A 187724-nucleotide genomic window follows, 5' to 3' on the forward strand; every position below is an offset into this window, starting at 1 on the left:
TAGTCGTAGGGGAAAACATGCACGTGCAGGTCTGTCGTCTCCATCAGCCGCAGATGCGCCTGATTGGATGCCGCGTTGACAGAAAACGGATGCAGCGCCAGCAATCCGGCAGATCCGGCAAGGAAGTGGCGACGATTGATCGTGAGGGTCATGGCAGTTGCTCCTGTGTGGGCTGTCAGCGAGCCTCCAGTCTGCGCAGATGCCGCCCCGATGACAAAGCGCTAATTCCCCGCGGCTTGGCCCGCCCGCAATAACCCGCCGTCGTTTCAGGCGCGCATCAGTGCACCGCAAGCGCGCCGATCACATCCGCGGCCATCATCACGTCGTCGCGCGTCGTATCGAATTGGCCCACCTGGAACCGGATGACCTTGCGACCCGCGTGCAAACCCTGTGTCACATAGATCCGGCCATCATCGTTGATCGCATCCACCATCCTTTGCTGGGCGGCGTCGTCCCCGGCGATCCGGAAGGTAAATATGCTCAGGATCGGCTCGGTCACGATTTCGATATCTGGTTGCGCGCGCAGCACCTCGCATATCTCATGGGCCCATTGCGCATGATTGCGCATCCGTTGGCGCAAATCTTCCAGACCGTAGGACCGCAGGAGAAACCATAGCTTCAGCGCGCGAAACCGGCGTCCGAGCGGGATGGTCCATTCCGAATAGTTGGTGACCGCGGCACCCGATGTCTTCAGATACTCCGGCTCGATCCGCAACGTATCGAGCTGTTGCGCGGGATCGCGCAGGAACTGCACGGAACAATCGAATTGCGCCCCCAGCCATTTGTGCGGGTTGAAAACAATACTGTCGAAGCCGGCAGCGCCGTTCCAGAACGTCGCCCTGAAGTCGGGGCAGATCATCGCCGAGCCCGCCCATGCCGCATCAAGGTGTGTATAGAGCGCCTCGTCCCGGGCGACGTCCAGTACAGCCTGAAGATCATCGCAGGCGCCGATGCCGGTGCCCCCGGTGATCGCAATGATCCCTGCCGGAACATGGCCCGCCGCGCGGTCGTTGGCGATGGCACGGCGCAGCGCGTCACAATCCACACCGAAATTGCCGCCGTCGTGCGTGCCGATCTTAACCAGATTCTCCTGACCGATCCCCGCGACCCAGCAGGCACGGTCGATGGACGAATGTGCCTGTTCCGAGCAATAGATGCGCAAACGCCCCTGCCCCGAAAGCCCCGCGCGGTTGCCTGTCCAACCGGTTGCACGCTCGCGCATCGTCAACACCGCCGACAGGGTGGCCGATGAGGCGCTGTCTTGTATGACGCCTGCCATCCCGTCCGGCAGGTCCATTGCCTGGCGCAGCCAGTCGATCATCACTGTTTCAAGCTCTGTCGCGGCGGGCGATGTTTGCCACAGCATGCATTGCGCCGCGATTGTCGTGACAAGCATCTCGGCCAGCATGGATGGCGGGGCGGCATTTGCCGGGAAATACGCGAAAAAACGCGGATGTTGCCAATGCGTGATGCCCGGCATGACGATCCGTTCAAAATCGGCTATGATCGTGTCCATTTCTTCGCCGGTCTCTGGCGGGGCGGGCGCAATCTGCCGCGCGATGTCGCCCGGCGCGGTTTTTGCACGCACGGGCCTGTCGCGCAAGTCGCGATGATAATCGGCCGCCCAAGCGCTGATTTTGGCGCCCCATTCCGAGAATTCGTCCCACTGCATAGCGCGCCTTTCCTGCTGCTGTCTTGATGCGACGATGGAAGCGTTGGGCCGCACTGGCAAGTGCGTTGTGCATCCGCGCTCTCGCACCTCAACAAGTGGTGAGTTGCAAACCGGGCCCAAAGTGTTCACAGGATGCGCAATTCGTGCAAGGTGACCCTATGTTTGATGCTGTGATGCGCCGTGTGATTGATCCGCCCCTCAACCGTTTGGGGCGTGTGCTTGCAGGCTCCGGTCTGCGGGCCGATTGTGTGACCGTGGTCGGGCTCGGGCTCGGCATGGTCGCGGCTGCGCTGATTGCGTTCGATCACAGCTTCTTAGCGCTTGTTCCCCTGCTGTTGAGCCGCCTTGCCGACGGGCTGGATGGCGCAGTGGCCCGCGCGACGCGCAAGACCGACTTTGGCGGATACCTCGATATCGTTGCGGATTTTGCTTTTTACGGCGCCGTGCCGATGGCCTTTGTGATGGCCGATCCCGCCTCAAATGGTGCCGCAGGCGCGTTTCTCTTGTGCAGCTTCTACGTGAACGGCACCAGCTTTCTGGGCTACGCCGTGCTGGCCGAGAAAAACGCGATGCAAAACGACAGTCTGGGCAGCAAGTCGCTCTATTTTACCCAAGGCCTGCTCGAAGGGACCGAGACAATCGCCTTTTTCGTGCTGCTGTGTCTGTTGCCTGGCTGGTTTTCACCATTGGCCTGGGTTTTTGGTGGTCTGTGCTTTGTCACCGCGGTTTCGCGCGTCTTGCTTGCGCGCCGCACCTTTCAGGACAACAGCGACTGACAAACGAAACGGGGGCCGCCAAAAGCAGCCCCCGGTCGATACAGCAAAGCGCTGCAATTACTTCAGATCAAAGCGGTCCAGTTCCATCACCTTGGCCCAGGCATTGACAAACTGCCGGGCAAACTCTTCCGCCGCGTCATCCTGAGCATAGGCTTCGGCCAGTGCGCGCAATTGCGAATTCGCACCGAACACCAGATCTACACGGGTGCCGGTGAACTTCTTCTCGCCGCTGACGACATCTTTGGCCTCAAAGACATCTTCATCGTCGTTGATCGCTTCCCAGACGTTGTTCATGTCCACGACATTGCGGAAGAAATCGTTGCTGAGCACGCCCTTACGGTCCGTGAACACACCGTGTTGCTGGCCGTCATAGTTGGCGTCCAGAACCCGAAGGCCCCCGACAAGAACGGTCATTTCCGGCGCGTTCAACGTCAAAAGTTGCGCACGATCCACCAACAGCTCTTCACCCGATACGTTGAATTTCTGTTTGGCGTAGTTACGGAAACCGTCGGCCATTGGCTCGAGCCAGGCAAAGTTTTCATCGTCCGTCTGTTCCTGCGTTGCATCGACACGGCCCGGTGTGAACGGCACCTCCATGTCAAAACCGCCATCCTTGGCGGCTTTTTCCACCGCGGCGGAGCCCGCCAGCACGATCATGTCTGCCAGTGAAATCGCCTTACCGCCTGTCTGCGCGTCGTTGAATTCGGCGCGCACGCCTTCCAGTGCATTCAGCACCTTGTCCAGCTGCGCAGGTTCATTGGCCGCCCAGTCCTTTTGCGGAGACAGCCGGATACGCGCGCCGTTTGCCCCGCCGCGGTGGTCGGACCCGCGGTAGGTCGAAGCCGAAGCCCACGCAACACGCACCAGTTCCGACACCGAAAGACCGGTTTCCAAGACTTTCGCCTTAAGCGACGAGATATCGGAGGCATCGACCAGATCATGATCGACGGCAGGCAGCGGATCTTGCCAGACCAAATCCTCTGCGGGCACTTCGTCACCCAGATACCGGATTTTGGGGCCCATATCCCGGTGGATCAGTTTGAACCAGGCGCGGGCATAGGCGTCCGCAAACTTGTCCGGATTCGCGTGGAAATCACGCGAGATTTTTTCGTACGCCGGATCCATGCGCATGGCCATGTCCGCGGTTGTCATCATGGGGGCGTGTTTAACGTCATCGCGGTGCGCATCCGGGACGGTGTTGACGTCACCGACCGGTTTCCACTGGTGGGCACCTGCGGGGCTTTTCGTCAGCTCCCATTCGTAGCCGAACAGCGTATCGAAATACGACATGTCCCATGTGGTTGGCGTCGGCGTCCATGCACCTTCGATGCCGGACGTGGTCGTCTCGTGACCGTGACCGCCGCCAAGCCCGTTGCGCCACCCCAGGCCCATCTGCTGGATCGGAGAGCCTTCGGGCTCCGCCTCGACCAGAGCCGGATCGCCCGCGCCGTGCGCCTTACCGAAAGTGTGCCCGCCCGCGACGAGCGCCACGGTTTCTTCGTCGTTCATGCCCATTCGGCCAAAGGTGTCGCGGATGTCGTAGCCCGATGCCAGAGGATCGGGGTTTCCGTCAGGACCTTCGGGATTCACATAGATGAGGCCCATCTGCACGGCAGCCAGTGGGCTTTCGAGATCACGCTCACCTGTGTAGCGCTTGTTGCCGAGCCACTCATCCTCGACACCCCAATAGATGTCGTCCGAAGGCTCCCACGTGTCCTCGCGACCGCCGCCAAAGCCGAAGGTCTCGAAGCCCATCGATTCCATCGCCACGTTGCCTGTCAGAACAAACAGGTCAGACCACGAAATCTGGTTGCCGTATTTCTGTTTAATGGGCCACAGCAGGCGGCGCGCCTTGTCGAGGTTGCCGTTGTCGGGCCATGAGTTCAGCGGCGCAAAGCGTTGCCCGCCTGTACCGGCGCCACCGCGACCGTCGGCGCTACGGTATGTGCCCGCGGAATGCCATGCCATGCGGATGAACAGCGGCCCGTAGTGGCCGTAGTCCGCAGGCCACCACGGCTTGCTGTCTGTCATCAGCGCGGTCAGATCGGCCTTGAGCGCTTTGAGGTCCAGTTTCTTGAATTCCTCAGCGTAGTTCACGCGTTTGCCGAACGGATCGACTTCGGCGGTGTGCTGGCTGAGGATCTTGAGGTTCAGCGCATTCGGCCACCAGTCGCGGTTCGTGCGCTTGTCGCTGGTAGGGGTCATTGGTGCGCCGTGCATCACGGGGCATTTACCGATGTGATTGCCGTCCATAGCTGTCTCTCCGATGTTGGTTGAATCGCTTTCTGACGTGAACATACCAGCCCCTATACATGGTTTGAAATTGTATTTTCGTATCGGAGTGATAATCTGAAGTTATGGATAGACTGACGATCAAACAGCTTCGCTATTTCGAAGCTGTCGCGGAACATGGCAATTTCGGGCGCGCTGCCGAGGCCTGCGGCATCTCGCAGCCCGCCATATCGGTGCAGATCAGGGAACTCGAAACATCATTGGGGCATACCCTGTTCGAGCGGGGCACCCGCACGATCAGCCTCACCTCCTTCGGGCAGGAGATCGCCACGCGCGCCCGCATTATTCTGATGGCGATCGATGATCTGTCCGAAATGGGCCGCGCGTCGCAAACGGGGCTGGCGGGCAAGTTGCGATTGGGCGTCATCCCGACAATCGCGCCCTATCTGCTGCCGCAGATCATTCTGGATCTGACCGAACAGCACGCCCAGCTGGACCTGCAAATTCGTGAAACGCTGACCGAAAAGCTGATCGCCGAAATCAAGGGAGGCCAGCTCGACGCGGCCATTGTCGCCTTGCCCATTTCCGAACCCGGCCTGATCGAGACGCCACTGTTCGATGAGACATTCCTGTTTGTGCGCCCATTGGGGGATGCGGACAAACCGGTGCCCGGCGCGCAAGACCTCGCAAAAATGCGGCTCTTGCTGCTCGAAGAAGGGCATTGTTTTCGCGAACAGGCGCTATCTTTCTGTACCATGCCAACGGCCCGCCCGAAGGACGGAATGGACGGCAGTTCGCTCTCGACGCTTGTACAGATGGTAGGCGCGGGCATCGGCGTGACCCTGATCCCGCAGATGGCCGCCCCCGTGGAGGCACGTTCGGCACCCGTGTGCGTGACGCAGTTCAAGGGCAAGCAGCCGCGCCGCAGCGTGGGGTTGGTCTGGCGCAGGTCCAGCCCGATGACCGCACAGTTCAAAACGCTGGCCGACCTCATTCGGACGGCAGGCCAGCGCATGTTGAGCGAAACCTAGTCTCCGTCGGCCACACCCGCTGCCCGCGCACGCGCCCTGCGGGCACGAAAGCTCGGCAAGAGGATCAGGACCACAGCGATGACCAAAAGCCCAAGCGTCATCGGCCGTTCCCAGATGAACGACATGCCGTCATAAAGCTGCATCGAGCGGGAGAAATTGTCTTCGAGCAGCCCGCCAAGGATGAACCCGATCAGCAGAGGCGCCAGCGGATAGTCCGCAAACTTCAATGCGGTCGCGCAAACGCCAAACCCCACGAGGATCAGCAACTCGGTCGCGTTGTTCTGGCCGATATACGCGCCCATCAGGGTAAAGAACAAAATGAACGGGATCAGGAAATTGCGCGGCACCGACAGCACTTTGGCGATGTAGGGGATCAGCGGCAGGTTGAGGATCAACAACACGAGATTTCCGATAAACATCGACATGATGACGGCCCAGAAAATCTGCGGCTCATCAACCATCAGCCTCGGCCCCGGCGATACGTTCAGCGCAATCAGCGCCCCCAGCAGAATGGCCGTGGTGCCCGACCCCGGGATGCCCAGCGTCAGAAGCGGAACAAACGATCCGGTACAGGCCGCGTTGTTTGCCGTTTCAGGAGCGGCCAGACCCTTGATCGCGCCTTTTCCGAACTCTTCCTGTTCGTGTTTGGGTGCAATGTTGCGTTCCACCGCGTAGCCGAGGAACGACGCGATGGTCGCCCCTGCCCCGGGCAGAACGCCGATGAAGAACCCTTGGATTGATTGGCGTCCGATCACCGGCGCGATCGCGCGCGCCTCCGTGCGGGTGATGCGCAAATCCTTGATCTCGCCTTCGCCGCTGCCGATGTCCTTGGGCTTGAGCACCAGAAAAAGCGCCTCGGGTAACGCGAACATCGCCATTGCCAGCGTGATAAACCCAAAGCCCGACTGCAGATCCATAATGCCCATCGTAAAGCGGGGCAGATTGAACAAAGCGCCTTCGCCGACCGTGGCCATGATCAATCCCAAGACCGTCATCATCATGGCCTTGGCAACCTGACCGGTGCCCGCAAATGCCGCGATGGCCGACAGGCCCACGACCATCAGCGCGAAGTATTCCGCCGAATGGAAAGCCAAAGCCACACGTGACAGCATCGGCGCAAAGATCATCAACAGGATCGCACCGATGGTACCGCCCGCAAAACTGGCGATGGCCGCGATGGTCAGCGCCTTGCCGGCCTTGCCCTGCTTGGCCATCGGGTAGCCGTCAAAGCTGGAGGCGACTGTCCCTGCAACCCCCGGCGCGTTGAGCAGGATGGAGGAGGTCGACCCGCCGAAAATCGCGCCGTAGTAGACCCCCGCCAATAGGATCAGCGCTGCGGATGGATCGCCCATGGAGATGGCCACAGGGATCATGATCGCGATGATCGACATAGGCCCCAAGCCCGGCAGCATTCCGATGAATGTCCCGATCAGGCAGCCGCCGATCACCATCAGCAGGTTTTGCAATGAAAAGGCCGTTTGCAGACCAATGAGAAGTCCTTCGAGCATGCCATTACCCTCCGATAAAGAACGGAAGCGGGCGCATGTAGATGCCCAGCACTTCCTGCACAAGATACCAGACCACCAGCGTGGCAATCAGCGCGACAGGGACCATGATGTGCCATTTCCGTTCGCCCAGAATGAACGATCCGGCAACAAGGAATACGACTGTCGAGCCGATAAAGCCCATCGGTCGCAGACACAGCGCATAGGCAACCATCAGGGCCAAAAGCGTCAATGCCTGACCAAGCTTGTACTCGTGCAGACGGCGGTAGTCGATTTCCGCCTCTTTCGCTTCCGATTTCTCCAGACCCAGCAGGATAATGAGCGATGCGGCGATCCCGAGGACGGACAAGACCTTCGGAAAGGTGCTTGGCCAGATCGGGTTGCGCTTCATGAAGGGGGCCAGACCCGCGTCCATGGTGAAAAAGGCCGTGTAGCCATAGGCCACGCAAATGCCGAGCAATATCAATGCAATCCAACGATCAAGCGCCATTGTCCCCTCCCCGTGAAAAGAAAAAGGCAGAGCGGTCGCCCGCTCTGCCTTGTTGTCGTGAAACGGCTTACAGGAAGCCCAGTTTCTTCATCAGATCACCGATGGTTTTTTCCTGATCTTCAAGGAAGGCTTCGAAGTCGTCACCGGGGTTATGGATGTTGACCCACCCGTTGCGCGCGCGCACTTCTTCCCATTCCGGCGTGTCGTACATCTTGGCGATTGCGTCCTGATAAGCGGCCTTCTGCTCTTCGGGCAGCCCCGGCGCGCCGAAGAAGCCACGCCAGTTGACGAACTCGGTATCGATGCCCTGTTCTTTCATTGTCATGGCATCGGGGGCTGCATCCACGCGCTCGGGCGATGTAACGCCGATGATCTTGACTTCGCCTGCCGCCGCGAGATCAACCGCTTCGGAGAAGCCTGTCGACAGGGCCGCGATTTCACCTGACAGCAGGGCCGCCATGGCTTTGCCGCCAGCATCATAGGGGATGTATTTTACGCCCAAAGCGTCTTTACCGGCGGCTTCCATGACCATGGCCGCAACAAGATGGTCCATGCCACCCGGGACAGAGCCGCCGCCAATTGCCGTTGCAGCCGGATCGGCGTCATAGGCCGCCAGCAGATCGTCCATCGAATTGATCGGGCTGTCCTTGCCGACAACAATCGCGGCGTAGTCACCGATTGTGCCTGAGACCAAGGTCAGGTCACGGAAGTTGTGCGGGAACACACCCGTCAGCGACCGGATCACGATGGGCGTGGAGTTGACCATCAGCGTGCCATGGTTGCTATCCGCGTTTTCGATCAGGTAGCCGATGGCCTTGCCGCCGCCGCCGCCAGACATGTTCTCGTAGGATGCCGATCCGACCAGACCCGCGTTTGTCAACGCTTCGCCGGTGCCGCGTGCGGTGCCGTCCCAACCGCCACCGGCGCCTCCGGGGATCAGAAAGTGGATGCTGTCCACAACCTGGTGACCATCGGCCAGCACGGGGCTACCAAAGCTCAGTGCGGCGACGGCCGAAGCCATCAGGGCGCGGCGGCCCAGTTTCAATGTCGTCATGTTATCCTCCCATTTGACAACCCAAGCCTTGGCGGCTCAGTTGATGGACATAACCATGGCAACCTGACACAGACCTGTCACGCGCCGCAAAAAGAGGCTGGATGTGAAGTACCTGCTGATCGAAGACAACGCCGAATTGGCGAATGCCATCTGCTCCCGAATTCGGCTGGACGGACATGTCATTGATCATGCTGATAAAATTGATACGGCAATCGGGTTTTCACAAGCTGGCGAATACGATCTGATCTTGCTCGATATCATGCTGCCCGACGGGGACGGTCGGAGTTTCCTGCGCGCCCACCGGGATGCGGGCAACGACACTCCGATCATCGTGCTGACCGCCCGCAGCCAGGTCTCCGACAGAATCAGCATGCTCGATCTGGGGGCCGACGATTACGTTACCAAACCCTTTGACCATGCCGAGCTTCAGGCGCGGTGCCGGGCGGTTCTGCGCCGCAAGACCGGCAGCATCCAGACGGTACACCGCTTTGGTGATGTGACATTCGACCCCGTGGCAGGCCACCTCTCTGTGCGCGGCCAGACGCTGAATTTACGCAACCGCGAGCTGCGCCTGCTGGAACAGCTGATCCGCGCACCGGGTCAAATATTTTCGAAGCAGAAGCTATTCGACCGGCTGTTTTCCTACGATGACGACGTGTCGGAGAACGCGATCGAAGTCTACATCGGCAGGCTGCGCAAACACCTTGACGGCACGTCTGTTACGATCAGCACACACCGTGGACTGGGATACCGACTGGACCATGACTGACGCGCTCGCCATTCGCGGATCGCTGCGCAAACGTCTGGCCTATGCGCTTACCGGGGCCGCTGCGGTTCTGGCCATCCTGCTGTTTGTAGTTGTCCGGTCCTACGCCGCGCGGATCGCGCAGGACGGACAGGATGCCATTCTGGGGGCATCTGTCACATCGATCCTGGATGCCGCTGTCCTGCGCAACGGGCTGGTCGAGATCGACTTCCCCTACGCCGCATTTTCCATGCTCACGACCCCGTCTGACGATCGTGTGTTCTATGCAATCTGGCGCGACGATACACTGCTCTCCGGCTACGATACCTTGCCCCGCGCGGCACAATCGGACAGCGGATTCAGGACCGTCGTTGTGGACGGTGTACCCGTGCGGGCCGCCGATGCCACCCGCACGCTGATCGGATCGGACGTGCGCACGCAGGTCACCGTTTCCGTTGCTCAAACCCTTGATGACCTGTCTGGCACGCTCAACCAGATCTCGCGCACGGTCGCGGGTTTCGGGCTGGGATTCTTCGTGCTGGCAAGCCTGCTTTCGATCTGGGCCACGTCCACGACAATCGGACAGCTCAAACGGCTGAGTACCTCGGTCGCGCGGCGCGGACCGCAGGATTTGCGCCCGTTCGAACAACCCGTACCGGTCGAAATGGCCCCCTTGGTCGGATCGCTCAATTCACTGATGGGCCGGCTCGATCAGTCGCTGCAGCAGTCCGAGGATTTCATCGCCGAAGCCGCCCACCGCGTGCGAACGCCACTCGCCACGGTCCGCTCCTATGCGGAAGTCACACTGCAACGTGTCGACAAGCAGGAAAACCGCGACAGCCTGCGGGCTATGGTGCGTGCCATCGATGAAAGCAGTCGCGCAGCCGGACAGCTGTTGGATCACGCGATGATCACCTTCCGGACCGACCATCTGCAGCGCGAGCCGATCGACATGGTCGAGCTGGTGACCGATCTGGTTCAGCGTCTCACGCCCGTCGCCGAAATGCGTGATGTCGAATTTGCACTTACCCATGATCCGCGGGTGACGGTGCAGGGCGACCCGATCCTTGTCCAGAACGCGCTGCGTAACCTGATCGACAATGCTTTGAAATACGCGCCCGAAGAAACCACCATCCGCATCGGCGTGACTGCCGGGCCCCAGCCGTCCGTCACAATACGAGACGAGGGCCCGGGCTTCCCGCCTGATGAAATCGACACGCTGGCGCACCGGTTCGTGCGTGGGCGAAATGCCGGTGCAACGATCGGGTCGGGGCTGGGCCTGACAATTGCGCGGGACGTGGCCGTGGCACATGGCGGCTCTCTGACCCTGTCCAACAACCCGGAGGGCGGCGCATGCGCATTCTTGTCCTTTTAGCGTTCTGGCTCTGGCCCGGTGTCGCCCTCTGCCAGGATTGGGAAGATCGCAGGCTGTTTGGCGCGGCCGACGCACCTACTGTGCTGCGGATCATATCCAGCACCGACACCTCGTTCTTTGTACCCATCATCGAAGAGTTCACCGCCGCATCACCCGACGTGGCCGTCGAATACCTCGTCACGGGCACTGCCGATCTCGACCGCGTGTTCCGCGCCAGTCCCGAAACATTCGACCTCGCGATTTCGAGCGCGATGGATTTGCAGCTCAAACTCACAAACGACGGTTTGGCGCGGCGCATCGAAGGACTTGATCATCCCGTTTGGGCCGTGTGGCGGCAAAGCCTTTTCGGCTTCACGACAGAACCCGCGGCCATTGTGATCCGCAAGGCGGCTTTTGCGGGAATGCCCCTGCCGCAGGGCAGGCAAGATCTGATCGACGCCCTGCGCGCGCAACCCAACCGGTTCCGCGGGCGCATCGGTACGTATGATGTGCGGCAATCCGGTCTGGGCTATCTCTTTGCCACGCAGGACGCCCGCGCGTCAGAGACCTTCTGGCGCCTGATGGAAGTGATGGGCGGACTGGGGACGCAGCTTTACTGCTGTTCCGGCGATATGATCGATGATCTGGTCGAGGGCCGCATTGCCGTGGCCTATAATGTGCTGGGCAGCTATGCCGCGGCCCGCGCACAGCAGGATGACAGCATCGAAATCATTCTTCCCTCCGATTTCCCGACCACGATGATGCGCACAGCGCTGGTGTCACGGTCTGCCCCCCACCCCGATCAGGCCCGCCAGTTTCTGGCGCATCTGATCCGCTTTCAGGCCGCGCAGGGCGGGAAAGGCACGCTGCCACCGCTCGATACATCACCCGATAACGGGGCCGCGTCGGCAATTGCGCTGGAGCCTGCCCTGATGACCTATCTCGACACGCTCAAACGCAGGACATTCCTGCAGGAATGGACAGACGCCGTCATTCAGGCAAACTAGCTGTCAGCATCACCGATCAGGTCGCACAGCCATTCGCCAAGTTCCGTGGCCGACAAGATGGCAGCGGGATGGTCGGAATTGATCACGCTGCGCGGCATGCTTTCGTAGATGGCGTCTTCGGGGTTTTGAACGATGGTGCGCCCGCCCATGTCATAGACAACCTGAGCCCCGCGCATCCCGTCCTTGAGCAAGCCCGACAGCACCACCGCAACCGCCTTATCCTGGTACTCGGCCGCCAAAGTCATGAACAGCGCATCGATGGACGGGCGAAACCCGGATTCGCTGACTTCTTCGGACAGGCGCACACTGCCCTTGCGGAACAACGCATGTGTGGCCCCCGGCACCACGTAAACGGTACCGGCCTCAAGTTTGGTGTCGGTCTCGAGCTTGACGATGGGCAGGTTGATCTTTGCCTGCAAAACAGTGTCGAGCCGCGATGAAGGATCGCTGTGAATGGCAATAACGATCGGCGCATTCAACCCCTCCGGCAGCGCCCTGAGCAATTCGACAACTGCCGTAAGGCCGCCCGCGGATGCACCAATCGCCACCACGAAGGTGTCGGTATTGTCTTTACTCATGTTAGAGCTTTCTGGCGCCATGCCCTAGGATGTTGTGCCGCAGTATGCCTGCTTGGTCCCCTATTGCCAGCCCAATCGGAAATTTCTTTGATTTACCGAGGCATGCAGAGGCCAACACAGACACGGCACAGATCAGACGCTTTGCACTGTCAGGTCCGCCGCCACGCTTTCGCGGATGACCGTGCGCCCGTTGGGAAGGTCATTTTCCTCGAGCTTTGCGACGATCTGATCTTGTGACAGCCCGTAGCCCTGCCAGCGTGCGATCAACCGGTCACGCAGCACTGTCTCACTGACCGCGATCATGACCGTCAGGTCAAACAACGGTCGCAGCGTCGACCACGGGGCTCGGTCGAGCAGCAGATAGTTCCCTTCGACCAAGAGGGTTTGCACCGATTGAGGAACGATCGCGGCCCCTGCGCGAGAGGTCTCGATCGACCGGTCAAAAAGCGGGATGGCCACCTCTGGCGCGTCGTTGCGGGTCAGCCGCTGCAAGAGGTGATACAATCCTCCCACATCGAATGTGTGTGGCGCGCCCTTGCGCGACAGGTGCCCCCGCTCCTGCAAAACGCGGTTGTCGTAATGAAAGCCGTCCATCGGGATCACTGCCGCATTCGGCAAACGCGCGGCAAGTCCTTCGGCAAGCGTGGACTTGCCCGACGCAGGCGCCCCCGCCACGGCGACCAGCCTGCGGCCCGCTGGCAAAGCAGCAAGTCGCCCGTAAAGCGCGTCTGCCGTGATGTCCTGTGACATTTGGATACCCGTCTGAGGCGGCAGTGCCGCATGATGGCCCAACGATTGCGCAATCGCTCGGGCGTTGGCAACCCCGGTCGGGGCTTACTTGCCGGTCAGCGCGAACCGGTCAATTTCGTGGAACATGCCATCCGCATCCTGACCCACCAGCGTCAGCGCATCGAGACAAAATGGCGTCGGAAGAACATCGCGAAAAAAGGAGACCGCCAGCGGTACGATCCGCGCCGCATCCTCGACTGGCGAGGTCAGCGTCATGTGGAACCGGAACTCGTCCATCACATAGGGATAGCCCCAAGCGGTCAGGTAGCGTTCCTGCGCCACGCTCAGCTTGCGCTTGCGACGGCGCGCAAGTTCCGATTTCGACGCAGGCGCGCGATACGTGTCGAGCCCGGTGACGACCCGCGCGGCCAGATCCGCCAACGCGGCCGTATCACCGACCGGCTTGAGCGCGACAAACCTGCCCAGCCTGCTGACCGAAAGCGTGGTAAGCGTGACAGCTGCCAGATCGCCCGCAAGCTTTTCGAGATCGGCGGCCAACGCTTGGGCGGTCTGACCTTGGGCAAGGTGGAAGGGCGGCTTGATCGTTGCGTGAAACCCGTATTTGCGCGGCACCCGGGTCACTTCGGCAAGGTCCACACCGGCAAGCACCGGATGCAGAGAAGACCGCCCCCGCGCGATATCCCAACCCAGCCAGGCTGCGCCCTTTTCCGCCAGCCCCCCTTGCGGCGTGAAATAGACTGCGTATCGTTCGAACATCGGTTGCTCCCCCTGCCCTGCCATGCCCCTGCGCATGCCAAAGCGATATGACGGTCCTATGACAGAACAGACAGTATTTTCCAACGCCCGACTTGTGCTGCCCGACAGGGTGATCGAGGGCGCGATAACGGTTGCAGATGGCGTCATCACGCAGATCGATGAAGGTGCCACGCGAAGCGGGGATATAGACTGCGGCGGCGCTTTCATCGCACCCGGTCTGGTCGAGTTGCACACTGACAATCTGGAGCGGCACATGACACCGCGGCCCAACGTCGGCTGGCCTGCGGTCGCGGCGATCCTCGGCCATGACCGCGAACTGGCCGCCTGCGGGATCACCAGCGTCTTTGACGCGATACGTGTGGGTGCGATCGTATCCGACGGTGCAAAGCGCTACGGACGCTACGCCCGCACGCTCGCCGACGAGCTGCATACGCTGGACAGGCGCGGTGCGCTCAAGATCAGCCACCGGATCCACCTGCGGGCCGAGATCTGCTCCGAAACGCTGGGCGAAGAGCTGGCCGAGTTCGACAGCGACGACCGCGTCGGCATTCTGTCGGTCATGGATCACACCCCCGGACAGCGCCAATTCCGTGATTTGGCGAAATTCGAGGCCTACGTGCGTGGTAAACACGCCATGTCGGCAGATGCTTTCGCACAGCATATCGACCTGCGCCACGCCTTGCGCCAGAGCCATGGTGACGCGCATGAACAGGCCGCGTTTGCGGCGGCGCACCGCTTGGGTGCGGTGCTGGCCAGCCACGACGACACGACCGCCGCGCAAGTCGCACAAAGCGCGGCGCGGGGCATGCAACTGGCCGAGTTCCCCACGACGATTGACGCGGCACAGGCCTGCGCCGCGCATGGGGTCGCAACGATGATGGGGGCCCCGAACCTCGTGCGGGGCGCCAGCCATTCGGGGAATGTCGCAGCGAGCACGCTGGCGCAAGCGGGGCTATTAGACATACTGTCGTCGGATTATGTTCCCGCGGCCTTGCTGCATGGCGCGCTGATGCTGGCCGAGATGTGGAACGACCTGCCGCGCGCGATCGCAACGGTCACATATGCACCGGCGCGGGCGGCGGGCCTCCCCGATCGTGGTGCTTTGCAGGTCGGACAACGGGGTGATCTGATCGTGTTTGATACGCTCGGCACATCCCCCTTGCTGCACCAGACCTGGGTAACAGGCCGCAGGGTCGCCTAGTACAGACGCCCGCGGGGCCACATTGAAGACCCTAGACTGTTCCGCCAAGCGATCCTTCGAGACTTGCCAGTTCCTGGCCGCCGGCCATCATATCCTGCAACTCCTCGGGCGTAATCTCCCCGCGCTCGGCCGTGCCAAAGGTCGTTCCGCGGTTCAACACTGTAAACCGATCCCCGACGGCCATCGCGTGGCGCACATTGTGGGTGATGAAAACCACGGAAATGCCCTGCTTGCGCACCTTGTCGACCGTCGCCAGAACGTTAGCCGTCTGGCGCACGCCCAGTGCGGATGTCGGTTCATCGAGGATGAGTACTTTTGCCCCGAAATACACCGCGCGCGCGATGGCGACCGTCTGGCGCTCTCCGCCCGACAACGTGCCGACCGCCTGATCGGGCCCGCGCAGATTGATCCCCATCTTGCGCATCTCTTCGAGCGTGACGCGATTGGCGAACTCGTGATCGAAGAACGACATGCCCGCGACTTTCTTGATCGGCTCGTTCCCCATGAAAAAGTTGCGGCTGACGCTCATGAGCGGGATCATCGCCAGATCCTGATACACCGTCGCGATCCCGGCGGCGATTGAATCGCGCGGGTCGTCGAAATGCATCGGCGCGCCTTCGAAGAATATTTCTCCGGAGGTGGGTTTGTGTACCCCCGCCATGGTCTTGATAAATGTCGACTTGCCCGCGCCGTTGTCGCCCAGCAGGCAATGACATTCACCGGGATAGAAATCGACCGTCACACCGGCCAGCGCGATCACAGAGCCGAAATGCTTCTGGATGTCTTTCATGCGGATGATCGGATCCATCAGCGTTCTCCCGTGATCAGACGGCGAATGTAGGTATTGAGGATCACCGCCAGCAAAAGGATCACGCCCAGGAATACCCGGAATAGAGAGCTTTCCACATTGGCAAAGAACAGGCCCTGTTGCACCATCCCGAAGATCAGCGCGCCCAATGCGGCCCCGATCACAGAGCCGTAGCCACCGGTCAGCAATGCGCCACCGATCACCACCGCGATGATGGCCTCGAACTCCTTGAGCAGGCCACGGTCAGCCCCCGCCGAGCCGAATTCCATCACCTGGCACACGGCAAAAACGGTCGCGCAGAATGCGGTGCCCATGAACATCAGGATCTTCACGCGGTCGACCGGAACACCGGTGTAGCGTGCCGCCTGCGCATCACCGCCAGCCGCGAAAATCCAGTTTCCGAACCGTGTGCGCGTCAGCAACAAATGACCCACGATGATCAAGAAGATGGCCCAGACGATCAACATCGGAATGCCGTCAACCACCGGCTGGCCCTCGCGGTTGCCACGCGTGAAGGTCGCGATCATGCCCGCATCCCCTAACCACTGGAAGATCGGGCCACCGATCTTGGCCCCGAACAACGGCGCGAGCCAATCGCCCTCCGCCGCTTCGCGGATGCCGCCAATAATCGTTTTGGATTCCACCGTTTGCGGAATGAAGATGGTGAACCCGCGCAAGATGAAGAGGGTCGCCAGCGTCACGATGAAGCTTGGCAGCCCCGTCTTGATCACGATGTAGCCATTGAGCGCGCCGAAGGCCACGCAGATAACAAAGGTGATGATGATGGCCATCCACATCGGCCAGCCGATAACGACGCCGAAAATGGCAACCATCATGCCCGCAAAGCCAATCATCGACCCAACCGACAGATCAAATTCGCCAGCGATCATCAGCAGGCACGCGCCGACGGCGATGATCATGAACTGCGCGGAAACCGTCGTCCAGTTCAACACACCCTGTGCATTGAACATGCCGCTGTCGAAAGCAAAGAGAAGAAAGAAGGTAAAGACGGCAACCGTGCCGACCATCCCACCCAATTCAGGCCGGATCAACGCCCGCCTGAGCGACGACATTTCCTTGACCCGTTCGTCCGATGTTGTGTCTGTCATGGCCCCGTGTCCCTGCTTTCTGGCACAAAAAGGGCGGGTCCGGTCAATCCGGCCCGCCCCAAATCGTCATTTCTTAGCGGTATTCGCCCGCGAATTCCTCGACCTTGCCCAGCGCGTCTTTCGTCACGAAACCGGGGCCCGAGTTGATGTTGTTGCCCGGCAGAACGCCGTAGCGATCGTAGTTCGCGAGAACCACTACCGGCAGGTAGGCCTGCAGGAAGGGCTGCTGGTCGATTCCCCAGTTGATGGTGCCGTCCTTGATACCGTTCACGATTTCAGTGCCCAGATCAAAGGTGCCAAAGTAGATGTCGCCGGCGATGCCCATTTCCTTGACCGCGAGGATCGTTGGATCGGCAGATGTCGGGCCAAGCGTCAGGATCGCGTCGGTTTCGGGGTTGGCCGTCAGATAGGCCGTGACGCGGTTCTTGATCTCGGCGGGATCCTGGCCTGCATCGATCATGCTGTCGCCCAGCTCAATCCCCAGACCATCGGCAAATCCGCGGCAGCGCTCTGCGACGACCGTATTGGAAATAACGTGGTTCACACAGACAAAGCTGCCTACGCCGTCACGCTTGGCGCGCATACCGGCGGCAAATCCTGCGTCATATTCGGGTTGGCCCACAAACATCAAAGCGCCGACTTCGGCAACCTGCTCGGGCGTGCCGGAATTCATGATGATCACGTCGATGCCCTGATCGACAGCGGCCCTAACCGGACCGGACAGCACCTCAAAATCCGCAAGCGTTGTGATGATGCCGTCGGGCTGCGACGCCGCGGCCTGCTCGATAATCCGCGCCATATCGGCGAGATCACCCGTCGGCGGGTTGCGATATTCCACATTCACACCCAGCTGATCACCGGCCAGCGCGATGCCGTTCTTGATGGTGTTCCACCAGCTGTCGCTGTCAGGAGCGTGGCTGACCAGCACATAGTTCAGATCATCGCCGTGACCGTCCGCCGACGCCATCAAAGGCGCCGCCACCACGGCCGCCGACAGCATCATCGATTTGATAATGGATTTCATGTGATTCCTCCCAAAGGTGCCATGTTTTCTGGCTGTTCGAGCAGGCCGCAGCCTCCCTAGCGTCAAGACAACCATGGATTCGATTTTTTTGCAACCGGTTGCAAAATCAATTGTCATTTTTTCTGCTGCCGCTACGCTGTAGAGCAGGATACCATGCGGCAGCGCAGCGAAGGAAACGGGTGATGGCACCAACTCTCAAGGATGTGGCCGAACGGGCCGGTGTATCGACCTCGGCGGTTTCCCGTACATTTACCGACGGCGCATCTGTTTCCTTGAAAATGCGTAAAAAGGTGGAAAAGGCCGCGGGCGAACTGGGCTACAGCCCGAACTTTCTGGCGCGCAGTCTGACAACGCGACGGACAAAATTGATCGGACTGGTATCCAACAACTTCCACAACCCCATCTTCCTCGAGGTCTTCGATCTTTTTACCCGCGGACTGCAGGACAACGGTTTGCGCCCGCTGCTCGTCAACCTGTCCGACGAGACCGACCCAGAGGAATCTGTGCGGATGTTGCAGCAATATTCGGTCGATGGGGTCATCGTGGCGTCCTCCACCCTGCCGCCGGGGTTTTCCAAGGCCTTTCGCGAACGCAAGATGCCAGTCGTCAATACCTTCGGCCGCTATTCAAGCAGCCCCGAGGTGCATGTCGTCGGCATCGACAACGTCGAGGCGGGGCGGATGGCGGCGCGTGAATTGATCGACCGGGGATATGAAAGCGTCGCCTTTCTTGGCGGACCGGAAAAAGCGACCTCGACGCAGGACCGGCTCAAGGGGTTCTCCGAAGAACTTTCCGCCCACCCCGGCATCACCCTCAGTCACAGCTTTGCCGACGCCTATTCCTTCCGCGCAGGGCGCGTCGAAATGCTGCGCTTGGGCGACAAACCTTTGGCGCAGGCTTATTTCTGCGGCGATGACGTCCTGTCCATCGGCGTGCTGAGCGCGATCAAGGATCTGGGTCTGAGCGTTCCGGACGACATAGGTCTGATCGGTTTCAACGACATGGAAATGTCGGGTTGGGAAAACATCGCGCTGACCACAATTCGGCAACCCATACAGCAAATCATCAACTCGTCGGTCGAGCTGATGGAAGCGATGCTGGACGATCCGGACCGCTATCCGGAGGCGCGATTGTTTCCCTGCCGCGTGGTCGAGCGGGGGACATTGCGCCCCCGCCGCCCGTCTCACTGAAACATGGGCGGGCGGGCGTCTACCCACGCCCCATTGTCCTGCGCCGACGCAACCGCGGCATAAACCGCAGCCATGGAGCGCAGACCGTCAACGGCCAATGGCAACCCGTCGCGCGTTTCTCCTTTGATCGCGTCGGCCAGATCGACATAGATATTGGCAACGGCCAATGGAAAGCCTTCGGGATGTGCGATGGCCACGCGGCTGAGCCTGCCCGCCTCGTCCGACAGGCTGCCTTCTCCTTTTTCCATGATCTGCGTCCGGCCCCCGACGGGGGTATAATAGACCTGATTGGGCTGTTCGGACGCCCAGCGCAAACCGCCCGTTTCGCCAAAGACCTGAATGTCGAAACCGTGCTGCCGGCCGATCGCCACGGATGAGGTCCACAGCCGACCAACCGTGCCGCCCTCCATCCGGAAGTTGACCATCGCATCGTCCTCCAGTTCCCGACTGGATATGGTCGAGGCAAAATCTGCCGACAGACTGCGCACTTCGTCACCGGCGATAAAGCTGGCCATGTGCATCGCGTGAATGCCGCAGTCAGCGAACTGCCCGGACACCCCTGCCATCCCCGGATCATAGCGCCAGCGCACCCGCGGGTTGTCGGCATCGCTGGCGTCGCCGTGGTGTCCGTGGCTGAAGTTTGCGACGACAAGACGCACACGTCCCACCTGCCCGCTGCGCACCATCTGGCGCATTTCGCGGACCATCGGATAGGCGGAATAGCAATAGTTCACCGCACAGATCTTCCCCGATTTCTCCGCGACGCGCACAATTTCCTCGCCCTGCTCAACGGTCATGGTCATCGGCTTTTCGCACAGCACGTTGAATCCGGCTTCGAGAAACGCCTTTGTAATCTCGAAATGGGTGTTGTTGGGTGTGGCCACCGTCACCAGATCCACGCGGTCGGGCCGGTCGCGTTCGCCCTCCAGCATCTCTTTCCAATCGCCGTAGGCGCGATCTTCTGCCACGCCGAGCTTTTGGGCAAAGGCCTTGCCGCGGGCCGCATCCACATCCAGCGCACCGGCGGCCAAAACAAAGTTTCCGTCAGCCTGCGCGCCCAGCCGGTGTGCGGGCCCGATCTGGCTGCCTTCGCCGCCGCCGATCATGCCCCAGTTCAATCTTGTCATCTCTACTTTTCCTTAAAACCCAATGGATTGCAGATATTCGCGGTTGGCGCGCGCGTCCTCGAGCGGAGTACCCGGCATCGACGGATCGCAATCCTGCTCCACCGTGCACCAGCCTTCGAACCCCGCCTCAAGCAACCGTTGCCGCACGGCAGGGAAATCGACATCACCCTGCCCGAGGTTGCAGAAAATGCCCTGACCGCAGGCTTTGTAAAAATCGGTCCGCTTTGCGACCACGTCTGCCTTCACCACCGGATCGATGTCCTTGAAGTGCATATAGCTGATGCGGTCCATGTGCCTGTCCATGAAGGCCACGGGATCATACCCTGCGTAGGAATGATGGCCGGTATCGAAGCAAATCTTCAAAATGCTTTCGTCGACTTCGTCCAGCAGGCGTTCGAGTTCCGGCTCGAAGTCGATGAACCCGGCAGCATGGGCGTGGATACCCACGGTCAGCCCGTATTCTTCGGCCCCCATGCGCGCGATGGTGGCGATGCGGTCACGAAACGCGGCCCATTCGGCGGCGTCCATCTGCTCTGCCTCATCGGCACGACCGGCTGTGGGCGCACGGCGCGGCGAAATGCTGTCAATCAGCACAAGATGCTGCGCGCCATGTGCTTTCAGCGCCTTGCAGGTCCGGACCGACGCGTCCAGCGTGTCGTCCCATTTCGCGGGGTCATGGAACGCGCGGAACACCACGCCGCCGATGATTTCCAGATCCCGTTGTGCCAAGGCCGGGGCCAGCACGGCGGGATCTTCGGGCATGAAACCGATCGGACCAAGCTCGATCCCCCGGTAGCCTGCGCCGGCACATTGGTCCAGAACCGACTGCCACGTGGGGTATGCCGGATCCGAGGGAAATTCGATGCCCCATGAACAGGGTGCATTGCCGATTTTGATGGTCATATCTGGTCCTTCGTTGGGTCAGACCGACGCCACGTCGACCCATGCCTTGGCACGCGAAGACGCCATGGCGGCGGTGATGATCTGGTTCACATCCATGCCGTCCTTGAAAGTCGGCCAAACGGGTGTTCCGGTCTCGATCGCGCGCAGGAAATCACGCGCTTCGATAATTATCTGGTCTTGGTATCCGGTTCCGTGTCCGGCCCCCTGACAGAACGGCAGGTAATCGGGATGCGCGGGGCCCGTTAAAATCTTGCGAAATCCGCGCACCGCTTCGGGATCGCTCGCCAAGTAAAGCCAGACCGCATTCTGATCTTCCTGATCAAAGCGGATCGCCCCTTTGGTCCCCGTGATTTCGTAGGCGTACCCCATTTTGCGCCCGTGCGTGATGCGGCTGAAGTACATCTGCCCCATCGCACCATTGTCGAACCGGCACATCATCTGGCCGTGATCGTCATTGTCCACCGCACCGCCCGGGCGCACCGCGTGCACGGTTTCCACTTCGGCAATCAGCGACCTGATCGGCCCCACCAACGCCAGTGCACCATTTACCATGTGAGGCGCCAGATCACCCATCGTGCCGTTCGCGTCACCCTGCGTGCGCCATGTCGCCGGACTGTCGGGATCGGCCAGAAAGTCTTCGGTGTGCTCGCCGCGGAACCATGTCACATCGCCGATCGTGCCATCGGCGACCAGCTGTCGCGCGAACTGGCTGGCCGGTGTGCGGATATAGTTGAACCCCGTCATCGAGATATGACCTTCGGCTGCCGCCACCATCGCACGGCTGTCCGCCAAGGACGCGCCCAAGGGCTTTTCGCAAAAGACCGGCTTGCCCAGTGCAAAGGCAGCCTCGGCAATGGCGCGGTGCGTGGCCTGAGGCGACGCGATGACCACGGCCGCGACCCGGTCGTCGCGCACCAATTCCTGCCAGTCCGATGTGGCGCGCGCGAACCCGAATGCCTTGCAGTAGCCTTCCGCGCTCGCGTCACTGCTGGCGCATACCATTTCAAGCCGCGGGCGTAGTTTCGTGTCGAAAACCGCGCCAACCGCCGCCATTGCGACCGCGTGCGCCTTGCCCATGTAACCGCCGCCGACGATTCCAATTCCGATTTCAGTCATGTCGCGGCTCTTTGTTTGAAATTAGGTTTGCAACCGGTTGCAAAATTAGTATCCTCAGATTCGAAATCGCGCAAGCGGCAATCGCCTTTTCGGCGTGTTTGAGGAATGACCGGGCACATGACGCACGACACGATCACATTGACCACTGCGCAAGCCATCATCCGCTTTCTGGAGAACCAGTACATCGAAATCGATGGCACGGAATGGCGCATTTGTGGCGGCGGTTTTGGCATCTTCGGACATGGCAATGTTACCTGCCTTGGTGAGGCGCTTTATGACGCCCGCGACGCTCTGCCGCTTTATCGCGGCCAGAATGAACAAAGCATGGGCTTCGCCGCAGCCGGATACGCCAAGCAGTGGCTGCGTCAGCGCTTCATGTTCTGCACGGCAAGTGCGGGTCCCGGCACGGCCAATCTGCTCACAGCGGCGGCGCTGGCGCACGCAAACCGCCTGCCGATGCTCATGCTATGCGGCGACACGTTCCTGACACGCTTGCCTGACCCCGTGTTGCAGCAGCTTGAGCACTTCGGCAACCCGACCCTGGGCGTCAACGATGCGTTCAAGGCCGTCAGCCGGTTCTGGGACCGCATCACGCATCCCGCCCAGATCCTGCAATCGCTGCCGGCGGCGCTCAACACCATGCTGGACCCTGCTGATTGCGGACCCGCGTTTCTGGGGCTGCCGCAAGATGTACAGGGCTGGACCTACGACTACCCCCGCAGCTTTTTCGACAAACGCGTACACCACATCCGCCGGCAAGCGCCCGACCTGCAGGAAGTGGTTGCCGCGGCTGAAGCAATTGCGCAGGCAAAGCGCCCCATGATCATCGCAGGTGGAGGCGTTCAGTACGCAGACGCCGTGGCGGAGCTTACGCAGTTTGCCGAACGCCATGACATCCCGGTGGTCGAAACCATCGCCGGGCGCGCGAATATGCTGCAGGATCATCCGCTCAACATCGGCCCCGTCGGCGTGACCGGATCGGACAGCGCGAATACAATTGCCGAACGTGCGGACGTCATTCTGGCCGTGGGCACTAGGCTGCAGGACTTCACGACCGGATCATGGACCGCGTTTGCCCCGGATGCACGGATCATCGCGCTGAATGTGGGGCGTCATGACGCAACAAAACACCTCTCCATGCCGGTTGTCGGCGACGCGAAACTTGGGTTGAAGCACCTGACCGATCACCTCGGCGACAGCCGTGCGCCCGCAGACTGGACCGCCCACGCACGCGATGAACGCGCCAAATGGGTTGCCTATACCGACGAAATCACCACGCCCTCGAACGGTCCGAATTCCTACGCGCAGGCCATTCGCGTTGTGAACGACCGCTGCCATGCCCGCGACCGAGTGGTCGCCGCCGCAGGCGGTCTGCCCGCCGAGGTCACAGCACACTGGCAAACCAAAGATATCGGCACCGTCGATGTCGAATTCGGGTTTTCCTGTATGGGTTACGAAATTGCGGGCGGATGGGGTGCCCGCATCGCCCAGTCCGAGCGCGAACCGGACCGCGAAACCATCGTGTTCACCGGTGACGGCTCTTATCTGCTGATGAATTCCGACATCTATTCCTCCGTTCTGACCGGCAAAAAGCTGATCATTTGCGTGCTCGACAACGGTGGCTTTGCCGTCATCAACAAGCTGCAGAACAACACCGGGAACGAAAGCTTCAACAACCTGATCGCCGATTGCCCGACCGTGCCCAACGCCTTCGCTGTCGATTTCGAGGCCCACGCCGCCGCCATGGGCGCGCATGCCGAAACCGTCTCGAACCCGACGGAATTCGGTGCGGCATTCGAGCGCGCGCAATCGGCAGATAAAACCTGCGTCATTGTGATGAAAGTGGACGCCTACGACGGCTGGACCACCCAAGGTCACACGTGGTGGGAGGTAGGCACACCGCACGTGTCGGATCGCGCCAGCGTGCGCGAAAAGCACGAAGAGATCGAAGCCGAACGCGCCAAACAGCGCAGGGGCGTGTGATGCGCCGGGATGTCCTCGACGGGATCAAGGCCGGAAAATTCATCGTGGTTGGCCGCGTGGGGATGGATCTGTCGCCCAGTGACCGAAGCCGGACCGAACAGGCAACCGATATGTTCGTGGCGATGGGGGGCTCTTCGGCCAATATCGCGGCGGGGCTGGTCAAGCTGGGCCTGACAGCGGATCTTGCGACCTGCGTGAGCGACGATGCCGTGGGGCGCTATTGCCTTAACCAGCTTGATGCCTACGGAGTGGGCCGCGAATACGTGCGGACAATCCAGGGCGAAGAACGTACATCTCTTGCCATCTACGAAACGCGGGTGGAGGATCACCAGTCGGTCATCTACCGCAACAATGCCGCGGATTTCCGGATGAACGCCGACGATATCGACAACATCGATTTCGACAGGTTCAGCGCCCTGATCACGGCAGGCACGGTATTTGCCGCCGAACCCAGCAGAACAGCGGCCTTTCGCGCGTTCGAGCGGGCCAAGGCCGCAGGAATCCCGATCATCTTCGACGTTGACTACCGCCCCTACAGCTGGCCCTCCCCTGCCGAGGCCGCCGATGTGCTGTCGCGCGCGGGTGCAATGGCGGATGTAATCGTCGCCAACGATGAAGAATTCGGTTTCATGGCGGGCAGCTATGACAAGGGCCGCAGCAAGGCGAAATCGCTGGCAGAAGAGGGCGCTGCGATCGTGGTTTACAAGATGGGCCAGAACGGCGCAGTGACCTTTGCGGGCGGCGACACGATCGAAACCGGTATTTATCCCGTGGATGCCGTTAAGCCAACCGGCGCGGGCGACAGCTTCATGGCCGGTCTGATGGCCGCGCTGGCCGAAGACCGGTCCTTGCACGACGCCCTCCTGCGCGGCTCTGCCTGTGCATCGATTGTCGTCTCGCAGCCCGGCTGCGCGCCTGCCATGCCGACCACTGACCAGCTGGAAAGCTTCCTGCTCGATCATCCCGGACCCACCTGAAAGGACCGAAAATGCACATCGCCCCACACGACAATAACAATAAACCGATTGTGGATGCCGACGACCCGACGGTGCCCCTCAACTACTTCAACATCGTCAAATTGAAAGCGGGCGAAGCATTCGAGTATCAGGTGCCGGGATACGAGACCTGCATTGTGCCCGCCACCGGCACCGTCGATGTGTCCGTCGAAGGCGTGACCTTCGATGCGCTGGGGAACCGTGGCTCGGACGTCTGGGACGGGGAGCCCGAGGGCGTCTATGTACCGGTCGGCGCCAAAGTGACCATGGTTGCCACCCGCGATACCGAAACGTTCATTGCAGGTGCGAAATATGACAAGGTCCTCGATCCCTTCGATGTCCGTGTCGGCGGTATCGACAAGGTCCAATATGGATCGGACGACACAAAAACCCACCGCAAAATCAAACACATCCTTGGCCAGCAGCAGCACGACAAGGTGGGCCGCCTGCTGGTGTCGGAGCTCTTCACCGTCGGTCAGGGCGGCTGGTCCGGTTTTCCCGCGCACAAGCATGACACCGACCGCACCGATGATGCCGGCAACATTATCGAAACACGCCACGATGAAACCTACAATTTCCGGTTCCGCCCGAACCACGGGTCTGGCGTCCAGATACTGCAGCGTGAAGAAGGCAAACCCGGCGACGCCTATCAATTGATGGACGGCTCGACCATCATGATCGATACAGGCTACCACCCCTGCGCCGTGATGCCGGGGTACGAGATGTACTATTTCACGATCCTGGGCGGCCTCAGCCAGCGCAGCCTGGTCCAGTTTTTCCAACCGACCCATGCCTATCAGGTCGAAACGATCCCCGGCATCAAAGACATGGTCGCAAAGTTCAAATAAGACCTCTCCTTCATCTTGCCCGAAAACTCCCCCCGGAGGGTCGGCCAGCCCCAAGGACCATCCAATGCCACTTGCCACACTCGCCGAGGTGCTCACCCCCGCACTCTCCCGCAAATACGCGGTTGCGGGGCTCGTGACGCTGGGCTGGGAAGACATGCGCGCCTATGTTGCGGCGGCCCAATCGCTTGGCTGCCCCGTCATCCTGCAGGCCGGCCCCTCGTGTCGCGCCCACACCCCGCTTGCCGTATTGGGCGCGATGTTCCGGCACCTTGCGGCAGAGGCGGATGTGCCTGTGGTGGCGCATCTTGATCACGGCTACACCTTCGAGGACTGCCAGCGCGCGCTCGACGCGGGCTTTACCTCGCTGATGTACGATGGCTCGCGCAAACCGCTCGCACAGAATATCGAGGAGACCGCCCGGATCGCTCAGATGGCCCATGCCGCGGGCATCTCCTGTGAAGGGGAAATCGGGTTTGTCGGCTACGCAGACGGCGAAGACAGTGCGGGCACCGACCCCGCGCAGGCGGCCCGTTTTGCCCGCGAGACGGGCGTTGACGCGATGGCGATCTCGGTCGGGAACGTGCATCTGCAACAGGACAAGCAAGGCGGTCTCGACATCGATCGCATCCGCGCCATCGAAGCGGTGACGCAGGTGCCGCTGGTCATCCACGGTGGATCAGGCGTGCCGGTCGCACAGCGCCATACGCTCGCGACCACCTCCAATATCTGCAAGTTCAACATCGGCACCGAATTGCGCATGGCCTTCGGCTCCGCCCTACGAGCCGCAGTCGCCGCTGATCCCGACAGGTTCGACAGGGTCGCGATCCTGCAGGACACCCACGCGCCGATGGTCGCCGCCGCCCGAACCGTTCTCGAAGCTTTCGAAGCCCCCGCAAAGGAAAACGCATGAAACTCGCCATCCTCGGATGCGGCCGTATCGGTCAGGTCCACGCCCGCTCTCTCTCGCGGCTCGACGGGGCCCGTCTCGTTGCTGTGAGCGACGCAATTCCCGCCGCCGCAGAAAAACTCGCTACCGCCACAGGCGCCAAGTTAATGTCGTCCGACGCCATCATCGCGGACGACATGATCGACGCTGTCATCATCTGCACGCCGACGGACACACACTATGATCTGATCCATGCAAGCGCGCGGGCCGGCAAAGCGATTTTCTGCGAAAAGCCGGTCGATATGTCGGCGGATCGCATCCGAAGCTGCATCGACGTCGTAGAAGAAAACAGTGTTGCCTTCCTGACCGCATTCAACCGTCGCTTTGATCCGAATTTCGCGGCCCTTCAGGCCCGCATCGCTGCCGGAGACATCGGCAGCGTCGAAATTGTCACGATCCTGTCGCGCGACCCCTCCCCGCCGCCGGTGTCCTACATCCAAAGCTCGGGTGGCATCTTTCGCGACATGATGATCCATGACTTCGACATGGCGCGTTTCCTGTTGGGCGAAGAACCCGTGCAGGTTTTTGCCGTGGGGGCCGCGCTGGTGGATCCGGCGATCGGTGCAGCAGGCGATGTGGACACGGCCGCGGTAACGCTCACAACCGCCAGCGGCCGCATCTGCCAGATTTCGAATTCGCGGCGCGCCAGCTACGGCTACGACCAGCGCGTGGAAGTCCACGGCGAAAAAGGCATGCTACGCGCGGAGAATGTGCTGGAAAATCACGTGGAACTTGCAACTGCGCATGGCTTTGCCCGTGCGCCCACACTCAATTTCTTTCTGGAACGGTACGAAGCCGCCTATCTGCGCGAAATGGCCCATTTCGTGCAGGCCGTTCACGACGGCAAAGCACCCAGCCCGGGGATCGCGGACGGTCTGCGCGCACAGGTTCTGGCGGATGCAGCGGCAAAATCCTTGTCGACAGGACAACCGGTTCAGGTCTGAAGGGTCATGCGCGCCACATCCGCAATCAGGGCACCGAGGTTGCGGCGGGCGCACGGTGCGATCCGGCGGTAGACAAGGAATGTCAGGCTGTCCCGATCCCCGCGCGTGGCACAGCGCAACGCCTGGGCCAGCCAGGCCTCGTCGAAAGAGAGCTCGGGCGTTCCCGGCCTGAAAAAGACGGGCGCATGTCCCAGACCCTGACCTAGACACCGGATCAATACTTCGGAACCGGCATCGCGTGCTTTCGTTCGATCGCTTGCCAGAACCGCACAGGCTTCAAACAGATCGGTGCGAGGCGCTGAGCGGACCCGCGCCGCGATTGCGCGCAGATGGTCGATAGCAGCCGCCTGCGGCAGGTCCGGCACGGTCGGGGTAATCTCGATCCTTTTCGGTATTTCGATAACGCGGGCCAGTGCCATGGCGCATTCCTTATCCGACACTTTCAATCAGGTAATAGATGCGCCTCATGCGTCCAGAATTCAAGCGATACCTGATTTGAGCGAGACGCCTGTTTCCAGATCGAACAGGTGCAGCATCGGTGCACGCGGGGTCAGACGGATTGTCGTCCCTGCCGCGACATCAACCTGTCCCAGCTGGTGCAGGGTAAAGCGCGCGTGATCCGACAAGCTGCCGTAGACATAGCTTTCCGCCCCCAACTGCTCGACGGTATTTACCTTCATCTCGATCGGGCCGTCCTCGGTTATGTCCATGTGGCTGGCGCGTACGCCCAGTTCGACCCGCTGTCCGGGCTTGGTGTCAAAGCCACCTTCGGGCAACGCCACGACCGCACCGCTGTCGAGCGTGACCGCACGACCCTCCACGATCCCCTTCGCAAAATTCATTGCAGGAGAGCCGATGAAGCCCGCCACAAACCGGTTGCGCGGCGCGTTGAACAGATCGAGGGGCCGGCCGAATTGTTCAACAACCCCCTTGCGCAAGACCGCGATCTTGTCGGCCATCGTCATCGCTTCGACCTGATCATGCGTGACATAGATCATGGTGTTTCCGAGGCGGGCATGCAGATCGGTGATTTCTGCGCGCATCGCCACGCGCAATTCGGCGTCAAGGTTCGACAGCGGTTCGTCGAACAGGAAAATCTTGGGCTCCCGCACCACGGCGCGGCCAATCGCGATGCGCTGCCTTTGCCCTCCGGACAAGGCGGCGGGGCGACGGTCCATCAGCTCTTCGATCTGCAACATCCGCGCGGCCTCATTGACGCGGCGGCTGATCTCGGCACGGTCCATCGACAGGTTTTCCAGGCCAAATGACAGGTTCTGGCGCACGGACATATGCGGATAAAGGGCATAGGACTGGAACACCATTGCCAGCCCCCGCTGTGCGGCAGGCACGCCATTGACCACATCGCCATCAATGCTGACCGTGCCGCCCGTGACGCTTTCCAAACCCGCGATCATCCGCAACAGGGTGGATTTGCCACAGCCGGACGGCCCCACGAAAACACAGAACTCGCCCGATGCGATGGCCATGTCGATCCCGTGGATCACATCCACATCGCCGTAGGATTTTCGCAGCGCGTGCAGTTTCAGATCGGCCATCATTTGCCCCCTGTGTTGGCGATGCCGGTGGTGATGTATTTCTGGAGAAACACGAAAACCAGCGTGGTCGGAATGAGGCTGACGACAGTCATGGCCAGCCGATAATGTTCCTGGCTCAGATGTTCGCCACGGAATTCCAGCAGGCACAACTGGATGGTATAGGCCTCTTTGGTGGTGGCGATGGCAACCATCGGCAGGATCAGATCGTTCCACCGCCAGATGACAGACAGGATGCCCAGCGCCGCAAGCGCAGGCAGCGCAAGCGGCAGGATGATCCGCCAGTAGATTTTCCACTCAGAAGCCGCATCCATTCGGGCCGCTTCGATCAATTCATCCGGAATCGTCAGCATGTACTGCCGCAGCAGGAAAACGCCCGCAGGTGTTGCAGCGCCCGGAATGATCACCCCCCAGATGGAGCCTGACAGACCTGTCGCATTGATCGCCTTGAACACACCGACCAGCGTGATGGTGGGCGGCACCATCAGCGTGGCAAGGATCGCGATGAAGAAAAATGCCTGCCCCCTGAAGACGTATTTCGACAAGGCAAATGCTGCCATTGAGTTTATGAGCAAAGTGAGAAGTGTCGCGATCACAGTGACCAGAACCGAGTTTGTGAAACACGACGCGAAATCGACGTTTACGCCGAACGCACGGCCCGTGAGCGGTTCGAAGTAGTTGCCCCAGGATGCATCCACCACCCGCTCTGCGCTGGCCCCCTCGGTGGGCACGCGCACGACTTCATCGCTTGAATTGTCGACACGGCGGGCCGGAAAAATCTCGCGGTTGGGATCAAAGGACGGGGCGGCCCATTCGGTCATCTCTCCGGTCTCGGGATCGGGCGCGGTGACAAGGATTTGGGTCACCAGCCGGTTCGGCTCGAATGGATCGATGCCCAGAAACTCGGACAGGAGCCGGCGGTCTTCGGGGTCAAGCGGGGCCAACACCCCTGCCACATCCCGCTCGGCGCGGGCTGCCGCGTTCATCGACGGATACCGCAGCAACCAGTCGGGCAGGTTTTCACGGGCAATCACATCCCGCACCAGTGCAGGCACCTGTCCCAGATGTGAGCGCATCGCGTAAAATCCGCGCCCCGTCAGCGTTGCGAGGTATCCTTCGACGTCTTGCGCGGCGCGTTCTTCGGCACTCAGATCATCCCAGTTGAGCACCCAGTCGGGCTGATCGGGCATGATGAAAATCTCGCGCCCGTCGGGCCCGTAGACCGTGGCACGCGCCACGCGCACGAAGTCCGATGGCAGCAATGCCAGATCCTGCTTTTCAAGCTGGAACGACGACTTGACCGAATTCAGCGCAATCCAGCTTACCGGCAGGAAGATGATGAGAAATCCGAAAATCAGATAGGCGTAAGTCACCCAGTCGACCCAGCTGAGCCGCCCGCGCCCGTGGGTACGCGTCAGGAAATCGCGCACGGCGGTCATTGCTTGCCCTCTCGCGACGATAGCCACACCTGCAACAGTGACAGGATCACTAGAACGACCGCGACGATCAGCGACGCCATCGCCGCCACGCCCAGCCCGTTGGCCGTCGGCTGCCCACGCAGCCCCGAGGTTTCAAAGATATAGCCAACCAGCGATATCCACCGCACGTTCATGGCGTAGAGCTCCTCGAAGGCCTGAAACGCTTTGACAAGGCTGAGGACGGTCACAACCAGCAGCGTCGGCATCAGCAAGGGGATGGTGATGCGGCGCAGCATGCGGAATTCGGAGGTGCCGTCCATGCGCGCAGCCTCGTACAGGTCTTTGGGGATCGCCTGCAGCCCCGCGAGCAGGATCAGCATGTAGAACCCCAGATGCGCCCATGTATAGACGAAGACCGACCAGAACATGGTCCAGCTGGGATCTGTCAGCCACTGGATCGGCTCATCGATCCAGCCCCAGTTCATCAGGGTCAGGCTCAGCACGCCCTGACGCTTCAGGATCAGCGTCCAGAGGAAGCCGACAACGACGGGCGACAACATCACGGGATAGAAAAAGATGGACCGCCAGAACCCGCGCCCGACAATGTCCCGGTTGAGCGCCAAAGCGGTGCACAGCGCGAAAAAGATCATGATCGGCACCTGAAAGATGACGAACACGAACGTGTCGGCCACGGCGGCCAGAAACTTGTCGTCCTCGCGGTTTTCGAGGCCGGTATCGATCGACGTCTCCGCCAGCAATCGGTCCAGATTGTCGGCCCCGGCCCATTCGCGCGATTCAAAGTTGATCGACTGCCCTTCGGTCACCGAAAAGCCGATGTTGATGAAGAAGGGTGCAAAGGTGAACAGGCCAAAGACGAGCATGTTCGGGATGAGAAAGAGATAGGGCAGTCCGGTGGCCCCTGCCACCCGCTGTACCATCTCGATAGGCCAGCCAAGTGCCGACATCAGCTGCCCACCGATACCCCCCGTGGGGCGTACAAGAACCCAGCCGATCGCAAGATAAATCAGGACGGCGTAGGGCCAGCCGGAGGTGCCGAAGGCATTGTAAAGTGCATCAAGCATACGCGCCTCCGGCTGGCCCAGATTTTGGTTATTCGGCGATCTGTGCCGCGACGTCCGCGTCGATGGCCGTCAGCGCGTCATCCAGCGAAATCTCACCGGTGATGGCTTGGGTCATGTAGTCGGGGACGACGCCATAGATGACGAAGTTCTTGGCATAGCCCTGGAAGGTGAATGCCTGTGGCGTGGTTTCCGCGGCCTTGGACGCGTTGCCCGCAAAGACCTGCAGTGCCTGCGCGACGGCAGGAGACGCATCACCGTAATCTACACCGCTGGCTTGCAGGCCCTGGTGCGCAGGGATGTTGCGCGTCTGGGACGCAAAGGCCGCTGCCTGCTCGTCTGCCGCAAGGTAGTCGATGAACTGTGCCGCCGCTTCTGGCACATCGGTGCTTTCGAAGGCGACGATTGCCGCACCGCCGGGCATTGCGCCGCAGCCGCCGGGACCGCACGGAACGGGAACCGCTTTCCAGTCGAAATCGGTGATGTCCTTGGCGTAGCTGTTGATCATCCAGCTGCCCGACATGTGCATCGCCACGTCACCCGACAGGAACAGCGGTGCCGCGTTGCGGTAGCTGGTGCCGGACCCCGCAGGCCAGCCTTCGGCGGGCATCAGGCCGGATTCGTGCCATTTGACGAAGGTCTCGGCGAAATTGCGGAAACCTTCGTCCACGAGGATCGGATCGCCGTTATCGTCAAAGAATTTGGCGCCATAGGCAAATGCCGGACCCGCCATGCGGTGTGCCGTGCGGTCCATCGCCAGCCCCGCAGTGAGGCCCAACGCCTCTTTGACCTCCATCAGGGCCGCGGCCCATTCATCCCATGTGGCGCCGTCACCGGGCATGTCGACGCCCGCATCTTCGAACATCGATACGTTCACGTAGGGGCCGGTCACGGTCAGCTGTGTCATCCAGCCATAAACGCCATCGTCTTCGCCGCCGGGTTTGCGGAACCACGGCAGGGTCGCGCCATAGTTTTCTTCCCAAGCGGCGGTGTCGACGTAGTCGGACAGGTCCAGATAGTACTGGTTCAGGCCACCGAGGTTCGTGACACGCGCCACGTCAGGGGCGGAGCCGGTCTGCAACTGGTTTTCCAGCTGGTCGCGTACAACATCATAGCCGACGACATCCATCTTGACCGTGTGGCCCGTGGCGTCGGTGAAACCGTCGAGCATGCCCGCGATCACGTCACATTCGTTGCTGTCCTGATAGCACAGGAAATTCACCTCGTCCGCGTGCGCTGCAACCGCGCCACCCAGAATGGTCGCGGACAGGGCCGCTGCTTTTACCGTGTATTTCATGGTTTCCTCCCTTGGAAATACGTCTGTGTTGGTCGTGTCCGCCTTATTGATCGTCGGCGGTTGAAAGCGTGCCGAAGGCGCCGTTGAAAAACACCATCGGACTGGCATCACGCGTGGTCAGATTAACCACGCGGGAAATGAAAATGATATGATCGCCCGCTTCATACGTGGCGTAAGGTTCGCACTCGAACCGCGTCAGGCATCCCTCGACGAGCGGCGGGCCGCCGGGGTTGTCGGCCAGTGTCAGGCCCCCGAACCCAAAGGCGTCCTTGGTGAAACCCATGCAATCGTTACGCTGCGCATCAGCAAGGATGTGGATCGCGGTACGCTCGGCCGCCTCAAATGCCGCGCGGCGCTTCGAGGATTTGTCGATCGACCACAGAACAAGCGGCGGCTTCAGCGAAACGCTGGCAAAACTGTTGACCAGTATGCCCATATCGCCTTTGTCGGACTGGGTCGTCACCAGGGTCACACCGGTGGTGAATTTGCCAAGGCTGTCGCGGAAGCTGCGGGTATCAAAGGGCACAATCGGGCTCTGCATGGTCATCATGGCACCTCTTGCCCATTCGCCGCTTCGTAAAGCGCAAACCACGTCTGGCGGTCCATCCGCACTTTCAGCGCGTCGGACAGCTTGCCGATACGATCGAGATTATTCGTGCCCATGACCGGTACGATCCCGGCAGGGTGCGCCAACAGCCACGCCACCGCAACGGCATCGGCGCCAACGCCTGCCTCGGCGCCAACGTCCGCCAATGTGTCGTGCAGCCCCTTGTTGGCCGCATCAAACAGCGAGCCCCCGCCCAAGGGGGACCATGCCATCGCCGCAATGCCACGTTCCTGCAAATAGGCGAGATCGCCGTTCGTAAATGCCGCATTGGCCGTGAGTGACATTTCGATCTGGTTGGTGACCAGTTTGTTCTTCATCGCCGATTGCAACAGGGTCCAGTCGTGCAGCTTGAAGTTCGACACACCAACGCTGCGCACTTTGCCCGAAGCGATGACATCGTCCAGCGCCGCACCGGTTTCGGATTGGTCCATGAAAGGATCGGGCCGGTGAATGAGCAGCGTATCGATCGTGTCGATATTCATGAGACGCAGCGAATGATCGACAGACGCCATGATATGCGCGCGGCTGGTATCGTAGTGTTTGACGCGCGCATCTGCATAGCGGCCCATCGGTGCGACGATATCGCATTTGGTCACGATCTCGATCTGGTCGCGCAATCCGGGCGCAGCCTTCAGCGTCTGGCCCAGAATTTCCTCGGCCTCGTAGCCGCCATAGATGTCGGCCTGATCCATGGTGGTGATGCCCTGTGCCAGACAGCCTTCGATCTTGGCTTGCACATGGGCCTGCGATGTATCGCTGTCATCGCCCAGCCGCCACATGCCATAGACGATCCGGCTGAAGGACAGATCATCGGCAAGCGTCACGCGCTCCATTTTGGTGTCAGACATTAGCGGCGTTCTCCGGTTCCGAGAGGTGTTGCAGGTGTGCTGGCCGGGACGCGGCCATATGCGTGGGGCAATGAACATGTCTTGAGCTCTGGCAGCACCAGTTTGCCGACATAATCACATTCGTCCAGATGCGGATACCCCGAGAAGATAAACGACCGCATCCCCATTTTCTTGTAATTTTCAATTTCGCTCAGCACCTGATCGGCAGAGCCGACCAATGCCGCCCCACAGCCCGACCGCGCCCGCCCCACGCCGGTCCACAGGTGCGGCTCGATAAAGCCGTCCATATCCGCCAGTTCACGGTTGCGGGCCTGTTTCGACACGCCCAGCGATCCCGCGTCCAGCGCGCGGTTGCGGATCGCATCGCCCTGCCCGTCGTCCAGCTTGGACACCAGTTCCCGGGCGTATTCCCGCGCCTCGGCTTCGGTATCGCGCACGATCATGTGCACCCGCAGCCCGTAGTCCAGCGTGCGGCCGTATTCCTCGGCCTTGGCCGCCACGGTCTTCATGCGCCCGGCCAGCTCATCCTTGGTTTCGGGCCACATCAAATAGACGTCGCAATGCTCGGCGCACAGGTCGACGGCATCGGGGCTGTAGCCGCCGAAATACATCAGCGGGCCGCCGTTTTGCTGGTACGGCTTGACCGGATCGGTGGTCAGACCCTGAAAATTGTAAATATCGCCCTCGAAATTGATTTCATCGCGCGTCCAGGCCTGCCGCAAGATCTCGACCACCTCGCGCGACCGGCGGTAGCGGTAGGGTGACGGTTCCTTCTGCCCCGGAAAATCGGAGGAAATGATGTTGATCGTCAGCCGCCCCTCCAGCATGTGATCCAGCGTTGCAATGGTGCGCGCCAGCATGATGGGTTGCATTTCGCCACAGCGCACGGCCGCCAGCAGGTTGATCTTGTCCGTGATCGGCGCACAACCCGCCACGAAAGACAGCGTATCCTGCCCCACCTGATAGGACGAGGGACACAGGATGTTGCGAAACCCGTTTGCCTCCGACCGCTTCACGATCTCGGAGCAATGATCCCAGCTTGACCGCAGCGCACCATCGGGCACACCGAGATACTGGTAATCATCCGAACACAGCGCGGAAAACCACGAAACTTCAGCGGCATCCAGATCGGCAGAGGTGATGGGAACGATGCTCATGGGACTACTTTCGTGCTTGATTGGAACAGGTTAATCATGCAATTTGACCTAAATCAATAGTGGATCAATTTTTCCGATGCACCCCGCCCCGCCTGCCCGCGACAAGCTGCCGGCCTACATCCAGATCGCCGAAGTCGTCGCCCGCAACATTGCGTCCGGCCGGCTGCTGGACGGGGACAAATTGCCCACCGAAAGGGCGATGGCCGAAGAATATCAAGTGGCGGTGGGCACCCTGCGCAAAGCGCTGGATGTGCTGGTCGAACAGGGGCATGTCGAACGCAGGCAGGGGTCGGGCAACTATATCCGCCATGCCGACGGTGCGCGCTCCGTCTATGCGCTGCTGCGGCTCGAACTGCGCGGCGGGGGCGGATTGCCCACGGCTGAAATACTGGCAATCGACCACGTTCGCAAACCCGCAGGTGCGCCGCAATTCGGATCTTCTGCCATGGCGCACAGGTTCAGGCGTCTGAGGTTTCTCGATGGCAAGGCCGCCGCGCTGGAAGAGATATTCATCGACGCGGATCGCAGTGGGGCGATAGATGCGCAGGCGGTCTCCGAATCGCTCTACTACTTTTATCAACACGATCTGGGAATTCTGGTGAGCCGCGCCACAGACACCATCGGATTGGGCCATGTCCCCGACTGGACCTTGCACCGTTTTGGCCCCGACGCACAGTCACCGGTGCCCTTTGTCGAGCGCGTGGCCTACGACCAGAACACACAGCCCTTCGAATACTCCCGCACGTGGATCGACGCAGACATCGCCGCTTACGTATCCCGACTGAAATAGGAACGACCCAAATGACCACCCACTACGGCATGATCGGCTGCGGCATGATGGGCCAGGAGCACATCAAGAATATCAACCTGCTGCCCGACACCGCCGTCACCGCTATCTTCGAGCCCGACGCCGGTATGGCCGCGATTGCCCGCGACCTCGCACCGGGCGCCATTTTCGTGGACAGCCTCGATGCGTTGGTGCGTTTCACCGGGCTCGACGCGCTTGTCATCACCAGCCCCAATTTCTGTCACGCCGAACAGCTTGAGCAGATCGCAGCCGCGGTCAGCTTGCCGATCCTGTGCGAAAAGCCGCTCTATACCGACGCTGCCGATACCGCCCGGATCGCGCGTTTGCGCGATACCTACGGGGCGCCCATCTGGGTGGCGATGGAATACCGGTACATGCCGCCGATTGCGGCGCTGATCAAACAGGCGGCGCTGGAAACCGGCGGGATCAAGATGTTGACGATCCGCGAACACCGCTTCCCGTTTCTGGAAAAAGTCGGCGACTGGAACCGTTTCAACAGCAAGACAGGCGGCACGCTCGTCGAAAAGTGCTGCCATTTCTTTGACCTGATGCGCCTGATCGTGCAGTCGGATCCCGTACGGGTGATGGCCTCCGGCGGGCAGGACGTAAATCACCTCGATGAAACCTACGACGGGCACACCCCTGACATTCTCGACAACGCCTACGTGATTGTTGACTTTGCCAACGGTGCGCGGGCGATGCTCGAACTGTCGATGTTCGCCGAAGGGTCGGAGTATCAGGAAGTGGTGCACGCGGTCGGGCCGCACGGGAAGATCGAAAGCTACGTGCCGGGGCCGACGCGGTTCTGGTCGCAAGAACGCGGTCTGCCACCAACGCCACACTTGCTGATCAGCCCGCGCACGGGCGAACCGCCACGCCGCGTTGAAATTCCGGTTGATCCGCAGTTGCTGGAGGCGGGCGACCACAACGGCTCCACCTTCTATCAGCACGAGCGGTTCTTGCAGGTCGTTCGAGGCCGCGGAGAGGTAGAGGTCACGCTGGAGGACGGCGCGTGGGCCGTGGCGATCGGCATGGCCGCCCAGCAAAGTCTGAGCACCCATGAAGCGGTGAAAATCTCACCGCCGCTTCGGTAAATTCCCGCTCCCCTACCATAGTATCATAGACTCTGTCTGGCGTTTGAACGAAGGTCAGGGGGCATGAGCTATTTTCGGGAGGAACACCATGGCTTGGACGAAACCCATCATCCGCGAAATCGAATGCGGCATGGAAATCAACATGTACGGCCCTGACGGTGACCGCGAAGACGACGGCGGCGGCGTCCTGTTCTGAAAACCTGGCGCACGGAGGGTCCGATGAGTTTCCGTGCGCAAGTGCTTGGGGCGGCTGCCGGTGGTGGTCTGCCACAATGGAACTGCGGTTGCATGAATTGCAACCTTGCCCGCGCCGGTGACATCCCGGCGCAGACGCAATCGTCTGTGGCCTTTACAGGCAACGGGCGGGACTGGGCGATCCTCAACGCCTCCCCCGATATCCGCGAACAAATGGCACGCACGCCCGCGCTGCATCCCACCGGCCCACGCAGTTTGCCGCTGCATTCGGTGTTGGTGACAAACGGCGACATCGACCATGTTGCCGGATTGCTGATCTTGCGCGAACAGCAGCCCTTCACTCTTTTTGCGACGGGTGAAATCCACCAGGTTCTGGGGGATAACCCGATCTTCAACGCGCTCAACCACGATCTGGTCAAGCGCAGCGTCATCACGCTGGACACGCCGTTCACGCTTGCTCCCGACCTCACCGCGACCCTCTTTGCGGTGCCGGGAAAAGTGCCGTTGTATCTGGAGGGCAAAGAGGTCCAGACCGATCTTGAGGGCGAACAGACCGTTGGGGTCCACCTGCAAACAAACGGTAAATCCGCCTTTTACATTCCCGGTTGCGCCCTGATGAAGCCCGATCTGGCGGACCGCCTGTCAGGGGCCGACGCCGTGTTCTTCGATGGCACGCTCTGGCGAGACGACGAAATGATCACCGAAGGGCTAAGCCAGAAAACGGGGCAGCGGATGGGCCATATGTCGATGTCCGGGCCGGGCGGATCGATGGCCGCGTTCGAGACGATCGATGTCGCGCGCAAGGTTTTTGTCCATATGAACAACACCAACCCCGTTTTGCGACCATCTTCGGACGAGCGTCAGCACGCACAGGACGCGGGCTGGACCATCGCGACCGACGGACTGGAACTGGAGATCTGATGCCCCCTGCCCCCGCATCCCGCGCCGATTTCGAAGCCCGCCTGCGCCAGATTGGAGCCGAACGCTATCACGACAAACACCCTTTCCACCACTTGCTGCACTCGGGTGGCTGCACGCCCGCGCAGGTGCAGGCATGGGTCATAAACCGCTTCTATTATCAGGCCAGCATTCCGATGAAAGACGCGGCCTTCATGAGCCGCGTGGACGATCCCGCGCTGCGCCGCGCGTGGCGGTCGCGCATCGAGGACCACGACGGCACCGATACCAACGAAGGTGGCATCGCCCGATGGCTGAGACTGGCGGATGCCGTGGGTCTGGACCGCGATTACGTCGCCAGCAAAGCGGGCCTGTTGCCCGCGACACGGTTTGCCGTCGATGCCTATGTCCGCTTTGTGCGCGACAAGTCCCTGTTGGAAGCGGTCGCGGCCTCCCTGACTGAGCTTTTTGCCCCCAAGATACACGCCGCGCGGATAGAGGGGCTGCTGGCCAACTACGACTTCGCCGACGACAGCAGCCTGAGTTATTTCCAGAACCGCCTGAAAGAAGCGCCAAAGGATGTGGCGTTCGGTCTGAAATGGGTGCTGGACCACGCCGATACGGCCGAAAAACAGGAAGCAGCCGCGCAGGCGCTTATCTTCAAAACCGACGTTCTCTGGGCCCAGCTGGACGCCTTGCACGCCGCTTACGTCACGCCCGCGGCCATTCCACCCGGCGCGTGGCAGCCGGGCACGCATCTCATCCGGGACGTGGCGTGATGGCGATCGACGCCGAAGCGGTGCCGGTCATCCCGCGGGGCGTGCGGCTACACCACGACACGGTGCGCGGCATCTGGGTCCTGCTGGCCCCCGAACGGACCATCACGCTCGACCCGATCGGCCACGCGATCCTGACGCAAATCGACGGCACCAGCAGCCTGCGCAAGATCGTGTCGCAACTGGCCGCGCAATACGACGCAACGCCGGAGCAGATATCCGGTGACGTCGGTGATTTCGTTCGCGGGCTGGCCGACCGGCGCATTCTGGATCTGACGTTATGATGCCAAAACCTCCCATCGCCATGCTGGCCGAGCTGACCTACCGCTGCCCGCTCAGCTGTCCCTATTGCTCCAATCCCGTCGAAATGGCGCGCAAGGACAGTGAGATGTCCACGGATACATGGGCACGGGTATTCGACGAAGCCGCCAAGCTGGGCGTGCTGCAACTGCACCTGTCGGGCGGCGAGCCTGCATCGCGCCGCGATCTGGTCGATCTGGTCCGCGCCGCGCGCGGTGCGGGGCTTTACACCAATCTCATCACTTCGGCGATCGGGCTGACCGAACGGCGCCTGTCCGAACTCGACGCCGCCGGGCTCGATCACGTGCAGCTGTCGTTGCAGGGCACCAACGCGCAGATGGCCGATATGATCGGCGGATACCGCGGCGGATTTGATCGCAAGATGCAGGCCGCGCAATGGATCGTCGATGCGGGCTTTCCGCTGACACTCAATGCCGTGTTGCACCGCAAGAACCTCCACCAGCTTCCCGATGCAATCGATATGGCTGTGCAGCTCAAGGCGCGGCGCATGGAGGTCGCGGTCGTGCAGTTTCACGGGTGGGCCATGCTGAACCGCGCGGCCCTGATGCCGACCCGCGCACAGGCCGAGGAGGCAAGCCGCATTGTCGACGATGCCCGCAAGCGCCTCAAGGGGGTGATGGTCATCGACTATGTTCCGGCCGATTATCACAGCGATTACCCCAAACGCTGCATGGGGGGCTGGGGGACCACAGGGCTCAATATCACGCCGGACGGTATGGTTCTGCCCTGTCACGCGGCCCAGACCATACCGCATCTGAGCTTTGACAATGTCGCGGACAGGCCGCTTGCCGATATCTGGCAGAACGGTGCGGCCTTCAACGCGTACCGCGGCGATGACTGGATGCAGGAACCGTGCCGCTCGTGTGAGCGCAAGACACTGGATTTCGGTGGCTGTCGCTGTCAGGCGATGGCAATCGCCGGAGATGCGGCCGCGACCGATCCGGTTTGCATCAAATCCCCCCTGCACGGCAAAATGCAGGCGATGGCCGATGGATTTGCCGAAGACGCAGAGGCGGAACTGACCTACCGCGTCAGCCCCTAGCGGTCGACCGAGTTCAGGAAGTCCAACAGCTCCTTGCGGTCGATGGGTTTGGTCATCTGCCCCAGTCCCAGTTGCGCGCAGGTTTGCCGCAGCGCATTGCCACGGTCCGCAGATACAAGCCGCGCCGGCACATCTCCGTAGCGATCGCAAATCTGGGTATAGAGCTCGGCGCCGTTCATACCGCTGCCCAGCTGATAATCCAGCAGCAGCGCGTCGGGCCGTAGATCAATATCCCCCAGTAGCTCCAGCGCATCATCGGCCGATTGCGCATAGATCACGTCAGCGCCCCAGCGCTCCATCATCATCGACATCGCCCGCGCCAGTTGCGCATCGTTCTCCACCAGCAGCACAATCAGACCCGGCACCACCAAGGTTTCGCTGCCCGATCTGCGGGGGCGGGCGTAATCGGTCGGCGCGGCATCGCGCACGATCGGCAATTCGACCGCAAAGCAACTGCCCCGTCCCTGCTCCGAGCACAGCGACAGCGGGTGATCAAGGCTCTTGCAGGCCCGCTCCACAATGGCGAGACCCAGACCCAGCCCAAGCTGCGCATCGGCCTGATCGAGCCTTTTGAATTCCTGAAAGATGCTGCTTTGATCCTCTTTGGCAATGCCGCGGCCGGTGTCCCATATTTCGAGACGGGCCACTCCGCCGCGACGGCGCACGCCCACGCGGATCTTGCCATCATCGGTATAGCGAACGGCGTTGCTGATCAGGTTCTGGGCCACCCGCCGCAGGTATCCCGCATCGCTGCGCACCGTCAGGCCGCAATCGACGATCTGCAAATCCAGCCCCTTGGCCTTGGCCACGGGCGTCAATTCATCGCGCAACGGGTCAAGAATGGCGCGCAGGCTGACCGACTGGATGTCGAAGCTCGGCTTTGCCGCGTCCAGCTTGGAGATATCCAGCAATGCCTCGATGATCTGCTCGACGCTGGCCAGCGCGGTTTCGGCCTTGTCCAGAACGCCCAGATGCTCGGTCTGGTGCAGCTGGTCGGACAGCGACGACACAAAGAGTTTGGCCGCCGACAGCGGTTGCAGCAGATCGTGGCTCGCTGCCGCAAAGAACCGCGATTTCGATGCGTTGGCGCGCTCCGCCTCGCTCAGCGCATCGCCCAATTCGCGGGTGCGGTCATCGACGCGTGCTTCCAGCATGACATTCACATCGCTGAGCGCCTTGGCGGCCATCCGCTCGGCGGTGACATCGGTAAAGCTGATGACAAAGCCGCGGTCGGGCATTTCCTGACCAAAGATGCTGAGCGTTTGCTGGCCTGCGCGGGTCACTTCGAATGCGATGGGCGGGCGGCCTTCGACATAGTTCGCCCATCCGATCAACCGCTCCGCATCGAAACTTTCGGAAAACGTCAGCTGATCGCGCAGCCGTTCGAGCAACACGCCAAACCCGCGCCCCACCGCCATTGCCTGCGGGGGCAGGTCCAGCAACCGGTCGATCCGCCTGTTCCAGCCGACGAGGTTGAGATCGGCGTCAAAGATACAGACCCCCTGGTTCAGATGGTCCAGCGTCGCCTGCAAGATACGCGACTGCTGATCGCGCATACGGTCGCGTTCCTGCCGCTCCAGCCGGATGATCGCCGTCACATCCGTTTGCAGGATGACCGTTCCACCCCGCGCGGTGCGGTGTTCGCTGACCTGTAGCCACCGGTCATGGCTGAGGGCCACGTTGAATACCACGTGATCGTCGCGGTGCCGGTCCGTGCGGCGACGTGCCCATTCGGCCCGCTGCGTGCCTTCGGGCAGAGACAGAAAACGGCTGTTGGAAATCAGGTCAACGTAGTCGCCAAACGACAGCCCCGCGCGCAGGGTCGTGGCAACATCGCGCAAATCGCGGCAAAAGCGGCTGTTGAAAAGCACCAGCTGATCGTCGGGATCAAACAGCGCAAAGCCTTCGTTGATGGTCTCGATCGCCTCGGTCAGGTTTTCGCGGGCGGTTTCGGTTTCGCGGTTGGCGCGTTCGAGCTGGGCGTTGGATTCCTGCAACAGATCAAGCGTCCGCTCCAGATCGATGGTGCGTTCCTGCACCTGCACCTCGAGCAGTGCCGCGCGTTCGAATTGGGCATAGGCAATGCCGGACTGTTCGGTCTTTTGCTCCACCTTGCGCATCAACGCGCGGCTGATGGCGAGCAGCTTTTCGTTTTGCCGCTCCAGCGTGTCGTTTGGATTAATCAGCGACATCGCGGTCCGTGGTGCACGCGGGATAGATCGCAACACCGGTCATCGTGTGGTTGACGTGCAGCGGGCCGATCTGTTCGCCGTAGGTCGAAAACCCCACAACCTTGTGCTTGCGTAGCACCTTGCTCAGCTGTCGCGTCTGCTGTGTCTGCTCTGCCTCTAGCCGTCGCAGCAGGCAATCGCACCCCATGATGTCGCTGGGCGCACCGTCCTGGGCCAGTTCGGCAAGGCTCGTCTCGAGGTGGTTGGCCATGTGCTGCGGTTCGGCAAGCGTCAGAACCATGCCTTCGTCGATGGCGGAAAAGAACACCAGTTCGCCCACTTCGTTGATCCGCTGGATGGCGCGCACGTGGTGGGTGGACCCGATGCGCACAACGACTGGATGCGAGGCAAAGGTAAACTGGTCCAGCTGTTCGGGGTCCTTGCCCACCAGACGGGCGTATTCGCGGGCGGCCGGTTCGGCGTTGATTTCCTTGACCACGCGGCGGTCGGGGTCCGCTTCGGTCACGACCATCTGGGTGTCGGTCGGCACGAGGTGGTCAATGCTGAACACACGCGTCTGGTGATCCGTCAACACCACGCTGAGCACCGCTGCATTTTCGCACACCCGCCCGTTCAGCGCGACCAGCGTGCGGGCAAATTCAGTGCCATCTCCGGCGGATCCGCCAAACAGGGGAATGTTGCGCAACGCCGGCGCAATGGCCGCGGTCAGCGTATCCTCGCGCAGGGACAGCCCGTCGATGACCAGAAAGCCGAATGCCTGCCGCTTGGTACTGTTGGCGTCCCGCAACACCGCCGTGTCGACGGCGATGCGGTCCAGAACGCTCTGTGTGTTTCCGTCGTCAAGCTCTTCGATCAGAATGGAGGTGGACGCAAAATGTGCCGCCGGAAACCCGGTGGCGATGATCACGCCGTCCTCGTACCCCCCGGCCCCGATTTCACCGGCGGTGGTGCAGGCCACGACATCGATTGCTCCGAAGACTTCGGATGCACGGGCAACAAGTGCTGCAAAATCGGCACGCGCCGGAATGAACAATGCGACCAGCGCCAAAGGCTCGGTCGCGATCTGAGTGTGTAAATCCGCAATGGCATCGTCCGCATCCCAAGCCACTTGGCCCCGACACAACGCCTGCCCTGCTGCTGAAGCTGGCTGACCTTCAAACATGCTGGCTGAGTTCTCCCTGAAGGAAGGATAGGCCCGCTAGTCGTCGTTTGGCAAGGATTCTGAAAACCGCGCTTCATGCGCGACCAAAACGGCCTGCGTGCGGCTTTGGACACCGAGTTTGCGCATGATGGCCGTGACATGCGCCTTGACGGTGGTTTCGGCAATCGAAAGGTCAAAGGCAATCTGCTTGTTCAGCTTGCCCTCACAGATCAGATTGAGGATGCGCGCCTGCTGGTTGGTCAACGAGGACAGGCGTGACAGCCTGTCGTCGTGCGCCGCTTCGGCTGCGCCTGCGACATAGCCGTCCGGCGTAAAGACCCGGCCCGCGCCGATATCGTCGAGCGCCTCTTTGAACACGGATCGGCGGCTGTGCTTGGGCACGAAACCCGATGCCCCGATGCTGATCGCGCCGCTGATGATGGCGTTGTCCGTCATGGACGACACAACAATTACCTTGGTGCTTTCTGCCGCCCGTTTCAGGCGCATCAGACCGTCCAGCCCGCTGACGTCCGGCAGATTGAGATCGAGAAGGACAAGATCGGGGTCCGGCAATCCCTGCAATGTCTCGAGTGCGGCTTCGAGACAGTTGGCTGTGCGAACCACCGCATAATCCGCCACTGACCGCAGCGTCAGCTCCAGCGCGTCGCAGAACAGGGGGTGATCGTCGACGATCAATGCCCACGGTGCGCCCGCGTCGGTCTGCGGGTTTTCGGCGGGAGGGAATTCATGCGGTGTCATGGGATCAGCTTAGGATGGGAGCCAAAAGATGTCTGTTGCCAAATAGTCTTAGCCGCACGGCAGGGGCGCCGATAGCGCAAAAGCAAAACGCGCCCCGGCCAGACCGGAGCGCGCTGTGATGATCCAGAGAGATCGCGAGATCAGTTGGCGGAGGCTAGCTGTTCGGGCAGACGGAATGTCCACAGCATACCACCCTGGTTGAGGTAGTTGACCTTCTTGGCCACTTCGCCGCCCCACAGCGGCACCGCGCCGCCCCAGCCGGAGATCACGGTGACATATTGCTCACCGTCCTGTTCCCAGGTGATCGGCTGGCCCACGATGCCGGAGCCGGTCTGGAAGGACCAGAGCTCTTCGCCGGTTTCGTCGTCAAAGGCGATGAACTTGCCCTCGGGCGTTCCGGTAAAGACCAGCCCCCCCGCGGTGCTCATCACGCCACCCCAGAGCGGCGCGTCGTTCTTGTACTCCCACTTCAGCTCGCCGGTGTCGGGGTCGATCGCCTTGAGGCTGCCGATGTGGTCTTCGTAGTTGGGTTTGATCGTGAAACCCGAACCAAGATAGGCCGCGCCCTTTTTGTAGGTGATCGGCTCGTTCCAGATGTCCATGCCCCATTCGTTGGAAGGCACGTAGAACAGACCGGTCTTGGGACTGTGCGCCATGGGCATCCAGTTCTTGCCTCCCAAGAAGCCGGGCGACGAAAAGACGACGGAGCCTTTCTTGCCATCAGCGGCTTCGGCAGGATCGCCGGGCCGGTTTTCCTCGATAAAGATCGGGCGCCCCGTGTCGTCGATGCCGCTGGCCCATGTGATGTCCTTGACGAACGGCACGGCCGAGACGAACGCGCCATCTTCGCGGTTGAGCACGTAGAAGAAACCGTTCCGGTCGGCCGTGGCAAAGCGCTTGTTGCCTTCGCGGTCCGTGTAGGCGACGACTTCGTTCACGCCGTCATAGTCCCACCCTTCGCGGGGGGTCGTCTGGAAGTGCCACTTGATTTCGCCGGTTGCCGGATCGATGCCCAGACGGGACGCGGCATACAAGTTGTCGCCCGCGTTGCCGTCCGTCGGGGTGCCTGCGTTGCGCAGGTGGCTGTTCCATGGTGCGGGGTTGCCGGTGCCAAAGACCAGCGTGTCGGTATCGGCGTCATAGGATCCGCCCAGCCACGTGGCACCACCGCCCGTTTTCCACATGTCGCCGGGCCACGTCGCGTTCAGCGTACCGGTCATGGTGCTGTCTTCGCCGTTGAGTTGACCCATGTGGCCCTCGATCACCGGCCGGTTCCAGACCAGCTCACCGGTCTCCGCATCGCGCGCCTGCACGGCGCCGACAATGCCGAATTCACCACCGGAATTGCCGGTCACGACCAGCCCGTTCACGATCAGCGGCGCGGCGGTATAGCTGTAGCCGGCCTTGTAATCCGCGATCTTCTTGTTCCAGACGACGTCGCCGGTGTCCTTGTTGAGCGCCACGATCCGCGCATCAAGCGTGCCGAAATAAATGTTGTCGCCATAGATGGCGGCACCGCGATTGACCACGTCACAGCAGGGCAGGATGCCTTCGGGCAGACGCGCATCGTATTGCCAGATCTCTTCGCCGGTTTTCACGTCGATGGCATACAAGCGGCTATAGGATCCGGTGATGTACATCACGCCTTCGGACACCAGCGGCTGGGTTTCCTGACCGCGCTGTTTTTCTCCGCCAAGGCTGAAGGCCCATGCGGGTACGAGGTTCTTGACGTTGTCCTTGTTGAGCGTTTCCAGCGGCGAGTACCGCTGCAGGTGGCGGCCCATGCCGTTGGTCAGAACGTTCCCGACGGATGCGGTGTCGCCCGCCAGATCGGCTTCGGTGATTTCGGCTGTGGCAGCGCCGGTCAGCAGCAGGGATGCCGCGGCGGCCATGACTAATCTGTTCATTCTGTTCCTCCCATGGGTATCGGCCTGTCGCACCTGATCCTGGCGCGTTCGGGCCACTGCGTAAACGATGCGCCTAAAGTCGCAGCGCGGCTATTGAACAATGGTCGTAAGACCCCGTGGCACGCACCGACACCAAAGTCGCACTGCGCCAAACGCGCCGAAACAGGTAGATTCGCAGGCAAAAGGGAGGGTGCGCGATGCGTGTGATCTTGGGCGCGATTGCCGTCGGCGCGATCGGTTTTGCGGCAGCTGCAGAGCAAACGAAGACCGTCAATCTCGAAGATGCCGAGGGCAACCGCATCGCGATTGCGACGCTGGATCTCGCGCCCGACGGCACCTACGCGGTCGAGATGAACGACACGGTTTTTGCCAACCATTTCCTGTCGATGCGTCCTTTCAAATGTCTCGAAGGGCCGTCCAAGAACTGGTGTCACGTCCCCTATCCCTATGACATCCGGCGCGACATCAGCGCCGATCTGACAGACCTCGAATACGACTTTCTGTTCGTGTGGAAGGGCGCCCGCGAATACGGCATAAACATGTGGAACGGTGTCTATTACCGCATCGTGCAGCAGGGCGATGCGTGGCACGGAACGCTACATGAGATGGACATGGATCTGCTGTCTGCGCCCCCTGCGGCGGGCAATCTTCGCCCCCTGCGCGCACAGGATATTTTGTCCAGCGACCCAGAGAGCCATTGGTTGCCCCGCCTGATCATCGAATAGGATTTAGAAAAGAGGCGCGTATTTCCAGTTGTCCGCGTCCGGCGTGATTTCATCCAGATCGTAGCCCGCACCCTGCAGACGTTGCGCGACTTTCAGACCGGCCTTTGCCGCCGCATCTACATACTGTCGGCCAAGCGCTTCGTCGCGGGCCACACCGTGGCCGCGCATCAGATCGACGCCGTAGTTGAACTGCCCCACCGGATCACCGGCATCGGCCGCCCGTTTGTCCCATTGCGCGGCCGCGTCTGGGTTGTAGTCACCCCCCAGCCCGTTGTTGTCGAGCTGCCCCATCCACGTCATCGCGCCGGTGTATCCGTCCCGCGCGCAGGCCTCGAAAATCTTGCGCGCGTTTTCGTGGTCGCCCGATTTGGTCATCATGTATCCGCTGGCGCACAGCGTCATCGACGTTTTGCCGCGCGCAATATCCTCCATCTGTCGACCCCAGGTCATTTCATCGGGGTTCAGCGTGCCGAACTGGGCCGGGTCTTCGGCATTTGCAACGGTCGCGGCGGATAGGATGAAAGGCAGAAGATGTCTCATAGCGGTTAACATAGCATGAACCGGGCGACACAGCACTGCCGCCATGGTCGTAGGCCGCCTAGCGCCGCCCGATACGGCCGCGCGCCGGATCATAGCCCCACAGGGCAAGAGCAGTGAAAACCCCGGCCGCCAGCACCGTCCAGGCAAGTGCTGCAAAATTGGTCTGGCCGTAGAGCGCGAAGCGGATAAGTTCGACCCCGTGGGTGAACGGGTTGACCGCGCAGATGGTGTACAAAAGCTCGGAGCTTCCGGCCATTTTCCACAGGGGATAGAGCGCCGAAGACAGAAAAAACATCGGGAAGATCACGAAGTTCATCACGCCCGCGAAGTTCTCCAACTGCTTGATCAGGCTCGACAACAACATCCCGAGCGCGCCCAGCATGAGCCCCGTGACGACAAGCGCGGGCAAAGCCGCGACATAGCCCAGCGCCGGCATGGTGATGCCGAAGGCCGCCGCGATGGCGAGAAAGGCATAGACCTGCAGGATCGAGATGGCAGTGGAGCCCAGAAGCTTGCACAGCAACAACCACCACCGCGGCAGCGGCGCGGTAAGCAGCAGCTTCATGGAGCCCATTTCACGGTCGTAGATCAGACTGAGAGACGACTGCATCCCGTTGAAAAGAAGGATCATTCCGCACAACCCGGGCACGATGTAGGTCTCGTAGGTGATGTAGGTCTGATAGGGCGGGATGATGCTGACCCCGAGTGCTGCGCGGAAACCTGCGGCGAAAACCAGCAACCACACGAGCGGCCGGACAAGCGCTGCGACAAAGCGTTCACGCTGGTGCACGAACCGCAGCGCTTCGCGCCAGATGATGGCGCGTGCGGAGGTCAGATAGGCGGTCATGCAGGGGCCTGTGTCAGGGTCAGGAAACGGTCCTGCAACGGCAGATCGGCCGCGATGTCGCGGGCAATGCCATCGGCGCGTATTTGCGCCCTGTGCAGGATCACAAGACGGTCATCGGGGTAGACTTCGTCGGTCAGGTGCGTGGCCCAGAGCACGCTGATGCCATCGTCGCTAAGCCCATGAACGTGCTTGGTAATTCCGTGTCGGGCTGCGGCGTCCAGACCGACCGTGGGTTCGTCGAGCAGCAGCACCCGGGGGCGGTGCAGGAGGGCGCGGGCGATTTCGGTGCGGCGGCGGTGGCCGCCGTTGAGGGTGCGGGCGGGTTCGTCGGCGCGCGCACGCATGTCGAGCCGGTCGAGCGCGGCGTCAATCGCGGCGCCCGCAGCCTTACCCGACATCCCGTGCAAGGCCGCGAAATAGCGCAGGTTCTGCCGTACGCTCAGGTCCAGATCCAGGGTGGATTGCTGGAACACGATACCCAGTTGCGCCAGTGCCGCGCGGGGGGTTTCGGACAGATCCTGCCCACCGATTTCGATGCGGCCCGCAGGCGCCACGAGCAGCCGTGTCAGCAGGTTGAAAAGCGTCGATTTGCCCGCCCCGTTCGGGCCAAGAAGAGCGCAGAAGCGGCCCGCCTCCACATCGAAGCTGACCCCGTCGAGCGCGCGTTTCGGCCCATAGGAATAAGACAGGTCAGAAACGCGCAATCCGGTCATTCAATAGTGATTTCAATGCGTTGTGTTTCACCGGTGGAGCCGGGTATCTTCATGTAGTAGCGCCCCGGCTTGATCGCGAGAAAGCCGATTTCCATTTCTCCGGCCTCGTCGAATTCAACACTGTCGAGCCCGAGGGGCCGGATTTCCAGACCCTCCACGACGATCTCGTCGATCCAGATGGCGCGGAAGAATTCGGGGCCGACGAGTGCCAGCTCCTGACTGCCGTCACCTTGAATTTCGAACTCGTAATAGGTGCCCGATTTCAGGGTCCAGGGCGCGTCCGAGATCGGCTCGCCTGCGGAAAGGATCAGGGGCGGCAGGTCTTGCTTGTTTTTGCCCGACAGGACGCCGGCCGCGCCGAAGCCGTGACCGTCGGCGACGGCCGGTGCCGCGGCAAGCGACGCGATGAGGATGAGGGATTTGAACATGGAAACTCCTGTAGAATTTGAGTGTCACACACTGTGCACCGGACGTACACAGGCTGTGCATACGATCCGGTTACGGGCGCAGGGCGGCCCCCCACGGAAAACGCCCGACCTTGATCGACTTGACCGCCTTGCGCGATGCCACATCGATGACGGTCACATCGCCGGAGACCCCGTTGGTGGTGTACAGCTGGCTGCGGTCCTCGTTGAAGGCCATGTGCCAGACGCGGCGGCCCACGAGGATGTAGTCTTCGACCTCGTAGGTGTCGGCGTTGACGACCGCCACGTGGTTCGAGGGGCCCAGCGCGACGAAGGCGTGCGTGTCACCGGGGGTGAATTCGAAACCGACGGGCTGCACGCGGTCGGGGTGCACGCCCTGCACTTCGAACGTGATTTTCGCCAGTTCGGCCTGATCGGCGACGTTGAACACCGTGAGCGTGCCGCCGATTTCGGAGCTGACCCACATCTGCGTGCCGTCCTTGGCAAATTCGGCGTGGCGCGGGCGGCTGTCGACCAGCGTGTTGGCAAAGAGTTCGTTGGTCGCGGTGTCGATCCAATGCGCCATGTTCGTCGTCTCGGAGGTGGTGATCGCGATCTTGCCGTCGGGCGACACGGCCATGCCTTCGGGTTCGACGCCCACGTCGATCTGGGCCACGACCTTGCGGGTCTGGGTGTTGACCACGGTGGTGATGGCGTCGTCTTCGTTGGCGATGAACAGGTGGATGTCGTCGGGGTGCAGCACGAATTGTTCAGGGTCTTCGCCCGAGGGCAGATCATGCAGGATCTTGCCGGTTTCGGGGTCCATCACCTGCACCGCGTCGCTGTCGGAGGCGCAGATATAGACGCGGCTGTAGTCCTTGGAAAAGGTGATGCCGCGGGGCCTTTCACCGGTCTCGTAGGTTTTGATGACCTCGAGCGTGTCGGTGTCGATGACGCTGACGGTGTCGTCCTTTTCGTTGGTGACCCAGATTTCACCGGCAGCCACCGGGCTGGTCAGCAGGGTCGTCAGGGCAAGGGCGGTGCGGATCATTTGTAGGCCTCGCAGGTGCTTTCGGGCCGGTCGAGACCCAGTGTGTCAAGTTCGTTGGTCTGGTGCAGGAACCCGTCGAGCGGCGCCTGCGCGACCAGCGCACGGGGGTGCGCCACGGCGATGGGTTGGCGCAGCTGACCGTTCCAGTCGCGGAAGGTCAACGGGCGGCCCTTGAACCCGGCCAGTTCAAAGGCGTCCGACAGGATATAGTCGCGCAGCGTGTCGGAATCGGCGGCGTTGGTGCGCGTGACCGCTTCGCCCAGGGTGCGCACGGCGGCCCATGCGGCATAGTCCTGTGGGCGCATCGGGCGGGCCGATTGATCGTTGAAGCGGCTTTGCAGTTGGGCGGCGCCCCATTGTTCGATCACCGGTGACCATGTGAGCGCCGACAGCCCTTCGGAGCCGGTGACGGGCCGTGCGTTCCACGTGTTATAAAGAATGTAGCGGCCGAAATCGTCGACTTCATCGGCCACGACAAGCGCGTCGTAATCGCCGAAGTCCTGTGTGAAAAGCGGCACTTCCTGCGCCGCGTTGCGCCGCATGTCCGCGTCAAAGGCCCATGTTTTTTCGCCCGACAGTTTCAGCCCAAATTTGCGCAGCGACGTCTTGATCGCCGCGGCATAGGCCAGATCGGCGGGATAGGTGCCGGTGATCATCACGATGTCCGACCAGCGTTTTTGCACAAACACCTGCGCCAGCGCGTCGGTGCGCATGGCCACCGAGGGCAGCGTGTGCAGAAGGTTCGCGCGGCAGTCGCCGTTGCGCAGCGCCGTGTCACCGGCGGACGTGTTGAACAGCAGCGCCTGTGCCGCTTCGGGCAGATCGGCGATGGCCAGTTGCACCGGTGCGGTAGCATCGAGCAGAAGATATGGCGTTTGCGCCAGCAGGTCGCGGGCGGCGGCGACGTGATCATCGCCCGCGTCGATCTGCGTTTCGATCAGCGTGTAGGACTGGCCCAGAAACTTGCCGGTCGTGTTGTTGTCGGCCAGCCCCAGCCGCGCGCCTGCCAGCCCGCGGTCTTCGGGCACGGGATCGAGGTTGGACAGTGTCGGGGGTGCCGGTTCGACGACTTTCAGATACCCGATCTGCAGCGTGGTTTCGGCGGTCGCGATCTGCGCCCAAGCCGCCAGAATGAGCCCCGCAAGTGACGCTTTGCGCATCGTGTACTCCCTTGTTCGGGCAAGCCTAGCGTGAGGGCCGCCCCCGTTCGAATACGACCATGGTCGGGGCTGATCGGGGGGGCATCGTGCCCAACCGCAACCAAAGTCCAATACCGCAAGCCCCCTGCCCTGATAGACATGGTTTCAATGATTGCACGCCTGTCCCGAGGAGAACAGACATGAGCACGCCCACCCGTTTTTGGACCCTTTTCGCGGCGAGTTTTGCCGCGGCCACATTGGTGCACGCCCACGGGGATGTGGCGCCACAGGCTGTCGATACCGCCGGATTGCCGCAGACCGGCGAGGAGTGGCTGATCGAGAACCCCTACCGGGCGGAGACGGCGGGCGAGGACGTGTGGCAAAAGGCCATCGAGATCGGTGCATCTGGCTACAACCAGAACTGCGCGCGGTGCCACGGGCTCGAGGTCGTCTCGGGCGGGTTGGCCCCCGATCTGCGGTATCTGGAGGCCGAGGAATACGGCGACGAGTGGTATGTGGAGCGGTTCCGCACCGGATACACCCAGAACGGCACCACCAAGATGCCCGCCTTCGGAGAGCTGTTGGGTCAGGATGCCGCCTGGGCCATCCGCACCTATATCGAGACGCGGCCCGATGGCGACATGATGGACGAAGTGTCGGGCGAGTTGAAGGACCTGCGCGATCAGTTGGAGGGCTATGCCGACGGGGCGGACGGGGCGGACCCCGATGCGCTGAAGGCGCGGCTCAGCGAGATTGCGGGCGGCATCGAAACCCTGTCGGGGGCTCCGGTGGCCGACAGCGTGGCCTACCGCGCCGCGCGGGTCATTGACGGGACGCCCGCGGGATATAAGACTGCGGCCGAAACCCTGACGATCGGTCTGTCCGCTGCGAATTGAGATGCGCCTTGCCACCTGCCTGATCCCCGCCCTTGCGGCGGGGCTGATCGCCCTGGGCGCGCCCGTGCGGGCGGCGGACCCCTGCGCCGATTACGTGCCACAGGACCGGCCCCAGAACGTGAGCCGTGACATCGTGGGCCAGGAGCTGGACCAGATCATCGAGCGCGGTCACATGCTGTTTGCCGTCTACGAGGATTATCCGCCCTATAGTTTCGAGCAGGCAGGCCAGCCCCGCGGTGTCGATGTCGAGATTGCCCGGCTGATTGCCGCGGATCTGGGTGTGGAGGCGCGGTTCAACTTTGTCGCCGCAGCCGAAAAGCTAGAGGCCGATCTGCGCAACAACGTCTGGAAAGGTCCGATCATCGGCGGGCGCGTGTCGAACGTGATGATGCGCGTGCCTTATGACAGCGCCTTCAAGTGCCGTGTGGAGCAGGTGGTTTTTACCGGCCAATATGCCGCCGAAAGCGTGGGGATTGCCTTTGACGCGGCGGTCTATGCGGACGAGAAACCGGTGCCCGCCTATTTCCGGTTCGACCCGGTGTCCGTGGAGAACGACAGCATTTCGGATTTCTATCTGTCAGGGTTCGCGGGCGGACAACTGGCGGGCAAGGTCAGCCGGTTCGACGACATGCAGGCCGCGATGGCGGCGCTGGCGACGGGCGAGGTCAAGGCGGCGATGGGCCCGCTGGGCCAGCTGGAGTACGGATTGCGCCCGGGCCTCGAGGTGCACCAGCCGCCTCTGGCCGGTTTTGCGGTGAGCCGCTGGACCCTCGGGCTCGCGGTGAATTTTCGCTACAGGCCGCTGGCCTATGCGGTGGATGACGCGGTCTATGCCGCCTTGCAGGACGGTCGGATCGCGGCCATCTATGCGCAATACGGTCTGACCCACCAGCCCCCTGAAAGATAATGAGGAGTGCGACATGAAACTGAGCGACACCAAGACGATCAATGCCGACCGCGAGACGGTCTATGCCGCCCTTCTGAGCCCGGAAGTGTTGAAGGAATGTGTGCCCGGGTGCCAGGACATGAGTGGGTCGCCCGAAGAAGGGTTCGAGGCCACCGTGGTCCAGAAGGTCGGCCCCGTGAAGGCCACCTTCAAGGGCGCGGTACAGCTGTCCGACATGACCGCCCCCGAGAGCCTGACCATCAGCGGCGAGGGCAAGGGCGGCGCGGCCGGTTTTGCCAAGGGCGGTGCCGATGTGCGGCTGGAGGCCGACGGGGCGCAGACCATTCTGCACTATGACGTGGAGGCCAAGGTCGGTGGCAAGCTGGCCCAGTTGGGCAGCCGCATCATCGACGGTTTTGCCAAGAAGATGGCTGACCAGTTTTTCACCAACTTCCAGGACGCCGTTGGCGCGCCTGTGGAGGGGGAAGAGGAAGACGCCGACGCACCCAAGAAAAAGGGCTGGTTCCGGCGCGGATGAGACTGCGGGAGGGGCGCTGCCCCGCCTGACCTGCGGTCCGGCCCCCCGGAGTTTTTCCGGCAAGATGAAGCGGCGTGTCAGAGTGTCGCCAGATCGCCCTGTGTGTCGATCAGCGTGACCCGGTGCAGGCCCAGTGCCGCCGCGGCGCGCGCGATGGCGGGTCTTTGCATCAGCACAAATGCGGTCGAGGCGGCATCTGCCACGGTGGCGGTGTCGGCTTCGACGCTGACCGTGGACCAGTGCGGGGTGGCGCGGGCGTGCAGGATATGGCCCTGCGGGCCCAGTGGTGTGGCCGCGGGGCTAGAGGTGGCGATGGCACGGTCCGTGAGGGTCCGGTGGCCCATGCTGCCCTGCAGCGGATCGTGCAGCCCCAGCCGGTAGGGACCACCCGTGGCGCGGTGTTCGCCCATGTTGACGAGGCAGTTCGTCAACCCGTGCGCCTGCAGGGTTTGCGTGACCAGATCGGTGGCGAACCCCTGTGCGATGCCGTTGAAGGTGAGCGCCTGTCCACGCCCCAGCGTGATCCGGTCGGCGCGGTGCACGACCCTGTGCCAGCCGATGGCCCTTCGGGCGGCCGCGGTATCGGCCCCCTGTGCGATGGCCTGCCACAGCGGTTGGACCGTGGGGTCGAAGTGCCCGTCCGTGGCGCGGTGCATCCGGTCTGCGTGGTCCATAAGGGCACCAAAGAGCGGACCGGGGGCATCGAGCTGGCCGGTGGCGTTGAGGCGGCGCAGATCGGAGCCAGAATCGTAGAGGTTGAACGCCGCCTCGACCGCGCGCAGCCGTGCGCGGGCGGCGGCCAGTGCGGGCGCGGCCATCGGCGCAGGTCCGGTGAGCGTGATCGCGACATCGGCGCCGAACGCGCGCCCGTGCCAGTGCTGCGCGTGCCCCGCGGCGGGTGCTGCGAGCGCGGCGGCGGTAATGGTCAGGAAGCGGCGGCGGGTCAACATCATTGCGCGGCCATCCCTTGCAGGCGCCGGTCCCGCCGCGCCGCGATGATCAGAGGCACGCATTTGTCCGCGTCATCGTGGATTGTCACGCAGTCAAGGCATTGGAAACATTCCGAATACTGGATTTCGCCGGTCTGTTTGATCGCGCCGTAAGCGCATTTGACCTTGCACAGCTGGCATGGGCTGCCGCAGGCGTCGCGCCGGTCGATCCATTTGCGGGTGCGGATCAGCCCGCCGATGGCCATGACCGCCCCCAGCGGGCAGACGTAGCGGCAAAAGCCCTTGAAAAGCACCATCGAGGCGAGCAGCAGCCCCACGGCATAGGCCACGTAGTACCATTCGCGGATGAAGAAGGTGGTGATGGCGGTCTTGAAGGGTTCGACCTCGATCGCCTTGTCAAGCCGTGCGGGGGCTGTCAGCAGCACCGCCAGCAGCCCGAAAAGTACGATGTATTTGAGCCACTTCAACCGGTCATCCCAGAGGGCGGAAGGCTCGATCTGGGGCAGCCGCAGCAGGCGGCCGATGTGGTGGGCAAATTCCTGCAGCGCGCCGAAGGGGCACAGCCAGCCGCAGAAAAGACCCCGCCCCCAGAGCACGAACCCCAGCAGGGTCACGCCCCAGATCGCGAGCGAAAACGGATCGTAGAGCAGGAAGGCGAAGGAGCCGCCGTCGAGGGCCGTGCGCACCACGCCCAGCGGCGTGGCGATGGACAGTTGCCCCTGCCCCCACCAGCCGATGAACCCCACCACGAAGGCCAGAATGCCCAGCCGGATCGGTGTGAAGTGCCGGTGTCCCGCCAGCCGGTTGAGCCGCAGCCCCAGAAGCGCCAGAAGCCCGGTGAGAAACACCCCCAGCACGATGAGATCGCCTTGTCGGCCGCGGACCGCTTCGAGCCATGCCGGCGCGGGGACGTAGACTTCGGGGCGTTTGAAAAAGCGTTGGTCGGTCACATGGGTTGCGGTCAGCTGGACCGAGCCGATTTGCGGCTGGAACACGCCGTGTTCGCGCAACGCCTTGATCTGGACCGTCCATTCGGCGGCGGGATCGAAGCCGAGCCGCCGGTCGGTGCGCAGGATCAGCGCGGTACCGTCGGCGACCGTGTCGGGGACGCCATCGGCCATTTCGACGTAGATGTCGGCGTCGCGCAGCGCCACGGGGAAGCCTGCCTGTTCGGCGGAGATCAGATCGGGGGCCGTGTTGCGGATAAAATCGTCGGTGACCAGCCCGTGCCGCGCCGTTTCGATGACGAGAATCGGTTCGTCGTTGTCGGAAATTTCCATGAAGTTGCGCAGCTCTTGCAGGCTGTCGTCGGAGAGCACGGCGCGGGCGATGGCGGGGGGGCCGATGTCGACGACGTAGAAATCTAGGTAGACCTCGTCGGGGTAATCTTGGGCCTCTGGGTCGTCGTCTTCCCACAGGGTGCCCGCGAATTCGGCGTTCATTTCGGAATTGAGCACGGTTTTGCGGGTCACCAGCCCCTGTGCCACCAGATCGTCCCATGTAAGATCCTCGTCAACGTCGGGATCGGGATAAGCGGGCGGGCCGGTGGAGATGCCGCTCATTTTCTCGCGCGCGACCTTGAGCGCGGCGGCCAGCAGGCTTTCGTGGGCGATGCGCACCGAGGCGGTCGCCTTGGTCACGCCGTCGAGGTAGACAAGCGCGCTGCCGTCGCTGCCGTCGCCGTAGGGGGTGCCGACGACGAGGCTGTCGGTGATGGAATGGCCGCGGTATTGCTCGAAGAACTTGTGGAACGGCGCCTGACCCAGACCGGAGACAAAGATCGGCTCATTGTGGCTGAGCAGTTGGACATCGAGAAAGCGGCCATCGAGATCGAGGGTCACGAGCATGTTGATGGGCGCGCCCGAAAACCCCGGCAGCGGCGCCATCGGTTCGGTTTCAAAGACATAACCCGCTTCGGCCCCACCGGAATTCAGCAGCTGCCAGACGCCGTCGTCGTTAAGCCGTTCACCCAGTTCCATCGGCGCGCGGATGTGGGGGGCGATGGCATCACGCGGCAGGACATCGGCCCACGCGGCGCAGATCCCGGCCAGGCCCAGACAGGTGGCCAGCCATAGCCGGAGGAAGAAATGCGCGCGCGTCATGTATCGGAGCCTATTGCGGCTATGCGCCCTGCCCTATGCGACCATCGTATGAGGCCGGTGGGCGGTGGCGCGCGCGGCGGGGCAGATGCGGCGCGATACCAAAACGTGGCTTGACTTGAGGGGGGTCGGTGGTGTGGATGGCACCGAACCGTTAGCGCTACCGCAACCGTTAGCGCTACCGCATCTGTAACCCTTCCCAGCCCGGAGGCCCCCATGACCGATCCCGCAGCACTCGATTCCAACTGGTGGCGCGGCGGTGTGATCTACCAGATCTATCCGCGCAGTTTTCAGGACAGCAACGCCGACGGGATCGGTGATTTGCCCGGTATCACCGCGCGGATGCCTTACATCGCCAGTCTGGGGATCGACGCGATCTGGATCTCGCCGTTCTTTACCTCGCCGATGAAGGATTTCGGCTATGACGTCAGCGACTATTGCGATGTCGATCCGATTTTCGGCACGCTGGCGGATTTCGACGCGCTGATCGCCGCGGCCCAGCAGCACGGCGTGAAGGTGATGATCGATGTGGTGCTGTCGCATACCTCGGACCGTCATCCATGGTTCATCAAAAGCCGCGAGGAGCCGGATGGCCCGATGGGCGACTGGTATGTCTGGGCCGATGCCAAGCCGGACGGGACCGCGCCCAACAACTGGCTGTCGTTCTTCGGCGGCCCCGCATGGCAATGGGACAGCAACCGCGAGCAGTACTACTTGCACAATTTTCTCAGCGCGCAGCCCGATCTGAATCTGCACAACACGGAGGTGCAAGACGCGCTTTTGGAGGTGTTGCGTTTCTGGCTGGACCGGGGTGTGCGCGGTTTTCGCATGGACACCGTGAACTTCCTGTTTGCGGACAAGGCGTTGCGCGACAACCCCCCGCTGCCGCCGGAAGAGCGCAATTCGGTGCTCGCGCCGCGGGTGAACCCCTATAACCACCAGGACCACGTGTATTCAAAGAACCAGCCCGAAACGCTGGAGTTTTTGAGCAAGGTGCGCATGTTGATGGAGGAATATGACGCCACCACGACATTGGGCGAGATCGGGGATGCCACGGAAGGATTGCCGCTGCTGGGCGAATATACCCGCGGGACCGACAGGTTGCACCAGTGCTATGCGTTCGAGTTTCTCGCGGCGGAACCGCTGGTGGCGGGCCGCGTGGCCGAGGTGCTGCACGAGCTGGACCGGGTCGCCAGCGGCGGGTGGGCGGCCTGGGCGTTTTCCAACCACGACGTGATGCGGCATGCGACCCGCTGGGGGCTGACGCCAGCGGCGCAGCGGCTGTATGCGACGCTGATGATGTGTCTGCCCGGATCGGCGGTGCTGTATCAGGGCGAGGAATTGGGGCTGGAGGAAGACGCGCTGGCCTATGAGGATCTGCAGGACCCTTACGGCCGCGAATTCTGGCCGCAGTACAAGGGCCGCGACGGGTGCCGCACGCCGATGGTCTGGCAGGCCGACACCCAGAATGCAGGTTTCAGCGAGGCCGCCCCGTGGTTGCCCGTGGGTTCGGAAAACCAGTCCCGCGCGGTGGACGTGCAGGAAGCAGACCCCGGTGCGCAGCTGCACCACTACCGGCGTGCCATCGCCCTGCGAAAGGCTCATCCGGCGCTGCGCGGCGGCACGATCAGCGATGTCTGTGCCGAGGGGGATGTGCTGCATTTCCGGCGCAGCGCGGGTGACGAGACGCTGTTTTGCGCCTTCAACATGTCCGACACCCCGTCAACGCACGCCTTTCCCGACGGCGCGTGGGATATCGTCGGTCAGGATGTCGGCAGCGCGGCGGAGGCCGTGGACGGTGGTCTGCATCTGGGGCCGTGGCAGGTGTGTCTGGCGCGCAGGGTCTAGGCTCCGCGCCGGCCGCCCCCCTGCTTCAGGCCATGGAGAACCGCGCCACCCCGTGCAGGGCGGCCAGATCGTCGTCGATGATGTGGATGGGAATGTCCGCGTGGCGGATCAGAGCGCAGGGTTCGCGCAGCACCGCGATGACCTTGTCCGAGGCCTTGGACAGCACCGCGCGTGACACGCTGCCCGCGAAATAAAAGCCGCCTTTGGGCATGTAGGACATCGTGAGATCGCGCAGTTGCCAGCCCATAAGCGTGGCGTAGTGATCGACCGCGGCGGTGATTTCGGCGTCGGTGCCATAGGCCGCAATCGCCACTTCGCCGCCCAGATCGGGCCGCCCCGTGGCCATGCGGCAGAACCCGGCAAAGCCGCGCCCCGAAAACAGGTGTTCGACCGTGCGCATGCTGCCCGGATCGCCGACGCCCTGCATCGCGTCCAACACGTAGGACGACAGGCCGATATGCCCGCCCTCGACCGAAGGGCAAAAGACATGATCGCCAAAATGCATGACCGGGCTGACGTTGAACCCGGTGCCGATACCGACCACCAGCGATTGGGGATGTGCCGGATGGGGCCCCGCGCCCGCGTGGATCAGCTTGAGCTGCGTGTCGCCCAGACCCGGCACCGCATAGCCCAGCGCCGTCAGGTCGTTCATCAGCGTGACATCGGCCACGCCGAAATGGGCGGCGAAGGCCGCGGCATCCACGAACCAGTCGCGGTTGGTCAGCCGCGCGGTTTCGCCATCGGTCGGCCCCGCCATGGCAATGACCATGTCGTCGATACGGGTTTCGGGATGGGCGGCCACATAGGTTTCGATCACATCGCGCAGATGCCCGAAGTCATCGTTGCGGTGCGATTTGATCGTGTCCTTGTGGACGGTTCCATCGCGGGTGAGGGCCACACGCGTGTTGGTCCCCCCCACATCGGCAACTAGACGCATCAGTTCAGTCGGGCTCCCGTCCCAGGCTCGAAGTAGGACACCTTGCCCAGATCGAAGGCAAGGCGCTGTTCGACGCCCGGTCGGGCCGTTGTTTCGGCGTGCAGGCGTGCTGTGACGCTCTTACCACCCAGTTGCATGACTGCAAAGGTGTCAGCGCCCGCAGGCTCCACAATATCGATCACGCAGGACGCTTCTTGCGGGTCCTTGCCCGCCTGACGGGCCGCATCGGCGATGTCTTCGGGGCGCACGCCCATGATGACGTCGTGCGGCAGGTCGGTGTTGTTGGTATCCTTGAGCACCAGCGGCGTGCCGTCCTTGCGGGCGATTTCGATCTGCGTGCCGGTGCCGTTCGACGTGGCCTTGGCCGGGATCAGGTTCATCGCGGGGCTGCCCATGAAGTCGGCCACGAACAGGTTGGCGGGCGTGTTGTAGATTTCCGCCGGGGTGCCGATCTGCTGGATGATGCCGCCCTTCATCACGACGATCTTGGTCGCCAGCGTCATCGCTTCGATCTGGTCGTGCGTGACATAGACCATGGAGGCGCCCAGGCGCTGGTGCAGGGCCTTGATCTCGGTGCGCATTTCGACCCGAAGCTTGGCATCGAGGTTCGAGAGCGGCTCGTCAAAGAGGAACAGCTTGGGATCGCGCACGAGCGCGCGGCCCATCGCGACCCGCTGGCGTTGCCCGCCCGACAGCTGGCCCGGTTTGCGGTTCAACAGCGGCTCGATCTGCAACTGGGCGGCGACCTCGCGCAGCTTGGCCTCCTGCGTGGCGGCATCGACGCCGCGCACCTTCATGCCGAAGGTGATGTTCTTGGCCACCGTCATCGTGGGGTAGAGCGCGTAGGACTGGAACACCATGGCGATGTCGCGGTCCTTGGGGCTGACGGAGGTCATGTTGCGCCCGCCGATGTGCAGATCGCCCCCCGTGATCGGCTCCAGCCCCGCGATGCAGTTGAGCAGGGTCGACTTGCCGCAGCCCGATGGGCCGACGAGCACCAGAAAGTCGCCTTCGTCGATCGACACGTTGATGTCCTTGAGCACTTCGGTCGCGCCGTAGTTCTTGTAGAGGTTGTTGATTTCGAGAATGGGTGCCATGTCGGTTATCCTTTCACCGAACCTGCGGTCAGACCGCGAATGAAGTATTTGCCCGCCACGACATAGACCAGCAGCGTGGGCAAGGCGGCGATGATGGCGGCGGCCATGTCGACGTTGTATTCCTTCACCCCGGTGGTCGAGTTGACGATGTTGTTGAGTGCGACCGTCACCGGTTGCGTGCCTGCCTGGCTGAACGAGACCCCGAAGAGGAAGTCGTTCCAGATCTGGGTGAACTGCCAGATGACGGCGACCACGATGATCGGCAGCGACAGCGGCAGGAAGATCGACCAGAAGATCCGGAAGAACCCTGCCCCGTCGACCTTGGCCGCCTTGGTCAGCTCGGCCGGGATGGTGACGTAGTAGTTGCGGAAAAACAGGGTGGTAAAGCCCAGACCGTAGATCACGTGCACGAAGATCAGACCCGGAATGGTGCCCGCGATGCCCAAGATCCCCAGCGTGCGTGCCATCGGCAGCAACACCACCTGAAACGGGATGAAGCAGCCAAAAAGCATCAGCGCAAACAGCATGTTGGAGCCTTTGAAGCGCCACTGCGCCAGCACGTAGCCATTCATCGCGCCCAGCAGGGTCGAGATGGCCACCGCCGGGATGGCCAGCTGCACGGAGTTCCAGAAATAGGGCCGCACCCCTTCGCATTGCACGCCGGTACAGGCCGAGGACCACGCGGTGCGCCACGCATCGAAGGTGACCTCGCGCGGCAGCGCCATCAGATCGCCGGTGCGGATTTCGTCGAGGCTTTTGAGCGAGGTGGTCACCATCACGAACAGCGGCATCAGGTAGGCCAGCACGAAGAACGCCAGCATCAGGTAGAGCCCGATGCGCAGGGCGAGTTTGCCGTAGTTCACGCGCGGGCGGTCCAGTGCGGGATTGGCTGCAAAATCAGTCATCTTTCGCCCTCAGTTCGGAATAAAGGTAGGGAACGACGATTGCGAAGACGACCATCATCATGACCATGGCCGAACTGGCCGCCTGCCCGATGTCACCGCGCGAAAATGCCATGGTGTACATGTAGGTCGCAGGCAGGTCGGTGGCGTAGCCCGGTCCGCCGCCCGTCAGCGCGATCACCAGATCGAAGCTCTTGATGGCGAGGTGGGCCAGCACGATGAAGGCCGACAGGAATATGGGCGCCATCGAGGGGATGATGATGGCGGTATAGACGCGCCATGTGGGAATGCCGTCGACCTGTGCCGCGCGGATGATTTCGGTGTCCACCGAGCGCAGGCCCGCCAGAAACAGCGCCATCACGAAGCCCGAGCTTTGCCAGACGGCGGCGATCAGCACGGTATAGATCGCCATGTCGGGATTGATGAGCCAGTCGAATTTGAAATTCTCGAACCCCCAGCCCTGCACGGTGGCCTCGATCCCCAGACCGGGGTTGAGGATCCATTTCCACGCGGTCCCGGTCACGATCATCGAAAGCGCCATGGGGTAGAGATAGACGGTGCGGATGAAGCCTTCGGTGCGGATGTTCTGGTCCAGCAGGATCGCGAGACCCAGCCCCAGCAGCATGGCAATGACGATGAAGAGCGCCCCGAACAGGAACAGGTTGTCCATTGCCGTGTCCCAGCGGGGCGAGGCAAAGAGGCGTTTGTACTGGATAATGCCTTCGATGTCGTATTTCGGCAGCAGGCGGGATTTCGTCAGCGACACCCATGCCGTCCAGCCGATAAAGCCGTAGACGAACACGAGAATTGCGATGAAGGAAGGCGCCAGCACCATCTTTGGCATGTGGTCGGAGAGCCACTTGGTCATCGGATGCGTCCTTTGGATGAGGTGGTCCGCCCCCTGTCGGAGGTGACGGGGACGGACCGGTCTGTGATCGCGCGGTGCCTCAGAGGCTGTTGGCGATCGCGTTTGCCAACTGCTCGACCGCTTCTTGCGAGGTCATGTCGGAGTTGAAGTGCGCGGTCACCACGTCGGTGATGGCCCCCGCCTGCGCGCCGTAGAGCGCCATGCCGTGGGCATAGCTGGGCAGCAGCGAGCCGCCTTCGGAGGTCGACGCCATGTCGGCGGCGGATGTTTTCGCGCATTGGTCGAAGTCATCCAGTGCCACGTCGGTGCGCGCGGGGATTGAGCCCTTGTTCAGGTTGAACGTCTTTTGGAAGTTTTCGCCCATCACCAGTTTGGCGAGCAGGTTCTGGCCCTCTTCTTTTTCGGCGCCGTCCACGTCGAACATCGCAAAGCTGTCGACGTTATAGAGGAAGCCGTCGCCGGGGGTGGACGCGCAGAGGAAATCTTCGCCCGGTGCTTTGCCCGCCGCGAGGAATTCGCCCTTGGCCCAGTCGCCCATAATCTGGAACGCCGCTTCGCCGTTCATGACCATCGCGGTGGCGAGGTTCCAGTCGCGGCCCGAGAAGTTGTCATCGACATAGCCGCGCATGGTGCGCATCTGGTCGAACACGGCGATCATGGTGTCGGATTTCAGCGCTTCTGGGTCCAGATCGACCAGCGCCTGCTGGTAGAAATCCGCGCCCCCGACACCGAGCAGGACCGTTTCGAACACGGTAGCATCCTGCCAGGCCTGACCGCCGTGGGCCAGCGGGATGATCCCTGCGGCTTGCAGCTTTTCGGCGGCGGCGTTGAATTCATCCCAGCTGGTGGGCATGTCGATGCCGTTGGCTTCGAGGATTTCGGCGTTGGCCCAGATCCAGTCGACGCGGTGCACATTGACGGGGGCGGCACACCACGTGCCTTCGCATTTCATGTGACCCGCGATGGAGGCGGGCAGAAGCGCGTCCCAGTTGTTTTCCTCGGCCACTTTGGAGATGTCGGCCAGCGCGCCTTCTTCGTACCATTCCTGAATGGCGGGGCCTTTGATCTGGGCCGCGGCGGGCGCGTTGCCTGCCAGCACACGGGCACGCAGCGCCGTTCCGGCCGCGTCACCGCCGCCGCCTGCGACGGGCATGTCCGTCCAGACGCCGCCGTTGGATTTGAATTCTTCCTGCAGCACGGCCACGGATTTGGCTTCGCCGCCCGATGTCCAGTAGTGCAGCACCTCGGCCGAGGGTTCGGCGTGCGCTGCGGTCGCGGCCAGCGTCATTGCGGCGGCCACTTTGAATGCGAAATGTTTCATGTGTCGGTTCCTCCCGTTGGGGCGCGTCATGGTGCGCGCCGATGGGCAGAGTGTTGGTTTATGCAACCCGGCCATGCAACGCCTGCATGGGTCGGTTTGGCCGGCCGGCACCAGTTTTTGCCCCCGTCCGTTACACGATGTTACGCAAGCATGGATTCTGTTGCACCTTGTTACAATGCTGCAAAACTGGGAGACAGTTCAGGCGCAATCGGGGAGGAGCGTGCCGTGGCAATTCCACGCATACTGGTGGTCGATGACGACGTGGAAATGCGCCGCATGATGACCCAGTTTCTGCAGCAGAACGGATCCATCGCCCTGCCCGCGGGATCGGGGGCGGAGGTCATGCGCCATCTTGACGGGGGCCGCATCGATCTCATTCTGCTCGATGTGATGCTGGGCGATGAAAGCGGGTTGGAGATTTGCGCCACCCTGCGCCGCGATCAGGACGTGCCGGTGATCATGATCTCGGCGCTGTCAGCGGATCACCAGCGCATGGCGGGCTATGAAGTCGGGGCGGATGATTACATCGCCAAGCCGTTCAATCCCCAGCTGTTGCTGGCCCGTGTGAAGGCGGTGCTGTCGCGCGCGCGGCGGTCGTCGTCGCTGGTGCACCGTCGCAAGACCAAGGTTTTCGGCTTCAACGGCTGGACCTATGATGCCAAGCGCGACGAGGTGCTGTCGCCCGCGGGGGTGCAGGTGGCGTTGTCGCGGCGCGAGACCGCGTTGTTACAGGCGTTGCTGGCCAATCCGTTCATTCCGCTGACCCGCGAAGAGATCGCCGCCGCGCTCGACGTGGACGGAACCGGCGGTGATGACGCCACGGGCCGCGCCATTGACGTGCTGGTGGGCCGGTTGCGCGGCAAGATCGAGGCCAACCCGAAGGCGCCCCGGATGCTGCGCACCGAGCGCGGTGTCGGATATGTGTTTGCCGTGGACGTGAGCGCGCGCGACGCATGAGCGTGCGGATCGCCACTTTGGGCCGCCAGATGGTGCTGCTGATTGCGGGGGCCGTGGCGGTGGGCCTGTGCGCCGCGTGGGTCTGGGCGCAGTCGGGCGCGGCGTGGCGCGCGCATCAGGCGCAGGCCTATCAGGCGGGGCTGCTGACTTATCCCGCGTTGCAGAACGGCGCCGATGCCGCCGCCGGAATGGCGCTGCGCCCGCTGTCGGTTGTCGATCAGGCGATGGCAAACCAGGGTGCGTTCGAGCGGTTATCGGGGATGCCGCGGCCCGCCTTGGTGACCACGGTGCCGATCCGCGGGGCGCAGGGGCTGGGCCGCGGCGGGCGGCCCGTGACTTTTGTGGTGGTGTCGTCGCGCCTGCGCTACAGGGTGGCCGATCTGCCAAACCGCGCAGGTCAGACCCCCGCCGAAACAACCGCCGCGCTGTTTCGGTTGCTGGCGTCCTATTGCGCCGATCCTGTCGTGCTGGCGCATGTGGCCGACGAACCGTGGGTGGTGGTGGAGGGAGATGCCGTGTGGGGCTGTGCCGCGCGGCCCGCCGACAGGCGTTTGCTGACGGTGGTGCTGGCGATCCTCGCGCTGGCGGTGCTGGTGACGCTGGGCCTGAACACGGCGGGGTATTTCAGCGAGTTTGCCCAGACCCTGCGCGCCCGCCGCCCGATGGGCGGGCCACAAAGCTATCAGACCCGCGGGCCCGCCGAGTTGCAGGATGTGGTGGCGGCGGTGAACGACTATCTGAGCCACGAGCGCCAGCAGTTGCAGCAAAGGGCCGCCGTGCTGTCGGGGGTCAGCCATGATCTGGGCACCCCCGCCACGCGGCTGCGGCTGCGCACGGCGCTGATCGGCGACGATGATCTGCGCGACAAGCTGGAGGGTGACATCGACAGCATGACCGGCATGATCGAAAGCGTGCTGACCTATACGCGCGCGGAGCTGAATTCGGAAGTGCCGCGCCAGTTGTCGTTGCGCTCGCTGATCGAGGCGATCGTGTCGGATTACGAGGACACGGGCCGCGCGGTGCGTTTTGGCGGTGTGCAGGCGGTGCGGATGAGCCAGACCGCGTCTGTTTTCGGTCTGGGCGGCAGTGACCGCGTCTTGCCCGCCGACGGGCAGATCATCGTCACCGCGCGGCCTGTGTCACTCGAGCGGGCGGTGTGCAACCTGATCGACAACGCGCTGAAATACGGCCGCCGCGCCACTGTGATGCTGGAGGTGGCCGCCGAAAGTGCGACCATCATCGTCGAGGACGAGGGCTCCGACACGGCCGCCAAGGACATCGAGGCGCTGATTGCGCCGTTCCAGCGGGGCGACAACACCATGGCCATCGAGGGCTACGGTCTGGGCCTGACCATCGTGGGGGCGATTGCCAAGCTGCACGGCGGCGACCTGAGCTTTGCCGACAGCGCAAGGGGGCTGAGCGCGCGGCTGCGCATCGCGCGCAGCTAGGCCAGAAACCGCGGTTTGACCGTGCCGGGGCGTGCCCGTTCGATGCAGGTCAGAACATCGGTCACCGCCAGCCCGAAGGTGGCCCGTAGTGCGGGGGCATAGGGTGGCAGGTTCGTACATTCCAGCAGGATATGGCGGTGTGCCACGGGGTCGACATGTGTCTGCAGCAGGCCGACGAGATCCTGCGTCGCCCGTGCCGTATCAAGCGTATCGCTGTCCCCTTCGATAACGCGGCGCAGGTGCATGTCAGGCGGCAGTCCGCAGATCGAGCCTGCGAAATCGGCGTGCTGTCCGAGGTGCGCCGCCCCCAGCCGTGCGGCGTCAAAGGTGACGATGAGCACTTCGGACGGGGTGAAAAACTGTGCCAGATCGTCGAGCGCGGAGAGGGCCGAGGCGATGAACGGGCGGTCCGTCTGCGCGGCAAGGTGATCCTGCCACGGTGCGAGAAAGCCGCAGGAGGTCACGACCAGATCGCCGTGCGCCTGTGCCAGTGCGTCTTGAAAGGGGGTGATGTCGATGTCCTGCGGCCGGTCGGTCACGATGCCCGCGACACCGGCGCCCGGCACGCGGATGATCTGCGGCACTTCGAGATAGCTGTGGGGGGATCCCACGTCTCCGGCCACGCGCGGAAAGTGCGTATCCAGTTGCAGGACCGTGAGCGCGGTCATTGGGCGGTCTGCGCGGCGCTGATCTTGTCCGGCAGCCACGTCGCCAGTTCGGGGAAGGCCACGAGGATCACCACCATCAGCAGCATCAGCCCCACCATCGGCAGCGCGACTTTGGAGATGTAGCCGATTTCGTGGCGTGTCATGCCCTGCAGCACGAACAGGTTGAACCCGATGGGCGGTGTGACCTGTGCCATTTCGACCACCACCACGATGAAGATGCCGAACCAGATCACGTCGATGCCCGCCTGCCGGACCATCGGTTCGACAATCGCCATCGTCAGCACCACCGAGGAAATCCCGTCGAGGAACATGCCCAGAATGATATAGAACACCGTCAGCGCCGCGATCAGCGTGATCGGCGACAGCTGCATCTGGTCGATCCAAGCAGCCAGCGCCCGCGGCAGGCCGGTAAAGCCCATCGACAGCGACAGGAATGCCGCCCCCATCAGGATGAGCGCGATCATCGCGGAGGTGCGGGTGGCGCCCATCAGGCTTTCGAAGAAGGTGCCCATGGTGAGCGAGCGTTGGAAGGCCGCGAGCGTCAGCGCGCCCAGCACCCCGACGGCGGCCGCTTCGGTCGCGGTGGCCCAGCCGAAGTACATCGATCCGATCACGGCAAACACCAGACAGAGCACGGGGATGAGAAAGCGGCTTTCGGCGAGCATGTGGCGCAGACCCATCGACGGCTCCGGCGGGGGGCGTTCGCCGGGCCGGAAGAAGTGCCATGCCACGATGTAGGACATGAAAAGCCCCGCCAGCACGAGGCCGGGGATGATGCCGGCCATGAACAGCTTGATGATGCTTTCGTTGATCGACACGCCGTAGACGATGAGCGTGAGCGAGGGTGGGATCATCAGCCCCAGCGTGGCCGCCCCCGCCAGCGTGCCGATGATCATGTATTCGGGATAGTCCCGCGCGCGCAGTTCGGGGATCGACATCTTGCCCACGGTGGTCAGGGTCGCAGCCGAGGAGCCCGACACGGCGGCGAAGATCGTGCAGCCCGCGATATTGGTGTGCAGCAGCCCGCCCGGCAGGAACCGCATCCACGGCGCAAGACCGCGGAACATGTCCTGGGACAATCGCGTGCGGTAGAGGATTTCGCCCATCCAGATGAACAGCGGCAGTGCGGTGAGTGTCCAGCTGCTCGACGAGGTCCAGATGGTCGTGATCATGGCATCGCCTGCGGGACGGGTGGTGAAAAGCTCCATGCCCACCCAGGCCACGCCCATCAGCGCCAGCCCGATCCAGATGGACGAGCCCAGCAGCGTGAACAGCACAAACAGAAAGACGATCGTTGCGTAGGCTTCGGTCATTCGACGGCCTCGGACTTGATGGGGTTCTCACCCGTGAGAATGGTGCGGTAGAGCGTATCCCACAGCGCGATGGCCAGCAGCACAGCGCCCGCCGACATCGCAAGCTGCGGCACCCAGACGGGTGTATAGATCAGATCGGACGAGGCGTTGGACATCGCGCTGCCCCAGTCGCCCAGCGGCGTGGCGGGCAGGCTCAGCAGCGTGACGACCCATTCGGGGATCTGGTCCTGCCCCTGTGTGCGGTCGTTGAGCATTTCCGAGAAGGCATTCGTCTTGATCGCGTAGCGGGCAAAGTAGGTGGCGATCACGGCGGCGCAGAACACCGCCAGCAGATCAAGCCAGCGCCGGGTGAACCGGGTCGCGTTCAGCAGGATCGACACGCGGATGTGTGCCCCGCGTGTCAGCGCATGGGCCAGCGCGAAGAAAGAGGTCGCGGCCATGGCGTAGCCCGCGAATTCGGTGGTGCCCGGCACGGCCACGTTGGTCCAGCGGGCGACCATCTGCACCACGATCAGGCCAAGGATCGTCACCATGAAACACGCCGCAATCGCGCCGGAGGTGAAATAGACACCGTCCAGCAGCCGCCAGACGGGCCGCAACAGGCGTTGCAGCCGCGGCCCCGCGATAAAGCACACGAGCGCAAAGCCCGTGGGCAGCGCAAACAGCCACACCCAGAGCGGCAATCCCAAAACGGGTGACCAATCGCGCATTCTGCGCCCCCTTCGACATCTTTTGCGGACACACAAACGCGCCCCCCGCCGGATCAGGCAGGGGGCGCGCGGTGAGAGTGCTTAGTTGGCGTTATACGCGTCGAGGATCGATTGACCGTCCGCGCCCGCCGTTTCAAGCCATTCGGCGGTCATCTTTTCGCCGATGCTTTGCAGTTCGGCGAGGAATTCGGGCGATGCGTCCGCCACGGTCATGCCGTTCTTGGCCAGCTCGTCGAAATAGAAGTCCGACAGTTCGGCGGATTTGGCGGCACAGGATGCGGCGGTTTCATCGGCGGCCTTTTGCAGCGCCGCTTGCGTGTCGCCATCGAGACCTTCCCACGTCTGTTTGTTGACCATCACGTAGTTGCGCGGCAGCCATGCGTTGACCTTGTAGTAGTGCGTCAGATGCTCCCAGACCTTGCGGTCGTAGCCGGTCGCCCCAGAAGAGATGAACGACGAGGCCACGCCGGTGGCCAGTGCCTGGCTGAGTTCGGCCGCTTCGATCTGCACCGGGATCATGCCCAGTTCTTCGGCGAAGGTCGCGGTGGCGGAGTTGTAGGAGCGGAATTTCACGCCCTGCGTGTCGGCCGAAGAGCCCACTTCCTTGGCGAAATAGAAACCCTGTCCCGGCCATGGGCAGGTATAGAGCGCCACGAGGTTCAGATCCGCCAGCTGGGCGTTGACGGTATCGCGCGCGACGTCCCACAGCTTGGCATTGTCTTCGTAGCTGGTGGCAAGGAACGGCAGGTTGTCCCAGCCCAGCAGCGGTGCCTCGTTGGCGTGCGCCGACATGAAGCGTTCGCCGATGGGCACCTGACCCGTCTGGACGGCGCGTTTGATGTCACCGCCTCCGAAGAGCGAACCGCCCGGATGCACGGTGATGTCGATCGCGCCATCGGTGTATTCGCGCACCTTGTCGGCAAAAATCACGCCCTGTTCGGAGTGGAAATTCGTGGCCGCATAGGCCATCGGCATGTCCCATTTCTGCGCATGGCCGTCGGCGAATGCGCCGGTGGCAGCGAATGTGCAGACCGCGGCGGCGGTCAGTGTTGTCATTCTGGTCATTGGTCTCTCCCGGTTGTCAGCGCTTTGATGCGCCTTGATGCTTTTTGGGATCGAACGGGCTCATGTCCATATTCGGCACTTCGCCCGCGATCATTTGCGCGATCAGACGACCCGTTTTCGGGCCACCTGTCAATCCGACATGTTGATGGCCAAAGGCGCTGTAGCTTGCGCCGGCGGCATCGTTGGCCCCGATCAGAGGCAGGCTGTCGGCGGGTGCGGGGCGGTGGCCCATCCATTCGATGACCCGGTCGTAGGTCACATCGGGCAGCAGGCGCGCCACCTGTCGGCGCAACATGTCCAGCGGCGCGCGGCTGGGCCCGGCATCAAGCCCGCCAAATTCGACGACCCCCGCGGCACGGATCCGGCCCTCCATCGGGGTGATGACGAATTTGCCCGACGCCACCATCATCGCGGAGCGGGGCATGTGCGAGGGGTTGACCAGTTCTATGTGGTAGCCGCGCTCGCTTTCGAATGGCACTTTGACCCCGAGTTTGTGGGCAATGGCTTTGGACCACGGGCCCAGCGCCATCACGATCCGGTCGGCGCGCAGGGTGCCCGCAGAGGTGTGCAGCGCCCGCAACGCGCCGTTTTCCGTTTCGATGTCGGAGATTTCGGCGAGCAGGATGCGGCCGCCCGCCTCTTCGAAATGGGTGCCGAGCGCCTTGACGTAGGCACCCGGATCGCTGATGCGGCCGTGGTTCTTGCACCGCACCACCACGTCGAATGCATTACCGTATGCCGCATCGTAGTGCGCGTAGTCGGCGCCGCTGACGACGTCGTAGGGCACGCCCTGCGCGTCGCGTTTGCTCCAGCCGTAGCTGTCGGCCTCGAAATCGGCACGGCTGGCGTAGCCAAAGCAGTAATCCTCGTCGGAGATGAACCGTTCGGCGGGCGTGCCGCGTGCGAGCGCGCGGTGCTGGTCGAGGCTGTCGTGCAGCAGCGACGACATTGCGGCGGCGTAGTGGTCGACGTGGGCATCCGTGGCGTAGGACATGTAGCGCGACAGGAACGGCAGCAGCCGCGGCAGGTAGGACCAGCGCAGGAACAGCGGATCATCGCGGCGCAACAGCATGCCAGGCGCTTTTTTCGCCAGACCCGGCGTGGTGACCGGCACGATTGCGCCCGCCGCCAGCACGCCCGCGTTGCCGTGGCTGGTGCCGCTGGCGGGGCCTGCACGGTCGACCACCGTGACGTCCATGCCCGCGCGTTGAAGCCAGATGGCGCATGACATCCCCACGATTCCCGCGCCTGCCACCAGTACCTGCATCGTTCTTTCCCCCGCTCGTGTCCTTGTGGAAACCTGCAATCGCCCCGCTAGGTCAACAATTATCTTATTGTTGCACGAAGAAAGCGCGATGCGGCTCTTGCCTCACCGCCGGATGTTAGCGATAACAGCGCCAAGTTTACATGGAAAGGACCAGATCGACATGGCTTTGAACCAGACGTTGGACCGCGTGACCCAGAATATCATCGAGCGCAGCGCGCCGACCCGCGATGCGTATCTTGCCCGGATGAAGGATGCCGCGTCCAAGGGGCCTGCGCGGGCGCATCTGTCGTGCAGCGGACAGGCACATGCCTATGCCGCCGCGGGCGAGGATCAGGCGCAGCTGGCCGAAGGTCAGACCGGGCATCTGGGCATCGTGACCACCTATAACGACATGCTGTCGGCGCATCAGCCTTTCGAGACCTACCCCGACCAGATCCGCGCGGCCGTCCGCGCGGTGGGCGGCACGGCACAGGTTGCGGGCGGTGTGCCTGCCATGTGCGACGGCGTCACCCAGGGCGAGCCGGGCATGGAATTATCGCTGTTTTCGCGTGACGTGATCGCGCTGGCCGCGTCGGTCGCGCTGAGCCACAACACCTTTGACGCGTCTGTCTATCTGGGCGTCTGCGACAAGATCGTGCCGGGATTGGTCATCGCGGCACAGGCGTTTGGCCACCTGCCTGCCGTGTTCCTGCCCGCCGGTCCCATGACATCGGGTCTGGCCAATGACGAAAAGGCCAAGGTCCGCCAGAAATTTGCGGCGGGCGAAGTGGGCCGGGCCGAGTTGATGGCTGCCGAAATGGCCGCCTATCACGGGCCGGGCACCTGCACCTTTTACGGCACCGCCAACACCAACCAGATGCTGATGGAATTCATGGGTCTGCACCTGCCCGGCGCCAGTTTTGTCAATCCCGGCACCCCCTTGCGGGACGCGCTGACAACCGCCGGGGCGCAGCGGGCACTGTCGCTGAGTGCGCTTGGCAACAACTATACGCCGGTGGCCGATATTCTGGACGAAAAGGCGTTTGTGAACGGCATTGTCGGGCTGAACGCGACGGGCGGGTCGACCAATCTGCTGATCCACTTGGTGGCGATGGCGCGGGCCGGTGGCATCGTGCTGGACTGGCATGATTTTGCGGAGCTGTCCGCGGTGACGCCGCTTCTGGCGCGGGTGTATCCCAATGGGCTGGCGGACGTGAACCATTTCCACGCCGCGGGCGGTCTGGGCTATATGATCGGTCAGCTTCTGGACGCGGGGCTGCTGCATGACGACACCAAGACGGTCGCTGGCGAAGGGCTGGAGAACTACCGCCAGGAACCCAAGCTGGACGGTGACGGCGGCGTTGTGTGGGAGCGCGGTGCGGGCGAGAGCCTGAACGACAAGATATTGCGCCCTGCCTCTGATCCGTTCCAGCCGACCGGCGGTCTGTCGCGGCTGTTCGGCAACCTCGGCACAGGCGTGATGAAGATTTCCGCCGTGGCGCCCGAGCACCGGATTGTCGAAGCGCCGGTGCGCGTGTTCGAGGATCAGGATGCGGTCAAGGCCGCGTTCAAGGCGGGCGAGATGACGGGCGATGTGATTGTCGTGGTCCGCTATCAGGGGCCCAAGGCAAACGGCATGCCCGAATTGCACAGCCTGACACCGCTTTTGTCGATCATGCAGGGGCGCGGGCAGAAGGTCGCGCTTGTGACCGACGGGCGGATGTCGGGGGCGTCGGGCAAGGTGCCCGCGGCGATCCACGTCTGCCCCGAAGCGGTTGACGGCGGGGCCATCTCGAAGCTGCGCGACGGGGATATCCTGCGCGTCGATGCGGAGGCCGGTGTGCTCGAGATCCTGACGGAGGGCGTGTTGGAGCGCCCGCAGGCACCGTGCGATCTGAGCGCCAACCAGCACGGGCTGGGCCGCGAGCTTTTTGCGACATTCCGCCAGACGGTCGGCTCTGCCGACACCGGCGCCACAATTTTCGGAAGGTAACCCCATGAGCATCACCCCCCAAGAAGCCAGCCGCCGCGCCAAGGAAATCTGTGATCTGGCCCCGATTGTGCCGGTTCTGGTCATTCACGATGTGGCGCACGCCCGACCGCTGGCCGAGGCGCTTGTCGCCGGTGGATTGCCCGCGCTGGAGGTGACATTGCGCACGCCAGTCGCGCTGGAAGCGATTGCGCAGATGGCGCAGGTCGAGGGCGGGGTCGTCGGGGCCGGCACGTTGATCACACCGCAGGATGTGACGGATGCCGTGGCCGCCGGTGCCAAGTTCGGCGTGTCGCCGGGGGCCACCGATGCGCTGCTGGACGCTTGCGAGGCGGCCGATCTGCCACTGCTGGCCGGGGCCGCCACCGCATCGGAGGCGATGCGGCTGCTGGCGCGCGGCTATGACATGCTGAAATTCTTTCCCGCCGAAGCCTCTGGCGGGGCGCCTGCCCTCAAGGCGATCGGCGCGCCGTTGCCGCAAGTGTCGTTCTGCCCGACCGGCGGGGTGAGCCCGGCCAATGCGGAAACCTATCTGAGCCTGCCGAATGTACGGTGTGCCGGGGGCAGTTGGGTCGCCCCCGCCGATCTGATGCAGGCGGGCAAGTGGGACGAGATCGAGGCGTTGGCCCGCGCCGCTTCGCAATTGCCGCGATAGACCCTGCCACGGCGTGACAAAGCAGGGCGCGGGCGGGATACTGCGCCCATGTCCGACCGCCTGAAGCATCTCGACTGGCCGCAGCCGTCTCCTCTTGGTCCGTTGTGGCCGGTGGGCGAACAGCCCCGGCGTGAGCTGATCCCGCCGCGCTCTGATGCGGCAGAGGGCGACAAGCTGCTGGCAACGCTGGATGCAGTTTTTGACGCCTTCGATATCCAGGACGGCGCGACGCTGTCGTTTCACCACCATTACCGCAATGGCGACAGGTTGCTGAATGCCGTGATGGCCGTGGCAGCGGCACGCGGGCTGCGCGATCTGACCCTCGCGCCCAGTTCGCTGTTTCCCGTGCATGCCCCGTTGGTGGCATACATCCGCAGCGGCGTGGTGACCCGGATCGTCACCGATTATGTCACCGGTCCGGTGGCCGGGGCGCTGGAGGCGCTGGCCGTCCCGCTTTTGCTGCAGACGCACGGAGGGCGGGCGCGGGCGATCACCACCGGGCACCTCCGGATTGATGCCGCGTTTGTCGCGGCTGCGCAGGTGTCGCGGACGGGGGATGCGACGGGGCGGATCGGGGGCAACGCCTGTGGGCCGCTGGGGTATGCAGCGGTCGATGCCGCGCACGCGCGCCGCACCGTGATCTGCGCGCCCGAGGTCACGCCCCTGCCCCCGGCATTGATTGACATACCGGCCCGAAACGTCGATGCGGTGGTCCGCATGGACGCTGTGGGCGATGCCGCAGGGATCGCATCGGCGACGACACTGGCCGCCGCCACACCGCAGGCCCGCGCGGTGGCCGAGCGGGTGGCGGATGTGGCCGAGGCGGCGGGTGTCCTGCGCCCGGGCATGGCGTTGCAAAGCGGTGCGGGGGGCTATTCGCTGGGCGCGGTGCCGGAACTGGGCCGGCGGATCGGTGCGAAAGGCATTTGCGGGAGCTTTATCAGTGGCGGGATCACCGCGGCGCATGTGGCGCTGCGGCGGGCGGGGCTGTTTGATCGCATCGAGGATGTGCAGAGCTTTGATCCGCAGGCGGCACAGTCGTCGGGCAGCGATCCGCGCCACCGGATGATGGATGCCGCGCGCTATGCGTCGGTGTGCCACCCAGCGCCGGTGGTGGACGCGCTTTCGCTGATGTTGCTGGGCGCGGCGCAGATCGACGCCGGGTTCAACGTGAATGTCACCACCGATGCGCGGGGCGGTGTCATTGGGGGGCCGGGCGGGCATCCCGATGCGGCCGAGGGCGCGGATTTGCGCATTGTGACCACTGGATTGACCGCGGCGGGCCAGCCCAAGCTGGTGGACAAGGTGCGCTGCGTCACGACACCGGGGGGCCGGATTGACGTGTTGGTCACGCCGGAGGGGGTGTGCGTACATCCCGCGCGCGCCGATTTGGCGAAGGATCTGCGCCGCGCGGGGATCATACCGCTGGCGTTTGGTGATTTGCAGCGCATGGGGCCGGATGCCCGCGCCATACCGCAGAATGATCCGCCCCATCAGGCGCGTGTTCTGATCGAAGACCGGCACGGTGGCGTGCTCGATTGGGCGTGAAATCGCCAGATACACAGGCAGCCTCATTTTTTCCGACTAAAATGCTCAAGAATACTTGCGCCCTACGTCGAAATGAGTAATTGAGTAAAACAATCGGAATTGACAAAGAGGACATTGAAATGTCGCTGACCCCCAGAACTTCTATTGTCGCGCTGAGTGCCGCCGCCGTCATGGCCGGTGCCGTAGGTGCCACGGCCGAAGGTGAATTGAACCTGTATTCGTCGCGCCATTATGACACCGACGAGCGGTTGTATTCCGATTTCACCGAAGCGACCGGCATCACGATCAACCGGATCGAGGGCAAGGCAGACGAGCTGATTGCGCGCATGGAAGCGGAAGGGGCGAATTCGCCGGCCGATATCCTGCTGACGGTCGATACGTCGCGCCTGCAGCGGGCGAAGGATGCGGGTGTGCTGCAGGCCATCGACAGTGCCGTTCTCGAAGACCGCATTCCGTCGAACCTGCAGGATGATGACAACCAGTGGTTCGGGTTTTCGCAACGCGCGCGGATCATTTTCTACGACAAGAACGATGTGACGAACCCGCCGCGCGATTACGTGTCGCTGGCCGATCCGGCTTATAAGGGGCTTGTGTGCCACCGCTCTTCGAGCAACGTCTACAGCCAGACGCTGCTGGCGGCGGTGATCGAGAACCACGGCGAAGACGCGGCGCGCGACTGGGCGCAGGGTGTGGTCGACAATTTCGCCCGTGATCCGCAGGGCGGCGACACCGACCAGTTGCGCGGGATCATTTCGGGCGAGTGCGATATATCGATCGCGAACAGCTATTACTTCGCGCGGGCGCTGCGGCGCGATGTGGACGGGGTTACCGCCGATATCGAACAAATCGGCTGGGTTTTTCCGGCGCAGGATGCGGAAGGCGCGCATATGAACCTGTCGGGCGGCGGCGTGGCCAAGAATGCGCCCAACCGCGACAACGCCATCGCATTTATGGAGTATCTGGTGTCCGATCAGGCGCAGCAGTATTTCTCTGCCGGTAACGACGAATTCCCGACAGTGCCGGGTGTGCCGCTGAGCGAAAGCGTGGCAAAACTGGGCGCGTTCGAAGCGGATAAGGTCAATCTGTCGGCTGTGGCCGCGAATGTCCCTGCGGCGCAGAAAATCTTTAACGATGTCGGTTGGAAGTAAACCAGACCGCGATGGCGGCGCGCGCGCGGATGCGGGCGCGCCGCCCTCCCCGCCCGTGATCGACGTGCGCGATCTGATGCAGGGCGGGACGCTGGCGCAGATTGTGCTCGATGACCGCATCTATACGCTGCGCATCACGCGGGCGGACAAGCTGATCCTGACGAAATAGGCCCCTGCCGAGGATGCGATATGGCCAAGACCCCCAGCCCCTGCATCGACGTGTGCAAGTTCAAGCGCGGCGGCCATTGCATCGGCTGTTCCATGACAAAGGCGCAGAAATCGATGTTCAAGAGCCTGCGCAAAGACAGCCACCGCACGGGGTTTGTGCAGATGCTGGTGGCGCAGCAGGCCGATCTGGGCCGCTACGATCACTGGCGTGCCACGTATCTTGAAAAACTGCGCAAGAAAAAACGCGCGGTGCCGGCGTTTCTGGACGACGCTGCACCCTGAAAGCAAAACGCCGGCCCCATCGGGACCGGCGTTTTCTGTTTAACTTGACGCGCGTCAGGCCAGGTGCGCCCGCAACATCCATGCGAATTTCTCGTGCGTCTGCCCGCGGGCGATGCACAGGTCCTCGGTGAGGGTATCGCCCTGTTCGGCGGCAAGCTCACCACAACCTGCCACAGTGGCGGCAAGCGTTTCCTGCGCGGTCAGCATGGCGGCGATCATTTCCTTGTCGGTCGCGTGGCCATCGTGTTCATCAACCTTGGAACGCTCGACCATGGTGCCCAGCATCGCATCCACGTGGCCCTGCAGCGCACGGATCCGTTCGGCCAGATCATCCTGCGCGGTAAAGTGGTCTTCGTAGATGGTCTGGAACAACTCGTGCAGCGGGCCAAAGGCCATACCCTTGACGTTCCAGTGAAAATTCTGTGCGAGCATCGTCGCCACGGCCGTTTCGGCGACCGATTGGTTGAGCGCGCGGTGGATTTCTGCGCGGGCGTCCGTGCTGAGTGCGGCGGCTGTTTGGGTCATTCTGTCTCTCCCATCTGTGTGTCAAATGGCTGGCGGTTTGCTGGCTCTCTCAAACTTATACCGGTGTCGGCAGATTCCAAGTCTAAATTAGAATTATTCTAAATTATATCTCGCCCCTGCCCCGCTGGCATCCATCCGCGCAGCAAGGCGGGCAGACGGTCGAAGTGGTCGAACACCGCCGTGTGGGGGATGCTGTCGACCGGGCCCTTGCGGTAGCCTTCGGTAAAAAGGGCAAAGCGCACCTCGGCGGCCTGCGCGGTTCGGGCATCGACTTCGCTGTCGCCGACATAGGCCGTGGGCCCCGTGCCCAGCGCGCCGAAGGCTGCGTGCAACGGAGCGGGATCCGGTTTGCGCTGCGGCAGGCTATCGCCGCCGATGACCACATCAAAGTTGCCCGCCAGACCGAAGTGGGCGAGTGCCGCCTGTGCGGGCGCGAGCGGTTTGTTCGTGCAAACCCCGAGCCGGTGCCCCGCAGCGCGCAGCATTGCCAGCGCATCCGTCACGCCGGGATAAACCGTTGTGAGGTCGTGGGCCTGCGCGTAGGCCGCCTTGAACGCGGTTTCGAGGCGCGGCGCATCGGCCGGGCGCAGATCGCGGGCCTGCACCATGTGCTGCACGAAAACGCTGACGCCATTGCCGATAAAGCTGTGGGTTTCGGCAAGGCTGAGCGCGGCGGCCCCTTCGGCGGCGAGCAGCGTGTTGGCGATGCCGCGGATGTCGGGCGCGCTGTCGATCAGGGTGCCGTCAAGGTCGAAAACAATGCGCATCATAGGGGTCCAAAGGTTCAGGTGTCAGTCATCCAGCCACAGATCATACCAGCTCGAGCTGTTCCAGCGTGGTGTGTTGTGGTGGTTCTTGAGCCGCCGGTTGGTGACCGACACGAAGGGATGTTCGATTGCGAAGAGCACCGGGAGCGTTTCCTGCGTACGTCGCTGGATCTGGTGGTAAAGGGTGGCCCGTTCGCCGGGATCAAGCCGCGTCGCGGCGTCGTCGATCAAAGTGTCGATCTGCGGATCGGCAAAGCCGAACTGGTTGGTCCATGGCGCGCCGTGCGGCTGGCCCGACCGCAGCCAGACCGTGGTCGACACCGCCGGATCGGAACGGAACTGGTGCCAGCCGTTGGCGGTGTCGAAATCATGATCGCGGTAGACGCCGCGCAGATAGCCGGACGCGTCATTTTCCAAAAGCTCGACCCCGATGTCGATGTCGCGCATGGCTTCGGCGAAATACAGCCCCCAGAGCCGCGTGTATTCGCCCCAGGGCGCGGACCTGTGGCGCAGGGTAAACCGCAGGCCGTCGGCCTGAACCGGATAGCCCGCATCATCGAGCATGCGCCGCGCCTTTTGCGGATCGAACACGTACCGCGCGACACGGTCGGTATAGTTGCGCCCGCCTGCCATCGGCACCGGACCGCGCCCCTGCGCCGCGAAGCCGCGCATGATGCCGCCGATTGCCCGGTCGAGATCGAGCGCATGCGCAATGGCCCGCCGCACCTGCACGTTGGCCAGAACCGGGTTGCGGTGATTGAATTCGATCGTGCTGTGGGCGACGTTGTTTTCATAGCCCCGTGTGCCGACGCTAAAGCGCGGATCGCGTGACAGGCGGGCCACGTCGTCCATAGAGACGCTTGTGAAGCCGCTTTCGTGGATGACTTCGGCCTCGAGCCCCGCAACGGCCGCGGACTTGTCGTCGATAAACCGCCAGACGATACCGTCGAGATAGGGGTATCCCTCGCGCCAGTAGCTGTCGTTGCGCACGGCAGAGACGTAGTCGCCCGCGACATAGGATTCGAAGCGGAACGGCCCCGTGCCGACCGGCGCCGTGTTGTAGGGGTTGGTATCGAAATCGGTGCCTTCATACAGATGCCGCGGCACCGGATGGCCCAGATCGGGCATTGCCGCGACAAACAGATCGAGCGGCATGGGCTTGCTGTATCGAAACACCGCCCTGTGCGACCCGTCGCAATCGACACCTGTCAGATTGGCCTGAAGGGCGGTTGAATAGTTGAGCCGCGTTTTCCACATCTGCATCGCGGAAAAAGCAACGTCGGCGCAGCCGAACGGCATGCCATCGTGCCACAACACGCCCTCGCGCAGTGTGAGCGTGATGGCCAGACCGTCGGCGCTGCTGCTCCAGTCGGTGGCGAGTACGGGTTCGTAGCCGGAGAAGGATTTGTCGATTAGCGGCTCGATAATCTTGCCCGAAATATAGTAGACCCCGGTCGAGGCGCGCAGCGCTGGGTTGAGCATGCGTTGTTCGGCCGACATGTGGATCACCGCGGTGCCGCCGCGCCTGGCCTCTTGCGCAGACACTTGCACCGGCGCGGCAAGCGCCGCCATCAAACCGATCAGCCCCAGCGCCCAAGCGGTGTATCGCACCCTCATCATGCTCTCTCCCAAAAGGAATTTGCACGAGTGTGCACGATCTTCCCTCAATACATCGTTAAGTAGAAAAGCTTCGCGGTCAATGCCCCCATAGCGTGATATCAGGGGGCGGCGGGACGGGTGGTTTCGAGGGGGGCCGCATCGAGACCGAACTGCTTCATTTTCATCATCGCGGCCTGCGTGCGGTCTCCTCCGACCGACAGGACGGGGCCCGCGGCAAAGGCGCTCATCCCGATGCGTTTGGTCCAGCGGTGGAACACGGCCGGTACGATGCCGATGATGTAGAGACAACCGAGAGCGCGCGCCGTGACCGCCATTTGCTCCATCAGGATCGTCTGGATCCGCAGCCGCCGCACGGAGGTGACATTCTGGCTGACGAAGAGGCGGGTCGCTTCCCAGACCTTGTCGTGAATGGGCGCTTCGAAATAGAGGATGTCGGCGGGAATGTTTTCGAGCAGGCCCAGCTGCGCGTCGCGGATCATGTAGCTTGCCTGTCCGCAGCGCGCCGTGGTCGGGGTCAGCCGGATGCCACCGAGGATTTCTCCGTATTCATGCAGCACGACCCATTTCGCCTGCGCGGTATCGTATTGATCGAATTCCATCCCCGACACCTGTGGCAAATCCCATCCCTTGTGATCGATAAAAGTCTCTCGACGTGCCTTGAGGTAATTTACGAAAAGTTCACCGTGCTGGTGGATGTTGGTGAAATCGAGGGTCGTGACCCGTATGCCAGCTTCGGAGGTTTGTGGAATTTGTCGGTTTTTTGAGTGTAGGGATGCCGTGATGTTCTGTTGCGTCGTGCGGGCCGGCCGATGCTGCGCGGGCGTGGCGTTGACCGGCGGCTGCGACCGTTCACTTGAGGGGACATTCCTTTGATAGGTCATAATTAACACTTCCGTCTTACTGACACCGAGATAATCACAAGTTGTGAGGACTCGCCCCATAGTTGCCACATTTTCGCGGCAATGGGGAGATATCCTTTGCATTATTGATAATTTTTTCGTCGATTTTTTCGCACGAACTGCCCGAAACCCTACGCCCGCCGCGCGCATGACGAGGACCGTCAAATGTTGAACCGCAGATTATTGGGCCATGCTGTCAGCGCGCAGCAAGACCCGCAGGTGATCGTCGGACAGATTCGCGACTACTGCGAGGCGGGAATTCGACTGCAAACGCAGCGGCGGATCAGCTTTGGTGCGGCGCTGCTGCTGGGGGCGGTCTACATCAGTTCGGTCTATGCGCTGATCACGCTGATCCTGATCAGCCTGACAGAGATTTACGATACCCGCACGTTCCAGCTGTCGCGCACGCTCGACCGGAACGACCCCGATCAGGTCCGGCGGATCATGCGGCGCATTTATCTGGGGATGCTGACGAGCGCCGGCACAATCGCGTTTTTCGCGATTTCCATGGCCCTGCTGGAACAGGCATCTGGGCATTTCATGGCCCTTTTCTTTGTGCTGTCGGCGGCGGTTTTCGCGGCCATGAACACCCATCAGCTGATGGCGGTGCTGGCGGTGAGGCTGCTCATTTACGGCGGTGTTTTCCTGTTCATACCGCTTTACGACATCATATCGCTGCAGGCGCCGCTGAGTTCCGAATTGTGGGTTCATTTCTTCACGAGCGTCTTTGTCGTCTATTTCATCATCGACTGTTCGACGGTCGCGATACGGCTATACCGGACCAACCGCGCGCAGATGCGGGCGCTCAAGATCGAGAACGAGCGGGCAAAGACCGCGCTGCAGGCAAAGACCGAGTTCCTCTCTACGGTAAGCCACGAACTGCGCACGCCGCTGACGTCGATAAAGGCATCGCTCGACATGACGTTGTCGGGTGCATTCGGCGAGATGCCCGAACGCTCCGAGCAGGTTCTGACGATCGCGCAGCGCAATGCCACGCGGTTGAGCCAGTTGATCAACGAATTGCTGGATCTGCAAAAGATCGAGGTCGGCAAAATGAAGTTCGACATGCAACCGCTCAACGTGGCCACGCTTGTCACGGGGTCGGTGGCCGATAACGTGTCTTACGCCGAAAACCTTGGCGTGACGCTGAAAATGCTGCCGGTGGATACCGGCGTTCAGGTGTTGGGCGACCAGCAGAGGCTGGAACAGGTGGTGACCAACCTGCTATCGAATGCCGCGAAATTTTCGGATGCGGGCAGTGTGGTGAAAATCAGGGTGGAGGCCGACGCGGAGCACGTGACGCTGCAGGTCATTGACGAAGGGACCGGTTTGTCCCGCGACGATCACAGCAAGGTCTTTGACAGCTTCAGCCAGCTGGATGCCTCCGACCGGCGCAAAGTGGGGGGCACGGGTCTGGGGCTCAACATCTCCAAGCGGATTGTCGAGGCGCATGACGGTACCATCGATTACACTCCGAACCCCGACAAGGGCACCACCTTCACCGTCACGCTGGCGCGTTACGAAAGAGCGCGGATGAAACCACTTGAGGAAGAGGAAGCGGCGCCTGCCGACGCGCCCGCGCTCAGGGCGTCGGGAACTGCGACATGAAACGCTGGTCGATCCAGTTTTTCAGCTGCCAGACGTGTCCTCCGGCGACGGGTATGCCCCAGAAGCTGCCTAGAGCCGATTTGCGCCCCAGGGAGATCAGCTTGAGATAATCCGCCTGCGGGTGATAGGCGCGCATTTGCCCGCCCGACAGCTGCGCTTGCAGGTTATGGGCGAGGATGGGCGCTTGCCGTACGGCGTAAACACCGGCCTTGGGGCGCGGATCGTGGGTCATTTCGGCACAATCCCCTACTGCGAAAACGCCCGGTTCACTGCTTTGCAGCGATGCGTCGACCGCGATGAACCCGTCGGAGAGGGTCAATCCGGTGTCGCCCACCCAACGATGCGGCAGCGCTCCTGCAACGCCAACAATAAAATCTGCCGCGACCGGCGCGCCCTGTGACAGATGCACCGCGTTTTGCGTGACGTGTGTGATCGCCGTGTCCGCGTGGCAGGTTACACCGTTCCGCGCAAGCGCGCGCATCATCCGGTTACGCATCGGTTCGGACAATTCGGACAGCATGTCGCTGCGATCAAAAAGATGTACCCGCGTGTCGCGCGTCCCGCCCCGAAGCGCGTATGCCATCGCCATCGACAGTTCGGCCCCGGCGACACCGCCGCCGATCACCGCGACATGCGCCGGATCGGACCCCGCGCGGTAGCGGTCCCAGGCCCCGGCAAAATCGGCCAGCGGTTTGGCCGGTACCGCGTGATCGGCGAACCCCGCGAGGTCTGGCATCCGTGTGGTGATGCCGACATCGAAGCTGCACAGGTCGTAGGACAATGGCGCGCCGCTTTCCAAGCGGATCTGCCGTGTGCCCGGGTCGAGCCCGACCGCCCGCCCGTCGCACCATGTGCAATTCTCGAAATCGGTCAGGGCGGCGAGGTCAATCTCGAGCGCCGAGCGGGTGTAATGGCCCGCCACAAACCCCGGCAGCATCCCCGAATAGGGCGCGACCTGTCCGGGGTTCACCACCGTGACATCGATACCGGGCCAGGGACTGCGCCGCATCCCGGCCAGCACAAGCGCGTGGGTGTGCCCGCCACCGATCAGGAGGAGCTGTTTGTTTCTGGTCATCGGTCCTGCCGTTTCGCGGCACGGTGCCGCGCGCACAGGTTTGGCTGATTGTGGCGCGCGTGTCCAACCATCTGCCTGATTGGCAGATTCACGATGCCGTAATCGCCACGACACGTTGACGCATTCCAGTGTCCATTTTTTTTGACACTGCCGCCGCGAAATCGTGAAACGCGCCCCGAAATGCGATACAGAGGAGCCGTCGCGCATGTCATCCGACATCCCAGATGTTGTATTTGAAGGCCCCTCAACACCAGATACAGTTCCTGCCTACGCCGGTAGAGACCGCTTACATTGCATCCAAAATCGGGGGATCGCCCCACGGTTGATCTGTCAATAAATTGTTCCCAAAATACCGATCATCGTGTAGCATCGCACCAGTAAGTCATTGTTTTACAGAAATTAATGAAATCGCCCGGACCGGGCTGCGTTGCTTAATCCCTCCGAACGTACTTCGGATACTACCCGGCAATCGATGCGCCAGCGTTGATGTCGTGGTCACAGCGGGAGGACCCGCTTCATCTGGCGTCGAGGACATACGATGAGCTTGAAAACTGCGAAGAAACCGGCCGCCAGAGACAAGGATGCTCTGACACGGACGCTCGAGATGGAAATCATTTTCGGGCGGCTTTTCCCGAACCAGCGGCTGATCGAGGATGAATTGATGGAGCGGTTCGGCCAGTCGCGCCACCGCGTGCGCCAGTCGATCGATGCGCTTGTCCTCGGCGGTCTTGCCGTGCGCGAGACCAACAAGGGCGCGCATGTCTGCAGCTATTCGTCGACCGAGATACGCGAGATGTACGAATTGCGCAGCGTGTTGCAGACGGCCGCGCTGACCCGCATGGCGCTGCCGCTGGCGGCCGACGATATCCGCAATCTGCGCGATCTGCACGCCCGCCATGTCGCCGCAAGCACCGACGGCGACCTGACCGAGGTGTTTCACATCGACAACGCGTTTCACGCGGCGATCTTTGGCGCGACGCCCAACGCCGTGATGGCAGAAGCGATTGCCGTGCAGGCGAAACGCACCCATCCGATCCGCTCGCTGAACTTCAACAGCGATCAATATCTCAACGAGGCGCAGACCGAACATGCGGCGATGATCGATGCGTTGGAAAGCGGAGACCGCGAGACGCTGATTGCCCTGCACGACCAGCACATCATGCGGCCCATGCACGCCTATCTTCAGCAGTACGGGCTTGACCCCAAAGCGTAAGGGACCGGCCCCGCCATGCGACTGAGCGACAAATCGGCAATCGTTACCGGGGGCGCTTCGGGCTTCGGCGCGGGAATCGTGCGCAAGTTTCTGGCCGAAGGCGCGCGGGTCATGATCGCGGACATCAACGGGGACGCCGCAGATGCGATGGCCAAGGAGTTGGGCGACAAGGCGGTCGCGCAACGCGTAGATGTGGCCGACGGTGCCAGCGTCGCGCAGATGGCTGAGGCTGCGCAAAAGTTGCTCGGCCGGGTCGATATTCTGGTCAACAACGCGGGGGTGACCCACCTGCCCGCCGCAATGGAAACGGTGAGCGAAGAGGATTTCGACCGTGTGTTTGCCGTCAATTGCAAATCCGTTTTTCTGACAGCGCGGTCCCTGGTGCCGGTGATGAAGGCGCAAGGGGCAGGCGTGATCCTGAACGTGGCGTCGACCGCAGGCGTCAGCCCGCGACCGCGGCTGAATTGGTATAACGCGTCGAAGGGTTGGATGAACAACGCAACCAAAGGGATGGCCGTCGAGTTGGCGCCCGACGGCATTCGGGTAAATGCGCTGAACCCTGTGGCCGGCGAAACCCCTCTGCTCGCCAGTTTTATGGGCGAGGACACGCCACAGATGCGCGCGAAATTCCTGTCGACGATCCCGTTGGGCCGGTTTTCCACCCCCGAGGACATGGGCAACGCCGCGTGCTTCCTGTGCTCGGACGAAGCGGGCATGATCACCGGCGTTTGCATGGAAGTCGATGGCGGACGCTGCATCTAGCGCCCTTTGATTCAAGGCTGTGGCGGTCATTTCGAATTTTCCGAAATTTTATCGAGAATTCGAAACAGTTGCCTTTGAAAGCCGCCATTATTTCGCAATCTGTCCTACTTTCGCCACTTTTCCCCGCCAAGTTGCATGCAAACAAACACGCCTTTTGGCTTTGGAGATGGCAAATGAAAATTCTGGCGGTTGATGACGATCCCATCATTCTCGAACTGCTGGTTCAGTTCATGGCGACAGTCGGCCAACACGATCTGGTCACGGCAGAGAGCGGACCGGCGGCGCTGGCGTTGCTGGAGACGGCGGAAGAGGGCAGTTTCGACTGCTTCATGCTTGATATCCAGATGCCCGGCATGGACGGGATGGAACTCGCCCGTACGATCCGCGCCCTGCCCGACTATAGCGAAAGCCCGATTGTGATGCTCACCGCGATGTCGGAAAAGCGCTACATCGACGGCGCATTTCACGCGGGTGCCACGGACTATGTAACCAAACCTTTCGATATCACCGAGTTGAAAACGCGCATCGGTGTTGTCGAGCAACTGGCCAAGTCCAATCGCGCCCGCACGGACAAGATTTTTTCGGCGAAATCGCTGCAGGGCAAGGGATCGGTCATGGAGACCGATGCCGTTGCGCTGCACGATCCGATGTCGCTGCACGACGTCGATAATGTGATCGAATGTACGGCGATGGAGAACTATGTCGCGCAGCTGTCACGCAGCTCTCTGTTCGGCTCGACTGTGTTTGCTTTCACGCTGCGCAAGATCGACCAGATGCACGAGGCGCTGAGCGGTGCGGAATTCAAGTTTCTGATCGAGGATGTGGCCGAAGTCATTTCGGACACGCTGACCGGACATCAGTTCCTGATGTCCTACGCTGGCAACGGCACATATGTCTGCATCACCGAAAGCGGCTGGCGGCCGGATATGTCGCGGCTGACGGACCAGGTGAACCTGTATCTGAGCCGCGCACAAATCATGTCGAACGACGGGCAAGAGCTGCACCCCCGCGTCAGCAGCGGCTCTGCGATCCGTCTGGTCTGGAAATCCGGTGACCAGATCATGAATGCGCTTGGCCAGGCTCAGGGAACGGCCGAAGAGGCGGCTATTGAATACGAACGGCTGAAAACAGACTTTTTCCAATTCGGGAGAACCGCATGAACGCTGTTGCACTTGAATTGCCGGGTCTGGACCGGATCCGCGCGCGGTTTGTCGATATGCTGGACGAGCGTCAATCCACCATCGCACAGCATGCGCTGAACGCTTGGGATGGTGAAACCGTCGAACAGATCAACGGCAACCTCGAAGCGGCAAAGGGGATATTGCACCAGATCGCCGGGACCGCAGGTACGGTCGGGTTTCAGGACCTCGGCCAAAGCGCGCATGAATGCGAGGTCGAGATCATCAACCATCTTGAAGGGCCCTATGCCGATCTCGCCATATGCCCGGGTGAAATCATCTGGCGGATCGACAGTTTCGTCGCGGCCTGTGCCCAGATAAAGGAATGAAATCGCAAGACGTGTGAGCAAAAGGCCACCGCATCACGATGCGGTGGCCTTTTGCCTGGATGATGTTCTCTGCTAGCCCATGGCTTGCTTGATCTGCTCGCCCAACGACATGGGATCGAACGGCTTGCTGATCACCTCGGCGGCACCGATGGCGCGCAGTTCGTCCAGTTCGGATTCCTGTGCCCGCGCGGTCATGAAAACGGCGGGCGTGTCCTTCAGACTTTCCATCTTGCGCATCAATTGCAGCGTTTCCTTCCCCGTCATGCCGGGCATCATCATGTCGAGCAGAATGATATCGGGGGTGTAGGTTTCCACCTTGGCCAGCGCGTCGGGACCGGTTTCGCACTGCACCACTTCGAATTCGCCCGACAGTTCGAGTGACAGTTTGGCGATCTCGCGGATGTCCGCATCGTCTTCGACATGCAATAGCTTGATCATGATATCTCCTTCGCGGCGATGCTCAGCCGACAGACTGCATGGACACTGTATTTGGCGCCGTATTCTGCGCAGCTTCGGTGTCAGGTAAAATAAAGTAAAATGTCGCGCCTTCGCCTTCAACGCTGTCAAAGCCGATCTGGCCGCCGAGGTTTTCGACAATGGCCTTGCAAATGCTCAACCCGAGCCCCGTTCCGCCTTTGGCGGCACGATCGGAATTGGTCATGTCGGCAAAGCGCTGGAATATTTTGTGCTGGTCCGCTTCGGGAATACCCGCCCCATGATCCTTCACGCTGACGGTTGTGCCGGTGGCCGAAGTGTCCAGCCGCAGCTCCAGAGTGCCGCCGGTCCTGGAGAATTTGGCGGCGTTTGTCAGCAGGTTCGTAAGCACCTGCATGATGCGGTTGGGATCGGTGTTCACCCAATGCGGTTGATCGGCACCGACAATATCGATCTGCAAATCGAAGCGTTCAAAATACAGCGCGGAAGATGCAACCGCTTCCTTGGCGAGGGCGCTGAGATCGACGGGCGAGACATCAAATTCCATGCCGCCAGCGACAATTTTTTCGAGATCGAGAATGTCGTTTATGATGAGCACGAGCCGTTCGGCATTACGGTGCGCGATTTCGAGTAGCCCGCGCGCCGGTTTGGGCAGATCCCCTGCCGCGTTTGACAGTAAGAGCCCCATGGCGCCCTTGATCGACGTTAAGGGCGAGCGCAGTTCATGACTGACAGTGGACACGAAATCCGCCTTCAGCTGCTCGTGCGCCGCGCTGAGTGTGACGTCGTGGAAAACGATCAGGATGCGGTCCGGCTGGTCTGCCTTGCGAAGCCTTGTGAGATCAACTTCGAAATGCTGCACACCCCGTGTGATGCGGCATTGTTCCGTGTCGGCGTGCCCTTCGGAAATCTGGCGAATGGCATCGTTCAACAGCCCGTCATCGTCGAGATGGAGCCAGTCACTGAAAGCCTCATCCGCTTCGTGACGATCCTGTCGGCCCTGACGTGCGAGCGCGGTATCATTTGCAAAGCGGATTTTCCGGGTGGTGGCGTCAATGATCCAGACCTCGTCGCGCAAGGCTTTGAGCGCTTCAACGGGATCCGCGGTCGTGGTCATGCGTTTCTGCGGCTTTCGGGACAGCCACAGCGGCACCGATGCCGCCACCGCGATCGCGCCAAACATCGATGCCCAATCGGCGATAGGTTGCGGTACGACCGACTGGCACGTCGCGTACCACGCGGTCGCGAGTGCGCCGCCGGCCAAGGCTGCGCCGATCGGGTGGTGATATAATGGTCGTCCTCGCATCACTGCTCCTCACCCTTCCTCGCATAAATTGCCGCGAAGTGCGGTGTATGTCTTTCACGCAGTGGTCTCATACCAAGATGACCAGATTGAGGCAGCATCACGGTCCTGCCCGGGAAGCTGTGGTGCGGGCGGGGGGCGTCAGACCCAAAGCCGCCCAGACGTTCGTCACGACCGCGTCGATCTCGACCCGCGATTTGATCATCGCGAGGCAGACATCATCGCTGTATTTCGTGTTGCTCTGTGCGGAGAGGGTGACGATTTTCGCCTGCGGCTGATGTTCCTTGATTTGCGCGACGAGCACCTCGGCATTGCCGTCCAGAAGGCTCCAATCGATCAGGACGACGTCAAACGGGTCACCGCGGAGCATTTCGCGGGCTTCGGCAATGCTGCACGCATGCTCGATGCTGACACGCGGTCCGAACCCTGCACGGATCACCTCGGCGAAATCCTTGTCGTCCTCGAGGTGCATGAGACGCAACTCGCTTTGGTTGGCGATCTGGTCGGCGGGGGTCTCGTCACGCGGCAGGACCGCGTCGACCTCGATCAGGGGGCAGGTGAACCAGAAGACGGTGAGCCCGCCGGGATTGCTTTGGAAGCCGATCTTGCCTCCCTGCCGGGCCACGATCTGGCGGGTGATATTCAGGCCCAGACCGGTGCCGCCCTTGGAGCGCGTGTCGGACCCGTCGGCCTGCGTGAAAGCGTCAAAAATCTTGGACTGGAAGCTTTCGGGAATGCCGGGTCCGATGTTTTGCACGAATACGATCGCATCCTCGCCCAACCGTTCGATCCGCACCGAAACGGCCGTTTCCGGATCAGAGTATTTACAGGCGTTTGAAATCAGGTTCGCCAGCACCTGCTTGGTGCGACTGCCGTCAATCTTGACGACAATATCATCGTCGGAGGCGGTCAGATCGAGTGTGTTTTTATGTTCCGCGGCAAAGGGCTGCATTTCGTTGAGCGAGGCCTGCACCACATCGTTGAGGCTGACGTTTTCGTATTGGAAAACCACTTCTCCGGACGAAATCTTTTCCAGATCGAGGATGTCGTTGACGATGACAGTCAAGCGGTCGGCATTCACGCGGGCGATTTCGAGCAGACGGGTGGCGGCCTCCGGCATGCCGTCGCCGCTGCTGGCACCCAGCAGACCCAAAGCGCCTTTGATCGAGGTGAGAGGTGTGCGCAATTCATGGCTGACTGTGGCCACGAACTCGCTTTTGATCTGTTCAAGTTTCTTCTGGTCCGTGATGTCCACGATCTGTGCGATGAAGACATTGCTGTCGAGGTTTTCATCACGCGTCCACGTGACACTTACGAGGCCCCAGCATTCCTCTCCGTTGCGCCGGATAAAGCGGTATTGGCCCGCATGCGTTTTGGCCCCGTTATGCGCGATCAGGTTGCGCACATCTTTTGTCATCGCATCGAGATCGTCGGGATGCATCAGATCGCCGAGACGCATGCCGTCTTGCAGCGTTTCCTCGGAATAGCCGCACAGGCGCACCAACGCATCGTTCACGCCGGTGAAGTGGCCGTGTTCGTCCATCAGCGCCATACCGACAGGGGCTTCGCGCAGCACCATGCGGAAACGCTCTTCGCTGACCTGAAGGGCGTTCCGGCTGTGGCGCAGTTCGGTCACATCGGCCTGTGTGCCCACGAGGCGCAGGGCCTTGCCGCTCTTGGACCGCTCGACCGCGACCGCGTCGGAATACATCCAGCGCCATGTGTCGCCAAAACGGATGCGGTATTCCGCACAGCTGCGTCGTTCCTCGCCGGCGATACATTTCCTGTCCGCTTCGAGCAGTTCCGCAAGGTCGTCGGGATGCACACGCTCCATGAAGTGCCGCTGATGGTCGAATACCTCGGCCACATCGGAGGTCCCCATGATCTTGTGCCATGTGTCCGAAACAACCGATTTTCCGGTCGTCAGATCGATATCGAAAACCCCGATTTCGGCACCATCCAGCGCAAGATCGTAGCGGCGGCGCATCTCTTGTATTTCGCGTTCGGCCCGGATCTGTTCGGTGACGTCACGGATGATGGCGGTGATGCGTTCTGCGCCATCCGCGGTCGACCAGCTGTTGGTTTCCACGTCCAGAAGCAGGCGGCGCCCTTCGGCGCATATGCCTTCGGCGTTATGGCGGTCGAAATCCTTCTTGCCAGGTTTGAGCGAGACGTAGTCGTCAAAGCCCTTGCCGATCATGCTGCCGACAGGTGCCTTGAACACCGCGGCGGCGGCCTGATTGGAAAAGATGATCCTGCCGGTGCTGTCCAGTATCAGAATCGCGGAGACCGCGTTTTCGAGCAGGGCGCGGTTTTCGTCTTCCTGTGCGTCGAGCAGGCGGGCGCGGTTTTCGGCAACTTCGGCGAGCGCGCGGCTGCGCAACGAAATATATTTGAGCGCGAGCGCCAGTAGGGCGCTGAACGTCAGGCCGAGCAAGAGTGCGAGATGGGGCAGATAGCTGGAGAACGCCTTGTCAAAACCCGGTGTGCTGGCATAGGCGATGTGCCACGTGCGCCCGTGAAGATTGAGCTGGTAGGTGCTGGTGAACGTGCCGGTGGGTGCCGTGCTGCCCACGATGCTGGCCCCGTCATCGGAGCTGTAGTGGATGAGGGCATCGGGCGATGGCCCCTGGGCGTCATAAATGGCGACCTCGTAGCTGGTCCCCTCTGCCCCGGTCAGTTTTGACAGCACTTTCGGGCCGATGAAGGGCGCGACGACCCAGCCGCGGAATTCGTCACCGTCAATGACCGGATCGACGGCATCGGGGTTGCGCGTGAAAACGGGTTGGGTGAGCAAAAAGCCGGCCTGTTGCGTTTCATCCTGAACGAGCAGAAGCCGCGGCGTGAGAATTGATCCGCGGATGGCGCGGGACGTCTCGAGCGCGTGGCGGCGCCCCTCCTCGAAACCGGTGTCCAGACCGATGACCGTCTCGTTGCCCTCGGTCGGTGCCATGCGTACGACGACGAACTGGGTCGCTGCGTCGCTTTGGGGGTGGATCGCAATGTCGCGCCCGTATTCCCAGCCGAGCCGCGCCTCGAGCATGCTTGACTGGTCGCGCCCGATTTCTTCGATAAAGCCAATGCCGAGCATGCCGGAATAGCGGATCGGCAAGCTGAGGCTTGCGATGTATTCCTCGAACTCCTGCCGCGATACATTGCCCTCGACCCCGAGATACGCGGCAACGCCGGTCAGTACCTGCGTGTAGGAATTAATGCGGTTTTCGACAGCCTCGATGCTGTCATCCGTGATGCGGCGGAATTCGTAGTCAGCGCGTAGAAAAGTATATTCGCGCGCGAAATTGAACAGCCCGAAGCTCATCAAAAGGCAGACGAAGACGAGAAGATATCCCAGCTTGCGTGACAAAGTGCGCTTTCCCTAAATACTGCTTTCTCTCGGCCTCAACGGGTCAATCGCACCACGTTTTGCCGTGATTTTTCGGTTTGACCCTTCTCTCGTCTAGGTTGTTCACCCGCACCCGGCAAATAAAAAACAGGTTCGTCCCTTTTTCCCGTTCAGGATGTGTGACCCGCACAACAATCCCGTAAATCCCGCACAAGCAGTGCAGCAAAAGGTTTAAGGATTCAAAAACGTGAAACGGGATTTACCGCGCAATTGCATCGAAAACCGCATGAACGGGACCAGCCGTTGGGGGCGTCCGTGGCTATTTCGAAGGGTCATCCCCCGCTGCGGTGGGATCGGTGTGGCGCAGGATGCCGATGGATTTGCGCGCGCGCATTTTCGACGGGGTGATGCCGAATTCATCCCGCACGGCACGGGCGAGCGCGTTGTGCGAACAAAATCCCGTGGCGATGGCAATATCAATGAGAGGGACAAGCGTATCTTCGATCATCGTGCGCGCCCGTTTGACCCGCAAACGTTTATAAAACCGCGCGGGCGTGTCGTCGAACACATCGCGGAACACCCGTTCGAGGTGCCGTGTCGAAAGCCCCACAAGCGCCGTCAGCTCGGTCATCGCCAGCGGCTCTTCCATGTTTGTTTCCATCAGCTTGATCGCCTGTGTGACACGGGCGTCGAAAAGCCCCGCATTGTCGGCGATGTCGCGGGGCTGTTCGCTGTCGGATGACCGGATCACGCTGAGCAGCAGACGATTGCCCAACTCGGCGATTTCATCCGGGGCCAGCACATCGGCGATCAAACCGACGATCAGTTCGGCGGTCGCGCCGCCGCCTGCCGCGGTGATGAAACCGCCCGCATTCTCGGAAAACCGTGTGGTCAGATTGGGGTAGTAGCCCTGCTCGCTCAGGCGCATGGTATCGCGCCAATGTGTTGTGACATGGCCCGTTTTGGTTTCGCCGGTGCGGATGAAGGCGGTCGCCGCATCCGACAGGAGCACCACCGTCCGGCCGCTGCGCTGCATGGCGCGCGTGCGTTTTGCCCAGCCACGGCGGTGGATACGGGTGCCGCCCACCACGATCAGCACGTCCGAAAACCCGTAGTCGTCAATCGCAGGTTCCGCGCGGGCCAGCACGCCGCCCTGCCCTGTCACCAGCCCCGGCATGTCCGACGTGATGCGGTTGGTAAAGCAGGTGCGCCCCGCCACGCTGTTGGCCGTTGCCAGCACGTGCTGCACTGCCGTGAGCTCCTGCGCCGCAAACCCGCGCTGGATAAACAGCTCGAAACTGCGCGACTTGGCATCTCGGGGCGTCCGGCTCATCCGCTGGCCCATGAAAATTTGGCGTTGATTTTCATGTCAGAGGCATAGCGCAGATTGGCGTCCAGAACAACGACACCGGCACCATGGTCAGACCGCGCGCAGCAAGAGCCCGATTGCCAGCGCCACCACCACGGCACCCGCGGCAACCTCGAGCGCGGGCATGGCAAGGGCGAGGGCACGGGTGTTACCCAGGCTGCGCAATACCGTGCCCCGCAACCCTCCTGCCGCCAGCCCGACGGCGACCGTGACCGATGCAGTGCCCAGCGCCATGGCAAAAGCCGCCGCGATCCCTGCGCCCGGGATTCCCATCTGCCACGTGATCACCAGCACAAACAGCGCCCCCGTACAGGGCCGCACCGCAATGCCCGCGATCAGCACGAGCGCTTCGCGCAGTGTGCCCGCCTTTTCCGCTTCGTCCAGCGACGGGCCGTGCCGGTGTCCGCAGTGCCCACACAGGGCGTCGTCGCCGTGGTCGTGATGGTGATGGTGGTCGTGGCTAGTGGTCTGCCGCTGGGCGCGGTGCAAGCGGCGAAGCCCGCGCAACACCAACCACACGCCGATCGCCGCGATCAACCCATAGCTGAGCGGTGCCATCAGGTCTTCGGCGGTCCCGATAAGCCCGTCTCGCGTCAGATCCAGCAGCCACAGGCCACCGTAGGCCAATACAATCGCGGTGACGGCCTGACCGAGGCTCGACACCAGCGCGATTGTTGACAGCCGCCACATTGCCACCTGCCGCGCCACGCCGTAACCGCCCACAAGCAGTTTTCCGTGGCCCGGGCCTACGGCATGGAAAAATCCGTAGGCAAAGGCGCTGGTCATCAGGATCGCGGTGGCGCCGGGTTCACCCGCGCGCAGGGCACGCAGGGTCCGTGCCATCGCATTTTGGAAATTGCGCTGTTCCTGGGCGGCATATTGGGCGATCTGGTCGAACCCGCCCGACAGCCACAGCAGCGCAATCACGAGGGCGGCCGCAACCGCGGCGAGGCTCAGGACGCGGGGCATGTGAGCATGACGTCTGTTGCAAAGCGCGCCCCGATGTCGCCAAAGCCCTGTTCGGCCAGATCAACGTCTTCGGGGATCTGGCTGAGTTCGGCCTGCATCATCGCCAGCATGCCTTCGACATCCGGCACGTCGAGCGTGACATCGCAGGCCTGCGGGCCGGATACTTGCGTGGGCAGGCCGACCTCGTAGGCGGTGTAGAAGGTGCCGTCATAGGGGCGCAGGACCACGCCGGTCTCGTCGATCACGGGCGTTTCCTCGATCCGGCGCAGATGAGAGGTGACAACTTTGCCATCAACCAGATCGGCGGTGGGCTGCGACGGGCCGGACAGGGTCAGCGGCTTGCCGTCCCGTTCGGCCACCAGATCGCCATTGAACCCCGCGATCCACTGGGTATCGAACCCGGTCAGAACCGCACGGTCGGCATCGGTCAGCACCCCGTCGTAATCGGCATCCACACCCAGATCCTCGGTGATCAACAGCGAGTAAAGCTCGTCGTATTCCCATGTGACACGGACATGCGTCAGGCGCCGGGCCTCATCGACAAACAGCTCCAGCCCCGCCGAGACGAAGATATGCGGATGCGCCGTCAGGGGCGTCGCGGCGACCAGAGCCGCAGTGAGCAACAGGTGTTTCATGCCGCGCAACTTAGGCAAGCGCGCCGCGTGGTTCAATCGCCGTCGGCCAGTCCTGCGGCAATCAGCCGTCCCAGACGCGCGATGCCTTCGTCGATGCTGGCCTCATCCGCGCGGCTAAAGCTCAGCCGGAGCGTGTTTGTGCCCGACCCGTCGGCGAAAAACGCGTGCCCGGGCACGAATGCCACCCGCTCGGAGCGCAGCGACTGCGCCAGCAAATCGTCGCTGCGCAGATGCGACGGCAGGGTGAGCCAGATAAACATCCCCCCCTCCGGGCGGGTCCAGCTGACACCATCGGGCATGTGCTGCGACAGGGCGGCAAGCATCCGGTCGCGCCGCACGACGTAGGCGGCGCGGATGCGTGTGACGTGGCTGTCGAACATTGTCTGTGCCACCTGGGCGATGGCCATCTGGTTGATTGTGGAACTGTGCAGATCGGCGGCCTGTTTCATCAACACGAGTTGGCTGATTACCTCGGATGCCCCGCAGATCCAGCCGACCCGCAAGCCGGGTGCCAGTGTTTTCGAGAACGATCCGCAATAGAGCGTGCGGCAGGCGTCAATATCGCCCTTGCGCGCGATTTCACGCGCCAGCACCGGTGCGAGCGCCGCCCCATCGTAGCGCAATGACTGGTAGGCCGCGTCCTCGATGATGGCGATATCCATTTCGTCGGCGAGGTCGATCATCCGGTCGCGCATCGCAGCGTCCAGCGTTTCGCCAGTCGGGTTCGCGAAATCGACCGACATATATGCAAATTTGACCCGCCCCGGTTGGGCGGCGCGGGCGTAATCATCGGCGCCGCGGTTTGTCTGGGGGTCGAGCCGGTCGTACCGCGGCTCATAGGCGTTAAAGGCCCCCAACGCGCCCAGATATGTGGGCCAGCTGACCAGTGCCGTGTCGCCGGGGCTGAGCATGAGCTTGCCAAGGTAGTCCAGCGCCTGTTGCGAACCGGAGGTGATCAGGATGTTGTCGCGGCTGCACGGTATGCCCAAGGCCCCCATTTCACCAACGATCCAGTCGCGCAACGGACCGTAGCCTTCGGACACGGAATACTGCAAAGCCGCGTCTTGGGTTTCGGCGCTAAGGGCTTGTGAGAACGCATCCTGAAAGGCGGCGGCGGGGAAGAGGGCCGGATCGGGAATGCCGCCAGCAAAGGAAATGATATCGGGTTGATCCAGAAGTTTGAGCAGCTCGCGGATCTCGCTCGCCTTCATGCGCGCGGTACGTGTCGCGAATATCTGTTGCCAGTCCATACGTCCCTCCCTGACGACCCTTGGATCAACAGGAAGCATGGCGCGCGATTTAGGTCAATGATTATGTCCTATATGGCCGCATCGGACCTTTGTCAGCGCTCCAGATAGGCCAGCAGCCGGTTTTCTGACGCCCGCAAGCCGGACTTTCCCGCGTCAAAGCCATCAAGCGGATCCGCACCGGCAAGGTCGATGACATCGGGGTGGATATAGCTGTTGCGCGACACGGTGGGTGTGTTGGCCAATCGCGCGGCTGCGGCTTGCGACATGTCCTTGATCGAGGCATGGCCGTTTTCGGCCACTTCAAACGCCGCAACGGACCCGGCCCACGTGCGAAACGTCTTGGCCGTGATCCCTTCGGTGCCTGCGGCCTCGGATATGTAATCGTTGAGCGCTGACGAGTTGAGACCGTGGGCGGTGCCGTCATCGTCCACCCAACTGAGCAGCTCTGCGCCCGGCAGATCGCCGATGCGGTGCAGCACCCGCGACAGCGTCCGGTCCTTGAGCGCGCGGCGGACCTTCTTGCCGCCCTTGGCGGTGTAGCGCAGGCGCACTTCATTTCCGTCGAGGGCAATGTGGCCGCGTTTCAGGGTGATGGCACCATAGCTGCCGTTTTCGCGGGTATAGTCGGGGTTGCCCACGCGGATGGAGGCGCGGTCAATCAGCGTCACGGCACAGGCCAGCGCGAATATGCGTTCGCCTGCGTCCTCCTCGAGGTCGCGCGCGACGCGGGCCCGCAGACGCGGCAGCCGATGGGCGAAACTGCACAGGCTATCGAATTTGGTCTGCGCCTGCGCCTCGGCCCATTTCTGGTGGTAGCGGTATTGCTTGCGCTTGCGCTGGTCGCGGCCCGTGGCCTGAAGGTGGCCATTGGGAAGCGGGCACATCCAGACGTTGTCGTAGGCAGGCGGCACCGCGAGCGCTTCGAGGCGTTTGCGTTCGGTGCCGCGGGCGATGGTGGTCCCGTCGGGCGCCACGTAGGTAAAGCCCCGGCCACGCCGTTGACGCCGGATGCCCGGTTGTTCATCACTGACGTACACAAGCCCGCCCGGAGCCACGTGTCAGGCCGCCCTGACTTCGGAGCTGAGCTTGAGCACTTCGTCACCGTCTTCCTGTTCGATGAACAGGGCCGGATCGTCCTCGGACCCGTCGCGCGTCACCTCGGAGCCCTTGATCTTGCGGGTGATCTTCTGGGTGTAAGTCTTTTGCACCTTGCCGGTTCCGGTGCCATTGCCCCAGTCCCATTCAACCTTGTCGCCTTCCGAATAATCAGCCATTTTTCAATCCTCTCTCATTTGCCTAGCTAACTTTCGGCGCGCATGTTTGGTTCCCGCCAGCTAGGGTTTGCCACCGTGCGCGACAGGCGCTAGAACGCGGCAACTCGCTCTTATACAGGCCCGGCCCATGTCCTTTGACCGCACGATCAAGATCGCCCCGTCCATTCTGGCCGCAGATTTCGCCAACTTCGGGGCCGAATGTGCCGCCGTCGAGGCGCAAGGCGCGGACTGGATCCACGTGGATGTGATGGACGGGCATTTTGTGCCCAACATCACCTTTGGCCCCGCGACGTGCGCGGCCATCCGCCCCCACATCAAAGGGGTGATGGACGTGCATCTGATGATTTCGCCGGTCGATGCCTATATCGAGGATTTCGCCCGCGCCGGTGCCGACGTTATCACCGCCCATGTCGAAGCGGGGCCGCATATCCACCGCACGTTGCAGGCCATCCGGGCAAGTGGCGCGAAGGCAGGTGTCGCGCTGAACCCCGGCACCCCGGCCGATTCCGTTGCCGATCTGCTCGATCTGACCGATCTGGTCTGTGTGATGACCGTGAATCCCGGGTTCGGTGGCCAGAAATTCATCGATATGACCAACAAGATCAAAGCCCTGCGCGCGATGATCGGGGACCGGCCCGTGCATATCGAGATCGACGGCGGTGTTGATCCGACGACAGCGCCTGTGGTCGCGCAGGCCGGGGCCGATGTGCTGGTCGCCGGGTCCGCGGTATTCCGCGGCGGGTCTGTCGACGATCCCGCCCCTTATGGCGAAAACATCCGTGCGATCCGCGCCGCTGCCGAAGGCACCTATGTCTAGGCGCGCCGCGCGCTAGTCCAGCCGGTCTGCAAAAGCATCCAGCAGTTTGTGCTTGAGGATCTTGCCCGTTGGCGCCGCAGGCAACCGCGTGGCAATGACGATATGGCGCGGCCGTTTGTACCCGGCCAGCCGCTCTTTGACGAAGGCGCGCAATGTGTCGGTGTCGAGCGTGTCGCCGTCGGCAATCTGCACGAAGGCAAGCACCTCTTCGTCGCCCGCACGGGTCCGGCCGATCACCGCAGACTGGATGACCTGCGGGTGATCGTTCAGCGCGGCTTCGACTTCGGGGGGATAGACGTTGAAGCCGCCGTGGATAATCAGCTCTTTCGACCGCCCGAGGATGTGCAGGTGGCCGTGGTCGTCGATCTTGCCCAGATCGCCGGTGTGCAGCCAGCCATCGGGGTCAATCGCTTTGGCCGTCTCTTCGGCGTTGCGGTAATAGCCGCGCATCACGTGCGGACCGCGCACGAGCACTTCTCCGACCTGTGCCCCGTCGCCGCCAGGGGCATCCACGTCAATCGACACATCCGTGCCCGGCGTTTTCGGCCCGACCGAAATATCGGAAGACCCGATGGGGTTGTTCGTGGCCGACGCGCCAGAACAGGTTTCTGTCATCCCGAAGCCGTTTTGCAATGGCAATTCGTAGAATTTTTCCGCCTTGCGTTTCCAGGCGGGATCGAGCGGCGCGCCCCCTGACGAGACATAGCGCAGGGCGGGCGCGCCGAGGGTTTCACGCCCGCGTTCCTTGGCGTGCTGCATCACCAGCGCGTGCATCTGTGGCACGGCAGGGATCACGGTCACACCCTGCAGTGCCGCTTCGAACAGGTTTGCCGCCGAGAACCGCGCGTCAAGCTGCACCATCGCACCGGCAAGCGCGGCTGCCGTCAGGACCGAGACGAGCCCGAAGACGTGGCTCATGGGCAGAACGCCATAGACGATGTCATCGGGCGTCATGCGGCGCAGGTTGCACGATGCCCTGCCCCCGAAGCACATGTTGTCATGCGTCAGCATCACGCCTTTCGGGTCCCCCGTGGTGCCGGTGGTATAAAGCAGCACGGCAACGCCATCGAGGTCCGCATCGGGTGCGGTTTGCGCCTCTGCCAGCATCAGCGAGCCGAAGGCGCCGGTGACTTCGCGGGCCTGCATCCGTTCTGCATGGGCCGCCGCATCGGGCGATACATGCGCGGTGGCAAGAATGGCGGCGGGATCGGCGTGGGCGAGCACCCGGTCGACCTCGGCCTCGGTCTGGCGCGCATTGAAGGGGATCGCGACCGCGCCGATTTTCCAGCACGCGTGCAAGGCCGCGACCGCTGCGGCGCAATTTTCCACCAGCATCAACACGCGGTCCGTAGGCGCAACGCCCGCCGCCTGAAGATGGGCCGCGAGATCGTCGCTGGCACGGTCCAGATCACCGTAGCTCCAGCTTGCGCCCGTGCCATCGGCCAGTGCGGGCCGGTCGGGCGCTTCGGCAACGCGGTCTCTGAGCACCTGTTCAACCCTTGGCATGGAGGTGTCCTTTTGCAGGGGCGCGCGGGGCCATGTGTTCAGTCAAAGCGCGGCGCACGTTTTTCAAGAAAGGCGGCGATACCCTCGGCGGCTTCGTCCGCACCGGCCGCGTGGGCCATCGCGTCTCGTTCGGCATCGAGTTGGTCGTCTTCGGCCGCCTCGTAGGCCTGCGACACAAGCCGGCGGATCGTACCTTGCGCGGCACGCGGCCCGGCAGCGAGCCGGTCCGCGACCTGCTGTGCTGCGGCCAAGGCGCCCGCCGGTGGCGTCACGAGATTGATCGCCCCCAGATCGAACATCCGCGACGCGGTGACGGGTGTCGCAAGCAGGCACATTTCCATGGCGAGCGCCCGCGGCACCAGCCGCGCCAGATGCGCGGTCAGACCGGCGTCGGGTACCAGACCCGCTTTGACATAGGCAGCGGTGAACTTTGCATCCTGCGCGGCGACGATGATATCACAGGCCAGTGCAAAACTCAGGCCCGCGCCCGCGGCACCCCCTTCGATCGCCGCGATGACGGGCACCGGACAGGCCCGCAGCGCCCGGATCAGGCTGTGCAGGTCATCGACGCGGTCGCGGCGCTCCCCCTCGGGCAGGTCGCGGCGCGTGATCAAGGTGTTGAGATCGCCACCGGCGCAGAAAAACCCGCCCTCCGACGTGAAAATTACCGCCTTGATCCGCCGTTCGGCCGCCAGCGTCATGGCTCTGCCGATGACGTCATAGAGTTCGGGCGACAGGGCGCCGCGCCGTGCGGTGTTGCCGTTCCAGATGATCAGCCGATCGCCTGCGTCTTCCAGTCTTGCACTCATGTCAGTCGCTCCTTGGGGACGCGTTTGAACACGCCCGTCGATGTCGCCACCAGCGTTCCGTCCTCATGGCGCAGGTCGGCGGAAATAAACAACAGGCTGCGCCCGCCCCCTGTCACCGTGCCGGTCGCCGTGATCCGCCCCGGCTTGCCTGATCCGACAAACTGGGTGTTGAGCGACACCGTCAGAAACGGTGCCTTGCCCGTTGCGTCCACCGTAAGCGACCCCGTTGTGCCCGACGCATTGTCGAGCAATGTGACCGCGATCCCACCGTGCAGCGCCCCGTGGCGATTGAGGTGGCGTTCGTCAACGTCTAGCCAGCAGCGCCCGTGGGCAGGGTCGGACACATCGACGACGTACCCCACCAACCGCTGGGTCCCTGTTTCATCGCGGATGAGCGTTTCAGGCGGCGCTAAGGGCAATGAACCGCTCCAGATGGTGATCGGTATCGCCGAACCGGTGGTCGCCCATCACGATGCGTTTTGCGATATGGGCCAGTTCGTATTCCTGCGTCATGGCGATGCCGCCGTGCATCTGGATGCTGTCCTCGGCCACGAGACGGCCCACGCGGCCCATCAGGTTCTTGGCCGCCGATACGTGCCGCTCGCGCGCGCTGCGGTCGGCTTCGAGATGACCAGCGGCGAGGATCACCGCCGAGCGGGCCTGCTCCATTTCGATCAACAGGTCGGCCATCCTGTGGGCAAGGGCCTGAAACGTGCCGATGGGGCGGCCGAATTGCTTGCGGGTGCCCAGATAGTCGCGGGTCAGCGCGCAGGCCGTTTCCATCGCACCCAGCGTTTCGGAAAGCTGGGCCACCGTGGCCGCCGCGGTGCGCCGTTCAATGGCGGGGCTGGCGCCGCCCGCATCCCCCAGCCGGGCCGAGGCGGGCAACGTCACATCGTCCAATGTCACTTCGGCGGCACGTCCGCCGGCCAGCAGGGCGTAGCCTTCGATTGTCAGGCCTGCCGTATCTGCGGGCACCACGAAAAGCGAAATGCCCTCTGCCTCGTCATGCTCTCCGCTTTCGCGCGCCGACACGATCAGCGCGTCGACTGCTTCAGCGTTCATCACCACGGCCTTGCGCCCGCTCACCACGATGTCGTCGGCCTTGGCCGTGGCGGTGGTGGCGACGCGGGTCAGGTCATAGCGGCTGTTGGGTTCTGTGTGGGCAAAGGCAAGCTGTGTCTGACCGGCGATGAGATCTTCGACCATCGCCACCTGGTCTGCATTTCCCAGATCGGCGACCAGCCCGCCGGCGAGCACGGCACTGTCGAGAAACGGCTCGACCACACCGGCGCGACCGAGTTCCTCGAACACCACGGCGATGTCGAACCCCGCGCCACCAAAGCCGCCCTGCTCTTCGGTAAAGAGCGCACCGATGATGCCCAGTTCGGCCAGTTCGCCCCAGATCTCGCTCGACATGCCGCTGTCGCTGTTCAGGATCGCGTTGCGTGTCGCGGTATCGTAGCGGTCGCGCAGGAACCGGCGCAGCGTATCCTGCAGCATCTGGCGTTCTTCGGTCAGGTCGAAATTCATGGCCTAGCCTCCCATCGTCGTCTTGGCGATGATCTGGCGCTGGATCTCGTTCGAGCCGCCAAAGATCGACAGTTTGCGGTTGTTGAAATATTGCGCCGCCACCGGGCCGGCGGCCAGCGGATCGGGCAAGGCGGTGTTGGCCCCTTCGATCGCTTCGGACGCGAAGGGCATCGCATAGACCCCTGCCGCGCGGCGGGCGAGATCGTTGATTTCCTGACGGATGACGGTGCCTTTGACCTTGAGCATCGAGGATTCAACACCGGGTGCCTGCCCCGCCGCCGCCTTGGAGATGATGCGCAGGTTTGTTGTCGACATCGCCATCAGGTCAATTTCGACCTGCGCCACGCGGGCGGCAAAATGCGGGTTTTCGATCAGCGGCTTGCCGTTGGCCATTTCGGCCTTGGCGATGCGTTTGACGCGGCGCAGTCCGGCCTGCGAAAATCCGACGCCCGCGATATTCGTCCGCTCGTGGGTGAGCAGGTACTTGGCATAGGTCCAGCCCTTGTTTTCCTCGCCCACGAGGTTTTCGACCGGCACGCGCACATCGGTGAACCAGACCTCGTTGACCTCGGCGCTGCCATCGAGGAGCACGATCGGCCGCACCTCGATGCCCGGCGTGTCCATATCGATGAGCAGGAAGCTGATGCCCTCTTGCTGTTTCGCCTTCTTGTCAGTGCGCACGAGGCAGAAGATCATGTTGGCGTGCTGGCCCAGCGTGGTCCATGTCTTCTGGCCATTCACGACGTAGTGGTCGCCGTCGCGCACCGCTTCTGTCTTGAGCGAGGCCAGATCGGAGCCAGCGCCGGGTTCGGAATATCCCTGACACCACCAATCCTCGCCCGACAGGATCCGCGGCAGCCAGTAGGATTTCTGTTCCTCCGAGCCGAATTTCTGCAGCACGGGGCCCAGCATCGACAGGCCGAAAGGAACGATGCGGGGCGCGTTGTGGGCGGCCATCTCCTCCTCGAAGATGTGCCGCTTGACTGCGTCCCACGCCGCGCCGCCGTGTTCTTCGGGCCAGTTCGGTGCGAGCCAGCCACGGTCGTTGAGGATCGCGTGCCATTCGTCATGATCCGCCTTGGTCAGTTCCCTGCCCTCGCGCACCTTGTCGGACAAATGTGCGGGCAGCTTTTCGGCAAGAAAGCTGCGGACTTCATCGCGAAAGGCGATATCTGCGTCTGAATAGCTCAGGTCCATCTGGATCGGTCCTTTCAGTAGATTTCAAACAGGCCGGCAGCACCCATGCCGCCGCCCACGCACATCGTCACAACGCCCAGCTTTGCGCCGCGCCTGCGCCCTTCGAACATCAGATGCCCGGTCATGCGCGCTCCGGTCATGCCAAAGGGGTGGCCGATGGCAATGGAGCCGCCGTTGACGTTGCAGATTTCCGGGTCGATCTCGAGCCGGTCGCGGCAATAGAGCGCCTGTGAAGCGAAGGCTTCGTTCAGCTCCCACAGATCAATGTCCGACACCTTGAGCCCGTGACGCTCCAGCAGCCGTGGCACGGCAAACACCGGACCGATCCCCATTTCGTCGGGTTCGCACCCTGCGACGGCGAAACCTTTGAACGCGCCCAGCGGTGACAGGCCTTCGCGTTCGGCCTGTGTGCTGTCCATCACCACGACTGCGGCGGCCCCGTCGGACAGCTGGCTGGCGTTGCCCGCCGTCACAAAACCGCCCTCGCGGACGGGGTTCAGGCCCTCCAACCCCTCGAGCGTGGTGCCGGGGCGGTTGCATTCGTCGCGGTCGACCGTGACCGTGTGATGGGTGATTTCCTTTGTTTCGCGGTCCTGCTTGGCCATCGTGGTCTGCATCGGCACGATTTCGTCGTCAAATTTACCGGCGTCCTGCGCGGCGGCGATACGCTGCTGGCTGCGCAGGCCGTATTCGTCCTGATAGGCGCGACTGATGCCATAGCGTTCGGCCACGATATCGGCGGTTTCGATCATGGTCATGTAAACGGCGGGCTTGTGTTCGGTCAGCCATGCCTCCTGCTCGCGCGCGGCTTGCGGTTGCACCAGACTGATGCTTTCGACGCCCGCGGCGACCATGGGGCCCGCGCCTTCCTGCGTAATGGCGTTGGCGGCCATGGCGATGGATTGCAGGCCGGACGAGCAAAAGCGGTTGATCGTGACGCCGGACGCGGTGACCGGCAGGCCCGCGCGCAGTGCCGACTGGCGTGCGATGTTCGATCCGGTGGCGTGTTCGGGATACCCGCAACCCATCATCACGTCCTCGACGCTGGCCGGATCAATACCCGCGCGCGCGACGGCATGTTCGACCACGTGCCCGCCCATCGTCGCGCCGTGGGTGATGTTGAACGATCCCCGGAAGGATTTGGCCAGACCCGTGCGGGCGGCAGAGACGATGACAGCTTGTTTCATTGTGCGGCTTCCTTGTTCAGATCATCAAATGTGCGGCCTTCGGCCACCAGTTTTTTCAGCAGATCGGCGGGGGCCCAGAACCACGCATCCTCGGCGGCATAGCGTTCGATATCGGCCAGCACCGACGGCAGGCCCTGAATGTCCGCCCATTTCATCGGCCCGCCCCAGTAGCGCGGAAACCCGTACCCGAAGAGCAGTGTCATATCGACATCCAGCGGGCGGGCGGCGATGCCTTCCTCGACCACCTTGGCGGATTCGTTGACCATCGCGCACATGTAGCGGCGCAGGATTTCCGCGTCGGTAAAGTCGCGCGGCGTGATCCCCAGCTCGGCCTGTTCGGCCGCAATCAGATCGGGGATCTTCGGATTGGGTGTGCCGCCACGTTTGCCCTCTTCGTAGACATAATACCCTTCGCCGGTTTTCTGCCCGAAATGCCCCTGTTCACACAGCCGGTCGATGTAGGTCGGCACGCGTTCTTGCGGGTGGCGGTCGGGCGCCTTGCGCTTGCGCGTGGCCCAGCCGATGTCGAGCCCGGCCAGATCGGCCACTTCGAACGGCCCCATCGCAAAGCCGAAATCCTTGAGCACCTTGTCGATGTGATAGGGCGACGCGCCGTCAAGGATCATGTGATCGGCGGCCGTGCGGTAGACCGCGAGTATGCGGTTACCGATAAAGCCGTCGCACACCCCGGCGCGCACCGACACCTTGCCCAGCATCTTGCCCAGCGCGAAACCGGTCGCAACCACGTCCGGCGCGGTCCGGTCTGCCACCACGATTTCCAGCAGCTTCATCACATGTGCGGGCGAAAAGAAGTGCAACCCGATCACATCGGCAGGCCGCGCGGTGCTCGCCGCGATCTCGTTGACATCCAGATACGACGTGTTGGTCGCCAGCACGCAGCCCGGTTTACACGCGGCGTCGAGCTTGCCAAACACCTCTTTCTTGACGTCCATATCCTCGTAGACCGCTTCGATCACCAGATCAGCGTCGCGCAGGCTATCGTAGTTCTGGGAAACCTCCAGCGCGACATTCAGCAGCGCGTCGTGCTTTTCCTGGTTGATCTTGCCGCGTTTGAGCGCGCCTGCCAGATTGCCCGCGATGCGCTTGTGCGCTCCTGTGGCGGCATCATCCGTCATCTCGATCAGCACGACATTCAGCCCAGACAGCAGCGCTGCAGTTGCGATGCCCGCGCCCATCGTGCCGCCGCCGATCACCCCGATGGTCTGGACCGGACGCGGATCGACGCCCTTGAGTTCGGGCAGGTTGCTGACGGCCCGTTCGTTGAAAAACGCATGGATCAGACCTTTGCGCTGGTCCGTATTCATCAGCTCCATGAACAATTCGCGTTCGCGTTTGATGCCTTTCTCGAAGGGTAGCTCGGAGGCTGCCTGAACCGCACGCACGGCGGTGGCCGGGCTGATCTGACCGCGGCCTTTTCTGAGCACGTTATCATAGGTCGCGTCCCAATCGATCCCTTCGAGATTGGGCAGTGCGCTGACCGGACGGCGCGGGGCGCCTTGTGACAGCAGGTCCTGCGCGTAGGCCAGCCCCACTTCCAGCGGATCGCCCTCTTCGATGCGGTCGATGATGCCAAGCTCCAGCGCCTCGGCGGCCTTGATATGGCGGCCCGTCGTGATGGCTTCGACAGCCTTTTGCGCGCCAGTCAGACGCGGCAGCCGCTGGGTGCCGCCTGCACCGGGCAGAATGCCCAGATGGACCTCGGGCAGGCCCACCCGCGCAGTGGGTTGCGCCACGCGGTAGTGGCAGCCCAGCGCCACCTCCAGCCCGCCACCCAGGCTCACCCCGTGCATGGAGGCCACCACCAGCTTGGGCGAGCTTTCGATGCGGGTACACAGATCGGGCAGATTTGGCTCGGTCAACGGCTTGCCGAATTCCTTGATATCGGCACCGGCGATAAAGGCGCGGCCATCGCCGACGATCAAAACCGCCTGTACCGCGTCATCGGCTTCGGCGCGGTCCATGCCATCGCTCAGCCCCTGGCGGACCTGCTGGCTCAGCGCGTTGACGGGCGGATTCTGCAATCGCAGGACAGCGACGGGGCCGTGCGTTTCATAGGCGATCTTATCGGTCATCGGGGTCTCCTTGGTGTCATCCGCGGCGGCTGAGCGTGGGCGCCCGGCCTGTGCGGTGTTCGAGAGCGCGGACCAGCGCATGCAGGGCCGGTCCGACCTCTTGCTCCATGCGAGCGCGCGGCAAATCAACGGGCAAAGCGCCGCAGGTAAAGGCGACGGCCTCGCCGAATTCGGCGGCGTGGTAGGGCACGCTGACGGCATTTACGGTGCTGGCATAGCGTACATCATCGGGCGCGATGGCAAAACCGCGGCCCACAAGCTGGCTGTAGCCATCCTGCCGGAACTGGCACAGGTTTTCATCGGGCTGCAGCGCGGCGAACCTTTCGTCGTCCAGACTGGCCAGAAACGCCATGCCCGACGAAGAGCCATGCACCGGAATGCGGTGGCCCGGTTCGAGCCAGATGGTCGAGGCCGTCGCAGGGCGCCACGTGCGCACCAGCATCATCCGGTCCCCGTCGCGCACGGCGATCAGGGCGAGTGTTCCGGTGTCGTCGGCCAGCCGCTGCATGTCGTCGCTGACCATATCGACGAACCCCACGGCCTGCGATGCGACCGACCCCAGCACGATTGCGGCAGGGCCCAGCCGGAAACGGTCATTGCGACCCCCGTGGCTGAGATATCCCAGTTCGCACAACGTATAGGTCAAACGCGAGATCGTGGGTTTCGGCAGGCCTGTCCGCTCTGCGATCTGGGCATGCGTCAGCCCGTTGTCGCTGGCCCGGAAGGCACGCAGAACCCCGAGCCCCCGAGCCAGCGTATTGGCGAATTTGCGGTCTGTGCTCTGATCCGTCATCGCGCGGCCATCGGGATCAGAAGTGATATGATCGGGAAGGCCATGATGAGGCCTAGCACAATGACATCAACGCTGAGAAACCGGGTGATGCCGGCAAAAATCTTGTCGATCGGTGCGTCACGGCCCACGACATTTGCGATGACAAAGACGTTCAGCCCGACAGGCGGCGTGATGAGCCCGATTTCCAACAGCTTGATCACCACGACACCAAACCAGATCAGGTTCAGATCATAGCTTTCGACCAGCGGGATCATCAGCGGCAGCGTCAGCACCATGATGCCGATGGGGTCAAGAAACATGCCCAACAGAAGGTAGATCACCGCGATGCACAGCATCAGCATCACCACCGAAAGCTGCGCATCCGTCACCGCCTGCACGATCACCGGCGCGACACCGGTCAGCGCGATGAAGGCCACGAAAATCTTGGCGCAGGCCGCGATCAGGAAAATTGCGGATGTCTGGATGCAGGTCTCTTTCACGGCTTCCCACAGGTCCGCGAGGCTGAGCTTGCGCTGCGCAAAGCCGATGAGGGTGGCCGCCGTGACACAGACGGCGGCCGCTTCGGTGGCGGTAAATATCCCGCCATAGATGCCGCCGATGATGACGATGAACAGCAAGACCGCAGGCCAGCTTTCCCATGCCGCGATCCAGCGTTCGCGGGCGGTGAAGCGTTGGTCGGTGGGCGGGGCGACTTCGGGGCGGGTCCAGACCCAGACGGCGATGACCAGCACAAACCCCGCCAGTGTCAGCAGGCCCGGCAGGATGCCCGCCAGAAACAGCGATGAAATCGAGGTTTCGGTGAAGATGCCGTAGATGATGAACAGGACCGACGGCGGGATGAGCGAGCCCAGCGTCCCGCCCGCCGCCACGCTGGCGGTGGCAAGGCGCGGATCGTACCCCATCCGCAACATTTCGGGCGTGCAGATCTTGCCCATCGTGGAGGCGCAGGCGATGGACGATCCGGTGATGGCCGAAAACCCGCCACACCCCATCACGGAGGCCATGGCGACGCCGCCCGGCAGCTTGGTCAGCCAGACCTTGGCGGCATAGTAGATCTTGGTCGTGATGTCGGCCTTGTAGGCGATGTGACCCAGCGCCACGAACAGCGGGATCATCGACAGGTCATAGCTGTGCACGAGGTCGTAGGAATTGGAAAACACCATCGAGGAGGTGGGTTTGATCGCGCGCTCGGGCGCAAAGCTGCCCGACCGGAACGCATAGATGAAAAAGGCACCCACCGTGGCGACAGAGGCCAGCGTGAAACCAATGGGCACACGCAACGCCAGCATCACCAGAACAGCGGCAAAGGCAATCATGCCGATTGTGGCGGGATCCATGCGTCAGCCCTTTTCTTCGAGGAGATCACCGGCGTGCTTTTGCGCGTCCGATACGACACCCCCGCCTGCCACGACGCGGATGTCGCGCACGAAAAGCTCGGCCAGACGCAGCCACGCCGCCCCGAGGCCCAGCACAAAAAACAACAGCCCCGGCCATTTGGGAAGGTCCAGATAGCCCGAATAGAAGCTGCCCCGCTCCACAACCTTGAGAAACTCGAGGCTGCCTTTGTAGATCAGAGGGGCCAGCGCGATCATACCGATCAGCGAGCCTGCGATGATCAGCACAGAGCGGACACGGGGCGCAAAGCGGTCGGAGACAAACGCAACGCTGACATGGGCACGTGCCGCCGTTGCCGCAGCCAGCGGCAGCAGGATCGCCGCCACCATCAATTCCCGCACCATGATGACCGCATCCGGCACGAAGGTACCAAAGACGGCGCGCGCAATGACATTTGCAGTGATCAGCACCCCCAGAAGAATGACCGCCACAGCGCCCAGTCCCAGCAAGGTTTTCTCAAGTCGCAAAAGCATAGCGTGCGCCCCCGATCCGTCAGTTTCAGTTGGTTGCGCTGTCCCATGGATAGCCGTTCGTGTCGCGCTCCTCGGTCCATTTCTGGATCAGCCCGCGGTATTCCTCCAGCAGCGCCGCCCCGTCGAGACCGCTGTCGCTGGCGGTTTCGACCCACTGGTCGAGAAACTTCTCGCCGCCCGCAACCAGCTTGGCGCGTTCTTCTTCGGGCAACTCGATGATCTCGACGCCCTGTTCCTTCATCGACGCGATGGCCGCTTCGTTTGCCGATGTGATCAGGCGACCGAATTCATCGGCCATGTCCTTGCCCGTGTCATTGATGACCGCACGCTGTTCGTCTGTCAGGCCTTCGTAGGTGTCGAGGTTCATGAAGATGCCCAGACCGCCGACCTGTCCCCAGTCCAAGAGGGTATAGCTGCTCATCACTTCGGCCTGTTTGAGCGCGGCCACCGCATAGGAATAGCCCTGGCTGCAGTCGATCAATCCGGTGTCGAGCCCCTGGTAGGCGTCATAGATCGACATGCTGACCATATTCGCCCCTTGCTCGCCGAAAACCTTGCCGTAGGCGCCCACGCCGCGCACTTTCTTGCCGTCGATGTCGGCGGCGCTGCGAATGGCGGTGTCCTTACAACCGATGTTGACCTGGCTGGTGGTCCAGGTGCCGATGTAGCGCAGATCACGGTCGGCCAGATTGTTCTGGATCGCCTCGGACGAGCGCATCAGCTCATCCGTGGCGCGCATGCCGACCCATGCATCGGGGTTGTTGAGCGGCAGATCCGCGATGCCGTAAGCGGCCATGTCCTGCGGGTAATACACCGCGATCACCGACCCCATGTCGGCCACCCCGTCGGCGATCGACTGCATCGCCGCCTTCGCCTTGAAAAGCGCACCACCCCATTGGATGTCGATCTTGATGTCTCCGCCCGAGCGTTCCGATACTTCGTCGGCGAACCACTGCAACGCGGCGGCACGCGCGCCGCGGTTTGGGCCGGCCTCGCCGTGGATCAGCGTCGTTTCGGCCTGCGCCGCCGCGGCGGCCAGCGTCATGGCTGCAGCCAGAGATGCGTTTTTCAGAAATGTCATGGCGAAGTCTCCTCCCAAAGATTTATTTCGCTTAGTAAAACAATGTTTCACTATTTTGAGATGAAGCTAGGCTGAGTCGAAATTTCACGCAAGCAAAAGTTGTGCCCGGCGCTGTTTCGCGCCGGGCCTTGCCACCGATGGCGGTGCGGTGGAAACGGCGTCAGGCGGGTTTGCGGTAGATAAAGCACCGGCCCTCGAAGGCCTCGGCCGGCAAAGGCAGTTCTTCGAGTGCGTCAAAATACATCCGGTCACTGGCCACCATGATCCCCCCCGGCGCCAGGTGCGGCTCGACATAGGGCGAAATCTTGCGGGCGAAGGCATCGTTCTTTTCGCGGTTATGGCCGCCAAGATCCGCATGGATGAACGACGCCGTTGGCCCCAGATCAACCAATGCCTGCGGCAGGGTTTCGAACACGTCACCTTCGTAGAGAAAGCCGGGTTCGGGGCGGCTGTCGGGGTGAGAGGCCACGGCCCGCTCGAACACGTAGATATCGCGCCCCGCAATCGTTTCGCGCATGTGGTGATAGGTCCGGCCGTTGCCCAGACCAAGTTCATACACAGGCCCGGTCATATCCTTGGTGCGGGCGACCGCGTCGTCGATGCAGGCGCGTTGAGACACCATGCGGGCAATAAACAGATCAAGGCGGGTCATGGGGGCCTGCGACATGGCGATATCTCCGGTAATTTGGGTGACATACATATGCGCCAACCGTCGCGGGAAGGACAGACCCGTCACGCAGGCGTCATCGGGTGTGCGCACGGCAATTGACGTAGGGGTAGGGCAAGACGACTGGACGTCTGCGATATTATCAGGTTCACTCTGCTGGATTAACTAGGGATTGGCATGCCACTTTTGGACGTGAAATCGTTGACCATCGGCTTCGGGGATGCGCCGCCGGTTGTCGACAGGGTCAGCTTTGATGTGAATTGTGGCGAAACACTTGCGCTGGTCGGCGAAAGCGGGTCGGGCAAGACGCTGACCTGTCGGGCCGCGTTGCGCATCCTGCCCGCCAATGCGCAGCTGCGATCGGGTGAAATTCTCTACGACCACGGGGGCGTGAACTGCGATCTGCTGAAAACGCCTGCGCGGCAACTGCGCAAACTGCGTGGAAACCGGATTTCCATGATATTTCAAGAGCCTATGCGCTCGATGTCACCACTGCACCGGTTGGGCGATCAGGTCAGCGAAGTGTTGCACCTGCACGAAAGCATCAGCAAGGACGCCGCGCGCAAACGGGTTCTGGCCCAGTTCGAGCGGGTCGGTTTTGCCGATCCCGAACGCGCCTACAAAAGCTATCCGTTCGAGATGTCGGGCGGCATGCGCCAACGGGCGATGATCGCCATGGCGATGGTTTCCAAACCCGACCTTCTGATTGCGGACGAACCCACCACAGCACTTGATGTGACGACACAGGCACAGGTTCTGGGGCTTATCAAGGATCTGCAGCGCGAAACCCGCATGGCCGTGATTCTCGTCACGCATGATCTGGGTGTGGTGGCCAATATGGCCGACAAGGTCGTTGTGATGAACAACGGGCGCGTCATGGAAGCGGGAGAGGCCCAGCACGTATTGGCAGCCCCCGCGCACGGATACACCCAAAAGCTGTTTGCGGCGGCCCCGATGATCCCCGAAGTCGCAGCGCCAGCGCGGCCGCAATCCGAAGGTGCCGATCTGATCCTCGACATGCGCAAGGTGACCAAATCCTTCACCATGCGCGCGGGCGGGTGGCGCAAGCCGGTGGTGATCACGGCATGCCGCGATGTTGATCTGAAGCTGCCGCGCGGCAAGACACTGGCCGTGGTCGGTGAAAGCGGATCGGGCAAGACCACATGTGCGCGTGTGGCCCTGGGTGCGACCGACCCCGATCCGGGCGGCGAGGTGCTTTTCACTGCCCGCCCCGGCGACGCGCCGGTGACGGTACACGACATGACGACGGACGAACGGCGCCGGTTCCAGCGCGACGCGCAGATGGTGTTTCAGGATCCCTATTCGTCGCTCAGCCCGCGGATGCGGGTGCAAAGCGCACTGACCGAACCGCTGGAAATCCATGGCATCGGCAACCGTGCTGAGCGCAAGGAACGTGCCGCCGAAATGATCCGTCTTGTCGGGTTGAGCCCCGATATGCTGCCGCGCTATCCCCATGCGTTTTCCGGCGGCCAGCGCCAGCGCCTGTCGATCGCACGGGCGTTGACGCTCGATCCGCAGCTTCTGGTCTGTGACGAACCCACGTCGGCGCTTGATGTGTCGGTGCAGGACCAGATCCTGACGCTGCTCGAAGATATCCGCGAAAAACGTAACCTGAGCTATTTGTTCATCAGCCACGATCTCGCGGTTGTGGCCCGCATTGCCGACGAAGTGGCCGTGATGCGTGCGGGTGTCATCGTCGAGCAGGCCGCGCCGGATACGCTTTTCTACAATCCGCAACACCCCTACACCAAAGCCCTGATCGCGGCACAGCCCGAACCGGACGTGAACCGGCCGATCGATCTGGATCTGGTTGCAAAAGGGGCGGGCCAGCCGAAAACATGGCCCGAAATGTTCCGCTTTGAAGGGGCCGATGCGCCTGCTTTGCGTGAACTCGAACCCGGTCACAAGGTCAGATGCCATGCGTAAACTGTTACTTGCCCTCAGTCTCATCGCCGCGCCCGTCTGGGCCCAGACGCCCGTTCAGGAAAGCAGTTTCTGGGAGCAGGAAGTGGCCAACGGCGACATGCCCCCCGCAGCCGAGCGCATCCCCGCGGAGCCCCTGATTGTCGATCTGGCCGCCAAGGGCAGGGAATTCGGCGAACAGGGCGGCACCCTGCGCACGTTGGTGTCGCGCACCAAGGACATCCGGCAGATGGTGGTTTACGGCTACGCCCGTCTGATCGGCTATGCGGGTGATTATTCGCTGCAGCCCGACATTTTGCGCGAGATCGAGATCGAGGGCGAACGCCGGTTCGTCCTGCATCTGCGCGACGGGCATAAATGGTCCGATGGCGCGCCCTTCACCTCGGAGGATTTCCGCTATTGGTGGGAAGACGTGGTCAACAACGAAGAGATCACACCGACGGGTCCACCCGACTGGATGATCGTCGACGACAAGATGGGCAGCGTGACCTTTCCCGACCCGCAAACGGTGATTTTCGAGTGGGAAACCCCCAATCCGAACTTCCTGCCGCTACTGGCACAGGCCCGCCCGCCCTTCATCTACCGGCCCGCACACTACCTGCGCCAGTTCCACGCCACCTATACGGATCCCGAAAAACTGGCCAAGCTGATTGACGAAAAGCGGGTCGAAAGCTGGCCTGCGCTGCACAACAAATACGACAACATGTACAAATTCGACAATCAGGATCTGCCCACGTTGCAGCCCTGGCTGAATGCGACAGGCGGCAAATCATCGCGCAACGTCTTTGTCCGCAACCCCTACTTCCACCGCATAGACGCGCGTGGCGTACAGTTGCCCTACATCGACGTGGTGGAAATGACCGTGGTGGGCGGCGGCCTGATTGCGGCCAAGGCGAACGCCGGCGAAGTCGATTTGCAAGCCCGCGGCCTGTCGTTCCGCGATGTTGCGATCCTCAAAAAGGGCGAGGCCGAAGGCGGCAATTATCGCACCTACCTGTGGGGCAACGGGGCGGCGAGCCAGATTGCCATCTATCCCAACCTCAATTTCGCCGATCCGGTCTGGCGCGAGGTTATCCGCGATGTGCGGTTCCGCCGCGCGCTCAGCCTCGGCATCGACCGGCGCATGATCAACCGCGCCCTGTACTTCGGTCTTGCAGAAGAGGGCGGAATGACGGCCCTGCCCTCGAGCCCGCTGCACGATCCTGCCGATATGAAAGCGTGGTCCGCGATGGATATCGACCACGCGAACCGGCTGCTTGACGAAATGGGTCTGACCGAACGGACCGCCAACGGGCTGCGCAAACTGCCGGACGGGCGGCCGATGGAATTCGTGGTCGAAACCGCGGGCGAGCGGCAGGAAGAAGAGAACGCACTGGCGATCATCACCGACACGTGGCGCGATCTGGGCATCCGTCTGATCATGCGCCCGCTGGACCGCGATATCCTGCGCAACCGTATCTATGCCGGGCTCTCGATGGCGGGCGTCTGGTATGGCTGGGACAATGGTCTGCCCCGCGCGGAGACCTCGCCGCACTATCTCGCTCCGACACAACAGGAATTCTTTGCCTGGCCAAAATGGGGCCAATACTACCAGACCAAGGGTCAGGTGGGCGAAAAGGTCGATATGGAAGCCGCCGAACGCCTGATGCAGCTGGATTATGACTGGGCCCACACCGACGACACCGCCAAGCGTGCCCGCATCTGGGACGAGATGCTGGAAATCCACGCCAACCAGCAGTTCGGCATCGGCATCCTTGCCGCCGCGCCGCAGCCTGTCGTTGTGTCTAAACGGCTGCGCAACGTGCCCGAAAAAGGCATCTGGGCCTACGATCCGGGGGCACATTTCGGCATCCACCGGATGGACGAGTTCTTTTTCGAAGACGCCAAACAGCAGGTGACGCAATGATGTTCATCCGCTATGCGGTCTACCGCTTTGCCACGATGCTGCTGACGCTTTGGGTCGTGTCGATCCTTGTGTTTGCCATCATCAACCTGCCCCCCGGGGATTACCTGTCCAACCAGATCGCCGAATTGCGTGCCACCGGTCAGGCCGAGGGCGTGGCCAAGGCAGAATTCCTGCGCAAGGAATACGCGCTCGACCGCCCGATCTGGGAGCAATATCTGATCTGGGTCGGCTTTATCCCCGGCCCGCAGGGGTTCTCGGGCCTGCTTCAGGGCAACTTTGGATGGTCGTTCGAATTTGACCGCCCCGTGGCCGAAATTGTGGGCGATGCGCTTTGGCTGACGGTCCTCGTGAACCTCGCGGCGGTGCTGTTTGTCTACGCGGTCGCCCTGCCCCTGGGTGTGCTCGCGGCTGCGAAATCCGAAACATGGGTGGATTATACCGCCGGGTTTGTCGGGTATCTGGGTCTGGCAACGCCGAACTTTCTTCTGGCACTCATGCTGTTTTACTACGGTCACAAATACTTCGACCTGCCGATTGGCGGCCTGATGGATCCCGCGCTCGAGGGGGAACCGATGTCGTGGGAAAAGGTCAAATCCATTCTGATCCACCTGATCGTGCCGACCTTCGTCATCGGCACGTCAGGCGCGGCCGCGATGATGCAGCGACTGCGTGCCAATATGCTCGACGAGCTGAGCAAACCCTACGTTGAAACCGCAATCGCCAAGGGGATGACGCCCGCCAAGATGCTGCGCAAATATCCTCTTCGCATGGCTTTCAATCCTTTTGTCGCAGACATCGGCAACCTGCTGCCCGCGATGGTGTCGGGCTCGGTGCTTGTGTCGGTGGTGCTGGGCCTGCAGACCATCGGACCCTTCCTGCTCACGGCGCTGAAATCGCAAGACCAGTTTCTTGCCGGTTTCGTGCTCATGTTCGTGGCGCTGCTGACACTGATCGGCACGATGGTATCGGACATGCTGCTGGTGCTGCTTGACCCGCGCATCCGCTACGGAGGGCGCAAGGCATGAATACGCAGCCTGACAACCGTTTTATCGACGATGCCCCCTGGACCGAAGAGGGCAACCTGTCCGCGCCCGAACGGGCCGAATTCGATGCGCCCGGCTGGCTGCTGATCTGGCGCAAGTTCCGGCGCCACCGGCTCGGGCTGATCTCGGGTGCCTTCTTGCTGATCTGCTACCTGATCCTGCCGATCGCGGGGTTCATCGCCCCCTATACCCCGAACGAGCGCAGCGCCGACTACCTCTATCACCCGCCCCAGGACATCAACCTGTGGCATGAGGGCGAATATATCGGACCTTTCGTCTACCCCACGACTGCGGTGCCGGATCTGGAAAACTATCGCTGGACCTATACGGTGGATGAAACCACGCCGATGCCGCTGGAGTTTTTCTGCGAAGGACGGGCGTATAACATCTTCGGTCTGATCCCGGCGGACACGCACCTTTTCTGCGCCCCGCAGGGCGCGACAGTGTTCCTGTGGGGCTCCGACAGGCTGGGCCGCGACGTCTTCAGCCGCATCCTCTACGGCGCGCAGCTCTCCATGACGGTCGGACTTATCGGCATCACGGTCAGCTTCATTCTGGGCATCTTCTTCGGAGCGATGGCGGGCTATTTCGGTGGCAAGACGGATTGGACCATCAATCGGGCCATCGAAATCCTGCGCAGCCTGCCCGAACTGCCCCTCTGGCTTGCGCTCTCCGCCGCGGTGCCGTCAAACTGGGGGCCGGTGGCGGTCTTCTTCATCATCTCCATAATTCTGGGCATCCTCGACTGGCCCGGGCTGGCTCGCGCCGTGCGCGCGAAATTCCTCAGCCTGCGCGAGGAAGAATACGTGCGCGCCGCCGAGATGATGGGGGCCAAACCCTCGCGGGTCATCCGCCGCCATCTTCTGCCCAACTTCATGAGCCACCTGATCGCGAGCGCAACATTGTCAATTCCGGCGATGATCCTCGGCGAAACAGCACTCAGCTTTCTCGGCCTCGGCCTACGGGCACCGGCGGTCAGCTGGGGTGTCATGCTCAACGATGCGCAAAACCTCGCAAGCATCGAAATCTACCCTTGGACGGCGATCCCCATGTTGCCGATCATCGTGGTGGTGCTGGCCTTCAACTTCCTCGGTGACGGCCTGCGCGCCTCGCTCGATCCCTACCGGACCTGAGAACCACAGCGGGTGGCCCCGAGGGGCCGCTTTCTTCATCTTGCCGAAAAACTCCGGAGAGCGCGAGAGGCAGTGCCTCTCGCATCCGGCCCCGCCGGATCAGCCGTACCAATCCGCGATTTTCACTTCCGTATCCGTCCCGACCATGCGGGCAAAGGCGTCGGGGTCTTGCGTGCCACCATCGCGGCCCCTGAAATGATAGGGGTAGACATAGGTCGGCTTGAACTCCGCCACGGCGGATGCGGCCGCATTGGCATCCATCGTGAAGGGCAGGTTCATACAGACAAACGCCAGATCGATGTTCTGCAGATTGCGCATCTCCGGGATGTCTTCGGTATCGCCCGACACATACATACGGAATCCTTCGAAATTCAGCACATAGCCGTTGTCGCGCCCTTCGGGGTGAAAATTCAGCCGCTCTTGCGTGGTGTTGTAGGCCGGGATCGCCTCGATGGCCAATTCCGCAAAAAGCGCGGTGCCCCCGTTGGCAATCTCGCTCGCGCGCGATTTCAACCCCTCCGGCAACATCGCGAAAACGGCAGGATTGGTGATAATCTTCGTGTCCTGCCCCGCGATGCCTTGCAACGTGGCCGCATTGTAGTGATCACCGTGTTCATGCGTGATCAGGATAAGGTCGGGCGCAGGGAAATCGGCATAGGTGTCGACCGCACCCACCGGATCGACATAGATCGTACCGAGCGGTGTTTGCGCCACGAAAGACGCGTGGGCGACAGGATGGATCGTAATTGGCCCCGCGGGCGTGTCAAAGCGGTCGCCCGCATGGGCGTCCGCAAGCGCAGCATAGGGCAGAATGGTGACCGCTCCGGCGCTGGCAGCGCTGTCGATCAGAAAACGGCGGCGGGACGGGATGTAGGCATGGGACATGGGGTCTCTCCAGTGCTCGGGTCATCTGCCCTTCGACCTAGATTGCAGCCCCGCCCGTTCAACCCCCGCCTTTTGAGCCGCGTCTCTTCAACGCCAAGCCCTCAGCGGTCATCGCCGCCGCCGGCTTCCTCCCCTTCCAGCAGATCTTCCTCCAGGCTCGCGTGCGCGGCAGCCGCCACCTCGCGCTTTTGCTCCTCGGTCAGGTCTTCGGCATTGCCATTGGCCAGCCGTACAGTCACTTCGCGGTGGGCAAACTTCACCCCTTCGCGTTCGAACAGGACACGGATTTCTTCGTATACCTTCTTGCGGACCAACCATTGATCACCCGGTTTCGTCATGAATTTGACGCGGATGATCATTGCGCTGTCCTGCATTTCGATCACGCCCTGTGATTTCAGCGGTTGAATGAAGTTGTCGCCAATCACCGGGTCGCTCAACAGCTCCTGACCGAGCTTCTTGATCAGCTTGCGTACGGTTTCCACGTCCGTGTCATAGGTGACCCGCAAGGGCAGCTTCATGATGACCCAGTCGCGTGAGTAGTTGGTCATGACTTGCAATTGCCCAAACGGGATCGTGTGCAGCGCGCCCAGATGGTGGCGCAGCTGGAACGACCGAACGGAGATTTTCTCGACCGTGCCCTTCACGCCGCCAACGTCCAGATATTCCCCTTTGCGGAACGCATCGTCGAGCAGGAAAAACGCGCCCGCGAAAATATCCTGAACCAGTGCCTGACTGCCAAAGCCCACGGCAATGCCCACGATGCCCGCACCGGCAAACAGGGGGCCTACGTTGACGCCAAGCTCCATCAGCACAATGAGCCCGATCGACACCACCACCACAATCAGGATCAGATTGCGGAACAGCGGCAGCAGCGTGGCCAGACGCGATGCCGACGAACCACCGCCCTCGTCGCCCAGTTCTCCCTCTTCGTCGTCGCCCGACTCTTCGGCAATCTTGGTATCGATCCAGATGCGGAACAGGTGGTAGACGATGTAGCCGATGAACATGATGATGATCACGTCGAGCAATCGGTTGGTGGTGTTGGCCACCATGCGGGTGCTTTCGTTTTCCCAGATGTTGAGAAACGCGTAGGCCCCCGCCACGAAGGCGAGAATACCCGCCACCCGCCGCGCCAGATCCTCGTAACTGTTGAGCACACGCGGCGCGTTGCCCGCTATTTCGGCGGCGCGCGCACGATCCGCCATCAACTGATGCGACCGCGCGTCGATCTCGTCGCTGCTCAGCGCGTCGGTGGCAGCGATCTCCACCGGTTGGGCCGGTTCGATCCGGTCCTTCAACGGACCTGCGGGGCTGTCTGCTTCGAGCGCGCCTGTTGGGTCGGCGTCCTCATCCGGTCCGTCCTCCTGCAACTCTCGCTGTGCGCGGGCCACTTCCTGCAGGCGGCTTTGCTCTGCGGCCTCACGCTCGGCCTGTTCGGCCCGCAGGATGCGCACCGCGCGGGCGCGGGCGAACCCGCGTTCGATCACAAAATTGATGACCCCGTAGACCACGAGGATCGACAGCAGGATCGCGTAGGCCCCTGCAATAAGCGGGAACCCGAAGGGAATGCCCACGACCTGCTGGTAGGTGATGCTGAGCCAGGCCACGACCACGTAGAGGATGACCGCGGGCGCCCATGCCTGCGCCAGAAAGCGCATGAGCGTTCCGCAATCGGCCGGCGCCTTGCCGTGCCGCAGGGCGTTCGAAATCGCGCGACGGTTCGTCAGAACCAGCGCTACGCTCAGCAGCACCATGATCCCGGACATCATCGTGACAAAGACCGCCGTGATGTCCCGGTTCAGGCCCAGTTCCGCCAGCCAGATGCCGAACAGGATACCGATGATGTTGAAACTCGTCGTGATCCACAGCCACCGGTGCAGCCGCTTGGCCGCGCGGTCCGACATGATCGGGATCCGGTATTGCGGCAGGAACGGCGACAGCACCATTCGCCAGACCCCCGCCACGAAGCGGCAGCCCAGATAACCTACGTTTATCAGGGTGACCGTGAACTGCATCGCGCTGTCTTCGAGCGGTGGCAGAAAAAGGATCCCGATGATGTAGGCCACCGCGACTGACACCAGCGCCCCCACGACGCCCAGAAAGAACCGGAACGCCAGAAACGGCATCTTTTCGGCATAGCCCTGCGGCGCATCGATGGTGCGGGCCACCACGAATTTTCTGGCAAAGCGTTTGCCGAACAGTTCGATCTCGACCAATACACCGATGCCAAAGAGCAGGAGGCTCAACCAGAGCGCCTTGAAAAAGGTATAGATTTCGCCGGTGGGGCTGGCGGCCCGCAGGATATACAGCACTTCGTTGTAGGAATTTGGCAGGTCCCTGATCCGCTCGATGGCAAGATCGCGGAACTGGTCCGCGGTCGATTGCGCTTTCATCAGGCCAGACATTTCCGACCCGCGGGCCATCGCACCGTCCTCGGCAGACGTATCCGTCGCCGCGGCAGGCGTCTGGGTCAGTACATTGCCGTTGGTGTCGATAACGATGATGCCGACACCCTGCTCTGCCGCCTGTTTGAGCGTTGCCGCCAGCTCATCCGATGCGGATGTGTCCTCCTGCGCGCCGATGTCGGATGTGAACAATGATCCGACCCCCTGTGCGCCACCGGGAAGGGCACCCGCGAGCGTCAGCAGCAAAAAGACCAGCAGGCAAGAAAGAAGAGAGCGCATGGGCAGCACCAATCAGTTCATGAAATCATGTAATGACGCTACGGCGGGACCCGCTTCAATGCAATTGGCAAGCCTCACCAGACTGTGACAGGCCAGAGACGTTGCCTAATAGAGATGCTTTTGCATGACGCGGCATTCTGTGCGATAGCACAACAAGGCGCCCTGGTGCCGTCCAAGATACGACCGCCAGAGGACCGATCATGCCGCCAAACCGCCACCACGACCCCGTTGCCGTTCTCGGACTTGGCTACGTGGGTTTGCCGTTGGCGCTGGCGCTCGCGCGGGCGGGCTTTGACGTGACCGGATTTGACATCCACCCGCCCACGGTCGACGCGCTGAGGGCCGGGCATGACCCCAACGGCGAAATCGCGGATGAAAAGGTCGCTCACAGCAGTGCACGTTTCACCCATGATGCCGCCGATCTGTCGGGCTGCCGGGTTTTCATCATCGCGGTTCCCACGCCCATTACCGATGCCAAAGCGCCTGATCTGGGTCCCGTTCTGGGCGCCTGTGCCTCTATCGCGCCCCATCTGAGCGACGGGGCTCTGGTGATCCTCGAAAGCACCGTCTACCCCGGCGTGACCGAAGATATCTGTGGTCCCGCGCTCGCGGCGGGCAGCGGTCTGGCCATCGGCCGGCAGATCAAACTCGCCTACAGCCCCGAACGGGTGAACCCCGGCGATGCCGAACATTCCATGGAGAATGTGATCAAGATCATCGCCGCACAGGACGCCGAAACGCTCGACCGGGTCGAGGCGATCTATGCGCCGGTCGTCAAGGCGGGCCTGCACAAGGCCTCCGACATCAAGACCGCCGAGGCCGCCAAGGTGATCGAGAACACGCAGCGCGATCTTAACATCGCGCTGGTCAATGAATTTGCCCTTATCTTTGCACGGCTGGGGCTCGATACGCTGGACGTGCTGGAAGCGGCGGGCACCAAATGGAATTTCCTGCCGTTCCGGCCCGGATTGGTCGGTGGACACTGCATCGGCGTTGATCCCTATTACCTGACCTACCGCGCAGAACAGCTTGGCTATCATCCCGAGGTCATTCTTGCCGGGCGGCGCATCAATGACCAGATGGGGGCCCATGTGGCACAGACGCTGATCAAGGCGATGATCGGCCGCGACATCGGGGTGCGGGGCGCGCGGGTGCTGATCCTTGGCTATACCTTCAAGGAAAACTGCGCCGATACCCGCAACACGCGGGTCGCCGATATCGTGGCCGAACTGGCCGACTATGCCGTGGCCGCGGATGTGCACGATCCCTGGGTCGGGGCGGCGCGGCTGGAGGAAGAGCACGCATTGAGCGCGGTGGCGCAACCGCAGACCGGCGTTTATGACGCCATCGTCGTGGCCGTGGGGCACCGTGAATTCGTGGCGATGGGGGCCGACGCGATCCGAGCCTTCGGCAAGCCGGGTGCCGTGCTTTATGACATCAAAGGCGTGTTCGGGAAATCCGGCAGCGATCTGAGGCTCTAGGCGCGACCGTGACACAGACAGACCACGATACGCCGCGCGTGCCGGACCGCACCGCCCCTGCCGAGAAAACATCGCGGCGCGTGATGTTCTACAGCCACGACACGTTCGGACTGGGCCATCTGCGTCGCAGCCGCGCGCTGGCGACCGCATTGACCGAAGGCGACCCGCAGGCCTCGGCGATCATCCTGACCGGATCGCCCGTGGCCGGGCGGTTCACCTTTCCCGAACGGGTGGACCACATCCGCCTGCCCGGCGTGACCAAACTCCCCGATGGCACCTACGTCAGCTCGACGCTCGGGCTGAACATCGACGCCACGACCAACCTGCGGGCCGGTCTGATCCAGTCGGCGGTCGAACAATACCAGCCGGACCTGCTGATCGTGGACAAGGAACCCACAGGCTTTCGGGGGGAGTTGCTCCCGACGCTGGAATGGCTGACCGAGCGCGGCGCCTGCCGGATCGTCTTGGGCCTGCGCGATGTTCTCGACGAACCCGATGTGCTGGCCGCCGAATGGGCGCGCAAAGGCGCGGTTCAGGCGGCCGAGGCCTACTACGACGAATTCTGGGTCTACGGGGTCAAGGACATCTATGACCCGACCCATGGCTTGCCCCTGTCGGATGCCACGCGGGCGCGGATGCACTGGACAGGCTATCTGCGCCGCGAGGTCACTGATGCCGAGGATGTGCCGGAAACCCCCTATATCCTGATCACGCCGGGTGGCGGTGGAGACGGGGCGGCAATGGTGTCGCAGGTGCTCGACGCGTTCGAGGCCGACCCGACACTCGGCCCCGACGCTGTGCTGGTCTATGGCCCCTTCCTGTCCGGTGACGTGCGCGACACGTTCGATGCGCGGGTGGCCAAGCTGGGGGGCCGTGTCACCGCGACCGGTTTCAACAGCCGTATCGAGGCGTTGTTTGCGGGCGCCCAAGGTGTCATCTGCATGGGCGGGTACAATACCTTTTGTGAGGTGCTGAGTTTCGACCAACGGGCAGTGATCGTGCCGCGCACGGTGCCACGGCTGGAGCAATACATCCGCGCCAGCCGCGCCGAAGAGTTGGGACTGGTGCGCATGCTCGACGACACGCGCGATGGCAGCGGCACCCAAGCCATGATCGAGGCCATCCGCGGCCTTCCCGATCAGCGCAAACCGTCTCAGGCGGGCGCGGATGGGTTGCTCGACGGGCTGGATGTGGTGGTGCGCCGTGGCCGCGCCCTGATGAAAAAGGACTGATCCCATGCCCAAGCTCGCCGTTGTCGTCAAAGGCTGGCCGCGCCTGTCGGAAACCTTCATCGCGCAGGAACTTGTCGCTCTCGAAGAGGCGGGTCTCGCCTTCGACATCTGGTCCCTGCGCCATCCGACCGACAAAAAGACCCATCCGCTGCATGACCGGCTGCAGGCGCAGGTGCGGTACCTGCCCGAATATCTGCACCTTGAACCGCGCCGCGTTCATACCGCGATGGGGGCCGTGTGCGCCCTGCCCGGTTTTGACGCGGCCGCCGAGGCCTATGCCGCCGATCTGGCGCGGGACGACACCGCCAACCGCCGCCGCCGCTGGGGGCAGGCCTGCGTGCTGGCCCACGAGGCCGGGTCGGATCTGCAGGCGCTTTATGCCCATTTCCTGCATACCCCTTCGTCTGTCGCGCGGTATGCCGCGATCCTGCTGGGCATACCGTGGTCCTTTTCGGCCCATGCCAAGGACATCTGGACATCTCCGGAGTGGGAGCTGCGCGAAAAACTGTCGGCGCAAAGCCACGGGGCCGCTTTCGGCGCAACCTGCACGGCTTTTGGCGCGGAACATTTGCAAGGTCTGGCCGATGATCCGGCCCGTGTCGATCTGGTGTACCACGGTCTGGACCTCGGCCGTTTCCCCGATGCCCCCGACCGCGCGCCGCGCGCGAAAGGTGCGCCGCTGGCGCTGATGTCCGTCGGACGGCTGGTCGAGAAAAAGGGGTTCGACAACCTGATTGATGCGCTCGCCCTGTTGCCCGAAACGCTCGACTGGCATTTCACACACATCGGGGGTGGCACGCTCAATAGCGAGATGCGCGCGCGTGCCGAAGCGGCGGGGGTTGCGGCGCGCATCACGTGGCGCGGTGCCTGTGACCAACCCGAGGTGATTGCGGCGATGCGCAAGGCCGATCTTTTTGTTCTGCCGTCGCGGGTGGCGGCAGATGGCGACCGCGACGGGCTGCCGAATGTCCTGATGGAAGCGGCCAGCCAGAAACTTCCGATCCTGTCGACGCCCGTGTCGGCGATACCGGAATTCATCGATACTGGTGTCCATGGCCTGCTGAGCGATGATGCGCCCGCTGCGCTTGCCGACAATATCATGCGGATTGCCGATGACCCCGCATTGGGGCCCCGTCTGGCCGAAGCGGCCCACGACAGGCTGCACGCAGAATTCACGATGATGCCGGGCATCAAGCACCTGCACCGCCGCCTGCAAGCTCTTTTAAACTGATGCATCTGGCCTTTTACGCTCCCTTCAAACCGCCCGATCATCCGGTGCCTTCGGGCGAACGGGCGATGGCGCGGGCCTTGATCACCGCGCTGGAAGGGATTGCCGACACCGTCACGCTCGCCAGTCGGTTTCGCAGCCGCGACGGGGCGGGCGTCAGTGCGCTGCAAAAGGAATTGCGTACCGAGGCGGACGCGCTGATCCCCGATCTGGTCGCCCGCGGGCGGCAGGCGGGTTGGCACGCGTGGATCAGCTACCACAACTACTACAAAGCGCCCGACCTGTTGGGACCGGCCGTCGCCCATACGCTCGGCATCCCCTATCTGCTGGTCGAGGCCACCCGCGCACGCAAGCGGCTGAACGGACCGTGGGATGCTTTCGCCCGCGCCGCCGAAGCGGCAAGCGATGCGGCCCGCGTCATATTCTACTTCACCGAGCACGATGCGGAATCCCTGCTCGAACTTGCGCCCGCACATCAATCGGTCATGCCCCTGCGCCCGTTTCTGGCCCGCGAAGATCTGCCGCCGGCAACGAACGGCGGCGACATGGTAACCGTCGCAATGATGCGACCAGGCGACAAACTGGCGTCTTACGAGCTGTTGGCAGACACGCTTGCCCTGCTGGAAGGGGACTGGCGGTTGCGCATTGCGGGTGACGGTGACGCGCGCGCGCAGGTCGCAGCCCTCATGGCCCCTTTCGGGGATCGCGTCGAACTGCTGGGCCAATGTGATGCCACGACCGTCGAGACGCTATATCAAAACGCCTGTGCCCTGTTGTGGCCGGGCGTGAACGAGGCATTCGGAATGATCTATCTCGAGGCGCAGGCGTACGGCCTGCCCGTGATCGCGCAGGACAGGCCCGGCGTGCGGGACGTCTTGCTGCCCGCATCCTACCCCGCCCCCGAAGAGGGGGCCGCAGGGCTGGCCCGCCTTGCCAGCCATACCCTCGCGAACCCGCCTGACCGCGATGCCCTGCGGGCTTATATATACGCCAATCACCTTCTTGGGTCCGCCCGCACCGCGTTGGGCGCGGGTCTTGCGCAGGCAGGTGTCACATGATCCGGCTGGGGCTTTTGCGGCACGGGCATACGCCGTGGAACCGCGCGGGGCGCATACAGGGGCGCAGCGACATCGCGCTCGACCCGGACGCGGCGGCCGATCTTGCCAAACTGCGCCTGCCTGAGAGTTTTGCGGACGCCGATCTGTGGTCGAGCCCACTTTTGCGCGCGGCGCAAACCGCCCGCATCGTGGCCGGGCGCACCGCGCAGACTGACCCTGCGTTGATCGAAATGAATTGGGGCACTTGGGAAGGCCTGCACGGGCGTGACCTGCGCGCCGATCCGGCCAGCGGCTTTCGCGACATCGAACAGTGGGGGTGGGACTATACCCCGCCCGACGGCGAAAGCCCCGCTGCCCTGCGCGCACGGCTTGTCCCTTGGGCAAACGGATTGACGCGCGATACGCTGGCGGTATGCCATATCGGGGTGATGCGGGTGTTGCTGGCGCACGCGACAGGCTGGAATTTCGACGGGCCAGCCCCTTTCGCGGTCAAGCGCAACCGCATTTACATCATTGAACTCGACGGTGCGGATTGGCACATGCGGCCGGAGCCCGTTCGATTGGAAGAAGCCTGCTGATGCGCGTGATGATTGTCGTAACCCACCTGCTGGGCACTGGTCACCTGTCGCGGGCGCTGACGCTGGCGCGGGCGTACAAGAAGGCCGGCCACAGGGTGATGGTCGTATCGGGGGGTATGCCGGTCCCCGTGCTCGATACCGGCGATATCGATATTGGCCAACTGCCGCCCGTGCGTTCGGATGGGGTCGACTTCGCACGCTTGTTGACCGCAAACGCCAGCCGCGCAAGCGCCCAGTACATGCAGGCCCGCAGCACGCTGCTGGTGGCGCATCTGGTGCGGTTCCGGCCTGACGTGATCATCACCGAACTTTTCCCCTTCGGGCGGCGCATTCTGGCAAAGGAGTTTACCGCGCTGCTGGAAAAAGCGGTGGTGCAGTTAAATCGCCCCGTCATCTGTGCTTCGGTGCGCGACATCCTTGCCCCCCCGTCCAAACCCGCCAAAGCGGCAGAGACCGAAACGCTCATCGGCGATTTCTATGATGCGGTGCTTGTGCATTCGGACCCCACGCTCACCCCGCTGAACGACAGCTGGCCTGTGTCGGACGATCTGCAGCGCCATCTGCAATACACCGGTTTCGTGGCGCCTCCGCCCGCCGCGGCACAGGCCGACGGTATCGGGGCGGGCGACGTGCTGGTCAGCGCAGGGGGCGGGGATGTCGGGGCATATATTTACGAGACCGCCTTGCAGGCCGCACGGTTGACGCCTGAACTGCGCTGGCGATTGCTGGTCGGCGGCAGCAAGAGCGCGCAGCATGTCGAAACACTCGCCGCCACGGCGCCGCAGAATGCGATCGTCGAAGCCGCCCGCCCCGATTTCAGGCAAATGCTTCTGCATGCGCGCGCGTCTGTCTCGATGTGTGGCTACAACACGGCGCTGGATATCTTGCAGGCCGGCACCCCGGCGGTGTTCATCCCGTTTGACGAAGGATCCGAGGTCGAGCAGAGTTTGCGCGCGCGCGCCCTGAGCAGGCAAGAAGGGCGCTGCCTTTTGGCCCGGTCTGATCTCACCGCAGAGCGTCTTGCCGCGGCGGTACGCGATTTACCCCAAGGTCCCTTGTCCAATGACACGCTATTCAACGGGGCGCAAAGGACGGTCGAGATCACCGATTGGTTGCGGGCACAGACCAATGACTGACTGGTCGCCCGTCTCCCGCGAACTGGCGGCACTGCGCGCCGATGGCGTGCCGCTTGCGATATGGTGGCGTGACGACGATGCCGTTTCTGCGACGCCCGCGCTTGATCGTCTCGACGCCTTGTCCGCGCAGCTTGACCTGCCGGTGCATATTGCGGTGATCCCTGCACATGCAGACCGCACGCTGGTGGACCGTGTCGGCGATGGCGCGCGCCTGCGCCCGCTTGTCCACGGCTGGGCCCACGAAAACCATGCGCCCGAAGGGGCCAAGAAGGCCGAGTTCGGACACCCGCGGCATGACGCTGCCGACGACTCCCGCCGTGCCCTGCATCGGTTGAGCGGCCTTTTCGGCGCGACGCTGCACCGGCTTTTTGTGCCGCCATGGAACCGCGTGACCCCCACGCTTTTTCCCGATCTCGCGACGCAGGGATACCTTGGCATCTCCACCTTTATGCCACGCGAGACCGTCTTTGCCGCGCCGGGGTTGCAGATCATCAATACCCATCTCGATCCGATCTTCTGGCGCGGCACCCGTGGTCTTTTGCCCGAAGACGCGCTGGTCCAGACGTTGGCCGGTCTGTTGGCAGACAGGCGCACCGGCGCGACAGACGCGACCGAGCCGTTTGGGCTTTTGACCCATCATCTGGTGCATGACGCCGACATCTGGCGCTTTACGCAGACCTGCCTTTCCCATCTGCTCGACGGGGGCGCCACGCCTGCCGATCTGAGCCCTTTCAAGGATACCCCGCATGAGCAGACTTGAATCCTTCAGACGCCGTTTGACGGCACAGATTGACGGGCTGAACTGGGCCGCCCGCCAGATCGACGGGCTCAACGGGGATGTTCTGGAACTAGGGCTGGGCAATGGCCGGACGTATGACCATCTGCGCCAGGAGCTGCCGGAGCGTCGTATCAGGGTGATCGACCGGGTGATGAACGCCCATCCCGCGTCCACGCCGCCCGCGTCCGACTTTCTGCTGGGCGAAGCCGAGGACATGCTGGGCCGACTGGCGGGTGAAGGGGCGCGGATGGCTTTGGCGCACTATGACTTCGGTTTCGGGGTCAAGGAGAAGGACGTGGCCGAAGGCGCGCGGCTGTCACCTTTTATCGCGGCCTTGATGGTGCCGGGCGGTCTGGTGGTATCGCAACAGCCGCTGGTGGGCTTTACCCAGATCACGGGCCCGGACACAATCGATCCCGACAGATACCTGTTCTACCGCGCCTGAGCGGGGCGCAGACCGAGCATCTGACGTGCCTGCGCGGGGGTCGCGACGGGACGGTCGTATTTGGCACATAAATCGGCGGCGCGGGCGATCAGCGCGGCGTTCGAGGGGGCGAGGGTTTCGCGGTCGAGCCGGACGTTGTCTTCGAGGCCCGCGCGGGTGTGCCCACCGGCGGCGATGGCCCATTCATTGAGGTGGATCTGGTTGGGTCCGATGCCCGCGGCACACCAGAGCGCATCCGGAGACAGCCTCTCTAACGTCTTGATATAAAAATCAAATGTTTCGCGATCCGCGGGCATTGCGTTCTTCACACCCATGACGAACTGGACGTAGAGGCGGCCCGGTATCCGGCCGTCCCGGTTCATTTCGGCGGCTTTGTGGATATGGCTGAGATCGAAGGCCTCGATCTCGGGCTTCACGTCGTATTTCACCATCTCGGCGGCCAGCCAATCGACAAGGTCGGGCGGATTTTCATACACGCGGGTGGGGAAGTTGTTGGAGCCGACAGACAGGCTCGCCATATCGGGGCGCAGGGACAACATTCCTCCGCGCTCGTGGCCCGCGCCGGACCGCCCGCCGGTCGAAAATTGTACAATCATATCAGGGCAGTGGCGTTCGACCCCTTCCTTGAGGGCGGCAAATTTCTCGGGGTCGGAGGACGGGGTTTCATCATCGTTGCGCACGTGGGCATGGCAGATGGAGGCCCCCGCCTCGAAGGCGGCTTGGGTGCTTTCGATCTGCTCGGACACGCTGATCGGGACGGCCGGATTGGCGGATTTGGTGGGCACCGATCCGGTGATGGCAACGCAAAGAATGCAAGGGGTCATGGCGGCTCCGTCGGGGTGTGCACAAACTGTACACCGGTTGTGCACAACGCGTACACCGCTTTAGCGCCAGTCCATCGCCCGCAATACCGCGTAGGTGGCGGGCAAGGACGCCAGAGCCGCAAGCCCGCCCGCGGCAAGCAGCGGGGTCCAGAAGAAATATCCCGCAAGGATCAACGCAACGGTGGCGACGCCGAAGAGCGTGGTGAAAACGACGCTGTAGATGGCGAAAGCAAAGTGAATCATGACGGCCCCTTTCGGGGAGGAGGATAGCACGCACGCCCCGCGCGTCACCCGTTCGGGAACCAATCGCCGCGCCGCGCATTGGTTAACGGAACACAAGGAGAACATCATGGACAACCCGAAAGAGAACCCGACCGGCAATGCGATCAAGGACCCGGAGGATTGGGTCACCGGAGACGAACCGATGACCGGCGCGCAGGCGAGTTATTTGAAGACCCTGTGCGAGCAGAACGGCGAGGAGTACGAGGACGGGCTGACGAAGGCAGAGGCGAGTGAGCGGATCGAGGCGTTGCAAGGGGCGGAGTAAACGTCGCGCGGCGTTCGCGGTGGAGGGAAAGCGTAGGGTGTGCATTCATGCGCACCATCGCGCGGGTTGATGGGGTGGCCGGTGCGCATGAATGCGCACCCTACGGGTGGTTGTGGTTGAGCGCTGCGCAGGAGCGGAGGGGCGGGAAGCGGCAAAGTTTGCGGGATGTTCAAACCGTAACAGATGCTAGGAAAGTTTCATCAAACCTTCCCTTATGAAATCGACAAACGCCCTAGCGTCGGAAAAGTAGTTCCTAAAGGCATCACGGATATTCGCCTCACTTTCGCCCCTCACAAGTACGATATCTGCGTCTTCACCAAACTCTCTTTCGAGATCATCGTAAGCCTCAATTGCCTTGTTCACATTTTCATACGCCCTTAGCTGAAGCGCATCTTCCTCCTCGCTCAAGTCAAAGCGAAAAATCAAGATAGTATTCTTTTTGAAGTTGATGCCACGATCGGAAGTGCCACGCAGATTATCGAATGTCTGAAGTAAACCTAGGCGTCGATCAGCCGTGCGAAACTCAGTTATCAACTTTTTGTCAGAAAGTTCCGAGCAGCAGGATTTCTGGCCCTCTACCGTTCGAGCTATGATCTCACTTGAGAGCTGGAAGTAACGCAAGTAATGCGACTGAGCGTCATCAAATTTGATTCGGTTAGAGGTTATCAGATCCGCAACTTCGACGGCAGTAGCCCAAGCATGTTGCGGCAGAGTTCGATATTGGATTTCAAGTTTTAGCCCATTCCAGGGTTTGCCCCCGACTGAATTAACTGAGTATTGATAAACGTCGTGTATGCCGCGATAGCCTGTCGATTTCGGCTTTTGTATATAGTCAAATTTCTGCGGGTCATGATTCAGATGATGTTTCCAGCGAGCACTGTGCATTGAACTTCTCACAGCGTGCAGATCCTCTACGTTGTTAAAGACCATTCTGCAGCCTGCAATATCGTGCATCGAGGAAAGCGGCATGTTGGGTTCACGCACCAGTTTATCAAGAATCGTATTTCTGCGTTTCAACCTCTGACCAACCGATGTAGCGATTCCTTTCGAATGATTTCGAATATTCGCTTGGAAAGTATTCAAAATGTAAGCATGTGAAGCACGAAAGTTTTCGAGAACCCGATTATCTTCGGATGTCGCACAATCCTTCACGATCCTTTTTCCGGCTGACCGTATTCTGCTGTTCGTGTATTTAGGACGGGCAAAATTAACCATAATTGCGTTCCCTTCTTCTCTAATGGGACCCTGTGCAACCGAAGAGCAGGAGGTGCAGCCGGTTCTTAGAGTTCTTGCCCAAGTTCTGCAGTTCGGTCAAAGAGCTTTCTGCCACCACAACCGGAGTGGGACCGCGCCCCGCTGCGCGGGACTCTCATCCCACCGTCTTTCATCAGCTTGGAAAACGGACAGCCTTAGCTGTCCATTTTCAGGGCGCTGATGAAAGCTTCCTGTGGAATATCCACTTTCCCGAACTGCCGCATCTTCTTCTTGCCGGCCTTCTGCTTGTCCAGCAGCTTGCGTTTGCGCGTCGCGTCGCCGCCGTAGCATTTGGCGGTCACGTCCTTGCGCATGGCGGAGAGGGTTTCGCGGGCGATGACCTTGCCGCCGATGGCCGCCTGGATCGGGATTTTGAACATGTGGCGGGGGATGAGGTCCTTGAGCTTTTCCACCATCGCGCGGCCGCGTTGTTCGGCGCGGTCGCGGTGCACCATCGTGGAGAGCGCGTCGACGGGTTCGTCGTTGACGAGGATGCTCATCTTGACCAGCGCGTCGGTGCGGTAGCCGATCATCTGGTAGTCGAAGGAGGCGTAGCCCTTGGTCACCGATTTGAGCCGGTCGTAGAAGTCGAAGACCACCTCGTTGAGCGGCAGATCGTAGACCACCATGGCGCGGGAGCCTGCGTAGGTCAGGTCTTCCTGTATGCCGCGGCGGTCCTGGCAGAGTTTGAGCACATCGCCGAGGTATTCGTCGGGCACGAGGATCGTCGCCTTGATCCGCGGCTCTTCGAGGTGGTCGACATGGGTCAGGTCGGGCATGTCGGCGGGGTTGTGCAGCTCGATCATCGTGTCGTCGCGCATGTAGACGTGGTAGATCACCGAGGGCGCGGTGGTGATAAGCTCGATGTTGTATTCGCGTTCAATCCGGTCGCGGATGACCTCGAGGTGCAAAAGCCCCAGGAACCCGCAGCGGAAGCCGAAGCCCAGCGCGGCGGATGTTTCCATCTCGAAGCTGAAGGAGGCATCGTTGAGTGCGAGTTTCTCGATGGCGTCGCGCAGGTCTTCGAACTCGGCGGAATCCACGGGGAAGAGCCCGCAGAACACCACGGGCTGGGCCGGTTTGAAGCCCGGCAGCGCGTCTTCGGTGCCTTTTTTCTCGGTCGTGATCGTGTCGCCCACGCGGGTGTCGCGCACCTGCTTGATGGAGGCGGTCAGGAAGCCGATTTCACCCGGCCCCAGTTCGTCGATTTCGGTCATGGCGGGGCGGAAGACACCGATGCGGTCCACGTGGTGGGTGGTCCCGTTCGAGAGCATCTTGATCCGGTCGCCCTTTTTCAGCTTGCCGTCCATGATGCGCACCAGAACGATCACGCCGAGGTAGCTGTCGTACCAGCTGTCCACCAGCATCGCCTTGAGCGGGGCGTCGCGCTCGCCCTTGGGGGCGGGCAGGTTGTGGACGATGGATTCGAGCGTTTCGACGATGCCCTGCCCCGTCTTGGCAGAGACCTGAATGGCGCCGGTGGCGTCGATGCCGATCACGTCCTCGATCTGTTCCGCGACGCGGTCGCAGTCGGACGCGGGCAGGTCGATCTTGTTCAGGACAGGCACGATTTCGTGGTCGGCGTCAATGGCGTGGTAGACGTTGGCGAGCGTCTGCGCCTCGACGCCCTGGGTGCTGTCGACGACCAGCAGCGAGCCTTCGACCGCGCGCATGGAGCGGGAGACCTCGTAGGCGAAGTCAACGTGACCGGGGGTGTCGATCAGGTTGAGGACATAATCCTCGCCATTTTGGGCGGTATAGTTGATGCGGACGGTCTGCGCCTTGATGGTGATCCCGCGTTCGCGTTCGATGTCCATGCTGTCGAGCATCTGGTCCTTCATCTCGCGCGCGGAGACGGTGTTCGTTTCCTGAATCAGGCGATCGGCCAGCGTGGATTTCCCGTGGTCGATGTGCGCCACGATCGAGAAGTTCCGGATGTGTGAAAGCGGTGTCATGGGCCTGATATGTAGGGGTTTGGGGGGCTGGTCAAGCAGTGATGTGCGCGGTGCGGCGACGTGGCAAAGCGGGCGCGGCGCCGCCCTGCCCGCGCGTCGCCTGCGCGGCGGCATCGCGCAGCACGGTTGCGGGAGTTTCACGGTTATGTCGCTTTGCGGGTTTGCGGACTATCGCGGGCCGGTGCCGCGGGTTACGCTGGAGCAATCACGCCGCCGCGATCAGACGTGCACATCCGTGACTTGCATCTTTGGAACCGAATGGTCCATTACTTGCCCTGCACCGATTTCGCGCCGCGGCGCCCTTCACACAGGAGAATCTTCATGGCTTTGACCGTCCGAAAACTCACCTATGCGCTGCCCTTTGCCGTATTGGTCCCCGCAACCGCCCACGCGCAGGACGCGTCTCCGTGGGACTTTTATGGCCAGCTGAACCTCGGCATCATCAATGTCGACGATGGCAGCGATACGGAAACCAGCTTTACCGACAACGACAACTCCAACAGCCGCTTCGGGCTGATCTTTAGCCAGGATCTGGCGAACGGAGGGCAATTCCGGTTCCACTTCGAAACCGCCGTCGGGTTCACCGGATCCAGCAGCATCACCCGCGAGGACAATGATTTCGACGCCAATTACCGCCGCACGGAATTGCGCAAGTTCGAGATCATCTATGACACGCCCAACATTGGCCGGTTCAGCTTTGGCCAGGGGTCGATTGCGACCGATAGCGTGGCCGAAGCCGATCTGTCGGGCACCAGCGTGATCGCCTATTCCAGCCTGCAGGATCAGGCGGGCAGCCAGATTTTCCGTGGCCCGGACGGCAGCGATTCAGGGGTGACGGTCGGCAACGCGTTTTCCGCCTTTGACGGGGGCCGCCGGTTCCGGCTGCGGTATGACACGCCCGAATACAACGGTTTCGTGTTCTCGGTGTCGGGCGGCGAAGAAGTGCTGGCCAGCGGCAATGACGATGAATTCTACGACGCGGCGATCACCTACAACCGTGATTACGGCGACTACAAGGTGTTGGGGCGCGTGGGCTATTCCATCCGCGACAGCGACGAGGAGCTGCTGCTGGGCTCTACCGCGGTTCTGCATGAACCGACGGGCCTGAGCCTGCATGTGGCGGCCGGCCGTCAACAGGAAGGCGAGGCGAATTACGTATATGTCAAAGGTGGCTACCAACGCGACTGGTTCGCGGTGGGCCGCACGTTTCTGTCGGTCGATTACTATCGCGGCGATGATTTCGACACCATCGGATCGGAAAGCACGTCTTACGGGATCGCCGCGGTCCAGAAGCTCGACGCCTATAATGTTGAGCTCTATGCCAGCTACCGCACTTTCGAATACGAAGGCGGCGCATCGGCGGTCGATGATATCGACGTGACCTTTGTCGGGGCGCGCTGGAAGTTCTGATTAACCGAAAATTTGCGGAAACCTGACACAAGGGGGTGCGGCACGGCGCCCCCTTTGCGTTTTCGTGAATTGCCCCGTTGGCGATATTGCGCCATATTGCACTCACGAGGCAGAGCAGTGTTGCATCCAATACGGGGAAAACCCCGACGCGACACGCGCAAAAAAAGGCAGTGATATGAAATCAGTTCTGATGGGGCTGGCAGCCCTGAGTGTTCTTGCCGCCTGTGGTGGTGGCAATCGCGATGTTGCAACGCGCGCCAGTTTCATGGCCCCCAGCAGCACACTCTATGCCACAGGACCGGTTCAGCGGGCCTGTCTGGCGCAGGACCGCCGTGCGGCCAGCAAGGCGCGCTGCGGGTGCGTTCAGGCGGTCGCAGACCGTGCGCTGAGCGCGGGCGAGCAGCGCCGCGGCGTTCAGGCGTTCAAGGACCCCCACAAGTTGCAGGTCTGGCGGCAGTCCGACCGCGCCAGTGACAACGCCTTCTGGCGCACGTGGAAAGCGTTCGGTCAGGATGCCGCGCGCCAGTGTCGCGCCACCTGAGATCGGGCGTTCGTCAGATTTGCGGCTGGGTCGGTTCGCCGAACCGGTCGGTCAGACGTTTGATGATCTGATCGCGGGCGGCGCGGAATTGCGTCAGCTTGGCGTCGCGCCCTTCGCCGATGCCGGTCGGGTCGAGGATGGGCCAGTATTCGACATCCAGATGAAAGAACCGCGTCAGCTCAAGCGCCCTGCGTTGGCTGGCCGGGGACAGGGCGATCACCAGATCGAATGACGACAAATCATCGCCCCACTGTTCCATTTCATCAAAGCTGCGCGAGCGGTGCCGCGACAGTTCGACATCCATTTCCTGACACACCGCGATCGAGAAGCCGTCGATTTCGAGATCGTTCTTGACCCCCACCGACTGCACATAGGTTTCGGTGCCGTAGAATTTCTTCATGATGCCTTCGGCCATGGGGGACCGGACGGCGTTGTGATCGCAACAAAAGAGCACCGATTGAGGCAGATCCTTTTCCAACCTCAGCCCCCGAAGTGCAGCACGCAGATCAGGGTAAAGAGGCGGCGCGCGGTGTCGATGTCGATCTCGGCCTTGCCCTCCAGCCGTTCCTGAAGCACGCGGCTGCCCTCCATGTGGATCCCGCGCCGCGCCATGTCGATAGTTTCGATCTGGGCGGGGGGCAGTTTTTTCACCGCGTCGAAGTAGCTTTCGCAGATCTGGAAGTAATCCTTGACCACTTGCCGGAACGGCCCGAGCGACAGGTGGAATTCGGCCGCTTTTTCGGCGTCTTCCGTGCTCACGTCAAAGACCAGCCGCTTGTCACGGATCGACAGGCCCAGATGATAGGGCCCCGGCGGGACAGGCCGCGCATCGCGCACCGGCAGCACGAAAGAATTGTCTTCGAGCAGGTCGAACATGGCCACTTTGCGCTCTTGCTCGATCTCGGGCGTGGGCGGCGGCAGGTTCGCGTCGTCAAGGACGATATGGGTAATGGTGGACATGGGAATGGCGCGGGCTCCAAGGGCTTGAGCCGTTTTGTAGCCCAGCGCCGGGGGGCTGGCAATCGCCCCCGACGTGACGTTTTCAGCCGTTGAGTTTGCGCAGGCGGGCGGTCACCGACAGGCCGTGGGCCTCGAGGCTTTCGGAGGCGGCGAGGGTTTCGGCCCCCGGCCCGATGGCGCGCAGGGCTTCGGGCGTCATCCGTGCCAGCGTCGTGCGCTTCATGAAGTCGAGCACCGACAGCCCCGACGAGAACCGCGCGGAGCGGGCCGTGGGCAAGACGTGGTTGGGCCCGCCGATGTAGTCCCCGATCGCCTCGGGCGTCCATTGGCCCAGAAATATGGCGCCCGCGTGGGTGATTTGGTCGGCCAGCGCCTCAGGGTCGGCCACGCACAGTTCGAGGTGTTCGGGAGCGATCCGGTCCGACAGGGTGGCCGCCGTTTCAAGGTCCGGCACGGTGATGATCGCGCCGTAGTCCCGCCAGCTGGGCCCCGCGATATGTTTGCGTTGCAGCGTTTGCAGATGCCGGTCCACCGCCGCGGAAACCGCTTTGCCCAGAGCGGGATCGGTGGTGATCAGGATCGACTGGGCGCTTTCGTCGTGTTCGGCCTGGCTGAGCAGGTCGAGCGCGATGAAGTCGGGATCATTGTCGCCATCCGCGATCACCAGAATCTCGGACGGCCCCGCGATCATGTCGATGCCGACCTTGCCGAAGACACGCCGCTTGGCCGCCGCCACAAAGGCATTGCCGGGCCCGGTGATCTTGTCCACAGGGGCGATCGTGTCGGTGCCGTAGGCCAGCGCGGCCACGGCCTGCGCGCCGCCGATGCGGTAGATTTCGTCGACACCCGAGATTTGCGCCGCCAGCAGCACCAGCGGGTTGAGCACGCCATCGGGTGTGGGCACAACCATCGCGAGCCGCCCGACGCCCGCCACCTTGGCCGGGATCGCGTTCATCAACACAGAAGACGGGTAGGACGCCAATCCGCCCGGCACGTAAAGCCCTGCCGCGGATACCGCCGACCAGCGCCAGCCCAGCGTCGCGCCTGCCGCGTCGGTCCAGCTTTCGTCGGCGGGCAACTGGCGGGCGTGATAGGCGCGGATGCGGTCCGCGGCCAGTTCCAGCGCCGCGCGTTCGGCCTGCGAAACCTCTTCGACGGCGGCCGAAATTTCTTCGGCCGATATGCGCAAGGCTTGCGGCGTCAGGGCGACCCGGTCGAATTTCTCTGTCAGATCGATGACCGCGGCATCACCACGGGTACGCACATCCGCAATGATGTCGGCCACGATCTGATCGACATCGGGGCTGTCTTCGCGCTTGGCGCTCAGCAGAGCGGCAAAGGCCGTTTCGAAATCGGCGGCGGTGGCATCGAGGGTGACGGGCATGCAAAGGCTCCTGCACTGCGGGCGGATCATGGGCGCGTCCGAGGTAGCGGGCTTTGCCCACCGCCTCAAGAGGGGTGCGTCACCAAGCGCGCACCCTGTCGGGCCTCAATTGGGATGGCGGGGCAATTTCCGGCTGGGCGCCACGTAGGGCCGCGTCACATCACGCAGTCCCACCTCGAGCGCTTCGACCTGCAGGCGGATGGCCCCATCGCCCGCCAGCGTCAGCGTCACGTGGCCCGACGGCGCATCCGTCTGCTCGAATGCGATTTGCAACAGCGACAGAACCGTATCGGGATCGCCCTTGGGGATGCCCTGGCTCGCCACACCCTGCACGTTGGAAAACACCAGAACCGATTGCACGCGCTCGGCGGCATGGCGTGTCTGGCCCTCGTCCTCCCAACGCACCCGGTTGAGCAGCAGCGCAAAGCGGCGCGCCGCCCTGTCCCACTGCATCTCGGAGGCGGGAAACACCGCATCCTGCGCAAGGCTCGAGATAACCTCGAGATCGCCGGCATCCATCGCACCAAGGTTCAGCGGCTGCTCTGCACCGTCTTCGAATGTCGCGTCCTGGGCCATTATTCCTTGATCCGTTCAATGTCGGCACCGATGCCGCGCAGTTTCGTCACCACATGCTCATACCCGCGATCGAGGTGATAGACACGCGAAACCGTTGTTTCACCCTCGGCGGCCATTCCCGCAAGGATCAGCGACACCGATGCGCGCAGATCGGTTGCCATCACCGGGGCACCGCGCAGCCGGTCGACACCGGTGACGATCGCGCGCCCGCCCTGCACATCGATATCCGCCCCCATGCGGATCAGTTCCGGCGCATGCATGAACCGGTTCTCGAAGATTTTTTCCTCCAGCGTCGACACCCCGTCGGCGGTGCACAGGAGCGCCATCATCTGGGCCTGCAGATCGGTCGGAAACCCAGGGAAGGGTTCGGTCGTCACGTCCACGGCCTTTACCCGGTCGGCACGGCGGCGGACCTTCAGACCGGCCTCTGTCTCGGTCACGTCGATACCGGCGGCATCCAGCTTTTCGCAAAACGCCCCCACCAGATCGATGCGGCCACCCAGACACTCCACCTCGCCGCCGCAAATCGCCGGTGCTAGCATGTAGGTGCCCAGTTCGATCCGGTCGGTGACCACGGGATGAGTGGCGGCACCGAGCCGGTCAACGCCCTGAATGGTGACGGTCGATGTGCCGTCGCCGTCGATCTGTGCACCCATGCGGCGCAGGCAATCGGCCAGATCGACGATTTCGGGTTCGCGCGCGGCGTTGTTGATGACGGTGGTGCCCTTGGCGAGGGTCGCGGCCATCATGATGTTTTCCGTCGCGCCGACCGAGGCGAACGGGAAATCGATGACCGCGCCGCGCAAGCGCCCCCCCGCCGCCTTGGCGTACAGATATCCATCGCGCAGATCGATGTCGGCCCCCATCAGCGCCAGCCCGTCGGTGTGGATGTCCATGGGGCGTGCACCGATGGCACAGCCGCCGGGCAGCGACACCTCGGCATACCCTTCGCGCGCGAGCAGCGGGCCCAGCACGAGGTTCGACGCGCGCATCTTGCGCACGATGTCATATTCGGCCCGGGTATTGATTGTGCCGTGGCAGGACATGGCCAGCACACGGCCTTCCTGCAGGGACGTGACTTCGGCCCCCAGCGACTGCAGCAACTGCGTCATGGTGCGGATGTCCGACAGGCGCGGCGCATTGGTCAGGGTCAACGGCTCTTCGCTCAGCAATGTGGCGGGCATCAGCGTCAGGCAGGCGTTCTTGGCGCCCGCAATCGGTATTTGCCCGCTCAGCGCGCCGCCGCCCCGTACCAGAATCGAATCCATCGTCAGCTGTCCTTGTCCTGTGCGCCTGTCCGGGCGGTTGTGTCGCCCGCCCCATCACCCTGGTCCGTGCGGGCGCGTGATTGCGCCTTGCGACGCGCCATATTGGCCTTCAGCGCCTGTTTCAAGCGCGCCTCTCGGGCCTGTGCCTTGACGGTCTTTGATGAGGGTCGGGACGGTGTTTGCTCTGCCATGGGGCCTGTCTATCGCAGGGCGCCGAATTGGTCCAGATTTGCGCGGAATTTGGGTTGCGTGGGGCCACAAATGGGTCTAATCACCCCGCACCGGCGCTGCTGTAGCTCAGAGGTAGAGCACTCCCTTGGTAAGGGAGAGGTCGAGAGTTCGATTCTCTCCAGCAGCACCAGTTTCCCCCACCCGATTCTGTTCCACGATACGGGCCGCCGCATGCGGGGCTTCATCTTGCCCTTAAACTCAATTCTAGGGGCCGCAAACGGGTGCCGACGCGGGCGTGGGCGCGCTCGGTTACAGCCCGTCGATCAACGTGATGCCGGGGAACGCCAACAGCAGGGCTAGCGCAACAATCTGCAGACCGATGAACGGCAGCAGCGCCTGGAAAATCTCGCCGAGAGATATGTCGGGGGGCGCCACGCTCTTGAGATAGAAGGCCGCGGGGCCAAAGGGTGGGGACAGGAAGCTGACTTGCATGTTCATCGCGAACACCACACCGAACCACACCGGATCATAGCCAAGCGACACCACGATCGGCACGAAGATCGGCATCGTCAGCAGCGCGATACCCACCCAGTCAAGGAACATGCCAAGGACAAACAGGATCGCCATCATAAACAGGATAATGACCATCGGTTCTTCGGAGATACCGGTGATCAGCTGCGACACAAAGCGAATGCCACCCATCAGGTTGAACACGCCCACGAGCGCGGTGGCGCCGATACCGATCCAGACGATCATGCCGACGGTGGCCAGTGTCTGGCGCGCGGCGCCGATGAGCAGGTTCAGCGAAAACTCACCCCGCACCACCGTAGACAGCGTCACGCCCAGCACGCCTACGGCGGATGCTTCGGTCACGCTGGCGATCCCGCCGTAGATCGAGCCGAGCACGAAGAACACGACAAGGCCGGGCAGAAACAGACCTTTGAGCAGGCGCATCTTTTCGGACGCGGGGATGTCGCCCTGTTCGGGGATGGGCGCGAGCGCGGGGTTCATATAGGCGCGGGCGAGGATGTAGAGCACGTAAAGCCCCGCCAGCATCAGACCCGGCACAAAGGAGGCGGTAAACAGATCGCCGATGGAGACGTTGGCGGTCAGCCCATAGACGATCAGCACGATCGACGGCGGGATCATGGTGCCGAGCGCGCCGCCTGCACAGCACACGCCGATCGCGAGCTTTCGGTCGTAGCCCAGCCGCAGCATCTGTGGCAGGGCCAGTAGCCCCAGCAGGACGACTTCGCCGCCGATGATGCCGGACATGGCGGCGAGGATGACGGCCACCAGCAGGGTCTGGATCGCCACACCGCCGCGCAAACGGCCACCCACCAGACGCATCGCATCGAACAGATCGCGCGCGATGCCCGACCGATCGAGGATTGCGGCCATCAGTACGAACATCGGCACCGATACGAACACAAACGAATTCACGAAGCTGAAAATGCGACTGGTGATCAGCGGCACCGCCATCGGCCCGAACCAGCCCAGTGCAAAGATCAGCGCCACCAGCAGCGTCACGAAGGCAAGCGGCATACCGGTGAGCAGCAGCAACAGCAGCGAGGCAAACATCGCGAAAGTTGCCCATTCGATCCCCATCGCCTTGAGGTCGAGCAGCGTCGAGAGCCATTCCATGTCAGTCGTCCTTCTTGCGCAGATAGGCCAGAGACAGCACTGCGAATTGCACGGTCATCACCACGAGGATGCCCAGCAGGAAAAGTTTCAGCAGCCCCGGTGTCGGCGGGTTCCACGCGGAGCCCGATGTCTCCAGCCGGAAGTCGCCCGCGGGGGTCCAGATCGCGCGCTGCACCCCTTTCCACGCGGCCCATGTGAACATGGCGGTCGCGAGAAAGCAGGTGATCGAAATGGCCACGTCGAACAGCCTGCGCAGACGCGGCGACAGAAAATCGTAGATTAGCACCACGCGGATGTGCGCGTTGCGGGCCACGGCATAAAGACCGCCGTAGACGAAGGCGCTGGCGGTCAGGAAAATCACCGTTTCATGGGCCCAGACGGTGGGCGCGTTGAGCACGTAGCGCAAGAAGATCTCGACCACGAGGATGGCGGCGGCGACCAGCAGGCCGATGGCGAACACGATGCCCAGCCGGTCGATGATGCGGCCCATGGCCCCTGCGTGCGGGTCGGGACCCGGATCGCGGTGCAGTTGTTCGATGATTTCTTCGGCCATGTCGGCGCCCCCTCCCCTTGCGCGTGTGCGGCGCATGTGCCCCGCCCCGCGCACAGGCGGGACGGGGCATCATCTTGCTTATTGCGAGATCATACCCTGCGAGACGAGGTATTCCGTCAGCGTATCATAGACGCGCTGTGCATTGTCGGACTGGCTGGCGACCTTGCTCCATTCGCCCTGCGCGATGGTGCGGAACTTGGTGCGCTCGGCGGCCGACCAGTTGTGCACGGTGATGTCGGGGTTGGCGTTCGCTTCGGCCACGGCCAGCGTGTCGTTGGCGGCCAGTTTGCCCACCATGTTGTGCGCAAAGTCACGCACCGACACTTCCATGATCGCCTGCAGATCGGCGGGCATGCTGTCCCACTTTTCCTTGTTCATCGACACTTCGACCAGCGGCATGGAGTGGAAGCCGGGGTAGACCGGATGCGTTGCCACATCGTGCATGCCCTGTGCGTGGTTGGTCGAGAACACGGTATAGTCCGCCGCGTCGATCACGCCCTTGTCGAGCGACGTGAACACTTCGGAGCCGGGCAGGTTTACCGGCGCGGCACCCGCAGCGGCGAACACCTGTTGCACAAGCCCTTCGGGGGCGCGCATTTTCAGACCCGCCAGATCGTCGACACCTTCCAGAGGCACCTTGGAGATGAACGATTCCAGACCCGGTGTGGTCGCGCCGATGAAGTGCAGACCGTAGGGCGCGAGGATGTCGCGCATCAGCTCGTTGCCGCCACCGTATTCAAGAAAAGCGAACATTTCGTAGGGCGAGGACCATGCGCCAACGGGGTTGGCGATCAGGCCGAAGGCGGCATCCTTGCCGGTGAAATAGGACGTGTCGGTGATGTGCCCGTCGATGATGCCCGCGGCGACGGCATCCTGCGTTTCGGTGTGCTGCACGATGGAATTGACCGGCAGCATTTCGATGGTCACGCGGCCACCGGTCAGTTCTTCGACCGATTGCGCCCATTCGACCTTGAGCTCGAAATTGGGGTTGCCTGCGGGGTCGGACGACTGGAACCGCAGGGCGTAGTCCTGCGCGGTGGCGGCGGTGGCCAGACCCATTGCCACGACGGCGGCGGCGGTGAAGGATTTGAAGGTAAGCGACATTGAGTTTCTCCTCATTTTCAATGATCGGTTTTCGGGGCGGACAGGGGCAGACCCAGTGTCCGGATGGCGTGTTCAACGGCGGCATTCACCGCCGCCTTTGACGGGGCCACATCAATGTGCGTGGCGCCTTCGTCGGGGGTTGGCGGGTCGAGCGTTGCAATCTGGCTGTCGAGTAGAGACACCGGCATGAAGTGATCCGTGCGGTTGGTGATCCGCTGTTCCAGCAGGGCGCGATCGCCGTGCAGAAAGACGAAATGCACCCGTCCGATACGTTTGCGCAGCAAATCACGGTAGCTGCGCCGCAACGCCGAACAGGCCAGCACGACCGGCCCGTTTGCGCGCATCTTCTCCGCCTCGTCCGACAGGCGCGTCAACCACGGCATCCGCTGGCGGTCCGACAGCGGCACCCCCCGCGCCATCGCGGCACGGTTTTCGTCGGAATGGAAATCATCCGCTTCGAGATATTGCGCATCGAGGTTTTCGGCCAAGGCACGGCCCACGGACGTCTTGCCGACGCCGCATACTCCCATGATGACGAATGCCGTGTGCATTTGCGCGTCCACCTGTCCTCTCCCGTTCGCAATTTGGTAAATGATTGCGCAATCATTTGTCAAACAATCCTTTCGAAATTCTGGATACGGGCCTAAACTGCCATACGAATATGGGGAATAACGGCATGCGGAAACCAACGCTCAAGGATGTTGGTCTCGAATCAGGGGTTAGCGCAATCACGGTATCGCGGGCGTTGCGCGATCCCGAGCGGGTGTCGCCGGAGCTGCGGGCGCGGGTGAAGGCGGCGGTCGACAAGCTGGGCTATGTGCCGGATGCGGCGGCGTCGACGCTGGCGTCGAAGCGCTCATCGATCATCGGAGTTTTGGTGCCGTCCTTTTCCAACCAGGTGTTTTCGGACGTGCTCGCCGGGGCCAGTAGCGTAATCGAGAACACCCGGTTTTCCATGCAGATCGCCAACACCGGCTATAGCCCGCTGACCGAACAGGCGCTGATCCCGAAGTTCCTGACCCTGAAACCGGCGGGGCTGATCCTTGCGGGTGTCGACCAGACCGATGCGTCCCGGCAGATGCTGGACGGGGCCGATTGCCCGATTGCGCAGGTCATGGACACTACGGATGATCCGATTGACGTGATCATCGGCTTTTCAAACGCCCGTGCGGCCGCCGATGCGGTCGAGCATATGGTGGCACAGGGGTTCCGGCGCATCGCGTTTCTGGGCACCCGTATGGATCCGCGGACCCAGCAGCGTCTGGAAGGCTATAGATCGGTGATGGAGCGGCACGGTCTGTACGATCCGGCGTTGATCGTGACCACGCCGCAGAAGTCCAGTGTCGAGATCGGGCGACACCTGCTGGGCCAGTTGATGGGCGATGTGCCCGATTGCGATGCGGCCTTTTGCAACAATGACGATGTGGCGGTGGGCGTGTCGCTGGAATGCCAGCGCCGCAACATCCGGATACCGGACCAGATGGGCCTGTGCGGCTTCAACGATCTGGGCACCACGTCGCAGATGCTGCCCGCGATCACGTCGATCTATACGCCGCGGGCCGACATCGGGGCGCGCGCGGCGCAGTATGTGCTGGAGCGCAACGCGGGGGCGGAACCGCCGCAGACGCGTTCGATCGATCTGGGGTTCGAGTTGCGCATCCGCGCGTCAACCCGCAAACGCGGCTGAGGGCGCGGGCGCGTGCCCACCCGTTCTGGGTGGGGCGCTCGCCAGTTAAACCCGGCGATCGACAGGGGTGGTCGGGGCCGCCTGTGCTTCGGCCTGCGCGGGCGCGATGGCCGCGATCAGCGTTTCATTCCGGCTGCTTTGCAGAGACCATTCCGCAAAGCGGCGCATGCGGGCCTCGGCGGAATCGTCAAAGGAGGTGTCCTCCATCTGCGCGGTGACGGCCGATTGGGTCACGGGCGACCGGCTCACGGGCGCCTCGCGCGGGGCCGCTGTGTCAGTGCGCGATGCACCGGAATTGTCGCGCGGCGCGGTGGTGGTGGTTTCAGGCTCGGGGTCGGCCTTGGAGTCTTTGGATCGCTCCGGTTCGGCCGGTTTTGCCGATTGATCGGAGGGTGAGGGGCGCGTGAATGGCCCGATGGAAGAAATAAGCATGTCTGCTCCGTCAGATGAAAGCGCCCGCCACCCATCGTCGGTAACGGATAATTAACGCCTTGTCGGGTTCTGACAACGCAAGAAGTGAATTAACGGTTAACGCCGTCGACACCGGCGGCCTGCAGCGCGGCGCACATCTCGGTTGCGCGGCGCAGATCGGCGCGCAGATGCTCTTCGAGCCCGGCGGAGGGACCGGCCCGCAGGATCGCCGACGGATGGATGGTGACGAGAACCGGACGGCCATCGAGCCCTTTCTCGACGCGCCCGCGCCGCGCGGTGATGCGGCTGCCGTCGCCGGTGAGCGCTTGGGCCGCGCTGCCGCCAAGGGCGATCAGGAGCGCCGGCTGCACCGCGTCGATTTCGGCGGTCAGCCAGACGCGGCAGGCCTCGATCTCGGACGTATTGGGGTTCTGGTGAATCCGGCGCTTGCCGCGCGGCTGGAATTTGAAATGCTTGACGGCGTTGGTAACATAGGCCGCCGCGCGGTCGAAACCCGCCTCTTCGGCCAGCCGGTCAAAAAGCTGCCCCGCAGGTCCGACAAAAGGACGGCCCGACAGATCTTCGGTATCGCCGGGCTGTTCGCCCACCACCATGATCATCGCGTCTTGCGGCCCTTCGCCCCCGACGGCCTGCGTGGCCGCCGCCGACAGCGGACAGCGTTTACAGGCGTGGATGTCGCGGGCCGCATCACGGTCGGGCAAGCGGTCGAGAATGCGTTCGGCCCGCAAGGGCGGCAAGGTTGGCGCATGGGCCTGCATCTGCGCCACACGCGCTTCGGCGTTGGCGATCAGACCGGGGATCAGATCGGCCTCGGGCAGGTTTTTCCAGTATTTCTTGGGCATCTCGGACTGCATCGCCTTGATCTTGAGGCGGGCGGGATTGAAGATGTTCGCGTAGTAGGTCTTCCACAGCTCTTCGGTTTCGTCCGAGAGGTCGAGACGTTCGCTGGCAACGGCCTCGAACGACAGATCGCCCCCCTCAAAGCGCATGGTGACTTCGGGCGTGACGATGACCCAGTCCATATCGCCGAAGCGGCGTTGGAAAAAACCGCCGATCAGTTCTTCTATGCGGTGGTCCGGTTCAAACCAGCTGAGGAATTGGCGGCGGTTGGCCCCCGGTTTCGACACGTCGCGAAACCGTACGAAGGCCTTCATCTTGTGCATATCGCGGCGGATGTTCTTTGCCAGCTCCTCGAGCCGGGCGATGTCGGGATCGGCGCGATTGCTCAGCAGTGCCGCATTGCCCCTGCAGCGCAACAACACGCGGTAGAGCAGTTCATGCGCCCCCTCGGCACGGCTGGCACAGACCTGCCGCGCGAGTTGCACGAAACCCGATGGCACCGAAATGTCGCGCGGGGCGGGCAAGGCGGCGCCGTCCTGCGCGAAAAGACCGGTCTGCCCGCCCTCCATCATCCATTCGACCTGATCGGCCGGAATGTCATTGCTGGCAAGGGCGCGGGCGGCGGTGCGCCATGCCTCGAACGTCCCCAGCCGCGGCAGGTGGGGCGCGTAAATCACAGCAGGGACAGCTGTTCAGGCGGCGGCGCAAAGCGGGCGCGCAGATTGGCCGCATCCGTCAGGCCCCCGGGCGACCAGTCCCGCGCCACGATGAACGGTTTCGCCTTTTTCACAAGCGCCCCCATGCGTGTGAGGTCCCCGTAGCCCAGCGCCCCGTTGCGGCGGGCGGCCAGTATGCGGCCCACCGATTTCGTGCCGAACCCCGGCACCCGCAGCAGCATGTCGCGCCCCGCGCGGTTCACATCGACCGGAAAGGCGTGGCGGTTGGCAAGCGCCCACGCCAGTTTGGGGTCAATGTCGAGATCGAGCATACCGCCGTCGGAGGCGGCCGCGATTTCATCGGCCTGATAGCCGTAGAACCGCAGCAGCCAATCGGCCTGATAGAGCCGGTGTTCGCGTTGCAGGGGCGGTTTGATCAGCGGCAGTTTCGCCGTGCTGTCGGGGATTGGCGAGAAGGCGGAGTAGTAAACCCGCTTGAGTTTGTAGGAACTGTAGAGCCGCGTCGAGCTTTGCAGGATCGTGGCGTCATTAGCCCCGTCCGCCCCGACGATCAGCTGTGTCGACTGGCCGGCGGGGGCGAATTTCGCGGCCTTGCGGCCCGTGTGCGTGCGTTCACGGGCGGCCTGCTTGCGCAGTTGCACCTTGCCCATGGCGCGGCGGATTTCATCGGGGTTCTTTTCGGGGGCGTAGGTGTTCAGCCCGCGGTCGGTCGGCAGTTCGATGTTCATCGACAGACGGTCGGCGTAAAGACCCGCCTCCTCGATCAATTCCGGCGCGGCGTCGGGGATCGTCTTGAGGTGGATATAGCCGCGGAAGTGATGCACCTGCCGCAAAACGCGCGCGATGCGCACCATGTCGGCCATCGTATCATCGGGTGATTTGATGATGCCGGAGGACAAAAACAGCCCCTCGATATAATTGCGGCGGTAGAATTCGGTCGTCAGATGCACGACTTCCTCGACAGAGAAGCGCGCGCGCGGCACCTGAGACGACACGCGGTTGATGCAGTAGGCGCAATCGTAGATGCAGAAATTCGTCATCAGGATCTTGAGCAGGCTGATGCAGCGCCCGTCGGGCGCGTAGGCGTGGCAGATGCCAGAGCCTTCGGTGCTGCCCAGCCCCTTGCCGTCGGCAGAGCTGCGCCGTGTGGTGCCGGACGACGCGCAGGACGCGTCGTATTTTGCTGCATCGCTCAACAGGGCGAGCTTTTCCTTGAGATCCATCTTTGCCATGGATGTTCTTATAATGTTCTTAACGGGATTCGCGCAAGCGGTTGACCCCTGCGACATATTTTCCTTTTCCGGCGGAACCCCGAAGGCACGCGCGGCGTTTAGCGGTATGACAATGATCCCTCTCCGCACGCTGTGCGGCCTTTTCGCCTTTTCCGCCCTTTCTGCCCAAGCCGATGTCGTTGGCAACGTCGACGTCGACTGGTTGGGCAATGACATCATCATCGAGGCGCTGGAAGATCCCGAAGTGCAGGGCGTTACCTGTCACCTGACCTATTTCGAGCGCGGCATCATCGACCGTCTGCAAAAGGGCAACTGGTTCGAGGATCCGTCCAATTCCGCGATTTCGTGCCGCCAGACCGGCCCGATCACGGTGGGTGACATCGACCGGGGCCGCGAGGGCGAGGATGTATTTCGCGAGCGCCGCTCCATCGTATTCAAGACAATCCGCGTAAAGCGTATCTTTGACGCGGATAACAACACGCTGATTTACGTCAGCCACGCACGCGATGTGCAGAACGGGTCGGCCAAAATGGCGATTTCGACCGTCCCGCTTTACCAGCAGGGGCAGTGATTGCCCCCTTCTCATGACGTCAGGATATGACATGAAAGCTATTTTCTTCGGCTCTTTGAGCGTTTTGGCAGACACATCGGAAATGCAGCGCGAGGCGTTCAACGATGCGTTCAAGGATGCCGATCTGGATTGGTCCTGGGACGCCGAGATGTACCGTGATCTGCTGGAGAAATCCGGCGGGCGGGCGCGGATCACGGAGTATGCGCGCACCAAGGGCGTGCGGGTCGATTCTGCGGCACTGCACGCGCGCAAGTCGGAGCTGTTCCAGAAACGTCTGCGTCAGGGCGGGATCGAAGTGCGGCCGCTGACGCGGGAGCTGATGGCCTATGCCCGCGTCGAAAACCTGCAGACCGCGTTTGTGTCCACCACATCCAAGGCAAATATCGACGCCTTGTTCGAGGGGCTGGGCGGGCGCGAGGCGCTGGGGCTTTCGCTGGTCACGTCGGGTGACGATGCGGTGGCCAGCAAGCCCAATCCCGAGATCTACAAACTGGCGCTGGGGCGGCTGGACCTGATGGCGGCCGATGTGATCGCGGTGGAGGATAATGTCGAGGGCGTGCAGGCGGCCGAGAACGCGGCAATCCGTTGTCTGGCGTACCCCAATGCAAATACGCAGCACAATGATTTCGGCGACACGCCGATGGCCGAGGACTGGTTGCGCCGCCGCGCGGCGGCCTGACGTCGGCAAGTGCACGCTTCCGTCGCCCGACGCACCCATTGCACCACGCGCACGATCCGATAGCATGGTGACAATCAACAAAATGACGGGCGGCAGCAGCATGACACTCAGCAGACGGAATTTCACATTATTCGGCCTTGGCACGGTGGCGCTTGCCGCCTGCGGGGCCGCGCCGGTCACGCGGTCTGCGGGTGGGGGCGGTTTGCCGGCCGATCTGCGCCCGACCCCCAACGCGGCCTATGATGCGTGGGTTGCGGGGTTTCGTGCCCGTGCCCCGCGACAGGGCATATCCGACAGCACATTGGCGGCGGCGTTTCGCGGGACGGGGTATTTGCCCGGCTGCGTCAAACGCGACCGTAACCAGACCGAGTTCAAGCGCAGTCTGGAGGATTACCTCTCGATCGCGGCGTCGGACGAGCGGGTGTCGAAGGGCCGCGCGGCCTTTGCCCGCAACGCAAACACGCTGCGCACGCTGGAGGGCCAATACGGTGTCGATGCCAACATCATCTGCGCGATCTGGGGGTTGGAGAGCTTTTTCGGGGAAAGGCGCGGCGATGTGCCGGTGATTTCGGCGACATCGACGCTGGCCTTTGACGGACGGCGCGGTGCGTTCTTCGAAAAGCAGCTGGTGGCGGCGCTGAAGATCCTGCAGAACGGCGATATCACACCGGCGCGCATGACCGGCAGCTGGGCAGGCGCGATGGGCCACACGCAGTTCATCCCCACATCCTATCAGGCGTTTGCGGTAGATTTCACCGGTGACGGCCGGCGCGACATCTGGTCCGAAGACCCCACGGATGCGCTGGCCTCGACGGCGGCGTACCTGCAGCGCAACGGCTGGCAGCGCGGCGTGCGGTGGGGTGCGGAGGTTGGCAGTGGCGCAGCGCAGGGCCGCATCATCCAGCCGCAGGCAGGCGGGCCGCGCTTTGCCGTGACGCGCAATTTCAACGTGATCAAACGCTACAACAACTCGGACGCCTATGCGATCGGGGTGGGCCATCTGGCCGATCGCATTGCGGGCGGTGGACCGCTGCGCACGCCCTTCCCGCCGGACGAGAACGGGTTGACCAAGGACGACCGCGTGCGGCTGCAACAACGCCTGACCGCGCGGGGCTTCGACACCGGTGGCAGCGATGGCGTGATCGGACCCAAGAGCGAGGCGGCGATCCGCGCCTACCAGACAAGCATCGGGCAACCGGCCACGGGCCGCCCCTCGCCCGCGCTGCTGCGCACGCTTGGATAGCACATAGACCGTCCGCGCGCCGCGTGTGCGGACGGTTATACCGCGTCGGTGATTTCGCGCATGGCGTGCAGGAACTGTGCCACTTCAGCTTCGGTGTTGTAGTGGCACATCGAGACACGGATTGCGTTTTGCAGGCCCAGCGGATCGAGGATGTTTCCCGAATAGTGATCGGCCTTGCGGGTATGGGTGCGGATGCCCCTTTCGCGCAGTTGTGTCACCACATCGGGCGCTTGCATGCACGCAACGGCGATGGTTACCAGACCTTCGCGCCGCGGGTTGTCGACGCCGCCGATGATCGTGATCCCCGGCAGATCCGCGAGCCCCGTCTGATTTCCGACCCCGTGGATCATGGCATCTGTCAGGGTTTTTTCGTGGGCATGGATCGCCTCTCCTGCGGCCACGATGCGGGCGCGCCTGTCGGAGGCCGCGGAGACCTCTCCGCCGAGCCAGTCGAAATAATCCACCACGTCCGAAAACGTCACGTAGGCGCCCGTGTCGCGGGTGCCGAATTCCCACGGATCGCCGGGTGCGTCGATGAGGTGTTCGTGGCTGAGCGCATCGAGCCGTTCGGAAACCCACGCCACCCCGTAGCCGTGGCGCGAGAAGACCTTGTAGGGCGAGACCACATAGCCATCCACGTCGTAGCTGGCGATATCGAGCCTGCCGTGTGCCGCGTGCTGGATGCCATCCACGATGATGATGCATTCGGGGGCGGTTTTGCGGATGGCGGCGGCAATCCCGGCGACATCGACGCCCATGCCCGTCACCGGCGACGTGTGCAGGATGGTGGCAACGCGCGTGTCGGGCGTGATGTCGGCGGCGTATTGCGCGGGATCGACCGAACCTGTCGTGTTGTCGTGGGTCACCAGAACATGCGCTTTGCCCGCGATCTGCGCCCAATGCTGTGCCGCGCTTCGGGTGGCGGGGTGCTCGAGGGTGCTGCCCAGAACCTGCCCATCGCCGGTGCCGACAATTGCCGTGCGGATCAGGCGGAACAAAAGCTCGGTCCCGCTTTCGCCGACGAAAAACTGGCCCTGGGGGGCGTTGAAGAACACCGCCATATCCGCCTTGGCCTTGGCGATCAGCGCAACAAGGGCGTGGGATGCCGGATTGTCACGCCCTTGATTGTCGGGGATCGCCGCGAATTTCGCGGACGTGTCGACCACGGATTTCAGGGTCAGCGCCCCACCCGCGTTTTCGAAAAACACGCGCGGGCCCTCAAAGGGGCACGTGTCGACATGCGCAAAGCGGTCGCGGATGTCGGTCAGAAGTGCTTCGGTGATGTTCGGTGTGTCCATTGTCGGTCTTTCCGCAGATATTTGGGTGCTGTGCCTGTGGCGGTCCGTTTTTATAGGACGCAGAATTGCTTTGGTCCATGAAGGACGGCTTGATGTGCCGCGCGCAGATCAGCACTGTCGGTGGCCCCGGTTTGGCCGGTGCCGGTGATCGGGGGGATTTCGGGCCTCATGACGTGCTGTCGGGTGCGGTGCGGTAGGGGCCTGTGGCCTCAAAGGCGCAGGCCAGCGCGAGCAGGGACGTGTCGTCATAGGCGCGGCCCGCGAAGGTCAGACCGACGGGCATGCCGGTGTCGTCCATCGTGCCCATTGGCACGGTGACGGTGGGGATGCCAAGGTGCCGGATCGCGAGGTTGCCATTGGCGACCCAGACGCCGTTGCGCCACGCCAGATCGGCGGAGGCCGGATCGGTGTCGGCATCCGATGGGCCCACATCCGCCACCGCCGGAAAGATCACCGCATCGAGGCCAAGCGCATCCATCCAGTCCTCCAGATCGATGCGGCGGGTTTCCTCCAGCCCGCGCAGGCCCTCTGCGAGGGTCGGTATGTCCGTGAAGCTTTGGCGCGGGTGCGCACGCGCGTGAGCGGGGTAATCGGCGATATCGTCATCGAAACCTGTATATCTGTCGGGCAGGCTGCCGGGGGGCGGCGGAAAGATTTTGGAGCCGTCCACATCGGCGAGGCGCGACAGGTCGGGATCGTTGTTGGCCCTGAGAAAATCATCCCAGGCCCAGACCGAAAGGTCCGTGATTTCGTGGTGCAGGTAGGCGGCGGGAAGGATACCGCGGGTGCCGATCTTGGGTGCGTCGGGCCGGTCGCCTTCGTAGTTCGAGACGGCGGGAAAATCGACGGTGACGACGGTAGCCCCCGCATTTTCGAGCGCCCGTTTTGCGGCGCTCCACAGGGTGATGACCGACGCGCGGGTTTCGATTTTCTGCCCCGTGGGGCCGCCGATGCCCGGATCGGGGCCTGTACCGGCGTGGGTGTCGCGGTTGATGTACATCGCGGGGATGCCGAAGCGTTTGCCCGACAGGGACGCCCCCGCAAGCGCCGTGTAGCGGACCGGACGCACCTGCGTGGCGGCGGGCAGCGACACCCAAGGCTGCGCGCGCCAGAAATCACCCCGCGTTTCGGGATCGTCGGTCACCAGAACGTCGAGCACTTCGAGCATGTCGGCCATGCTGCGCGTGTGGGGCACGACAACATCCATCGTCGGCACAAGAGGCCAGTTTCCCCGCACCGAAATGATGCCGCGGCTGGGGGTATAGGCGCACAGCGCGTTGTTGGAGGCCGGTGCGCGGCCGCTGGACCAGGTTTCTTCGCCCAGACCGAAGGCCGCGAAGCTCGCGGCGGTTGCGGTCCCCGATCCGTTGGAGGAGCCCGAGGCGAAGGCCGCGGTGAGATAGGCGGCATTGTAGGGCGACAGGGCCCGTCCGTAGAGGCCGCGCTGCATGCCACCGTTGGCCATGGGCGGCATATTGGTGAGACCCAGAAGTATGGCACCAGCCGCGCGCAGGCGGGCGATTGCGAAGGCGTCGTCGGTCGCGACAAGATCGGCAAAGGCGGGCGAGCCTGCGGCGACGGTCAGGCCTTTGACCTTGAAGCTGTTCTTGGCGGTGTAGGGGATGCCATCGAGCGGACCGCGTGTTTGGCCCGCTTTGCGCCTCGCATCGGAAGCTGCGGCCTCGGCGCGCGCGGCGGGATCAAGCACCGGCACCGCATTCAGGCAAGGGCCGTTGCGGTCGTATGCCGCGATCCGGTCGAGATAGGTTTCCACCAGACCGAGGGATGTCGCGGCACCGCTTTCCAGCGCATCGCGCAAATCCGCGATGGACGCCTCGACGACGTTCAACTGGCGCCCTCGAACCCTTGCAGGACGTTGACGGTGTTGACGCCGATCTCGGCGATGTCATAGCCGCCTTCCATCACGAATAGCGTCGGCAGGCCCAGCGCCGCGATGTCCGCGCCGTAGGTGGCAAAATCATCCGATGCCAGTTTGAAAAAGCTGATCGGATCGGTTTCGAACGTGTCGACACCCAGCGAAATGATGAGCTTGTCCGGCGCGAATTCGGCAATGCGCGACAGGCCATCCGCAAGTGCGGCGCGCCATGTGCCGAAATCCGTGCCGGGGGGCATCGGATAGTTCACGGTATAGCCCTGCCCCGCGCCGCTGCCGCGTTCGTCTGCGTGGCCCAGAAAATGCGGGAAGGCGTGCATCGGATCCCCGTGCAGCGAGACAAACAGCACGTCGTCGCGGGCATCGAATATGTCTTGCGTGCCGTTGCCGTGGTGGAAATCAACGTCGAGAATGGCGACACGTTCGGCGCCCGTGTCGCGCAGATGCTGCGCAGCGACCGCGGCGTTGTTCACAAAGCAGTAGCCGCCGTACATATCGATTGCGGCATGGTGACCGGGCGGGCGGCAGAGCGAAAACACCGCGCGCGCCCCGTCATTGAGCCGCTGCGCCCCCGTCAGCGCCACTTGCGCGGCGGCGTATGCGGCCTCCCATGTACCGCCCGATATCGTGGTTTCGCAGGCCAGCGCATAGTATCCCAGCCGCCCTTCGACATGGGTGGGGATGCGCCGCGACATGCGCCGCGCGGGCCAGACCATGGGCATGGCTTCGCCCTTGAAGCCCTCGGCCTGCCAGTCGTCCCACGCGGTTTGCAGAAATGCGATGAAGGCGGGATCGTGGATGGCCAGTATCGGGTCCATGCCGAAATCGTCAGGGGCGCTGACGGGGCCGAGGTTTACCGCGCGCACGCGGTCGATGATGTCGTCGGCGCGGGAGGGACGTTCGAACGGCTCGACAAGCTCACCGCCGTAAAGCTCGGTTTTCGAGTTCCGCAGTTTGTGCCGTTCGGTGAAGATCGTTTCCACGGGGGTCCCCTTTCAAAGTGCGACGGCGGCCCCCGTTCAGGAGCCGCCGCAAGTTTGCCAGCGGTGGCCTAGTTCTTCAGATTGGTCCAGATCTGGTCATAGACGGCCTGTGTCTGCTCATCACACACCGCGATAAAGGCCCCCGCGCCCGCGGTTTCAGGCGGGTTGGATTCAGGCAGTGTTGCCAGCGCGGGGTCGAGGAATTCGGCGGCCCCGTCCACCCCCAGACCGTAGCGGGCATAGTTGGACACGGCCGCGATGTTTTCCGGCTCCAGCAGGAAATCCATGAAGGCGATTGCGCTGTCGCGGTTCGGCGCATCCTTCAACAGCACCACGTTGTCCATCCAGACGACATAGCCCTGCGTCGGGAAGGCGTAGGTGATGCTGGCGCGGTCTGCGCGGGCCTTGGCGCTGAAGCCGTCGTAGATCATGCCGGCGGACACGTCGCCGGAGACCAGCACCTCGCGGGCGGTGTCGGAGTTGAAGGACGCCCAGTGCGTCTTGGCCTCTTGCAGCATGTCGTTGAGCGCGCTCAGCCTTTCGCGGTCGGTGTCGCATTGCGGAAAGCCCATGTGCAGCGAGGCCAGCGCCATGACTTCGCCCTGACTGTCGAGCATGTTGATCTTGCCCGACAGTTCCGCGGGCGGGTTGAACAGGATGTCGGTGGTGTTGATTTCGCCATCGTAGTCATCGGTGTTCACCGAAAACGAGGTCGAGCCCCACTGGTACGGAATGGAGTGTTTGCGACCGGGATCGAACGCGGGGTCGGCCCAGGCGTCCGAGATGTTGCCCTTGTTGGACAGCTCTCCGTCGGCGATCGTGTCCAGCAGGCCTTCGTTCGCCATGATCTGGACCATGTAGTCGCCCGGCACGGCCACGTCATAGGTGCCCATGCCGCCCGCCTTCAGGGACGCCAGCATCGCCTCGTTGGAATCGTATGTGTCCATCGTCACGGTGATGCCGGTTTCGGCGGTGAATTTTTCGAGCAATTCGGCGGGCATGTATTCGAACCAGTGATAGATCACGAGTTCGCCCTCGGCCAGTGCCGAGGTCGCCAGCATGCCAAGCGCCATCGCGGATGTTGTCAGTGTCTTCATTTGGTAGCTCCCTATCGTTATTTGGTATTGTCCGACTTCGCGACGAAGTAGGAGATCGTCACCATCACGATCGAGAGGCCAAGAAGCATCGTAGAGATCGCCATGATGTTGGGCTTGAGCCCTTGTTTCACCGACCCGAAAATCGCCGTCGGTAGGGTTTCGACACCCGCGCCCTTCACGAAATTGGTGATGATGAAATCGTCGAGGCTGACGATGAACGCCAGCAGGAAGCCCGAAATGATGCCGGGCATCATCAAGGGCAGGAGGATGCGCCGGAACGCCTGTGCCTTGGTGGCGTAGAGGTCCATCGCGGCGTGCTCGAAAGTGTCCTCGATCCCCTGCATCCGCGCCTGTATCGGCAGGTAGGCAAAGGGGATGCAAAAGGCGACATGCGCCACGAGGATCGTCAGGTAGCCGCGGGTGAAGCCGATGGAATTGAAAAAGATCAGCGTGGCCACGGCCAGCACGATTTCGGGCACCATGATCGGCAGGGTGATCAGCCCCAGCGACAGCGTTCGGGAGCGGAATTTGCCCCCCCGCACGATGGCGGTTGCCGCGGCGGTGGCGATGGCGGTTGCCAGCGTTGCGGCAATCAGCGCGATCGAGAAGGAGTTGAGCGCGGCCCGCTGGAACTTCGCGCTTTCTGGCCCGACGAAAACGTCGATGTACCACCGCAGCGACAGGCCTTCCCATACCGTGATCGAGCTTGATGCGTTGAACGAATAGACCGTCACCACCACGAGGGGGGCATAGAGAATGGTCAGGCACACAAGTGTGAGGAAACGAAAACCGGTGTAGGTTTTGACGTCTGTGTTCGCGCTCATGTCGGGGCCCCTGCGCGGCGCTGCTGGCGTGCGAAAACCAGCAAGAGCAGCATCACCAGCGTGAGAAGGATCATCGATGCCGCCGCCCCGAACGGCCAGTTTCCGGCGTTGCCCTTGAATTGCTCTTCGATGAGCGAGCCGATCATGAAGTTCTTTGCGCCCCCCAGCAGATCGGGGGCAAGAAACGCACCGAGGCTTGGCACGAAAACAAGGATGCAGCCCGCGATCACACCGGGTTTGACCGCCGGCAGGACAATGCGGCGCAGCGTCGTCCACTTGGTGGCGTAAAGGTCAGCGGCGGCTTCGGACATGTTGAAATTGTACCGCTCGACCGAGGCGTAGATCGGCAGCACCATGAACGGCAGGTAGCTGTAGAACAGGCCAAGCTGCACGGCGAGGTTGGTATTGATGATCTGCAAGGGTTCGCCGATCAGCCCGATGCCGACGAGGAAATCGTTCATCGGCCCTTCGTCGCGCAGCAGGAACTTCATCGATACGGTGCGGATCAGCAGGTTGACCCAATAGGGGATCGTGATCAGGAACACCCATAGCGCGCGGGTGCTGGCGGGACGCGTCGCGATGTAATAGGCGGTCGGGAACCCGATGATCAGCGACAGGATCGTGGCCAGCCCCGCCTGCCAGATCGACCGCCAGAAGATGGTGATGTAGGTCCATTGCAGGGTGGGTTCGCCATCACCGAACAGGCCCCGATCAAAGAAGAACTGGTCATAGGCCGCGAGCGTGGGATCCCAGATCACCCCGCCGCGGAACTCCTTTGTCAGAAACGAATAGATCGCCATCACGCAGACGGGTGCCAGCACGAAAACGACAAGCACCAGCCACGATGGCATCAAGAGCCAGTGACGCGCCCCTGCGTAGGTGTCGGAGGCAGCACTGCCGCCGGACGCCGCACCGCCCGCCATCAGTCGACCAACAGGCGTGCGGCACCTGCTTCCATGTTCACGAAGGCAGCGCTCCCCGGAGCGATGATGCGCCGGTTGCCGCGTTCGGTGTTGGAGGTGCGCACGGTGATCTTTGGGCCGCCGTCGAGATCCATCAGCGTGGTGATGTCGGTGCCGATGTAGATGTTTTCGCGCACCACACCGCGCAGGCTTTCGGCGTGTCTGGCCTCTTCCGACAGCACCAGCCGTTCGGGCCGGACGGACAGGTGCACCTGCGCGCCGACGCTGACCCCGTCCACGGCTTCGCAGGTCAGCGCGTGGCCTCCGCCGATGTGGCATTGAGCGCGGCCCGCGTCGATCTTGTCTACCGAGACTTCGAGCAGGTTCGTATCGCCGATGAAATCGGCCACGAACATGTTGCGGGGCTGTTCATAGATATCCCGCGGCGCCCCGAGTTGTTGCAATCTGCCCGCGGACATGACCGCGATTCGATCCGACATGGTCAGCGCTTCTTCCTGATCATGGGTGACAAAGATGAAGGTGATGCCGGTTTCGCGCTGGATGTGTTTCAGTTCGATCTGCATCGCCTTGCGCAGCTTCAGGTCGAGCGCCGAAAGTGGTTCATCCAGCAGCAGGACCTTGGGCGACGGGGCCAGAGCACGCGCGAGCGCAACGCGTTGTTGCTGCCCTCCGGAGAGTTGCGCGGGCTTGCGTTTGGCGAATTGCGACAGCTGCACCAGCTCGAGCATTTCACCCGCCCGCCGTGCCGCTTCGGCGCGCGATGCGCCCTTCATTTCAAGCCCGAAGCCCACATTTTCGAGCACCGTCATATGCGGAAACAGCGCGTAGTTCTGAAAGACGGTGTTCACGGGACGTTTGTGCGGCGGAAGCGTCTTTATCTCGTCGCCGAAAAGGTAGATGCCGCCTTCGGTCACATCCTCGAACCCCGCGATCATGCGCAGCAGCGTTGTCTTGCCGCAGCCCGATGGCCCCAGAAGGGTGAAGAATTCGTTGTCCCGAATGCCGAGGGAGATTTGCTCCAGCGCGGTAAAGTCGCCATAGCGTTTCACGGCATCGCGCACATCGACAGCAATCTGAGCGTTCTTGACCATCAATGCCCCCTGTTCGCAGGAATGGTAACGGGGCGTTCCGGAATTTGTCACCTCAAAAATAGCGAAGCGTGGCTTAGGAACAGCCTTGGGTAAAGCGCGGCACCTTAGCTCTGGCCTAAGCAACGCTAATGCAGATCATTCTTTTCGGCGCCTGTTCTTTGGGCAATTCTGCGCATGTCTGTCGGGGAGGGCCATTCGATGTCAGTGGAAAAAATCGACACACTTGTCGTTGGTGCGGGACAGGCAGGCATCGCGCTGAGCGAGCATCTTGCCCATCAGGGTGTCCCGTTTGTGGTGCTCGAGAAGAGCCGTATCGCCGAGGCGTGGCGCACGTCGCGGTGGGACGGATTGGTCACTAACGGCCCAGTCTGGCACGACCGGTTTCCCAACCTCGAATTCCGCGGTAACGCGCCGGACGAATTTGTCGGCAAGGATCGTGTGGCCGCGTATATCGAGGAATACGCCCGCATGGTGGATGCCCCCGTCCGGACGGGGGTGGAGGTGTTGCAGGCGGTTCCCCTGAAAGGCCGCGCGGGGTTTCGGGTGGACACATCCGAAGGTGTGATAGAGGCCACGCGGATTGTCGCGGCCACCGGCGCGTTCCAGCATCCGGTCATCCCGCCGATCGTGCCGCAGGACGCAGGCGTGACACAGATACATTCGGCCGCTTACCGCAATCCCGATCAGTTGGCCGAAGGGGCGGTGATGGTCGTGGGGGCGGGATCGTCCGGGGCGCAGATTGCCGATGAGCTGAACCGCGCGGGGCGCAGGGTTTTCCTGTCTGTCGGTCCGCATGACCGCCCGCCCCGCCGCTACCGCGGGCGCGATTTTGTCTGGTGGCTGGGCGTGCTTGGCCTGTGGGACATGGCCGCGCAGGCGCCCGGAACCGAGCATGTGACCATTTCGGTCAGCGGCGCTTACGGCGGGCGCACGATGGATTTCCGGCGGCTCGCAAGCGAGGGCGTGACCCTGCTGGGCCGGACCGAAGGCTTTGATGATGGTGTGCTGTCCTTCGCCGATGACGCGCGCAAGAATGTCGATGCGGGGGATGCCAATTACGCCCAGATGCTGGATGCGGCCGATGCCTATGCGCAGGCGATGGGGCTCGATCTGCCGCCCGATCCGGACGCCCGCGCAACTTGGCCCGACCCTGCGTGCCTGACAGACCCGATCCGGGCGCTGGACCTTGCGGCAGAAGGGATCACGACGATCATCTGGGCGACCGGATACAAGCAGGATTTCAGCTGGCTCAAGGTCGATGCATTCGACGACAATGGCGCGCCGATCCACCAGCGCGGGGTGTCGCGGGAACCGGGCCTCTATTTTCTGGGGCTGCCGTGGCAGTCGCGCCGCGGCTCGACCTTCCTGTGGGGCGTTTGGCATGATGCGAAATTTGTCGCGGACCAGATTGCCATCCAGCGCGCCTATGCCGACTATGACGGTGAAGCGGCTGTCGTTCCGACCGCCGCAGAGTGATCTTTTCCAGAACGGAGCCCGCATGGCACATACCCGCATCCGCAAATTCAATACGGGCGACACCTACCCCGAGCAAAACCTCGACAACGATCTGTGCCAGGCAGTCGTCACGCAGGGTGGAAAGACCGTCTGGTTGCGCGGCCAATGCCCTCAGAACCTTGAGGATGCGCAAAATATCGACAGCCACGACCCCGTGGCGCAAACCCACAAGGTGATGCAGAACATCCGGCAGTTGATCGAGGAGGCGGGCGGTTCGATGGAGCACCTTGTCAAGGTGGTCGTCTATATCACCGACGTGCGCCACCGCGAGGCGGTCTATCGCACGATGGGCCAGTACATCAAAGGCGTTCATCCTGTGTCGACAGGGCTGGTTGTGCAGGCGCTGGCCCGACCGGAGTGGCTGGTCGAGATCGACGGCACCGCGGTGATCCCGGAATGACATTTTCGCTGGTTGCCCGTTGTGCCGAGACCGGGATGTTCGGATTGGCGATTTCATCGTCCTCGCCCGCCGTGGCAGCGCGCTGTGCCTATGCCCGCGCGGGCGTCGGTGCGGTGGCATCACAGAACGTGACGGACCCGACCCTCGGCCCCTTGGCGCTTGATCTGATGCAGGGAGGCATGGGCGCGGGCGAGGCCATCGCGGGTGTGCGTAATCTGGGCAAGTTCATCGCGTACCGGCAGGTTCTGGCGGTCGACAAGACAGGGGCCACGGCGATCCATTCGGGGCCGAATTCGCTGGGCATCTGGACGCAGGCGCAGGGGCCCGATGTCGCGTCGGGGGGCAATATGCTGGCCAACGCGCGCGTTCCGCAGGCCGTCGTGGACGGATTTCTGGAGAGTGACGGCCACCTTGGCGACCGTTTGATCGCGGCGATGCGTGCCGGTCTGGCTGCGGGTGGCGAAGCGGGGCCGCTGCATTCGGCGGGCCTGCTGATGGTCGACAAGGTCGCCTGGCCGGTCGCCGACCTGCGTTGCGACTGGACCGAAGACTGCCCGATCGAGAACATCGCGACGGCCTGGGAAATCTATAAACCGCAACTGGATGCCTATGTGCAACGCGCCCTCGACCCACGCGAGGCTCCTTCCTACGGTGTTCCGGGGGACGAATAGAGCGCCCGCGCCGCAAAATCGGCGTGGATCAAATCGGATGCTTCACCCATAGTCGGCACATGCCTACGCGTTTCACCCTCAGACAGCTTGAATATTTCGTCACCGTTGGCGAGCAGGGATCGATCGCGCAGGCGAGTGCGCAGCTCAATGTCTCCTCGCCGTCCATTTCAGCCGCCATTTCCCAGCTCGAAGTCGAATTCGGCCTGTCGCTGTTTGTTAGAAAACATGCCCATGGTCTGAACCTGACGCAGGCGGGTCGGCAGTTCATGGGGCAGGCCCGCAAGGTTCTGGCCGAGGCGGACAATCTCAACCGGCTGGCCGGGTCGATTTCGGGAAACGTACGCGGCCCGCTGAGCATCGGGGGGTTGTTGACGTTTGCGCAGGTACTGCTGCCCGCGCTGCGCCGCGGGTTCCAGCAGAAACATGTGGATGTGCAGGTGTCGCAAATCGAATGCGATCAACAGACGCTGATCGAGAAACTGCGCCGTGCCGATATCGACTTGGCCCTGACCTACGATCTGGAAGTGCCGCCCGATCTGGAGTTTATCCCGCTTCGGTCCCTGCCGCTTTATGCCGTTGTCGCCGCGGATCATCCGCTGGCGAAGCGCAAATCGGTCACTGTGACGACGCTGGCCGACTACCCCATGGTCCTGCTCGATCTGCCGATCAGCCGGGACTATTTCCTCAGCGCCTTTGAGCAGGCGGGCGTCGCGCCCAATATCGTCGAACGAACGCGGGATCTGGCGGTGATGCGGTCGCTGGTGGCCAATGGTTTCGGGTTCTCGGTTGCCAACATCCGCCCCCATTCGGACGTGTCGCCGGACGGGCGTGCGCTGTGCTTCATTTCGCTCAAGGGGGCGCCACGGCCCCTGTGTCTGGGCGTTCTCGTCACACAGGGCGCGCGGCATATTCCGGCGGTCAATGCGTTCATCGAGCATACCTCTGACAAGACGGCGACGTGGGGATATCCGGGGTTGCCGATTACCGGCACCACTTAGCCCCACCCTAAGCTATGGTTCCGCAACCCTGACTTTAGCCTAAGCCGATTTTCTGTCACCACTGATGCAACGCCCTTCCACACAGGAGATTTCCGCGTGCGCGATCCCCGCTACGACATCCTTTTCGAGCCTACGCAAATCGGTCCGCTCACGGCCAAGAACAGGTTCTATCAGGTGCCCCACTGCAATGGCGGCGGATACCGGGACCCTTCGGCGGCGGCGGCGATGCGCGGGTCGAAGGCAGAGGGCGGCTGGGGCGTTATTTTCACCGAGCAATGCGAAATGCATCACACGTCGGAGATCACGCCGTTCATCGAGTTGCGCCTGTGGGAGGACAAGGACATTCCGATGCTGCGCAAGATGTCCGACCGGATGAAGGAATATGGCGCACTTGCGGGTATCCAGCTCGCGTATTCGGGGGTGAACGGTCCGAACCTCTATACCAAGGAAGTGCCGTTGGCGGTGTCTGCCCAGCCTATCCGCACCTTCACCAATGATCCGGTGCAAGCGCGCGCGCTCGACAAGACCGACATCAGGGATTTGCGCCGCTGGTTCGTAAACGCGGCCAAACGCTCCAAGGTGGCGGGGTTTGATCTCATTTGTCTGTACGGCGCCCACGGGTTCGGCATTTTCCAGCATTTCCTCAGCCGCGCCACCAACCACCGCACCGATGAATATGGCGGCAGTCTGGAGAACCGCGCACGGTTTGTGAACGAGGTCATCGCCGATGTGCGCGACGCGGTGGGCGACAGCGTGGGGATCACGCTGCGCGTGTCGCTAGACGAGACAATCGGCGATTTGGGGTTTTCCAATGCCGAGGTCCGCGAGTTCGTCGACATGAACCGCAATCTGCCCGATCTGTGGGATCTGGCGCAGGGCACGTGGGAAGAATGCTCCGGCCCGTCACGTTTCAAGGAAGAAGCCGCACAGCACGCGTTGGTCAGCGGCATCCACGAGTTGACGGACCGGCCAATCGTGGGCGTTGGCCGCTTTACCAGCCCCGATGTCATGGCGCGGATGATCAAGAGCGGTACGCTGGATTTCATCGGGTGCGCGCGGCCGTCGATTGCCGATCCGTTTCTGCCCAAGAAGATCGAGGAAGGCCGGATCGAGGACATCCGCGAGTGCATCGGCTGCAACATCTGCGTGACGGGGGACATGACCATGTCGATCAGCCGCTGCACGCAGAACCCCACATTCATGGAGGAGTGGCGCAAGGGGTGGCACCCCGAGCGGATGAACCCGAAAGGCGGCAGTGCCAATCTGCTGGTGGTGGGGGCCGGTCCGGCCGGGCTTGAGGCGGCGCGTGCTGCGGCGGAACGCGGCTATGACGTGGCGCTGGCCGAGGCAGGCACGGTGCTTGGCGGGCGGGTGGCGCGTGAACGTCATCTGCCGGGGCTGAGCGCATGGGGGCGTGTCGCCGATTACCGTGAATACCAGCTGAGCCAGAAGGCCAACGTGGAAAGCTATCTCGACAGCGCGCTTGATGCAGAAAGCATTCTCGAATTCGGGTTCGAAAACGTCTGTATCGCGACAGGCGCGGCCTGGCGGCGCGACGGGGTGGCGCGCCAGCACGTGGTGCCCTTTCCCGCCGATGCGGCGATGCCGCTGTTCACGCCGGACGACCTGATGGCGGGGGCCAGCCCTGCGGGAGATGTCGTGATCTACGACGACGATCATTATTACATGGGTGGTGTTCTGGCCGAATTGCTGGTCAAGAAGGGCTGCGGCGTGACGCTGGTGACACCGGCCGCCTATGTCAGCGAATGGACCCTCAACACGCTGGAGCAACACGAAATCCACCGCCGCTTGGCCAATATGGGCGTCACAATCGAGCTGAACCGTGGCGTGACGGCGATCGAAAAGGGCCACGTCCAGACGAATTGCATGTTCACGGGCGTGGTTCGCCCGCTTGCCTGTGACGGGGTGGTGATGGTGTCATCGCGGGTCGAAAACAACAGCGTCTATATGGCGTTGAAGGCCCGCGAGGCGGAGTGGGCGGATGCGGGCATCAAATCGGTGAAGGTGATTGGCGATGCGAATGCCCCCGGCCCCATCGCGTGGGCGACCTATGCCGGTCACCGGTATGCCCGCGAGCTTGACGGTACCGAGATCGGTGACGCGCTGCCGTTCCGGCGTGAAATCACACAGCTTGCGCAAGACTGATGAAGGCGTTTCCATTTCCCGCATCAAACGTGACGCGTATCCTGGAATGGACGCGCAGGCGGATATTGGGCGGGCCGGACCCCAAGCATGGCGCACAAAGCCATGCGGCGCTTGAACCGGTTCTGGGGGGATCGATCACGCCGCAGGGGATCGGCGGCGCGGCGGCGTTTGCGCTTTTCACCGATACGATTGTGCCGTCGACGCGGCCCTTCGGGCATCCCACATCGCTCAGCTTTGTGGCGTCTGCGCCGACGGATGCGTCGCTGAGTTTTGACGCGGCACTGGGCGCTGCGGGGATTTTCGCGGGCAATTGGGACGGTGGTGCAGGCGCGATCCACGCCGAAAACCAGACGCTGGAATGGTTGGCGGGCCTTGCCGGATGGGGCGACAGCGCCGGTGGCGTTTACGTGGCGGGTGGCACGTTGGGAAACCTGAGCGCCCTGCACGCGGCGCGCGACTGGAAAGCGCGGCGGATGGCGCGCCCGGACCGGTGGGCGATCCTGTGCTCGACCGAGGCGCACAGTTCGATCCGGGCTGTGGCGCGGGTCATGGATGTTGATGTGATCGAGGTTCCGCCCGACGAAACCGGGCGCATGAGCGGTGCGGATGCAAGCGCGGCCTGTGCGCCGCACGTCTTTGCGATTGTGGGCAATGCGGGTGCGACCAACAGCGGTGCGGTGGACGACATTGCCGGTCTGGCCGAGCTTGCCCACGCGCGTGACCTCTGGCTGCATCTGGACGGCGCTTACGGGCTGGCCGCCCTGTCGGACCCCAATACGCGCCCGGTATTCGACGGGATCGAGCGCGCCCACAGTTTCACCGTTGATCCGCACAAGTGGCTTTTTGCCCCCTATGACAGCTGTGCGCTGGTGTACCGGAACGCCGCGGATGCCGCCAATGCGCACGGTCAAAGCGCGGAGTATCTGGACGCGGTGGACAAGACCCACTGGAACCCCTCCGATTATGCGCTGCACCTGACCCGGCGCGCGCGGGGGCTGCCGTTCTGGTACTCGCTGGCGACCCACGGCACCCGCGCCTACGGCGATGCCATCGCCAAGACAATCGCCATCGCGCGCGATCTGGCCGACGGCATCGACAAGATGGCGGGGCTTGAGCTGGTCCTTGGTCCGCAGCTTTCGGTGGTGCTGTTTCGCCCGACCGGCATGAGCGACGCGCAGATGGACCAATGGGCAGAGGCGCAGCGCCGCTCCGGAGCGCTGCTTTGTTTGCCAACCACGTGGCGGGGCCAGAAAGTATTCCGTCTGTGCATCGTCAATCCGCAAACGAGCGTTGCGGGTGTACTGGAGACATTGGGCACGCTGACCACGGAGGCCGGATGATGGGCCGGACGCTCGAAATTCTCGAAAGGCTGGTGGGGTTCGCGACGGTCAGTCACGACAGCAATCTTGATCTGATCGACTGGACACAAGATTTGCTGGAAAATGCGGGCTTCGAGGTCACACGCATCGGGTCACCGGAGGGCACGAAAGCGGGGCTGTTTGCGCGGATCGGTCCGCGTGCCGATGGCGGTATTTGTCTGTCTGCGCACACCGATGTCGTGCCCGTCGACGGGCAGGTCTGGACCCGCGCGCCGTTCAGGTTGAGCGATGAAGGTGCGCGGGTTTTTGGGCGTGGTACGACGGATATGAAGGGCTTTCTGGCCTCGGCCTTGGCGATGGCCGAACGCGCGGGATCGGCCAATTTGTCCGCGCCGCTCAGTCTGTGCATCTCCTACGACGAGGAAATCGGTTGCGTGGGCATTCGCCAGATGATGCCCGAGGTGGCAAGACACATCGGGAAACCGCGCCTTGTGATCGTGGGGGAACCCACGTCGATGCAGGTTGCGACAGGCCACAAGGGCAAGACCGCCCTGCGCGTGACCTGCCACGGACAGGCGGGGCACAGTGCGTTGGCACCGCAGTTTGTGAACGCCATCCACGTGGCCGCCGAGATGGTCGAGGGGCTGCGCCGCCTTCAGGCCGTGCTGGCCGACGGCCCGCGCGATGACGCCTATGCGGTTGCCTACTCGACCGTGCATATCGGCAAGATCGCGGGCGGTCAGGCGCTCAACATCGTGCCTTCGGATACGCATCTGGATGTGGAGTTCCGGCATCTGGCCGAAACGCCCGCGGAGGATATCGTGGGCCGGATCACCGATCTCGCCCACCGGGTCAGCAGATCGTTTCCCGACGCGCCTGCGATCACTGTCGAAAAGGTAAATGCCTATCCCGGGCTGGAGACCGATGTGCGGCAGGATGCGGTCGCCTGGGCGGCGCAGTTGGCTGGTGCAACTAATACCGTCAAGGTGCCGTTTGGAACCGAGGCGGGGTATTTCGCACAACTGGGGCTATGCAGCGTCGTGGTCGGGCCGGGGGATATGGCGGCCGACGGGCACAAGCCGGACGAAGGGTTGAGCAAGACAGAACTGGCGGCCTGCGATGCGATGATGGACAATATACTGGGTGCCCTGACCTCGCGGCGTTGAGTTTGGGACATCAGCGCGATTTGTTTCTGACGTGGCTGAGGCGCTGCTCTGCCTCGTGCAGGTGATCAAGGAGGATCGTGCAGAAGGCATCCGGGGCATCGATTTGGGGGTAGTGGCCAACCTCGGGCAAAACCTCGCGCCGCGCCGAGGGCATGTAGTCCTGGACGGTTTCAAGCTGCGCCACAGGGAAGATCCGGTCCTGCTCGCCCCAGACGACGCGCGTGGGAATCTCCAACGCCTCAAATTGCCGCGCTTCGCGTTCAAACACGTCCATTTCCTTGACCTTGAGCGGTGTCGCTATGCCCCGAAGGGTTCGGACAAAGGCGCGGTGCGCCCCCGGCAGCCGCGAAAACGCATCGACCTCGTCCACCAGCGCCCTGGTCCGTTTTGCTTTCTTGTGCACGGCGATCCGGACCCCGAAGGCGTTTGTTGCACGTTGCGGCCGGCTCATCACTGCGCCCAGTCCGGGGATCGTCGGAACCCGCAGGAACGGATGGATATGCGTGCCGAAACCGCCCGGATTGGCGCACACCGCGGATGCGTAGCGCTCGGGATGCCGTGACCCGTGCCGGATGAGCAGGCTCGCCCCGAGTGAGGATCCGACCATATGCCCTTTGTCGATGCCCGCAGCGTCGAGAAAGGCGTGAAACATGGGCACGAAGAACGAAAGCGCACGGTAGTCCACATCCGGTTTGTCGGAATGGCCGAAGCCGGGCAGATCAAACGCGACGACGCGGTATGACGCAGCAAGCGTGGGCAGGATATCCCGCCAGATTTCGATCGATGCCGCAAGGCCGTGGACCAGAACGACGGGAGGCGCGGAGGGGTCGGCCCCCTGCGGCGTGCCGGTATCGAGCACGCGTGTTGTGATCCCGTCGCGCAGCGCGATGCGGTTTGTTTCAAAGCCCGCGATAGGCTGCGTCGGCTCGATAAGTGATGGCATATCCGCCCCCGATAGATAATAAAAGACAGGTCATATTTGACTTGTTGTATCGAACCTGTCAAGCCTATACCAATCGGGCATGTCAATTCGTCACGCCATCCTCGGGCTTCTCAGCGAAGGCCCCATGACGGGATATGAAATCGCCAAGCGGTTCGAGCATTCTCTGAGCCGCGTCTGGCCCGCACGGCCCAACCAGATCTATACCGAGCTAAACCGGATGGCGGACGCGGGGCTGATTGCGGAGATCGGGCGCGAAGCCCGCAATGCGCGCCGCTACGAGATATGCGAGGCCGGCCAGACCGCGCTGCGCCACTGGATGCAGCAGGACCTGCCCGAAGGGGGCGGGCTGAGGTTCGAGCCTTTGTTGAAAGCGAACTTTCTATGGACCCTGCCACAGGACGCGCGGGCCGCTTGGCTGGCGCAGCAACGGCAGTTCTGGGAGGATCAGATTGCGTGGCTTGACGCACAGGCCAAACATCTGCCGCCCGACCACACCGATACCAGCGGGGCCGTCACGAGCCGCCGCCAAGCGGCAGCAACGGGCCGCCGCATTTACGGCGCGATGAAGGATTGGGCGACCGCGATGATGTCGTAGCAGCGCGCCCTGCCCCGGTCACCGGCGTTCGCGTTCATGACCATTCCGAGGCCAGTTGCACAGCAGTATGGGTAAGAGGCTTCGTCGGACATCTCCGCGTTACGCCAACCGACGAACCGTCAGTCGCTTTCCAACGCGCGTGCGGTCGACTTCCAGACGTCGACCAAGTCTCCCCGAGCCGCGACGATGAAATCAACGTCACCTCGTTTGGCCGCTGTCTCGATCGCGCGGAGGGCTTCACGAAACGGACCGGCGCCGAAAACCGCAGCGCTTCCGGCTACTTTGTGGGTCCGTGATGCGATTTCGGCGAGATCGGAGGCGTCGTGCGTCGCGAGCCAGTCAATCAGGTCTTCGGCTTCCTGTTCAAAGCGCGACAGCAGCCTTTCGAACGTCTCGTTTCCAAGACTATCTCGCGTTTCCGACATATGGGCGGCATCGAGCATCGCCCCAACAGGGGTGTGTTCTTTCATGGTGCCGACGCGGTTGATCATCGCTCTCAACGCGTCGCGGGACAAAGGTTTGGTCAGGATCTCATCCATTCCGTCGGCAAGGAACTTTTGTTGCTCCTCTATCATGGCATTCGCAGTCAGCGCCACGATCGGGGTCTTTGCCGCCAGCCCACTGCCGCCCCGAATGGCGCGTGTCGCGGCGCGGCCGTCCATGACGGGCATGCTGATGTCCATCAGGATCAGGTCAAAGCACTCTTTCGCCGCTGCACTGACGCCTTCGGCACCGTCATTGGCCTCTGTCACGATATGCCTGTCCGATTGCAGCATCTCGCGCGCGACGATGCGGTTGACTTCGTTGTCCTCGACCAGAAGGACGTTGAGCGGTGCGGTGGCGTGAACGTCGTCAACCTCGGGTGTGTGCTGCGTTGGCGCGGTGGTTGCCTCGACCGGAATAGAAACCCAGAATGTGCTCCCCTTTCCCAAGGTGCTGTCGACCCCGATTTCACCGCCCAATGCGTTTATGAACCGTTTGGCAATGCTGAGACCCAAACCGGTTCCGTCGACATTGCGGTCATAGGCCGTGTTGCCCGTGACAAAGTCGTCAAACACGCGCTCTGCAAGATCTTGCGACAGTCCGGGGCCGGTATCCGTGATTTTGACCCTCAGTTCCGTGGCGTCGGGCGTGCCTGTGTTCTTGATCGAGACATCCACCTTGCCACCGGTCGTGAATTTCACGGCATTGCCGATCAGGTTCATCATCACATGCTGGAGGCGGTCGTGATCGGACAAGATCCAATGCACCGGGTGCCCATGCCAACTCCATGACAACGATGTGCCGTTCTTGGCCGCGGCGCCGCTCTGGTTGTCGATAATGTCTTGAAGAAGCTCGGAAATGTTGACCGGTTCAGAACGGGTGCTGAGCTTGCCGGCGTCATAGCGCGTGATGTCGAGCACATCCGAAATATGGCTCATCAACAAACGTCCGGAGGTTTCCATATGGCCAACGTACCGATCCTGGTCCGCGTCCAGCTTGGTATCGCGCAGCAGGTTCATGTTTCCGAGCAGACCATTCAGCGGGGTCCTGATTTCGTGGCTCATCGTGGACAAAAAGTCGGTTTTCAGTTTTTCACCGGCGAGTGCTTTGTCACGGGCCGCAACCAGTTCAGCCTCCGCTGCAACGCGGTGCGAAATATCACGCAAGAAGGCGATGAATATCTCACCCTGATCGGTCGTTGCAGACTGGATTGCGAGCTCGACGGGGAAAACCTGCCCGTCGTGGCGTTTGGCCTCCAGTTGTACGCGTCCTTTGCCGACAACGCGCTTTTCGCCCTTGTCGCGCATACGCTCCATGCCGGCGTCATGTGCGCTGCGCAAATGGTCCGGAACGATGACAGAACCGATGTCTTTTCCCAAAACATCCGCTTCCTTGTAGCCAAAAATTGCTTCGGCAGCCGGGCTGAATTCGAGAATGTCGCCATTTGAATCGCAGACGATCACACCGTCGAGCGATGTGCTCATCACGGTGGTCATGCGCGTGGACGTCTGGCGGTTCTCGCGTTCGCGTCGATAGATGCGCGCGTTGAGGCGGTTTAGAAACAGAACGGTGAGGGTCAGCACTGCAATCAGCGCGGCGATGGCAATTGCCAATTGCGTCACCGTGCGGGCCATGGCCTGCCTTTGCTCATCTGCGACCTGTGCGAAGGTATCGAGGCCGGAATTCGCCAGTGCGCGCGTGACAGGGGCTGTGGCGCGCGTCAGGGCCGCAAGATCCGGCAATCGGGCGATGAGCTCGTCATCCGGACCGTCAATGATCACAACGGCGTCGTCGAGAAATGCGAGCAGGTCGTCAAGATACTGGCGTGAGGTCGGGTCGGCGCGCAGCCCTTCGAAAACCGTGGCTTGCTCGAGGGTCGTGACACGGCTGAAGAAAACATCGAACTCCTGACGCAGCTTCGCCAGATCGATAGGGTCGGCCGCGACTTCATTCTGGAAATCGATGAATTCGACCTGCGACTGCACCAGAGACCATTGCACGTTGTCGGATTGTGCCGACTCCAGAACGCGAATTTCGCGCGCGACGTTGAAGGTCAGAATCGCAATGGCGAGTATGGCGACGCCCCCCGCAATCAGGGCAAAGGCCCTGCCCCGGATCGCGCGTTTGGGTAGGTCTGTCGACAAGCTGGTGTCCTTTGAAAGCGCGCCTTGCGGCTTGTTAGGGTTACTGAACGATTTCCAGTCTGTCGAGTTGCCAGATACTCCGGGAGTAGACAACTTCGGAGCGGTAATCGGCGTTGCTGTCGTATGGATAGATGACCCAAAGAGGCCCCTTGTCGCGTACGGTCATTTCTTCACCGTCCATCAGGTAGGCGATGATCGGGCCGCCTTCGACGGCGTCGGACACAGGGATTTCGACGGCATAGTCGTTGATGGCCGTCGCAACCAGTGTGCCATCTTCAACCCCCAGCTCGGCCATCAAATCTGCCAGTGACACGCCTGTGAAGGTGTGGACCCCGTCGGTCCAGATCGTACTGGTTTCGAACGTGGTTTCGGGGAGCGCGCGCAGCATGCCCATGTCCAGCGCCAGAGTGCTCTCTCCGGAAGACGTGGTGATGTCGCCTGAAATGCTCAGCAGTGGTGTAGGCTGATTGTCTGCCAAAGCGGAGTGGGACAAGCCTATCGCCAATGCGGCGACGGATGCGAAACGAACGATTGTCTGAAACATGAAAGGGTTCCTTGCGTTGAACCAGTGTTATTGCACCCGCAGCGCAAAATCGCATTTGGGCAAACGGATACCGACCTATCCGAACGGATAGGTCCGCGCGTCGCGACACCCGAAGAGTGATGTTACGCGACCAGACGGAATGGCTGGCGCTTTTCGTTGAGGAAGGCGGCGTATTCGCTTTGCAGGTCCGCGCGGTCCATGGCGAAGGCTGTTGTCGCTTGCACGTATCCCTGCACCGATCCGCAATCGAACCGCTGCCCGTCGAAGGTGAACCCATGCACGCCAACCGTTGAGACATCCGCGTTTATCGCATCTGTCAGTTGCAACTCGCCGCCCGCGCCGGGGCCGAGATTGTCGAGCTGATCGAAGATTGATCGGTCCAGAATATATCGGCCGATAACGGCCTTGGTAGATGGCGCCAAATCCGCGCGCGGTTTTTCGATCAAGCCCAGCGCTCTGGACACGCGGCCCTGTTCGGATGCCACATCAAGCACACCGTATTTGCTGATGTCGGATCGGGGCACATCCATCGTCGCCACCATGTGGCCGCCCAGTTCGCGGTGCACCTCGACCATCTGGGCCAAGGCACCTTTTTCGCTTTTGATCACGTCGTCGGGAAGGATCACGGCAAAAGCTTCATCGCCGATCAGTTTACGGGCCTGACGCACCGCGTGGCCCAGACCCAAAGGCTGCGATTGTCGCAGTAAGGTCAACGCGCCTTCGGCCATGCGCGTGCAGTCCAGCGCGGCCAGAGCTTCTGTTTTGCCTGCCGCTTGCAGCCGTGTCTCAAGAGCGGCGGCGGTATCGAAATAGTCCTCCAACGCGCCTTTTCCTGCGGCCGAAACGAAAATGAATTCCTCCACCCCGGCATCGCGGGCTTCGTCCACAGCGTATTGGATTAACGGGCGATCCACCAAGGTGATCATTTCCTTGGGAACAGATTTTGTCGCCGGCAGAAAGCGCGTGCCCATTCCGGCGACGGGGAAAACAGCTTTGCGGATATGTGTCATGTGAATGCTTTCATCGTATTTCGGTTGGGCCGCTTATGGGCCCACACCGCTCTTCCGATCTACATAGCGGACGGACACGCACAGGGCGCATGCGGGTCGGGCGATAACCAATTGGGCGCGCGCCCTACCCGAATGGGTAGGGATGACCGGCGATTCCCCTTTTCCGACCGCCATCCTAACGTCATAGTTGTGGTGTAGTTCGCCTCCAAAGGCCGAGGAAAATAACATGAGAATCCTAATCGCTGACGATCACGACCTCTTGCGGGATACTCTTGTGATGTTTCTGGAGAACGCAGGCGGAATCGAAACCGAAGCGGTGGGTACCTACGGCGACGCGATTGCCATGATCGACGCCGGTCCTGCCTTTGATCTGGTCCTTCTCGACTTTAACATGCCGGGCATGAACGGGTTGGACGGGCTCAAATCCGCGCTGACCCACGGGGATGGCCAGCGGGTTGCGCTGGTGTCCGGTGAAGCCAGCAGAAAAATTGCGGAAGACGCGCTCGAGGCGGGGGCCGCCGGGTTTGTGCCCAAATCGCTCCCCGCAAAGTCGCTGGTCAATGCCGTCAGGTTCATGGCGATGGGGGAGCAGTACGCCCCGATCGATTTCATGACCGCGGAAGAGGAAGTGGAAGAAAATCCGCTGGCAGCGAACCTGACCGAACGCGAACTGCAGGTTCTGAAGGGGCTGACCGAAGGCAAGTCCAACAAGGAAATCGCCCGCGACCTCGATATTTCGGAACCCACCATCAAGCTGCATATGAAAACGCTGTACCGCAAGGTCGGCGCTGCCAACCGCACACAGGCGGCACTGATCGCGCGCGAGGCGGGATTGTTCTGAACCTATCCGAACGGATGGGTTAACCACACGATTGCCCCCGCGAACCAACCTTTCGCGCGGATGATCCGAGCCTCTACGGCTGCTACGTCTCCGCTCGAAGGAGATGAACAATGCCGGCACCACACTGCACAGTAAATACAGATGATCCGTCGGTCGCATTGGCACCGATCGCCGGTGCGCGTGTGTCGGACGCCGACGCAAGGTCGGGAGCGCCCGCGTTGAAGGTGGTCGTCGCTGAAGACAGCGAATTGCAGCGATTGTTCCTGTGCAGCCTCATCAATAGTCTGGGCTTTGATGCGATTGAGGCCGAAGACGGCCGCGCGGCATTGCGTCTGATCCGGCAGTCGGGTGCGCAGATCGTGATTTGTGATCTCGAGATGCCCAACCTTGACGGCATCGGGCTGACACGCGAAATCAGACAGCTTGGCCTCGACCATTATGTACATGTCATCATGGTGACGGGTGCGGACGAAACCGATATCCGCGACGAGGCGCTGCTGGCGGGGGTGGATGATTTCATCACGAAAGGCAGCAGCACTGCGATACTCAAGGCCCGCCTGCGCACCGCGACACGTCTTATCGCCCACGCGGCGGAGCTGGCGGAACGTAGCAATATTCTGAAAGAGACCAACGCGCGGATCGAAGAAGATCTGCGCGCAGCGGCAGAGGCGCAACGCCAGCTTTTGCCAACCCTGCGAGACGACATCCTGGGCTTTAGCGTGGCGTCGGCGTTCGTGCCGTCCGCTATCGTGTCCGGTGACATGTTCGGCTGCTTTGAACTCGAGAACGGAAATCTTGGTTTCTACGCAATCGATGTGTCAGGACACGGTGTTCACGCGGCCTTGTTGTCGGTCGCGATTGGCCACCTGGTGACGCCCGAATACTTCCAAAGTCAGGCATTTGACGATCACGGCTCGGCCGATCCTGCGGCCTTGGTCGCGGCGTTGAATGTCCGGTTCAGCGCGTCGGACACTGATGACTACTTCACCATGTTCTGCGGCATCATCGATACGTCCAGCGGCCAGCTTGCTTACTGTCAGGCTGGGTATCCGTCACCATTTTGTGTCAACGGTGCGGGTGTTGGCGAACCGATCGGCGATGGTGGATTTCCGGTGGGGTTGATTGCCAGTGCCCGCTATGCGACCGACGTTCACCAGATCGAAGTTGGCGGCGGTTTGGTCATCTGTTCGGACGCGGCATGCGAGGCCGAAAACGCCAATCGCGAATTCTTTGGCAGCGGTCGGGTTTACGCGGTGGCGCAAACGATCGCCACGGCCAGACCCTGCGATATCCCCGGAAAAATGGTCAGCGCGCTTACCCAGTGGCGCGGTGGAAAACCCCTGGAAGACGACCTTACTGTCGTCACCCTTAAACGGAGGTCATGAGATGATCCATACAACCCCGCAAGACATGGGCATCACAGCGATCCGCCCCGGTGTCGACCGCCTGACGGCCGCAAACGCCAAGACCTTCAAGGACGATGTGACCCGGTTGATTGATCGCGGGTCAGCGCAGTTGGTCATCGATTTCAACGACGTGACCTTCGTGGATTCCTCCGGCCTTGGCGCGCTTGTCGGTGTGCTCAAAAAGATCGGCCATCGCGGTGATCTTGCCGTGTGCGGGCTGAATTCCGATGTGGCCCAGATGTTCAGGATCTGCCGCATGGATCAGGTGTTCAAGACCTTTGGTACTGTCGAAGGTGCCGTTGCGAAGATGGCAGAAGACCTGTGATCCGACAGAGCTTTCATATGCGCAACGATCTTGGCGATGTGGACCGAGTGGTGCTGTCGATGAAGGCCAGCGTGCAAGGGGCGCTTGGCGCATCCAGCCTCGTGAAGTTCGAGATCAGCCTGTCCGAAGCGCTGACCAATCTGGTGAAGCATGCGCGCACAAGCGACCGATCCGCGCCGATCGACATCGAGCTGGACGAAACCGACACCAGCGTTCGTGTCGAGATGTTCGACCCTGTCGGCGCACAGCCCTTTGATCTGCGCGACCATGCCCGACCCCTCGCTTCCGTTGATCCACTGGCCGAGAGCGGCCGTGGGCTCGGCCTTTTTCTTCAGTGCTCGGACGACGTGGATTACGGCCCCAAGGCCGACCGCATGTGTCTGTCACTTTCATTTTCGAAATCAGGAGACTGATCTTATGACCCGATCCAAATCCGCGCCTTGGCTGTTGGCTGGCGCCGCATCGTTGTTTGCATTCTTTCCGTTGTCGAACGGGCGGGCGCAGGACGTTGATGCCAGTGCATCAACGCTGACGCTTGATGGTGTATCCGTAGAGGGCGAGACCTATCGCAGTGTGACGATCACATCCGCGGCGCCCCTGTCTGTCCGGTTTGGCGATATGGTTCAGGCACAGACCTGCGCGCGCGGTCCGATGGGACAATCGCGTGTTCATTCCGGGCGCAACGGGCAACTGACGCCGCGCGAATTCGAAATGGCCAAGACGGCATGGTCCTATTTCGAGAGCAGCTATCAGTCTGAAACCGGGCTGGTGAATGCCGTCGGCTCTTTCCCGTCCACGACGCTGTGGGACACGGCATCCTATATCAGTGCCATGGTTGCGGCGTACGAGCTATGTGTGATCGACAAGCGCACGTTTGATGACCGCGCCAACCGTCTGATCAACACCCTGCGCAACCTGACGCTCTATCGCGGTGAGGCGCCCAACAAGGTGTACAACGCAGCAACCGGTGAAATGGTGGATTATGCCAACCAGCCGGGCGAAATCGGGATGTCAGCGAATGACATCGGTCGTCTTCTGGTCTGGCTCCAGATCCTCAAGGAGCGTCATCCGCATCTGGCCAATGGCGTCGACAACGTCCCTATGCGTTGGAACTTCTGCAATCTTATCAACGAAGACGGTCGCATGTTCGGGTCTTTCACGCAATCGGATGGCGATACGCGCTATGTGCAGGAAGGGCGTCTTGGCTATGAGGAATATGCCGCCAAGGGCTTCGCGCTGTGGGGCTTTGACGTAGATCGCGCGATGTCGCCCGAGTCGTTGAATTTTGTCGAGATTTTCGGCGTCCGTGTGCCCTATGACGGGCGTGATCCGCGCGTGTTCAAGAACCAGAACTACGTGCTCACGGAAGGCTACATACTTGACGGTCTGGAGTTGGGTTGGGATCTGCCGACAGATCGCAGCAATGACGGTATGGTGGCCAGCAATGGTTGGCGCGCCGAATTTGCCCAACGCATTTATCTCGTGCAGCAGCGCCGGTTCGAGCAGACCGGTGTGATCACCGCCCGCTCCGAACACCAGGTCGAAGGCAGCCCGTATTTCGTTTACGACAGCATCTTTGCGGATGGGTATCCGTGGAACACGCTCGACCCGACAGGAGAGTACCAGCCGGACCGCGCGGCAGTTTCCGCAAAAGCGGCCGTGGGGATGTGGGCGCTGTGGGACACGGATTATACCGACCTGTTGTTCGAAGCCGTCGCTGATCTGTCCGAGCCTGATCGCGGGTTTTATGAAGGTCTTTATGAAAACGGCAACGGGTATATCCCGCTCCAGACAGCCAACAACAACGGCATCATTCTGGCGGCACTTTTGTACAAAGTGCAGGGTCCGATCCTGCAGCGTGTGAACCAAAACACCCAGGTCTGGGACACTGCATTCATCGGCACGGATATTCGTGACAACAAATGCCACCCCAACCGGATGGTCGAAGAAGTGCCGTGCTGTGCCTGCGGCAACGCCAACCAGATCGCTCCTGTCATTCCGGTGGAGGACTTCGTTTACTGCCGTCCTGTTACCGGGGGCCAAGACATCGGGGCTACCGAATGCAGCACGGTGGAACACAACCTGCCCCTTCCGCAGGTGCGCAAGGTACTGCCCTCCAGCTGTTCGATCCCGGTGGCAGACCGATGACCGCGGCGCATAAACCCCGTCTTGTCTGGTTTGACGCCAACCGCGTGTTTGCGGCCTTCGGTGTCGTTCTGATCCACTCCTCCACCGACTTCGGCGGGCAGGCGTTTGCGGACGCGGATCAGGCGCAGCGCATCGTGCCGGTGTTCCTGCGGTCTTTGGGTGAGTTTTCGGGATCCGAGATGTTCTTCATGTTCTCGCTGTTCCTGATGGCGATGCGCGTGGACAAGAAAATGCCGACCTATGGCAGCGCGATTGCGGTTCAGGCCAAACGCCTGTTGGTGCCCTTTGCGTTCTGGGTGGTGTTCTATGCATTCTTCCGACTGTTCAAGGCGGATACGTTCAACTACGCGCCCTACCTTTGGGACCAGTTGGGGCAGCTCCAAAGCTGGCTTGGCTACTTCATCCTCGGCAAATCGCAGTATCACATGCACTTCTTGCCGACTTTGTTCGCGCTGTTCCTGTTCTATCCGGTGATGCGGTCAGCGACCCGTTACCCTATCCTTGGCCTGACCGTCGTCGTCACCATCGGCGTGATGAACAACGTCCAGGGGTTCGTGTGGGGATTGGACCTTGACCCCGTATTGCGCGACTACGTTATCTGCGCGCTCAAGATCTTTGGGTATGTCGGGTACGGCATGGCGGCATTCGCGATCTACGGTTTGTGGAATGACGGTATCCCGCGCGGTGAATCGCGGTTGATCCGCCGCTGCGGGTTCTACTTTGCGATCCTCGCCTACCTCGCGACGTTGCCGTTTTTCAACGTGGCGTTTGAAACCGGATCATGGGGCGTGCGCGAGGGCTGGGACTACTACGGCCACTTCTTGATGCCGATCTGTGTGTTCCTCATCTTTATCGGCGGTCAGTATTTGCAATGGTCTCCGCGCTGGACCTTTCTGGCGAGCTATACGTTTGGCGTCTACCTCGTGCATCCGCTGGTGATCGATCTGTTTGACATTGCCGTCTTCGGAACTGGCCTGTCACGATCCATGAACCCATGGTTGATAGTCATCGCGCGCTTTGCATTTGCTTTGCCTGCATCCTTTGCACTCGCCTACGTGCTGTCGCAGCTCAAATCCCTCGCATGGACAATCGGACTGGGCCCAACCCCTTGGGATGTCGTGCGCTCCAAACGGGCGGAGGCGTGAGCGTGGACGATTATTTCGCGAAGTACGAAGACCGCCTGCCTCAGGCCCCATTGGAATATTCCGCCACCCGTGAGCTGGTTTGGCAGTTTCTGGCGACGGTCGCGTTGGTGGTTGGCGCCTGGTACATCTGGTGGCGCTGGACGGCATCGCTGAACACAGAGGCAATGTGGTTTGCCGTGCCTTTGGTCATCGCTGAAACCTGTGCCTTCATCGGGATGGTTTTGTTCGTCTTCAATCTTTGGAAGGACGAACCCCTAGAGATACTCGATGCGCCGGCCAGATTGATCGATATCGCACCTGACCACCCCGATGGCGCGCGCCCGATCTCGGTCGATGTGATGTTTGCGACGTACAACGAAGACCCGGAACTGGTTCTGCTCGGCATCAAGGACGCGCAGAACATCACCTATCCGCACCCGATTGATATCCGCATTCACGTGCTGGACGACGGGCGTCGGGACAAGATGCGAAAAATCGCGGAGGCGGCGGGCGCCAATTACATTTCACGCGACACCAACGAAGGGTTCAAGGCTGGCAATCTGCGCCATGCGATGGAACAGACCTGTGGCGATTTGCTGGTGATTTGTGACGCCGACACGCGGCCATTTCCGACCATCCTCGAAAATACGCTAGGCTATTTTCGCGAGCCGAAAATGGCGTGGGTCCAGACGCCGCAGTGGTTCTACGATCTGCCGGACGGGCAACCCTTCGATGAAATGCTGCAGGGCCGTTTCGGTGCCAAGGCCGGTTCATTCGGGCGCGGGCTGCAAAAGATCATCGGTCCCGTGCAGCTGGGCACCGACCCGTTCGTGAGCGACCCTAAGATGTTTTACGATATCATCCAGCGCCGCAGAAACTGGGCCAATGCCTCGTTCTGCTGTGGGGCGGGATCCATCCACCGCCGTGAGGCCGTCATGGAGGCCGCCTTGCGCAGCTTTGGCAAGCAGGTCGAAAAGCGTACCCATGCCACCGAAGAAATGATCACCGTGGCGAGCAAGGAACGCGAAATCGCGCCGGATATGATGGACGCGATCCGCACCGAAGCGGCAACGACGGAAATTCTGACACCGTATCGGTTCCACGTGTCCGAGGACATCTACACATCCATTGTGCTGCACTCGGACCGCGAGCGTGGCTGGAAATCGAGAATGCATCCGATTGTCGAAAGCAAAATGCTGTCTCCGCAGGATTTGCTGACATGGACCGTGCAGAGATACAAATATGCCGGCGGCAGTCTGGATATTCTGGTCAATGACAACCCGATCTTCGGGCGGGGGCTGACGTTTGCGCAACGCGTGATGTATGCGGCGACGTTTTATTCCTACCTTGCGCCGATCTGGAACCTCGTTTTTCTGGTGGCACCCGCGATTTATCTGTTTACCGGCGTGTCGCCGGTGGCGGCCTATTCGTCCGAATTCTTCTGGCACCTGATCCCGTTTCTGGTGACCTTGGAGCTGGCGATGATGGCGGGCACGTGGGGCATATCGGGATACGCGGCCAAGGCCAGTTATCTGTCGTTCTTCCCACTGGGTGCGCGGGCAATCTGGTCGGTGATGCGCGGCCAAACGATTTCGTTCAAGGTCACCCCAAAGGTGCGCCAGTCGGGAAATTTTCTCGCCCTCGTGCGCCCGCAGATTGCCGTTGTCATTGCGACAGTCGCGGCCACGATCTGGGCCTGCATCGCTCTGGCCCTTGGCACCACATCACATTCCGCCACGGGGGTCGTGTCCAACGTCCTTTGGGGTTTCAACAATTGCCTGGCGATGGCCGGCATCATCAGCGCGGCCCTCTGGGTGCCAGGCGCGACTGACGAAGGCGACTAATCATGAGTTTCAAGACACACCTTATCAAGGCCCGCAGCCATCTGATTTTTCTCTTTGCATTGGGGTGCGGTCTGGTGCTGGTCACGACAATCGACCGACGCGAAAATGAACAGGCAGACACGCAATCAGGAGCCACTGCAATGGCACACTTCGAAGAGGTCACGCCGCTGCCTTTGGCAATCACGGGCACATCGTCGCCCGAGGATTTAGCCTATGCAAAGATGGCGTGGCAGTACTTTGTGAACAACACGGATCCAAACACCGGGCTGGTCAATTCGACGGACAACTACCCATCCACGACAACGTGGGAAACGGGGTCTTACTTCGTCGCCACTCTGTCAGCCAATCGTCTGGGCCTGATCGACGACGCAGAGACCATTGCCCGTATTGATCTGGTGCTTGAGACGCTGATGGACATGCGCCTGTTCGACGATGCGTTGCCAAACAAGGCCTACAATGTGCGCACTGGCGATTTGGTCAACTACGCAAATGAACCCGTGGAACGGGGCTTGGGTTGGTCTGCTTTGGACATTGCGCGCATGGTGGCGGCCCTTGGCCATGTGAACGCCAACTACCCCGAATTGGCAGCCAAGACCGCCAAAGTGATGGACCGTTGGGACCTGTCCTTGATGGTTGAAGATGGCCAGTTGATCGGCGGCAATATCGCGGACGGCGACCTGCGCTATGATCAAGAGGGGCGCGTTGGATACGAACAATACGCGGCCAAGGCGATGATGCTGTTCGGTTTCGACATGTTCCGCGCCTATGATGCAGAGAAAAATTTGATGGTGCGCGAGGTCGAAGGCCAACCGATCCCCGTTGACACGCGCCTGCACCGCAATGTCACGCCCGCCTTTACAGTCAGCGAACCCTATCTGTTTGACGGTCTGGAGTTCGGATTTGATGCGCGATCAGCCCGTTTCGCAAGCGCCATCTATGCCGCCCAGGAGGCGCGGTATCGCAACACCGGTATCCTGACCGCGGTCAGCGAATCCCACATCGATGTCGCGCCGTATTTTATTTATTCGTCCGTTTGGGGCGGTGGCGCAGACTGGGCCGTCATGTCATTCAGTGGTGAACGGTTGGACAGCAAGCGCACCATCACCACCAAGGTTGCCTTTGCCTGGGACGCCTTGTTCGGCACGGAATACACCAGCGACCTCGTGGCCGCGATTGCGCCGCTGGGTGATCCGGACCGCGGGTGGCCCGAAGGCATCTATGAGGCCGACGGCACGACCAATTCATCCGTAACCGTGAACACAAACGCGGTTGTTCTGGCCGCATTGGCGTTTCGCGCCAACGGTCCACTGATCCGGGCTGGCCAATGATGCGCTTTATTTTGTCAGTCATTGTTCTCGTCGGATCGGCGTTGCAGCTTGGGGCGTCGCCATGCGTTTCCCCGACGTTCGATATCCCCTTTCCCGGCGCGACGGATGTGACGTCGCATGTGACGGATCTGCCGTCTTCGGCATTTCCGGCGTTCTGGCAAAAAGGGCGTGTTGATGGGTACGCCTATAAGATATTTGCCAACGCAACAGGGGTACTGCGAGGGGGGGATCCGGATATGCCCTGGGCAATCGAGATCATGTGCGACGCATCGGTTGAGACATGTGCACTCACGCAAACAGGAACGCCACCCCAACCTGCCACACGTGTCGCAGAGCGGTTGGGCCAATGCCTGGTTTCACCCCTCCCGATGAGTGAAGCGGCCGAAAAACCGGATCAAATGACCTCACAATCGAATTCCCCGGAACCGATTGCGGCGGCAACGGTAGAAGCCACGACTGAAGAGCGCGCGTCGCCTTGCGGGCTTGCTGTGGTGGATGAGCTGACGGACATCGCGACGATGCAGCGACTTCTGGTATTGCTCGGCGAAGATCCTGGTCCGGTGGATGGGTTCCTTGGGCCGAAATCCTTTGCCGCGATGAATGCCTTTGTAAGCAACGCAGGATGGGGTACCTCCATCCCCGAACTCGTTAATGTGCTGTCGGAACGGCATTGTTCACAGACACACTAAATTGCCCAGAGAGCCGATAACCCTAAGAACTACGCAACGCAGAGAGAGAAAATCTCAGAACATCTTTCGGGAGAAGAACAGCGAGAGTTTGACGGAAAAAGCAACGGCAACGGAGATCCGCCCGAAGAGTATGTGGACTTGGAGGATATCTTACTCGAGCCCTTGCCTACCTAAAGCGCTCCATCTGAACAGCGAAAAGAATGGTTTTTTCTTCTGTCAGGATTCCCAGTTCTATCATGAAAGCCAGTTCTCATCGCTGTACGTCGTCAAGAATTAGGCCGGACCGCATGTGCGAAAACGCAGGCATTACACCTATTTGCAAGGTTATGGTCCGAAATTCGCATTCGTATGGCTCATGACATTATTTGATAACTTGGCGATCCCTGAAGGACTCGAACCCTCAACCTGCTGATTAGAAGTCAGCTGCTCTATCCAGTTGAGCTAAGGGACCGCTCAGCAGGTTATGCGCTATGGCTGCGCAGCCATCAAGGGGCCATCGCGCCTGCGGGTAATGCGGCAAACCAGTCGGGCAATGTGGTTTTGAATTTGAAGGCGATGAACTGACTGCGCACGATCGCGTGCTTGGTGATGCGTGCAGGTGCTGCGATTTGCGCGGCATAGGCCTTTGCACTGGCGGCTTCCCAAGGAATATGCGGAAAGGCTTCGGCCTTGGCGTATTGCGCGCGGGCACGTTTGGTGGCAGTACGCCATGCCTCGCCCGGCAGGCCTTTGCCTTCGCCGCGCGCGATAGCCTTGCGGTGGACGTTCGACGCAACAAGCGCGTCCGTATTGGCGAATTTGAGATGCGCGAGGTATACGCCACACGGCAGATCATAGGGGTAGCTTTCAATCCGGCGGCGGGGAACAGACACGCCATGCAGGTCGAGATGGGCCCCATTCCGGACGGCGAAGGCCTTGCTGTAGTGACCCGAAAACACGGCAGTACGGCGATGATCGAACACATTGGCGTCGTCGTCGAGAGGGGCGTCGGTCGCCATTTCAAATACGTTGAGGCCGAGGGCGAAGACAGTATTGCCTTCGCACGCGTGGAACAGGGCGCCGAAGTCTTTGTAGCGGTTAGGGTCGATCTGTATGATCTCGTCCGCATCGGTTCTGATGACCCAATCGTAGATTTGGGAGAGCGCGTCCTGGAAACCGTTGAGCATTTTGTTCCGGGTTGCATCAAAATGGCTGACGTCGTCGCGCGGGATCACGATGATATTTGCGGCGGGACAAAGTGATGCAATTCTTGGGTCAGCACCGTGCACGACGATGAAGAGGTTTTGCGCACCGAGGTGGTGTTTGTAATGCATGTACCATTGTTTGATGGCCCAGTAGTCGCGGTAGACCATCGTCAAAGCGCAGATTTTCATACCGAAGGACTATCCTTTGCTGGCTATAACCTGCAAAGGGTATTTGTTGTTGTCGGTATTTTTGTTGGTTTGGTGTTTTCAAGCCGCCGGGTGTGTAGTGTATTTTTGGGCGGATTGTTTTGTTATCGTTAAGAGAGATACACATTTTTTGATCTTATTAGGTTTGGCGATGACCTACTCTCCCACGCCTTAAGACGCAGTACCATTGGCGCGGCGGCACTTAACTGCCGGGTTCGGGATGGGACCGGGTGTTTTGCTCGCGCTATGATCACCAAACCAAATAAAATCAAAAAATGTCCAAGCCGAGTACGGCTAATGTGTGTGTATGCTTTTGTTCTGGTAACAGTCTTTCTGTTACTGGATCAAATCAAGCCTATCGAGCCATTAGTACCAGTCAACTGAACGCATTACTGCGCTTACATCTCTGGCCTATCGACGAGGTGGTCTACCTCGGCTCTCAGGGATACCTTGTTTTGAGGGGGGCTTCCCGCTTAGATGCCTTCAGCGGTTATCCTTTCCGATCATAGCTACCCTGCACTGCTGCTGGCGCAACAACAGGTCCACCAGTGGATCGTTCACCCCGGTCCTCTCGTACTAGGGGCAACTCCTCTCAAGTATCCTACACCCACGGAAGATAGGGACCGAACTGTCTCACGACGTTCTAAACCCAGCTCACGTACCTCTTTAAACGGCGAACAGCCGTACCCTTGGGACCTGCTCCAGCCCCAGGATGAGATGAGCCGACATCGAGGTGCCAAACACTGCCGTCGATATGGACTCTTGGGCAGTATCAGCCTGTTATCCCCGGCGTACCTTTTATCCGTTGAGCGATGGCCCTTCCACTCGGGACCACCGGATCACTATGGCCGTCTTTCGACTCTGCTCGACTTGTCAGTCTCGCAGTCAGGCTGGCTTCTGCCATTGCACTCAACGAGCGATTTCCGACCGCTCTGAGCCAACCTTCGCGCGCCTCCGTTACGATTTAGGAGGCGACCGCCCCAGTCAAACTACCCACCACACAGGGTCCCGGATCCGGATAACGGACCGCGGTTAGACATCAAGCAGAACAAGGGTGGTATCTCAAGGGAGGCTCCACAGCGACTGGCGTCACTGCTTCAAAGCCCACCACCTATCCTGCACATGTTCGGCCTAATGCCAGTGTGAAGTTGTAGTAAAGGTGCACGGGGTCTTTCCGTCTAACCGCGGGTAACCTGCATCTTGACAGGTAATTCAATTTCGCTGAGTCGATGTTGGAGACAGCGGGGAAGTCGTTACGCCATTCGTGCAGGTCGGAACTTACCCGACAAGGAATTTCGCTACCTTAGGACCGTTATAGTTACGGCCGCCGTTTACCTGGGCTTCAATTCAAGGCTCTCACCTCTCCTTTTAACCTTCAGGCACCGGGCAGGCGTCAGACCCTATACGTCGTCTTGCGACTTCGCAGAGCCCTGTGTTTTTAATAAACAGTCGCCACCCCCTGGTTTGTGCCCCCAGCCCCTAGTTGCCTAGGAACCGGGCCTCCTTCTCGCGAACTTACGGAGGTATTTTGCCGAGTTCCTTCAACATCGTTCTCTCAAGCGCCTTGGTATTCTCTACCAGTCCACCTGTGTCGGTTTAGGGTACGATCTAGCGATGGAGCTATTTCCAGGGACCAATTAGCAGCCCATTCAATCCAATAAGGATGAACTACCTTCATGATCCGTCACTTCCATCTGGCCCAGGAATATTAACCTGGTTCCCATCGACTACGCCTTTCGGCCTCGCCTTAGGGGTCGGCTTACCCTGCTCAGATTAGCTTTAAGCAGGAACCCTTGGACTTTCGGCGAGAGTGTCTCTCACACTCTTTGTCGCTACTCATGTCATCATTCTCACTAGTGATCTCTCCACCGGATCGCTCACGCGCCGGCTTCACAGAAAGCTCCGCGTCTCCAATCCGGGCGAACCCGGTAAGGAGACATGGAACTATGTCACACTACGCTCTGCTACCATGCAATAAATGCATCCTAAGCTTCGGCTCATGGCTTGAGCCCCGTTACATCTTCGCCGCAGGACAACTTATTTAGACCAGTGAGCTGTTACGCTATCTTTAAAGGATGGCTGCTTCTAAGCCAACCTCCTGGTTGTTTTGGTCGTCCCACCTGCTTTCCCACTTAGCCATGAATTAGGGGCCTTAGCTGTAGGTCAGGGTTGTTTCCCTCTTCACGACGGACGTTAGCATTCGCCGTGTGTCTGCCGACTAGTACTCCTCGGTATTCGGAGTTTGGTTAGGATCAGTAAGCCTGTGGGGCCCCATTACCCATCCAGTGCTCTACCCCCGAGGGTATTCGGTCGACGCTCTACCTAAATAGATTTCGCAGAGAACCAGCTATCTCCGAGTTTGATTGGCCTTTCACCCCTAGGCACAGCTCATCCCGATCTTTTTCAACAGATGTGGGTTCGGTCCTCCAGTAAGTGTTACCTTACCTTCAACCTGGCCATGCCTAGATCACTCGGTTTCGGGTCTGATCCCTCAAACTCATTCGCCCTATTAAGACTCGCTTTCGCTGCGCCTACACCTAACGGCTTAAGCTTGCTTGAGAGACCAAGTCGATGACCCATTATACAAAAGGTACGCTGTCAGGCCGCAAGGGCCCTCCAACTGATTGTAGGCGTTCGGTTTCAGGTACTGTTTCACTCCCCTCGTCGGGGTGCTTTTCACCTTTCCCTCACGGTACTGGTTCACTATCGGTCAGTAAGGAGTACTTAGCCTTCGAAGGTGGTCCTCCGATCTTCAGACAGAATTTCACGTGTTCCGCCCTACTTAATACGTCCTATCATGCTTCTCATACGGGACTATCACCCACTCTGGTTGCGCATTCCAACGCATTCTGACCACACTCAAGGCTCGGCTGGTCCCCGTTCGCTCGCCGCTACTAGGGGAGTATCAATTGATTTCCTTTCCTCCGGGTACTTAGATGTTTCAGTTCCCCGGGTTTGCTTTTCTAAACCTATGTATTCAGTCTAGAAATACCTGTTTGACCGCATTATCCGTCGCCGCCGAAGCGGGTGAGATAACACAGTATCAGGTGGGTTGCCCCATTCAGAAATCCATGGATCAAAGCCTATTCTCGGCTCCCCATGGCTTATCGCAGAGTATCACGTCTTTCATCGCCTCTTACTGCCAAGGCATTCACCAAACGCCCTTTTCGCGCTTGATTTGA

At 62.0% G+C, this 187724-nt stretch carries 176 protein-coding genes, 2 tRNA genes and 2 rRNA genes (1 of these 180 only partly in view); 75 read left to right on the forward strand and 105 right to left on the reverse strand.

All coding sequences use genetic code 11. The annotated features are described in order from the left end of the window. Both K3756_RS14370 and K3756_RS14375 read right to left on the reverse strand, forming a co-directional pair. Positions 1–152 carry the beginning of a bifunctional 2',3'-cyclic-nucleotide 2'-phosphodiesterase/3'-nucleotidase gene (locus tag K3756_RS14370; protein WP_259988547.1) on the reverse strand. 1807 nt of this gene lie to the left of the window's left edge, so the window shows 152 of its 1959 coding nt (coding positions 1–152); the start codon lies at positions 150–152; the stop codon falls past the left edge of the window. Positions 153–277: 125 nt separating this feature from the next. After that, positions 278–1672 carry a pyridoxal-dependent decarboxylase gene (locus tag K3756_RS14375; RefSeq protein ID WP_259988549.1) on the reverse strand — a complete coding sequence of 465 codons (1395 nt, stop codon included), beginning with the start codon at positions 1670–1672 and terminating at the stop codon, positions 278–280. Between the two features lie 158 nt (positions 1673–1830). Here K3756_RS14375 and K3756_RS14380 point away from each other — a divergent pair, with 158 nt between their 5' ends. Next, positions 1831–2448: a CDP-alcohol phosphatidyltransferase family protein gene (locus K3756_RS14380; RefSeq protein ID WP_259988551.1), complete on the forward strand. Its 618-nt coding sequence runs from the start codon at positions 1831–1833 to the stop codon at positions 2446–2448. A 57-nt stretch (positions 2449–2505) separates the two neighbouring features. Here the strand turns inward: K3756_RS14380 and katG are convergent, their stop codons facing one another. Beyond that, positions 2506–4701: a catalase/peroxidase HPI gene (gene katG / locus K3756_RS14385; protein ID WP_259993567.1), complete on the reverse strand. Its 2196-nt coding sequence runs from the start codon at positions 4699–4701 to the stop codon at positions 2506–2508. A 104-nt stretch (positions 4702–4805) separates the two neighbouring features. Between katG and K3756_RS14390 the strand changes: the two genes are divergently transcribed. Further along, complete coding sequence (locus K3756_RS14390) at positions 4806–5711, forward strand: hydrogen peroxide-inducible genes activator (protein ID WP_259988553.1); 906 nt, start codon at positions 4806–4808, stop codon at positions 5709–5711. Here the strand turns inward: K3756_RS14390 and K3756_RS14395 are convergent. The 3 genes from K3756_RS14395 to K3756_RS14405 all read right to left on the reverse strand — a co-directional run bounded on the left by K3756_RS14395 (position 5708) and on the right by K3756_RS14405 (position 8760). Beyond that, complete coding sequence (locus K3756_RS14395; protein WP_259988555.1) at positions 5708–7219, reverse strand: tripartite tricarboxylate transporter permease; 1512 nt, start codon at positions 7217–7219, stop codon at positions 5708–5710. The two genes, K3756_RS14390 and K3756_RS14395, sit on opposite strands and share 4 nt — an antisense overlap. A 4-nt stretch (positions 7220–7223) precedes the next feature. Continuing rightward, positions 7224–7706: a tripartite tricarboxylate transporter TctB family protein gene (locus K3756_RS14400; RefSeq protein WP_259988557.1), complete on the reverse strand. Its 483-nt coding sequence runs from the start codon at positions 7704–7706 to the stop codon at positions 7224–7226. Positions 7707–7773: 67 nt separating this feature from the next. After that, positions 7774–8760, reverse strand: a complete 987-nt coding sequence (locus tag K3756_RS14405; RefSeq protein WP_259988559.1) for a tripartite tricarboxylate transporter substrate binding protein — start codon at positions 8758–8760, stop codon at positions 7774–7776. A gap of 103 nt (positions 8761–8863) precedes the next feature. Between K3756_RS14405 and K3756_RS14410 the strand changes: the two genes are divergently transcribed. Genes K3756_RS14410 through K3756_RS14420 form a run of 3 tightly spaced genes read left to right on the forward strand, consistent with a single transcriptional unit; the run spans position 8864 to position 11866 of the window. Further along, entirely contained in the window at positions 8864–9529 is a 666-nt protein-coding gene (locus tag K3756_RS14410; RefSeq protein WP_259988560.1) for a response regulator transcription factor, read from the forward strand. Further along, complete coding sequence (locus K3756_RS14415) at positions 9522–10880, forward strand: sensor histidine kinase (protein WP_259988562.1); 1359 nt, start codon at positions 9522–9524, stop codon at positions 10878–10880. Before K3756_RS14410 ends, K3756_RS14415 begins: the two co-directional genes overlap by 8 nt. Continuing rightward, positions 10859–11866 carry an ABC transporter substrate-binding protein gene (locus K3756_RS14420; RefSeq protein WP_259988563.1) on the forward strand — a complete coding sequence of 336 codons (1008 nt, stop codon included), beginning with the start codon at positions 10859–10861 and terminating at the stop codon, positions 11864–11866. Before K3756_RS14415 ends, K3756_RS14420 begins: the two co-directional genes overlap by 22 nt. On the opposite strand, the gene K3756_RS14425 is transcribed toward K3756_RS14420, so the two are convergent. The 3 genes from K3756_RS14425 to K3756_RS14435 all read right to left on the reverse strand — a co-directional run bounded on the left by K3756_RS14425 (position 11863) and on the right by K3756_RS14435 (position 13950). Continuing rightward, a complete protein-coding gene (locus tag K3756_RS14425) occupies positions 11863–12444 on the reverse strand; it encodes a chemotaxis protein CheB (RefSeq protein ID WP_259988565.1) in 582 nt (193 codons plus the stop codon). The genes K3756_RS14420 and K3756_RS14425 overlap by 4 nt on opposite strands. Before the next feature lie 132 nt (positions 12445–12576). After that, complete coding sequence (locus K3756_RS14430) at positions 12577–13194, reverse strand: nucleoside/nucleotide kinase family protein (protein ID WP_259988567.1); 618 nt, start codon at positions 13192–13194, stop codon at positions 12577–12579. An 84-nt stretch (positions 13195–13278) separates the two neighbouring features. Continuing rightward, a complete protein-coding gene (locus K3756_RS14435) occupies positions 13279–13950 on the reverse strand; it encodes a DUF1045 domain-containing protein (protein ID WP_259988569.1) in 672 nt (223 codons plus the stop codon). A gap of 58 nt (positions 13951–14008) precedes the next feature. Here K3756_RS14435 and K3756_RS14440 point away from each other — a divergent pair, with 58 nt between their 5' ends. Next, positions 14009–15151: an alpha-D-ribose 1-methylphosphonate 5-triphosphate diphosphatase gene (locus K3756_RS14440; protein ID WP_259988571.1), complete on the forward strand. Its 1143-nt coding sequence runs from the start codon at positions 14009–14011 to the stop codon at positions 15149–15151. Positions 15152–15182: 31 nt separating this feature from the next. Here K3756_RS14440 and K3756_RS14445 read toward each other — a convergent pair whose 3' ends face one another. The 3 genes from K3756_RS14445 to K3756_RS14455 form a co-directional block, all read right to left on the reverse strand. Next, a complete protein-coding gene (locus K3756_RS14445; RefSeq protein ID WP_259988574.1) occupies positions 15183–15959 on the reverse strand; it encodes an ATP-binding cassette domain-containing protein in 777 nt (258 codons plus the stop codon). Next, complete coding sequence (locus K3756_RS14450; RefSeq protein ID WP_259988576.1) at positions 15959–17068, reverse strand: ABC transporter permease; 1110 nt, start codon at positions 17066–17068, stop codon at positions 15959–15961. Before K3756_RS14450 ends, K3756_RS14445 begins: the two co-directional genes overlap by 1 nt. Positions 17069–17141: 73 nt before the next feature. Then, a complete protein-coding gene (locus tag K3756_RS14455) occupies positions 17142–18092 on the reverse strand; it encodes a sugar ABC transporter substrate-binding protein (RefSeq protein ID WP_259988579.1) in 951 nt (316 codons plus the stop codon). A 182-nt stretch (positions 18093–18274) separates the two neighbouring features. Here K3756_RS14455 and K3756_RS14460 point away from each other — a divergent pair, with 182 nt between their 5' ends. After that, on the forward strand, positions 18275–19282 hold the full coding sequence (locus K3756_RS14460) for a LacI family DNA-binding transcriptional regulator (RefSeq protein ID WP_259988581.1): 1008 nt from the start codon (positions 18275–18277) through the stop codon (positions 19280–19282). Here K3756_RS14460 and K3756_RS14465 read toward each other — a convergent pair. From K3756_RS14465 to K3756_RS14475, 3 genes are read right to left on the reverse strand one after another with little or no spacing between them, the layout of a single operon-like run. After that, positions 19276–20409, reverse strand: coding sequence for a Gfo/Idh/MocA family protein (locus tag K3756_RS14465; RefSeq protein ID WP_259988583.1), 1134 nt, complete (start codon positions 20407–20409; stop codon positions 19276–19278). The two genes, K3756_RS14460 and K3756_RS14465, sit on opposite strands and share 7 nt — an antisense overlap. Positions 20410–20421: 12 nt before the next feature. After that, positions 20422–21312: a sugar phosphate isomerase/epimerase gene (locus K3756_RS14470; RefSeq protein ID WP_259988585.1), complete on the reverse strand. Its 891-nt coding sequence runs from the start codon at positions 21310–21312 to the stop codon at positions 20422–20424. 18 nt (positions 21313–21330) lie between these two features. After that, positions 21331–22428 (reverse strand): Gfo/Idh/MocA family protein, encoded by a 1098-nt coding sequence (locus tag K3756_RS14475; protein WP_259988587.1) that lies wholly within the window; start codon positions 22426–22428, stop codon positions 21331–21333. Between the two features lie 117 nt (positions 22429–22545). Between K3756_RS14475 and iolD the strand changes: the two genes are divergently transcribed. The 5 genes from iolD (at position 22546) to iolG (ending at position 28144) form a co-directional block, all read left to right on the forward strand. After that, complete coding sequence (gene iolD, locus K3756_RS14480) at positions 22546–24411, forward strand: 3D-(3,5/4)-trihydroxycyclohexane-1,2-dione acylhydrolase (decyclizing) (protein ID WP_259988589.1); 1866 nt, start codon at positions 22546–22548, stop codon at positions 24409–24411. Continuing rightward, positions 24411–25388 carry a 5-dehydro-2-deoxygluconokinase gene (iolC, locus tag K3756_RS14485; protein WP_259988591.1) on the forward strand — a complete coding sequence of 326 codons (978 nt, stop codon included), beginning with the start codon at positions 24411–24413 and terminating at the stop codon, positions 25386–25388. The genes iolD and iolC overlap by 1 nt, the downstream gene beginning before the upstream one ends. Before the next feature lie 11 nt (positions 25389–25399). Further along, positions 25400–26254, forward strand: a complete 855-nt coding sequence (locus K3756_RS14490) for a 5-deoxy-glucuronate isomerase (RefSeq protein WP_259988593.1) — start codon at positions 25400–25402, stop codon at positions 26252–26254. A 64-nt stretch (positions 26255–26318) separates the two neighbouring features. Continuing rightward, complete coding sequence (locus tag K3756_RS14495) at positions 26319–27164, forward strand: class II fructose-bisphosphate aldolase (protein ID WP_259988595.1); 846 nt, start codon at positions 26319–26321, stop codon at positions 27162–27164. Next, entirely contained in the window at positions 27161–28144 is a 984-nt protein-coding gene (gene iolG, locus K3756_RS14500) for an inositol 2-dehydrogenase (protein ID WP_259988597.1), read from the forward strand. The genes K3756_RS14495 and iolG overlap by 4 nt, the downstream gene beginning before the upstream one ends. Here the strand turns inward: iolG and K3756_RS14505 are convergent. The 8 genes from K3756_RS14505 to K3756_RS14540 are packed head-to-tail and all read right to left on the reverse strand — an operon-like array spanning position 28135 to position 36103. Next, entirely contained in the window at positions 28135–28563 is a 429-nt protein-coding gene (locus tag K3756_RS14505; protein WP_259988599.1) for a hypothetical protein, read from the reverse strand. The two genes, iolG and K3756_RS14505, sit on opposite strands and share 10 nt — an antisense overlap. 60 nt (positions 28564–28623) lie before the next feature. Further along, positions 28624–29700, reverse strand: a complete 1077-nt coding sequence (locus K3756_RS14510) for an ABC transporter ATP-binding protein (protein WP_259988601.1) — start codon at positions 29698–29700, stop codon at positions 28624–28626. Continuing rightward, positions 29700–31136, reverse strand: a complete 1437-nt coding sequence (locus K3756_RS14515) for a carbohydrate ABC transporter permease (protein WP_259988603.1) — start codon at positions 31134–31136, stop codon at positions 29700–29702. The genes K3756_RS14510 and K3756_RS14515 overlap by 1 nt, the downstream gene beginning before the upstream one ends. Next, positions 31133–32197 (reverse strand): carbohydrate ABC transporter permease, encoded by a 1065-nt coding sequence (locus tag K3756_RS14520; protein WP_259988606.1) that lies wholly within the window; start codon positions 32195–32197, stop codon positions 31133–31135. Before K3756_RS14520 ends, K3756_RS14515 begins: the two co-directional genes overlap by 4 nt. A gap of 28 nt (positions 32198–32225) precedes the next feature. Next, complete coding sequence (locus tag K3756_RS14525; RefSeq protein ID WP_259988608.1) at positions 32226–33491, reverse strand: ABC transporter substrate-binding protein; 1266 nt, start codon at positions 33489–33491, stop codon at positions 32226–32228. Positions 33492–33534: 43 nt separating this feature from the next. Next, positions 33535–34041, reverse strand: coding sequence for a flavin reductase family protein (locus K3756_RS14530; RefSeq protein WP_259988610.1), 507 nt, complete (start codon positions 34039–34041; stop codon positions 33535–33537). Next, positions 34038–34931, reverse strand: coding sequence for an aldo/keto reductase family oxidoreductase (locus tag K3756_RS14535; protein ID WP_259993568.1), 894 nt, complete (start codon positions 34929–34931; stop codon positions 34038–34040). Before K3756_RS14535 ends, K3756_RS14530 begins: the two co-directional genes overlap by 4 nt. Positions 34932–34945: 14 nt before the next feature. Continuing rightward, complete coding sequence (locus tag K3756_RS14540; RefSeq protein ID WP_259988612.1) at positions 34946–36103, reverse strand: LLM class flavin-dependent oxidoreductase; 1158 nt, start codon at positions 36101–36103, stop codon at positions 34946–34948. Between the two features lie 76 nt (positions 36104–36179). Here K3756_RS14540 and K3756_RS14545 point away from each other — a divergent pair, with 76 nt between their 5' ends. The 7 genes from K3756_RS14545 (at position 36180) to pqqE (ending at position 41236) form a co-directional block, all read left to right on the forward strand. Next, complete coding sequence (locus K3756_RS14545; RefSeq protein ID WP_259988614.1) at positions 36180–36893, forward strand: GntR family transcriptional regulator; 714 nt, start codon at positions 36180–36182, stop codon at positions 36891–36893. 11 nt (positions 36894–36904) lie between these two features. Then, positions 36905–38005 (forward strand): Gfo/Idh/MocA family protein, encoded by a 1101-nt coding sequence (locus K3756_RS14550; protein ID WP_259988616.1) that lies wholly within the window; start codon positions 36905–36907, stop codon positions 38003–38005. An 88-nt stretch (positions 38006–38093) separates the two neighbouring features. Then, positions 38094–38201, forward strand: coding sequence for a pyrroloquinoline quinone precursor peptide PqqA (pqqA, locus tag K3756_RS14555; RefSeq protein ID WP_259988618.1), 108 nt, complete (start codon positions 38094–38096; stop codon positions 38199–38201). Positions 38202–38224: 23 nt separating this feature from the next. Further along, the gene (gene pqqB / locus K3756_RS14560; RefSeq protein WP_259988620.1) at positions 38225–39121 is read left to right on the forward strand and encodes a pyrroloquinoline quinone biosynthesis protein PqqB; all 897 of its coding nucleotides are present in this window, start codon (positions 38225–38227) and stop codon (positions 39119–39121) included. Continuing rightward, complete coding sequence (gene pqqC, locus K3756_RS14565) at positions 39121–39876, forward strand: pyrroloquinoline-quinone synthase PqqC (protein WP_259988622.1); 756 nt, start codon at positions 39121–39123, stop codon at positions 39874–39876. The genes pqqB and pqqC overlap by 1 nt, the downstream gene beginning before the upstream one ends. Beyond that, positions 39876–40157, forward strand: coding sequence for a pyrroloquinoline quinone biosynthesis peptide chaperone PqqD (gene pqqD / locus K3756_RS14570; protein ID WP_259988624.1), 282 nt, complete (start codon positions 39876–39878; stop codon positions 40155–40157). Before pqqC ends, pqqD begins: the two co-directional genes overlap by 1 nt. Further along, a complete protein-coding gene (gene pqqE / locus K3756_RS14575; protein ID WP_259988626.1) occupies positions 40154–41236 on the forward strand; it encodes a pyrroloquinoline quinone biosynthesis protein PqqE in 1083 nt (360 codons plus the stop codon). Before pqqD ends, pqqE begins: the two co-directional genes overlap by 4 nt. Here pqqE and K3756_RS14580 read toward each other — a convergent pair. The 4 genes from K3756_RS14580 to K3756_RS14595 form a co-directional block, all read right to left on the reverse strand. Further along, positions 41233–43428, reverse strand: coding sequence for a PAS-domain containing protein (locus K3756_RS14580; RefSeq protein ID WP_259988628.1), 2196 nt, complete (start codon positions 43426–43428; stop codon positions 41233–41235). The two genes, pqqE and K3756_RS14580, sit on opposite strands and share 4 nt — an antisense overlap. Further along, the gene (locus K3756_RS14585; protein ID WP_259988630.1) at positions 43415–44536 is read right to left on the reverse strand and encodes an FIST N-terminal domain-containing protein; all 1122 of its coding nucleotides are present in this window, start codon (positions 44534–44536) and stop codon (positions 43415–43417) included. Before K3756_RS14585 ends, K3756_RS14580 begins: the two co-directional genes overlap by 14 nt. Positions 44537–44626: 90 nt before the next feature. After that, entirely contained in the window at positions 44627–45328 is a 702-nt protein-coding gene (locus tag K3756_RS14590; RefSeq protein ID WP_259988632.1) for a response regulator transcription factor, read from the reverse strand. A 140-nt stretch (positions 45329–45468) separates the two neighbouring features. Beyond that, positions 45469–47235, reverse strand: coding sequence for a PQQ-dependent methanol/ethanol family dehydrogenase (locus K3756_RS14595; protein WP_259988634.1), 1767 nt, complete (start codon positions 47233–47235; stop codon positions 45469–45471). Between the two features lie 197 nt (positions 47236–47432). Here K3756_RS14595 and K3756_RS14600 point away from each other — a divergent pair, with 197 nt between their 5' ends. Continuing rightward, positions 47433–47960, forward strand: a complete 528-nt coding sequence (locus tag K3756_RS14600) for a hypothetical protein (protein WP_259988636.1) — start codon at positions 47433–47435, stop codon at positions 47958–47960. A gap of 3 nt (positions 47961–47963) precedes the next feature. Here K3756_RS14600 and K3756_RS14605 read toward each other — a convergent pair whose 3' ends face one another. The 6 genes from K3756_RS14605 to K3756_RS14630 all read right to left on the reverse strand — a co-directional run bounded on the left by K3756_RS14605 (position 47964) and on the right by K3756_RS14630 (position 52675). After that, a complete protein-coding gene (locus tag K3756_RS14605) occupies positions 47964–48500 on the reverse strand; it encodes a tetratricopeptide repeat protein (RefSeq protein ID WP_259988638.1) in 537 nt (178 codons plus the stop codon). 58 nt (positions 48501–48558) lie between these two features. Then, a complete protein-coding gene (locus K3756_RS14610; RefSeq protein ID WP_259988640.1) occupies positions 48559–49347 on the reverse strand; it encodes an ABC transporter permease in 789 nt (262 codons plus the stop codon). Next, positions 49344–50060, reverse strand: coding sequence for an ABC transporter ATP-binding protein (locus tag K3756_RS14615; RefSeq protein ID WP_259988642.1), 717 nt, complete (start codon positions 50058–50060; stop codon positions 49344–49346). The genes K3756_RS14610 and K3756_RS14615 overlap by 4 nt, the downstream gene beginning before the upstream one ends. Next, positions 50057–50488, reverse strand: a complete 432-nt coding sequence (locus tag K3756_RS14620) for a hypothetical protein (protein WP_259988644.1) — start codon at positions 50486–50488, stop codon at positions 50057–50059. The genes K3756_RS14615 and K3756_RS14620 overlap by 4 nt, the downstream gene beginning before the upstream one ends. 70 nt (positions 50489–50558) lie before the next feature. Continuing rightward, entirely contained in the window at positions 50559–51515 is a 957-nt protein-coding gene (locus K3756_RS14625; RefSeq protein ID WP_259988646.1) for a YVTN family beta-propeller repeat protein, read from the reverse strand. Then, on the reverse strand, positions 51512–52675 hold the full coding sequence (locus K3756_RS14630) for an ABC transporter substrate-binding protein (RefSeq protein WP_259988648.1): 1164 nt from the start codon (positions 52673–52675) through the stop codon (positions 51512–51514). The genes K3756_RS14625 and K3756_RS14630 overlap by 4 nt, the downstream gene beginning before the upstream one ends. 179 nt (positions 52676–52854) lie before the next feature. On the opposite strand from K3756_RS14630, the gene pedF reads away from it, so the two are divergent. From pedF to K3756_RS14645, 3 genes are read left to right on the forward strand one after another with little or no spacing between them, the layout of a single operon-like run. Further along, positions 52855–53550, forward strand: a complete 696-nt coding sequence (pedF, locus tag K3756_RS14635) for a cytochrome c-550 PedF (protein ID WP_259988650.1) — start codon at positions 52855–52857, stop codon at positions 53548–53550. A gap of 1 nt (position 53551) precedes the next feature. Further along, a complete protein-coding gene (locus tag K3756_RS14640; protein ID WP_259988652.1) occupies positions 53552–54457 on the forward strand; it encodes an ABC transporter substrate-binding protein in 906 nt (301 codons plus the stop codon). Positions 54458–54470: 13 nt separating this feature from the next. Further along, positions 54471–54974, forward strand: a complete 504-nt coding sequence (locus K3756_RS14645; protein WP_259988654.1) for a CoxG family protein — start codon at positions 54471–54473, stop codon at positions 54972–54974. A gap of 77 nt (positions 54975–55051) precedes the next feature. On the opposite strand, the gene K3756_RS14650 is transcribed toward K3756_RS14645, so the two are convergent. Both K3756_RS14650 and K3756_RS14655 read right to left on the reverse strand, forming a co-directional pair. Next, positions 55052–55927, reverse strand: a complete 876-nt coding sequence (locus tag K3756_RS14650) for an FAD:protein FMN transferase (protein ID WP_259988656.1) — start codon at positions 55925–55927, stop codon at positions 55052–55054. Then, a complete protein-coding gene (locus K3756_RS14655) occupies positions 55924–58026 on the reverse strand; it encodes a 4Fe-4S binding protein (protein ID WP_259988658.1) in 2103 nt (700 codons plus the stop codon). Before K3756_RS14655 ends, K3756_RS14650 begins: the two co-directional genes overlap by 4 nt. Positions 58027–58239: 213 nt before the next feature. On the opposite strand from K3756_RS14655, the gene K3756_RS14660 reads away from it, so the two are divergent. Then, a complete protein-coding gene (locus K3756_RS14660; protein ID WP_259988660.1) occupies positions 58240–59871 on the forward strand; it encodes an alpha-amylase family glycosyl hydrolase in 1632 nt (543 codons plus the stop codon). A 25-nt stretch (positions 59872–59896) separates the two neighbouring features. Here the strand turns inward: K3756_RS14660 and K3756_RS14665 are convergent, their stop codons facing one another. From K3756_RS14665 to K3756_RS14685, 5 genes are all read right to left on the reverse strand, one after another. Continuing rightward, the gene (locus K3756_RS14665) at positions 59897–60808 is read right to left on the reverse strand and encodes a glucokinase (protein ID WP_259988661.1); all 912 of its coding nucleotides are present in this window, start codon (positions 60806–60808) and stop codon (positions 59897–59899) included. After that, entirely contained in the window at positions 60808–61905 is a 1098-nt protein-coding gene (locus K3756_RS14670; protein WP_259988662.1) for an ABC transporter ATP-binding protein, read from the reverse strand. Before K3756_RS14670 ends, K3756_RS14665 begins: the two co-directional genes overlap by 1 nt. Positions 61906–61910: 5 nt before the next feature. Continuing rightward, the gene (locus K3756_RS14675; RefSeq protein ID WP_259988663.1) at positions 61911–62810 is read right to left on the reverse strand and encodes a carbohydrate ABC transporter permease; all 900 of its coding nucleotides are present in this window, start codon (positions 62808–62810) and stop codon (positions 61911–61913) included. Further along, positions 62803–63675, reverse strand: a complete 873-nt coding sequence (locus K3756_RS14680; RefSeq protein ID WP_259988664.1) for a carbohydrate ABC transporter permease — start codon at positions 63673–63675, stop codon at positions 62803–62805. Before K3756_RS14680 ends, K3756_RS14675 begins: the two co-directional genes overlap by 8 nt. A 79-nt stretch (positions 63676–63754) precedes the next feature. Next, positions 63755–64996 (reverse strand): ABC transporter substrate-binding protein, encoded by a 1242-nt coding sequence (locus K3756_RS14685; RefSeq protein ID WP_259988665.1) that lies wholly within the window; start codon positions 64994–64996, stop codon positions 63755–63757. Positions 64997–65221: 225 nt separating this feature from the next. Between K3756_RS14685 and K3756_RS14690 the strand changes: the two genes are divergently transcribed. Together K3756_RS14690 and K3756_RS14695 are read left to right on the forward strand one after the other, a co-directional pair. Beyond that, on the forward strand, positions 65222–65953 hold the full coding sequence (locus K3756_RS14690; protein WP_259988666.1) for a response regulator transcription factor: 732 nt from the start codon (positions 65222–65224) through the stop codon (positions 65951–65953). Continuing rightward, on the forward strand, positions 65950–67401 hold the full coding sequence (locus K3756_RS14695; RefSeq protein ID WP_259988667.1) for a HAMP domain-containing sensor histidine kinase: 1452 nt from the start codon (positions 65950–65952) through the stop codon (positions 67399–67401). The genes K3756_RS14690 and K3756_RS14695 overlap by 4 nt, the downstream gene beginning before the upstream one ends. Here K3756_RS14695 and K3756_RS14700 read toward each other — a convergent pair. From K3756_RS14700 to K3756_RS14720, 5 genes are all read right to left on the reverse strand, one after another. After that, entirely contained in the window at positions 67398–68069 is a 672-nt protein-coding gene (locus K3756_RS14700) for an aspartate/glutamate racemase family protein (protein ID WP_259988668.1), read from the reverse strand. The genes K3756_RS14695 and K3756_RS14700 overlap by 4 nt on opposite strands. Continuing rightward, positions 68066–69382 carry a TRAP transporter large permease gene (locus K3756_RS14705; RefSeq protein WP_259988669.1) on the reverse strand — a complete coding sequence of 439 codons (1317 nt, stop codon included), beginning with the start codon at positions 69380–69382 and terminating at the stop codon, positions 68066–68068. The genes K3756_RS14700 and K3756_RS14705 overlap by 4 nt, the downstream gene beginning before the upstream one ends. Next, positions 69379–70092: a TRAP transporter small permease gene (locus K3756_RS14710; RefSeq protein WP_259988670.1), complete on the reverse strand. Its 714-nt coding sequence runs from the start codon at positions 70090–70092 to the stop codon at positions 69379–69381. Before K3756_RS14710 ends, K3756_RS14705 begins: the two co-directional genes overlap by 4 nt. 81 nt (positions 70093–70173) lie before the next feature. Further along, positions 70174–71157 carry a TRAP transporter substrate-binding protein gene (locus K3756_RS14715; protein ID WP_259988671.1) on the reverse strand — a complete coding sequence of 328 codons (984 nt, stop codon included), beginning with the start codon at positions 71155–71157 and terminating at the stop codon, positions 70174–70176. Between the two features lie 16 nt (positions 71158–71173). Next, on the reverse strand, positions 71174–72424 hold the full coding sequence (locus K3756_RS14720) for an FAD-binding oxidoreductase (RefSeq protein ID WP_259988672.1): 1251 nt from the start codon (positions 72422–72424) through the stop codon (positions 71174–71176). A gap of 160 nt (positions 72425–72584) precedes the next feature. Between K3756_RS14720 and edd the strand changes: the two genes are divergently transcribed. The 6 genes from edd (at position 72585) to K3756_RS14750 (ending at position 78194) form a co-directional block, all read left to right on the forward strand. Next, positions 72585–74396, forward strand: coding sequence for a phosphogluconate dehydratase (gene edd, locus K3756_RS14725; RefSeq protein WP_259988673.1), 1812 nt, complete (start codon positions 72585–72587; stop codon positions 74394–74396). A gap of 4 nt (positions 74397–74400) precedes the next feature. Continuing rightward, the gene (eda, locus tag K3756_RS14730; protein ID WP_259988674.1) at positions 74401–75048 is read left to right on the forward strand and encodes a bifunctional 4-hydroxy-2-oxoglutarate aldolase/2-dehydro-3-deoxy-phosphogluconate aldolase; all 648 of its coding nucleotides are present in this window, start codon (positions 74401–74403) and stop codon (positions 75046–75048) included. 48 nt (positions 75049–75096) lie between these two features. After that, positions 75097–76596, forward strand: a complete 1500-nt coding sequence (locus K3756_RS14735) for a citrate lyase subunit alpha (protein ID WP_259988676.1) — start codon at positions 75097–75099, stop codon at positions 76594–76596. A 119-nt stretch (positions 76597–76715) separates the two neighbouring features. Beyond that, entirely contained in the window at positions 76716–77744 is a 1029-nt protein-coding gene (locus K3756_RS14740) for an extracellular solute-binding protein (protein ID WP_409202403.1), read from the forward strand. Beyond that, positions 77728–77913 carry a hemin uptake protein HemP gene (gene hemP / locus K3756_RS14745; protein WP_259988678.1) on the forward strand — a complete coding sequence of 62 codons (186 nt, stop codon included), beginning with the start codon at positions 77728–77730 and terminating at the stop codon, positions 77911–77913. The genes K3756_RS14740 and hemP overlap by 17 nt, the downstream gene beginning before the upstream one ends. A gap of 20 nt (positions 77914–77933) precedes the next feature. Beyond that, positions 77934–78194 carry a DUF1289 domain-containing protein gene (locus K3756_RS14750; protein WP_259988680.1) on the forward strand — a complete coding sequence of 87 codons (261 nt, stop codon included), beginning with the start codon at positions 77934–77936 and terminating at the stop codon, positions 78192–78194. Between the two features lie 54 nt (positions 78195–78248). Here the strand turns inward: K3756_RS14750 and K3756_RS14755 are convergent, their stop codons facing one another. From K3756_RS14755 to K3756_RS14770, 4 genes are all read right to left on the reverse strand, one after another. Next, positions 78249–78719 carry a Dps family protein gene (locus tag K3756_RS14755; protein ID WP_259988682.1) on the reverse strand — a complete coding sequence of 157 codons (471 nt, stop codon included), beginning with the start codon at positions 78717–78719 and terminating at the stop codon, positions 78249–78251. Positions 78720–78817: 98 nt separating this feature from the next. Next, positions 78818–79489 carry a phosphoglycolate phosphatase gene (gene gph, locus K3756_RS14760; RefSeq protein WP_259988684.1) on the reverse strand — a complete coding sequence of 224 codons (672 nt, stop codon included), beginning with the start codon at positions 79487–79489 and terminating at the stop codon, positions 78818–78820. A gap of 21 nt (positions 79490–79510) precedes the next feature. Next, entirely contained in the window at positions 79511–81106 is a 1596-nt protein-coding gene (locus K3756_RS14765) for an ABC transporter substrate-binding protein (protein WP_259988686.1), read from the reverse strand. Between the two features lie 98 nt (positions 81107–81204). After that, the gene (locus K3756_RS14770) at positions 81205–81987 is read right to left on the reverse strand and encodes an acyl-homoserine-lactone synthase (RefSeq protein ID WP_259988688.1); all 783 of its coding nucleotides are present in this window, start codon (positions 81985–81987) and stop codon (positions 81205–81207) included. A 183-nt stretch (positions 81988–82170) separates the two neighbouring features. On the opposite strand from K3756_RS14770, the gene K3756_RS14775 reads away from it, so the two are divergent. Further along, positions 82171–83613 carry a cell wall metabolism sensor histidine kinase WalK gene (locus K3756_RS14775; protein WP_259988690.1) on the forward strand — a complete coding sequence of 481 codons (1443 nt, stop codon included), beginning with the start codon at positions 82171–82173 and terminating at the stop codon, positions 83611–83613. On the opposite strand, the gene K3756_RS14780 is transcribed toward K3756_RS14775, so the two are convergent. Beyond that, complete coding sequence (locus K3756_RS14780; protein ID WP_259988692.1) at positions 83588–84688, reverse strand: FAD-dependent oxidoreductase; 1101 nt, start codon at positions 84686–84688, stop codon at positions 83588–83590. The genes K3756_RS14775 and K3756_RS14780 overlap by 26 nt on opposite strands. A 538-nt stretch (positions 84689–85226) precedes the next feature. Between K3756_RS14780 and K3756_RS14785 the strand changes: the two genes are divergently transcribed. The 4 genes from K3756_RS14785 to K3756_RS14800 all read left to right on the forward strand — a co-directional run bounded on the left by K3756_RS14785 (position 85227) and on the right by K3756_RS14800 (position 88170). Next, positions 85227–85901: a GntR family transcriptional regulator gene (locus K3756_RS14785; protein ID WP_259988694.1), complete on the forward strand. Its 675-nt coding sequence runs from the start codon at positions 85227–85229 to the stop codon at positions 85899–85901. Between the two features lie 15 nt (positions 85902–85916). Next, a complete protein-coding gene (locus tag K3756_RS14790; protein ID WP_259988695.1) occupies positions 85917–86663 on the forward strand; it encodes an SDR family oxidoreductase in 747 nt (248 codons plus the stop codon). Positions 86664–86836: 173 nt separating this feature from the next. Next, a complete protein-coding gene (locus K3756_RS14795) occupies positions 86837–87823 on the forward strand; it encodes a two-component system response regulator (RefSeq protein ID WP_259988697.1) in 987 nt (328 codons plus the stop codon). Beyond that, positions 87820–88170 (forward strand): Hpt domain-containing protein, encoded by a 351-nt coding sequence (locus tag K3756_RS14800; protein WP_259988699.1) that lies wholly within the window; start codon positions 87820–87822, stop codon positions 88168–88170. The genes K3756_RS14795 and K3756_RS14800 overlap by 4 nt, the downstream gene beginning before the upstream one ends. A 72-nt stretch (positions 88171–88242) precedes the next feature. On the opposite strand, the gene K3756_RS14805 is transcribed toward K3756_RS14800, so the two are convergent. The 9 genes from K3756_RS14805 to K3756_RS14845 all read right to left on the reverse strand — a co-directional run bounded on the left by K3756_RS14805 (position 88243) and on the right by K3756_RS14845 (position 98748). Next, positions 88243–88608 carry a response regulator gene (locus tag K3756_RS14805; RefSeq protein ID WP_259988701.1) on the reverse strand — a complete coding sequence of 122 codons (366 nt, stop codon included), beginning with the start codon at positions 88606–88608 and terminating at the stop codon, positions 88243–88245. Positions 88609–88630: 22 nt separating this feature from the next. Further along, positions 88631–89911, reverse strand: coding sequence for a cell wall metabolism sensor histidine kinase WalK (locus K3756_RS14810; RefSeq protein ID WP_259988703.1), 1281 nt, complete (start codon positions 89909–89911; stop codon positions 88631–88633). Positions 89912–90008: 97 nt separating this feature from the next. Continuing rightward, entirely contained in the window at positions 90009–93272 is a 3264-nt protein-coding gene (locus K3756_RS14815) for a PAS domain S-box protein (protein WP_259988705.1), read from the reverse strand. 298 nt (positions 93273–93570) lie between these two features. Then, complete coding sequence (locus K3756_RS14820) at positions 93571–94584, reverse strand: GlxA family transcriptional regulator (RefSeq protein ID WP_259988707.1); 1014 nt, start codon at positions 94582–94584, stop codon at positions 93571–93573. A gap of 87 nt (positions 94585–94671) precedes the next feature. Then, positions 94672–95589, reverse strand: coding sequence for a nickel/cobalt transporter (locus tag K3756_RS14825; RefSeq protein WP_259988709.1), 918 nt, complete (start codon positions 95587–95589; stop codon positions 94672–94674). Further along, complete coding sequence (locus K3756_RS14830; RefSeq protein ID WP_259988711.1) at positions 95574–96224, reverse strand: DUF1007 family protein; 651 nt, start codon at positions 96222–96224, stop codon at positions 95574–95576. The genes K3756_RS14825 and K3756_RS14830 overlap by 16 nt, the downstream gene beginning before the upstream one ends. A 32-nt stretch (positions 96225–96256) precedes the next feature. After that, positions 96257–97474, reverse strand: coding sequence for a PLP-dependent aminotransferase family protein (locus tag K3756_RS14835; RefSeq protein ID WP_259988713.1), 1218 nt, complete (start codon positions 97472–97474; stop codon positions 96257–96259). Between the two features lie 92 nt (positions 97475–97566). Further along, entirely contained in the window at positions 97567–98529 is a 963-nt protein-coding gene (locus K3756_RS14840) for a DNA topoisomerase IB (RefSeq protein ID WP_409202404.1), read from the reverse strand. 3 nt (positions 98530–98532) lie between these two features. Beyond that, a complete protein-coding gene (locus tag K3756_RS14845; RefSeq protein ID WP_259988715.1) occupies positions 98533–98748 on the reverse strand; it encodes a DUF2945 domain-containing protein in 216 nt (71 codons plus the stop codon). A 127-nt stretch (positions 98749–98875) separates the two neighbouring features. On the opposite strand from K3756_RS14845, the gene rpe reads away from it, so the two are divergent. After that, positions 98876–99565, forward strand: coding sequence for a ribulose-phosphate 3-epimerase (gene rpe / locus K3756_RS14850; protein WP_259988718.1), 690 nt, complete (start codon positions 98876–98878; stop codon positions 99563–99565). A 12-nt stretch (positions 99566–99577) separates the two neighbouring features. Here rpe and K3756_RS14855 read toward each other — a convergent pair whose 3' ends face one another. The 12 genes from K3756_RS14855 to K3756_RS14910 form a co-directional block, all read right to left on the reverse strand. Further along, entirely contained in the window at positions 99578–101071 is a 1494-nt protein-coding gene (locus K3756_RS14855; protein ID WP_259988720.1) for a class I adenylate-forming enzyme family protein, read from the reverse strand. A 38-nt stretch (positions 101072–101109) separates the two neighbouring features. Continuing rightward, positions 101110–101880 carry an oxepin-CoA hydrolase, alternative type gene (locus tag K3756_RS14860; protein WP_259988722.1) on the reverse strand — a complete coding sequence of 257 codons (771 nt, stop codon included), beginning with the start codon at positions 101878–101880 and terminating at the stop codon, positions 101110–101112. Continuing rightward, positions 101877–102299: a PaaI family thioesterase gene (locus tag K3756_RS14865; RefSeq protein ID WP_259988724.1), complete on the reverse strand. Its 423-nt coding sequence runs from the start codon at positions 102297–102299 to the stop codon at positions 101877–101879. The genes K3756_RS14860 and K3756_RS14865 overlap by 4 nt, the downstream gene beginning before the upstream one ends. Then, the gene (locus K3756_RS14870) at positions 102280–103413 is read right to left on the reverse strand and encodes an acyl-CoA dehydrogenase family protein (RefSeq protein WP_259988726.1); all 1134 of its coding nucleotides are present in this window, start codon (positions 103411–103413) and stop codon (positions 102280–102282) included. Before K3756_RS14870 ends, K3756_RS14865 begins: the two co-directional genes overlap by 20 nt. A 3-nt stretch (positions 103414–103416) precedes the next feature. Then, positions 103417–104610 carry an acyl-CoA dehydrogenase family protein gene (locus K3756_RS14875; RefSeq protein ID WP_259988728.1) on the reverse strand — a complete coding sequence of 398 codons (1194 nt, stop codon included), beginning with the start codon at positions 104608–104610 and terminating at the stop codon, positions 103417–103419. Positions 104611–104624: 14 nt separating this feature from the next. After that, on the reverse strand, positions 104625–105797 hold the full coding sequence (locus tag K3756_RS14880; protein ID WP_259988730.1) for an acetyl-CoA C-acyltransferase: 1173 nt from the start codon (positions 105795–105797) through the stop codon (positions 104625–104627). Next, positions 105794–107890 carry an FAD-dependent oxidoreductase gene (locus K3756_RS14885; RefSeq protein WP_259988732.1) on the reverse strand — a complete coding sequence of 699 codons (2097 nt, stop codon included), beginning with the start codon at positions 107888–107890 and terminating at the stop codon, positions 105794–105796. The genes K3756_RS14880 and K3756_RS14885 overlap by 4 nt, the downstream gene beginning before the upstream one ends. Before the next feature lie 16 nt (positions 107891–107906). Further along, a complete protein-coding gene (locus K3756_RS14890) occupies positions 107907–108683 on the reverse strand; it encodes an IclR family transcriptional regulator (RefSeq protein ID WP_259988734.1) in 777 nt (258 codons plus the stop codon). Further along, the gene (locus K3756_RS14895) at positions 108680–110020 is read right to left on the reverse strand and encodes a TRAP transporter large permease (RefSeq protein ID WP_259988736.1); all 1341 of its coding nucleotides are present in this window, start codon (positions 110018–110020) and stop codon (positions 108680–108682) included. Before K3756_RS14895 ends, K3756_RS14890 begins: the two co-directional genes overlap by 4 nt. 3 nt (positions 110021–110023) lie before the next feature. After that, a complete protein-coding gene (locus K3756_RS14900; protein WP_259988738.1) occupies positions 110024–110551 on the reverse strand; it encodes a TRAP transporter small permease in 528 nt (175 codons plus the stop codon). Between the two features lie 25 nt (positions 110552–110576). Beyond that, entirely contained in the window at positions 110577–111632 is a 1056-nt protein-coding gene (locus K3756_RS14905; protein ID WP_259988740.1) for a C4-dicarboxylate TRAP transporter substrate-binding protein, read from the reverse strand. Between the two features lie 160 nt (positions 111633–111792). Then, complete coding sequence (locus tag K3756_RS14910; protein ID WP_259993570.1) at positions 111793–112284, reverse strand: class I SAM-dependent methyltransferase; 492 nt, start codon at positions 112282–112284, stop codon at positions 111793–111795. A gap of 192 nt (positions 112285–112476) precedes the next feature. On the opposite strand from K3756_RS14910, the gene K3756_RS14915 reads away from it, so the two are divergent. From K3756_RS14915 to K3756_RS14930, 4 genes are read left to right on the forward strand one after another with little or no spacing between them, the layout of a single operon-like run. Next, the gene (locus K3756_RS14915) at positions 112477–114246 is read left to right on the forward strand and encodes an ABC transporter ATP-binding protein (protein WP_259988743.1); all 1770 of its coding nucleotides are present in this window, start codon (positions 112477–112479) and stop codon (positions 114244–114246) included. Further along, positions 114239–116149 carry an ABC transporter substrate-binding protein gene (locus K3756_RS14920; protein WP_259988745.1) on the forward strand — a complete coding sequence of 637 codons (1911 nt, stop codon included), beginning with the start codon at positions 114239–114241 and terminating at the stop codon, positions 116147–116149. The genes K3756_RS14915 and K3756_RS14920 overlap by 8 nt, the downstream gene beginning before the upstream one ends. Continuing rightward, the gene (locus K3756_RS14925; RefSeq protein WP_259988749.1) at positions 116146–117174 is read left to right on the forward strand and encodes an ABC transporter permease; all 1029 of its coding nucleotides are present in this window, start codon (positions 116146–116148) and stop codon (positions 117172–117174) included. Before K3756_RS14920 ends, K3756_RS14925 begins: the two co-directional genes overlap by 4 nt. Then, positions 117171–118325, forward strand: coding sequence for an ABC transporter permease (locus K3756_RS14930; RefSeq protein WP_259988751.1), 1155 nt, complete (start codon positions 117171–117173; stop codon positions 118323–118325). Before K3756_RS14925 ends, K3756_RS14930 begins: the two co-directional genes overlap by 4 nt. Positions 118326–118424: 99 nt before the next feature. On the opposite strand, the gene K3756_RS14935 is transcribed toward K3756_RS14930, so the two are convergent. Next, complete coding sequence (locus K3756_RS14935; RefSeq protein WP_259988753.1) at positions 118425–119210, reverse strand: MBL fold metallo-hydrolase; 786 nt, start codon at positions 119208–119210, stop codon at positions 118425–118427. A 101-nt stretch (positions 119211–119311) separates the two neighbouring features. Then, positions 119312–121894, reverse strand: coding sequence for a mechanosensitive ion channel family protein (locus K3756_RS14940; protein ID WP_259988755.1), 2583 nt, complete (start codon positions 121892–121894; stop codon positions 119312–119314). Positions 121895–122094: 200 nt separating this feature from the next. Between K3756_RS14940 and K3756_RS14945 the strand changes: the two genes are divergently transcribed. The 8 genes from K3756_RS14945 (at position 122095) to K3756_RS14980 (ending at position 129830) form a co-directional block, all read left to right on the forward strand. Further along, complete coding sequence (locus K3756_RS14945) at positions 122095–123375, forward strand: nucleotide sugar dehydrogenase (RefSeq protein ID WP_259988757.1); 1281 nt, start codon at positions 122095–122097, stop codon at positions 123373–123375. 83 nt (positions 123376–123458) lie between these two features. Beyond that, positions 123459–124607, forward strand: coding sequence for a glycosyltransferase family protein (locus tag K3756_RS14950; protein ID WP_259993571.1), 1149 nt, complete (start codon positions 123459–123461; stop codon positions 124605–124607). A gap of 4 nt (positions 124608–124611) precedes the next feature. Beyond that, complete coding sequence (locus tag K3756_RS14955) at positions 124612–125838, forward strand: glycosyltransferase family 4 protein (RefSeq protein WP_259988759.1); 1227 nt, start codon at positions 124612–124614, stop codon at positions 125836–125838. Continuing rightward, a complete protein-coding gene (locus tag K3756_RS14960; RefSeq protein WP_311201701.1) occupies positions 125838–126893 on the forward strand; it encodes a glycosyltransferase family 4 protein in 1056 nt (351 codons plus the stop codon). The genes K3756_RS14955 and K3756_RS14960 overlap by 1 nt, the downstream gene beginning before the upstream one ends. Next, the gene (locus K3756_RS14965) at positions 126890–127471 is read left to right on the forward strand and encodes a histidine phosphatase family protein (RefSeq protein ID WP_259988761.1); all 582 of its coding nucleotides are present in this window, start codon (positions 126890–126892) and stop codon (positions 127469–127471) included. The genes K3756_RS14960 and K3756_RS14965 overlap by 4 nt, the downstream gene beginning before the upstream one ends. Continuing rightward, positions 127471–128607, forward strand: coding sequence for a glycosyltransferase family protein (locus tag K3756_RS14970; RefSeq protein ID WP_259988764.1), 1137 nt, complete (start codon positions 127471–127473; stop codon positions 128605–128607). The genes K3756_RS14965 and K3756_RS14970 overlap by 1 nt, the downstream gene beginning before the upstream one ends. Next, positions 128600–129367, forward strand: coding sequence for a polysaccharide deacetylase family protein (locus K3756_RS14975; protein WP_259988766.1), 768 nt, complete (start codon positions 128600–128602; stop codon positions 129365–129367). Before K3756_RS14970 ends, K3756_RS14975 begins: the two co-directional genes overlap by 8 nt. Beyond that, positions 129354–129830 carry a class I SAM-dependent methyltransferase gene (locus K3756_RS14980; RefSeq protein WP_259988768.1) on the forward strand — a complete coding sequence of 159 codons (477 nt, stop codon included), beginning with the start codon at positions 129354–129356 and terminating at the stop codon, positions 129828–129830. Before K3756_RS14975 ends, K3756_RS14980 begins: the two co-directional genes overlap by 14 nt. Here the strand turns inward: K3756_RS14980 and K3756_RS14985 are convergent. Both K3756_RS14985 and K3756_RS14990 read right to left on the reverse strand, forming a co-directional pair. Next, positions 129818–130654, reverse strand: a complete 837-nt coding sequence (locus K3756_RS14985; RefSeq protein WP_259988770.1) for a 3-keto-5-aminohexanoate cleavage protein — start codon at positions 130652–130654, stop codon at positions 129818–129820. The two genes, K3756_RS14980 and K3756_RS14985, sit on opposite strands and share 13 nt — an antisense overlap. 60 nt (positions 130655–130714) lie before the next feature. After that, positions 130715–130897 (reverse strand): hypothetical protein, encoded by a 183-nt coding sequence (locus K3756_RS14990; RefSeq protein ID WP_259988772.1) that lies wholly within the window; start codon positions 130895–130897, stop codon positions 130715–130717. Between the two features lie 106 nt (positions 130898–131003). On the opposite strand from K3756_RS14990, the gene K3756_RS14995 reads away from it, so the two are divergent. After that, positions 131004–131201, forward strand: coding sequence for a DUF3072 domain-containing protein (locus tag K3756_RS14995; protein ID WP_259988774.1), 198 nt, complete (start codon positions 131004–131006; stop codon positions 131199–131201). Between the two features lie 186 nt (positions 131202–131387). Here K3756_RS14995 and K3756_RS15000 read toward each other — a convergent pair whose 3' ends face one another. Both K3756_RS15000 and lepA read right to left on the reverse strand, forming a co-directional pair. After that, positions 131388–132416, reverse strand: a complete 1029-nt coding sequence (locus K3756_RS15000) for a RelA/SpoT domain-containing protein (protein ID WP_259988776.1) — start codon at positions 132414–132416, stop codon at positions 131388–131390. Positions 132417–132610: 194 nt separating this feature from the next. Continuing rightward, complete coding sequence (gene lepA, locus K3756_RS15005; RefSeq protein WP_259988779.1) at positions 132611–134410, reverse strand: translation elongation factor 4; 1800 nt, start codon at positions 134408–134410, stop codon at positions 132611–132613. A gap of 321 nt (positions 134411–134731) precedes the next feature. On the opposite strand from lepA, the gene K3756_RS15010 reads away from it, so the two are divergent. Beyond that, positions 134732–135820 (forward strand): porin, encoded by a 1089-nt coding sequence (locus tag K3756_RS15010; RefSeq protein WP_259988781.1) that lies wholly within the window; start codon positions 134732–134734, stop codon positions 135818–135820. Between the two features lie 175 nt (positions 135821–135995). Next, positions 135996–136361 (forward strand): hypothetical protein, encoded by a 366-nt coding sequence (locus tag K3756_RS15015; protein ID WP_259988782.1) that lies wholly within the window; start codon positions 135996–135998, stop codon positions 136359–136361. A 13-nt stretch (positions 136362–136374) separates the two neighbouring features. On the opposite strand, the gene K3756_RS15020 is transcribed toward K3756_RS15015, so the two are convergent. The 6 genes from K3756_RS15020 to K3756_RS15045 all read right to left on the reverse strand — a co-directional run bounded on the left by K3756_RS15020 (position 136375) and on the right by K3756_RS15045 (position 140740). Further along, positions 136375–136839: a low molecular weight phosphatase family protein gene (locus tag K3756_RS15020; protein ID WP_259988784.1), complete on the reverse strand. Its 465-nt coding sequence runs from the start codon at positions 136837–136839 to the stop codon at positions 136375–136377. 2 nt (positions 136840–136841) lie between these two features. Beyond that, the gene (locus tag K3756_RS15025; protein WP_259988785.1) at positions 136842–137321 is read right to left on the reverse strand and encodes a UPF0262 family protein; all 480 of its coding nucleotides are present in this window, start codon (positions 137319–137321) and stop codon (positions 136842–136844) included. 82 nt (positions 137322–137403) lie between these two features. Next, positions 137404–138705 carry a histidinol dehydrogenase gene (gene hisD / locus K3756_RS15030; protein WP_259988788.1) on the reverse strand — a complete coding sequence of 434 codons (1302 nt, stop codon included), beginning with the start codon at positions 138703–138705 and terminating at the stop codon, positions 137404–137406. 105 nt (positions 138706–138810) lie between these two features. Continuing rightward, on the reverse strand, positions 138811–139281 hold the full coding sequence (locus K3756_RS15035; RefSeq protein ID WP_259988790.1) for a DUF2948 family protein: 471 nt from the start codon (positions 139279–139281) through the stop codon (positions 138811–138813). Continuing rightward, positions 139281–140549: a UDP-N-acetylglucosamine 1-carboxyvinyltransferase gene (gene murA, locus K3756_RS15040; RefSeq protein WP_259988793.1), complete on the reverse strand. Its 1269-nt coding sequence runs from the start codon at positions 140547–140549 to the stop codon at positions 139281–139283. The genes K3756_RS15035 and murA overlap by 1 nt, the downstream gene beginning before the upstream one ends. 2 nt (positions 140550–140551) lie before the next feature. Continuing rightward, positions 140552–140740 carry a hypothetical protein gene (locus tag K3756_RS15045; RefSeq protein WP_259988795.1) on the reverse strand — a complete coding sequence of 63 codons (189 nt, stop codon included), beginning with the start codon at positions 140738–140740 and terminating at the stop codon, positions 140552–140554. Positions 140741–140835: 95 nt separating this feature from the next. Here K3756_RS15045 and K3756_RS15050 point away from each other — a divergent pair. Continuing rightward, positions 140836–140910, forward strand: a tRNA-Thr gene (locus K3756_RS15050). Positions 140911–141029: 119 nt separating this feature from the next. On the opposite strand, the gene K3756_RS15055 is transcribed toward K3756_RS15050, so the two are convergent. The 4 genes from K3756_RS15055 to K3756_RS15070 form a co-directional block, all read right to left on the reverse strand. Next, positions 141030–142364 carry a TRAP transporter large permease subunit gene (locus K3756_RS15055; protein ID WP_259988797.1) on the reverse strand — a complete coding sequence of 445 codons (1335 nt, stop codon included), beginning with the start codon at positions 142362–142364 and terminating at the stop codon, positions 141030–141032. A gap of 1 nt (position 142365) precedes the next feature. Beyond that, positions 142366–142917 (reverse strand): TRAP transporter small permease subunit, encoded by a 552-nt coding sequence (locus tag K3756_RS15060; protein ID WP_259988799.1) that lies wholly within the window; start codon positions 142915–142917, stop codon positions 142366–142368. Between the two features lie 78 nt (positions 142918–142995). Beyond that, a complete protein-coding gene (locus K3756_RS15065; RefSeq protein WP_259988801.1) occupies positions 142996–144021 on the reverse strand; it encodes a TRAP transporter substrate-binding protein in 1026 nt (341 codons plus the stop codon). A 17-nt stretch (positions 144022–144038) separates the two neighbouring features. Further along, positions 144039–144584 carry a gluconokinase gene (locus K3756_RS15070; protein ID WP_259988802.1) on the reverse strand — a complete coding sequence of 182 codons (546 nt, stop codon included), beginning with the start codon at positions 144582–144584 and terminating at the stop codon, positions 144039–144041. 113 nt (positions 144585–144697) lie between these two features. Here K3756_RS15070 and K3756_RS15075 point away from each other — a divergent pair, with 113 nt between their 5' ends. Beyond that, positions 144698–145708 carry a LacI family DNA-binding transcriptional regulator gene (locus K3756_RS15075; protein WP_259988803.1) on the forward strand — a complete coding sequence of 337 codons (1011 nt, stop codon included), beginning with the start codon at positions 144698–144700 and terminating at the stop codon, positions 145706–145708. 45 nt (positions 145709–145753) lie between these two features. Here K3756_RS15075 and K3756_RS15080 read toward each other — a convergent pair whose 3' ends face one another. From K3756_RS15080 to K3756_RS15090, 3 genes are all read right to left on the reverse strand, one after another. After that, positions 145754–146140: a hypothetical protein gene (locus K3756_RS15080; RefSeq protein WP_259988804.1), complete on the reverse strand. Its 387-nt coding sequence runs from the start codon at positions 146138–146140 to the stop codon at positions 145754–145756. A gap of 89 nt (positions 146141–146229) precedes the next feature. Then, positions 146230–147657 carry a UdgX family uracil-DNA binding protein gene (locus tag K3756_RS15085; RefSeq protein WP_259988806.1) on the reverse strand — a complete coding sequence of 476 codons (1428 nt, stop codon included), beginning with the start codon at positions 147655–147657 and terminating at the stop codon, positions 146230–146232. Then, positions 147654–148889 (reverse strand): putative DNA modification/repair radical SAM protein, encoded by a 1236-nt coding sequence (locus K3756_RS15090; RefSeq protein WP_259988808.1) that lies wholly within the window; start codon positions 148887–148889, stop codon positions 147654–147656. The genes K3756_RS15085 and K3756_RS15090 overlap by 4 nt, the downstream gene beginning before the upstream one ends. Before the next feature lie 112 nt (positions 148890–149001). Between K3756_RS15090 and K3756_RS15095 the strand changes: the two genes are divergently transcribed. The 3 genes from K3756_RS15095 (at position 149002) to K3756_RS15105 (ending at position 151382) form a co-directional block, all read left to right on the forward strand. Then, positions 149002–149460 carry a CreA family protein gene (locus tag K3756_RS15095; RefSeq protein ID WP_259988810.1) on the forward strand — a complete coding sequence of 153 codons (459 nt, stop codon included), beginning with the start codon at positions 149002–149004 and terminating at the stop codon, positions 149458–149460. Positions 149461–149491: 31 nt separating this feature from the next. Then, positions 149492–150139: an HAD-IA family hydrolase gene (locus tag K3756_RS15100; RefSeq protein WP_259988811.1), complete on the forward strand. Its 648-nt coding sequence runs from the start codon at positions 149492–149494 to the stop codon at positions 150137–150139. Positions 150140–150239: 100 nt separating this feature from the next. Then, a complete protein-coding gene (locus tag K3756_RS15105) occupies positions 150240–151382 on the forward strand; it encodes a lytic murein transglycosylase (RefSeq protein ID WP_259988813.1) in 1143 nt (380 codons plus the stop codon). Between the two features lie 35 nt (positions 151383–151417). On the opposite strand, the gene K3756_RS15110 is transcribed toward K3756_RS15105, so the two are convergent. The 7 genes from K3756_RS15110 to K3756_RS15140 form a co-directional block, all read right to left on the reverse strand. Continuing rightward, positions 151418–152680 (reverse strand): aminotransferase class V-fold PLP-dependent enzyme, encoded by a 1263-nt coding sequence (locus K3756_RS15110; protein WP_259988815.1) that lies wholly within the window; start codon positions 152678–152680, stop codon positions 151418–151420. Positions 152681–152846: 166 nt separating this feature from the next. Then, positions 152847–154529: an amidase gene (locus tag K3756_RS15115; protein WP_259988818.1), complete on the reverse strand. Its 1683-nt coding sequence runs from the start codon at positions 154527–154529 to the stop codon at positions 152847–152849. After that, positions 154526–155557 carry a histone deacetylase family protein gene (locus K3756_RS15120; RefSeq protein WP_259988820.1) on the reverse strand — a complete coding sequence of 344 codons (1032 nt, stop codon included), beginning with the start codon at positions 155555–155557 and terminating at the stop codon, positions 154526–154528. Before K3756_RS15120 ends, K3756_RS15115 begins: the two co-directional genes overlap by 4 nt. A gap of 68 nt (positions 155558–155625) precedes the next feature. Further along, positions 155626–156654: an extracellular solute-binding protein gene (locus K3756_RS15125; RefSeq protein ID WP_259988822.1), complete on the reverse strand. Its 1029-nt coding sequence runs from the start codon at positions 156652–156654 to the stop codon at positions 155626–155628. A 17-nt stretch (positions 156655–156671) separates the two neighbouring features. Continuing rightward, positions 156672–157478, reverse strand: a complete 807-nt coding sequence (locus K3756_RS15130) for an ABC transporter permease (protein ID WP_259988824.1) — start codon at positions 157476–157478, stop codon at positions 156672–156674. Next, on the reverse strand, positions 157475–158401 hold the full coding sequence (locus K3756_RS15135) for an ABC transporter permease (protein ID WP_259988825.1): 927 nt from the start codon (positions 158399–158401) through the stop codon (positions 157475–157477). Before K3756_RS15135 ends, K3756_RS15130 begins: the two co-directional genes overlap by 4 nt. Beyond that, entirely contained in the window at positions 158401–159492 is a 1092-nt protein-coding gene (locus K3756_RS15140; protein WP_259988826.1) for an ABC transporter ATP-binding protein, read from the reverse strand. Before K3756_RS15140 ends, K3756_RS15135 begins: the two co-directional genes overlap by 1 nt. A gap of 198 nt (positions 159493–159690) precedes the next feature. Between K3756_RS15140 and K3756_RS15145 the strand changes: the two genes are divergently transcribed. The 7 genes from K3756_RS15145 (at position 159691) to argE (ending at position 167727) form a co-directional block, all read left to right on the forward strand. Beyond that, complete coding sequence (locus tag K3756_RS15145) at positions 159691–160968, forward strand: NAD(P)/FAD-dependent oxidoreductase (protein WP_259988828.1); 1278 nt, start codon at positions 159691–159693, stop codon at positions 160966–160968. A gap of 22 nt (positions 160969–160990) precedes the next feature. Continuing rightward, complete coding sequence (locus tag K3756_RS15150; RefSeq protein WP_259988830.1) at positions 160991–161407, forward strand: RidA family protein; 417 nt, start codon at positions 160991–160993, stop codon at positions 161405–161407. Beyond that, positions 161404–162078, forward strand: a complete 675-nt coding sequence (locus K3756_RS15155) for a DUF1028 domain-containing protein (protein ID WP_259988832.1) — start codon at positions 161404–161406, stop codon at positions 162076–162078. The genes K3756_RS15150 and K3756_RS15155 overlap by 4 nt, the downstream gene beginning before the upstream one ends. Before the next feature lie 59 nt (positions 162079–162137). After that, entirely contained in the window at positions 162138–163076 is a 939-nt protein-coding gene (locus K3756_RS15160; RefSeq protein WP_259988834.1) for a LysR substrate-binding domain-containing protein, read from the forward strand. 96 nt (positions 163077–163172) lie between these two features. Continuing rightward, on the forward strand, positions 163173–165242 hold the full coding sequence (locus K3756_RS15165) for an FAD-dependent oxidoreductase (RefSeq protein WP_259988835.1): 2070 nt from the start codon (positions 163173–163175) through the stop codon (positions 165240–165242). Continuing rightward, a complete protein-coding gene (locus K3756_RS15170; RefSeq protein WP_259988837.1) occupies positions 165242–166582 on the forward strand; it encodes an aminotransferase class V-fold PLP-dependent enzyme in 1341 nt (446 codons plus the stop codon). Before K3756_RS15165 ends, K3756_RS15170 begins: the two co-directional genes overlap by 1 nt. After that, positions 166582–167727 (forward strand): acetylornithine deacetylase, encoded by a 1146-nt coding sequence (argE, locus tag K3756_RS15175; protein ID WP_259993573.1) that lies wholly within the window; start codon positions 166582–166584, stop codon positions 167725–167727. The genes K3756_RS15170 and argE overlap by 1 nt, the downstream gene beginning before the upstream one ends. A gap of 10 nt (positions 167728–167737) precedes the next feature. On the opposite strand, the gene K3756_RS15180 is transcribed toward argE, so the two are convergent. Continuing rightward, positions 167738–168670 carry an alpha/beta fold hydrolase gene (locus K3756_RS15180; protein WP_259988838.1) on the reverse strand — a complete coding sequence of 311 codons (933 nt, stop codon included), beginning with the start codon at positions 168668–168670 and terminating at the stop codon, positions 167738–167740. A 79-nt stretch (positions 168671–168749) separates the two neighbouring features. On the opposite strand from K3756_RS15180, the gene K3756_RS15185 reads away from it, so the two are divergent. After that, on the forward strand, positions 168750–169265 hold the full coding sequence (locus K3756_RS15185; protein WP_259988840.1) for a PadR family transcriptional regulator: 516 nt from the start codon (positions 168750–168752) through the stop codon (positions 169263–169265). A 119-nt stretch (positions 169266–169384) separates the two neighbouring features. Here K3756_RS15185 and K3756_RS15190 read toward each other — a convergent pair whose 3' ends face one another. The 3 genes from K3756_RS15190 to K3756_RS15200 all read right to left on the reverse strand — a co-directional run bounded on the left by K3756_RS15190 (position 169385) and on the right by K3756_RS15200 (position 173446). After that, positions 169385–171892, reverse strand: a complete 2508-nt coding sequence (locus tag K3756_RS15190) for a PAS domain-containing hybrid sensor histidine kinase/response regulator (protein WP_259988842.1) — start codon at positions 171890–171892, stop codon at positions 169385–169387. Positions 171893–171932: 40 nt separating this feature from the next. Continuing rightward, on the reverse strand, positions 171933–172436 hold the full coding sequence (locus tag K3756_RS15195; RefSeq protein WP_259988843.1) for a molybdopterin-dependent oxidoreductase: 504 nt from the start codon (positions 172434–172436) through the stop codon (positions 171933–171935). Positions 172437–172558: 122 nt separating this feature from the next. Then, complete coding sequence (locus K3756_RS15200) at positions 172559–173446, reverse strand: UTP--glucose-1-phosphate uridylyltransferase (protein ID WP_259988845.1); 888 nt, start codon at positions 173444–173446, stop codon at positions 172559–172561. A gap of 226 nt (positions 173447–173672) precedes the next feature. Between K3756_RS15200 and K3756_RS15205 the strand changes: the two genes are divergently transcribed. The 9 genes from K3756_RS15205 (at position 173673) to K3756_RS15245 (ending at position 183151) form a co-directional block, all read left to right on the forward strand. Continuing rightward, positions 173673–174287 carry a response regulator transcription factor gene (locus tag K3756_RS15205; RefSeq protein ID WP_259988847.1) on the forward strand — a complete coding sequence of 205 codons (615 nt, stop codon included), beginning with the start codon at positions 173673–173675 and terminating at the stop codon, positions 174285–174287. 110 nt (positions 174288–174397) lie between these two features. Continuing rightward, complete coding sequence (locus K3756_RS15210; protein WP_259988849.1) at positions 174398–175672, forward strand: PP2C family protein-serine/threonine phosphatase; 1275 nt, start codon at positions 174398–174400, stop codon at positions 175670–175672. Between the two features lies 1 nt (position 175673). Then, the gene (locus K3756_RS15215) at positions 175674–176018 is read left to right on the forward strand and encodes an STAS domain-containing protein (RefSeq protein ID WP_259988850.1); all 345 of its coding nucleotides are present in this window, start codon (positions 175674–175676) and stop codon (positions 176016–176018) included. Between the two features lie 17 nt (positions 176019–176035). Next, positions 176036–176431 carry an ATP-binding protein gene (locus K3756_RS15220; RefSeq protein ID WP_259988852.1) on the forward strand — a complete coding sequence of 132 codons (396 nt, stop codon included), beginning with the start codon at positions 176036–176038 and terminating at the stop codon, positions 176429–176431. 4 nt (positions 176432–176435) lie between these two features. After that, complete coding sequence (locus K3756_RS15225) at positions 176436–178166, forward strand: DUF3131 domain-containing protein (RefSeq protein WP_259988853.1); 1731 nt, start codon at positions 176436–176438, stop codon at positions 178164–178166. Then, positions 178163–179311, forward strand: coding sequence for an acyltransferase (locus K3756_RS15230; protein ID WP_259988855.1), 1149 nt, complete (start codon positions 178163–178165; stop codon positions 179309–179311). Before K3756_RS15225 ends, K3756_RS15230 begins: the two co-directional genes overlap by 4 nt. A gap of 2 nt (positions 179312–179313) precedes the next feature. After that, complete coding sequence (locus K3756_RS15235; protein WP_259988857.1) at positions 179314–181134, forward strand: glycosyltransferase; 1821 nt, start codon at positions 179314–179316, stop codon at positions 181132–181134. A gap of 2 nt (positions 181135–181136) precedes the next feature. Beyond that, positions 181137–182462, forward strand: coding sequence for a DUF3131 domain-containing protein (locus K3756_RS15240; RefSeq protein WP_259988859.1), 1326 nt, complete (start codon positions 181137–181139; stop codon positions 182460–182462). After that, positions 182459–183151, forward strand: coding sequence for a peptidoglycan-binding protein (locus K3756_RS15245; RefSeq protein ID WP_259988861.1), 693 nt, complete (start codon positions 182459–182461; stop codon positions 183149–183151). The genes K3756_RS15240 and K3756_RS15245 overlap by 4 nt, the downstream gene beginning before the upstream one ends. Before the next feature lie 374 nt (positions 183152–183525). Here the strand turns inward: K3756_RS15245 and K3756_RS15250 are convergent. From K3756_RS15250 to K3756_RS15265, 4 genes are all read right to left on the reverse strand, one after another. After that, positions 183526–183602, reverse strand: a tRNA-Arg gene (locus K3756_RS15250). A 34-nt stretch (positions 183603–183636) separates the two neighbouring features. Further along, positions 183637–184524: a glycosyltransferase family 2 protein gene (locus tag K3756_RS15255; RefSeq protein ID WP_259988862.1), complete on the reverse strand. Its 888-nt coding sequence runs from the start codon at positions 184522–184524 to the stop codon at positions 183637–183639. A gap of 161 nt (positions 184525–184685) precedes the next feature. Next, positions 184686–184800: ribosomal RNA gene (gene rrf / locus K3756_RS15260) — 5S ribosomal RNA — on the reverse strand. Between the two features lie 87 nt (positions 184801–184887). Then, a 23S ribosomal RNA gene (locus K3756_RS15265) occupies positions 184888–187721 on the reverse strand. Positions 187722–187724: the final 3 nt, after the last annotated feature.

This window comes from Sulfitobacter sp. S190 (genome assembly GCF_025141935.1).
Classification (GTDB): Bacteria; Pseudomonadota; Alphaproteobacteria; order Rhodobacterales; family Rhodobacteraceae; genus Sulfitobacter.

Excerpts from the sequence above, each read along its gene's own strand:
- K3756_RS14375 (WP_259988549.1), bottom strand. The coding sequence starts at position 1,672 with ATGCAGTGGGACGAATTCTCGGAATGGGGCGCCAAAATCAGCGCTTGG.
- K3756_RS14380 (WP_259988551.1), top strand. The coding sequence starts at position 1,831 with ATGTTTGATGCTGTGATGCGCCGTGTGATTGATCCGCCCCTCAACCGT.
- katG (WP_259993567.1), bottom strand. The coding sequence starts at position 4,701 with ATGGACGGCAATCACATCGGTAAATGCCCCGTGATGCACGGCGCACCA.
- K3756_RS14390 (WP_259988553.1), top strand. The coding sequence starts at position 4,806 with ATGGATAGACTGACGATCAAACAGCTTCGCTATTTCGAAGCTGTCGCG.
- K3756_RS14395 (WP_259988555.1), bottom strand. The coding sequence starts at position 7,219 with ATGCTCGAAGGACTTCTCATTGGTCTGCAAACGGCCTTTTCATTGCAA.
- K3756_RS14400 (WP_259988557.1), bottom strand. The coding sequence starts at position 7,706 with ATGGCGCTTGATCGTTGGATTGCATTGATATTGCTCGGCATTTGCGTG.
- K3756_RS14405 (WP_259988559.1), bottom strand. The coding sequence starts at position 8,760 with ATGACGACATTGAAACTGGGCCGCCGCGCCCTGATGGCTTCGGCCGTC.
- K3756_RS14415 (WP_259988562.1), top strand. The coding sequence starts at position 9,522 with ATGACTGACGCGCTCGCCATTCGCGGATCGCTGCGCAAACGTCTGGCC.
- K3756_RS14420 (WP_259988563.1), top strand. The coding sequence starts at position 10,859 with ATGCGCATTCTTGTCCTTTTAGCGTTCTGGCTCTGGCCCGGTGTCGCC.
- K3756_RS14425 (WP_259988565.1), bottom strand. The coding sequence starts at position 12,444 with ATGAGTAAAGACAATACCGACACCTTCGTGGTGGCGATTGGTGCATCC.
- K3756_RS14430 (WP_259988567.1), bottom strand. The coding sequence starts at position 13,194 with ATGTCACAGGACATCACGGCAGACGCGCTTTACGGGCGACTTGCTGCT.
- K3756_RS14435 (WP_259988569.1), bottom strand. The coding sequence starts at position 13,950 with ATGTTCGAACGATACGCAGTCTATTTCACGCCGCAAGGGGGGCTGGCG.
- K3756_RS14440 (WP_259988571.1), top strand. The coding sequence starts at position 14,009 with ATGACAGAACAGACAGTATTTTCCAACGCCCGACTTGTGCTGCCCGAC.
- K3756_RS14445 (WP_259988574.1), bottom strand. The coding sequence starts at position 15,959 with ATGGATCCGATCATCCGCATGAAAGACATCCAGAAGCATTTCGGCTCT.
- K3756_RS14450 (WP_259988576.1), bottom strand. The coding sequence starts at position 17,068 with ATGACAGACACAACATCGGACGAACGGGTCAAGGAAATGTCGTCGCTC.
- K3756_RS14455 (WP_259988579.1), bottom strand. The coding sequence starts at position 18,092 with ATGAAATCCATTATCAAATCGATGATGCTGTCGGCGGCCGTGGTGGCG.
- K3756_RS14460 (WP_259988581.1), top strand. The coding sequence starts at position 18,275 with ATGGCACCAACTCTCAAGGATGTGGCCGAACGGGCCGGTGTATCGACC.
- K3756_RS14465 (WP_259988583.1), bottom strand. The coding sequence starts at position 20,409 with ATGACAAGATTGAACTGGGGCATGATCGGCGGCGGCGAAGGCAGCCAG.
- K3756_RS14470 (WP_259988585.1), bottom strand. The coding sequence starts at position 21,312 with ATGACCATCAAAATCGGCAATGCACCCTGTTCATGGGGCATCGAATTT.
- K3756_RS14475 (WP_259988587.1), bottom strand. The coding sequence starts at position 22,428 with ATGACTGAAATCGGAATTGGAATCGTCGGCGGCGGTTACATGGGCAAG.
- iolD (WP_259988589.1), top strand. The coding sequence starts at position 22,546 with ATGACGCACGACACGATCACATTGACCACTGCGCAAGCCATCATCCGC.
- iolC (WP_259988591.1), top strand. The coding sequence starts at position 24,411 with ATGCGCCGGGATGTCCTCGACGGGATCAAGGCCGGAAAATTCATCGTG.
- K3756_RS14490 (WP_259988593.1), top strand. The coding sequence starts at position 25,400 with ATGCACATCGCCCCACACGACAATAACAATAAACCGATTGTGGATGCC.
- K3756_RS14495 (WP_259988595.1), top strand. The coding sequence starts at position 26,319 with ATGCCACTTGCCACACTCGCCGAGGTGCTCACCCCCGCACTCTCCCGC.
- iolG (WP_259988597.1), top strand. The coding sequence starts at position 27,161 with ATGAAACTCGCCATCCTCGGATGCGGCCGTATCGGTCAGGTCCACGCC.
- K3756_RS14505 (WP_259988599.1), bottom strand. The coding sequence starts at position 28,563 with ATGGCACTGGCCCGCGTTATCGAAATACCGAAAAGGATCGAGATTACC.
- K3756_RS14510 (WP_259988601.1), bottom strand. The coding sequence starts at position 29,700 with ATGGCCGATCTGAAACTGCACGCGCTGCGAAAATCCTACGGCGATGTG.
- K3756_RS14515 (WP_259988603.1), bottom strand. The coding sequence starts at position 31,136 with ATGACCGCCGTGCGCGATTTCCTGACGCGTACCCACGGGCGCGGGCGG.
- K3756_RS14520 (WP_259988606.1), bottom strand. The coding sequence starts at position 32,197 with ATGCTTGATGCACTTTACAATGCCTTCGGCACCTCCGGCTGGCCCTAC.
- K3756_RS14525 (WP_259988608.1), bottom strand. The coding sequence starts at position 33,491 with ATGAAATACACGGTAAAAGCAGCGGCCCTGTCCGCGACCATTCTGGGT.
- K3756_RS14530 (WP_259988610.1), bottom strand. The coding sequence starts at position 34,041 with ATGATGACCATGCAGAGCCCGATTGTGCCCTTTGATACCCGCAGCTTC.
- K3756_RS14535 (WP_259993568.1), bottom strand. The coding sequence starts at position 34,931 with ATGGAGCGCGTGACGCTTGCCGATGATCTGTCCTTCAGCCGGATCGTC.
- K3756_RS14540 (WP_259988612.1), bottom strand. The coding sequence starts at position 36,103 with ATGAGCATCGTTCCCATCACCTCTGCCGATCTGGATGCCGCTGAAGTT.
- K3756_RS14545 (WP_259988614.1), top strand. The coding sequence starts at position 36,180 with ATGCACCCCGCCCCGCCTGCCCGCGACAAGCTGCCGGCCTACATCCAG.
- K3756_RS14550 (WP_259988616.1), top strand. The coding sequence starts at position 36,905 with ATGACCACCCACTACGGCATGATCGGCTGCGGCATGATGGGCCAGGAG.
- pqqA (WP_259988618.1), top strand. The coding sequence starts at position 38,094 with ATGGCTTGGACGAAACCCATCATCCGCGAAATCGAATGCGGCATGGAA.
- pqqB (WP_259988620.1), top strand. The coding sequence starts at position 38,225 with ATGAGTTTCCGTGCGCAAGTGCTTGGGGCGGCTGCCGGTGGTGGTCTG.
- pqqC (WP_259988622.1), top strand. The coding sequence starts at position 39,121 with ATGCCCCCTGCCCCCGCATCCCGCGCCGATTTCGAAGCCCGCCTGCGC.
- pqqD (WP_259988624.1), top strand. The coding sequence starts at position 39,876 with ATGGCGATCGACGCCGAAGCGGTGCCGGTCATCCCGCGGGGCGTGCGG.
- pqqE (WP_259988626.1), top strand. The coding sequence starts at position 40,154 with ATGATGCCAAAACCTCCCATCGCCATGCTGGCCGAGCTGACCTACCGC.
- K3756_RS14580 (WP_259988628.1), bottom strand. The coding sequence starts at position 43,428 with ATGTCGCTGATTAATCCAAACGACACGCTGGAGCGGCAAAACGAAAAG.
- K3756_RS14590 (WP_259988632.1), bottom strand. The coding sequence starts at position 45,328 with ATGACACCGCATGAATTCCCTCCCGCCGAAAACCCGCAGACCGACGCG.
- K3756_RS14595 (WP_259988634.1), bottom strand. The coding sequence starts at position 47,235 with ATGAACAGATTAGTCATGGCCGCCGCGGCATCCCTGCTGCTGACCGGC.
- K3756_RS14600 (WP_259988636.1), top strand. The coding sequence starts at position 47,433 with ATGCGTGTGATCTTGGGCGCGATTGCCGTCGGCGCGATCGGTTTTGCG.
- K3756_RS14605 (WP_259988638.1), bottom strand. The coding sequence starts at position 48,500 with ATGAGACATCTTCTGCCTTTCATCCTATCCGCCGCGACCGTTGCAAAT.
- K3756_RS14610 (WP_259988640.1), bottom strand. The coding sequence starts at position 49,347 with ATGACCGCCTATCTGACCTCCGCACGCGCCATCATCTGGCGCGAAGCG.
- K3756_RS14615 (WP_259988642.1), bottom strand. The coding sequence starts at position 50,060 with ATGACCGGATTGCGCGTTTCTGACCTGTCTTATTCCTATGGGCCGAAA.
- K3756_RS14620 (WP_259988644.1), bottom strand. The coding sequence starts at position 50,488 with ATGTTCAAATCCCTCATCCTCATCGCGTCGCTTGCCGCGGCACCGGCC.
- K3756_RS14625 (WP_259988646.1), bottom strand. The coding sequence starts at position 51,515 with ATGATCCGCACCGCCCTTGCCCTGACGACCCTGCTGACCAGCCCGGTG.
- K3756_RS14630 (WP_259988648.1), bottom strand. The coding sequence starts at position 52,675 with ATGCGCAAAGCGTCACTTGCGGGGCTCATTCTGGCGGCTTGGGCGCAG.
- pedF (WP_259988650.1), top strand. The coding sequence starts at position 52,855 with ATGAGCACGCCCACCCGTTTTTGGACCCTTTTCGCGGCGAGTTTTGCC.
- K3756_RS14640 (WP_259988652.1), top strand. The coding sequence starts at position 53,552 with ATGCGCCTTGCCACCTGCCTGATCCCCGCCCTTGCGGCGGGGCTGATC.
- K3756_RS14645 (WP_259988654.1), top strand. The coding sequence starts at position 54,471 with ATGAAACTGAGCGACACCAAGACGATCAATGCCGACCGCGAGACGGTC.
- K3756_RS14650 (WP_259988656.1), bottom strand. The coding sequence starts at position 55,927 with ATGATGTTGACCCGCCGCCGCTTCCTGACCATTACCGCCGCCGCGCTC.
- K3756_RS14655 (WP_259988658.1), bottom strand. The coding sequence starts at position 58,026 with ATGACGCGCGCGCATTTCTTCCTCCGGCTATGGCTGGCCACCTGTCTG.
- K3756_RS14660 (WP_259988660.1), top strand. The coding sequence starts at position 58,240 with ATGACCGATCCCGCAGCACTCGATTCCAACTGGTGGCGCGGCGGTGTG.
- K3756_RS14665 (WP_259988661.1), bottom strand. The coding sequence starts at position 60,808 with ATGCGTCTAGTTGCCGATGTGGGGGGGACCAACACGCGTGTGGCCCTC.
- K3756_RS14670 (WP_259988662.1), bottom strand. The coding sequence starts at position 61,905 with ATGGCACCCATTCTCGAAATCAACAACCTCTACAAGAACTACGGCGCG.
- K3756_RS14675 (WP_259988663.1), bottom strand. The coding sequence starts at position 62,810 with ATGACTGATTTTGCAGCCAATCCCGCACTGGACCGCCCGCGCGTGAAC.
- K3756_RS14680 (WP_259988664.1), bottom strand. The coding sequence starts at position 63,675 with ATGACCAAGTGGCTCTCCGACCACATGCCAAAGATGGTGCTGGCGCCT.
- K3756_RS14685 (WP_259988665.1), bottom strand. The coding sequence starts at position 64,996 with ATGAAACATTTCGCATTCAAAGTGGCCGCCGCAATGACGCTGGCCGCG.
- K3756_RS14695 (WP_259988667.1), top strand. The coding sequence starts at position 65,950 with ATGAGCGTGCGGATCGCCACTTTGGGCCGCCAGATGGTGCTGCTGATT.
- K3756_RS14700 (WP_259988668.1), bottom strand. The coding sequence starts at position 68,069 with ATGACCGCGCTCACGGTCCTGCAACTGGATACGCACTTTCCGCGCGTG.
- K3756_RS14705 (WP_259988669.1), bottom strand. The coding sequence starts at position 69,382 with ATGACCGAAGCCTACGCAACGATCGTCTTTCTGTTTGTGCTGTTCACG.
- K3756_RS14710 (WP_259988670.1), bottom strand. The coding sequence starts at position 70,092 with ATGCGCGATTGGTCACCCGTTTTGGGATTGCCGCTCTGGGTGTGGCTG.
- K3756_RS14715 (WP_259988671.1), bottom strand. The coding sequence starts at position 71,157 with ATGACCAGAATGACAACACTGACCGCCGCCGCGGTCTGCACATTCGCT.
- K3756_RS14720 (WP_259988672.1), bottom strand. The coding sequence starts at position 72,424 with ATGCAGGTACTGGTGGCAGGCGCGGGAATCGTGGGGATGTCATGCGCC.
- edd (WP_259988673.1), top strand. The coding sequence starts at position 72,585 with ATGGCTTTGAACCAGACGTTGGACCGCGTGACCCAGAATATCATCGAG.
- eda (WP_259988674.1), top strand. The coding sequence starts at position 74,401 with ATGAGCATCACCCCCCAAGAAGCCAGCCGCCGCGCCAAGGAAATCTGT.
- K3756_RS14735 (WP_259988676.1), top strand. The coding sequence starts at position 75,097 with ATGTCCGACCGCCTGAAGCATCTCGACTGGCCGCAGCCGTCTCCTCTT.
- K3756_RS14740 (WP_409202403.1), top strand. The coding sequence starts at position 76,716 with ATGTCGCTGACCCCCAGAACTTCTATTGTCGCGCTGAGTGCCGCCGCC.
- hemP (WP_259988678.1), top strand. The coding sequence starts at position 77,728 with ATGTCGGTTGGAAGTAAACCAGACCGCGATGGCGGCGCGCGCGCGGAT.
- K3756_RS14750 (WP_259988680.1), top strand. The coding sequence starts at position 77,934 with ATGGCCAAGACCCCCAGCCCCTGCATCGACGTGTGCAAGTTCAAGCGC.
- K3756_RS14755 (WP_259988682.1), bottom strand. The coding sequence starts at position 78,719 with ATGACCCAAACAGCCGCCGCACTCAGCACGGACGCCCGCGCAGAAATC.
- gph (WP_259988684.1), bottom strand. The coding sequence starts at position 79,489 with ATGATGCGCATTGTTTTCGACCTTGACGGCACCCTGATCGACAGCGCG.
- K3756_RS14765 (WP_259988686.1), bottom strand. The coding sequence starts at position 81,106 with ATGATGAGGGTGCGATACACCGCTTGGGCGCTGGGGCTGATCGGTTTG.
- K3756_RS14770 (WP_259988688.1), bottom strand. The coding sequence starts at position 81,987 with ATGACCTATCAAAGGAATGTCCCCTCAAGTGAACGGTCGCAGCCGCCG.
- K3756_RS14775 (WP_259988690.1), top strand. The coding sequence starts at position 82,171 with ATGTTGAACCGCAGATTATTGGGCCATGCTGTCAGCGCGCAGCAAGAC.
- K3756_RS14780 (WP_259988692.1), bottom strand. The coding sequence starts at position 84,688 with ATGACCAGAAACAAACAGCTCCTCCTGATCGGTGGCGGGCACACCCAC.
- K3756_RS14785 (WP_259988694.1), top strand. The coding sequence starts at position 85,227 with ATGAGCTTGAAAACTGCGAAGAAACCGGCCGCCAGAGACAAGGATGCT.
- K3756_RS14790 (WP_259988695.1), top strand. The coding sequence starts at position 85,917 with ATGCGACTGAGCGACAAATCGGCAATCGTTACCGGGGGCGCTTCGGGC.
- K3756_RS14795 (WP_259988697.1), top strand. The coding sequence starts at position 86,837 with ATGAAAATTCTGGCGGTTGATGACGATCCCATCATTCTCGAACTGCTG.
- K3756_RS14800 (WP_259988699.1), top strand. The coding sequence starts at position 87,820 with ATGAACGCTGTTGCACTTGAATTGCCGGGTCTGGACCGGATCCGCGCG.
- K3756_RS14805 (WP_259988701.1), bottom strand. The coding sequence starts at position 88,608 with ATGATCAAGCTATTGCATGTCGAAGACGATGCGGACATCCGCGAGATC.
- K3756_RS14810 (WP_259988703.1), bottom strand. The coding sequence starts at position 89,911 with ATGCGAGGACGACCATTATATCACCACCCGATCGGCGCAGCCTTGGCC.
- K3756_RS14820 (WP_259988707.1), bottom strand. The coding sequence starts at position 94,584 with ATGAGCCGGACGCCCCGAGATGCCAAGTCGCGCAGTTTCGAGCTGTTT.
- K3756_RS14825 (WP_259988709.1), bottom strand. The coding sequence starts at position 95,589 with ATGCCCCGCGTCCTGAGCCTCGCCGCGGTTGCGGCCGCCCTCGTGATT.
- K3756_RS14830 (WP_259988711.1), bottom strand. The coding sequence starts at position 96,224 with ATGAAACACCTGTTGCTCACTGCGGCTCTGGTCGCCGCGACGCCCCTG.
- K3756_RS14835 (WP_259988713.1), bottom strand. The coding sequence starts at position 97,474 with ATGGACTGGCAACAGATATTCGCGACACGTACCGCGCGCATGAAGGCG.
- K3756_RS14845 (WP_259988715.1), bottom strand. The coding sequence starts at position 98,748 with ATGGCTGATTATTCGGAAGGCGACAAGGTTGAATGGGACTGGGGCAAT.
- rpe (WP_259988718.1), top strand. The coding sequence starts at position 98,876 with ATGTCCTTTGACCGCACGATCAAGATCGCCCCGTCCATTCTGGCCGCA.
- K3756_RS14855 (WP_259988720.1), bottom strand. The coding sequence starts at position 101,071 with ATGCCAAGGGTTGAACAGGTGCTCAGAGACCGCGTTGCCGAAGCGCCC.
- K3756_RS14860 (WP_259988722.1), bottom strand. The coding sequence starts at position 101,880 with ATGAGTGCAAGACTGGAAGACGCAGGCGATCGGCTGATCATCTGGAAC.
- K3756_RS14870 (WP_259988726.1), bottom strand. The coding sequence starts at position 103,413 with ATGAATTTCGACCTGACCGAAGAACGCCAGATGCTGCAGGATACGCTG.
- K3756_RS14875 (WP_259988728.1), bottom strand. The coding sequence starts at position 104,610 with ATGGACCTGAGCTATTCAGACGCAGATATCGCCTTTCGCGATGAAGTC.
- K3756_RS14880 (WP_259988730.1), bottom strand. The coding sequence starts at position 105,797 with ATGAAACAAGCTGTCATCGTCTCTGCCGCCCGCACGGGTCTGGCCAAA.
- K3756_RS14885 (WP_259988732.1), bottom strand. The coding sequence starts at position 107,890 with ATGACCGATAAGATCGCCTATGAAACGCACGGCCCCGTCGCTGTCCTG.
- K3756_RS14890 (WP_259988734.1), bottom strand. The coding sequence starts at position 108,683 with ATGACGGATCAGAGCACAGACCGCAAATTCGCCAATACGCTGGCTCGG.
- K3756_RS14895 (WP_259988736.1), bottom strand. The coding sequence starts at position 110,020 with ATGGATCCCGCCACAATCGGCATGATTGCCTTTGCCGCTGTTCTGGTG.
- K3756_RS14900 (WP_259988738.1), bottom strand. The coding sequence starts at position 110,551 with ATGCTTTTGCGACTTGAGAAAACCTTGCTGGGACTGGGCGCTGTGGCG.
- K3756_RS14905 (WP_259988740.1), bottom strand. The coding sequence starts at position 111,632 with ATGACATTTCTGAAAAACGCATCTCTGGCTGCAGCCATGACGCTGGCC.
- K3756_RS14910 (WP_259993570.1), bottom strand. The coding sequence starts at position 112,284 with ATGACCCGCCTTGATCTGTTTATTGCCCGCATGGTGTCTCAACGCGCC.
- K3756_RS14915 (WP_259988743.1), top strand. The coding sequence starts at position 112,477 with ATGCCACTTTTGGACGTGAAATCGTTGACCATCGGCTTCGGGGATGCG.
- K3756_RS14920 (WP_259988745.1), top strand. The coding sequence starts at position 114,239 with ATGCGTAAACTGTTACTTGCCCTCAGTCTCATCGCCGCGCCCGTCTGG.
- K3756_RS14925 (WP_259988749.1), top strand. The coding sequence starts at position 116,146 with ATGATGTTCATCCGCTATGCGGTCTACCGCTTTGCCACGATGCTGCTG.
- K3756_RS14930 (WP_259988751.1), top strand. The coding sequence starts at position 117,171 with ATGAATACGCAGCCTGACAACCGTTTTATCGACGATGCCCCCTGGACC.
- K3756_RS14935 (WP_259988753.1), bottom strand. The coding sequence starts at position 119,210 with ATGTCCCATGCCTACATCCCGTCCCGCCGCCGTTTTCTGATCGACAGC.
- K3756_RS14940 (WP_259988755.1), bottom strand. The coding sequence starts at position 121,894 with ATGCGCTCTCTTCTTTCTTGCCTGCTGGTCTTTTTGCTGCTGACGCTC.
- K3756_RS14945 (WP_259988757.1), top strand. The coding sequence starts at position 122,095 with ATGCCGCCAAACCGCCACCACGACCCCGTTGCCGTTCTCGGACTTGGC.
- K3756_RS14950 (WP_259993571.1), top strand. The coding sequence starts at position 123,459 with ATGTTCTACAGCCACGACACGTTCGGACTGGGCCATCTGCGTCGCAGC.
- K3756_RS14955 (WP_259988759.1), top strand. The coding sequence starts at position 124,612 with ATGCCCAAGCTCGCCGTTGTCGTCAAAGGCTGGCCGCGCCTGTCGGAA.
- K3756_RS14960 (WP_311201701.1), top strand. The coding sequence starts at position 125,838 with ATGCATCTGGCCTTTTACGCTCCCTTCAAACCGCCCGATCATCCGGTG.
- K3756_RS14965 (WP_259988761.1), top strand. The coding sequence starts at position 126,890 with ATGATCCGGCTGGGGCTTTTGCGGCACGGGCATACGCCGTGGAACCGC.
- K3756_RS14970 (WP_259988764.1), top strand. The coding sequence starts at position 127,471 with ATGCGCGTGATGATTGTCGTAACCCACCTGCTGGGCACTGGTCACCTG.
- K3756_RS14975 (WP_259988766.1), top strand. The coding sequence starts at position 128,600 with ATGACTGACTGGTCGCCCGTCTCCCGCGAACTGGCGGCACTGCGCGCC.
- K3756_RS14980 (WP_259988768.1), top strand. The coding sequence starts at position 129,354 with ATGAGCAGACTTGAATCCTTCAGACGCCGTTTGACGGCACAGATTGAC.
- K3756_RS14985 (WP_259988770.1), bottom strand. The coding sequence starts at position 130,654 with ATGACCCCTTGCATTCTTTGCGTTGCCATCACCGGATCGGTGCCCACC.
- K3756_RS14990 (WP_259988772.1), bottom strand. The coding sequence starts at position 130,897 with ATGATTCACTTTGCTTTCGCCATCTACAGCGTCGTTTTCACCACGCTC.
- K3756_RS14995 (WP_259988774.1), top strand. The coding sequence starts at position 131,004 with ATGGACAACCCGAAAGAGAACCCGACCGGCAATGCGATCAAGGACCCG.
- K3756_RS15000 (WP_259988776.1), bottom strand. The coding sequence starts at position 132,416 with ATGGTTAATTTTGCCCGTCCTAAATACACGAACAGCAGAATACGGTCA.
- lepA (WP_259988779.1), bottom strand. The coding sequence starts at position 134,410 with ATGACACCGCTTTCACACATCCGGAACTTCTCGATCGTGGCGCACATC.
- K3756_RS15010 (WP_259988781.1), top strand. The coding sequence starts at position 134,732 with ATGGCTTTGACCGTCCGAAAACTCACCTATGCGCTGCCCTTTGCCGTA.
- K3756_RS15015 (WP_259988782.1), top strand. The coding sequence starts at position 135,996 with ATGAAATCAGTTCTGATGGGGCTGGCAGCCCTGAGTGTTCTTGCCGCC.
- K3756_RS15025 (WP_259988785.1), bottom strand. The coding sequence starts at position 137,321 with ATGTCCACCATTACCCATATCGTCCTTGACGACGCGAACCTGCCGCCG.
- hisD (WP_259988788.1), bottom strand. The coding sequence starts at position 138,705 with ATGCCCGTCACCCTCGATGCCACCGCCGCCGATTTCGAAACGGCCTTT.
- K3756_RS15035 (WP_259988790.1), bottom strand. The coding sequence starts at position 139,281 with ATGGCCCAGGACGCGACATTCGAAGACGGTGCAGAGCAGCCGCTGAAC.
- murA (WP_259988793.1), bottom strand. The coding sequence starts at position 140,549 with ATGGATTCGATTCTGGTACGGGGCGGCGGCGCGCTGAGCGGGCAAATA.
- K3756_RS15045 (WP_259988795.1), bottom strand. The coding sequence starts at position 140,740 with ATGGCAGAGCAAACACCGTCCCGACCCTCATCAAAGACCGTCAAGGCA.
- K3756_RS15055 (WP_259988797.1), bottom strand. The coding sequence starts at position 142,364 with ATGGAATGGCTCTCGACGCTGCTCGACCTCAAGGCGATGGGGATCGAA.
- K3756_RS15060 (WP_259988799.1), bottom strand. The coding sequence starts at position 142,917 with ATGGCCGAAGAAATCATCGAACAACTGCACCGCGATCCGGGTCCCGAC.
- K3756_RS15065 (WP_259988801.1), bottom strand. The coding sequence starts at position 144,021 with ATGTCGCTTACCTTCAAATCCTTCACCGCCGCCGCCGTCGTGGCAATG.
- K3756_RS15075 (WP_259988803.1), top strand. The coding sequence starts at position 144,698 with ATGCGGAAACCAACGCTCAAGGATGTTGGTCTCGAATCAGGGGTTAGC.
- K3756_RS15080 (WP_259988804.1), bottom strand. The coding sequence starts at position 146,140 with ATGCTTATTTCTTCCATCGGGCCATTCACGCGCCCCTCACCCTCCGAT.
- K3756_RS15090 (WP_259988808.1), bottom strand. The coding sequence starts at position 148,889 with ATGGCAAAGATGGATCTCAAGGAAAAGCTCGCCCTGTTGAGCGATGCA.
- K3756_RS15095 (WP_259988810.1), top strand. The coding sequence starts at position 149,002 with ATGATCCCTCTCCGCACGCTGTGCGGCCTTTTCGCCTTTTCCGCCCTT.
- K3756_RS15100 (WP_259988811.1), top strand. The coding sequence starts at position 149,492 with ATGAAAGCTATTTTCTTCGGCTCTTTGAGCGTTTTGGCAGACACATCG.
- K3756_RS15105 (WP_259988813.1), top strand. The coding sequence starts at position 150,240 with ATGACACTCAGCAGACGGAATTTCACATTATTCGGCCTTGGCACGGTG.
- K3756_RS15110 (WP_259988815.1), bottom strand. The coding sequence starts at position 152,680 with ATGGACACACCGAACATCACCGAAGCACTTCTGACCGACATCCGCGAC.
- K3756_RS15125 (WP_259988822.1), bottom strand. The coding sequence starts at position 156,654 with ATGAAGACACTGACAACATCCGCGATGGCGCTTGGCATGCTGGCGACC.
- K3756_RS15130 (WP_259988824.1), bottom strand. The coding sequence starts at position 157,478 with ATGAGCGCGAACACAGACGTCAAAACCTACACCGGTTTTCGTTTCCTC.
- K3756_RS15135 (WP_259988825.1), bottom strand. The coding sequence starts at position 158,401 with ATGGCGGGCGGTGCGGCGTCCGGCGGCAGTGCTGCCTCCGACACCTAC.
- K3756_RS15140 (WP_259988826.1), bottom strand. The coding sequence starts at position 159,492 with ATGGTCAAGAACGCTCAGATTGCTGTCGATGTGCGCGATGCCGTGAAA.
- K3756_RS15145 (WP_259988828.1), top strand. The coding sequence starts at position 159,691 with ATGTCAGTGGAAAAAATCGACACACTTGTCGTTGGTGCGGGACAGGCA.
- K3756_RS15150 (WP_259988830.1), top strand. The coding sequence starts at position 160,991 with ATGGCACATACCCGCATCCGCAAATTCAATACGGGCGACACCTACCCC.
- K3756_RS15155 (WP_259988832.1), top strand. The coding sequence starts at position 161,404 with ATGACATTTTCGCTGGTTGCCCGTTGTGCCGAGACCGGGATGTTCGGA.
- K3756_RS15160 (WP_259988834.1), top strand. The coding sequence starts at position 162,138 with ATGCCTACGCGTTTCACCCTCAGACAGCTTGAATATTTCGTCACCGTT.
- K3756_RS15170 (WP_259988837.1), top strand. The coding sequence starts at position 165,242 with ATGAAGGCGTTTCCATTTCCCGCATCAAACGTGACGCGTATCCTGGAA.
- argE (WP_259993573.1), top strand. The coding sequence starts at position 166,582 with ATGGGCCGGACGCTCGAAATTCTCGAAAGGCTGGTGGGGTTCGCGACG.
- K3756_RS15180 (WP_259988838.1), bottom strand. The coding sequence starts at position 168,670 with ATGCCATCACTTATCGAGCCGACGCAGCCTATCGCGGGCTTTGAAACA.
- K3756_RS15185 (WP_259988840.1), top strand. The coding sequence starts at position 168,750 with ATGTCAATTCGTCACGCCATCCTCGGGCTTCTCAGCGAAGGCCCCATG.
- K3756_RS15195 (WP_259988843.1), bottom strand. The coding sequence starts at position 172,436 with ATGTTTCAGACAATCGTTCGTTTCGCATCCGTCGCCGCATTGGCGATA.
- K3756_RS15200 (WP_259988845.1), bottom strand. The coding sequence starts at position 173,446 with ATGACACATATCCGCAAAGCTGTTTTCCCCGTCGCCGGAATGGGCACG.
- K3756_RS15205 (WP_259988847.1), top strand. The coding sequence starts at position 173,673 with ATGAGAATCCTAATCGCTGACGATCACGACCTCTTGCGGGATACTCTT.
- K3756_RS15210 (WP_259988849.1), top strand. The coding sequence starts at position 174,398 with ATGCCGGCACCACACTGCACAGTAAATACAGATGATCCGTCGGTCGCA.
- K3756_RS15215 (WP_259988850.1), top strand. The coding sequence starts at position 175,674 with ATGATCCATACAACCCCGCAAGACATGGGCATCACAGCGATCCGCCCC.
- K3756_RS15220 (WP_259988852.1), top strand. The coding sequence starts at position 176,036 with ATGCGCAACGATCTTGGCGATGTGGACCGAGTGGTGCTGTCGATGAAG.
- K3756_RS15225 (WP_259988853.1), top strand. The coding sequence starts at position 176,436 with ATGACCCGATCCAAATCCGCGCCTTGGCTGTTGGCTGGCGCCGCATCG.
- K3756_RS15230 (WP_259988855.1), top strand. The coding sequence starts at position 178,163 with ATGACCGCGGCGCATAAACCCCGTCTTGTCTGGTTTGACGCCAACCGC.
- K3756_RS15240 (WP_259988859.1), top strand. The coding sequence starts at position 181,137 with ATGAGTTTCAAGACACACCTTATCAAGGCCCGCAGCCATCTGATTTTT.
- K3756_RS15245 (WP_259988861.1), top strand. The coding sequence starts at position 182,459 with ATGATGCGCTTTATTTTGTCAGTCATTGTTCTCGTCGGATCGGCGTTG.
- K3756_RS15255 (WP_259988862.1), bottom strand. The coding sequence starts at position 184,524 with ATGAAAATCTGCGCTTTGACGATGGTCTACCGCGACTACTGGGCCATC.